The sequence below is a fragment of the Xanthomonas hortorum pv. pelargonii genome, from assembly GCF_024499015.1.
Classification (GTDB): Bacteria; Pseudomonadota; Gammaproteobacteria; order Xanthomonadales; family Xanthomonadaceae; genus Xanthomonas; species Xanthomonas hortorum_B.
Genome location: NZ_CP098604.1, coordinates 4,084,482 through 4,315,167, shown reverse-complemented (window position 1 = coordinate 4,315,167; position 230,686 = coordinate 4,084,482). Strand labels below are relative to the sequence as shown.

The following is a 230,686-nucleotide window of genomic DNA, read 5'->3' as shown; positions in this document are numbered from 1 at the left end:
ATCATCGACGCCGTGCTCGAAGAAGCCGGTCGCTTCACCTCGCAGGTGCTGGCGCCGCTCAACAGCATCGGCGACGAGATCGGCTGTGCGTTCGACAAGAGCACCCACGCGGTGACTACCCCGCCCGGCTTCCGCGCGGCCTACGACCAATTCGTCGAAGGCGGCTGGAACGGGCTCACCGCCGAGACGCAATTCGGTGGTCAGGGCATGCCGCATACGCTGGGCGTGCCGTTGAGCGAGATGATCAACGCCGCCAACCTGGCCTGGGGCAACTTCCCGCTACTCTCGCACGGCGCGATGGAAGCGCTGCGTCAGCACGGCGAAACCTGGCAGCAGGACGTCTTTCTCAAGCCGCTGATCGACGGCCGCTGGACCGGCACCATGTGCCTGACCGAGCCGCATTGCGGCACCGACCTGGGCCTGCTCAAGACCCGTGCCGAACCCAACGCCGACGGCAGCTACGCCATCACCGGCACCAAGATCTTCATCACCGCCGGCGAGCACGACCTCACCGACAACATCGTGCATCTGGTACTGGCCAAACTGCCGGATGCACCGGCGGGCGCCAAGGGCATCTCGCTGTTCGTCACCCCCAAATTCAAAGTGGACCGCGACGGCACCGTGGGCGAGCGCAACGCGCTGCATTGCGGCTCGATCGAGCACAAGATGGGCATCAAGGGCTCGGTGACCTGCGTGATGAACTTCGAAGGCGCGCAAGGCTATCTGGTCGGCCAGCCGCACAAGGGCTTGCAGGCCATGTTTACGATGATGAATACCGCGCGCCTGAGCGTGGGCCTGCAGGGCATCGGCCTGTCCGAGCGCGCGTATCAAAATGCGCTGCGTTACAGCCGCGAGCGTCTGCAATCGCGCGCGCTCAGCGGTGCCAAGTTCCCCGACAAGCCGGCCGACCCGATCATCGTGCACCCGGACGTGCGCCGCATGCTGCTGACCATCAAATCGCTGACCGAAGGCAGCCGCTTGCTGGCGCTGCACGCGGCCAGCCTGGTCGATGTCGCCCATCGCGGCGCCACCGAACAGGAGCGTGCCGATGCCGAGACGCTGGTGAGCTTCCTCACCCCGATCTCCAAGGCCTGCCAGACCGAGTGGTCGATCGAGAACACCTACCACGCGCTGCAGTGCTTCGGCGGCCATGGCTATATCCGCGAATACGGCATGGAGCAGCTGGCCCGCGACGCACGCATCACCACCATCTACGAAGGCACCACCGGCATCCAGGCGCTGGATCTGATCGGCCGCAAGACCGCTGCCAGCCAGGCCGCCGGGCTGAAGTTGTTCCTGGCCGATGTGGAAACCTTCGCCAATGCGCAGCAAGGCAATGCGGCGCTGGCCGAGTTCATCAAGCCGCTGCGCGACAAGTGCAGCGAGTGGGCAATGCTGACCCGCGACGTACTCGATCGCGCCGCCCGCAACCCGGACGAACTCGGCGCCGCCAGCTACGACTATCTGTTCTATTCCGGCTATGTGGTGCTGGCCTACTGGTGGGCACGCAGCGTGGCCGCTGCCGATGCCTCCGCGCACAGCGAGGACTTCAAGCGCGCCAAGCGCGAGACCGCACGCTTCTACTTCGCGCGCGTGCTGCCTCGCACGCTGACCCATGCCGCCACCATCCGCAGTGGCGCCGCGCCGCTGATGACGCTGGAAGCGGAGCTGTTCGGCGAAGGCTGATCGCTGCGATACACAAACTGTCAACGATCGGGTATAAGCTGTTTTCCCGATGGAGACAGACACTCACGCACGTGGTGTGATCGTCCCCGGCGGCTTCGATGCCCCGGTCGCGGGCAGCTCTGTCGCTGCGTTTCAGCAACTTCCCGCATTGCGCCTGCTCTCGCTCGATGCGCACGGCCGGGTGCTGGACTGGATCAACTGGCAAGACGCGGCCTGTCTGTACGCACGCGGCGCGGTCTCCTGGACGCTGGGCGAGCCATGCATGCAGATCCATGGCGGCATCTCGCGGCTGACCGGCGAGCGCAGCGTGCTGGAATTGCATCCCATCATCGCTGCGCGTGGTCACGCACGCTCGCGCGCACTGGACCCGACCCCCACGCTCAGCAACACCGCGCTGTTCGCACGCGATGCGCAGCTGTGCCTGTATTGCGGCCAGCACTTCAGCCGCCCGCAACTAACCCGCGACCATGTCATGCCGGTGTCCAAGGGCGGCCGCGATACCTGGGAAAACGTGGTCACTGCGTGCTTCCAGTGCAACTCGCGCAAGGCCAACCGCACGCCACAGCAGGCGCATATGCCGCTGCTGGCGGTGCCGTATCGGCCGAGCTGGATCGAACATCTGATCCTCTCCAACCGCAATATCCTCTCCGATCAGATGGCGTTCCTGCGCGCGCAGTTGCCCAAGCGCTCCAAGCTGTCGCTGTAGTTCGCGCGCCCAGCATGCATCTGCGCGTCCAACCGGGTGCGGCAGATTGCCGCATGCGCAGGCGTTCAATGCGCCCGCCAGCAATGGCGGCGAGCGCAGCCATCACTTCCCGCTGACAGCTGAACCGGTTTGCTTGCCGGGCCTTCGCATGGGGAGGACAATATGGCTTCAGAACATTGACACGATGATGATCGATTCCACCCGCTATCCGCGCCTGTCGCGCATCCAGACCCCTGACGATCTGCGTCGCTTCGACGAGGCCGAGCTCACGGCGATCGCCGAAGAACTGCGTGCCTACCTCATCGAGTCGGTAGGCAAGAGCGGCGGTCACTTCGCGGCGGGCCTGGGTGTGATCGAACTCACCGTCGCCCTGCACTACCTGTATCAGACCCCGGTCGATCAGCTGGTGTGGGACGTGGGCCATCAGACCTACCCGCACAAGATCCTCACCGGCCGTCGCGACCAGATCCACACGGTCAAGCAGAAGGACGGCGTGGCGCCGTTTCCCAAGCGCGAAGAAAGCATCTACGACACCTTCGGCGTCGGCCATTCGTCGACCTCGATCTCGGCGGCGCTCGGCATGGCGATCGCCGCGCAGCGCAACGGCGACGAGCGCAAGGTGGTCGCGGTGATCGGCGACGGCGCGATGACTGCCGGCATGGTCTACGAAGCGCTCAACCACGCCGGCGGCATGGATCCGGAGCCGAACCTGCTGGTGATCCTCAACGACAACCGCATGTCGATCTCCGAGGCGGTCGGCGGGCTGACCAAGATGCTGGGCCGTGCCAGCGGCAGCCGCACGCTCAACGCGATCCGCGAGGGCGGCAAGAAGATCCTCGGCGACAAGAAGAACAACCCTACCGCGCGCTTCGTGCGGCGCTGGGAAGAACACTGGAAAGGCATGTTCGTGCCGTCCACGTTGTTCGAAGAAATGGGCTTCCACTACACCGGCCCGATCGACGGCCACGACCTGCCCACCCTGGTTGGCGCACTGAAGACCTTGCAGACGCTCAAGGGCCCGCAGTTGCTGCACGTCATCACCACCAAGGGCAAGGGCTACGAGCTCGCCGAAGGCGACCAGATCGGCTACCACGCGGTGGGTCCGTTCGATCCGAGCAAGGGCCTGATTGCCAAGGCCGGCGCCAAGAAGCCGACCTATACCGATGTCTTCAGCGACTGGGTCTGCGACATGGCCGCGGCCGAGCCAACGCTGCTGGTGATCACTCCGGCAATGCGCGAAGGCTCGGGCCTGGTGCGTTTCAGCAAGGAGTATCCGCAGCGCTATTTCGACGTGGCGATTGCGGAGCAACATGCGGTCACCCTGGCCGCCGGCATGGCGACCCAGGGCGCCAAACCGGTGGTGGCGATCTATTCCACCTTCCTGCAGCGCGGCTACGACCAGTTGGTGCACGACGTGGCGGTGCAGAAGCTCGACGTGCTGTTTGCGATCGATCGCGGCGGCGTGGTCGGCCCGGATGGCGCCACCCATGCAGGCAATCTGGATCTGAGCTTCCTGCGCTGCGTGCCGCACATGGTGGTGATGGCGCCGGCCGACGAAGCCGAGTGCCGCCAGATGCTGACCACCGGCGTGCGCTACGAAGGCCCGGCAGCAGTGCGCTACCCGCGTGGCACAGGCCCCGGCAGTACGCTCGACACATCGCTCACCACCTTGCCGATCGGCAAGGCGCAGCTGCGCCATAACGGCGCACGCATCGCCCTGCTCGGCTTCGGCGCGAGCGTGGATGCGGCAGAAGCGGTCGGGCGCGAACTCGGCCTGACCGTGGTCAACATGCGCTTCGTCAAACCGCTCGACAAAGCCATGCTGCTGGAACTGGCCAAGAGCCACGAAGGCTTCGTCACCATCGAAGACAACGTCGTTGCCGGCGGCGCCGGCTCGGGCGTGGCAGAGCTGCTCAATGCCGAAGCGATCACCATGCCGATGTTGCACCTGGGCCTGCCCGACAGCTTCCAGCACCACGCCAGCCGCGAAGACCTGCTGGCCGATGCTGGCATTGATCAGGCCGGTATCCGTGCCGCCGTGCTCAAGCGTTGGCCGCAGCTGATGGCAAGCAAGGCGCCGTCGTTGAATGCGGCTGCGGGTTGAGGCTCGCGGTCAGTAGAGCGACTTGGGGCGGCTAACAAAACCTCTCGAACGCTTTATCGATGGCGACAACGTGATGGTCGCACTCGCCTTCGTTGGACACTGGAGCGATGTCGGCAATGGCAATGCCATTGCTCGGATCGACAGGAGCCGAGCATGACCGCATCGGACGGTCGCGCCGCGCGTATTGCCCGCAACCACGCACACCGCCCCTCTCGACTGGCCCTTGCACGCCCACCGGCGCGGGATCTTACGCGGCATGGATGCCGCGTAAGAGCCTACACGGACGTACTTGCGGCGTGTCCCGCGATGGTGGGCGGTCAAGGGCCCTGCAACCAAGCTGCAGATCAGCCGGCTGCGCGCACTTGGCAGTTTTGTGAGCCACTCTTGGATGTTCAGTCCCGGCAGGGGATTGGAGATTCGCCTGCCCGTATCAACCGCGACCCACGCGTCGTGTTGACGCGGCTGCGCTGACGCAATGCGCGACCGATTTCGCGTAGCGACGCATCAGACCTGCGGCACCGCACCGGTCTGCGCAAACGCATCCACCAACCGCACGATGCGTGCCTGCGCATCGATGGCGTGCAGCTCCGTCTGCAATCGATGTACGCCTGACGGCAGCTCGCTCGTGCCAAGCGCTTCGCGCAGCAGTGCCGGCAAGCCATCCAACTCGCGCAACCACCACGCTGCTCCGGCGACCTGCAGGCGAGCGGCGTGGTCGAACTGGTCGTAGTCCAGCGGGTACACGATCGATGGCAAGCCTGCGGCCAGGCAGGCATACAGAATGCCAGCGCCGCCATGGTGCACCACCAGCGCGTAACGCTGCAGGTGCTGCGCATAGTCCACATACGGCAGACGCTGATAGTTGCCATGGCCCTGTTGCTGCGGCGCTGCGGTGTCGCCATCGCTGAAATGGAAGATCACGTCCGGAAACTGCGGCGCCAGCGCGCGCAGTACCGCATCCATGCAGTGTTTGACCCACTGCAGATGCGTGCCCAGCGTCACCAGCACATGCCGCCTCCCGGCGACAAACGCAGGCGGCGCAACCGATGCGGGCGGCGTACACAGCTGTGGCCCGACGAAGCGCACCGCCGCAGGCCAGCGCTGCGCTAACTCGAACGACGGCAGGCCCAAGGCAAGAATGCAGAGCGGCGAGTACACCGCCTCGCTGCGATCGCGGCGATAGATCGCCGGCAATCCGCAGGCATGCATCCGGCGGCGATAGCATGCGTGCAGGGTCCGCTTGAAGCCACGCGTAAGCCGCCGCGCCACTGCATGCCAGATGCGCTGTCTTGCGCTGGTCGCCGGCAGCAGACCACCGAAATACGCGGGAGGACCGTCGCTGGTTTCGATCACGCACGGCGACGGCATGCTGGTCCACCACGCGATGTCCATCGCCTGCGCCGCCAGTCCCGCGCTGGGCAAGGTGAAATCGACGATCACCAGGTCCGGCCTTCGCTCGCGCCAGCGCGCTTTCAGCACATCCCCCATCCGCGCCATCAACCCAAGCGCGTTGTGCAGTTGTCGACGCAAGCGCAACGGGTGGTGGCCCACCGCATGCGGTGGGTTGGCGATCTCCAGCAACAGCCGATCGGCTTGCGCATCCAGCACACTGACTGCGCTCAGCCCGCATGCACGGATGCGCGCCTGCGCCGCCGGCGTGCTGATGACCTGCACCTGGTGATATGGCGCCAACTGACGGGCGATCGCAAGGATCGGATGCAGGTGCCCGCTATATGGCGGCGCGATCAGATCGATGCGCATCTGCCCTCCCCCTGCACGGCTTGTTCAAGCCGCGCGATGAACACCTGGCAATCGGCGAGCACCGCCGCGTTACGCAGGTAATCCATGTGCCCGCACGCGGGTGCCAGATCGATCGCAGCACCGAACAGCACGCGCGAGATCCAGTCGCGCTGCCCTTGCAACACGCGCATCTGCCCGAACGACGCGGGCGCAGTGCAGACCGGACCGTAGGCGAACACCGCCAGACGTGCACGTAACGCGTGAGGAAGCTGCAGCGCGGTGAGCAACTGCAGGCCGCAACTGCCTGCCAGCACTACCGTGATCGGCGCCTGCTCCAGCAGCGCCACGATGCGCACGCGATCGGCGTCCGCAACGCGTGCGGCGCGTGCGGCCAGGTACTGCCGCGCGTTGGAGAGACTGGCGCGCCAGAGTGGCGTGCGCCGGTGCGCAGCGCGATCGGGGCGATACGGATAATTGCAGTCGATCAGTTGCCGGCCCGGGCCTTGCAGCTGCTGCAAGAAGTGCTGCTGTTCGACGCTCAACGCGCAGCGCTGCGGATCGCTTTGCCCGGTAAGGAAGGCAATTTGCACAGTAGCGCTGTCAATCGGCACGAAAACGCCCATCCGGGAATACGCGGTAACGACGCGTGCGCCAGCGGATCGTGCGCACCACAGCTGCGTGCAGCAGATGCAGCGGCTGTAGAACTTCGGCGCAAATCGACAGCAATGGCCGGTGACGAATCGCTCCGCTGACGCGCCATTGCACCAGGCACAGCAACAAGGCACGCAGCAGCAACGTAGTCAGCGCACATGCGATGGCCAGCCATGTTGGCTGCACGCACACAGACAGCAGCAAGCCCGTCAGCAACAGCGGCGGCAGCCCTGCAGTACGAAAATTGCGCTGCGTACGCCCAACGTCTGACGGCGCAGCAGGATCAGCGCGAACAACATCCACCGATGCATCTGACGCAGGTAACTCGCAAGATCGGGCATCGCAGTGCGCATCGCCACCGCTGCAGTGGATTGGCACACTCGCCCACCGCGCTCACGCACCAGTGTTGCAAACGCCAGATCGTCAGTCAGCTGCTCCAGCAACCCCGCAAACCCACCCCAGGTGCGCAGCTGTTCGGTGCGGGCGGCATAGCACATGCCATTGATGGTCAGCGGCGCGGCGAACGGCAGCCAGCCCAGATAGGTGAGCGCTGCATTGTTGTTGACGAACTGCGACAACAGGCGGCCTGGCAGCGTTGCGCTGTCCTGGTAATACGGCAGCGCAGTGACCACATCGGCGTGGGTCAGATCCTGCAACAACCGTGCGAGCGCGTTGTTGGTCAGCTGCGCATCGTCGTCGAGGATCAGGCTGATCGGTGCGCACACATGCGGCAGCGCGCAGTCGAGTTTCCATGCTTTCGGATTTACACCAGGTGGCGCCGGAGGCACCAGCACGCGCTCGATGCATCGCTGCGGATACAGAGTCACCAATGTATCGGCAACCGTATTTCCTGCGCGATCCTCCGCATCCAGCAACCAGATGAAGTGTGCATCCGGCAGTGCTTGCAGGTTGGCGGCAAGCACCTGCTGCAAATGCGCGTCGCCGCCGAGGATGGGTTGCAATATCGCCACCTCGGCCTGGGTTGTAGCGGCATCGCTCGATGGCCGCGCGCGTGTATCGTGCACGACCCACAGCACCGCCCCCGTCTTGACCATCAGCACCGCCAGATAGGCCGCTGCCAACGCCAGTGCGGCTACGTCCATTGCGCCGCCTGCCAACGCACGAACGCCTCGATACCTTCTTCCAGGCCAACGCTGGGTTGCCCGAGATCGGCGAGCGTGCGTCGCGGATCGAAGGTCTTCGAATAAGCAAATGCGCCAACACCGAAGCGGGTGATCGGCGGTTCGCCGCGCAGCCGCAGCAGGCGGTAGGCCGCTTCCACCACGCTTGCCATGCGCAGCGCGGTTGCGATACGTACCTCGCGCTGCGGCAACGGCAGCTGCAGGCGCGTCAGCAAGTCCATTAGCAGCTGCTGCAGATCCACCGGCTGTGCATTGGTGAGGTTGTAGGCCGGCTGCAACCGCGGCGCGGTGGCCGCGCGATACAGATAATCGCACAACGTATCGATGTAGATCAGATCGCCGATCACCGGCTGGGTCTGGCCGACAAAGCGTGGCAGCGCGCCTTTGCGCGCCGCGGCGATCACGCGCGGGAACAGCACCGTATCTCCCGGCCCGAACACTGCGCGTGGGCGCAGCACGGATTTCTCGCCTGGATAGTGATCGAGCAAGGTTTCGCCCAGATATTTGGTCTGCGCGTAGGTATTGACGAACGCCGGTCCGATCGGGCTTTCTTCGGTGAGGTCGTATTGATGTGCCTCGCGATAGAACACTGAACTGGACGACACATACAGCAGACGCGGGCAGCCATTGCGCGTGCAGAAATCGATGACGTTGGCGGTGGCCTCTACGTTATGCAGCTGGAACTGCGCGCGCGTGCCCCACGGCGATGCCAGCGCGGCTGCGTGAATCACCACATCCGGCTGCCACTCCAGCGAGAATGGCCGGCTCAGATCGATGCGATGGTAGTTGGGTAGATCGCTGGCGCGGCGACCGATGCCATGGATCTCCACACCCGGCTGGCCCTGGAAACGCCGCAGGAACGAACCACCGACAAAACCGGACGCGCCGGTCACGAGAATGCGCAGGCTCATCGCCACTCCGGTTGATAACGGTCAAGGCTGGGCTGGCAATGCGACGGCAGGATCGCCAGCTCGAGATGCGCTTGCGACAGCCCGTGCAACTGATGCACCGTGCGTTGAAACGCTGCCCAATCGTGCATCAATAAACGCGTGGGCCATGCTGGCCACTGCAGCGTTGCCCACGTCGCCGACGACCACACCGCGTCGGCACACAGCAACACCTCGCGGTCGTGCTGATCGCGTAACCACAGGCCCATCTGCCCAGGCACGTGTCCGGGCAACGGCACGGCCAGCACGCTGCCGTCTTCGAACAGATCGTAGGCCGCGCCCAACCCTTGCCAGGCACCGGTCAGCGCACGCACCGGTGCTTGCTCGGCAAACTGCAGCCGTCGGTCGAAATCGGCGGGTAGCAGCTGCGGCAACAAGGCGCGGCGCAGGCCGCCAAGGCGCGAACAACTGCGCAGCTGTTGATAATCCGCACGCAGGCAGATGAAGCGCGCATTCGGCAGATCACGCAGGCCGCCGACATGGTCGGCATGGAAGTGCGAAATCAGGCACCAGGCAATCTCCTCCAGCTGCACGCCGCGACGTGCCAACTGCGCGCCCAGCGTTTCGTGCGCGGGCAAACTCACCGGCGTGGTCCAGCGGTACAGGCGCTCGGGCCAGGGATCGGTGGCGCGAAAGAAATGCTCGGCATAGCCAGTGTCGTACAGCAGTGCGCCACGCTGCGGATGCCGAATCAGCACGCTCAATGCCGGGAACTCCACTGCATGCCAGCGCCCGTCCGCACGCACCATGCGCTCGCAGTGGCGGCAATGGCCGATGCGCAGCAACTCCAGCGACACGCGCGGCGGCATCAGGACACGACCTGTTCGGGAAGTGAGTACACGTCCTAGTACCGCAATACCATGCCGCCGATCGCCAGCCCGGCGCCGGTGCCGAGCAGTGCGAACAGATCGCCGCGTTGCAAACGCTGCTCGATCCGCGCGTGATGCAAGGCGTGCGGCAACGATGCGGCGACCTGATTGCCGGTGGCATGCAGGATGCGAATCACCTGATCGGGGCGCAGCCCCAAGGCCTGCACCACATGATCCAGACCGCCGCCGGAGGCCTGATGCGGCACAAAGCAGCGCAAGGCGTCTGTGGTGGTGCCCGCCTCGCGCAGCAATTGCTCCCAGAAGGTAGGCAGGTAGCGCGCCGCGAAGCGGTAGGCGCCGCGTCCATCCATACTGAAGGTGCGCAAGGCATCGGGCGCACTTTCTTCGCCACGCGGATAACGCGTGCCGCCGCCGCGAATACGGCACAGCTCCGCGCCATCGCCATAACTGCACAGGCGGCTGGACAGCAATGCCGAGCCGTCTTCCGCAGCGCTGCGTCCCACGATCACTGCAGCCGCACCGTCGCCAAACAACCCGGCCGTAGCCGGCGCCGATGCATCCAGCCCGCCCGATGCGACCTCGCTGGAGACGATCAAGACGCGCTGATAGCGCCCGAGCGCCAACGCATTGGCGGCCATGTCCAATGCCACCAGAAAACTCAGACAGGTCGCATTGACGTCGAACGCGGGAATGCCAGAATCGCCCAGGCCAAGCGCGCGCTGGATCAATACCGCCTGGCAGGGAATCGGCTGCTCCATGACGCTGCAGGCCGAGATCAGGCAATCGATGTCGCCGGCCTCGATGCCGGCGCTGGCCAGCGCCTGGGTCGCGGCGGCGGCGCCCATCGACGATGCGGTCTCGCCCTCGCCCACGTAATGGCGGCTGGCCACGCCAGAGCGCGCGAACGTGGTGCCCGCCGGCAACTGCCAGCGCGCGTCCAATTGTTGCGAGGTCACCTCCGTCGCGGGGACATGGCGCCCGGTGCCCAGAATGCGCAGCGGCAATGCGTTCAACGCGGAGGTCTCATTGGACAAGGCGCGCAGCATAACGTGGCTGGCGTTGGCCGACTCGATTGATCGCACGCTGCGCATCGCCTTCAGACGAAGAAGTTCATGGCGCGGCCTATCAAGCCTTAGGAGCGGCCATCGAACCTGCTGCGCTTACGGCGCCTCCACCGCATATCCCATCGCCTGCAGCCGTGCGAGATATCCATCCGGCGCCGTCAACCGGCTGATCGGCAGCACCGCGAAGGTACTGCGATTGCGTTGCAACGCCGTGGTGGCGATGCTCAGCCAAGGCTCGCGCATGCGGCGTTCGAGATCGTCGATACCACGCGCCCTGGCCGCACCGGAGCTGGCCATCGCGCTCATGCAGGCGGCCTGCGGATCTTCGCGCGGCAGTTGGCGCAGCGCTTCGATATCGCCCACCGACCATGCGTTGGCGCGCTCGACCATCGTGGGCAGATCGCGCTCCACTGTCACCAGAATGCTGCGAAAGCACGCGGTATCGTCCATGCCGCCGGCACGGAATTCCTTGATGGCCTGGCGCGGGTCCTTGATCTTGTAGTCCAGCGCCGTAGGTGTCGGTTTGATACCTGCGCGCTTGGCGGCACGCTCCACCACCGACCAGATCACCGGCGAACGGGCCAGGCCGGAGCGCTTGATCGCCGCCTGATACAACTCACCGGCGGCAAGCATCGGGCGCTTGCGCTCCACACCCCGATCGCCACCGATATAGCGTGCCTTGGCCAGGCTCCAACGGGCATACAGATCGGGAGGCAACACCTCGCGTAGTTCGCGGCCGTCTTCGTTCTTCATCGCCTTCATCGCGGACGGCAGCAAGGTCAACTTGCCGAAAAATCCCATGTCCGCATCGATCTGCACGGTCGGCGCCATCAGGACCTGCTGGGACTGCCCGATGATCGTTTCCACCTCGGTCGACTGCCACTGCAGCCGCTTCGGCAATGGCGACAAGGTGCCCAGGATCCACAACACCTGATCGCCCTTGCTGACCTTCCACAAGCCCGGGCCGGGTTGCACGCCGCGCACCACCATCGCGTCCAGATCGACCACCGCCGGTGGCGGTGGCGGTGGCGGTGGCGGTGGCGCAGCCACTTTCGGCGTGGCGCTATCGCTGGCCGCCGCCAGCAGCGACACCAGCATCAATCCGGCTCCCCACACCGCCCCCTTGCGTCGCATCACATGTCGCCCCTGTGTGAGACGCGGACATTACGCCAAGCCGGCCACCGCCGCGTTAGGGAAGCGTTCGGCATGGCAGGCCCAACCGTAGCTCAGCGCGGGACCAAGGTTGCCAGGTGCGCGGCCAGCGGCGAGGCATCGTCGAGCAGCGCGAACCCTTCCCACACGAACCCGGGCGAGACCGTGCAACCCACTAGGGTGAAATCGCCAAGCGAGCGTGCTGCCTGCCAGCAGCCGGCCGGCACCACGTGCATCGGCTCACCGCGCTCGGCCGCATCCAGGATCAGGCGTTGCAACTGCCCGCTGGCCTCGTCATAGATCAGCAGCTCCAGCGCATCGCCTTGCTGCCAATGCCAGCTTTCCTCGGCGTCCACGCGATGCCAGGCGCTGCATTCGCCGACACTGAGCAAAAAGCGGATCGCGGTCAGCGCGGGACGCGTGTGCCCGCCATCGGTGATCTGACGAGCAGACGCATAGACACGACGGAAGTGCCCTCCTTCCGGATGCGGGGCGAGGTCTAACGAGCGAATCAGATCAGCGGCGGTTGGATGCATCCCTGCATGCTAAGACAGCGCGCGCCGCCGTGCATCAGGGTAAATGCTTGCCAGCACGCAGACAGGTGCGGAAGAACACCAGCAGATCCCAGCTATAGCGCTTGAGCAGACGGCGTGGCTCGTGGAGCAGCCGATACATCCATTCCATATGCAGACGCTGCACCCACTCGGGCGCACGCTTGGCGGTACCGGACAGGAAGTCCAGCAGTGCGCCAACACCGAACACCAGCGGCACCGTCAGCGCCTGGCTGTGATCGAGGATCCAGCGCTCCTGCAAGGGGTTGCCGAAGGCCACCAGCAGCACGTCGGCGCCGGAGCGGTTGATGCGCTCGGCCAGGCCCTCGCCCGCCGCGGCAAACTCGCCGTAGCCATCGCACATGCCCACCACTTGCTGCCCCAGCGTGCCGGTCAGCGTGGCGGCCGCGGTCTTGCCCACGCCGGGGCGCCCGCCCAGCAGGAAGAACTTGAGCGGATGCGCAGCGTGGCGGCACAGATACGGAATCAGATCGGTGCCATTGAGATTGCCGGCAAAGCGGCGGCCATGGATCAGCCGCGCGGCCAGATCCATGCCGATCCCGTCATTGACGATGCGCACGCTGGGCTCGCGCATCCGCATGCGCAACGCCTGGCATTGCACGATGAAATTGGTGTTGGCAAAGAACACCCGGCGCCGCTGCTGCGCCGCCAGCGCATGGAACAACTCCAGCGCAAAGGCCTCTTGCGTCGTGGACAACACCGGAAACCCGCCAAGCGGAATCACCACGCCTCGGGTTGGCGCGCCATTGCCGGCAGTCGTTGTTTCCGTATCCACGTGCTGGCCCTGCATCATCGAATCACCAAAGGTCGTAAGGGAATGCGGCCAGCAATCCGGCCTGCAAACTCGCCAGGTCGAACTCGCCATTGCCGCCCAGATTCAGGCACTCTTCCACGCTATTGCCCGAATGCCACTGCGTGCGTCCGGTGCCGTTGTAGTAGTCGTCGTACTTGAAGCGGTCTTCGCCGTTGCCCCAGTCCAGATATACCGCCGGGATCCCGTACGCCTCGGCCAGAATCAGCCCGTGCAGCGAGCTGCTGATCACCAACTCGGCGCCCAGCAGTGCGCTCATGAAGGTCGCAGGCTTGACGTTGGGAAACACCAGATGGTCGGCATACGCGCTGTATTTTTCGACCGGCTCGTTGAAGTGCGGAACGATGGCGAACGGACGCTTGTTTACCGCGCCAAGCGCATCGGCGGGAAAGAACATCGGCGTCAGCAGACCAGGGTCGCCATAGACCTCGGGCACCGCGATGCCGCGCTCCATCAAAAACTTGCGCGTCTTCGGCCCACGCACCGCACGCACGTCGAGCGTACTGAAGGTGTTGCGTTCGGCCGGAATCTTGCCGTTGATGCCACTGCCCCAGACGGTGTCGCCATCTTTGGCGAAGTGCAGCACCGAGCCGATCGCGATCAATTTCTTGCTGAGATCGCGCTTTTCAATCAGCGTTTTGTCCTGCAAGGACAGCACGCAGGAGACGATCACCTTGGACAGGTGATCCCCCATGTTGACGCCAGCGTTTTTCGGCTGCCACCAGAACAATGCACGACGTTCGGCATGTTCTATCCACTTCTGCAGTAAAGCGTTGGCCATCGTGAGGGATCTCCTTTAAAAAACGAATGAGCGAGCCGCATCAATGCGAGAGCGCAGCCTCCGCGGAGGTGCGCGCGGCTGCGCCGGTGTTCTGCGGGTACAAGCGGGTCTCTGGATACGCACCGGGATTGAGCACGCGATCGGTGGTATCGGACCAATTCAGGCACTGGCGATAGCGCACGTGAGGTGCTTCCAATGCCAGCCCGATTGCCGCAATGATCGAATCAGCGTCGCCTGGAGTGTAGCCGAAACGCGACTGATAGGGCCCGACGACGACGTTCGGGCAGACTGCCGGCAGCCCAAAAAAATCGTACTGCAATAGCTTCATCGAGCTGTCGGCCAGATAGATCGGCACCTGCTCGGATGCATAAGGCGCGATGCCGAAACGGGCGTGCTTGATGTAGCCGATGGTCTCGACATGCTTCATTTCGCCATAGACCGTCACGTTGTCGCCGTAACCAGGATGACGCCCCATGCCCGAGCCGATCACATGGAACGTGACGTGCGGAAAGGCCTTGCTGGCGACAACGAAGAATTCCGGATCGAACAACATCGAGCCCACTGCCACCGCGTGGATGCCCTCGCCATACGGCGATGGATCGCCCAGCTGGTCCAGGTTGTGATCCACGCCATGACCGACGTGATAGACGTTGTCGCGGCTTGCCACTTCCTCGGCCATCGCTGGCGACACCAGTGCAATCACATCGAGTGTTGGCGCAACACGGTCGAACTCGCGCTCGATGTAGGAAGCGACATTGATCGTGCTCAAGGCATCGGATGCACGATAGACCAGCTTGGCCGCAGGATTGATGCGCTTGGCGAGCTCGATGAAAGCAACTGCGATGCCACTCTCGAACACGATCACGTCCGCCTCGCGCATCCAGTCAAGCAACTGACGCGGTGGATGCGCGGCGTACCAGCGAAACATCGCATCCTCGACCGCGCGTAGCCACGCGCGGCGCGTATTGAACGGGTGCACCGTGGTGCGCCATAGATAGCAGTCGACCCCCTTGTGCGAGACGACAGTGTTCGCCGTTTCATCCAGCGGCAGTCGCATGTCGCCCTTCATGCGCGAGAGCCTGCTATAGCGCAGCGAGAAAAATCGCGTGGTCCCGCGCAATGCCAGTTGATCGGTGATGAAGTGGATATTGGCGCGACGCGGCGTACGGTAATCGTGTGCGGACAAGACCAGATAGCAAGGCCGGGCAATGCCGGTAGCGGCGGCGGGTGTGTCGCTCATGGGCCGTGTCCTATGGATGAGTGGAAAAGAGCATGCACAAACGCAGGCGAGGACAGTGTCGATCTCATCGGCGTGCCTTGGCCTGGGTCAGTAATTTGCGGATATTGACGATGGACAGCACATCGCGGCGGAACGCCGGCCAGATCGCCAGGGCCAGCAGACAGACGGCTGCCATCGCCCCTGCCCCAGCGGCAAGTTGCTGCCACAACGGGCCACCGGCCACGACGGAGGCGTAGTACGCGCAGCCACCGGCCACACCGTAGGCCACCATCGGGCGCAAGGCGTTGGTAAACAGCGAGCGCACTGGCGCGTCGGAAATCTTGCCAATCCAGACCAGCGACAACGGCCAGATCAATAGCAGCCCGAACGAATAGCCGATCGCCACGCCCATCGCGCCCCAGCGCGAGCCGGCAAAGATGCAACCAATCAGCACGATGCGCCCGACCAGCGAGTAAATAAGCTGCTGGCGCATCAATCCCTTGGACAGGAAGACCCAATAGGTGGCGTAGGACGCGGTCTGGAAAATTCCGCCCAGGGTCAACACCTGAAACAACGGAACCGCATCGCGCCACTGCTCGCCAAGCACCAGCACGATCAACGGCATCGCCAGCGCACAGGAAAAGGCGAACAGTGCAAAGATCAAGTGCACCATCACCGTTTGCCCACGCAGCAGGAAAGCGTTGAAGCGTTCGCGGTCGTCCTGCAGCTGCGACAGCACCGGCAACGCCACGCTGGTCGCCGGCGCGTTGATCTGGTTCAACGGCATCATCAGCAATTGGAAGGCGCGGTTGTACAGGCCCAGTGCGTCCGGGCCGGTCCGCCAACCGATGATGACCTGGCCGACATTGCGGCTGGCATATCCCAGCAACTGCGCGGCCATCAGATTCCAGCCGAAGCTCATGAAATCGCGCATCGGCGCGGCACGCTGGTAGCCGCGTGGCAACCAGCGTGAGCAACTCGCGGCGATCAAGAAATTGACGCTGGCTTGCACCACCTGCTGCACCACCAGCGCCCAATAACCCCACCCGAGCAACGCCGCAGCAACAGCTGCAACCAAGCCCAGCACCTGCGAACCGACATCACTCAACGCCACCTGCCCGAAGCGCAGACCACGGCTCAGATGCGCGCGGTACTGCGTGGTCATGCCGTTGATCAGGAAGGTCACCGCCAGCGCCTGCGAGATCATCACCAGCGCCGGCTCTTTGTAGAAATTGGCGATCAGGTGGGCAGAGGCATACACCACCACCGATAGCGACAAGCCGATACCGCTGTTGATCCAGAACAGGTTGTCGCGTTGTTCGCGGCTCACATGCTTGGCTTGCACGGCAGCGGCGGACAGACCGAAATCGCGCAGGATCTCGGCAGCACCGACGATCGCGGTGACCATCGCCATCAAGCCGTAGTCGTAAGGCGTCAGCAACCGCGCCAGCAAAATGATGCCGCCGAACTGCACGACCATCTTGGCCGACTGGCCGATCATGGTCACCGCTGCGCCACCTGCGGCACGCGAACCGAGGCTGCGTGGTGGGGGCGGCGTGGGGGATGTCATCGTTGGGATCTCTGCGGTCACAGCGCGGCGTCTCCATCCTTGCCGAGCGCTTCCAGGTAGGTGCGGTAGTGCAACTGCCCGATCCGTGGCCAATCACGTTGCGAAAGATCCGGTGCCGGGCCGCGTGGCGCGGCGCGTACCTTGTCCAGCATGCCGGTCAGCAGCGCTGCATCGAAGTCGCCTTCATAGAGAAACACCCAGCCCGGGCCGACTTCCTCGGCAATGGCCGCATTCGACTCGCTCCACGGTGCCAGCACCGGGCGCGCCAGCGACAACGCCAGCAGCAGCGTACCGGAGTTGTGCATCTGCCGATACGGCAACACCACCAGCTCGGCCTGGCTGACTTCGCGCGCCAACACCGGCTCTTCCACATAGGCCAGCAGCGCGGTGACACGTGGATCCTGCGCGCAGGCATCCTCCACCAGCGTGCGCATCTGCGGCGTGGCTGGGTTGCCGACGATGCGTAGATTCAAGCGCGCATCGTCCACTTCGCGCATCACATCCAGCAGCGTTTCCACACCCTTGTACGGACGAATCAAACCGAAGTGCAGCAGCCGCCCCGGCACCGTACTGCCCTGCTGCATGGTCGCGAACCAGTCGCGGTAATGGCCATGCAGGATGGTGTCGGTGAACGGCGGTCGCGGCGGCGTGGTCGCATTGATGCGGATCCAGCGACGCGTCAAACGGTCGATCCACCGCAACAGGTTGCGCTCACGCCAATCGCGATCTTCGTGCGGCGCCAGGTTGTGCAAGGTACGCACCACCGGCGTGCCGGTCAGTTGCAGCTTGAGCAACAACAGCGCCGCACACACCTGCTTGGCCAACGTGCCGGCAGCACTCGGATGACGCAGCAGATATTCCGGCCAATGCAGATGCAGTACGTCGTAACGCGACAACAACGCATCGCGCATCGAGAAGAAGCGCGGTTGCACCGCATCCGGCAACGAAGCGTAGAGCTGAGTCAGATACGGATTGGTGTTGGCGTTGGGCTTCTCGGTGGAGAACAGCACGGTGACCTGCGGCTGCGTGGCCGCACGCGTCAGCGAGGCAGACGCAAGCGCACTCATCGCACCGCCTCCTGCGCGCGGCGCGTGCCCAGCGCGGTGTGGTATTCGTCGATATAGCGCCCCACCACATGTTTCCAGTCGTAGCGGCTCACATACGCCATGGATGCGGCGCGACGCGTGTCGAAATCCGCATCCGCCTGCAGCGCAAGCGCCTGCACCTGATCGGCCGCTATCTCGAGCCTGTCGCGATTGACGATCACGCCCTGACCGGACTCGCCGGCAAGACGCACGAACGGCGGGATATCGCTGAGGATCGGAATCAGGCCCGCACTCATCGCCTCGACTGCCGCAATGCCGAACCCTTCATGCCGCGACAGGCACACGAAGAACTGCGCCTGATGCATCAGCGTACGCAGCTCTTCCTGCGAAGGCGACATGCTCAGCTGCACCTTGTCCTGCAAGCCACGCTCGGCGATCGCCTTGCGCAGATCGGCCTCGTTCAAATCGTACTCGCGGCCGGCGATGATCAGCCGCCACTGCGGATCGCGCTTGAGCGCGGCTTGGAGCAACTCCAGGGTTTCGATCAGCCCCTTGTTCACCGACCAGCGCCCGAAATAAAGCATTGTGCGGCCGGGCGTTGTTGCGCCCTGCCCTGCGTACTTCTCCACGTCAACGCCGTTCTCGATCACCCGCAGGCGCGCCGGCGACACCACCTTGGCGAACAGATCGCCATCGTTCTCGCTGGTAGCGATCACCCGCGCATACGCCAGCGCAGAGGTGCGGGTCAGCGTCTGAAACCACAACTGCTTCATCCGCGAGGCGTAGGCGGTATGGAAAAACCCGCCATGCGTGGAGACCACCATCGGCTTGCCATGCAGCGGCTTGGTCAGCGCAAGATAGTCGTAGAAAAAATCGATGCCATGCAGATGCACCAGATCCGCCGAGCGAATCGCACCGAGCACCGATGGCGCAAACGGGTAGCGCGACGAACCGCGGTAACCGATGCGCCGGATCGGCAGGCCCTGATGGGTTTCCTGCGCAGCAAGTTGCGCGCCTGGATCGGTGAACACCCGGTCCAACGTCACGATCTCCACAGTATCGGCACTGTTGGCCTGATGTTGACGGGCCACATTGAGAACGACTTCCTCCATGCCTCCGATCGAAGGATGGAATTGGCGGACAACATGCACCACTTTCATTACGCCAATCTCCTGTGCCCGCAACGCGCAACTGCGTGTTGCGACGGCTGATGATTCTGGAAGCTCGTCATTTACCTTTCAACCCCAACATCCACGGCGCAATGCGCACCAACACTGCACGCATCGGCACACTGGCAACAATCGCCACCGTGCACAAACTCATCGCCCATGCTGGCGTGCCGATCATGCTGGGTGCGATCACACCGGTACGTGCCACCACGCTGGTGAGTACCAGAAACACCAGCGTATGCGTGCACAGAATCAGCAAGGTGTTGGCGCCAATCCACTGCAGCCAACGCCATTGCCGAACGAAGTAGGCAACGCACAAGTTCATCGCCGTGCCCAGCAGGCTGACCAGCAAAAACGCCGCAGCGGACTGCCCGAACTGCAGATTGTTCACATCCACTTGCCCGTTCCATGCCGCCAACCACCACCAGGCTACTGCCAGCACCGGGAGTGCCAATGCCCACGCCATGGCGCCAAGCGATCGCAGCGCATCGGCGTAGCGCGATAGCCAGCCGCCAACGGCGATGAAGAACAGCGCGACCGGCAATACGTCAAACGCAAACGGAAGCCGTAGCTGCAGCGACGGGAACCAGCCGGCCCATGCCAATGCAAGCGGCAGGCAGGTTGCAGCCAGCACCGTCGTACTCAAGCGCGCGCGCAATGCAATGTAGGCGAGCGTGGTGACAAACAGCGCCGGCAAAAACCACAACGCCGGAAGCACATACAGGCTTGCGCCGTTGGCCCAGAACAAACCCGCAAACGGATCCCACCACGGCAAGCTGTGCGATGGATGCGCCGCGCGGCTGGTCACTCCCATCAACATCCAGCAAGCGTAGGCCACCAGAAAGAACGCAAGGTAGGGAATGAGCAGCGTGCGCGCCAACTTCTTGATCGTCGCCACCGTCATTGCACGGCGACCGAAGCGCTCGCCCACCCAGCCGGACAGCACAAAAAACAACGGAACGTGAAAGCTGTAGGCGAACAGCTTGTAGGCCGCCGGCATGCCGCTGGCATGCCCCAACACCACCAGCACGATGGCCAGCGCTTTTGCTGCATCGATCTGCCAATCGCGGGTCAGCGCCGGTGATGGCGCGGCCCTGGCCCCCGAGCTGTCGTGCCTGGCTGCAGTGGAATACGGCGCGGTCGTCATGGCGCGGTGCCGGTCATGCCGCCACCGTGCGGGCACCCAATGTCCACGGTGCGAAACGCATCAGGAACCAGCGCAGCGGCACGCATGCGGCCAACGCGAAGACGGTGACGAACAACGCCCAGCCAAGCCCCGGACGCGAGGCACCGAATCCACCAGCCAGTGCCGCAACACCGGAGAGCACGAAAAACACCAGCATGTGCGTGCACAGGATCAACAACGTATTGCGCCCGATCCACTGCACCCATACCCAGCCTTGCACCAACCGCGCGGCGCAGATCACCATCAGCGACCCAAGCAATGCACTCAGCAGAAACAGCGCATGACTGCGGCCGAATTCCAGCATGTTGACGTCGATCCGGCCGTTGACATCAGCCAGCCAGGCAACCGCAATCGCCAGCACTACCGTCGCAAGCACGCTCCCAACCAACGACTTCGGCAGGTGCGGCGAGAGGTGGATCAGCAAGGCGCCAAGTGCATAGAAGCACAGCGACACCGGTAGCACATCCAGTCCGAAAAAAATCCGCACACCCTGTGCCGGGAACCAGTGCATCCAGAACCAGGCCACGACCAGCGACGCCACCGCAATCACCACCGGCGACAGCCAGCGGCGTAGCAGCACGTAGCCAACCACCGTCACCAGCATTACCGGCAGAAACCACAGCGGAGGCTGCACGTACAGGTCCGGGCCGATCCCGGTGAACATCGCCACGATCGGCTCCCACCACGGGTGACTGCCCCAACGTGCAGCTTTTTCGCCGATATTGCGCGTCAGCAGCCAGTACGCATAGCCAAGCAGATAGAACACCACATATGGCAGCAACAGGCTGCGCGCCTGCTTGCTGACGGTCTGCGACAACCCTGTGGCGCGCGAGGCGTACCCGGAGGCCAGCCAGCCGGAGACCAGAAAAAACAGCGGCACATGGAAGCTGTAGGCGAACAAGGTCATGCCGTGCGGCACGCCCTTGGCGTGGCAAAACACCACCAGCAAAATCGCGATCGCCTTGGTGGCATCGATACGCAAGTCGCGACCGCGTTGCGGGGTGGCGACGTGTGCGCCGGCAGTCGGCAAGACCGGCTGCTGTGCCTGCGTCGCCGCCAGATTCATCGCGCCCCTCCCGCAGGCAATGACAGCTGCCCGCCATCGTCGGTTGGATCCTGCTTGCTCACCTTAGCCGTCGTTGCAGCAGACCAGGTCGGCAGCATGTGCCACATGCAGCCGCACACGAACCACCACAGCGCCGAGGTCTTGATCGAAAAGTAGCCGTTGGACACCAGCAGACTCAGCGCGAACGCAAAGATCGCCAGATTCTTGAACAGCTGCCCTTCCTTGCTCGGCATCAGCAGCAGGAACGAATAGGACAACAGAAACGCCAGCACGCCAACGATCGACTGCGATGCGATGAAGTAGGCAATACCACTGTCGAAGTAGCGATACGCCTGCGCAAAATCCAGGCCCATCCAGGACTCGAACGACAGGTTGTTCATCGAATACACGGTGAAGAATATCCGCCCCATCGTGTTGTCCTGATAGGCGGTGATCCCGGTGATCCACACCAGCAACCATGCGGTCATGATCACCACCAGAAACACCAGGAACGCCAGTCGCTGATCCAGGCGTTTCAATAGCGGCGACAGCAACACCATCAGCACACAGGTGCCCGCCGCGAGGCGTCCATCGGAGGCAACGATCATGAAACCGATCAAGCCGACCGACAGAATCAGCATCGACGGCCGCATCCAACGCCAGAACACCAACACGATTGCGGTGAAAAAGCAGATGTAATTGCCCATCGTCACCGGCTCGATGAACATCGAGGAGGCGCGCGGCAAGTTGGAGCCCGGCAGGAAGTTACGCTCGCCCGGCCGCGTGGCGCTGACGAACAGATTGCTGTCTTCGTTCCAGAAGCCTTCCGCGCTCATGCCACGCGCATTGACGAAGAAGCTCTTCGGATTGACCAGATCGCCGTAGGCGCTTGGCATCGCCAGCTCGAAGGCGGCAACCAGCGAGACGATGATCGTCATGCGCACGAACAGCTTGGGCACAGACCCGGTATAGGCCGAACCCAGCACGACAAACGCAAACACCACCAGGGCATCGCGGAAAAATTTAGGATCGATCTGCCAGTTCACCAGAAAGCGCACGAACATCAAGGTGACGATCAGCCCCAACCCGCTGATGATCAACGCGATGCGCTTGCGGCTCATCGAGCCCAGGCCAAGCAGGAAGCACGCGGCGTAGATGATGAACTCGACTGCATAGGTGATCACCGGACGCACCGTGAACACGTTCGCGTTGATCAGCGCCAGCACCAGGTTGTAACCCACGCCGACCAACAGCGTCAGTTCGATCAGCAGGTTATGCCAGCGAACGCGGGTCTCCTCGCTCATTTGGATCAGCATGCAGACGCCTGCTTGAAAGGGGCGGCTGCGATGCAGCCGCCCGCGGCGCTGGACGCGCCAGGTCGCACACTACCCACCATCATCAGTACGCGGTCTTCTGTCCGAACACACGCACCGCGGTCAGCACGATGATGCGGATATCCAGCCACAGCGACCAACGACGGATGTAGTCGAGGTCGTACTGGATACGCTTCTTCATCGTGCGCAGTTCCGGGGTTTCGCCACGGAAACCGTTCACCTGCGCCCAACCGGTGATCCCCGGCTTGACGTAGTGCCGCTGCATGTAATGGTTGATCAGCTTTTCGTAGTGCGTGTTGTGCTGCGCGGCGTGCGGACGCGGGCCTACGATCGACATGCTGCCGCCCAGCACGTTGAAGATCTGCGGCAACTCATCCAGGCTGCTGCGACGCAGAAACGAACCGAAGCGCGTGATGCGGGTGTCGTTCTTGGTCGCCTGCTGGATGGTGGTGCCGTGGTCGTCATGCACGCGCATCGAGCGGAACTTGAACATGTAGAACTCGCGACCGCCAAGACCATGACGACGCTGACGGAAGAACACCGGGCCCGGCGAACTCATCTTGACGCCCACCGCAATCGCCGCCATCAACGGCCATAGGCCCATCAGCGCGATCACGGCCAGGATCTTGTCCTGCAGCGCCTTGGCGACCACGAAGTAATTGTCGCGATCCACACCGCCCTGACGCAGATTGATCACCGGCACATTGCCGATCTGCTCGCCAGACTGATTCAACAGACCGAAGTCGAAAAGATCCGGCACCAGCTTGACGTTGATCGGATAACGATCCAGACGCTGCAGCAACTGCTTGATGTGATCGCGCTCGCCCAGCGGCAGCGAGATCCATACCTGCTCGACCTGGTTGTCCTTCAGATACTCGATCAACGCGTCCGGGTCGCCCAGGCACGGCAACGACTGCCGCTGCTCGGTCACGGCGATGTCGTACGGCGTACGGAAGTAGCCGACCAGATTCATGCCGACCCATGGATTGCGGCTGAGGTAGTGATTGATCTTCATCACCGGATGGCGCAGACCCACCACCACCACACGCTGCACGTCCACGCCTTGCGTACGCAGATGGTTCAAGAAGCCGCGCAACACCGTACGTGCCGCCACCAGCGAAGCCAGGCCACCGACGAACCACAGGCCGATCCAGCCGCGCGAGACCTGCTCGCCCACCTGTACGATCAGCGCGTGCACCGCGAACAACGCGAACACACCACCGAACGCACCACCCAGGACCAACAACTCGCTCAACAACCCGCGACCGCGCCAGCTGCGATACAGCGGGAACAGCGCAAAGCAGATCACCGAATACAACAAGGTGGTGGCGATCGCGACCCGATAGGGCGCCGCCGGCACCCAGGAGCCGAACACGATGCGATACGCAATCAGTCCGGAGACCACGACCATGGTGAGGTCGAAGACGCGCAAAACCAGGTCGGCTGCAGCCGAATACTTGGACAACAATCGCGGCGAGGATGTGGTGTAGGTCGCGCTACTCAAGTCTGCCAAAAGCATGGGGATGTCCTCCAAACTCGATACGGCGCATGCGGGGGAACATACGAAACGCACGCGAGCTTTCAATCATCTCCGTCGAACGATCACCGCGGTAATACTTACCGACCCCAGATCGCACGACAGCGCTTTGTTTCAACAGAGACAAACTTTCAAACGAGGGATCCCAAAACTTACGGGATCCGACTTTTTCCACGCTGAATCAGTTGTCACTTAAATTAACCACCGTTTTGCAACATCACGATGTCAGTTCAACCGCGTCTCCGGCCCGTTGCCTCGCAGGAAGTAGCGCACGAGGGCCACAGCCACACCAAGGAATACGCCAAAGATGAAGCCTAAGGCGAGGTTCAATTTGAGTTTCGGTGAAGTCTTCGACGTAGGCACGTCTGCGGTATCGACGATGGTCACGTTGTTGGCGCCCACGTTGCTCGCAACACCGATCTCTTTGTAACGCTGCAGGAGCGCATCGTAAAGCTGACGGTTGGTATCGACGTCGCGCTTGAGCATGTTGTATTGGATGCTGCGACTCTGCAGATCCAGCTCGTTGCTGCGCAGACCGGCAATGCGCTCGTTGAGCAAACGCTCCTGCTGCACCGAGGCGTCGTAGGCGGCCTTCAACGATTGACGGATGTTGATGACCTCGCCATTGATCTGACGGCGCGACTCTTCGATCTGCGCCTTCAGGCGCCGCATTTCCGGATAGTCCGGCTTGAAGGTCGACAGCTTCTGCTGGTACTCGGTGTTCAAACGGATCTGCTCACCGCGCAGGCTCTGGATCAACGGATTGCCCAGCACCTGCGGCAACGACATGCTGTCGCCGGTGCTGACCTGACGCCATGCCGCCTCGGCCTTGATGCGCGTGTCCTGTGCAGAGGCAAGCATCGCGTTGAGATCGCCCAGGTTCTGCGCCGCAAGCGATGGCTTGTCATCGCCCATCGACACGATCTGCTCCTGAGTCGAATAAGAGACCAGCGTCTTTTCCGAGTCTTCGACCTTGCCGCGCAACTGCTCCAGACGTTCGGACAGGAACTTGGTCGCAAACGAGGACGCGTTCATCCGGCGCTCTTGCGTGCTGACGATGAAGACCTTGGTATAGGTGTTGGCGATCTTGGCGGCCAGCACCGGATCCGGCGAGTCGTAATTGACGTAGACCAGGCGCGAATTGAGGATCGGCTCGACCACCAATCCGGCCAGCAGAGTGTCGGTCAAGGTGCGCTCCACGATCGCCTGGCGCGAATCGACCGACTTGCCGGCTTCCGGATTCTTGGCCGCAGCCTTCTCCAGTGCCTCGTCGACCTGCGCCTTGAACGCCGGCTCCTGGTCCAGCTTGGCTTCGCGGATCACTGCACGCGCCAACGAACGGCTCTGCAGCAACTGGTACTGGGTCTGGTAGAAATCGCGATCCTGCGGCGACTCCACCGGCATCAGATTGTCGACGTTCACCACGTTGAGCGAATCACGCTCGATCTGCAGCGTGCTAGTGGCGCGGTACTTCTCCGGCATCAACAGCGTGATGCCGAAGGCCAGCAGCACTGCGAACAGCGTGATCCCGATGATCAACCAGCGCTGCGAGACCAGCGCACGCCAGTAGTCGAGCAAACCCACATCCGCCAGCTCGAGATGGCCGTGACGATGAGAAGAAGAGGAACGATTTTCGGAATTCATACTCATCGGTAAGCGCGCCACACCATTACCAAGGGGGTCAGTTCAAGCATGGTGCGCAGCCAGATGCGTGCGTCCGAGCGATACACCACAACGATGTCGCCGCCGTAGATCTCCGGGTCGGGATTGGCACCCTTCTCGATCTCGGTCAGGTCGAATCTAGCGATCATTTTTTGCCCATTGACGATGCGGAAGACAATGACATTGCCGCGGCTGGCCACCGTACTGACACCCTTTGCCTGCGCAATCGCTTGCTGCAAGGTCAGGTTGGAGCCGATCACCGGGTAGATCCCGGGCGCATCCACCGCACCAGTGACCGTGACCCGGCGGCCGTTGGACTCCTGCACGAACACCGACACTTGCGGCTGCTGCAGATATCCGGCGGCGTAGCGTTCTGCGACCAGTTTTTCCAGCTCGCCAACGCCCAGGCCGGTGGCCTTGACATCGCCGATCAGTGGTAGCGAGATGTGACCGTTCTGATCGATGCGGACCTGCCGCTCCAGATCGTCGACTTGAAACACCTTGACCAACAGCAAGTCGCCCGGCGCCAGTCGATACTCTGGCTGCACTGCGGACATCGCAAGCGGATCCGGGAGCGGCAGAGAGTCCGCCATCTTCGGACCGGTGCTGCAAGCGCCCAGTGTCATCGAGCAGATCAACGCCAGGCTGAGGCCTTGGCAGAATCGTTCGATCAGTCTTTTCATGCGTGTAGCTGGCTGCCTTGATTGGTGGGACAGGAACCCGCGCAGCATTCAACCGGCCAACACGCCAGCACGAACGTACGACAGAGAAATTCATCCCGTATGACATCGGGATCACGACAGGTGTGACGTGTTGCACTGCACTATGGCATAGAAAGAAAACATCGCAAGACGCTGCACGCCATTTTTTTGACGGCGTTGGCCTATTGATTCAAGTTCGTCGTTGCGACGTTAACAAAACGTGATCCAGTTACTAATCACGCGCTAATGATTTGGAGGATTTTCGGATACTTAGCACCGCTCTGTGATCCAGGTCCACAGCAGACGGGACCGTGTAAAGCGGGCTCTTCGGCCCTTTTCCTGCTGCAGCGCAATATGCCGTTCTGCATATGCGAACCCCTTGCTGAAGCCTCGGAATCGGCATGTTGCGACGCAACAAAAAAGCCCATGCCAGTAAAGACATGGGCCTTGTGCTTGGTCGGGGTAGCCGGATTTGAACCGACGACCACTAGTCCCCCAGACTAGTGCGCTACCAGGCTGCGCTATACCCCGAAGATGCTGCACTCCGTCGCGAGGACGGCCTGCGATTATAGCGGCTTTGCGACACAATTTCCTAGCGGCGCAGCAGTTGCAACACTTCTTCCAGCTCCATGCGCACCTGCTTGATGATCTGGTTGCTCAACGCCGACTCGCTCTTGGCGCCATCGCCTTCCAGGCGCAGACGTGCACCACCGATGGTGTAGCCCTGTTCGTACAGCAGGCCGCGGATCTGCCGCACCATCAGCACGTCGTGACGCTGGTAATAGCGCCGATTGCCGCGCCGCTTGACCGGCTCCAGGCTTGGAAATTCGGTTTCCCAATAGCGCAGCACATGCGGTTTGACATCGCACAACTCGCTGACCTCGCCGATGGTGAAGTAGCGCTTGGCCGGGATCGGCGGTAGCTCGCGATTACTGCCCGGATCCAGCATAAGCCTCCACCCGCTCCTTGAGCTTCTGGCCCGGACGGAAGGTCACCACCGTGCGGGCCGAAATCGGAATTTCCTCACCGGTCTTGGGATTCCGACCGGGCCGTTGATTCTTGCGCCGCAGATCGAAGTTGCCGAAACCGGACAACTTCACCTGACGGCCCTGCTCCAGCGCATCGCGCAGCACATCGAAGAAGGCGTCGACAAATTCCTTTGCCTCGCGCTTGTTCAGACCGACCTCGTCGAACAGACGCTCGGCCATCTCCGCTTTCGTCAATGCCATGCCAATCCCCTGGTTACCGCCTCAACTCCGAATCCGGGCGCGGTGCGCGCGCTCGATCACGGCCACCACATCGGCAACGACTGCGTCGACGTCCCGGTCGGTGAGAGTGCGCGAGTTATCCTGCAAAATCAAGCCCATAGCCAGACTCTTGAAACCTGGCTCGACCCCCTGCCCGACATAGCGATCGAACAGCTGCACCTCGCGCAACAACGGGCCAACCGTGGTGCGCACACTGGCAGACAGCGCCGCCCAGCTCACCTCTTCCGGCACCAGGAAGGCCAGATCGCGACGCACCGAGGGGAATCGCGACAGCTCGCCGGCACGCGGCAGCGCACGCTGCACCAGCGGCGCCAGCTGCAGCTCGAACGCGATCACGTCCACGTCGATCTCCAACTGCTTGGCCAGACGCGGATGCACCTGCCCGATCCAGCCGATGTGCACGCCATCGCGATGGATATCGGCCGACCGCCCCGGATGCCCGAATGCCTGCGTGGAAGGCTGGAAATCCAGCACCGCGCCACTGGCCGCAGCCAGCGCCACCAGATCGCCCTTCAGATCGTGGAAATCCACCTTGCGTGCAGACTCGCCCCACTGCAGCGCCAAGGCATCGCCACAGACTGCTGCGGCGACGTGCTGCGCTTCCTGCGGCGCGGCGCCGGTCTCGGCGGACGCGGTGAATACCTTGCCCAGCTCGAACAGGCGCACCCGCCCGGCCTGGCGGGCGGCGTTGCGGCCCAGCGTCGCCACCAGACCCGGCAACAAGCGCGGACGCATGATTGCAAGTTCCGCACTGAGCGGGTTCGCCAACGGCACCAGACCATCGGTCAGCTGCCAGCGCTCCAACAGGTTCGCATCGACAAAGGCGTAATTGATGGTTTCCTGCAGCTCGCGCGCCACCAGCTGGCGACGCACGCTGAGTTCGTCCAGCTGGGTTTCGCTCGGCATCGCGATCCGGCTTGCGCCACCGGGCAGCGTGGTCGGCACACGGTCGTAGCCGTGGATACGCGCAAGCTCTTCGATCAGATCTTCTTCGATGGCGATGTCGAAGCGACGGCTCGGCGCCATCACCTGCCAACCTTCGGCCACCGCGTCGAGCTGCATGCCGAGCGCGGTCAGAATGCGCACAACCTCGGCATCGTCGATCTGGATGCCCAGCACGCGCGAGATCCGCGCACGCCGCAGCAGGATGCGCGCAGGCTGCGGCAGATGCTGCCGCAATTGCGCATGCACCACCGGGCCCGGCGTCCCACCGGCCAGCTCCAGCACCAGCCGTGTCGCCACTTCGATCGCCTGTGGCGGCAATGCCGGATCCACACCACGCTCGAAGCGATGACCGGCATCGGTATGCAGCCCGAGCTTGCGGCCACGGCCCATGATCGCGGCCGGATCGAAATACGCCGATTCCAGAAATACGTTGCGCGTGGCCTCGGTGACACGCGTCTCCAACCCGCCCATCAGACCGGCCAGCGCAACCAGCCGGCCTGCATCGGTGATGGTAAGAAAGCTATCGTCCAAGGTGACCTGACGCCCATCCAGCAGCGCGAGCTGCTCGCCACTGCGCGAACGCCGCACACCGATCGGCCCCTGCAGCGTGTCCAGGTCGAACGCATGCATCGGCTGGCCGAGCTCCAGCATCACGTACTGGGTGATATCCACCAGCAGCGACACCGGACGCACGCCACAGCGACGCAGCCGCTCGGCCAACCACACCGGCGTTTTTGCCGCCGGGTCGATGCCTTCGATCACGCGACCGCAGTAACGCGGCGCCTCGTTGCCGGCCTCCAGCTCCATTGACAAGGTCCGCGTCGACACCGGCGCCACCGCGCCCGCATCGAAGGCCACCACTTCGCTGGCGCAGGCTGCGGCCACATCGAAGGCAATGCCGCGCACGCTGAAACAATCGGCGCGATTGGGCGTGAGCTTGATCTCGATGCTGGCATCGGGCAGCCCCAGATACTCGGCCAAGGCCTGACCCACTGGCGCATCGTCCGGCAGCTCGAACAGGCCGGAGGCATCGCTGTCCAGGCCCAGCTCCTTGGCCGAACACAACATGCCGTTGGACGCCACACCGCGCAGCTTGGCCGCGGTGATGGTCAGCGCACCGATCTGCGCACCGACCAGCGCCAACGGCGCCACCAGACCGGCACGCGCATTGGGCGCGCCACACACGATCTGCAGCAACTCGCCCTGCCCTGCGTCGACGCTGCAGACCTGCAGACGATCGGCCTCCGGATGACGCACCGCCTCGACGATGCGCGCCACCACCACCTGACCCAGGGCCTCGCCCAATGGCGTGACCTCTTCGACCTCCAGACCGATCGCCGTCAGCGTCGCGGCAAGTTCGTCGCGGCTGGCCTGGATGGGGACGTGGCTGCGCAGCCAATTTTCAGAGAATTTCATGAGGGGCCGGGAATGGAGAATAGGGAATCGGGAATCGCAACAGCGGGAGGTCTTCGGGGATCTGGAAGGTGGGCTGGGAGCGCGCTTGGCTGCTCCGATTCTCCACTCCCGATTCCCGATTCCCAGCCGTCAGGCAAATTGCCTGAGGAAGCGCACATCGTTCTCGAAGAACGCGCGCAGGTCGTTGACGCCGTAGCGCAGCATCGCAAAGCGCTCCACGCCCAGGCCGAACGCGAAGCCGGTGTAGCGCTCCGGGTCGATGCCGACGCTGCGCAGCACGTTCGGGTGCACCATGCCGCAACCCAGCACTTCCAGCCAGCGCGTGCTGCCGTCGGGCTGCTGCCAGGCGATGTCCACTTCCGCACCCGGCTCCACGAACGGGAAATAGCTGGGGCGGAGACGCATTTCGAAATCGCGCTCGAAGAACGCACGCACGAACTCGGACAAGGTGCCCTTGAGGTCGGCGAAGTTGGAGTGCTCGTCCACCAGCAGGCCTTCCACCTGATGGAACATCGGCGAATGGGTCTGGTCCGAATCGGAGCGATACACCTTGCCGGCCGCGATCATGCGCAGCGGCGGCTTGTGCGCATCCATGTAACGCACCTGCACACCTGAGGTATGGGTGCGCAACAGGCGGCCATCGCCAAAATAAAACGTGTCGTGCATCGCGCGCGCCGGATGGTGCGGCGGAAAATTCAAAGCTTCGAAGTTATGCCAGTCGTCCTCGATCTCAGGACCATCGGACAGCTCATACCCCAGGCGTGCAAAGATCTCGACGATGCGCTCGAGCGTGCGCGTGACCGGGTGCAATCCGCCGCGCTCGCTGCGACGGCCCGGCAATGTGACATCGATGCGCTCGCCAGCCAGACGTGCGTCCAGCGCAGCGTTTTCCAGCGTGTGTTTGCGCTCTGACAGTGCAGCGGTCAGCGCGTCGCGCGACAGATTGATCGCTTCGCCAGCGGCCTTGCGTTGATCGGCCGGCAGCGTGCCGAGCTGCTTGAGCTGGGCGGTGATGCTTCCGCTCTTGCCCAGCAATGCAACGCGCAAGGCTTCCAGTTGGTCCGGCGTCTGTGCGGCGGCCACATCGGCCAGCGCGCGCTCGGTCAGGGATTGAATCTCACTCATTGCACTCGCGCCTCAACTGCTCAGCCGAACGGTGTTTCCGGATGCACCGGAACGCATTACCACATATCTTGCCAGCCATCGAATCCACCGATGCCGACTGTCTAAAACGCAAAGGGAAGGACTCGCGCCCTTCCCCCGAATATCTGCTTCGCTCCGGTCAGAGAGTGCACACGAATGCACAAGCTCTGACGGGAACTACCCCTTCAAAAGTCCGCACATGGATGTGCGGGCTCTTGCGAAGGACTCGCACTTACACCGTGCGAGTTCTTGCGAGGGACCTGCATTTACGCAGCTAACGCGCCCTTAGCCTTCTCAGCCAGCGCGGCAAAGCCGGCGGCGTCGTGCACGGCGATATCAGCCAGCACCTTGCGGTCCAGGGTGATACCAGCCTTGAGCATGCCGTTCATGAAACGGCTGTAGCTCAGACCATTGATGCGGGCAGCCGCATTGATGCGGGTGATCCAAAGCGCACGGAACACGCGCTTCTTCTGCTTACGGCCAATGTAGGCGTACTGCTGTGCCTTGATGACCGCCTGCTTGGCAACGCGGAAGACCTTACGACGGGCGTTGTAGTAGCCCTTCGCCAGATTCAGAATTTTCTTGTGGCGGCGGCGCGCCTGCACACCACGCTTTACTCGTGCCATGGTTCAGTCCTCAGAGATAGGGAAGCATACGATCGAGACGGCCCGCGTCCTCGGGACGGACGTGGTTCGTCTGCCGCAAGTTGCGCTTCCGCTTGGTCGCTTTCTTCGTGAGGATGTGGCTACGGTTTGCGTGGCCGCACTTGTACTTGCCGGAGGCGGTCTTGCGGAAACGCTTGGCCGCCGCCCGGTTGGTCTTGATCTTGGGCATTGCAATGTCCTTGATGGTGTTTTGTCACTGACCCGGGCGGCAGTCTTGCGACCACGCTTTCCATCCTTGCCCTTGCCTGCTTGTAAGTCCTTGATCGAACACGATCCGGACAGGTCCTGTACCGCTTGCGCGGCGCCACGGTAAAACCGGGCCGCGCAGTATGCCCGTTGCCGGGAATTCTTGCAAATCGCTGCTGTCTGCACTGCAGCCGACCCCGCCGGGGCCGGCCGCAACGCGGGATCAGATCTTCTTCTTGGGCGCGATCATCATGACCATCTGCCGCCCTTCCAGGCGCGGACGCGACTCGATGACGATGTCTTCGCCAAGATCGGCCTCGATCCGGGACGCCATTTCGCGACCCAGCTCCTGGTGGCTCATTTCGCGGCCACGGAAGCGGATGTTGACCTTGACCTTGTCGCCCTCTTCCAGGAAGCGACGCATGTTGCGCAGCTTGATCTGGTAGTCGCCCTCGTCCGTGACCGGACGGAACTTGAGTTCCTTGATCTCGACCTGCTTGGTCTTCTTCTTGGCCTCGTTGGCCTTTTTCTGCTGCTCGAACTTGAACTTGCCGAAATCCATGATCTTGCAGACCGGCGGATCGGCCTGCGGCTGGATTTCGACCAGATCGAGGCCTTCTTCCTCGGCCTTGGCGAGCGCTTCGTCGCGCGACAACACGCCGACCATCTCTCCGTCGCTGCCGATCACGCGGACGCGCGGCACGCGGATTTCTTGGTTCTTGCGGTTCTGTTTGTTGTCAGGGGTACTGATATTGCAATCTCCCAGGGGAATCGAACCGGCGCATCCGGATCATCCAGACCGGCCGGGGTTGGCTCACGCTGCCTGCTCTGCCTGCAGACGCTCGACGAAGGCCGAGACCGTCATGGTCCCGAGGTCTTCTCCCGAACGTGTCCGCACGGCGACGGCGCCGTTTCCCTTCTCGCGGTCACCGACCACGAGCAGATAGGGCACGCGTTGCAGCGTATGCTCACGAATCTTATATCCGATCTTCTCGTTACGCAAATCGGCGTTTACACGGAAGCCTTGATTTGCAAGGGTTTTCCGAACCAAGTCCACATAGTCTGCCTGGGCATCGGTGATATTTGCGACAACGACCTGGACCGGGGCGAGCCAGGAGGGGAACGCGCCGGCGTGGTGTTCGATCAAAATGCCGATGAAACGCTCCATCGACCCGACGATCGCCCGGTGCAGCATGACCGGATGCTTTTTCTGGCTGTGCTCATCCACGTACTCGGCGCCAAGGCGGCCGGGCATCATGAAATCGACCTGCATGGTGCCCAGCTGCCAGGTGCGGCCGATGGCGTCCTTGAGGTGATATTCGATCTTGGGGCCGTAGAAGGCGCCCTCGCCCGGCAGCTCCTGCCACTCCACCCCGCACACGCCCAGCGCGCTGCGCAGCGCTGCTTCGGCCTTGTCCCAGGTGACGTCGTCGCCCAGGCGCTTTTCCGGACGCAGCGCGATCTTGATCTCGATGTCGTCGAAGCCGAACGCGGTGTAGACCGCCAGGGCCTGCTGATGGAAGGCGGTGACTTCGGCTTCGATCTGCGATTCCAGGCAGAACACATGCCCGTCGTCCTGGGTGAAGCCGCGCACGCGCAGGATGCCGTGCAGCGCGCCGGAGGGCTCGTTGCGGTGGCAGGCGCCGAACTCGCCGTAGCGGATCGGCAGATCGCGGTAGCTGTGCAGGCCCTGGTTGAACACCTGCACGTGGCCGGGGCAGTTCATCGGCTTGACCGCGTAGGTGCGCTTCTCCGACTCGGTGAAGAACATCGCGTCCTGATAGTTGTCCCAGTGACCGGATTTCTGCCACAGCGACACGTCCAGGATCTGCGGGCAACGCACTTCGCCGTAGCCGCTGTCGCGGTAGACCTTGCGCATGTATTGCTCGACCACCTGCCACAGCGACCAGCCCTTGGGATGCCAGAACACCAGGCCGGGCGCCTCTTCCTGCAGATGGAACAGGTCCTGCTGCTTGCCGATGCGGCGATGGTCGCGCTTGTCGGCTTCTTCCATGCGCAGGATGTAGGCGTCCAGCTGTTTCTTGTCGGCCCAGGCGGTGCCGTAGATGCGCTGCAGCTGCTCGTTCTTGGCATCGCCGCGCCAGTAGGCACCGGAAATGCGCGTGAGCTTGAAGGCCTTGAGGAAGCGCGTATTGGGCACGTGCGGGCCACGGCACATGTCCACGTATTCCTGGTGGTAGTACAGGCCCATCGCGGTGATGTCGTCGGACATGTCCTCGATCAGACGCAGCTTGTATTCCTCACCGCGCCGGGCGAACACCTCGATCACCTCGGCACGCGGGGTGACCTTCTTGATCACCTCGTAGTCCTGCGCGATCAATTCCTGCATGCGCTGCTCGATCGCGGCCATGTCGTCCGGCGTGAACGGGCGTTCGCTGTAGATGTCGTAATAGAAGCCTTCGGCGATGACCGGGCCGATCACCATCTTGACGTCCGGGTACAGCTGCTTGACCGCATGCCCGACCAGATGCGCGCAGGAGTGGCGGATGATCTCCACGCCTTCGGCGTCCTTGGCGGTGATGATGCGCAAGCTGGCGTCGTGCTCGATGACGTCGCTGGCATCGACCAGTTGGCCGTCCACCTGGCCGGCGATGGTGGCCTTGGCCAGGCCGGCGCCGATCGACTGGGCGACCTGCATCACCGAGACAGGGGATTCAAATTCGCGACGGCTGCCGTCGGGGAGCGTGATGTTGATCATGGGCAAGAATGAGGTCTGTGCTGGCTGCAGCGCGACGGCTGCAAGGGAGATCTGCCCACTGCGGGACAGGCTCGGATATGGATGCGGCGAGAGGTGGTGCAGAAAGAACGCCGTGCGGGCGCCGTGCGAACTGGCGCGGCCGGAATCAGCAGTGGGCGGTGGTAGTGCTCATGTCGCACGCTGGGCCGGCGCGGAGCGCGGGCCACCTTCTCGCAAGTGGTCTTGGAGGCGAATGGTAAACCAATCAGCGCGGCGTTGCGCATGCCGGCACGTGGCCCGCGGGCGCGTGGCATGAGACCGGCCACCTGTCGTGCCAGTGCTGAGGATGATCATCACGCGCACAAGACGCGCCAAAACGAATGCATTAGCGTAATGGTGTAGCAGCGTCCCAACGCATCCGTGCATACGTATTGATCGCACTCAGAAGCGTCACTATGAGCTCAGAGAGAAGCCTCAAAGGCTCAATCATGAGTCGCAATACCGCAGGGTGATCCTAGATGAAACCTCGAGAAACCCTTTAACTTCAAGCGCTTTGAGTAGAGGACCTGCAAATATTTGTCGGCACCTTGAATATAGTGGTTAGATCGGCTAACAAAACGTAGCGAGCGGTCGCCAGGTGGGTGCGGGCGACGCGCTCAGAAACCGAAGTGTACGAGCGGTAGATGCACATTCCAAACACCAACCGCGCCCGCATGACGGCTGTGCAGTAGTTTTGTTAGCCACTCTTAGCAGGACGTAGTACTGAGGGCGGCCTCTGTGGCAACAGTCATCGGGTAACGCCTCTACGTATAACGTCAGCCCGTGATGCGCCCTCAATCATTGCACTTAAAAACAGAAGTTATGCATGATCCTCAAGGTCAGTGTCTTTGGCGCGTTTGCGCTTGCCTGATCCCTTACGGTTGGCATAAAAGTCTTCCAACCACTGCTCCGGTGTCAGCTGATCCACGCTCACGCCTAGCTGGCCCGCCTTACGCGACAGGATCTCATGCATGATTTCGATGTTATCGGTCGACGAAGAAATCACTGACAGCGCGTCGTCCAGGCCGCGCAAGTTGAGTTGGCACACCGCCGAAGCATGGCCTTGCTTGACTAGGAAGCAGCGCGAGCGCTCGTCCAGCGACACCACCACCTGGTACTCGGCGTCAGTGAGCTTTAGCCCTTCCATATAGTCGTCGCGGCTGGCACTAGGATTGGGCAGCAGGATCATAGTCGCGGTCTGCTCAATCAGCGCCGCGGCAATGTCGCTGGCAAGTGCATCTTCCGGACTCTGTGTAGCGAAGATGCCCAAGCCATTCTGTTTACGGATCGTCTTCTGCTTGTTCTTGGCGAATTCCTTCAGACCGCCCTTACCGTCGAGAATCTTCCAGAACTCGTCCATCACATAAATCAGCGGACGCCCGTCGATCAGTGCCTCCAGGCGATGCAATAGGTAATTGATCACCGGCACGCGCACTTCGGCGTTGTCGATCACGTCGGTGTAATCGAAGCCGATGATTGAGGCACGCGTCAGGTCGATCGTGTCCACCGGGTTGTCGAATACCCAGCCCAGCGAGTTACCGGCGGTCCAGCGACGCAGACGTGCGTACAGCCCGTCGTCGCCCATGTTGGGAAGGCTCTTGCGGAAGTTGCTCATGCTGCGCAGTTGCATCGGCGTGTCCAACATACCCTCTACCGCGCGGTAAATATCCTCTTCCTCGCGCGAACTGTATTCGGGTTTGCCGCCAAGTACCTTGATCAACTCAGCCAGAAATTGCGTATTAGCTTCATTACGCTCACATTGAAAGGGATTGAAGCCTGTCGGCGCGCCGTTTTCCAGCGCCAGATAATTACCGCCGCAGGCGCGCACGAAGATCTCCGCTCCGCGATCCTTGTCGAAGAAGAAGATGGTCGGAATTGGGTCGAACTTCTGCACCTGACTCAATAGAAAATTGATCAGTGCGGTTTTACCTGTACCTGACTTACCAATCACCATCGTGTTGGCAATTGCCTTCTCACCGAGGGAGTTCTCCGCAGGGTGAGTGGCGTGGAAATTGAAGTAATACGGCTGACCATTGGTGGTTTGCAACGTAGTCACACAATCGCCCCATGGATTGTTGTGCTGCTTGCCCTGGGCGAAGTTGTGCAGGGGCGACAAGCCCAAAAAGTTGAGCGAGCTCAGGTTGGCGATCCGCGTGCGGAAACGCCAGTTGCCTGGTAGCTGCGCATAAAATGACGACGCTACTGCCAGGTCTTCTTTAGATGAAACGAATCCAGCGTTAGATAGCTCGGCGCGGGTGGTCGCAATCTGTCGGGCCAGTTTCTCCTGGCTATCCGCGTACACCGCGATCGTGAAGTGGTATTCGCCAAGCACAAAATTGCCCGAGGCCACGTCGTCCATCGCAACATCCAAATCACGGATCTGACTGGACGACTTATCGCCTGACGAAATCATCATACCCTTTGTGCGCTCAAGCACTTTCAGCGCATCATGACGACCGACTGGGCTAAAGGAGTGCGTCACAACATACTCAAAATCCAGATACTTCAGACCATTGAGGATGCCTGGATAGGTTCCATCAGCGTATTCCTTGACATTGAGAATTGCACCAAAATGATTGATACCATCGGGCGTACGGATGACAAAGTCGCCAGTTTTATTAGCGAACATGTGCTTACTGACCGGAAGATAAGCCTGCACTGGCGCTTGCAAAACCGGAACTGGCTCATCGATCCGGTTAAGCAGGTAGCCAAGAAACTCCAGCGTCTCGGAAAACACTATGCCATTCTTGGCTTCATACATGCCTAGCCGATAAGGCGAATAGTCCTTCAGCACAGCCTCCACATTGGTGGCCAATTCGATCATCTTCGCTATGGCCTGCTCTTCCTCCAACCGGATTCGCTCCGGATCGCTAGACTTTTCGACTAGGCGACGGCCAGTGACCACTGGCCGATAGATCATGCTGAAGTACAACTCGTTTTGCATGATCTTTTGCGAAGACAATGCAGCATAATATTCATCCGATAGCGCTTGGTTGAAGGACTGCTCGAAGCGACTGGCATTACCAATTCTCCGACGCCGACGCACATCGTGCACCCAGAACGCTACGTTGGCGAAGTCGGGAGCACGCAAGGTCTGTAGCAGGCGATTGAAGGTGTTGTGGCGCTGCTCCAGCTCGAACTCGTCACGCCCTACGAAGGGAAGACCTGCAAGATGCCAGATCAACAGATAGTCGCCGCCCGTCGTCTTTAGGACAGACGGTGCCACGTGCGTCGAAATGGAGACGAATTCGCTGATCGGACTATCTGGACTAAACATGGTCTTACCAATTTAAAGAGGGAAGCGTGATATCGCACAATCGAATAAGCACCAGCCCCATGCAAACTTACGCGCATGGGGCTGGTCAATCGGACTCAGGTGATCACTGACGTTTTCCAGGAGGCACCTTGCGATATTCGTTAGGACTGAATACCCACATTCCAGAATAGCGCTGTAAATTACGAACACGCATTCGAAACAACCATCGCAACCCTAGCAATCTGAAAATCATCTCGTCCCGTTTAGCCATCTGCTGCATGATGAAGATGAACACGGGGATGGTCAGCAGGTACCATAAATTGAGGTACATGCCCATCATCAGGCCACCGCCAGCACCGATGAAGAATGGGATATAGGGAACCCCCAAAAACATCGCTGGGCGAGTGCACCCACGAAATAACACATCTTTATGCATAGTGATGAAGCGCTTGCAATAAGGCCATTGCCGATTCACCCGTGCACTGACTATCACGCTTACCAATTACCAAGTTAGCAATCTGGCCTGCAGCTCCAATCAACACACCGCCGATGAGAATCGGCGAGACCTCAGAAATGCGCTTGTGAGCAAATGCAATCTGATAGCCTGCAACGATCACCGCAATCGTTACAACAGCCACGGAACCCATGGTAAGCAACGTATTGATATTATCCAGGAAACCACAAACCTTTTCATCGGTCTTGGCCAGATCGCCGACTTGAGCACCTGCACCACCAGCTACCAGCAGGGCCGAAGTGAAAACCAAAGCCTTCAAGGCCTGAATACCGACCATCTTGGCGTCGGCGACCAACTGCTTCTTGTTTACTGATTTCATGATCTATCTCCTTGGACAGGGGGGCTCTCAGCCATCCGATGGCAATTTTTCATCCTTGTTAAAACACAAAGGCACTATCCACCGGAACCTGGCGCGGTGGCGTGGGTTCCCTGGATGGGGTGGCTTGAGTAGCTGAAATCTCAGATGCAGGTCTTCCCGTAGCAGGAACAGCAACGCCGCGCCCCTGCCCAGTTGCACGTATGACGTAAAGATCGCTTTCGGCAGAAGGCGGGAAAGATGTCATTGGATGTTGAGTAGCAGGGGCGGAAGGAACATTTTCAACTTGTGTTTGGCGCTGCACTTCATTTTGCGCAGGCCTCGCCATGTCCTGAATCCGGCGTGAGACAATAGCATCCGCTAGTCTAGCAGCAACTTGGTGAGCAGGATTCTCACTACGTATCTTGACCGGACGATTAGGAATAACTCCTATCGGCTCGGCACCGCCTGCGGCAGCCACAGACTGGCGAATAGACGCGTAAATCTTTTGCACGTAACCGTGCTTGAACCCAGTTTCGAAATTACCGGAGTAGTAGCAACTGAACGATTTTCCCCAATTCGCACCTGAACGAGAATGACACTCAGCCAGAATTTTGGACGCAGCTATCAAGTTGGGACACTTAGCGAAAGCCATTTCGTAGCTGGTCAGTCCATACTTTGTTAAATTGTAGCGATTGACTTGGCCCAAGCCCAAGGAGAAATTGTAGCCCTTCTGCTCCAACATTCTGGCTGTAGCCACGGCCTCCTCAAGACCACGCGGTTCACGCACTAGCCTGCCACCGACTACGCCAATTGCATAGGGGTTTCGTGAAGACTCAACACGTACAACGTGCTGCATTACTTCACCAGGGACAGCTAGTCCAGTGCACCCCATAAGTTCCATGCCAGGCAACATTGTGGTCTTCTCCAATTCGATTGACGTCAATCGCTCGCGGCCGGTTAGCCGCCTCGCAGGGTTCTTGCGGGATCAAAATCAATCCCGGTGATAAAGCGACGCCCGGCGTGCGCTTTGATATGCACAACGATATCAATCGTCATGCGTAATAACCTCTTGATCACCTCGAACTCCAGGCCGGAGCCCTCATTAGAAGCCTTCACCATCAGCGCAAGCTGGTCCCAGGTCTGCTCCACGCTGCCGGCATGGCAGCTGGTGATCGAACCAGGATGGCCAGACGCGCAATTGCGAATGAAGTAAAACGATTCATCGCCACGCAACTCAGCCAGGATAATGCGATCGGGCTTCATGCGGAGGCACGCTTCCATGCAGCTCTTGGCCGTCACATTACTTGCACTTTGTCCACCCTTTGAGTACAGCAGATGCACCGAATTAGGCTGACTGATGAATAGCTCACGGGCATCTTCGATGGTGACCAAGCGCTCCTCGTTTGGAATGTGGTTCACTAAAGCCTTCATGAAGGTAGTCTTTCCGCTACCGGTAGCACCAGCCACGACCACATTTTTCTTATAAAGCACCGACTTCTTGAAGAATTCGGAGTACTCCTTATTGCGGCGCAACTCAAGTAGTTCGCGGTCGTGGTTGCTGACGTCGGCCGCCTGCTCAAGCACTTGGTCGAAAAACCCATCGCTGGTGTACTGTTCGAGGGTCTTGGTGTGCTTGGACGGCAAACGAATCGTAATCGAGACTTTTCCCGCATCGCAGGCTGGAGGAATAACAAACTGCGCACGTTGACCAGTTGGAAATGTTAGCGACACCACCGGATCGGCGTCGGTGATGCGCTGCCCGGTGTTGCTTTCATTAACAACCGCTGTACAAAACTGCCTAGCCCGATCAAAAGTTAACGATGGAACATCTATACGCTGCCAACCATTAATGGTCTCAAGGTAAATCTCGCCAGGACGATTGATGCATATCTCGGTAACTTCCGGGGAATTTAGATAGTCCAAAATACCTAGCACCGAGTACTGATAGTCAAGGAAATCGTTAGAAATCCGCGCAAGCGGAGAATCCTCAATCGTCGTGACAACTCGCTCGTTCACTTTGGCAGAACCGCTGTGAAATCAACATCTTTTGCTACATAGACGTTCAATACTGTGCCCTGATTGATCGTCACAGTTGAGGGACGGCGGCCTGATTTCGCCACCGCCTGCTCTGCAATGTCCTGAACACTACGAGCAGTATTACTTTCAAATGGCTGCTGAGTAATAATGCCACTACTTACTCCGACCGTTGTCGTTTCCGGACCGTATTCTGCGGCAGCATATTTGAAAGCATCGCTAAGCATACTAATAAATAAAGCAGAAGCAATTTTATTGCCCCAGTGTGCATTGTACTGACCAGGATGACCCGCGCTACCGAGGTTGTCGATACCAGGACCTTCCAACTTCACATCAATACCAGTTGGAGTCGTAATGCGGTCCCAAACTACCTGCATTCTAGGAGAGGTTGGCTCCTTTGCGGCATATTGGCCAAGCATCTTTGAGCCCTTTGGCAAGAGCAGATTATGGCCATTGATCGAATACACTGGCTCGGTCACGATGCAGGAAGTGAATCCATCAAAATCACTGATGATTCGGGTCTCCAATATGCATCGGATATACGTCCCACGAACCAAAAGTCCGTCCGGATTGCTGATTGGCTTAGCCAAGGTAGCTTGAGCATCCTCTTGGTCAGCTGGCATCTGCGCGCCTAGTGGACCACCGCCACCCTGTGAACCTTGCCCAGTAGCCTGCTCAGCAAGAATACGACGCTCCAATAAACTTGGACCGCGCTCTCGCTCAGGCGCCACGACACGATCTTCGCTATATTCAGGTGGCGCAACGGGTAATGGCAGCGAATTTTGCTGCTGTACAAGTGGTACCGGATCAGGATCGACGGATGAAGTGAGATTTTGTGGCAACGCTGGCGCGACGACGGTCTCAGCGCGCGGTTTAACTGTCTCCGGCTTTTCTGAGCTACGTGAAACCAACCAGAAAATGGCAAGAATCAATAATGCTGCAATACCAGCCAAAAATATCAAGGCTTTCCGGTTAAGTCGCTTGATGTCGTTGGAATGCAGCACAGGCTCATTGGCGTCGAGATCCGGATTCTCCGTTGCTCTCTGACGCGCGAAATACGGATTACTGTCGCGCTCGTCATGTTCCGCTCGTGACTGCTCATCACGTCCGGGAATGCGCTCATCAGGATTTTTTGGCGTGTTTGAATTCACTTTTGCTTATTCCTTCGCAGACCTACGACATTGCTGCCATGGCGAACCACCAGGAACGGATAGGTACCATGCACAACTAATGTATTCCCTTCGACCGTAGTATTGACCAGAAAGTCTTCACCATGCTCTTTTTCACGACCAAAGACCGCAGGAAAATTGCCTGTCGGGAAACGGGTCAGGTCCATATTAATATAGGTGAACTTTCCGTCATCATATACCCGACTTGGGACAAGCCAAGACTTTTTAGTGCGCGTAGAATAATCGTAATCGTAGTAATAACGGCGGTCCTTCAAAATTTTGGCATTCAGCTGCGGCCCTTCCTTTACTGCAGCAGCATCCTCAGGACCATTAAAACTAGTATCCCTTGGATACGTAAACAAGACCTTATATTGCACGCCAGCTTGTTTCGCCTGCTCAAGACGCTGCCAATCAGTCGCTACGACTTTGAGCTCAAGAATATAAGAATGCGTTGCCGTACGAATCATCATGTTCGTATCGACATCGACGTTCTTGGGCTTAAGATAGAACACGTTTTCGCGGCGAGTCAGTTCCCACCCCCCCGTGAAGCCAGTGCTGTAGTCCAGAATCTTTTCGTTAGGACTAAGCTCGACCTGGGTAGTGATTCCCAGCCCTGTACGCACCTGATAGATACGATCTGGTGCGTATTCGTATTCCTGCACCACCTGCGCAGCTGCAGATGACATACACAGCGCGAGCGGTAGCAACGCAAGTAGCGCCATCCTGTATCGGCTAAAGAGATTCATCTACCACTCGCTCCATTGACATTATTCGGTGTCCCCTGAGATTGGATCGTAGGCTGGGCCTGATTTGGATACGCCGCGGGCGCGATCTGTTGCTGAGCCGGTACACCAGCAGGCATCACAGCAGGCGCCATTGCACCCGGTGTGACTGGAGCTGCCGCTCCAGACATGCCGGGCTGCGCGGTCGGGACTGACTGCGCAGGTGCAGATGTCGCCGGAAGCGTTTGTGCGCCTGAAGCAGGAACTGCGGGCAAAGCCGAATAATCGTTATCCACGCGGTAATCAGTGACTCTGAAGCCCAAGGGATTTTCCACCCTCAGTTCATCGCTCATTTGAAGATTGTCTTGGTAAGCAAACTCCATCGTCGCGATCTTATTATCCAACAAGGTGCTGACTGTGGAACTTTTATCATAGATATTCCGCTGAAAACGCACGGTCGCACCCGAGAAAGGCTTACCCTTGCCACCTATGAGAGTAATACTCAGGATACTGATGCGGATTGCACGATTCCTTCCATAAACAAGGAAAGGTCTAGCCTGATTATTAGCCGCATGTAGCGCACGATACTCAGAAAGTACGCTCGTAGCGGCCATTGCGCCGACAGTATTCCAGTCGCGATCGCTGATCGTCGACGCGTCATAGGATTCGCGGGCAATGATAAAACGCGCAATATTGCTGCGCGCCAACGCCTCACTTGTGCTGATCGCGCGCCCCCCATAATTAGCTTCGAGCTTGGCAATGGTACTCGTGCCCGAATACGCATCCGCCATCACCAGATACGGCACTTTTTCTTTCAGAGGCAGCATGTAGTAGTAGCCACCCGCCGTCATCACGGTGACCAGCATCGATAGCATCGCCACGATCCATGCACGCTTTTCGCTACGGCGTGCGAGATCAGCGATGCTGACCTCGTAATTCACCGCTTTCTGGACAGCCGCACCTACTTGGGCGGAGCCATCCTTTTCATTGACCTTCTTACGCAACATGTCTAGATCCGTCACCGTAGGGCCTTGTCAGGCCTGAAACTATTGCCGCCATGCAGCGCGGGCACTTGGGAGGCAGAGCTTTCGCAGACCGAATGCTTAGAACGCATCGAGCCAGCAATCAGCCCTCAGAGCTTGGCTCCAGACGACACGGGGACAGGCTGCACCAACAACTTGTTCGCGGACACCGATACCGACACGCCTTGCGCCGCATACACTGCGCTCAGTTCGGTGGCAGCTTGCTGGACACTGGTCGTGCTTATCGTGGAAACCGGCCCGATCAAGGTGTAATCCGACGGCAGGTTGTAGGACAACTGCATATTGGAATCCGCAGCCCATCGCTCCAGCATCGTTTTCAGCGTGCCGTCCATCGGCGTCGCCTGATAGGTGTAGGAGGTGTAGAGCGGGATCTCGGTTGGGGCTTCGTCAAAATGATTGACGTGCTTCCAGCGCCCACCAAAATCAGCAGCAGGCTTGGTCGCGCAGGCGCCTACCAAGACAGAAGCCACCAGAACCAATGACAACTTGGACAAATACATCGGATTCACTCGCACATCTCCAACTCATGAAATTTCGGGCGTAAGACAGGCAGCACAGCGCCTTCGTTCACCACATGGCGACGAAGGTCAAGAATTTTTCGGATGCCACTCGACCAAGCGCAGTCGCCCGAGCCGCTGGAAACAGGCTGATCGGCAAGACCCATGCGCAACACTGGCGAAACTGAACACGATGACGAACCATCCATAGCCTTACTCCCGTGCGACCCCGTCCGGCGCCGCCCCCCCTTAACCAAGCTCTACATCCCACAGACTCTTGATAACTTTGCCCTTAACAAGCACATGAGTCAAGAATTACCGCGATCACCTAGCAACCAGAGGAGTGATCGAGCTCACAACTTGATCGCAATCGTCTTCACCTCAGTCTTGGGCAGGAGGCGTGCCGTGAAATAGCGATCTTCGTAGTAACGGATCTTGTCGCACTTCACCGGGTGCGGGATGCCTTCGTACAGAAAGACCTCTTTCTCGTTGCCCATCGCTTTGAGCTCCTGAGGCAACATCAGCGCGCGCCGCTCCTCAGAGACGCTTCGAGTGGTCTCCCTGCCTCGCGTGACGTTGTTTTTCTTGATCGTCGTGTAACCCAGCATCTCCGAATAGTCGTTCGCATCCTGCTGCTCGCGCGGCGCGTACAAGATCTGCAATGCGTGGTTGGTGATGATCGTTCGCGATAGATCCTTGCCGTATGTCGCATCCAGCTGCGCCATGCTCTGGATGATCGGCAGCAGCCTGAGGTTGTACCCGGCCATGTACGCGACCGCGGTGGCGATGATGTCCACTTTGCCGATTGAGGTGAATTCGTCCATCAGCAGCAAGCACTGGTACTTCAGCTCCGGATTGGACTTTGGAAGCTCCCGCGTGTTGAGGTTGATGATCTGGCTGAAGAGCAGGTTGATGATGAGCCTGCTTTCGGCCAGCTTGTTGGGCTGGATGCCGATGTAGATGGTCATCTTCTTCTTGCGAAGATCGGTCAGCATGAAGTCGTCAGCACTAGTTGCCGCATCCAGTACGGGGTTGATCCATGCGTTGAGCGGCTCTTTCAAGGTGCCCATGATCGATGCAAAGGTCTCATCGGCTTGTGACAGCATGTTGGCAAACGCCGAGCGTGCGTTGCTGCTAAGGAATCTGCGCTCGGAGAGCGACTTCAGATATTTCTTCAGGTCTGTACCATCTCCGGACGACAGCCGATAAATGCCGCCGAGCGTGGGCGCACCTGCGCCACCAGGGAAGCCAAGTGACAGTTCCTCATCCTGGTTTTCGAACAGGTACAGCGCGAACGCCATGAACGCGTTGCGCGCCTGGCTGACCCAGAATTTCTGGTCGTCCGACCCATCCGGATACAGCATCGCGGCAATGCTCATCAGATCAGACACCCGGAACGCCGGATCATGGGAGACGTAGGTCAGCGGGTTCCAGCGATGCGTTCGGCGATCTTCGGCGAACGGGTTGAACAGGAAAACCTCGTGCCCCTGACTGGCACGCCAGCCACTGGTCAGATCGAAGTTTTCCTGCTTGATGTCCAGGACAACGATCGATTCCTGATATTCGAGCAGATTGGGGATGACCACACCAACGCCCTTGCCGGAGCGCGTGGGCGCGGCAAGAATCACGAATTGCTGCCCGCTTAGTCGCACCAGCTTGCCGTTGAACTTGCCGACGACAATTCCATTACCGCTCGGCTTGAACAACCCGTGCTTGGAAAGATCTGCGGCTCCGGCAAAGCGCGCGTCACCATGCAACGCACGTGGCTTTGGCTTGAGCACAAGCACAACCGTAATGGCCCAGACGATCCCCGGCAGACCAAAACCGAGGACGCCCGACATCTTGATCTTGGTCGCGTAAGGCGCCACTTCCGGCAACCCCAATGCGCTGACGTAGCGGTAGTAGGTGTCCCAGGAATACAACCCGGTATCGAGTCGCAACAGCAGCAATGTCAGATACCCGGACAGGGCATATCCAACGAGCAACGTCACCGCAGTGGCGATTGCAATTATTTTAGCTTTGGACACGCGACCCTACTCCTTAGGCTTACATCTCGACGGCCGTCTAGCGACGGACAACCGGCTTGTGATCGATCAGATCTGACTTGCGCCCGCCGCTTTCGCTCTCGACCAGCGAGTCGATCCAGACCTTGGCTTGATCCAGGGAGAGATCCGGCGTTATCCGGGTACCGGCGTCTGTCACAACGGCATATGCCACCACCGTATCAGGCGCGTACATTTCTTCCCGGGTGATTGCCACCACACGGTATCCCCTCTGGTCAGCACGGTGTGCTGATACTCGTCCATTGCCAGCCTTCCTTTCGTCAGCGCGGAAGCGATGCTAAAGCAAGACGTGTGATGGAGAAAGCGGTTTCAACAACGCTGACAGATCCGCAGACCAGCCTTATGCACACGACGAGTGCCGATGGCTATATTGAGATCGCAGCAAGATGATCGTGTTCAAACCACTCAAGTCGCCGTGCATCCGGACTTGGAGTGGTGGGCGGTACAGGGTTCGAACCTGTGACCCCTACCATGTCAAGGTAGTGCTCTACCGCTGAGCTAACCGCCCGTTTCCTGCGTCAGCATTGCGCTGTGCAGGGCGCGCATTCTAGCGCAGGGTTTCGCGGGCCACAAGCCCTCCCTGCACGTGAGCACCCTGCCCCGCCCTACGCCAGGCTCGCCGCCTTCAATTTCTGGATCTGGTCGCGAATCTGCGCTGCGGCCTCGAACTCTAGATCCTTGGCGTGCTGGTACATCTTCTGCTCCAGGCTCTTGAGCTTGCCGGCGATCTGGGCCGGCCCCATCGCGCGGTAGTCGACAGTGTCTTCGGCGATCTGACGCGACTTCGAACGACCCTTGCCGGCTTTCTTCTCGGCGGCATCCTCGCGCGCGCCTTCCATGATGTCGGAGATCGGGCGCTGCACGGATTTCGGCGTGATGCCATGTTCGAGGTTGTACTCGACCTGCTTCTCGCGACGACGGTCGGTTTCGTCGATCGCCGCCTGCATCGATCGCGTCATCTTGTCGGCATACAGGATGGCCTTGCCACGCAGGTTGCGCGCGGCGCGCCCGATCGTCTGGATCAACGAACCGGTCGAACGCAGGAAGCCCTCCTTGTCGGCATCCAGGATCGCCACCAGCGATACTTCCGGCATGTCCAGACCTTCGCGCAGCAGATTGATGCCCACCAGCACGTCGAATTTGCCAAGGCGCAGATCGCGGATGATCTCCACCCGCTCAACAGTATCGATGTCCGAATGCAGGTAGCGCACCCGAATGCCGTGCTCGCCCAGGTATTCGGTGAGGTTCTCGGACATGCGCTTGGTCAGCGTGGTCACCAACACGCGATCGCCGAGTTTGATGCGCTCATGGATCTCGGACATCAGATCGTCGACCTGCGTGCCGACCGGGCGGATCTCGACCACCGGATCGATCAGTCCGGTCGGGCGCACCACCAGCTCGGTGATCTCGCCTGCAGACTCGCGCAGCTCATACGGACCTGGTGTGGCCGAGACATAGATGCTGCGTGGCGAACGCGCCTCCCACTCTTCGAAACGCAGCGGCCGGTTGTCCAGCGCCGAAGGCAGACGGAAACCGAACTCCACCAACGTCTCCTTGCGCGAGCGATCGCCTTTGTACATCGCGCCGATCTGCGGAATGGTCACATGCGACTCGTCGATCACCAGCAGCGCATCCGGCGGCAAGTAGTCGAACAACGTCGGTGGCGGTTCGCCAGGCGCCTTGCCGGTGAGATGCCGCGAGTAGTTTTCGATGCCGTTGCAGAAGCCCACCTCGGCCATCATTTCCAGGTCGAACTGGGTGCGCTGCGCCAGGCGCTGCGCCTCGACCAGCTTGTTCTGCGAATACAACTGCTCCAGCCGCTCCTTGAGCTCGTCCTTGATCGTATCCACCGCACTGAGCGTGCGCTCGCGCGTGGTCGCGTAGTGGGTCTTGGGATACACGGTATAGCGCTGCAACTTGCGCAGCGTCTCGCCGGTGAGCGGATCGAACAAGGTCAGCTGCTCGATGTCGCCATCGAACAACTCGATGCGCAAGGCCTCGGTGTCCGACTCGGCCGGGAAGACATCTAGCACCTCGCCACGCACGCGGAACGCGCCGCGCGTCAGCTCGAATTCGTTGCGCGTGTACTGCAGATCGCTGAGATGACGGATCAACTTGCGCTGATCAATGTGCTCGCCGACCGACAGAATCAGGCGCAGCGACAAATAGTCTTCCGGCGCGCCCAGACCGTAGATCGCCGAGACAGTAGCCACCACCAACGAATCGCGCCGCGACAGCAAGGTCTTGGTGGCGGACAACCGCATCTGCTCGATGTGCTCGTTGATCGAACTGTCCTTCTCGATGAAGGTATCCGACGACGGCACATAGGCCTCGGGCTGGTAGTAGTCGTAGTAGCTGACGAAGTACTCCACCGCGTTGTTCGGAAAGAACGACTTGAACTCGCCGTACAACTGCGCCGCCAACGTCTTGTTCGGCGCCATTACCAGGGTCGGCTTCTGCACCTGCTCGATCACGTTGGCGATGGTGTAGGTCTTGCCCGAGCCGGTCACGCCCAACAAGGTCTGCTTGGCCAGACCGGCCTCGAAATTGGCCACCAACTTGTCGATAGCTGCGGGCTGGTCGCCGGCTGGGGAGTACGGGGATACGAGCTGGAAACGGTCGGTCATGGAGCGGGTCTCGGGGGAGGACTGCACGAAATAACGGAGCTCACTGCCGGTAAAAGTCTGACACCCCATTGAGTGGGGAAGACGTTACTTGAGATGTGATCGCCGTAGAGACTGCTTGCTCCGGCTCAAGGAGGAGCGCGATGCAAGCAGGAACTCATTCGTGCGCAAAAGGGTACACGGCGGTCGAACTGCTGATCGTGATGGCGATTGTCGGAATTGTGGCCGCCGTTGGCCTGCCCAGCTTCAGAACGCTGATCGAGTGGCAGAGAGCACAGACAAGGGTTCATCTGCTCACAGCGCATCTGGCGATGGCCAGGAGTCTTGCGGTCACTCACCGTCTGCCAGTCAGCATCTGCCCATCCGTTGATGGGGCGAGTTGTCGACCTGACAGAGACTGGAGCCGTGGATGGATCCTTTTCAAAGATCCGCTGCGTAGCGGGCAGCCCGCAGACGCGGGTTCTATCGTGCACGTTGAGCAGTACGCTGAAAGCGACAACATCAGCATCACTGGAACAATCGGCAGATCGCTTGTCCGTTTCCTTCCGAACGGCCGCAATAGCGGTACCAACATCACCATTAGCGTGTGCACGCGCGCTCAACGGCTGGCAGATGTCATCGTCAACAATTCAGGGCGAACACGGTCTGTCCGCTATACGCAGCCCATAAGCTGCCCTGTACGATGAGATTCAGCCAGAAACGAAGAGGCCGCGACTAGTCGCGGCCTCTTCAACATCTTGGCGCCCGAAGTTGGACTCGAACCAACGACCCCCTGATTAACAGTTAGCGCTACTGAGCTTACAAATCAGCACCTTGCATCACTTATTTTTCCCGGCGGCCGACGCCGGAGGCCTAGTGCGCGCTTAGGCGTCCTGCCAATTTTCCCGATCCTTGCGGTCACCGACCTCGCCCTAGATGGCTCAGGAACGCACCCTTTGAGCGGTCACCTCAGCTCGGATCCTGGCCTCGTGGCGCACGGCCCACATTACGGTGCCACGTCGCCCCTGGTCGAGGCTACTGCACTCACGCTGGACAAAGGGCGCGAACGGTTTGCCAGGCGGCGCCGGCCTTTGGCGCTCCAACAGCACGTACCACTCGCCTGTGAGTCTCTGCACCAACCTGGCCACCTCCTCACCCTCTAAGAAAAGCGCCGTAGGTGGCCCCATCGCGCCCTGCCAAGGCCTGTCCCAGCGGAAGCCTGGCGGCAGCAGAGGCTCATCGCCGGCATCGATCGCGCTCATGCGGTGGCCAGCATATAGAACGCATGTTGCTGGACATCGTGCTTGTCGGCCAACTGGCGACCGCGCCCGAGCATGGCCACTGTCTGGTCTACCAGCCACCAGCGCTTCCCGCCGGCCAAGTCGACGGGATCGAGGTGCATCTGCAGGGCATTGCGGGGCAGCGACATTGCGGGGGATCCGGTCTAGCGAGTGGCTGTGGCAACCCACTCTAGCGCGCCCAAATCTCAATTTTTCAGATGACCACCGGGGAAAGGTAATTTAGGTAACCTACACAAAAGACGTGCAATTTTACCAATAAATTCAATGACATAATATGATTTTTCAAAAGTAATTAAAGGGTAATGTTTGGGTAACTGCATTACCTTTCCGCAAGGTAATCAGGCCGTCAAAAAACCCTTATGAATCAATGACATTACTTTTTGAGACCTGAAGAATTACCTCGGATTACCCTAGGTGGCAATCTCATATTTGTTTTTAAAATCATACACTTAAATCATTTTTTGGCCTTCCAATTCCCCGGTTACCTCTTTCCGATGGTCGTCTCGAAATCTTGGAAATTTGGCGGCGGTCGATGTGTCCTCTCCGAAGGCGCCAAAAGCCGGCATGCCGTGCAGGGATCCGCAGGGGCTAGCGAGCTGTCAAAAACGGGCGGAGCGTCAACAGCGGCGCGCGCGGCCAAGCCCCGAAGGGCTGCAGAAAAACAGGTGCGTGAAGGCCGCAGGCGTGGCGGGGCGACGATTGCGCGCGCCAGGGCCAGTGGCATGCGCAGGCGTCGGAGTTTTCCTACTGCGCCCACCTCAGAAGGCAGGCACCATTAACGAGTTGGCCCCAGGGCACCTGCCATAACTGCGGGCGTTCGCGCCTCAGTGCAGTCGCAGGATGATTGCGGTGGCCTGCCTGCCAGTGGCCCCTAGATGGATGAGACAATCGAACCCATGAATATGAACGAAGTTAGACAAGTGGCGGAAAAGCCTCGCAAGGGCGAGTTCTATCGGCTTAGGCCCGATATGCGTGGAAGCCAAGGACATGGCGTCGTGTTCGAAAACGAAAAGAATTTCCCACTCCCTAGTCATATGAGTCTCGATGAATCTGGCGGCGGAATTAAAGAATTTAGAGATACGCCTCGCCTGCGCCAGAGTAAGCGCGATCAAATGGTTAATGATTTAGATTCGAGCTTCCGGGGTTACTGGCTTGTATCCGAGCCGTTGAAGGAGGTATTCGAATCAATTGATTCTAAGGCATTCTCATTTGCCAAATGCGAACTCACCCTATATGACGGATCGCAGGCTGCGCCACATTATTTCTGCGAAGTTATTAGGGAAATTGACGCGCTTGACGAAGAAACATCTACAGTAAAAATATTGACCGAAGGCTATCCAAAGGGAAACACTACAGCCTAGTGGGTGGAGCCAGCCTCGCCTTTAAAAAGGATATGTTGGGCTCAGCCCATGTCTTCCGTACCCCCTATAACGGAGCTCTCGTCATATGCGACCGCTTGTTTCGAGACGCGCTAATCGAACACGGATTTGGAAAGGCGCGCGAGTCGCGCGGCGTCTGGCTCTGCGACGCAGCTGATTATTGAGTCAATAGCTTTTCGCGAGCACCTTAAGGATCGGGAAAATGCCTGCTAATAACGTCATTTTACAAAGCCACCATGTTATCGAGCAGAGCATTTTACAAAGGCACCCCTATTGGTGGAGCTGGTTAAAAATGGGCTAATCGACGAACACGCCTCAGCAAATCGGCTCTATCTACCTGTCGATGGAAAACTAGCTGAAGCGATTGAAACGTCGCCGCACCGGGGGCGAACGCGGAGTTCATATACAGAGGGGGTTGTCGAAACGCTGGATAACCTTTCTGAAACAAGCGAGGGCACTGCTGCGCTTGAAGGCGATCCTATTGCACTTAAAAGAGTGTCGGCCCAGGTATCTGAGCTACAGGACACACTAAAGGTGGCCCTGATCAACGGCGATGTATTCACGACTACGCCGGATCGATTTACCAAAATTGAAGCCAACGCGCAGAACTACAGAACTTTCGCCGATCTAAAAAATTACGGTATAGAGCATGCCGAACAGTTGAAAGCCTTGCGTTCGATGAGTGAGGTGGAATCCGAATGGGCCGCCATCACCCACTCGGAGCATCGGATTAGCGCGGTGATCGGCGCCGCAAAGGACACCTCGTCCAATCTGGTCGCAGCCCCGGGCGACCCGGTTGTGCGCGAGATCGCTGGGCGCGAGGAGTTCCGCTTGGCGATCGCACACGCAGAACAGGCCGGCCGTGTGACGCTATCCGAGTCCAATGCGGCGTTGGTCCAGCAGGTGTTGGATGACACGCCGACAACCATCAGCGGTGCTGCTCGCAGCATTCGCCAAGTAGCGGGCACCGCATCGCCGCCATATACGCCGCTTTCGCAACGCGGCTTCGCTACTGCAGAGCTGCTCGCAGGCGACTTGTCGGCAGGCCAAGCCCTGCGCAGCGCCGGCTTGCTCGCCACCGCCGCCGATACCGTCGTCACCGGTCAGCGCGCCACACGCTTCCTCGGCCAGGACAACCCGCTCGCCGCACAATCGGAGCTGGCGCATTTTGCCGGCCGCAATTTCGGTGGCTGGGCCGGCGGTACCGCTGCTGCCTATGCGCTGGGCAGCGCGGGCGCGGGACCGATGGTGCTGATCGCGGCCGATGCCTACTTCATGACCAAGGCCGGCGAGAAGGCTGCCGAGTTGCTCGACAACCGCGCCATCTACCAACAGATCGATCGCGACGGGACGCAGTGGTCGTTCGATGGCCGCGCCTGGGCACGCGAGGGCATGGCCGACACCACCCGCGACGGATTGAACAACCCGACCGCCACTCCAATCGTCGCCAGCTATGAGAAGGCACGCGAACTCAATTACCAAGCCACCAACGCCGCCGCAGCGCTAGCCCTCAAGGATGCGCCCGCGCCCGCTGATCCGTATCGCCAGCCTGCCAACCCCACAGACCGGCCAAGCCTAAGCACTGCCGACTGGCGGCGTGATGCATCGGACGGCCAGTGGCATCGCCAGGTCAAAACCGAGATTTCCGGCGCCAACGATCGCGGCAACTACCTGCAGGAGACAGCCTTGCCGCCCCGCGCGGCTGAACTGGACGCGCAGGCGCAGGACGTCATCGCGCGCAACATCGCCAACAGTCCGGGCGCGATCGCCGCGCGCTATGAGCTGGCACATCACCGCAGCGGCTGGGCCGCCGACGGGCTGCCGATGTCGCCAGCAGTGCTGCAGGCGTTGCCCGACCCGGATGCGTTGACCGCCTCGAACGGCCAGCGCTACTACCGAGACATCGAGGGCCGGTGGAGCACTAACGGTGACACGCCGGATGGCAATCGCGTGCTGGAACTGGACACCCCACGCGCGCGATGCTGCAGCCAGCGCTTGCGGAGCAGTCACAGGCGATCGCCGCCATCCAGCAATCGCCGCCGTCGCCGCATGACTTGCAGCGCGAGCAAACGCTCTACCGCTACCGCATCGTGGGAACGGAGTTGCAGCCGCAATGGCGCGAAGCGATCGAGCTGGCGACCCAGCGGACCCGCGAGACAGAGGGACTCGCTGGCGATGGCGCAATGCAGCTGCAGCGCGGGCCAGGCGGTCAGTTTGGTGCCGACAGCCCGATCGCCCATCTGCAACGCGGCCCCGATGGTGTAGAGCGTGTTGCAGCGCTCACCAGCACCCAGGACATCCACCAGGCGCTGCAGGAGGTGCGTGCGCGGCAGCAGCCCGGCGCCCCCACACAACAGCTAGCCTCTATGCCGCGCCCATCAGACGGATCGGCAGATAGCGACACGTCTGGCTCCAACGCATCCTCCAGCCCACAACTGGTGATGGATATGCAGGTGCGGATGCAAGCACCCAGCGCCGCACAGGCGCATCAAGAACGCGACCGGGAGGAACGCCAGACGCAAGACCAGCAGCTGGCCCAGGCACGCGCACACGCGCTGCAGGAGCAAACCTCACACGAGGATCGGGCGCAGTCCTCTCAAGCGCTGCAGGCGCATGCATTGGAGGAGCTTCGCCACCAAGAGTCGCAACAGCAGGATCAGCAAGAACTCCAGGCACAGGATGCCCAGCAACGCGAACAGGCGCAGCGCCAAGTACACGACACCCAACAGCGCGAACAGTCGCAACAGCAGGCCCAGGAGACGCAACAGCGCGAGCAGGAAACACGCCACGCCCAGGATGCCCAGCAGAGCGAGCAAGAACGCCTCCAGGCGCAGGATGTGCAACATCCAGAGCAGCAGCCGCTGCACGCCCAAGCGGCTCCACAACGCGAGCAGGAGCCGGCGCAGGACGGCGTCTTGCGCGAGCCACCGTCGCTCCATACTCAGGGCACATCGCCACGCGAACCCGAGCAGCGGTCTACCCAGGATGACGTCGCCCAACAGCCCCAAGAGCAGCAGGCAGAGCGTGGGCAAGCACATGTATCCGACGTAGCGCAGCAGCAGACGCAAGGCCAACAAGCGCAGGAAGAGCGCCCGCGCGAAGCCCCGCAACAGACAGCGCAGAGCGCGGCGATCGCGCCCACATCGCCGTCAGATCTGCAGCAGGTTGCGGACCTGCACAGCGGCCAGCAGCCGACCACAGCGCAAGCCTCGGATGCGCACCAAGATGCGTCTGCGCAACAGCGTGAGGAGGCGATGCACGCGGACCTGACCCAAATAGCGAACCCGCCTACTGCACCACCGCTCGCCATACCGGTTGCCGCAGAACGCAGCGACGACCAACTGGCGCGGATGCCGCAGGCACCAGCACATGAAGCACCAGATACCCCTACAGCATTGCCATTGTCCAGCCACCTCGTGCAAGCGGCAGGGCTATCGCTGGACATGCCGGCCGCTGGCCGCTCCACTGATGTGCCCGAGGGCGCGGCCGATGCGCGCCGGCCGTTTTTGAGTCCCAAGCACATGAGCAGGATCCTCTTGCCGCTGTGCCCCCAGATCCGGACTCCTGGGAGGAAATAACGCGCTCCATGCGTGAGCTGCGCATCCAGATCGAACAGGATTTGGAAACAGAAACCCGCGTCGCCGAAGCACGGCAAGCGCGTGTGGACCGTGGTGAGCAGCCGTTTACCGAGTTGGAACTTCGTGATGGGTACGATCCGGATGGCCCCTCTGCGATGAGACAACCGGCGCTCGCACTGACACGCGCTGCGCCGCAAGGCGATGCCGATAGCGCTGTTACGCAAGCGGCTGGCGAGCAGGACGATCGGCCACCGCCTACGCGCAAGAACATCACCGGCGATCCCGATGTGGATGATCTCCTTTACGCCCTCGATTCCAAGAACGATCTTGCGATCGAACAGGCATTGCGCCGGGTCGCCAATAGCGCGCATAGCAATGCCCTCGCACAGCAAGGCCACGAACATCTTGAAGCCAAGGCGCAGCAGGAAGCACAGGAGCAGGTGACCACACGCCAGGCGCTAGGGATGGACGTCTCGACAGAGGTGCAGACCAGCCGAGGCCCGGTGATGGTGATGACGCTGCCGCAGTTCGCGAACAATCCCGCGATGCAAAGCGGTCCGCAGGGTGACGGTGGTGGTGGTGGTGGCGGAGACGGCGGTGGCGGTGGCGGTGGCGGTGGAGGTGGAGGTGGAGGTGGAGGTGGAGGTGGTGGATAGCCGGAACACGTGTAGCGAGTTGAATCATCGAGAGAACACTATGGACATGCAGAACACCTCCGCGCTGCCCGATGCCAACGGGTCGGAACGCGCAATGAAAGAATCGATCCAGGCCATGGTGTCGACTCCCCGCAATTCAATGCCAGCCAAAACTAGAGGTCTGCGGTTGATGTTGATCACGGAACTCGGCGGGCGTTAGCCCGCCCAGGCTGTCGTGCGGGATCTGCTGGTTGTAGTCGGCCAGCCAGTGTTCGGTCTGTTCGCGAACCTCGCTCAGCGTGCGGAAGAGATGCATGTCCAGCACGCCGCGCCGGTAGCTGCCGTTGAAGCGTTCGATAAAACCGTTTTGCATTGGACGCCCCGGCTCGATGAAGTCCAAGGCGATGCCTTTGCGCTCGGCCCACTCGGCCAAGGCCAATGCGACAAACTCCGGGCCATTGTCCAAGCGAAGTTTGGCGGGGTAGCCGCGCCAGGCTGCGATGCGTTCCAAGGTGCGGATGACGCGGGCGGCCGGGAGATTCAAGTCCACTTCGATCGCCAAGGCTTCCCGACTGAAATCGTCGATGACATTGAACGTGCGGAAGCGTCGACCATCCCACAACGCATCGGACATGAAGTCGATCGACCATCCAGCATTGGGTCGCTCTCCGCATGCCAGCGGTTGTGGATGACGCGTCGGGACCCGGCGCCTGCTGCGACGACGTTGATTGAGTTTCATCAGGCAATACACGCGCCACACCCTTTTGTGATTCCACACATGTCCGCGACGGCGGATGATCTGAAAGAGCTTTCCAAAACCACGCTCGGGAAAACGCTCGGCCAATTCGGACAACAGCGCAATGACCTCCTCGTCGCGATCGGGACGACGCCGATAGCGCACTGTCGAGCGAGCCACGCCAACGACCGCACAGGCCCGGCGCTCGCTCCAGCCATGCTGCTCGACGAGCCAGGCAAGAAGCGGGCGTTTGTGCGCCGGGTCTACAGCTTTTTGCGATGACATCCTTCAATGCATGGTTTTCCATGGCGAGCTCGGCGTACATGCGTTTGAGCTTGCTGTGCTCGGTCTCCAGGTCGCGAAGGCGCTGCACATCGGCTGCCTCCATGCCACCGTACTTGGACTTCCAGACGTAGTACGTCGCATCGGAAATGCCCAGCTCACGGCACACATCCTTGACCTGGCGGCCGCCCTCAACCTGCTTCAGCGTGGCGACAATCTGGCTTTCGGTGAACTTGCTCTTGCGCATCGTTGGTCTCCTCGGTGGCTAGTGTGCCCGGAGACCTCTAGTTATGGATGGATCAACTTTACGGGAGGCTGACAGAGCAAGATGCCCTCTTCGTCCATCTGGAGTTGGTATTGAGCCTTAAGGAACCTCTGAACAACGCACCATAGATACGCGACACTACCCGCCTCATGTTGAGGAGTGATCCATGCAACTGACGTTCGGTGACGCTGAAGGCCTGGGCAAGCGCAAGCAGACTCGCCGGGAGATCTTTCTGGCCGAGATGGAGCAGGTGGTTCCGTGGCAACACTTGCTCGGTCTGATCGCGCCGCACTATCCGGTGTCGGGGCGCCCAGGTCGGCAGCCATACGCACTGGCGACGATGTTGCGGATTCATCTGCTGCAGCAGTGGTATGCGTTGAGCGATCCGGCGATGGAAGAAGCGTTGCACGAGATCCCGATCTTGCGGAGGTTTGCCCAGCTCGGTGGCTTGGACAACGTTCCGGACGAGACCACGATTCTCAACTTTCGCCGCCTGCTGGAGACCCATGGCCTTGCCGCGCGGATGCTGGACGCGGTCAACGCGCATCTGGCGCGCAAGGGCCAGAGCCTGCGGTCGGGCACGATCGTCGATGCAACGCTGATCGCTGCGCCCAGTTCGACCAAGAACGCCGATCACGCGCGCGACCCTGAAATGCATCAGACCAGGAAGGGCAATCAGTGGTATTTCGGGATGAAGGCGCACATCGGCGTGGATGAATTTTCCGGGCTGGTGCACCACGTCCATTGCACAGCCGCCAATGTCGCCGACGTCACGGTGACGCACGCATTACTGCATGGCAAAGAAGACAGCGTGTTCGGCGACAGCGGCTACACCGGTGCGGACAAACGCGAAGAACTGCAGACCTGCAAGGCTGCATTTTTCATTGCCGCCAAGCGTTCGACGCTGCAAGCCATCGGCAACAAACGCGAGCGTGCTCGGGAAGAGCGTTGGGAACACTTCAAGGCCAGCGTGTGCGCGAAGGTGGAGCATCCATTCCGGGTGATCAAGCGCCAGTTCGGCTACACCAAGGTCCGCTATCGCGGCCTGGCCAAGAACACGGCACACGTGCTGACCTTGTTTGCGCTGTCAAACCTGTGGATGAAGCGAAAGCAGTTACTGCCTGCTATGGGGAGCGTGCGCCTGTGATCCGTGGAATTCCCAAGGAAAGCGCCAGAAATGGCGAAAGATCCGAAGATCCAAACGCGACTCTCCGGAACGATGCGACATTCCGCACTCTCAGGTCTCGTTATTCAGACCTTCCTTAAGGTCTTGGGTGCGCTTCATCGGTTCTTCTCCACCAGCGCGTTGTGCGCCTCGTGGGAACCGACAGGCGGAGCGTTCGGCCCTACCGCACCCGAGAGCGAGCACCGCGCAAGCGGCGCACAGCGAAGGGCCGCAACAAAGCGCCAGCGACGAGAAGGAGGCCTGTCCTTGCGGTCGGGACAGCGAAGCTAAGGTCCCTTTCAGAGGCCCAGCACTGGTGGAGATAAAAACCGTTTAGACCCATCCCAGCTGGCAAATGCCTACCTGAGTGGATAGGAAGCAGCAGGTGTTATCGGCCATTTGGTTGATAGATAAAAGCATCGTGCCCGACCGGGACTTCCCCTTTGCGCATTGGCGTGCGTATCTGACGCAAACTGGTCCGCCTGGATACGATTCGGGCCTACCGCCCTCACTACTTCGACGCATGCATGGCTGTCTTCGATGTCAACGTGCCGGCGTTGGAAAGCTCATCTTGACCGAGGTTGTGATGCCACGCTCGATCAGGAGATAAGACATTCGGGGACTTTCAAACTTCAAAGACGCAGCGAGCTTGGATTGGTCAAAATTTCGCTTCGCGCGGCGTAGCTGCTAGGACATTGAAGCAGGCACCCACGATGAAATCGATCTGAGAACGAGCCTGCCCAGGCATAATGCGCAAACTGAGCAAAAGGAGTTGTGCGTGCCGATATACATGGTGATTTTCGAGTGCAAGAGTAGCGACAAGGACTACACAGGGTTCTTCTCAAAGATCAAAGAAATTGGCCACCCTTGGTCTAACGATGTGGGTTCGACCTGGCTCATCGGCCATCTGGGTAACGCCAGCACCATACGCGACATATTAAAGCGGCACCTTGATAAAGAAGATCGTCTTCTGGTGGCCAAGCTGGCAAGGAAGGACGCCGCGTGGTCCGGCTTTTCAACGATGAGTTCCGAATGGCTGATGCGACACCTGAGCTAGACCGCGACCTCGTCGATTCGAACCTGGCTAGGAAAATACCTACAGTCCAGCCCGTCTTTCGCCGACAGTGCTTTGAGCCATTTTCCGCAATGATGACGTGTCGCCAGGGCGGGTCCTGGCGGTCGGTTGTCTGACGATGGTGTCAGACAAGCAGAGGCGTATAGCACCATCAAGGAGGATCAGTCTTGGGCGTTACCGCTATTCGGCACGTGGGCGATTACTTGCTCACGGCTCATATCATCCCGTCTGACGGAAAGTTCCTACCAGAGCTCCTGATTTCCAGGCCCGGCGGCATCACGCTTCACCGCTATCCGGTCCCCAGTGTCGCCTTCCCTGATCGAAGCGCTGCGTATGACTACTGATACGCCCAGGGTTTCCTAGACATCTCAAGGCCATGGAAAATGGTCGATTCGGAGGTGTCTATGAGCAGCAAGCGGTATACGGATGAGTTCAAGATCGAGGCGGTCCGGCAAGTGACCGATCGTGGTTTCAAGGTGGCAGAAGTCGCGGAGCGACTGGGTGTCACCACGCACAGCCTCTACGCCTGGCTGCGCAAGTTCGGCAAGCCTGGCGTGGTGCGGCGCGCCGAGGTGGACCAGAGCGCCGAGGTTCGGCGGCTGAAGGCAGAGTTGCGTCGAGTGACCGAGGAGCGCGACATCCTAAAAGGCCGCCGCGTCCTTTGCCAAGGGGTAAAGGCAAAGTACGCCTTCATGCAAGCCCACTGCGGGGAATTCAGGGTGTGTGCGATGTGCCGGGTATTGCGGGTCAACCGGTCGGGCTATTACGCCTGGTTACGCTCGCCCAAGCCGGACACGGCCTGGGCGAGCGATTTCACCTTCATCCGCACGCATGAAGGCTGGATGTACCTGGCTGTTGTGATCGATCTGTTTTCCTGGCACGTGTCGGCTGGGCGATGCGCGATCGGGCCGAGACCGAGTTGGTCGTGCAGGCCTTGTTGTCTGCGGTGTGGCGGCGCAAACCCAGCGCTGGTTGCCTGGTTCACTCGGACCAAGGGTCGGTCTATACCAGCGATGACTGGCAGAGTTTCCTGGCGTCCCATGGCTTGGTGCAGCATGAGTCGGCGCGGCAACTGCCACGACAACGCACCGGTGGAGAGCTTCTTCGGCCTGCTCAAACGCGAGCGGATCAGGCGGCGGATCTATCCCACCAAGAACGCCGCAAGCGCCGAGGTATTCGACTACATCGAGATGTTTTTACAACCCCAACCGTCGCCATGGTTCAACTGGCGACCTGTCCCCTGTAGAGTTTGAATGGCGCTACGCGCAACGAGGGTCCTGAGTGTCTACGGAAACCTGGGCGTATCAAACGCTCACAAGAAATGGCGACGTTCAGGACTCAACACCCGCAGTGCTGACATCGCTACGTCCAAGTGATTGAGATTGATACGCAACTCTAAGAGCTCTTCAACCCGTCGCCATGCCCGTGCGTTGCGGGGCGACGCCCCGGCTTGTCCACGGGGCCAACGGCCGCCGTTGACCAAGTGCTGCAGTCCACCTGGTCAACGACGCGGCGAGGTGCTAGCCCTCGGTCAGGCCAACAGCTGCTTGATGGAGGCACTGAAAAATCATGCTCGGCATTGCCGTCGAGGCTTGGCTGATCAAGAGCGGCTAACAAAAAACCTTGAGTACTGTCTCGTCGGCGACAAATTACGGACATGACACGTTGCGACGAAGTCCCAATTGCGCTCATGATGCAGATTGCCTCAGGTGTTGAAACTGACAAGGAATTGGACTTCAAGCTGATGCACCGCTCAAAATCGGGAACGTTGCGACACGGCATTAAAATCAATATAAATAATATTTATTAGTTTTCCTGATTAGCCCTGACCATCAGCCGCCTGTCGCAGGATCTGCGCCGCGCTGGGTGGATGCTGCTGTCACCTGAAGCCAACGAGGTGGCGTGATGAGTATCAATGCCGTGCAGTTCCAAGCGGGATTGTCGATGCCTGAGTTCTTCGCGTCCTACGGCACCGAAGCCAAGTGCTATCGCGCGCTTTACAAGTGGCGCTGGCCGCAAGGCTTTCGTTGCCCTGTTTGTGCCGGACGCGTGCGCTCGCGTTTCAAGCGGGGTGCTGCGATCTACTACCAATGCAGCGCGTGCCGGCATCAGACCAGCCTGATTGCAGGCACGATGTTCGAAGGCACCAAGCTGCCGCTGCGCACCTGGATGCTGGCGTTGCACCTGCTGACCTCGACCAAAACCAACATGGCCGCGCTGGAGTTGATGCGGCATCTGGGCGTCAACTACAAGACGGCCTGGCGGATGAAACACAAGATCATGCAGGTTATGGCCGAGCGCGAATCCATGCGGAAACTGGCGGGTTTCGTGCAGATCGACGATGCCTATCTCGGCGGCGAGCGTAACGGTGGCAAGGCCGGACGCGGATCGGAGAACAAACAAGCGTTCCTGATTGCGGTGCAGACCGATGCCACCTTCACCGCGCCGCGCTTTGTGGTGATCGAGCCGGTGCGCAGCTTCGATAACACCTCGCTGCAGGACTGGATTGCCCGTCGCTTGGCGCCCGAATGCGAGGTCTACACCGATGGGCTGGCCTGCTTCCGCCGGCTAGAAGACGCCGGCCACGCGCACACCACGCTGGACACTGGCGGTGGTCGTGCCGCGACCGAAACGGCCGGTGCACGTTGGCTCAACGTGGTGCTGGGCAATCTCAAGCGCGCCATCAGTGGCGTGTATCACGCCATCGCGCAAGGCAAATACGCAAGGCGTTACCTGGGAGAAGCGGCCTATCGTTTTAATCGTCGATTCCGCTTGCGCGAGATGCTGCCACGACTTGCCACGGCCATGATGCAATCCACACCATGCCCAGAGCCGGTTTTACGTGCAGCGAGCAATTTTCATGGCTGAGAGTCGGGGCTAATCAGGTTAGTTTTTATAAAAGTCTCATATCAAGACATCCAACCACTATCATACACATGCCCTCTTAATTTTCCAGGTGCATTAAATGCACTTATGACGGATGCCACAAAAAACGCATAATTCGCCACAATTACATCACAAGCCATCTACAGAAGCGTTGAAGTTATCGGATCTTTTCAGCATAGTTATCCCGCAGAGCGGCATGAGCTTACAACGTGTCGTGCGATGAATATGACTGCGCAACGGCGTATTTCGTTCCGCACCATTGAATTAATTACCAAAATAAAATAGCTATTTATGAAAATAAATTTTCTAGCAGCGGCGATTTTTCTGGGACTGAGCTGCACTGCCACCTCTATGGCATTTGCAGCTGACCAATGGCTTTCATTTTCAAACCAACAGAAGACTAGGATCACTTCAACGGAAAGACTAAGCCCGATCAAAATCAACGAATCGCAAGCCTACGATAATGCCGCTGCCGGTGGACTTTGGTTACCGCTGCCAGACGGCCGACGCATCTATGCAAAAACTATTTCGCAAAACACCCAGGACAATGATCATTGGACCTTTGTCGGCACCCTCCCCGCAGAAAAGCAAAGTGTAGTGATCACCTTCGGCCGCAACGCAGTATTCGGATCAATTCCGGTCGACAATAACACATCGCTTCGTATCGTTACCCAGGGCGGCAATCTGTATATTGCAGAACGTCTACCAAAAAACATTGCTCTTGACCGCCTCAAGAGCAATGATAGTGCCATGGCGTCCGACTACCTGATTCCGCCGAAGCAAGCGGTAAGCGAGCAAGATTTACAAAGTAGTCTTGCACTAGTGAAGCAGGCGGCCAGCGCAACGACCCCGGCTGTGGTCGACGTGCTCGTAGGTTATACCCCAGGCTTGGTCCGCGAGCTAGGATCGGTGGATGCCGTTAATACCCGCATCAACTATCTGGTCGCCGTTACCAACCGTGCCTACTCGGATAGCCAAGTGAATGGACGCCTGCGCCTGATCGGTACGCAGCAGGTTAATTACACGGATTCCACTACAGATGGTGCTGCACTTAACGACCTGACCGAAGCCTCAGGCACCTCTTCATTAGCAGCACTACACAGCACGCGTGACACCCAGGGTGCCGATCTTGTCGCCTTGCTACGCCCTTACCGCGCAAATCAAGGCGCTTGCGGCGTGGCGTGGCTGAACGGTGATGGGCTTCAATCGTACAATGTCAATATGCAGGGATCGGGGTACGCCGCAGTCAGTGACGGTACCGACGAAGAAGCCGGAAATTACTGCGAAGACATTACCTTCGCGCATGAAATCGGCCATAACCTTGGTCTGGCTCACGACAAAGCCGATTCCGGTCCTGGCGCGTTCACTTATGCTTACGGATGGCGGCAGACATTGGATGAGGGCAGTTTCAATACCATCATGGCGTATGCCTCCGACGATCAGCAGAGAGTTCCCTACTTCGCCAATCCACGTATCACGTTATGCAATGGCAACCCGTGCGGGGATATAAACGAAGCCGACCAGACCAGAGCGTTAAATATCACCATGCCCATCGCGGCCAACTTTAGGCCGACCAAGCGATGAGTCACCCGTAAGCACGGCTGCTACCGGAGCCGTGACAGCGCATGGCGTTAGTGCACGCCATGCGCTGTCACAGAGTGACCCTCAAACACGCTTGCAGACATACCACATAAAACGGTAAGTCGTACTTGTAGGCGATGGACATCGTTCGCAGCGTATTTCTGGAGCGATCTATCGGACAAGCGCTGCAAATGACGTCCACTTTAATAGTTTCTGCAGACGGGCACAGCCAGGAATTCTTTCAAATCAGTTGACATCTAGCTTCGGCCAAGCTTACGTCAACTCGCAAGACTGACACTCCCTACCTCATCGGTCACGCATGCTGGAAATAAAGCATTTTCGCATTGTAGAGATTGCCTCGTTTGTTGGTCGAAAGCTCATGAAAGAGTTGTTCAGAGGTTACCTAATGCATTGAAGTCGTCGAGTCCTTCAATAGATTTCCTGATTAGCCCCGACTCTCAGCCATGAAAATTGCTCGCTGCACGTAAAACCGGCTCTGGGCATGGTGTGGATTGCATCATGGCCGTGGCAAGTCGTGGCAGCATCTCGCGCAAGCGGAATCGACGATTAAAACGATAGGCCGCTTCTCCCAGGTAACGCCTTGCGTATTTGCCTTGCGCGATGGCGTGATACACGCCACTGATGGCGCGCTTGAGATTGCCCAGCACCACGTTGAGCCAACGTGCACCGGCCGTTTCGGTCGCGGCACGACCACCGCCAGTGTCCAGCGTGGTGTGCGCGTGGCCGGCGTCTTCTAGCCGGCGGAAGCAGGCCAGCCCATCGGTGTAGACCTCGCATTCGGGCGCCAAGCGACGGGCAATCCAGTCCTGCAGCGAGGTGTTATCGAAGCTGCGCACCGGCTCGATCACCACAAAGCGCGGCGCGGTGAAGGTGGCATCGGTCTGCACCGCAATCAGGAACGCTTGTTTGTTCTCCGATCCGCGTCCGGCCTTGCCACCGTTACGCTCGCCGCCGAGATAGGCATCGTCGATCTGCACGAAACCCGCCAGTTTCCGCATGGATTCGCGCTCGGCCATAACCTGCATGATCTTGTGTTTCATCCGCCAGGCCGTCTTGTAGTTGACGCCCAGATGCCGCATCAACTCCAGCGCGGCCATGTTGGTTTTGGTCGAGGTCAGCAGGTGCAACGCCAGCATCCAGGTGCGCAGCGGCAGCTTGGTGCCTTCGAACATCGTGCCTGCAATCAGGCTGGTCTGATGCCGGCACGCGCTGCATTGGTAGTAGATCGCAGCACCCCGCTTGAAACGCGAGCGCACGCGTCCGGCACAAACAGGGCAACGAAAGCCTTGCGGCCAGCGCCACTTGTAAAGCGCGCGATAGCACTTGGCTTCGGTGCCGTAGGACGCGAAGAACTCAGGCATCGACAATCCCGCTTGGAACTGCACGGCATTGATACTCATCACGCCACCTCGTTGGCTTCAGGTGACAGCAGCATCCACCCAGCGCGGCGCAGATCCTGCGACAGGCGGCTGATGGTCAGGGCTAATCAGGATAGATTTTTTCCCACAAGATTAAGTAATCGAGGCGTCTTGCGGATCTTAAAACGTCGAGTTGCGATACACGCTGCGCAAAATAGCTTTCCGGTCTCCCGCTCCGAAAGGATGCTGAAGCGTCACCTCTTGACACGCAGCGCAGTAGGAAATCGCATTTATTCTTCCGTTAACAAAGGAAATACGATGAAACACAGTAAATTTCTGCTAGTAACTGCAATTACCACTGCTACCTGCGCACAAGCAGCTGCACAATTAGGTGGTACGCAGCCAGTGAGCGTCAGTCCCAGCCAACTTGAACTGCAGGTCCAACAGGCATGGCAAACAGAGCTTGTAAGGTCTGATACGCCGACGACCGGATGCTTTCACGCCAAATACCCAAGCATGATTTGGGAGTCGGTACCCTGCAACGCATTGCCACGTCGAAACCATCGTTTACCAGTCGGTAAAATGACCACTCGGGGCGCCGCTGGACGAACGGCACTTCCAGATGCCGTCGGTACAACGCAAGGCCCCGTGAGCTACGCGCTCAGAGGGCATGGACTTATTAGCGAGGCGGCGGGAAGTTTTCCGACGGTAACCGGGCTGAAGACCGTAAACAGTGACTCTAGTCCGGATGAATATAGTGTGCAGCTGAATACTAATGACGATGGAACAACGCCCGCGTGCCAGAATCGTTCGGGCTGCACAGTATGGGAACAATTCCTCTACGGGAACGATGGCCCCGCAAACTCAGCATACGTTTTAATCGAATACTGGATGATCAACTTCGGCAGCACATGCCCGCCCGGATGGAGCAGCGACGGAGACACTAGTTGCTTCAGGCAAAGTAAAGCCGTACCGACGCCGCATTACCCAATCGGCCAACTACCAAACTTCCGATTGACGGCGAAGGCGGCCGCCAACGGCAACGATACCGTGATTTTCACAAATGGTACTGATGCCTACAGCGTAAGCGCGAAAGGCAATATTCTCAACATCAGTTCCGTATGGACGCAGGCAGACTTCAATGTCGACGGTAGCAATAGTGGCAAGAAAGCATATTTCAATACAGGCACATCCATTACCACGAAATTGGCTGTCAAGGATGGGACAACCCTGTCGCCCACGTGCATCAGTGACGGCGGTACGACTGCTGAGATTAACAATCTCATCCTGGGTGCCTGCGCTGTGTCAGCAGGCGTCATGCCCTCAATTGAATTTACCGGGAAGCTCTGATAGACAACTCGAAGTCGGCATCAGGATAGATCGGGCGCAACCAGACCAATACATCGAGTCGACCGTTCCGCCAGTGGGCATAGCTCTTCCTGACAGCTTGACGCTGTTGAGAGTCGATAGGGATTCGTACGAGAAACGTCCAATTCGTCGGCAGCTCATTAATTGCTAAGCGACAGCAGTGTCCGAAGAAAGGTTAGGCCCAGGCGATTGGCATTTCTTGCTGTTAAACGACTAAGGAATTTACTGCAAGAGGACTCAGGCAAGCTACCCACCTTCGCTGGCTCAAGCTCGTCTGGCGCGAGCCAGGCGATTTAACCTTCTCGTTCGGGATTGCCGCTGCGCTGGTGTCTTTCAGTGCAGCGCGCTGCTTGAGCTAATAACCGACAATCCGCAGACGTAGAAAACGAGTGCCCGAAGAGACTTCGGGCACTCGTTGCCTCGCATTCGCAAGCCTCAGCCAGGGAAAGCTGGGAACTTCTCATCCGGATGCTTGGCTTTCCATTCCTTGTAAGACGCACTGCCCTGCCAGATGGTGAAGGCCTTAGGCGGACGGCCGCGCCCTGACCATGTCTCTTGGTTGTGGGGCAACCAATACTTGGGCGCCACTTCCTTCTTGGTGCCGGCTGCCTTCTTCGGGCGGCCAGATCCGCCAACAGAAGCCCCGAGCTGAGCTGCAAGATCTGCTTTCTGCTTGGCGGTAAAGTGCTGTCCAAAGCGGCTCAGCAGATCAGACACCTGCTGAAAGGTATTTGATGCTTCTTGTTCAATAAGCTTGGCTTCTTCTTCTTCGAGCTTTTGTAGCTCTTCGGAAAGTCTGGCTTTGGCAGAAACGATGGAATCAAGAGTTGACTTGGACATCAGAGGATATCTCGTTTATTAAGTTCTTAAATGATAAATAAGTCAATCACTTACCTGATTAGCCCCGACTCTCAGCCATGAAAATTGCTCGCTGCACGTAAAACCGGCTCTGGGCATGGTGTGGATTGCATCATGGCCGTGGCAAGTCGTGGCAGCATCTCGCGCAAGCGGAATCGACGATTAAAACGATAGGCCGCTTCTCCCAGGTAACGCCTTGCGTATTTGCCTTGCGCGATGGCGTGATACACGCCACTGATGGCGCGCTTGAGATTGCCCAGCACCACGTTGAGCCAACGTGCACCGGCCGTTTCGGTCGCGGCACGACCACCGCCAGTGTCCAGCGTGGTGTGCGCGTGGCCGGCGTCTTCTAGCCGGCGGAAGCAGGCCAGCCCATCGGTGTAGACCTCGCATTCGGGCGCCAAGCGACGGGCAATCCAGTCCTGCAGCGAGGTGTTATCGAAGCTGCGCACCGGCTCGATCACCACAAAGCGCGGCGCGGTGAAGGTGGCATCGGTCTGCACCGCAATCAGGAACGCTTGTTTGTTCTCCGATCCGCGTCCGGCCTTGCCACCGTTACGCTCGCCGCCGAGATAGGCATCGTCGATCTGCACGAAACCCGCCAGTTTCCGCATGGATTCGCGCTCGGCCATAACCTGCATGATCTTGTGTTTCATCCGCCAGGCCGTCTTGTAGTTGACGCCCAGATGCCGCATCAACTCCAGCGCGGCCATGTTGGTTTTGGTCGAGGTCAGCAGGTGCAACGCCAGCATCCAGGTGCGCAGCGGCAGCTTGGTGCCTTCGAACATCGTGCCTGCAATCAGGCTGGTCTGATGCCGGCACGCGCTGCATTGGTAGTAGATCGCAGCACCCCGCTTGAAACGCGAGCGCACGCGTCCGGCACAAACAGGGCAACGAAAGCCTTGCGGCCAGCGCCACTTGTAAAGCGCGCGATAGCACTTGGCTTCGGTGCCGTAGGACGCGAAGAACTCAGGCATCGACAATCCCGCTTGGAACTGCACGGCATTGATACTCATCACGCCACCTCGTTGGCTTCAGGTGACAGCAGCATCCACCCAGCGCGGCGCAGATCCTGCGACAGGCGGCTGATGGTCAGGGCTAATCAGGATCACTTAAAGTAAAAGCGCCTATGTCACTTCTAAGAGCACAAGCTCAAAGCCTCTGGAAAATTTGCAGACTTGACAAGCTTGTTAGGCACGTTATGAATAATATCTCGTTCCATTGAGCACATCCATGAAATTTTTGATCGAGGTCATTCCGAAAGAGGACTACCCAAGCAGCCTCACCTTACAACTTGAAGAAAAAGGGTTTGTTGAAACAAATGCGCCTCCAAAATTCTTCCATTGCTTTGTAATTGCAGATAATCAGTTGAGCACTACTCCATCTTTTATTCAATGCCCAACGCTCAATGATATTGAACCCGGCTCACTTCTCAGAATTACAAAAATGTCAGAGCCTGAGACCTAAATTGGCCTCCGCACAGATCTTGCCAGCCTCCTCTCGACTGTCATACACAGGGCCCACGTGCTTGCCCAATTGAATGTCGAAGATTTGATAACCATATTTCTTGCCCGGCCGCTTTATCACATCAACACGATAGCGCTTTTCTTTCCTACCTTTAAACCCACCCATCCTGATCTCCTCATTCCACAAACGAAACAAATGACGATCTCAGACAACCGCATACCCAGGGTATCTTCAATCATCCTCATCATCTCCCCCCTCCTCTAAGGTCAACAACGTCAAGGTTCTCCCAAAAGAACCTAAACCAATCACTTCCTCGGTGAGATAGACTCCGCTCTTAGCACCAGAGAACCAATCGCTTGCTTCCGCACTATCGCTGTCTTCCAATGCCCTTCTTACGGCGTCAGGATCATCGGCTAGTCTACGAGTTGCGCTATCTGGTGGGACTTTAGTGTTACGACCCAAAGGCCTTGCCCAACCGACGTGAGATTGCAGTGGATAAATCCCACAAAACTCAACTTTGCCGTCTAGGCATTGTAGAACCCCAGTGGGCAGATGACCGATCTCTGCGTAACGCAGCGCTGCCGCTGTTAAAGACGTATTACACGTGGCTGCCAATGATAAAACGGCAGCCATGCCATCGCCGCTTTTATTAATAATCGACTTGCACAGCGACTTTGGCATCATTAAACATGACGCAAAATAATCTGCCTCTCGCTCGATGGGGTCAGAAGATCCAAATCCACCGCGAGACGCATGTTTTTCACTTTGTTTAAAAATATGCTCTGGATGGCCGTCTAGACAATAGTGGCCTAGCTCATGGGCCACGCTGAAATTCTGAAACCCAGGACTTTCGATGTGGGTAGCATAAATAATGGCAAAATCATTGCCTTGCCTCACAAGCCAACCAGATGCGCCCGAAGAATCCGCAGGTTTAGCATGAACCTGGATATCTAAGTGCGCTGCAATTTTCATGGGATTTATGGGGAGTGCAAGGACTCCCGCATCATTAAGCATGTCCTGCGCTTTGGCTTCGATCTGTTGACGACGATAGCTATCCATCTTTCTTCCTTGTATCGGCTAATGACTTAGCGACGGCTTCAAGCATCTTGATGTCGTCTTCCGTGGCCTGTCCCAAATGGCGAGCAATCCTTGACGCTGCTGCCATGTCGTCTGGGCTGTCAACGAGACCCATCAGGTAGTCGGTGCTCACGCCCAGAACTTTTGTCAGACGACGCAAGTTATCAAACGAAGGTTTCCTTGATCCACTCTCAAAGTGGGAGATGGTCGTTGACGGCAGACTTGCTTCCTTGCCCAAATCTGCTTGCGTCAGACCCCGCCTGTCCCTGGCCTCTCTCAAACGGGCTGGGAAGAGATCAGACATCGGGCAATCCTAATTTATGGTGGGTGACAAATCATACTTGACGAAGTCGACAAGAGGGGCGTATTGTCGATTTCGTCAAGTCCTTGTAGTCGGAAATCATCTGACTGGCTTGGCAGGAGAGAGTCTTATGAGCACCCGTAAGCCAATCGGAACGACCGCCAAGACTGGCGAAACCTGCCCTGAGAGCGGTGTGTGGCAGCCCTCTGGTTACAGCACTACCGCTCCCATCGCTAACGGCAACCGCATGCCGCCTTACGATGGAAAGGCCGTGACCTGGGTGTTGAAGCAACACGCCTAAGAACTGAGGGGCGGTGGAGCGCCAGTCACCGCCCTTCTTTGTTTGAGCACCATTGAGCAGTCAGTGCGGCCGGCGCAAAAGCTGATGCTGACAGAAATAAGCGGCAACTTGATCTGGGAGAGAACGCAATGGCTGTCTACGTTGTGACTTGGAATCTGAACAAAGAACGCAGCAACTATGACGCTGCACGCCGTCAATTTATCGAGCACTTGGAACGTCATCCCAATGTGCAGAACAGGGGCTTGGAAAGCGTTCGTTGGGTGGAAAGCACAGGCAGCGCGGTGGCTTTAAGAGACGATCTCCGTCAGAAGCTCGACGACAATGACCGCATTTTTGTGAGCAAGCTAAACGCTGACCAGAACGACGGATGGCTCAATGAAAATGTCTGGGACTGGATTAATCGACGCCAGTAGCTTCCTCCACCTAGAGGTATCATCCGAGGTATCAAAGCAGACTCAGCTGAAAGACCCGAAATGCTTTAGGGTCAATGACTTGCGTAAGGGCGTCTTCAGGCTCCGCCCACCTCCACCAAATAACGGTCCTAAGACGACCGACTAAGGCCGGGGCTCTCGATGCAGAGGGTTCCCGGCCTTTTTCATGGGCGCTGCAAAGTCATCGGATCGACGGCCCATCCAATGAAGCACCACACTCTGCGCTGCGCATTGCGTCAGATAGCGACGTGACCCGTCTGTTCGGTGGCCATGGTCGGCGCGACCGCGATCTGTGGCGAGTTCGCCTCCACGGGCAAGGCATCGCCGCGCAATCGGTCGAAAAGCTGCAGTAATTCGGTGGCTTCTTGCAGCAGCAGGACCAGGGCGCTCTTGTTGGGCTCTTCCATCTCACGCTCCTCTGGAGACACTCCCCAGCATCTGATGCAGTGAGAGCAAACCTCGTGCCAGCGTTGTGGCTGCAGGCATCCGTGAGCTGTAGTTGCACCACACAGAATCAGTGACATAAGCGCGGCGCGCCGAGCACCAGCACAATCGATGGGCAGCAGCATCCAACGAGTGACCAAGACGTGTGGGCGGCACCAACGTGCCAGGCGATATCGATACACCGTTCTCGGCACGCGCCTCACTGTCACTACCGGAATTCTGAACGAACGGTCAAACGAGGTGAAGCGTAGGCACGCGCTTTGCATCAGCCTCTACCAGACGATCAGTGTTGGGGAACACGGTGTTGACCAAAAAAGCAAAACGCCATGCCGCCGGGGCTTTACTGCTCGGCGGGGTGATCTTCGTGCTGATCGGCGTGGGCGGTTATTTCACCACGCAGCGTTCGCTCTCCGACGCCGGCTGGGTAACGCATACGCAGGAAGTGATCGCCGCAATCGATGAAATCCAGGCCGGCATGCTGTCGGCAGAGTCGTCTGTGCGTGGCTATGTGCTGACCGATAACGAGGCATTTCTGGGCGTGTATGCCGATGCGATCGGACGCCTGCCCGAACGCATCGTGCGCCTGGAAGCGCTGGTACAGGACAACGTGGCGCAGGAGCGCAATGTCGTGCTGCTTCGGCGGCTGATGGACACGCGCCTGGTGCAGATCAACGACTTGCTGCACAGCTACCGCGCAAACGGCCTGGATGGCGCACGTGCTTCGATTGCGCGCGGGGTGTTTCAGACCTCCTCCACGCTGCGTCGCCAGGTGCAGACCATGACCGAGCTGGAACGCCGCCAATTGGTGACGCGTACCGAGACCAACCAGACCAGCGCGCAGTGGGTGCTGCGTAGCACCGTGATCGGCATCATCAGCGGACTGTTGGTGATGTTGCTTGCCTACCGCCTGCTGTCGCGGGAACTGGAACGACGCGTGCGTGCGGAAGACGAGGCTAGCAGCACCAGCGAGCGACTGGTGGAGTCGTTCGCCGCACTCGAACGCACTTCCGCCGGGCTGGAGGCGCTGTCGCGCTATTCGGGGCTGCTGCAGAACTGTCGCGATGCCGAAGAAGCGCTGGAAATCACCGCGCGCACGATTGCGCCGTTGATCCCCGGTGCCTCTGGCGCGGTCTACCTGCTGCGCGCCTCGCGCGATCGCGCCGAGCCGGTGGTCACCTGGGGCGCGATGGCCGACGACGACAGTGCCAGCATTGCGCCGCACGACTGTTGGGCGCTGCGTCGCGATCGCACGCATGTGGTGGAGGACACCAGCCAGGGCATGGTCTGCCAACATGCCGGCGCCAATCTTCCGGCGCATGCGAGCACGGTCTGCATTCCGTTGTCGGCGCAAGGTACGCAATTGGGCATGCTGGCGTTGCGCAGCGAGGATCCGCGCGAACTGACCTCGTTGACCGTGGCCGAAGCGGCCGCAGAACAACTGTCGCTGGCGCTGCACAACCTGCGTTTGCGCGAGACGCTGCGTCAGCAATCCATCCGCGATCCGCTGACCGGTCTGTACAACCGCCGGTATCTGGAAGAGGCGCTCAACCACGAACTGGCACGCTGCACGCGCCGGGCGCTGCCGTTGTCGGTATTGATGCTGGACGTGGACCATTTCAAACAGTTCAACGATCTGCATGGGCACAGTGGTGGCGATCGCGTGCTGGCGGCGATTGGCGAATTCCTGCTGACGCAGATGCGCGGCGAAGACATCTGCTGCCGCTATGGTGGCGAAGAATTGACCATCATCCTGCCGGAAGTGGATCTCCCCACCGCCAGCAAGATGGCCGAGAAGTTGCGCGTGGGCATCGAGGCCTTGCAGGTCATGGCCGACGGGGTATCGCTACCCAAGATCACCGCATCGTTTGGTGCGGCCAGCTTCCCCGAGCATGCGGGCAATGCGACGCAGCTGCTGCGGCGTGCGGACGAGGCGCTCTACCGGGCCAAACAGGCTGGGCGCAATCAGGTGATGAGCGCGGGCGCTTCGACTGCGGCATTGTAATCGTCGATCAGCTGCAACAAGGCACACTGTCGCCAGGAATGCGATCTGCAGATGCTGCCTCGCGGTCGGGTCGCGCCTACCTGGCTGCCGTACCCTCGTATTGCCAGCCGTGCAGAGCAAGACTCAAACGCAGGCCTGCCCGTCTTCGTCGGTCGGAATCAGGCCGGCGCCGGCAAGCATTGCATCGACGCGGGTCCGCACATAGGCGGCCTCTTCGGGCTCGACGCTGCTCAGCAGGGCTTCGGCGCGCGCCTGGAAATCGAGATAGTCGAAATCCGCATCTTCATCGGCCGACAGCTGCGGTAATGCATCCTGCAACGCATCCAGGCGCGTCTCGAGTTCTTCGCGGGTAGGCATGGCAGACTCCAACGGCAAAGCGGACACGGTTGCGGCAAGGCCGTCAACAAGGTGCGAAGTCCTGCCCTGCAATGCTTCATCTTCCTACCCGATGCAGCGGCACTGCACGCTCAATTTCCACAGTGCGCAGCCGATAATGATGCCGACTCCTATAGAACCTTCCCTGTGATCCTCCACCTGCGGCGGGATTTCCGCCTGGGCATCGTCAAGATGCTTGGGCCAATCACCGCGCTGTTGCTCTGCCTCTATGCGGTTTACCTGGCCATGACCGGCCAGGTGGCTGCCTGCCTGATCACCGCAGTGCTCGGTGTGCTTGCGGTCTGGCGCGGCTGGCAGATGCGCAGTGCCGAGAACACGGGGGCAGGCGGGGTATGGCTGGCATCGATCAATGTCGGCGGCTGTCTGGTGGCCTGCTGGACCGGCGGCGATGGCGCGCTGCCCTGGCTGTTTCCGGTGCTGGCGACCAATTATTTTCTATGCGGGCCGCAGCGTGCGGTGCTGCTCAGCCTGCCGCTGTTGGCGGCTCTGTTGTTATTACCCGGATTGATCGTCAGCCCTGGTCAAGGCATGTCGACGGTCGTGGTGACCTTGGTGACGCTGACGGTGGGGTATGCGTTTTCGCTGCGCATGCAGGACGACCGCGTGCATCTGGAAGAACTGGCCTCGCTGGATGCGCTCACTGGCTTGCCCAACCGACGCATGCTCGAACGTGCGCTCACCCATCAGATCGATCAGCGGCAACCGCATGATCGGCTCAACAGCCTGATCATTCTGGATCTGGATCATTTCAAGGAGGTCAACGATCTGTACGGGCATGCCGCAGGCGATGCGGCGCTATCGGATCTGGCCACCATCCTGCGTTACGAGGTACGCGATCCGCATCAGGTGTTCCGCTTCGGCGGCGAAGAGTTCGTGGTGTTGTTACGCGCCGGCTCGCTGCAGGAACTGGAAGCGGCGACCGAGCGCCTGCGCAAGGTCATTCGCAATGGCCTGCGCGGCCCGGGTGGACGTATCACGGTGTCACTGGGTGCGGCCCGCCACGATGGCGAGACGCATTGGCAGGACTGGTTTTCACGCGCCGATGCGGCGCTGTATCTGGCCAAGAACGGCGGCCGCGATAGCGTGCGGGTTGCCGACTGACCCACCGGTTGCGGGGCGACACCTTGGCCGCCCCGCATGCCTGCTTCAACGCTTGACCACAGCCACCGGTACCGCAGGTGCTTCACCCTGCTTCCAGCCGCCCAGCGCTTTGTAGACACCGACCACACCAACATTCACCGCTGCTTCGGCCTGTGCCAACGCATCGTCTGCGGCCAGCTGGGTGCGTTGTGCATCCAGCAGCGTGAGGAAGTCTTCCGAGCCCTCGCGGTAGCGGATCTGCGCCAGCTGTTCGGCACGCCGCGCGGCGTTGGCCTGGTCCACCACGATCGCTAGACGCGCCTGCTGGCGGCCGTAGCCGATCAGTGCGTTCTCGGTGTCCTCCAACGCCAGCAATACGGCCTGCTGGTATTGCGCCAATGCACCTTCGGCCTGCGCCTTGCTGGCACGCAGGCGCGCACGTACGGTGCCGAAGTCGAACGCCGCCCAGCTGATCGACGGGGTGATCGACCAAGCCTTGCCGCTGCCCTCGGTCAGCCTGGCCGCATCGCCGGACAGGAAGCCGACAAAGCCGCTCACGCTGATGCGCGGAAACAGGTCAGCAGTCGCGACGCCAACCTGCGCGGTGGCTGCTGCCAGGCGACGTTCGGCACTGCGCACGTCCGGTCGCTGACGCAGCAGCCCGGCGGTGTCGCCCAGCGGCAACGCACGTGCGAACGCGGGCGTGGTGCGCGGCACCAGGGTGGCATCCAGCGCATCCGGCGCCTGGCCGAGCAACACGGCCAGACGGTGGCGGTACTGCGCCTCGGCGGTTTCCAGCAACGGAATATCCGCCTCGATCGCCTTCAGCCGCGCCAGGCTGCTCTGCACCTCCAGCTCGCTGCCGGCACCCAGGTCCCAACGCGTCTGCGTCGGTTTCTGGGTGTCGTGCAGGTTGATCAGCGTGCGCTTGGAGACATCCAGCTGCTTCTGCGTGCCACGCAACTCGAAATAGTTGCGCGCCACTTCGGCGGCGACCGTGACCTGCACGTCGAGCAGGCCGGCCTGCTCGGCTTCCAGATCGGCACGTGCCGCTTCCGATGCGCGCCGCTGACGGCCGAACAGATCCAGTTCCCAGGCCGCATCCAGACCCAGGGTGGTCTGTTCGGTGAGGAAGCGCTGATTGCCGGCAATCACCTGCTGTTGTTCGCGCCGGTCGAAGCTGCCCTGCGCAGTGATGTGCGGCGCCTGGTCCAGACGACGCTCGACGAACACCGCACGCGCCTGCTTGACGCGCGAGACGGCGATGCGCAGATCGTGGTTGGCAAACAAGCCATCGCGCACCAGTTGCTCCAGCACCGGGTCGTCGAACTGCGACCACCAGTTGCCGACCGGCGACTCGGCACTGTAGGCCGCGTCCTGCGCGCCCTGCAGCGTTACCGCGGCGGGCGGGTCGGGCCGGTAATCCGGGCCGACCGCACAACCGCTGAGCACCAGCGCGGCCAGTGCCGCGCTCAAGAATGTCCTTACCATGGCAACACGTCTCCCAAATACGTAAAGCTGCCGGTGGCGCCGTGTGCGTCGAGCAGCGCCATCTGCACGCTGCTGTGTGCGCCCTGCTCCACTTCGATCTCACCGTTACCAGCGTTCATATCGGTTTTGACGTAGCCCGGATGCACGCTGTTGACCTTGATGGCGGTGTCGCGCAGCTCATAGGCCAGATGCACGGTCCAGCTGTTCAGCGCGCTCTTTGAGGCGTTGTACGCAGGAACCTTGGCGTCGTAGATCGGCGAGCCGGGTTGGCTGTGCAAGGTCAGCGAGCCGAGCTGGCTCGACACGTTGACGATGCGCCCGGCCAGCGAACGTCGCAGCAGCGGCAGGAACGCCTTGGTCACGCCGACCACGGCGAACAGATTGGTGTCGAAGGTGCGCTTCCACACCTCCAGACTCTGCTGCGACGGCGTGCGCTGCATGTCGTCGATCATGATGCCGGCGTTGTTGATCAGGATGTCCAGGTGGCCATGACGCTGTTCCACCGTGCCCACTGCTGCGGCGATGCTGATGTCGTCGTTGACGTCGAGCTGGATGGCTTCCACCGGCACGCCCTCGGCCTGCAGCTTGAGTGCGGCAGCGACGGCGTCGTCGCGCTTGCGGCCGGCCAGCAGCGTATGCACGCCGGCCTGGGCCAATTGCCGAACGGTTTCCAGGCCGATGCCGCGGGTGGCACCGGTGACCAGTGCAATTTTGCTGTTGCTCATTTCAAGATCCTTCGAATGGATGGAATGCACCGCGGCGCTTACGCCTTGACGGGTTCATGCAAGACGGCAGCCGGCGCGGCGGGTTGTTCGCCACGGGTCACCCACTTGCGCAGGGCCACGTAGAACACCGGGGTCAGGAACAGGCCGAACAAGGTCACACCGAGCATGCCGGCGAACACGGTGATGCCGGTGACCGAGCGCACTTCGGCGCCAGCGCCATGGCCGAACACCAACGGCACGGTGCCGGCGATGAAGGCGATGGAGGTCATCACGATCGGGCGCAGACGCAGACGGCAGGCTTCCAGCGCGGCTTCGACGATGCCCTTGCCGTGCATTTCGAGTTCGCGGGCGAACTCCACGATCAAGATCGCGTTCTTGCACGCCAGGCCCATCAGCACCACCAACCCCACCTGCACGAACACGTTGTTGTCGCCACCGGTGAGCCACACGCCGAACAAGGCGGACAGCAAAGTCATCGGCACGATCAGAATCACCGCCAGCGGCAAGGTCCAGCTTTCGTACAAGGCGGCCAGCACCAGGAACGCCAGCAACACCGCCATCGGGAACACGATCAATGCCGAGTTGCCCTGGATGGATTGCTGATAGCTCAGATCGGTCCACTCGATGTTCATGCCGTTGGGCAACACCTTCGGCGCCATGCCGGCCAGCGTCTGCATCGCCTGTGTGGACGAGAGCACACGCGGATCCGCTTCACCGATCAGGTCGGCAGCCGGATAGCCGTTGTAGCGGATCACCGGGTCCGGGCCGTAGGTCTGGCCCAGCGTGACCATGCTGCCGATCGGCACCATCTGCCCGCGATCGTTGCGGGTGCGCAGGTTGGCGATGTCTTCGACACTGTCGCGGAACTGTCCATCGGCCTGGGCGATCACCTGGTAGGTGCGACCGAAGCGATTGAAGTCGTTGATGTACGACGAACCCAGATAAGTCTGCAGCGTGTCGAACAGATTGGTCAGCGGCACGCCCTGCGCCTTGGCCTTGTCGCGATCAACCTTGGCGTCGAGCTGCGGCACGTTGGCCTGATACGTGCCGATCGGGAACTGCATGCCCGGCGTTTGCGAGATCGCACCGGACATCGCATTGACCGCACTCTGCAACTGGCCATAGCCCAGACCGGCACGGTCCTGGATATACAGCGAGTAGCCCGAGCCCTGCCCCAGACCCAGAATCGGCGGCGGCATGAACGCAAACGCAAAGCCCTGCTGGATCTGGCTGATGCGTGCGTTGATCTCCGCATTGATCTGCTCGGCCGTGCGGCTGCGCTGGCTAAACGGCTTGAGGGTAAGGAACACCGTGCCGGTGTTGGGCGTGTTGGTGAACTGCAGCGGATTCAGGCCCGGGAACGCAATCGCGTGGTCCACGCCTTCGGTCTGCAGCGCGATCTGGGTGATCTGGCGGATCACCTCGTTGGTGCGCTCCAGCGAGGCGCCTTCCGGCAATTTGGTACCGGCGATCAGGTACAGCTTGTCCTGAGTCGGAATGAAGCCGCCCGGCACCACCTTGAACATGAAACCGGTGGCCACCAGCAGCAGCAGATACACCATGAACACCGCACCGCGCTTGCCCAGCGCACGCGACACCGCGCCCTGATACTTGTTGGAGCTGGTGTTGAAGAAGCGATTGAACGGACGGAACAACCAGCCGAACAAACGATCGATCAATCGCGTCGGGCCATCCTTGGGCGCGTCGTGGGCCTTGAGCAACATGGCCGCCAATGCCGGCGACAGCGTCAACGAGTTGATCGCCGAGATCACCGTGGAGATCGCGATGGTCACCGCGAACTGCTTGTAGAACTGGCCGGTCACGCCCGACAGGAACGCCATCGGCACGAACACCGCGCACAGCACCAGCGCGATGGCGATGATCGGCCCGGACACTTCGCGCATCGCCTGATGCGCAGCGGCCAGCGGGCTCAGGCCTTCTTCGATATTGCGCTCGACGTTTTCCACCACCACGATCGCGTCGTCGACCACGATGCCGATCGCCAGCACCAGACCGAACAGGCTCAGCGTGTTGATCGAGAACCCCAGCAAATACAGCGCGGCAAACGTACCGACCACCGACACCGGCACCGCCAGCAGCGGGATGATCGAGGCGCGCCAGGTCTGCAGGAACAGGATCACCACCAGCACCACCAGCAGCACCGCCTCCAGCAGCGTGCTGACCACCGCGCTGATCGAATCGCGCACGAACACGGTCGGGTCATACGCGGCCGACCACGCCATGTCCTGCGGGAACTGCTTTTCCAGCTCGGCCATCTTGGCGCGTACCGCATCGGACAATTCGATCGCGTTGGCACCCGGCGACTGGAACACGCCCATGCCCACCGCGTTCTGGTTGTCCAGCTGCGAGCGCAAGGTGTAGTTGCCGGCACCCAGTTCCAGACGCGCCACATCCGACAGGCGCACGATCTCGCCGCTGTTGCCGCTGCGGATCACGATGTTGCCGAACTCTTCTTCGGTGGTGAGGCGGCCCTGCGCATTGATCGACAGCAGGAAATCGCTCTTGTTGGGCATTGGCTCGGCACCGAGCTGGCCGGCGGAGACCTGCACGTTCTGCTCGCGGATCGCAGCAACCACGTCGCTGGCAGTGAGCCCGCGTGCGGCGACCTTGTCCGGATCCAGCCAGATGCGCATGGCGTAATCGCCCGCACCGAAGATCTGGATCTGGCCCACGCCAGGCAGGCGCGACAGCTCGTCCTTGACCTTCAGCAACGCGTAGTTGCTCAGGTACAACGAGTTGTACTTGCCTTTAGGCGAGGTCAGATGCACGACCATGGTCAGCGTCGGCGATTGCTTCTGCGTGGTCACACCCTGCCGGCGCACGTCTTCGGGCAGACGCGCCTGCGCCTGGCTGACGCGGTTCTGCACCTGCACCTGCGCCTGGTCCGGATCGGTACCCGGCTTGAAGGTCACGGTGACCACCAGCACGCCATCGGAGCCGGCGACCGACTTCATGTACATCATGTCTTCCACGCCGTTGATGGCTTCCTCAAGCGGCGTGGCGACGGTCTCGGCGATGACCTTGGGATTGGCGCCCGGATACACCGCACGCACCTGCACGCTCGGCGGCACCACTTCCGGGTACTCGCTGATGGGCAATAGCGGCATGGCGATCAGGCCGGCAGCGAAAATGATGATCGACAGCACCGCGGCAAAGATCGGCCGGTCGATGAAAAAACGGGAAAAGTCCATTGGGGTGGTCCTGAAAGAGGTTGCCGCCAGGTGGCGGCGCGGCACAGCAGCCCCGAACCGGCCTTTTAGAAAGACCGGTGCTCATGGGTGCGATGCAGCGATGAATCAGTGCAGCGGTCGAACCTGCTGCGTAGTCGCACTGCGGACGCGACTGCACGCGAGGTGTGATCGACGCGATTTATTTCGACGCAGTGCGCTTGTCCGAGGTGGGCACCATCGCCACGGCCTTGGCATCGACCGGCATGCCGGGCATGAAGATCTTCTGCACGCCATCGACCACCACGCGGTCGCCGGCCGCCAGTCCCTTGCGCACGATGCGCAGACCATCGGCAGTGCGGCCGAGCTCCACATCGCGCCGCTGCGCCTTGCCATCCTTCTCCACCACGTAGACGTACTTGCGGTCCTGGTCGGTCAGCACGGCTTTTTCGTCGACCAGCATGGCCTTGAACTGGCCGCTGCCCAGCAATTGCACGTGGGCATACAGGCCCGGCGTGAACTGCCGCTGCGCGTTGTCCAGCACCGCGCGCACGCGGATGGTGCCGGTGCTGCGGGTGACCTGGTTATCCAGGAAATCCACCCGCCCGGCATGCGGGAAACCCTGCTCGCCGACCAGGCCGATGCGCACCGGCAACTCGCCGCCACGCGCGTCCGGACGCTCGCCATCGCGGGTCATCTGCGAATAACGCAGGAACGTGCCTTCGTCGGCATCGAAGTAGACGAACATCTTGTCCAGCGATACCAGGGTGGTCAGCACGCTGGCACTGTCGCTGGCCGTGACCAGGTTGCCGGCGGTGACCATCGCACGCCCGGCGCGGCCGTCGATCGGTGCGCGCACGCGGGTCCAGTCCAGGTTGAGCTTGGCGGTATCCACTGCGGCCTGCGCGGCCAGCACCTCGGCATCGGCCTGGTCGCCAGCGGCGCGGCGCTGCTCCCAGGTTTCGATCGAAATGGCCTGCTGCTCGGACAACTTGCGCGCACGTGCCGCTTCGCTGCGGGCCAGATTGGCCTGCGTGCGGGCACGCACCAGCGCCGCATTGGCGCGTGCGAATTCGGCACGGTAACTGCGGTCATCAATGCTGAAGAGCACATCGCCCTTCTTCACTTCGGCGCCTTCGACATAGTTGACCTTGTCGATATAGCCGGACACGCGCGGGCGCAGCTCGACGCTTTCCACCGGCTCGATGCGGCCGCTGAATTCGTCCCACTGGCTGATTTCCTTGGTCAGCACCGGGGCGACGCTGACGCTGGGCGGCGGCGGTGCACCGGTCTCGGCGGCCTGGCTGCCGCAACCGGCCAACACGACCGCCAGTACGGCGCCCGTCAATACGGTACGCAAGGGAAAACGGAACGGGGTGGCGTTCGTAGTCATGGGGAAATCTCTCGGGTGGGGATGGGGAAATGCAGACCTGCCAGCCGGTCCGCCGACGGAGCGGCATGCAGGCGACGACTGACGGTCACGACAGGTTGTCCGGGCTGGCCAGGCCCGACGATCAACGACACGGCGGCGCGACCGACATCCACGGCGCGGATCCATTCCGGACACGCATCCTTGGCACGGCCGGGCGTACACACCGGTTGCTCGATCGACAGCAGGTGGACGCGCACGCCCAGCGGCTTGGCTTCTTCGTGCAGCACCTGGGCGAGCATGCGGGTGGCCGCAGCGGCGATGGAAATATCGCCATGCGCGGCCCAGGCGCGCAGCGGGCTGCCGAGCAACAGATAGCGGCCGCCGCCATCGGCCTCGCTCAGCAGCGGCAACAGATGGCGGGCAGCAGCCAGATGCGGCAGCACGTCGCGCTCCAGGCGCCGACGCAACGCGGTGACCGGGCGGTCCAGCAAGCGGCCGGCCTTGAGCGGGCTGCCAAGGCTGGCGATCACTGCCGCCAACGGATGTGGGCGTTGCGCCAGTTCGGTCGCCAGCGCCTGCGCGGAGGTGTCGTCGGCCACCGAGCCTTGCAGGGTGTCCAACAGAGGAGAGTTGCCGTGCTCCGCGCGTAGCGCATCGAGCTTGGCAGCATCGCGTCCAATCACGAGCACCCGCATGCCGGCGTCGAGCAGCGCGGCGACAATACCGGCGCCCACATTGCCCGCACCGCCGATGACAGCCGTCTCGGATTGAACCATCCCATTCATGGGACTTTCACTCCCGACATCGGGACAATTCCGCTCTGCATCCAGCGCGCCGGCAGTCCAGCCCGTTTGGCCGGCGCACCGCCGGCCTGACGCTTCGGCGACGCTGCAAATGTGCGCGAAACACCGGCACGCGGGCTTTTCGCCGACGAAATCACTGGATCGAAGGCACCTTCAATCGCGTTGCGTGAGGTGGAGGACAAACCGAAAACGTCGCACAACCACATGGCCGTGCTCCTGCATGGAGGGGATGACGTACAAGTTAGGCCTCAAAGCAGGACTTGATTAGTCCTGATTTAGGGGAATAATCGTCCCGTAAGCGGTCCAATCCTCCTGACCCCCTGGAAGGCACCCCCATGATCCACGATCTCAACGACACCCTGATCTTCGTCAAGGTAGTCGAGCAAGGTAGTTTCATCGCCGCCGCCAACGCGCTCGGTCTGCCCAAGACCACCGTCAGTCGCAAGGTGCAGGAACTCGAAACCCGGCTCGGCGCGCGCCTGCTGCATCGGACCACGCGCCGGATCGGCCTGACCGAAGCCGGCTCGGTCTATCACGAACATTGCCAACGCATCGCCCGCGAACTGGAAGAAGCCGAAAGCGCGGTCGGGCAATTGCAGTCAGGCCCGCGCGGCTGGTTGCGCTTTACCGTGCCCTACTCGCTGGGCATCACCTGGATCGCACCGTTGCTGGGCGAATTCCATGCGCAATATCCGGAGATCCAGCTGGACATGCACCTGGGCAATGAGAAGCTGGACCTGATCGGCGGCGAAGCCGATCTGGCGCTGCGTGTCGGTGCGCTGCCGGATTCGAATCTGGTTGCACGCAAACTCGGCAGCCTGCGCACGCAGGTCTTCGCCAGCCCGTCCTATATCGAACGCTATGGCGAACCGCTGCATCCGGACGAGCTGCAGTTCCATCGCACGCTGGCACTGCGCAAGAACCGCAACGTGCACAACAACCGCTTTTTCTGGTCGCTCAGCGATGGCAGCGACGTGCGCGACTTCCCGGTCAATCCGCTGATGGTGGCCAACGATCCGGCCGCGCTCAACGGTGCAGTACTCTGCGGCGAAGGCCTGCTATTGACTGGCGATGTAATGGCCAAACCGTTCGTGCAATCTGGCCTGGTACGCCGCGTGCTCGCTGGTTGGACAGGCCCGGAGGTCGACTTCAACGCAGTGTTTGCCGGCGGCCGTCTGGTCTCGCCGAAAGTGCGCGCCTTCGTGGACTTTCTGGTCACGCGGATGAACTTCGACGCCGACTACATGATGGCGCAGTGCCCGGCACGTCTGGCAGCGCAGAAAGCCGATAACGATGCGAAAGTGGAGGTGGTCACAGAGGCGAAATTGCGCGCCGAAGGCAAGCGCATTCTGGAAAACGTCACCGCGTGATACCGAATCAAGCATTCACCCAACGGAGTGACCCTTCTCCCTCCGGGAGAAGGTGCCCGAAGGGCGGATGAGGGTACGTCTGCGAGCGATAGTTGAATACCGATGTGTGTTGCATCCAAGCAATACAGAGCCAAGCCTTTGAGCGACACAGGGTCCCGAAACTGTTTAGATCAAAAGCCGAGTCAGTCGAGGGCGCGGTGCCCTCACCGCTCGCGGGACACGCCGTAAATCCGTCCCTGGAGGCTCGGTGGCGGCATCCATGCCGCCACACGGTCCCGCAATCGGTGAGGACACCGCACCAGAGAGTTAGTCGGTTGCTTTCTTAAAAGCTTGTTGGTGCTCGGCTTGCGTTGGAAAGCTGACCGAACTCACCGTTATCCGAACAATATGCATCGTGCATTGCTTGCACCATGCACACCGACACTCTCGACTGGTCCTTGCCCGCCCACCGCCGCGGGACCTTACGCGGCATGGATGCCGCGTAAGAGCCTACAGGGACGTACTTGCGGCGTGTCCCGCGACGGTGGGCGGGCAAGGGCCCTGCAGCAAACCCGCAGATCAGCCGCTCTGCAAGTGATCTATCCGCACTGTCCAGTCACTACAAGACAATCGAGATGTCGATTCGTAGCGTCGTTTAGATGCAATCAAATTCTAAGTCACAAGCCGAGTCGGTTGAGGGCGCGGCACCCTCGCCAGACAGTTGGCAAGTTGCTTTATTGAAAACATGCACACCGACCATCTCGACTGGTCCTTGCCCGCCCACCGTTGCGGGACCTTACGCGGCATGGATGCCGCGTAAGAGCCTACACGGACGTACTTGCGGCGTGTCCCGCGACGGTGGGCGGGCAAGGGCCCTGCAGCCAAGTCTCAGATCAGCCGCACTTAACCAACAAAATCCGTAGCGCAAAAAACAGGCCGCTTTCGCGACCTGTTTTTTTACATCACGGTTTCGTCAATCGACTCGCCACGATCCACTGCGTCAAACTCAACGCATACCCGTGTTGTTGCCAGTGCCCTCAGAGCGCAGCGGAATCAAGCGGATTTCCACGCGACGGTTCTGTGCACGACCGGCATCGGTGTTGTTGTCGGCGATCGGGTAACGCTTGCCGGCGCCCATCGTTTCCATACGCTCGCGCTGCACGCCTTGCGCGGTCAGATACTGCGCAACTGCGCCGGCACGCTCTTCGGACAGACGCTGGTTCACCGCATCGCTGCCGACGCTGTCGGTATGACCGACCACTTCCACCATGGTCTGGTTGTACTCGCGCAACGTGGACGCCACACCATTGAGCGCGGTGTAGAACTGCGGCTTCAACGCCGACTTGCCGAAGTCGAAGGTGATGCCGTCAGGCAGGTTCAAGGTGATGTTGTCGCCCTGGCGCTGCACTTCGATACCGGTGTTGGCGGTGCGTTCGCGCAGCGCACGCTCCTGACGATCCTGGTACTGACCCACGGCGGCGCCGCTCGGTGCGCCGATACCGGCGCCGACCATGGCGTGCTGACGGCGCTCGGTGGCGCTGTCGCCGGTGAGCAACCCTGCAGCGACACCAATGGCGGTGCCGATCAGCGCATTGCGGCCGGTGCGGTTCTGCTGTTGGGTCTGATCGCCGTACTGGTCGCGCTGCACATACGAGCCGCCGGTGGCGCAAGCGGACAGCGCAATGGCGCTGGCCAGGGCAACGGCCAGACTCTTGGTGGCTGCTGGGGACATGGTGTTCTCCTGTGGCCGGACCATCCGGCACTCAATCGTGTCGGCGAGGATAAACAGACCAACGCGACTGGCGCATGATGAAAGCGGCCGCAGATTGCCTGCGACAGGTACTGCATTCAGGAAAACGGTTCCGGTTATCCCCGCGTCTTCGCATACGCCGCCAACGCCGCATCGCGACCTTCGGCCAATCCGATAATTGGCGTGCGCGGGTACTCCGGCGCGAATCGCGCCAACGACAACGGAGACAACCACGGTGCGAAACGCTCCTTCACCGCAAGCTTGCCCAGCTCCGGCACCCAGCGCGTGATGTAGGCTGCCTGCGGATCGAATTTCTCCGCCTGCGTCACCGGATTGAACACGCGAAAATACGGCGCCGCATCCGCGCCGGTACCGGCCACCCATTGCCAGCCCAAGGTGTTGTTGGCCAGGTCCGCATCCACCAGCGTGTCCCAGAACCAGCGCGCGCCTTCGATCCAGTGGATGCGCAAATGCTTGCACAACAGACTCGCCACGATCATGCGCACACGGTTATGCATCCAGCCGGTGTGCCAGAGCTGACGCATGCCGGCATCGACAATCGGAATGCCGGTGCGGCCGCGCTGCCAGGCCTGCAACGCGACCGGGTCGACCTTGGCCCAATCGAATCCTTCGAAGCGCGGATTGAGATTCTGGTTGGTGGTGTCGGGAAAGTGATGCAGCAGGTGATAGGCAAAATCGCGCCAGCCTAACTGGCGGATGTAACCATCGATCTCTGCGCTGTTGCGCGCATTGCGATTGGCTTCCAGCGTGCTGGCGATCCGCCATGGCGCGATCTCGCCGAAATGCAGATGCGGCGACAGCTGCGAGGTGCCGACCCGATCGGGCCGATCGCGGTTTTCGCGATAGCCCGACAGCGCGCCGTCGATGAAAATTTCCAGCATCTCGTGCGCACCAGCCTCACCAGGTTGCCAGTGCTCCCAGAAGCCTTGATCCCAGTCCAGTTTCGGCACTAACTCCAGCGTCTCCAGCGCAGCGCTTTTCAACGTCGCAGGCAGCGCTGGCGGGCTGCGTGGCGCAGCAACTGCAGCGGGCAACTGCAGTTGCGTGAGTGCGTTGCGCCAGTACGGAGTGAAGACCTTGTACGGGCCGCCCTGCTGGGTCGACAACTGCCACGGCTCCATCAACAGCGCGGCATTGCAGCTCTGCACTTCGATGCCGCGCTCGCGCAAGCTGCGCTTGATCTGCGCATCGCGCGGCTGGGTGGCCCGTTCGTACTTGCGGTTCCAATACACCGCCACTGCACCGGTCTGCGCGATCACCTCGTCCAGCACCTGGGCGCTGTCGCCAGCGCGGATCACCAGGCCGCTGCCGAGCGCGCGCAGCGCTGCATCCAGTGCCGCTATCGAGCGATGCCGCCAACTGCGCGACGCGGCACCGGGCGTCCACTCGCCTTCTTCGTGCGGCGCATCGATATACAGCGGAATCGGGGCATGCCCGGCATCCAGCGCAGCGCGCAAGGCCGGGTTGTCCTGAAGGCGCAGATCGCGACGGAACCAGACGATGGCGTAGGACATACGAACTCGGCAGCGACGATAGGGCTGCGCAGCATAAGCCAGCAGGTGCAACGATGGCGCGATGCAGAGGCGAGCCCCCCTCGCCCGTCTGAGAGCAGCCAACAAACCCTCTCGAACGCCCTAGCGATGGCGGTAAAGTGTTGGCCACGCTCGGCTTCGTTGACGAATGAAGTGATGTCGGGAATGGCAGCGACATCGATCGGATCGAAAGGAGCCGATCAGACCGCATCGATCAACCGGCCGCGCAGCATGCACTGCTCGCAACCATGCACACCGACCATCTCGATTGGTCCTTGCCCGCCCACCGTCGCGGGACCTTATGCGGCATGGATGCCGCAGAAGAGCTTACATGGACGTACTTGCAGCGTGTCCCGCGATGGTGGGCGGGCAAGGGCCCTGCAGCAGACCTCGCAGATCATCCGCTCTAAAACCACCGCATCCATGCCACTCAATCACCTCTCAAGGCGACCGAGAGCTTGAGCTTCAACGCAATTAAGATGTTGCCACGCCGAGCGGGTCGAGGGCGCGATGCCCTCACCGCTTGCAGGACACGCCGTGAATCCGTCCGTGGAGGCTCGGTGGCGGCATCCATGCCGCCACACGGTCCCGCAAGCGGTAAGGCCATCGCGCCTGCCAACATTGTCGTGGACTGACGGGAACCACAAAGCCGGCCGCACCCGCCTTACAGTGAACGTGGTCGGTTCTGTCAGCGACACTAAACGCAGACCCGCTTACTCGAAACTGCCCACCGAATCGTGCGCCAGATTGTCGAAACGGGTGTATTCGCCGAAGAATTTGAGTTTGCACGAGCCGGTAGGACCACCGCGGTGCTTGCCGATGATGATCTCGGCCAGACCCTTGTCCGGCGAGTTTTCCTTGTTGTAGTAATCGTCGCGGTAGATGAACACGATCATGTCCGCGTCCTGCTCGATTGCGCCTGATTCGCGCAAGTCGGCCATCACCGGGCGCTTGTCGGTACGCGTTTCCAGCGAGCGATTGAGCTGCGACAGCGCAATCACCGGCACATTGAGTTCCTTGGCCAGTCCCTTCAGACCACGCGAAATCTCCGAGATTTCGGTCGCGCGGTTTTCGCTGTTGCCAGGCACCGACATCAGCTGCAAATAGTCGATGACGATCAGACCCAGATCGTGCTCGCGCTTGAGCCGGCGGCACTTGGAGCGCAGCACTTCCGGCGACACGCCCGGCGTGTCGTCGATGAAGATCTTGGTTTCCTTCAGCATCTTGATCGCACCGGTCACGCGCGCCCAGTCTTCGTCTTCCAGCGCACCGGTACGCAGGCGTTGCGCGTTGATGCGGCCATTGGACGAGATCAAGCGCATCGCCAGCTGCGAGGCGGACATTTCCATCGAAAACACCGCAACGCCCTTCTTGGACTTGATCGCGGCGTATTCGGCAATGTTCAGCGCCAGCGTGGTCTTGCCCATCGCCGGACGTGCGGCCAGGATGATCAGATCGGTCGGCTGCAGCCCGGCGGTCATCGCATCGAAATCGGTGTAGCCGGTCGGCAGGCCGGTGATGTTGCCGCCGTTTTCGAAACGGTTGCGCAACTCTTCGAACGCATCTTTCAATGCACCCGGCATCGCCACGAAATCGGTGCGCCCGCGCGCGCCGGCTTCGGCGATCTTGAACACCGCTTTTTCCGCCGACGCCAGCAGCTCCACGCTCTCGCGGCCTTCCGGCTGGAAGCCATCGTTGACGATGGTGGTGCCGACCTCGATCAGCTGCCGCAGCACCGCCTTGTCGCGCACGATTTCGGCATAGGCGGCGATATTGGCCGCCGACGGCGTGGTGCTGGCCAGCTCGATCAGATAGGCGCCATCGGCCACCTGCTCCAGCTTGCCTTGCGACTCGAACCACTCGCCCAGCGTCACCGCATCGAACGGGCGGTCTTTCTCGTTCAACTCGCGAATCGCGCGGTAGATCAGCCGGTGGTCGCGGCGGTAGAAATCGTTGTCGGTGAGTTGGTCGTTGACCCGGTCAAACGCCTCCGGCGCCAGCATCAATCCGCCGAGGACGGCTTGTTCGGCCTCCACCGAATGCGGCGGCACACGCAGCTGGTCCAGCCGCGGCTCGGGACGATCGTAATCGTCGTCGTCGCGATCGCGATTGCGTTTGGAACGGAAACCAGGACGAGCGGACATGGACAAACGGACCTGACGCTAGGGGGATGAGGGCAGGAAGCATAGTCATCGACGGCGTCGAGGACCATGCACAACTCTGTGGATAACCGGTGCACAGCCGGTGCATCACGTTCTACGCGCCGGCTGTCGCAGCAGCCGCGACCCCTGCCCCGCCTGCGCTTTGGCCGCGTGGCCGGGCCGCCCGGCGCAGTGCGTCAGGCGGACCACATCACCTGCGACTCAGCGCTTGAGCTGCTCGATCAAGCCCAGGAACGTGTCGATAAAGCCCTGCAGAAACGCGCGGCTGTCGGCGTTGGCGATCTGATCATCGGGACCGAACAAGCCTTCCTTGTACTGCAGGAACACTTCCGGCTGGCCGAGCACATGCATGTTCAGATACGACAACACATTACGCAGATGCTGCTGCGCGGTCGCCGTACCGATCGCTCCGACCGAGATGCCGACCACCGCCGCCGGCTTGCCGGAAAACGCGCTATCGCCATACGGCCGCGAGCCGGTGTCGATGGCATTCTTGAGCACGCCGGGGATCGAACGATTGTATTCGGGGGTCACGAACAACACCGCGTCGGCGGCACGCACCTGCTGCTTGAAACGGGTGCCCTGAGCCGGGAAATCCGCATCGTTGTCCTGGTTGTACAGCGGGATATCGCCGATCTCCAGATACTCGAACACCGCCTTGTCGCCGGCCAGATGCTCCAGCGCGCGCGCCAACTGGCGGTTGTAGGACGCTGCGCGCAGGCTGCCGACCAGGACGGCGATGGTGATCTTGCTCATGGGGGACGCTCCGTGGAAACAGGGCCCCACCCTACCCAGCGCGATGCTCAGAGCCGGTGAAGTGCCGCCCGGCACCGGGCGATCACCCGCAACTGCACGCACACGGCGGCGTCTCAATCTGCAAGGCGTTAACGCCCCTACCCGGCCTGATGTCCGAGCGGCAGCTTCAAGCGTCAGAAACAACTCGGCAACGGCAGCGCGGTCTCGCACACCGCGCAACGGTTGGTCGCCGCGCGCAAGATCAACACGTGACCAAGATCAGCGCGTCATCGCCGCCCGCTGCGCACGCCAGTGCGCCTGCCAGGCCTGGAACATCAGCACCGTCCACAGATGCGTATGCCATTTGCGCTCGCCGCGGTTGAAGTCGCGCCACAGCCCGGCCACGGTGTCGGCAGCGAACACACCCTCGCGCTCCAGCGTGCCGTGCGCCAGCAGATCGTCGGCCCAGCCGTTCAGATCGCCGCGCAGCCACGCGCTGACCGGCGCGCCAAAGCCGCGCTTGCCGCGGTAGACCATCGGGTCGGGCAGATAGCGGCACAGCACGCGCTTGAGCAGGTACTTGCTGACCCCGTCGCGGTACTTGAGCGACAGCGGCAGCGACCAGGCGAACTCGGCCACGCGCCAGTCCAGCAACGGCGCGCGCGCTTCCAGGCCCACCGCCATGGTGGTGCGGTCCACCTTGCACAGCAGATCGTCGGGCAGATAGGCGGCGAAGTCGGCCAGCATCATCGCGTCGGCCGGGGTGCCGGAGCCATGCAACGGGTCGGCCAGGCTGTAGAAACTGTCGGGTTCGGTCGCGCCCAGCACCACCGCGGCCGGGTCGCGCCAGCGCGAAATGCGGTTACGATAAATGTCGCCGATGCCGCGTGCGCCGGCTTCGGCTACCAGCGCGGCCAGACCACCGGTGCGCGAGGATTCGCCATTGCGACGCGCCGCCAACGCCATCAGCTTTCGCAGCGGGCCCGGCACCAACCCGTGCATCCGCCAATTGCGCAGCGCACGCTGGTAGCGGCCGTAGCCGAAAAACAATTCGTCGCCGCCGTCACCGGACAGCGCCACCGTCACCCCGCCGCGCGCCAGCCGCGCGACCAGCGCAGTGGGCACCTGCGAGGCATCGGCAAACGGCTCGTCGAACATGTCCGGCAAGCTCGGCACCACCGCCAGTGCGTCGGCACCGCTGACGTAGAGCTCGGTGTGGTCGGTGTGCAGGTGCGTGGCCACTTCGCGCGCCAGCGGCGCTTCGTCGTGATGCGAGCCTTCGAATCCGATGCTGAAGGTGTGCACCGGCTGGCTGCTCTGCGCCTGCATCATCGCGGTAACGACCGACGAATCGGTGCCGCCGGACAGGAATACGCCCACCGGCACATCCGCCACCATGCGCAGCGCCACCGCATCGCGCAGCACCGCATCGAGTTGTTCTTCGGCCTGCGCGTCGCTGCCGGTGAACGGCGCAGCCAGGGCGCGCTGCATCGCTTCGCGCGCGTTCCAGAACGGCTGCTGCGCCTGATCCGGCCGATGTGCTGCCGCGCCAGCCGCCACCGCCTGCGCATCCAGCCGCAGCACCCGGCCCGGCATCAGCTTGAAGGTGCGCTCATGGATGCAGGCCGGCGCCGGGATGTAGCCCAGCCGCAGCAGCAAGGTCAGCGCATCGCGATCCACGCCGTTGTCGAAATCCGGGTGCTGCCACAGCGCCTTGAGTTCGGACCCGAACACCAGCGTGTCGCCGGCCCAGCCGTAGTACAGCGGCTTCTTGCCGACGCGGTCGCGCGCCAGCGACAGGCAGGTGTCGCGTTCGTCCCACAGGGCGAGTGCGAACATGCCGTTGCAGCGGGTCAGGGTGTCGTCCAGGCCCCACTCCACCACCGCGGCCAACAGCACTTCGGTATCGGAGTGGCCACGGAAACGATGCCCGAGCGCCGACAAGGCCGCACGCAGCTGCGCGAAGTTGTAGATCTCGCCGTTGTAGGCCAGCACGTAACGGCCATCGGCCGAGCGCATCGGCTGATGGCCGAGCGGCGACAGATCCAGAATGCTCAGCCGCTGATGCGCAAGCGCCACGCCCGCCTGTGCATCGCACCAGGTGCCGGCATCGTCGGGGCCCCGATGGCGCAAGGCCGCGCCCATCGGCCGCACCAGCGCGTCGAGTTGTTCGCCATGCAGGCGCGGCGACGCCAGCAGCAGTCCTGCCAATCCGCACATCGTCAGTGCTCCTGCAGGTTGTGCATCGCTCGCGCGCCGCTCATGCCGGCACCGAGGCGGATGCAGGCGCCGGCATCGCGATGAAACCGGGCAAGGCCTGCACGCGCTGCAGCCAGGCGCTGATCGCCGGCCAGCGTTCCAGATCGAAGCCGCCGTCTTCGGCGCAATGGGTGTAGGCGAACAGCGCGATATCGGCGATGCCGTACTCGCCACCGGTAAACCAGGCGTGCTGCTGCAGATGCTGTTCCATCACCGCCAGCGCCTGCTCGCCACGTGCGCGCAGCTGCGGCAGTTCGGCCCGGCGCGCCGCATCGCGCGGCGTCCACAGGCGGATGAAGCACGCCACCGCAATGTATGGCTCATGGCTGTATTGCTCGAAGAACATCCAGCTCAAGGCCTGCGCGCGCTGCCACGCGTCGGTGGGCAGGTAGGGCGTGCCTTCGGCCAGCCAGAACAGGATCGCATTGGATTCGGTCAGCACACGGCCGTCGTCGCGCTCCACCATCGGCACCTTGCCGTTGGGATTTTTGGCCAGATACTCCGGCGTGCGGGTTTCGCCCGCAGCGCTGTCGACCTCGACCCAGTGATAGCGGCTGCCCAGTTGCTCCAGCAACAGCCGCACCTTGTAGCAGTTGCCGGAACTGGACATGCCATGGACGGTCAACGGGGGACGCACGGTCGACATCAAGCTGGCTCCGCGGCAACAACGAGGGGGCTGGCAGTGTCACAGCCCGGCGCATCTTTGCAAAGCCCTGACGGATTGCGCGGCACAGCCGCACAACGGTTACCTGGACCGATGCATCTACTGGCGGGCGCGCCAGCGCTGACGAGTACGCAACGCAGACCATGCCGATACGTCCGCAGTGTAACCAGGGCATCCGATTGCCGCATGCCGAAGCCGCAGACGGCTCGGCACACCGCCGCCGACACAATGGGAGCAAGCGCAACGTGTCAGTACATCGCCACCAAGGCCACCGGCACACCCAGCACCGCAATCAGCACGCCCAGCGCCGACAGCGTCAATGCCACTGCGCCGAATGCGCGTGCACGCCCGCAGCCGGCCGCACCCGCCACCGCCTGCACCGCGCACACCGACCACCACAGCACGCCCAGCATCAGCAACAGCGCGCACATCGCCAGCTGCGCCACGCCGGCCGGATCGCTTGCGCCGGTGTGCAGCAACGCCAGATTGCCGGCGAGTGCGACCAACGCCGCCAGCAGGCATACCAGCCACGGCAAGGCGCAGCCCAGCACAGCCGGCAACAACCGCCCGACCTGCGCCACGCACCCCATCCAGCGCAGCACCTGCCTGAGCAACACGCAGCTCAGCACAGCGATCGCCACCACCGCCACGACACCCAGCGCCTTGGCCCACAACGGCAAGGCATGCAGCCCCATCCATGCCGACAACAGCGTGGCCAGCGCAAACACGCTCCAGGCGCCCCAGCGCAATCCGGCATGCTGCGGCATGCGCTGCGCGGTAGCGTACGGATCGAACACCATCCCGCCCAGGCCACCGCTGCGCCACCACACCAGGCACGCCAGCAGCAACACGATCAACACCAGCAGCCCCGCCGCCGGATAGCGCAGCGCACTCCAGTCGGCCTCAGACCTGCGTCGCTGCGGCTTGAAATCGTGATTGAAGTACAGCAGGTCGCGCGCACGCTCCATGTCGGCCGCTGCGCGCGCCACGCCATCGGCGGGAATGCGGTCGGTGAACCGCTGCCATTCGCCCACGATGACGATGCGCCCGTCTTGCATGGAGACCGTGCGCGAGAACCGAAACCACGGGTTGGCGACAATCTGCTCTTCCGGTTTCACCCGTACCACCGGATCGGTCTGCACCCGTACGGTCTGCCGCGCCAGTTGCGGCCCGCCCAGCGCCAATGGCCGCTTGCGCGCCTGTTTCGGCAAGGCATCCATCCACTCGCCGAGCTGAAACAGCGGGAAGCCGACCTCGTCGCCCTCCTCTGCCGGCCACTCCAGGCGATAGGTTTCGTGCGTGCGTACATCGAGCGCATCGGCATCGTCGATGCTGGGCACCCCGACCTGGGTCAGCGCGGTGTAGTACTTCTGCATGAACTCCAGATAGTGCTCACCAACCGTTTCTGCGCCATGGTCTTCGAAGCTGGCAGACACGCGATCGCCGCGGCCTTGGCGATAACGCGTATCCACGGTAAAGCTCGCCACGCGCTGCGGTTTGCGCAGTGAGATTTCCACCTCCTCGTTCACTTCGATCTGCGGCAGCGTCGGCATCGGCGATGGCACTGCGACCAATCCGCTCTGCCCGGCCAGCACCGGCAACCCGCGCACGAACGGCAATGGCCGGCGCTGGGCAAGCGCGCCGTCTTCGCGATCGCGCGTGGCATCCACCCAGACCTCGCCCTGCGGCAGATGCGCGCGCACCACCACATGATCGAACGCGTAGGGGCTGGGCAGCCGTGCATCCAGCCCATGACCCTGGTCGCTGTTGACCAGCACCGGTTCGGCGCGAATGCCGGCCAGTTGCAGCAGCGCGATCAACAGCGTCGCCTTGTCCTTGCAGTCGCCATAGCGATTGCGCAGCGTCACTTCCGGTGCGTGCGGGGCATGCGAGTTCTCGCCCATGTCCAGGCCGACGTAGCGGATCTCGCCCTGCACGAACGCCACCGCACGCAACAACGCGCCCTGCGGGTCGTCGCTGCGCAGTTGCAGACTGCGCACCATGCTGGCGGCAACCTGCGCATCCTTGAACGCGCGCGGATACAGCTGCGCCGCCCATGCCGCCACCGCTTCCCAATTGCCGGCGGTGGAGAGTTCGATCAAGCCATAGGCATCGACATCGTCCGGCGCGTCTTTTTCTTCCTGCACGGCGGCGATATTGCGTGCGGCGATCTCCAACGTGCTCACATCACCGGCGCGGCTGACGTTGCGGCTGAAGCCCGGCGCGCTCACCCGCCACTGCAACGGCATGGCGGCGGGATACCGCACGCGCACGCTGCGCTCGCCCAGCGCCACGCCATAGCGCGCCTCGAACACGTCGTAATAGCCCTTGCCGAACACCGGATTGCTGCCGGTGGTGGTCACGGCATAGTCGACCCGGTCGCCGACGCGCAGGTCCGGCAAGGTGATCGACAGCGTCAGCGCGCCATCGATCAAGCCTTGTTCCAGCCCGCTCTCGCGACGCAACCTGGCGTAGTGCGCGCGGCTGCGCATGTCGATGCGCTTGCCGTCGCGCCAGACATCCAGGCTATTGAGTTCCAGGCGCTGGTATTGCGGCTGGTAATCGATGGAAATCTGCCCGGCTTCGTCCAGGCTTTTGGCGCGCTGCACGCTATAGCTGAGGCGGCGATACGCCTGCGGCGCGGCGCCGGTGAGATCGATCTGATCGGACACCAGCTCATAGCGCATACCGTTGGCGCCAGGCACCTTGTCGGGCACTGCATCGGCCACCACCCAGGCCGGAGGCGGCGCCATGTTCGGCGCCTCGTTGGCCTGCACCGGCGCGACCATCGCGATTGCAGCGATCACACACAGCATCCAGAACACGCCTTGCAGGCGTCGCGTCACATCCTTGCTGATCAACATCCACTCCTTGTCAGAACGCATTGAGTCCGGTCAGCGCACGCCCCACCACCAACTGATGCACGGTTTCGGTGCCCTCGTAGGTGATCACCGATTCCAGGTTCAGCGCATGCCGGATCGCCACATGCTCGGTGGTGATGCCGGCCGCGCCCAGCAGATCGCGGCACTCGCGTGCCACGTCCAGCGCCATGCGGCAATTATTCCATTTTGCCAGCGAGATCTGTTCCGGCCGCAGCGTACCGGCTTCTTTCAGGCGCCCCAGCTGCAGCGCCAGCAATTGCGCGGTGGAAATCCGCCGGGCCATGTCGGCCAGTTTGATCTGCGCGCTTTGCGTGGCCGCCAGCGGCCGGCCGAACAGAATGCGCTGCCCGCAATAGGCCAATGCTTCGCGCAGGCAGGCCACCGCCGCGCCAATCGCGCCCCAGGCGATGCCGTAGCGCGCCTGGTTGAGGCAACCCAACGGCGCCTTCAAACCGGCCGCGTTCGGCAATCGCATCTGCTCCGGCACGTAGACATTGTCCAGGAACAAACCCGAGGTCACCGACGCGCGCAGGCTCATCTTGTGGGCAATGTCCTGCGCACTGAAACCGGCGCTGCTGGTCTCCACCAGAAAGCCGCACACGCCATCGTCGGTATGCGCCCAGATGATCCCAAGGCCGGCGATGCTGCCATTGGTGATCCACATCTTGGACCCGTTCAAGCGCCAGCCATCGCCCTCGCGTACCGCACGGGTGGTCATCGCCGCCGGGTCCGAGCCGCCCTGCGCTTCGCTCAATCCGAAGCAGCCGATCAAACGGCCCGCCGCCATCTCCGGCAACCAGCGTTGGCGCTGCGCGTCGCTGCCGTAGGCGTGGATGGGATACATGCACAGCGACGATTGCACGCTGACGAAACTGCGCAGGCCGCTGTCGCCACGCTCCAGTTCCTGGCAGATCAGACCGTAGGCCACCGCGCCCAGGCCTGCGCCACCGTCGCGCACCGGCAGGCTGGCGCCCAGCAATCCCAGCTCTGCCAGTTCCGGCACCCATTCGCTGGGGAAGCGCCCCGCATCGAAGGCATCGCCGATCGCCGGCAACACCCGTGTGTCGGTGAAGCGGGCCACCGCGTCCTGCACCGCGCGCTCCTCGTCGGTTAGCAGTGCACGTACATCGAACAGATCATCAGGACGCACCGGCATGCTGGCTTCCACCACAGGAGAAGCGGCGATTATCTGCCAGTTGCCGGTCGAACATTGCGCCGCCTCATTCAGCGCGCCAGCGTGCATACAGTGGTCGCAGGCGGTGCCTGAAAACGAAAAGAGCCGGCATTGCCGGCTCTTTTCTTGCGATCGCAGCGATCCTGGGCGGATGACTGCCAGCGATTTACTGACGCGTGCTGCCCGTCTCCACACGAACGCCCTTGTCACTGGCCGTCGAAGCGGTCTGGGTCACCAGCTGACCATCGACCACCGGCAGACGATCGCTGGCCGGCTTGTCGTTCATGCGTACGGTCTTCTCGAAACCGTCGTAGCGGTAGGTCACGTCGTAGGCCACCACGTTGTCGGCATCGCCCAGCGAGATACGCTCGCCCGGCTTGCTGTCCATGCGCATGGTGCCGGTGGTGCCGTCGGCGTTGCGGTAGGTCACGTCATAACCGACCACACGCGAGGACTGCGAATTGGCATTTTCGGTATGGCACTGGCGCTCGGTGCGATCCACCACGCGGCCACCGACATGATTGCGGTCCACACGATTGCCGACCATGCCGCCACCGACCGCACCGGCCACCGTGGCCAGCTTGCGGCCATTGCCGCCGCCGACCTGGTTACCCAGCAGGCCGCCGATCACCGCGCCAGCGACGGTGCCGCCGACATTGCCGTCACGCTCGGGCAGGCGTTCCTGTACCACCACGTCGCGGCAGACTTCGCGCGGCGAGGAGCTGGTGGTGGTTTCGCGGATGGCGGCGCTGTTGACGACCTGCGCGTACTGCGGCTCGCGCTCGGTGATCGGTGCGACCTTGACCACGTCGGCGTATTCCAGACCGCGCGGTGCAGGCTCGCCGTTGGCGACGAAATCGCCGGACGACGGGCGATTGTTCATGAAGGCGGCAGTGGCCACGCCTCCGACCAGCAACGCACCAGCAGCGACCAGTATAGTTGTCGTATTGCTCTTCATGATCCAGCTCCGTGCGGACACGCCGCGTTGTTGACGGCGTGATTCCAGCACGTGAACCCTGAACGAAAACGCCCTCGCTCATGAATGCCGTCGTTAAGTTCAGCTAGCGGTTACTTCATGCACTTCTAACAGCCGGAGCATTCGCATGCGAAACCCAATCACCTCGCGCGCCCTGAACTGGGCCAGCAGGCTGCGCTACCCCACGTTGTTCAAGCTCGCGGCCGCGCTGTTTCTGGTGGACCTGGTGATCCCGGACCCGATCCCGTTCCTGGACGAAATGCTGTTCGGCCTGACCACGCTGCTGCTGGCCAACTGGAAAACGCGCAAGGCGCCGCTGCCCGCGCCAGTCCACCGCGATTGATGCAGCTGGTCGATAGCCACTGCCACCTGGATGCCGGCGAGTTCGACCACGATCGCGGCGCCGTGATCGCACGCGCGCAGGCCGCCGGTGTCGGGCAGCAGGTGATCCCGGCGATCACCGCCGCCAGTTGGCCGGACCTGCGCACCGTCTGCACCCAGGCGCCGGGGCTGTACCCCGCCTATGGGCTGCATCCGATCTTTCTGGATCGGCATCGTCCCGAGCATCTGGAGCTGCTGGCCGAGTGGATCGAGCGCGAGCGCCCCTACGCCATCGGCGAGTGCGGGCTGGATTTCTATCTTGAGGGACTGGATGCGCAGCTGCAGCGCGATTACTTCGAAGGCCAATTGCAGCTGGCCAGGCGCTTCGACCTGCCGCTGATCGTGCATGCGCGCCGCGCCACCGAAGAAGTCATCGCCCGCATCAAGGCGGTTGGCGGCCTGCGCGGCGTGGTGCACAGCTTTGCCGGCAGCGCCGAACAGGCGCAGCAACTGTGGAAGCTGGATTTCATGATCGGCCTGGGCGGCCCGGTGACCTACCCGCGCGCCAACCGCCTGCGCGGCCTGGCCGCAACGATGCCGCTGGACTATCTGCTGCTGGAAACCGATGCGCCAGATCAGCCCGACGCCGGCATTCGCGGCCAACGCAACGAGCCGGCGTATCTGCGCACGGTGCTGGCTTGCATCGCGCAGCTGCGCGGCGAGCCGGAAGAGCGCATTGCCACACAGACCAGCGCCAACGCGCGGCAGTTGTTCGGGTTGCCTGGCCCGGCTTTGCCCGGCTGACGCAGGCACGCCGCCGAAGCGCGCCATGCACAAACGTTACGAACTTGCAGCCACCTCGGCGGTCGGCGACGCAGCGGCGGCAACCACCTTTGGCTTGAGCAACATCTCCAACGCCTTGCCCACTGCCACAAACGCGAAGGTGCCGGTGATATGCGTGGCGGCGCCCAGCCCTGCCCCGCAATCCAGCTTGAGCGTGGCATCGGCATCCAGTTGCGGGCGGATCCCGCACACGCTGCCGTCGGCCTGCGGGTATTTGACGTTTTCCAGCGAATACACCGCCGGCACGCCGAAATAGCGCTGCGGATTCTTCGGGAAATTGAACTCGCTGCGCAGCTTCTTGCGGATCAGCGCCAGCATCGCATCTTGCTCGGTGCGCGAGACATCGCGCACGCGCACCAGGGTGGGGTCGGTGCGCCCACCAGCGGCGCCCACCGTGAGCAAGGGCAACTTGCGCCGGCGGCACCAGGCGATGGTTTCCACTTTCACCCGGAAGCTGTCGCAGGCATCGATCACCAGATCGAAGTCATCGCCGAGCAGGCTTTCGATATTGCCCGCGGTGAGAAACGACTCCACCGCATCGGCGGCAATCTCCGGATTGATCGCCACACAGCGCTCGGCCATCGCGCGCGCCTTGTTGCGTCCGTACTGGCCCGCCAATGCCGGCAATTGCCGATTGGTGTTGGACACGCACAGGTCGTCGGCATCGATCAGGCGGATGTGCCCGACGCCGGTACGCGCCAGCGCCTCCACCACCCACGAGCCCACGCCGCCCATCCCCACCACGGCCACACGGCAGGCCGACAGCCGCTCCACCGTGCCGACTCCGTACAGCCGGTCGATACCGGCAAAGCGTTCACGCCATTGTGCTTTCATCGGCCTATTTTACGCGCGCCGCTCAACAAGCGCTTGCTTACCCCGCGCCTTCACCGGCGCCTTCAGTGGAGCCACCATGTCCGCCACACCCCCTCACCAATCACGAGCGTCTCGCTACACGTTCATGCTGATCCTGGGCTTGTTGATCGGCCTGGTCTGCAGCGTGATGGTGGCGCGCGCCCTGCAGGCCAGGCACAACCCGGTACCGGACAGCTTGATGCAGGTGATGGCCTACCAACTGCGCTCTTTACAACCCGCTGCCGGCGAGGTGTGCAACCCGACGCAACAGCAGGCACGACTGCAATCGCTACGTCTGCTTGCAGACGAACTGGAACCCGCATTTGCAGACATCGGCGAAGACCGCCGCTTTGGCGAGCATGCGCAGGCGCTGCGTGCCGCATTGGATCAGGCACAGCGCGCGCCATTGCACGATTGCGCCGCGATTGCTGCAATCAAAACACCGCTGTCGGACGCCTGCGACGCCTGCCACCGTGACTTCCGATGAAGAACGCGCTCGGGTTTCGTTAAGCCTGGAGCGATCCAGTTGGCAGACCGTTCACCTGGACCACCACAGGATGACGTCGCCGCGGCCCTGACCGCTTTTCGAACCACCCCGGAGAGATTTCATGAAGACCCGATTGCTCGTCATTGGCCTGGCTGCAACTGCGACCCTGGTTGGCTGCGCCACCTCTCAACCTCAGTACGGCAGCTATCGCGGCGACCGCGGTTACGACCAGGGGCAATCGCAGCAGGCGCGCTGCGTGGATTGCGGCATCGTGACCCGCATCGATGAAGTCGGCCCCACCCGCAGCGCGCCCACCGGCACCGGCGCAGTGCTCGGCGGCATCGTCGGCGCGGTGGCCGGCCGTCAGATCTCCAAGGAGACAGGCGGCAGCAAGGGCAACAAGAATGTCTCGGCCGTAGCCGGTGCTGCCGCTGGCGCGCTGGCAGGCAACGCGATCCAGAACAACGTCACCAGCGACAGCTTCGATGTGCAGGTGCGCATGGACGATGGCCGCGTCATCGTGGTGAACCAGCGCGATCTGGCCGGCGTGCGCGAAAACGCCTATGTGCGCGTGGTCAACGGCAAGGTCGTGCTGCGCTGATCGGCTTACCCGCTGAGTGACATGACAGAAAGGCCCGGCAACGGGCCTTTCTGCTGTTTGGATGGTGGCTTGAAGTACTGCGCTGCGCTCAGACCACCTGCACCGCATCGGCCTGCAGGCCTTTCTGCCCTTGCACGACGGTGAAGCTGACCTTCTGACCTTCCTTGAGACTCTTGAAGCCCTGGATCTGGATCGCACGGAAATGGACGAACACGTCCTCGCCGTTTTCGCGACTGATGAATCCAAAACCCTTGGCATCGTTGAACCACTTCACGACACCATTCTCGCGTTCGATGTTGGACATCTCGACTGACTCCCTACGACACTGTGGTGGACTGGCGGTGGTCGCTGTGATTGCAAGGAGGAGCCGAGGTACAAGGATGTAGCGGATCGGACGATCTGCCGCATCAGGCCACGATTCACGGTGACCGTTGCAAACAGCAGCGCTGGCAACTTAACCCGCACAAAACGATTTTTCAAGAACCCCTTGCGCATTTTTGTCAAGCCTGAAACAGGACATGTCTAAACCATATGGACGCCACCGTCGTTTATTACATCCTGGCCGGCGTGCTGGTGCTGATCGGCCTGGCCGGGGTCATCATGCCGGCGCTACCGGGCCTGCCATTGGTGTTCGTGGGGTTGCTGGTGGCCGCCTGGGCCGATGGCTTCGTCCACGTCGGCTGGGTCGCGCTGGTGATCCTGGGTCTGATCACCGCGCTGTCGTTCGCGATCGACTTCCTGGCCACCGTGTATGGCGCAAAGCGCGTCGGCGCCAGCAAGATGGCGTTATGGGGATCGGTGCTCGGTTCGATCATTGGCATCTTCTTCATGCCGATCGGCTTGTTTGTCGGCCCGTTTGCCGGGGCGTGGATCGGCGAGTACTGGCAGACCCGCAAATCCGACCAGGCCACCAAGGTCGGCATCGGCACCTGGATCGGCATCATGCTGGGCACCGCGAGCAAGCTGGCGCTGGGCCTGTGCATGCTTGGCGTGTTTGCGATCGCCTGGTTTTTCTAGGGCCTGTTAACACTAATGGCCCGAGCGATTAAACTATTGGGCATGGAGATCACGCCAGCACAATTTTCTCTGATCGAACACTGCCTGCCGGCGCAGCGCGGCAATGTCAGCATGACCAACCTGCAAGTGGTCAACGCCATCCTTTACGTTGCCGAGCATGGCTGCAAATGGCGCGGCCTACCCAAGCGCTTTGGCAACTGGCATACGGTCTACACACGCATGAACCGTTGGGCCAAGGCGGGTGTGCTGGACCGGATGTTCGCCCAATTGCAGAAGTCCCAGATCGTGCGCATCAAGATCGAAGCAGTCTCGCTGGACTCCACCAGCGTCAAGGTCCATCCCGATGGCACGGGTGCATTAAAAAAAACGGCCCGCAGGCCGTCGGCAAGTCTCGCGGTGGATGGAACACCAAGATTCATATGGTTGCCGCAGATGCTCGAACAGCCATCACCTTTGGATTGACGCCTGGCAACGTGCATGACGCACCTGCAGGCCGCGCGTTGCTTGAACACCTGGGGCCAGTGGAGCGGCCGATTCATTTGTTGATGGACCGTGCTTACGAAGGCAACGAAACACGCCAGTTGGCGCTCGATCTTGGCTTCGTGCCGGTGGTCCCGCCGAAATCCAATCGGGTCGAGCCTTGGGAATACAACCGGGAGATGTACAAGCGGCGTAACGAAGTGGAGAGACTGTTCCGTCGCTTGAAAGGCTACCGCCGGATTTTCTCGCGCTTCGAGAAGCTGGATGTCATGTTCCTTGGATTCCTCAGCTTCGTCCTAGTCGTTGATGGGCTTCGGATGTGTTAACAGGCCCTAGATGCATTCAAACGCTGTAAGTCAAAAGCATGGTCAGTCGAGCGCGCGGTGCCCTCGCCGCTCACGGGACACGCCGTGAATCCGTCCGTGGAGGCTCGGTGGCGGCATCCATGCCGCCACACGGTCCCGCAATCGGCGAGGACACCGCACCAGAAAGTCAGCCGGTTACTTTGTTGAAAGCCTGCCTGTTGATCTCGTTGCGTTGCGAAGCTGATCGGACGCGGCGTTATTCAACAGCACCCGTCACGCCTTGCTTGCAACCATGCGCACCGACCATCTCGACTGGTCCTTGCCTGCCCACCGTCGCGGGACCTTACGCGGCATGGATGCCGCGTAAGAGCCTACATGGACGTACTTGCGGCGTGTCCCGCGATGGTGGGCGGGCAAGGGCCCTGCAGCCAAACACCAGATCAGCCGCCCTGAAACTGATCTATCAGTAGTGTTCAGCGCCCCTCAGAACACGCGGTAAACGCAGTCGTTTGGTAGCCGCTCTAAGACCCACGATCCTCAAGCACGCGCCGCAAAAACGGCACCGTGATACGGCGCTTGGCAGCCAGCGATTCGCGATCCAGCCGATCCAGCAAGGCCACCAGCCCGGCCAGTTCGCGTTCGCTATGGGTCAGCAGCCAGTCGATTGCTGCCTCGTCCAATGCCAGCCCGCGCCGTTGCGCACGATCGCGCAACACGGCCGCGCGCCCCGCGTCGTCGAGCACCGGCAGGCTGATGCGGATGCATTGCGACAGCCGCGAGCGCAGATCCGGCAATACCAACGCCAGGCCATCGGGCATCTGCCGCGCGGTGTACAGCAACGTCGTGCCGGCAGCGCGCGCGCGGTTGTGGAAATCGAACAAGGCCACTTCGTCGTCGCGCTGCCCGGCAACGGTGTCCAGACCATCCAGCACGACCAGGCTGCGCCCTTCCAGTGCTTCGAGCGCATCGCGCAATCGACCTGCCGCCGCATGCAGCGGCAGATAGGCCGAAGCGCGGCCGGCCTGCTCGGCCGCCGCGCACAGCGACAACGCCAAATGCGTCTTGCCGGTACCGGCGGGGCCAGCCAGATACAGCCAGTCGCTCACCTGCCCCGCAGCCAAGGCCTGCAATTGCGCGAGTAACCCCTCGGGCGCGGCGATGTAACTATCGAAGCGCTGATCGGGCGGCGCGCGCAACGCCAATGGCAACTGCGGAACACTCACAACCGATCTGCGTCCTTGCCGGGTTCGACGATCACGCTGCGCTCGGTAGTACCCGATTGCAGCACGATGCCGGCGCGCTCGCCTGCGTATAGATCGCTGTGGGTGTACTGCTCATGTGCGTAGCGCAGCAACACGTTGGCCACCGCTGCCACCGGCAGCGCCAGCAGCATGCCGAGGAAGCCGAACAACTGGCCGCCCGCCATCACTGCGAAGATCACCGCCACCGGATGCAGGCCGATCTTGTCGCCGACGATACGCGGGGTCAGCACATAGCTTTCCAGCAACTGGCCGACGGTGAACACCACACCCACGCCGATCAGCAACTTCAGATCCAGACCCTGTGCCTGTACCACGGCCGCCAGCAAGGCGAGCACGATGCCAGTAGTGGCGCCCAGATACGGAATGAAGCTGATGAAGCCGGCAATGATGCCGATCAGCAGCCCCAGATTGAGCCCGATGATGGAAAGGCCGGTGGCGTAGATCACGCCCAGCGCCAGCATCACCAGGAACTGGCCGCGGATGAAGCCACCGAGCACGTCGTTGGATTCGAGCGCCAGCCGGCTCACGGTGCCGATGTAGGCACGCGGGATGACCGCCGCCACGCGCTCGACCAGGCGGTCCCAGTCGCGCAGGAAGTAGAACGCCAGGATCGGCAGCAGCGCCAGGTTGATCACCCAGGTCACCATCGCAAAGCCCGAGCGCTGCACGTAACCGAAGAACGTCTTGGCGGCACCGCCGGCCTGCTCCCAATGGCTGCGGATCCAGTCGATCAAGCGCTCCGGGTCCAGCCAGCCCATCAGCTCCACGCCGGTCTTGGCTTCCAGCCACGGAATCGCGGTACTGATCGCCCAGGTGCGCATCTGCGGCAGCGCGTCGATCAAGGTCATGATCTGGCGCTCGATCATCGGCACCAGAATCATCAGCGCTAGCACGAACAGCAGCAGCGCCAGCACGAACACCAACGACACCGCCATGTTGCGCGAGCGCCCGGCACGCTCGATGCGATCCACCAGCGGGTCGCCCAGCCAGGCCAGCAGCAGCGCCAGCACGAACGGTGTCAGGATCGGCGACAGCAGCGATACCACCCACAATACGCCGACAATCACCGCCACCCATTTGAGGCGGCGCAGGAACAGGGCAATTTCGGCTTCGGGAGTCAAAGTCATTTGAGGCGGTACTCGGCGTGCTCGTTTTCGAGAATGATCGGGCCCTCGGTCGGTACCGACACCGGTACCAACGGGCTGTTGTCGCCGAGCATACGGTTGAGGCCGGAAATGCCCGTGAGCAATTCCAGATCCACTTCCATGCGGTCGCCGTTGGCGCTGACCGGGCGGATGCTGCGCACCACCGACACGCCCTGCAGCGCGGCCGAGACACGCAAGTAATCGTCGGCACTGGTGATACCGGTGATCACCGCGCGATAGACGCCGGGCACGCCCGAGTCCACCCGCTTGGCATAGCGCTTGACCAACGCATCGGCCGCACCGTCGGCACCGGCGGCCATCGCGCGACGCGCGTCGCCATCGTTGCTGGTCCAGCTGGACAGCACGTTGCCGTTGTCGACGAACACCCAATCGGCAGTCCAACCGGCGTCGGTGCGGTAGAGCTTGCCGATCAGCTGCATCGGCGGGCTGTATTTGGCCGATGCGCGCGACACCGCAGCGGTGTCCTTGCGCCAAATCGCGCCGGCCAGTGCTTGCTCGGCGGCCGCGCCACTTGGCAGGCCGAGCCGGTAGCCACGCTCGATGGCCCGGTCCAGCACGCTGCGCGCGGCATTGGCCTGGGTCACGCTGACCAGACGCGGGCCGCTGCCGTCGTCGATGGCCAACCACAGCACCGGCTTGGGACGCGGCAGCGGCCACACCGGCAAACCCAGCGCCGCGATCAGACTGTCCACATCGGTTTGCCGGAAGCTCGCCACCAGAGTGGTACGGAAGGTCGGCGCACCGGTGCGCGAGGTGCCCTGATCCTGGCGGTAGTCGTAGTGTTCGACGTAGTTGGGCGCATTGCGCAGCGCCTGCGACACCCCGGGGCGACTCATCGCGCCGCGATCGCCGGAGACCTTTCCCAGTACCGCGCCCAGCGCGCGCGCCAGGGCGCCAGGGCGATCGGACTCGCTCTGGCTGTTGACCGGTACTTCGGCATCGTAGGCACTTTGCGCCTTGGCGACATCGCCTTCGGTACGCAGATCGGCCTGTGCGAAGGCCGGCAGCACGGGCGCGGCGACCACGAGGGCGAGAAAGAAAGCGAGACTGCGGCGCATCGACGGTTCCATGACTTAAGCGTATCCGGGTGAATTGTTGCCCGAATGGGACGCCAGCGCCAACGTGGCTGCTAAAATCGCCGCCTTTACAGCCGAGCCCTCCCCGCCCGTGACCAGCCCAACGCCTTCCAATCCCTCGCCCATGACCTACCGTGAGGCAGGTGTCGACATCGATGCCGGCAACGCATTGGTCGAACGCATCAAGCCGCTGGTCAAGCGCAGCTTCCGGCCGGAGGTGATGGGTGGCCTGGGCGGTTTTGGCGCCTTGTTCGACCTGTCGGGCAAGTACAAGGAGCCGGTGCTGGTGTCCGGCACCGACGGTGTGGGCACCAAGCTCAAGCTGGCACAGCAGCTGGGCCGGCACGACACCATCGGCATCGACCTGGTCGGCATGTGCGTCAACGACGTGCTGGTGCAGGGCGCCGAGCCGCTGTTCTTTCTGGACTACTTCGCCACCGGCAAGCTGGACGTAGACACCGCCGCAGCCGTGGTCGGGGGCATTGCGCGCGGCTGCGAGCTGTCCGGTTGCGCTTTGATCGGCGGCGAAACCGCCGAGATGCCCGATATGTATCCGCCGGGCGAATACGACCTCGCCGGCTTCACCGTGGGCGCGGTGGAAAAATCGCAGTTGCTGGATGGCGCGCAGGTGCGCGCAGGCGACGTGCTGATCGGCATTGCCTCTTCGGGGCCGCACTCCAACGGCTATTCGTTGATCCGCAAGATCTACGAGCGCGCCGGCGCCCCGGCCGAGCTGGTGCTGGAGGATGGCGTCAAGCTGATCGATGCGCTGATGGCGCCGACCGCGCTGTATGTCAAGCCGATCCTGGCGCTGCTCAAGTCGCACGGCGAGACGATCCACGCCATGGCGCACATCACCGGCGGCGGGCTGACCGAAAACATCATCCGCGTGATTCCCGATGGTCTGGGCCTGGACATCGACGCCAAGGCCTGGACGTTGCCGACGGTATTCGCCTGGCTGCAGCGCGAAGGCGCGGTGGCCGATGCCGAAATGTGGCGCACCTTCAACTGCGGCATCGGCTTCGTGCTGATCGCGTCCGCTGAGCAGGCCGCGGCACTGGAACAGGCGCTGGATGCGCAATCGCTGGCGCATTGGCGCATTGGCCAGGTAGTGACGGCGCAGGGCGATGAGCGCGTGCGGATCGGTTGATCCGGCAGTCGTCGTGCATCACTTAAAACGGGTTGTTCTTGCAGCCACTCTGGGCATTTTCGCGGTCAGCTGGATCGCGCCGTTGTGGCCGGTCGAACAGGCATTGCATAGCTCGCTGACGATGGTCGGCCTGATCGCGCTGGTATGGGTGGATCGGCGCCGGCCGCTGGCCAACGGGGTATTCGCGGCACTGTGCGTGTTCATTGCGATGCACTGCATCGGAGCGCGTTGGCTGTATTCGAACGTACCGTATGAGCAGTGGGCTCAACAGGCGCTGCACTGGTCGCCAAGCCAGAGCTTCGGCTGGACGCGCAATCACTTCGACCGTTTGATCCATCTGATGTTCGGGCTGTGCTTTGCCCCTGCCATTGCGCAGTTAGCGCGCGCCCTATGGCCGCGCCTGACGCTGCGCCAGCTGTTCTGCCTGACGGTGATGACCATCATGTGCGTCAGTCTGTTGTACGAGTGGCTGGAGTGGGCAATCGCCTTGTTGCTGTCGCCGCAGGCAGCCGAGGCCTACAACGGACAGCAAGGCGACCCATGGGATGCGCATGCCGACATGTTGCTGGCCACGCTCGGCAGCCTGGCCGCTTATCCCGTGGCTGGGACACTATTCCATGCGCGCCGCTGACACCCCTCTGCGCCTGGCCGTCCTGGCCTCGGGCCGTGGCAGCAACCTGCAGGCCATCCTCGATGCCATCGCCAGCGGCCGGCTGCGGGCCGAGGTCGTCGGCGTGTTTTCCGATCGCCCGCAGGCGCCGGTCTTGCAGAAGGTGGACGAGGCGCAGCGCTGGAGCGCTAGCCCGCGCGACTTCGCCGACCGAGCTGCCTTCGATGACGCATTGGGCGATGCCATCGCCGCCTCGCAGCCAGACTGGGTGGTCTGCGCCGGTTACATGCGCATCCTCGGCGAGCCGCTGGTGCGTCGCTTCGCCGGGCGCATGCTCAATATCCACCCCTCGCTGCTGCCCAAGTACCGCGGCCTGCACACGCATGCGCGCGCACTGGAGTCCGGCGATGCCGAGCATGGTGCCAGCGTGCACTTGGTGGTGCCGGAACTGGATGCCGGCACGGTGATCGCGCAGGCGCGCGTGCCGGTGCTGCCCGACGACACCGCCGAGCAGCTGGCTGCTCGCGTGCTGGCGCGCGAACACCCACTGCTGCTGGCCACGCTAGACCTGCTCGCCAGCGGGCGCGTGGAGGTGCACCGCGACAGCGTCCACATCGACGGTCAGTGCCTGTTTACGCCACTGCGACTAGAGTCCGATGACACCGCACTCGCCTGAATGCGGATACGCCCTCCTCATCCTGCCTCGGACATCCTTGCGGCCCCCGTGCCTCGCTCTCAGCGCATGAACGTCATCCCGATCGCCGCCGCGCTGTTGACCACTGCCCTGCTCGCCCAAGCCGGTACCGGCCGTGCGCAACAGGCGCCTGCCGTGCCTGTGCCGGCTGCACCTGCTGCTCCTGCGCCGGTTGCACCCCCGCCGGCTACGCCGACATCTGCAGCGGCCCTGCCTGCCAGCACCTGGACGCCGCCGCCACTGCAACCCTTCGTGGCGACCTACCAGGCCTTCTACCGCGGCAAGGAAGCCGGCGACGCCACCATGCAGGTCAGCCACGGCGAGGGCAGCCAGTGGCGCATCGATATGTCGGTGCGCGGCCGCAAGGGCTTTGCCAGCATCCTGGGATTGAACCTGGAACAAAGCACCGTGTTCCAGGTCGATGGCGACACCTATGTGCCGCTGAGCCAGAGCACCGTGCGCAAGGCGATGTTCTTCGGCAAGAAGGTCACCGGCGTCTACAACTGGCAGACCGCCAGCGCGCAGTGGGACGGTGATTTGAAGAAAGAGCGTCAACAGCCGATTCCGCTGCAGCGTGGCGACCAGAGCGCGCTGTCGTTGAACCTGTCGCTGATGCGCGACGCGCAACCCGGGCGTAGCCTGAGCTATCGCTACGTCGATGTCGGCCGGGTGCGCAAATACGATTACAAGGTCGCCGATACCACCGAAGTGGTGCAGGTGGGCGACCTCAGCTACGACGCGTTGCGCGTGTACCGCGTCAACAGCGGCGACAACGAAACCATCCTCTGGATCGCCAACGGGGTTCCTACGCCGGTGCGCATCCTGCAACGTGACAAAGGTGAGGATCAGGTCGATCTGCGCCTGGTCGAATACCAAGGAGCATGAGCCATGAAATCCATTTCCCGCACGTCTTCGCTGATTGCCGCTGCCGCACTGGCCGTGGCCAGCCTGCCCGCATTCGCCGTGCAGCCGTTCCAGGCCGATTATTCGGCCAACTACATGGGCATGCAGGCCAACGGCACCATGACCCTGGCCGCAGCCGGTGACAATCAGTGGCGCTACACGCTCACCATCCAGAACCAGCTGGCCAATCTGACCCAGAGCACCGTGTTCGAAGAGAGCAACGGTCAGCTGCGCCCGGTGAGCAGCAATGACACCTCCTCGATGATGGTCAAGCGCCGCAACGTCACCGCCAATTACGACTGGAAGACCAATCAGGCCACCTGGGGCGGCGACATCAAGGCCGACCGCCGTGGCCCGGTGCAGCTCAAGACCGGCGACATGGATGCATTGCTGATCAACCTGGCGATCACCCGCGACCTGGCCGCCGGCAAGCCGCTCAACTACCGCATGGTGGACGAAGGCCGCATCAAGCCGATGAGCTACAAGGTTGTCGGCAAGGAAACCATCACCGTCAACGGCAAGCAGGAACAGGCGACCAAGGTGTCGCGCGTGGACGGCGACAAGGAACTGATCGCCTGGGTGGTCAAGGACCTGCCGGTGCCGGCACGTTTGCTGCAGAAGGAAAAGGGCCAGGACGCGCTGGACCTGACCATCAAGGCGCTGCGCTGAGCGCGCCAAAGCTTCGACCAGAGGCTTAATTGCCAGCGTAGTTCCGGTCGTGAAGTTGTTTAGTGCAGTCAAATGCTACTGAGTCGAGGGCGCGGTGCCCTCGCCGCTCGCGGGACACGCCGCAAGTACGTCCTTGTAGGCTCGGTGGCGGCATCCATGCCGCCACACGGTCCCGCAATCGGCGAGGACACCGCACCAGAGAGTTAATCGGTTGCTTTCTTACAAGCAGAGTTAACCGGTTGCTTTATTACAAGCTTGGCCGTCGATCGGCTTGCGTTGGAAAGATGACAAAAAGCGCCGTTATCCGAACGCGGATCTCGTGCCTTGCTTGCACCATGCACACCGACACTCTCGACTGGTCCTTGCCCGCTCACCGTCGCGGGACCTTACGCGGCATGGATGCCGCGTAAGAGCCTACACGGACGTACTTGCGGCGTGTCCCGCGACGGTGAGCGGGCAAGGGCCCTGCAACGAAGTCCAAGATCAGCAGCTCCACAAGTGGTCTATCCGCACGGACCCATCACTTGCTGCAAAAGTGATCCATCCGCGCCGACCTAGTCACCCCTCAGGGCTTGGCCGCAGCCTTGTCATCGCCAGTACTGAACACCGTGCGGCAATCCACGCGGATCTGCGCATCGGTGCTGCGCCAATAGAACAGGTCGCAATGGCGCTTGCCTTCGAACGTCTTTTTCACCGCCACCGCGTAGAACGACTGCGCGATTTCGTCGCGGCTGGCGGTGCCGTCGTTGTTCCAGTCCATGTCCTTGAACTCGCCCCCTTGGGTGATCGCCATGCCCACCGACCAGGCGTAGGCCAGCCACGCCAGGATCAGCACGATCACGCCGAGCAGCACTTTGCGGCGGGTGGTGAAACGTCCGCGCAGGATCATGCGGTGCGCTGGATGGTCGCGCCCAGCGCCCCCAGCTTCTCCTCGATGTTTTCGTAACCACGGTCCAGGTGGTAGATGCGATCGATGGTGGTGTCGCCGTCGGCGACCAGCCCGGCCAGGATCAACGACGCCGAGGCGCGCAGATCGGTTGCCATCACCGGCGCGCCGCTGAGGCGTTCGGCGCCGCGCACGATCGCGGTGTGGCCTTCGACCTGGATATCCGCACCCAGCCGCAGCAGTTCGTTGACGTGCATAAAGCGGTTTTCGAAGATGGTTTCGTTGATCACGCCCACACCGTCGGCCACGCAGTTGAGCGCCATGAATTGCGCCTGCATGTCGGTGGGGAATGCCGGGTACGGCGCAGTGGTCAGACTCACTGCACGCGGGCGCTTGCCGTGCATGTCCAGCGTGATGCTGTCGGCGGTGGTGGTGATCGTCGCGCCGGCTTCGGTGAGCTTGTCCAGCACCGCATCCAGGGTTTCCGGACGCGCGCGACGCACGGTGACGCTGCCGCCGGTCATCGCCGCAGCGACCAGGAAGGTGCCGGTTTCGATACGATCCGGCAGCACCGCGTGGTGCCCGCCACCCAGGCGCTCGACGCCCTGCACCACGATGCGCGGCGTGCCGGCGCCTTCGATCTGCGCACCGAGCGCGATCAGGCAGTCGGCCAGGTCGGTGACTTCCGGCTCCATCGCCGCGTTCTCCAGCACCGTGGTGCCTTCGGCCAGCACCGCAGCCATCAGCACGTTCTCGGTGCCGGTGACGCTGACCATGTCGAACACGTAACGCGCGCCTTTCAGGCGCCCGTTGCTGGTGGCCTTGATGTAGCCATTTTCCACGTTGATGTCCGCACCCAACGCCTGCAGGCCCTTGATGTGCTGGTCGACCGGACGCGAGCCGATCGCGCAGCCGCCGGGCAGCGACACTTCGGCGTTGCCGTAGCGCGCCAGCAACGGGCCGAGCACCAGGATCGAGGCGCGCATGGTCTTGACCAGCTCGTAAGGCGCGACCTGGTGGGTGACCGAGCGCGGGTCGACCAGGATCGAGCGGCCCTTGGCCAGCGTGCCTTCGTCGATGGTGACCTCGGCGCCCAGCTCGCTGAGCAGCTTCACCGTGGTAATCACATCATGCAGGTGCGGCACGTTGCTGATTTCCACCGGCGCATCGGCCAGCAGGGTCGCGCACAGGATCGGCAGCACCGCGTTCTTGGCGCCGGAAATATTGACCTCACCGTGCAGCGCTTGGCCGCCGGTCACTACGATTTTTGCCATGGGATCTCAGGGAATCTGAAAAGGATGTCGGGGGGAATGAGATGAGTCGCCGGGAGCCTGTCGGGCGCTTGCGATCGAGGCGGATGAGCAGCCCGACCAGCCAAGGCCCGACAACCGCTCAGCCTTCGCCCGGAGTCAGCGTCTTGAGCTGCAGCGCGTGGATCGCTCCGCCCATCAACTCGCCCAGGGTCGCGTAGACCATACGGTGCCGTGCCAACGGGGCCTTGCCGGCAAATAAAGCGCTGATCACGGTCGCCTCGAAGTGCACGCCGTCGTCGCCGTGCACGTCGACGCGGGCTTCGGGCAAGCCGGATTCGATGAGTTTACGGATGGTTTCGGCGTCCAAAGGGCGTTTCCTCATAAAATGAGCGCACATTCTACTCTTCACCCGAGTCCCGCATGGCCGTCTCGCACCTGCCCACCGCCACCGTCAGCGACGCCAGCCTGGTCGCCAGCGGCCAGCGCGTGCTCGAGATCGAGCGCGAGGCGCTGGCCGGCGTAGGCGCGCGGATCGGCAGCGACTTCGCCGCGGCCTGCCGGCTGGTACTGGCCTCGCGTGGGCGCGTGGTGGCCACCGGCATGGGCAAGTCCGGGCATATCGCGCGCAAGATCGCCGCCACCCTGGCCTCTACCGGTACGCCGGCGTTCTTCGTGCATCCCGGCGAGGCCGGGCACGGCGACCTGGGCATGATCACCGAGGCCGATATCGTGCTGGCGCTGTCGTATTCGGGCGAATCCGACGAAGTGCGCATGCTGCTGCCGGTGCTCAAGCGCCAGGGCAACCCGATCATCGCCATGACCGGGCGCCCGAGCTCCTCGCTGGCCCAGGCCGCCGACGTGCATCTGGATGTGAGCGTCTCCGCCGAAGCCTGCCCGCTGCATCTGGCGCCCACCTCCAGCACCACCGCCTCGCTGGCGATGGGCGACGCCCTGGCGGTGGCGCTGCTGGATGCGCGCGGCTTCACCGCCGATGACTTTGCGCGCTCGCATCCGGCCGGCAGCCTGGGCCGGCGTCTGCTGCTGCACATCACTGACGTGATGCACAGCGGCGATGACCTGCCGCGCGTGCGCGAGGACGCCAGCCTGAGCGAGGCACTGATGGAAATGAGCCGTAAGCGGCTGGGCATGACCGCCGTGGTGGACAACGAGGGGCGGCTGATCGGTCTGTTCACCGACGGCGACCTGCGCCGCGCGCTCGACAGCGACATCGACGTGCGCAGCGCCGGCATTGCGCAGGTGATGACGCGCAACCCCCGCACCATCGGCGCCGACCAGTTGGCCGCCGAGGCCGCGCGGCTGATGGAGGATTACAAGATCAACGGTTTGATCGTGGTCGATGCGCAGCAGCGCGCGGTCGGCGCATTGAACATTCACGACCTGTTGCGCGCCAAGGTGGTTTAACAGGTTCAGTTTCAAACGTTGGAATCCCGTTCTTACCGATTCGTGCCGATGCCCTATTCCCCACTGCAGCACCTGCCCGCCGAGCTGATCGACCGCGCCGCGCGCGTCCGTCTGGCCTGTTTCGACGTCGACGGCACCCTGACCGACGGCCGCCTGTATTACGACCACGCCGGTAACGAGAGCAAATCCTTCAACGTGCTGGACGGCCAGGGGCTTAAGCAACTCGACCACGCCGGCATCCATGTCGCGCTGATCACCGCGCGCGCCAGCCTGTCGGCGGAAAAGCGCGGCCAGGATCTGGGCCTGCATGTGCAGATCGGGGTCAAGAACAAACGCCTGGCGGTGCTGGCCCTGTGCCAGGAGCACGGCCTGTCGCTGGACCAGGTGCTGTTCATGGGCGACGACCTGCCCGACCTGCCCGCCTTGCTGGCGGTCGGCCTGCCGGTGGCACCCGCCAACGCGCATCCGTGGATCGCCGAGCGCGTGCAGTGGCATACCCACGCACGTGGCGGCGAAGGTGCCGCACGTGAAGTCTGCGATGTGGTGCTGGCTGCGCAAGGCCAGGTCGAGGGCATCATCGAAAGGTTCTCCGCATGAGCTGGAACTGGCGCACCACCCTGGGCGTTGTGCTGTTCGCCGCCGCCGTGATCTCCGGCTGGTCGGCCTGGCAACAGCGCGCGCGTCCGGTCGCTGCGGCGGTGGATGATTCGCGCGCCGACTATGTACTGCGCGATTTCGAACTGATTGCGCTGGACAAGCAAACCGGCAAGGAATCGATGACATTGCGTGCGCCGGAAATGCACCGCAACCGCGCCGACCAGACCTCGGACATCACCACGCCGGTGTTTCTGCTGCCCGATAACGCCAACCAACCGTGGACGCTACGTTCCAAGACCGGCTGGATCAGCCCCAAAGGCGACGAATTGCGCCTGCGTGGCGATGTCTCCGGCGACAGCCCCACCACCGGCGCGACGCCGCCGACCACGTTCCGCACCCAGAGCCTGGACGTGTTCCCGCAGCAGAACCTCGCCAAGACCGCCGCCCCGGTGAGCATGAGCCGGCCGGGTATCATGCAGAGCGGGGTCGGCTTCGAGGCCGACCTCAAATCACGCCAGTACAAGCTCCTTTCTCAGGTCAAGACTCGCTATGAACCGAATGCTGCCCGCTAAACTGGCGTTTGCCGCGCTGCTGCTGCCCGCCCTTGCGATGGCCAAGACCAGCGACCGCAATCAGCCGATGGCGATCGATTCCAACGCCAATGATTGCAACATGCTCGACGACAGCGGCAAGTGCCGCTTCAGCGGCAATGTGGTGATCACCCAGGGCACGTTGGAAATCCACGCCGACACCGCTGATATCTTCCAGAAGAACGGCCAGACCGACCGTGTGGTGCTGATCGGCAAGCAGGCCACGCTCAAGCAGCAGATGGACGACGGCGCGATGATGAACGGCCAGGCCGACAACATCGAATACCAGGTCGCCAACGAAGTCATCGTGCTGACCGGCAATTACAAGGTCGACTCGCCCAAGGGCACCAACGCCGGCCAGCGCATGGTCTACAACACCAAGACCGGCAACATGCAGAGTGGCGGCGACGGCAGCCGCGTGCGCACCATCATCCAGCCCAAGACCGCGGCGCCGGCAGCAGCAACGCCTGCGGCAACGCCGGCCGCCAAGCCCGCTGCCAAGCCGCAGGGGAAGAAGTAATGCTGGTCGCCACCGGTCTGCGCAAGAAGTACAAGCAACGCGAAGTGGTCAAGGAATTCGGCCTCACGCTCGAGGCCGGCGAAGTGGTCGGCCTGCTCGGCCCCAACGGCGCCGGCAAGACCACCTGCTTCTACATGATCGTCGGCCTGGTCGAGGCCGATGCCGGGCGTATCGAGCTGGACGGCCGCGACCTCACTGCCGAGCCGATGTACGCGCGCGCCAAACTCGGCGTCGGTTATCTGCCGCAGGAGCCCTCGATCTTCCGCAAGCTCACCGTGGCCGACAACATCCGCCTGGTGCTGGAGCTGCGCGAAGACCTGGACAGTGCGGGGCGCGAGAAGGAACTGACCTCGCTGCTGGAAGAACTGCAGATCACCCATGTGTCCGACCAGCTGGGCGCCAGCCTGTCCGGTGGTGAGCGGCGCCGTTGCGAAATCGCGCGCGCGTTGGCCGCCAAGCCGCGCATGATGCTGTTGGACGAACCCTTTGCTGGCGTGGATCCGATTTCGGTCGGCGAGATCCAGCGCATCATCATCCACCTCAAGGAACGCGGCATCGGCGTGTTGATCACCGATCACAACGTGCGCGAAACCTTGGGAATCTGCGATCGCGCGTATATTCTCGCGGAGGGGGGCGTGCTGGCGCAGGGGGCACCAGACGCATTGTTAGCCAATCCCGACGTCCGTCGCGTGTATCTGGGGGAAACTTTCCGCCTTTGAGCGCGTCGCCGCGCCATCGATTTTCTCAGTCAGTGCCTGCATGAAAGCCCGGCTTCAGACATCGCTAGGACAACAGTTGGTCATGACGCCGCAATTGCGTCAGGCGATCAAGCTATTGCAGATGTCCACCACCGAGCTGGAAGTGGAAATCGCCGCCGCAGTGGAGACCAATCCGCTGCTGGAGTGGGCCGACGAAGCGGCGCAGACCGCCAGCGACGTGCCGGTCCAATCCTCGCCCTCCTCATCCACCGAGGACCCGCAACGCGAAGAGCCCGCGCCTGCCGAGCGCGACGACGACTGGTCGCAGGACGAATTGCAGTGGACCGGGTCGGGCAGCGGCGGCAGCTTCGACGACGACGAGTCCGGCGATGCCGCCGAGCGGGTGGCCGAGTCGGAAACGCTGGCCGATCACCTGCTGTGGCAGCTTCATTTGTCGCCGCTGTCGCCGCGCGACCGCCAGATCGGCGCGATGCTGGTCGACGCGCTGGACGAAGACGGCTACCTGCGCGAACCGCTGTCGGCCATCCTCGAAACGCTCGCGCTCGGCGCGGCGGTGGACGAAGCCGAAGTGCTCACCGTGCTGCATCAGATCCAGCGCTTCGACCCCGTCGGCGTGGGCGCGCGCAACCTGGGCGAATGCCTGGCGCTGCAACTGGCCGTGCTCGACCCCGCCACCCCGGGCCGCGCGCTGGCGTTGCAGATCGTCGCCGGCCCGCTGGAGCGTCTGCCACGCAGCGGTGTGTCCGGGCTGGCCCACGAACTCAAGCGTTCCACCGCCGACGTGGACCAGGCGGTGCAACTGGTGCGCTCGCTGGACCCGCGCCCGGGCAAGCAGATCGGCGACCTGTCGCAAGACACCTACGTGGTGCCGGACTGTGTGATCTGGCGCCAGCGCGGCGTGTGGCGGGCCTCGCTGGCCGGCCGCGCGCAGCCCAAGGTCACCATCCACCGCGGCTATGAGAACCTGATCCGCAGCTGTGGCGAATCCGATGCCGGCTATTTGCGCGGCCAGCTGCAGGAGGCGCGCTGGCTGCTCAAGAGCCTGGAAGCGCGCGGCGAAACCTTGCTGCGGGTGGTGCGCTGCCTGCTGAAGCACCAGGCCGGGTTTCTGGAATTCGGCGCGCAGGCCTTGCGCCCGCTGACGCTGCGCGAGATCGCCGGCGAGCTCGGCCTGCACGAATCCACCATTTCCCGCGCGATCGCCCGCAAATACGTACGCACCCCGCGCGGCACCATCGCGCTGCGCTCGTTCTTCGCCTCCGGTATCGACACCGACAGCGGCGGCGAGGCGTCCAGCACCGCCATTCAGACCATGATCCGGCGCCTGATCGACGCGGAAAACCCGCGCAAGCCGCTCTCGGACGCCAAGTTGGCGGATCTGTTGAAAACTTCCGGCGTACCAGTAGCGCGGCGCACCGTTGCGAAGTATCGTGAAGCCATGAACATTTCCGCCTCCCACGAACGCGTGCGCATCGCCTGACGTTGCAACCACCGCAACGCCGGCCTGCGCCGGGTTTGTCGGATCACCGGAAAGGTTCATTGGCCCACCGACCAATGGAGGTATCCGATGCGTATCGAGACGTATGGCCACCAGCTTGAAGTGACCCCCGCGCTGCGGGAGTACGTGGCAAGCAAGCTGCAGCGACTGCAGCGCCATTTCGACCAGCACTGTGAAGTTCGAACGCAGCTGGCCGTTCGCAAGCCAGACCACCATGTGGTCGCCACCGTCAACCTTCCCGGTCGCACCCTGCACGCAGATGCCAGCGGCTCCACCATGTATGCGGCCATCGACCTGCTGGTCGACAAGCTCGACCGCCTGGTGCTCAAGCACAAAGAAAAGAAATGTAACCACCACGCACGCGAGGTGCGCGACAATCTCGCATGACGCTTCTCGCTTGATGCCCTCATGCCTTTAACCGATCTGATGGCGGCCGTGCGCACCGTGGTGTCGCCGGCCGCCGATCGCGACACTGTCCTGCATACCGCTGCCGATCTGCTGTCCTGTCGCCAGGCCGGCGCAGACGAGCTCTACGCCAACCTGTGCGAACGCGAGGCGCTGGGCAGCACCGCCATCGGCCACGGCATCGCCATTCCACATGGGCGCTGCCCCAATCTCACCGAGCCACGCGGCGCGCTGCTGCGACTGGATACACCGGTGGCCTTCGGTAGCGATGAACCGGTGGATCTGATCTTCGCGATGGCGGTGCCGGCGCATTACACCCATCAACACCTGATGCTGCTGTCGGAACTGGCCGAGCGCTTCTCCGATGCGGAATTTCGTCTGCAGCTGCGCGCCGCCCCCAATGCAGATGCCTTGATGGCGTTGCTCACCGACGCACCGCCGCCACAGGCCAGCGCCGCATGAATACCAGCATCACCGCACGCGAACTGTTCGACCAGCAGCGCGACAAGCTGGCGCTGCGCTGGGTGGCCGGCCAGAAAGGCGAACACCGCGAGATCGAGGCTGGCAGCAACAATGCGCGGCGTCCGTCGCTGGCCGGCTATCTCAATGTGATCTACCCCAACAAGGTGCAGATCCTGGGCACCGAAGAGCTGGCCTGGCTGGATTCGCTGGATGCACGCCAGCGCTGGGAGACGATCGAGAAGATCATCCAGGTGCAGCCGCTGGCGCTGGCGCTCAGCAAGAATCAGTCGTGCCCGGAAGACCTGCGCGCGGCCGCGGACGAATCCGGCACGCCATTGTGGATCTCGCCCAAGCGCGGCCACGAACTGCTCAATCATCTGTCCTACCATCTGGCGCGCACGCTGGCGCCACGGGTCACGTTGCATGGCGTGTTCATGGAAATCTATTCGATCGGCGTGCTGATCACCGGCGAGGCGGGATCGGGCAAGAGCGAGCTGGCGCTGGAACTGCTCAGCCGCGGCCATCGTCTGGTAGCCGACGATGCGCCGGAGTTCACCCAGATCGCCCCCGACGTGCTCGATGGCACCTGCCCCGAGCTGCTGCAGGACCTGCTGGAAGTGCGCGGCCTGGGCGTGTTGAATGTACGCGACATGTTCGGCGACACCGCGGTGAAGAAGAACAAGTACCTGCGCCTGATCGTGCACCTGACCCGCCCGATGACCGAGCCCACCCCGTCCGGTTACGAGCGCCTGACCGGCGATTCCGGCAGCCGCCACGTGCTGGATCTGGACGTGCCGCTGATCACCCTGCCCGTGATGCCGGGCCGCAACCTGGCGGTGCTGACCGAGGCAGCGACGCGGCTGCATATCCTGCGCACCAAGGGCATCGACCCGGCGGCGATGTTCATCGCCCGCCATAGCAACCTGCTGGAGCGACGCACGCCATGAGTACCGCGCCCTCCACGTTGATGATCGTGAGCGGGCTGTCCGGCTCGGGCAAATCGGTCGCGTTGAAGACCTTCGAAGATCTGGACTACTACTGCTCGGACAATCTGCCGGTGGAGTTGCTGCCGGATTTCGTGCGCAGCCGCCTGCGTGGTAACCCGCTCGGCGATCAGCGTCTGGCGGTAGGCATCGATGTGCGCAGCCGCAGCGATCTGACACAATTGGCGCAATGGCGCCAGGCCGCGCAGGAATACGGCATCGAGGCACGGCTGCTGTTTTTCGAAGCCAGCGACGAGGCGCTGATCAAGCGCTATGCCGATACCCGCCGCCGCCATCCGCTCAGCCACCTCGGCCTGGCGTTGCCGGAAGCGATCACCCGCGAGCGGCAGTTGACCGAACCACTGCGCGCGCAGGCCGATGCCATCATCGACACCAGCGCGCTCAACGTGCACCAGTTGCGTCGCCGCGTGGTCACTGAGTTCGCGCTCGGCACCAGCGACCGCTTGTCGCTGTTGTTCGAATCGTTCGCCTACAAGCGCGGCGTACCGGCCGAGGCCGACTTCGTGTTCGATGCGCGGGTGCTGCCCAATCCACATTGGGACCCGGAGCTGCGCCCGCTCACCGGCCGCGATGCCGGCGTGCGCGAGTATCTGGACAAGGAACCCGACGTGGTGCGCTACACGGGGCAGATCGTGGACCTGCTCGATACCTGGCTGCCGCGGCTGCGCAACGACACCCGCAGCTACGTGACCATCGCCTTCGGCTGCACCGGCGGCAAGCACCGCTCGGTGTATCTGGCCGAGCGCATGGCGCGGCATGCACGCGAACAGGGCTGGCCGGAAGTGGCGACGTTTCATCGCGAGCAGGATTGAAATCCCGGGAATCGAGAATGGGGATTCGGGAATCGTCAAAGCGGTGCCCCGCAATTCTGCAAGTCTGCAAAAAGTAAGTCGTCGCTACAACCTCGCAGCGCATGCTGGTGCAACTGCCCAACAGATGCGGACTGCAGCGCTCGTTGCAGACAACGCATTGCAGCGCTCGCCTAAACGGCTATTCATCTCGCAACACATCGGTGCCGGCAAACGCTATCGCGCAGTCATGCCGACCTGTTAACGTTTCGGCATGGCCTGTGGCATTCTCCTCATTACTCATCCCGGCATCGGCGCGGCGTTATTGAACGTGGCGACGGGGCTGTTGCGGCATTTGCCGCTGAAGACCGAAGCATTCGATGTACCGCTGGATGCAGACCTGGACGCCTTGCTGCCCCAGGCGTCATCGGCGATGCGTCGGGTCGACAGTGGCGACGGCGTGCTGGTCATGACCGACCTGTATGGCGCCAGCCCCAGCAATCTCGCCAACCGGTTGGCCAAGCTGGGCACGCCGGTTCGCCGGGTGTCCGCGCTGAGCCTGCCGATGCTGCTGCGGGTGATGAACTACCCCGAACAAGGTTTGCAGGAGCTGCCCGCCACCGCGGCGGCAGGCACCCGCAACGGAGCGATCATCGACGATGCTTGAACGCGAACTCATAGTTTCCAACCGACTCGGACTGCATGCGCGGGCAACCGCCAAGCTGGTGCAGACGCTGTCGTCCTATCGCAGCAATGCCACCCTGGCGGCCAAGGGCCGCGAGGTGAATGCCAAGAGCATCATGGGCGTGATGTTGCTGGCCGCCGGCCAAGGCACCAGCGTGGTGGTGCGGCTGGATGGCGAAGACGAAGCCGAGGCCTTGCAGGCGCTGGTGGACCTGTTCGAGCGTCGCTTCGACGAGGACAGCTGAGCATGCGCCACCTCGCGGCTGTGCCGACTGACACACTACGGCCGCGCCAAGGTCGCGCATGAGTCTGCGCTTGCGCGGACACGGTGCCTCGCGCGGCAACGCACTCGGGCGCGCACGCGTGCGCCAGAGCCACATGCTGGAAATCGCCGAGCAGCGCGTGCCCGCCAACCAGGTGGAAACGCAGCTGCAGCGTCTGCATGTAGCCATCGAAGCGGCGCGCACCGAAATGCAACAACTGCGCGACCGCCTGCATGGCGCGCTGGCGCGCGAGGTCGGCGAATTCCTCGAACTGCATGCGCTGCTGCTCGACGACCCGGAGCTGCTGCAAGGTCTGGACGAGTTGATCCGCACCCATCGCTACAGCGCCGACTACGCCTTGCGCGTGCAGCGCGACCGGCTGGCGGCGGTGTTCGACGGCATGGAGGATGCGTACCTCAAAAGCCGCATGGACGATCTGGATCATGTGATCGGCCGCATCCACGCGTTCTTGCACAAGCGCGCGCCCGACCTCAAGGGCGTGGCTGGCGAGATCCTGGTCTGCGACAACGTGGCGCCGTCCGAACTGGCGCAGCTGCAATCGCAGGGCGTGGTCGGCATCGTCACCACTGCCGGCAACACGCTCTCGCACAGCGCGATCCTGGCGCGCAGCCTGCACCTGCCGTTGGTGGTGGGCGTGAGCGATGCGCTGCAGCGCATCGACGATGGCGATGTCTTGATCGTCGATGCCGGTTCGGGCCAGGTGATCGTCGATCCCAAACCCGAACATCTGCGCGACTACCGCGAGCGTCTGCGCGCGCTGGCCAAGGAACAGCGCGAGCTGGGTCGGCTGCGTTCCAAACCCACGCGCACGCGCGACAATGTCGATATCACGCTGCTGGCCAATGCCGAATCGCTGGAAGACGTGGCAAAAGCGCATGCGCTCGGCGCCAGCGGCCTTGGCCTGTATCGCACCGAATTCCTGTTCCTGCAGCGCAACGAGCTGCCCGACGAAGACGAACAGTTCCACACCTATCGCGACACCGTGCTGGGCATGAGCGGGCGCCCGGTCACCATCCGCACGCTGGACCTGGGCGCCGACAAGGCCGACCGCACAGGCCTGACCCTGAGCGACGAAGACAACCCGGCGCTGGGCTTGCGCGGCGTGCGGCTGTCGCTGGCCCGTCCTGCGGTGGCGCAGGCGCAATTGCGCGCGATCCTGCGGGCCTCCGGCTACGGGCCGGTGCGCATTCTGGTGCCGATGGTCAGTGGCCGCGAGGAAATCCAGCTGCTGCGGCGACAGATCAAGAAGCTGGCCATGCAACTGCGCGAACAAGGCCACGAGATCGCCGAGCACATTCCGCTGGGCGCGATGATCGAGGTGCCGGCTGCGGCCCTGGCGCTGGACTGCTTTATCGACGATATCGATTTTTTGTCGATCGGCACCAACGATCTGGTGCAGTACCTGCTGGCAGTGGATCGCAACAACGAGGCCTTGGGCGAGTTGTATTCGCCATTGCATCCGGCGGTGCTGCGCCTGATCGCGCAGGTGATCGCCACCGGGCGCGCGTATGGCAAACCGGTGGCGGTGTGCGGCGAGATCGCCGGCGACCCACGCTTCGTGCCGATGTTGCTGGCGTTGGGGCTCACCGAGTTCAGCCTGCATCCGGCCACGTTGCTGGAAGTGCGCCGTGCAGTGCGCGACATCCACCTGGGCGAGTTGCGCGTGCAAGGCGAAAAACTGCTGCGCGCACGCGACCGCAAGGGCATCGAGAAGTGGTTGGCGGCCGTTGCGCAGGGTTTGCTTCGCTGATAGTACGAAGAAACCTGCTGCGCTCACCGCCAGACGGGTGCAGCCGATGCTCGGAATCCTCCTGTATCGCGCATGGACGCCGGCTCCGAGCGCGCCGGGCTTTCTTCAGCTGACGACGAGCGCTCGCCAGGTTTTTTCAGCCGCTCCAGCCTCAATGCTGCATCGCGCAGGCGATGTTCAAGCGCGTTGCGCGCGGCACTGTATGTTTCGTCACCATGCGCAAGCGATAATGCCGTGCTGACTCAGCACCGCGTCCTGCACTAGGGACGTGTCTACTTTTCAAGGGAGCTGCGCATGGCCGAAGCCGTCCGCCACGACAAGACCGCGCGCCAGCTCCGATTGCTGTCCGACGCATTGGATAGCGGGCGCCTCGGGCCGGTGCGCCGGCTGGTCAATACGCTGGCGCCGGCGGAGATCGGCAACCTGCTCGAATCGCTGCCGCCTGGCAAGCGCGAAGTGGTGTGGGGGCTGGTCGACCCGGAAGACGACGGCGAAGTGCTGCTGCATGTCGGCGACGAAGTGCGCGAAAGCCTGCTGGCCGACATGGACACCGACGAGATCGTGGCCGCGGTCGAAGACCTCGACATCGACGATCTGGCCAATCTGGTCGAAGACCTGCCTGACACCGTCATCGACGAAGTGCTCAAGTCGATGGACCGCGAGAACCGCGAGCGGCTCGAGCAGGTGCTGTCGTACCCGGAGTACACCGCCGGGCGATTGATGAATCCCGACGTGGTGACGGTACGCGCCGACGTCAATGTCGATGTGGTGCTGCGTTACCTGCGCCTGCGCGGCGAGCTGCCCGACCACACCGATCACCTGTACGTGGTGAGCCGGCGCCATCAATACCTGGGCCGCGTGTCGCTGGCCGCACTGGTCACGCATGAGGACAACACGCCGGTCAATCGCTTGATCGACGACGAACAGCCGGCCATCGATGTCGGCGACGGTTCGGAAGAAGTCGCGCGGCGCTTTTCGGATCACGACTGGATCTCCGCACCGGTGGTGGACGACAACAACATCCTGCTCGGCCGCATCACCATCGATGACGTGGTCGACATCATCCGCGAACAGGCCGAGCACCAGGCCATGAGCGCGGCCGGTCTGGACGAAGACGAGGACATGTTCAGCCCGGCGCGGCGCGCATTCCGCCGCCGCCTGATCTGGCTGGGCATCAACCTGTGCACTGCGTTCCTGGCCTCCAGCGTGGTCAGCAAGTTCGAAGGCACCATCGAAAAACTGGTGGCACTGGCGGCGCTGATGCCGATCGTGGCCGGCATGGGCGGCAACGCCGGCACGCAGGTGTTGGCGCTGATGGTGCGCGGCCTGGCGTTGGGCCAGATCGGCTCGTCCAACGTGATGACGCTGCTCAAGAAAGAGCTGACCGTGGCGCTGATCAACGGTGTGGTGCTGGGCGTGAGCCTGGGGCTGATCGTGCTGGCCTGGTTCCAACAACCGATGCTGTCGCTGGTGATCGGCACTGCGCTGACCTTGAACATGCTCACCGCAGCGTTCGGCGGGGTGCTGGTGCCGGTGACGTTGAAACGCCTGGGCTTCGACCCGGCGCTGGCCGGCGGCGTGATTCTGACCACGCTGACCGATGTGATGGGCTTCTTGAGTTTCCTCGGCCTGGCCACGCTGATTCTGCTGCCGTAGCGCGGGCTGTGCACGTTGGGATGAAACTGCAACACAAAATCGCCGCACCGCGACATGCCAGCGCACCTGCGTGCGGCGATACTGCAGGCATGTCATCGGTTCGGTCAGGAGTGCTGCGTGATTCGTCGCTGCCTTGTTCTTGTGGTCTTCGCGCTGGTGCTTGCCGGCTGCTCCAGCATGGGTGAGCGCCACCACGATGCGCGCCGTGGCCACTTCGTCACCCGCACGCTGGAGATCGAAGGACGGCTGTACCGCTATCAGGTGTTCGTGCCGGCCTCGAAGATGCTGCAACCGCTGCCCATCGTGCTGTTTCTGCATGGCTCGGGCGAGCGCGGCGACAACGGGCGCGATCAGGCCGAAGTGGGCGTTGGTCCTTACCTGAGCGAACACACGGCCGAGTTTCCCGCGTTGGTGGTGCTGCCGCAGGTGCCCGACGACGAAGAGTGGCTGGGCATCAATGCACGCATGGCAATCGCTGCATTGGATGCGACCAGCGCCGAGTTCGCTGCCGACCCGCAGCGCACCTATCTTACCGGCATCTCGATGGGCGGCTACGGCGCCTGGGAAATCGGGCTGATGCAGCCGCAGCGTTTCGCGGCGATCGTGCCGATCTGCGGTGCGCTCAAGGCACCGCGCGATGAGCGCCGCACGCTGTACGTCAGCCTGGTGGCAAAGGAAGCCGACCCGTACACCGCCGCAGTCACCCAGCTCAAGCACGTGCCGATCTGGATGTTTCATGGTGCCAAGGACGATTCGGTACCGCCGCACGACGACCGTGCGCTGTATCGCGCCGCCAAAGGCATCGGCGCCAATGTGCGTTACAGCGAATATCCCGAGGGCAACCACAACGCCTGGGACGCGACGTACGCGGACCCGGCGATGTGGGAATGGATGTTCAAGCAGCGCCTGCGTTGAGCAGGCCGCTCATCGCGCGGATGCCGTCTCCGCTCGATCAATGGTGGTACCCGGTGTCCGCCGTGACCTTGCCGCGGAACACGCGATACGACCACACCGTGTAGCCCAGGATCAGCGGCAGCAACACCACCAGACCGACCAGCGCGAACATCTGCGACGACGGCGGCGCAGCGGCCTGCCAGATCGTGTAGACCGGCGGCACCAGATACGGCCACATGCCCAACACCAGGCCCGCAAAACCGAGTACGAACAACCCCATCGCCAACAGAAACGGCGGCGTATCCGGCCGCCCCGCCTCGGTCGAACGCCAGAGTGCGAACCCCACGAGGGCGACCAGCACCGGCACCGGCATCAGCCACAGATAATGCGAGCCGCTGAACCAGCGCTCCATCACATGCGATTGCAGCGACGGCAGCCATGCGCTGACCAAGGCAATGAAGATCAACACGCTGATGGTCAGCGGCCGGCTCAACTGACGCGCGAGCTGTTGCACATGGCCTTCGGTCTTGAGGATCAGCCAGGTGCTGCCGAGCAAGGCATAGCCGAACACCAGCGCCGCACCGGTGAGCATTGCGAACGGACTGAACCAGCCCCAGATGCCGCCGACATAGCGGTCGTTCTCGATCGGCAAGCCCTGCACCAGCGCGCCCAGGATCACCCCTTGCGCAAAAGTGGTCAGGATCGAGCCGGTGGCGAAGGCATTACTCCACAGTCGCCGCGAGCGCTGCGCCTTGAAGCGGAACTCGAACGCCACACCGCGGAATACCAGCGCCATCACCATCAACAATACCGGCAGATACAGCGCCGACAGAATCACCGCATACGCCTTGGGAAACGCGGCAAGCAGCCCTGCCCCGCCCAACACCAGCCAGGTTTCGTTGCCGTCCCAGATCGGCGCGGCGGTGTTCATCATCAGATCCAGTTGCGCCTCGTCCTTGCGAAACGGCGCCAGGATGCCGATGCCGAGCACGAAGCCATCCAGCACCACGTACATCAGCACCCCGAAGCCGATCACCGCAAACCACGCCACCGGCAAAACACTCGTCATGTCCATCATGCGGCTCCGTCGATCGGTTCATCGGCCGCCGACAGCGGCCGTGCAGGCGTGTGCTCGCCGTGGTCCAGCTGCGGGGCGTCGTGCGGGGTCGGCCCGATCTTGCCGATCTTGACCAGGTACCAGATGCCCCAGCCGAACACGAACGCGTAACCGGCCACATACACCGTGAGTGAGATAGCAGTCATCAATGCGGACTGCGGGCCCACCGCGTCGGCGGTACGCAACAGCCCATAGACCACGTACGGCTGCCGCCCCATCTCGGTGACGAACCAGCCCGACACCAGCGCAATGAAGCCGCTCGGCAGCATCCAGCGCCAGGTCGCCAGTAGCCAGCGCCACTGCAGCAACTTGCCGCGCCACCACGCGAACGCCGACACCCAGGCCACCAGCAACATCAACGAGCCGATCCCCACCATGATGCGGAAGGCGAAGAACACCGGCGTCACCGGCGGGCGATCGGCCGCCGGTACCGAAGTCAATGGCGCGATGCTGCCGTCCAGGCTATGGGTCAGGAGCACACTGCCCAGGCGCGGAATCGCTACCGCGTAATCGTTATGCTCTGCCTGCGCATTGGGCAGCGCAAACAGCACCAGCGGGAAACCCTTGCCCTGCTCTTCGTCATGCCAATGCGCTTCGATCGCCGCGATCTTCATCGGCTGGTGCTTGAGCGTGTTCAAGCCATGCATGTCGCCGACGAAGATCTGCAGCGGCACGGTGATCGCCGCGAAGGCCACCGCCAGCTTGAGCATGCGAAGGCCGGCCTCGCGATGCACGCCGCGATGCAGGTACCACGCACCCACCGCACCCACCACAAAGCAGGTGGTGATGAACGAGCCCAGCGCCATGTGCGTCAGCCGGTACGGGAACGATGGGTTGAAAATGATCTGCAGCCAGTCCTGCGGATGCACGATTCCGTCGACCACTTCATACCCGGCCGGGGTCTGCAGCCAGCTGTTGGACGACAGGATCCAGAACGTGGAGAACAACGTGCCCAGCGCTACCATGCAGGTGGCGAAGAAATGCAGACGCTCGGAAATACGCCCCCACCCGAACATCATCACACCCAGGAAACTGGCCTCCAGAAAGAACGCGGTGAGCACCTCGTAGCTGAGCAGCGGGCCGATCACGCTGCCGGCGATCCGGCTCAACTCCGGCCAGTTGGCGCCGAACTGGAAGGCCATCACGATACCGCTGACCACACCCATGCCGAACGACACCGCGAAGATCTTCTGCCAGAAGAAATACAGCTCGCGCCACACCGGCAGGCGGGTGCGCAGCCAGCGCCATTCCAGAAAGGCCAGCAGGCTGGACAGCCCAATGGTGAATGCCGGAAACAGCACGTGAAACGCGATGACGAACCCGAACTGGATCCGCGATAACAGCAAGGCATCCATGGAGAGCCCTCCTGGAAGGTAAGGAAGCATCCGCGCGCAGACGGCAGGTCAATCGCCACACGACAGTGCGGTATTCGATCGCAACGTCTGCGCTACGGGATCATCATAAGGACGGTCGTGCTCGTTCCCGATGCGACACGGCGTCGCATCTGCGGCAAATTGCCGCGCCTGCGCTGCAACGCGATGCTACGCCTGGCGTGCGATGCAGCACGGATTTCCTGGGCGCGAATGAGATCGCAGCAAGGCTGTTGCAGCAAGCCGCTAGCTCGTTGACCAGTGCACTGAGCGCAGTCGAGCCGAACGTCGACAGCAACCGCGCGCAGGTGCCTGCCGACGACGCGGGCAGCGCCGCCGCATCCCGACGACCGTCACCGTAAGGCACGCAACATCGCAGGCCTACCCTCTTACTTTCCCATCCGAATACAGATGTACTGGAAAACGCTACGGCCGCGCCCGCTCCCAGACCCGCAGGAAATTTCCGCTATACACATCGACGATGCGTTGGATGGGCCAGCCGGCATCCATCATCGCCTGCGTGAGCCTGGGCAGATCCGCACCGCTGCGCATCCCGGTCGGCAAGCTGGAAATGCCGCCATCGAAATCGCTGCCGAAACTTAAGTGTTTCCACGGATCTTCGACAATCCCCATGTCGGCGATCTGTCGGGCGAAGGCTTCGTAATAGCCGATGACAAACGCCAGATCGGCATCCATGTTCGGCTTGCCGTCCGCCAGATAGGAATGCTGCAAAAAGTAAGGCGCCAGAATGACGCTGATGCAGCCGCCGGTCTGCACGATGGCGCGGATCGCCGCGTCGTCGAGCCCGCGGTCGAGATGGCGCGACGGCCGCGTCTGCGCACCACGGGTGATGCTGCGCGATGCGCCATGCGAGGCGAAGGCCGGCACATTGCGGCGCGCGCAAATGGCGCAGGCGTCGAGTATTCCCTGGCTCGACGTATGCGAAAGATCCACCAGCAGTCCCACCTCGATACAGCGCTCCACGACCTCCCTGCCGAACTCCGACAGCCCCGCGCCCTCGATCCCGCGCCACGGATTGAGCGGCGCATAGCCGGACTGGGAGATGTCGGTATGGCTGAAATGATTGAGCGTCACATAGGCGGCCCCGGCCTTGGCAGCGATGCCCAGGCGCTCCAATCGCAGCGCCTGGGTGCGGATGCCGCGTGGACCAAGCATATGCGCGCCTTCCAGCGACAGGATGGCGCAGCAAAGACCCTCGGCCCGAATCGCGCGTAGCTCAGCGGCGCTGCGTGCCAGCCGCATCCGACCGTTGCTTGCCGCCACCACCGCCTCGACATAGCGCTGGTGATCCACCCAGTGTTTCCAGGGATCGAGAAAAGGCGCGCCAATCAGGTTTTCCCATAGCGCGTGGGCGCTGAAACATGCACCTCCGTAACCGCCCGCGAGAAAGTCCGGGCCACTCACATGGTGCATCAGCGGTTGATTGCGACCTCTCGGCGAGGTTTTGAACATCAGCCAGATAATCAGCGAGCGTCGATGCGCTTTCCAGTCGCCCTTCCAAAAATCGTAACCGGCCACGCGCGACAGAAACAGGGAGTCCAGATGCGTGTCGACTGGATAGGCCAGCGCATGCACTGCATCCAGCGTATCCGCGACAGGCAAGGCAGCAGAATTCTCGGACGAAACAGCATTCATGCACGAACCCTGGCAATGACTCCTGAAACAATCAAAGAAGAAGAGCGGGCATCAAAACTACTAGGCAGCTACGTTTTGTTAGCCACTCTAAAACAATGCGTTTTTATCGTTAGTGATTATTAAGTCGATATTCTCTTAATCAACTTGGTGGAACGAACAGCAGCGGCCAAAGGACAGTAACTGAACTGCATCAGCAGATCCAGAAAATCGCCTGTCTGACAGCAAGCAAACCGCAAGATTGCTAGCGTGTTTCTCGTTTCGACGGTGTGCACGAGCGCACTGCGGCCTGTTTCCGCTGCAGCACGATCATGCGCTCCGCACGTGGACCCGGATGGTCACGCCCGGCCACGGACGCGTCGCGCCACTTCGCTGACCACCGCAATGACCGCAGTCAAACCGACCATCGACAGGAACTGCGCACGAGTGTCTGCCGACGAGGCCAGCAGCACGAAGATCACCGCCAGGATCGCCAGCGCCAGCAGGGTCAGAAACGGATACCCGCGCATACGGAACGGCAACGTGATGCCGGCGCGGTCGGCGCGTGCGCGCAGGATCAGCTGCGACAGCAACGAGATCGTCCACACCAGCAGACAGGTGGCGCCGACGATATTGAGCAGCATCGGCAACACCTTGTTGGGATACAGCAACTCCAGCGCCGCCGCCGCGAAGCCGAACAACACGCTGGCGATCACCGCCACCAGCGGCACTTGCTCGCCGCTGGTCCTGCCGAGCAGGCGCGGCGCTTCGCCGCGTTGTGCCAGCGAAAAGATCATCCGCGAGGCACCATATAGATTGGCGTTGAGCGCCGACAACAAGGCCACCACCGCGACCAAGGTAATGGCGGTGGCCGCGCCGGGGATGCGCGCCACCTCCAGCACCGCAGCGAACGGCGAGCTGAGCGCCGCACTTGTCCACGGCACCACCGCCACGATCACGCTGATCGAGCCGATGTAGAACACCAGGATGCGCCAGGCCACGGTGCGAATGGTGCGTGCCAGGCTGCGACCCGGATCGGCGGTTTCCGCGGCGGCCACCGCCACGATCTCGGTGCCACCGAAGGCGAACACCACCACCAGCAACGCCGAGCCGACGCCCACCAGACCCTTCGGGGCGAATCCGCCGTGCTGGGTGAAGTTGGACAGCCCCGGCGACACCACACCCGGCAACCACCCCGCCAGCAAGGCCACGCCGATCAGCAGGAACACAATGATCGCGGCGACCTTGAGGATGGCGAACCAGAATTCGAACTCGCCGAAGTTGCGCACGCCCAGCAGATTGATCGCCGTGAAGGTCGCCATGAACACCACCGCCAGCAGCGGCACCGGCAACGCCGGCCACACCGAGGCGAGCAAGCCTGCCGCGCCGACCGCTTCGGCGGCGATCACCACCACGATCTGCAGCCACCACAACCAGCCCACCGTCGCACCGGCGGTCGGCCCCATCGCATCGGCCGCATACACCGAAAACGCGCCGCTGGTTGGCTTGGACGCGGCCATTTCGCCCAGCGCATTCATCACGATGATCACCAGGGCCCCGGCGATCAGATACGACACCAGTACCGCCGGCCCCGCCGCGTGGATGCCCACGCCCGAGCCCAGAAACAGCCCGGCACCGATTGCCGTGCCCAGGCCCATCATCATCAATTGCCGCGGTTTCAGCGCATGGCGCAACGCGGGCGCGGCGGACGGAGCGTTCTCAGCAACGGGATCGGTCGGAAGCGGCATGGACGGGCTTGAAGAGATGGAATCGCGACACGATACCGCGTCGCGGCGCCTGCCGCGCCTCTTGACGCGGGCCTGGCGAAAGAGTGGACAAGCCAGGCAATCGCGCCTTGCCTCATCGTATCAGCAGGTCGTTCGCACTGGCCTCCAAGTGCGTGACACGCTCCAGACCCGCTTCACTGCACGCAGCTTGTGGACAAATCCGCCGCACGCTGCATGCCGCACACAAAGATCCCCGGGCAAGCCGGGGATCTTTGTCACTGCAACGTCTTGTGGCCGATCATTCCGCCAGGTTCTTGCCGGCACCTGCAGTGGCGATCACCTTGGCCTTGACCTGCGCGGCCGGGGTGATGCTGTAGGTGTAGCCCAGCGGTTCCGGGAACACCTTGGTGGTGATCCAGTTGGTGGCGTTGGCGTAGGGCTTGCTGCCATCCGGCGTGCCCCAGGTGATGCCGCTGCCGACGTAGTTGTTGATCAGGTCCCAGTAGCCGATCTCGCTGCTGTCGCGCGAGGTCACCGGGTTCTTGATGTTCTCGAAGTAGTTGGATTCGATCTTCGCCACGCCGCCCATGCGCACGTTGATGCCAGAGGTGGTGACGTTGTTGAAGTAGTTGTTGTAAATGTGGCTCAGCCCGCGCCGCTGCAGCGGCACGCGCGACTCGACATTCTCGAAGCGGTTGTGATGATAGGTGGTGCGCGCGGCCGAGTTCTTGGTGTCGCTGTCGCTGAATCCATTGAGCGCGACCTTTTGATAGTTGTAGACGTGGTTGTAGGACACGGTGACGTGGTGCACGCCCTTCTTCATGTCGATGCCGCCATCGAAGGACGCATCGCCGGCACCGGAGCACTTGGTCAACGAGGCGAACACGGTGTTGTGATCGACCCAGATTTTGGACGGTGAGCCGCTGGAATTACCTTCCAACGAAATCGAATCCGCATCTTCGCCGCCTTGCAGCAAGCCGATGGTCATGTTCTGGATGATGATGTTGTTGGCGTTGCCCACCACCCACACACCGAAGTTGGCCGCCGAGCCATTCGCGCCCTTGATGGTGACATCGCTCTTGTTCTTGATCTGCACGGTCTTGGCCGGCAGCTTCCACTGCGCGCAGACGTCCTTGATGGTGCTGAAGTCGAACTTGCCGGTGTAATTGAGCACCAGCCCGCCACTGCCGGAATAGCTGTCGATGGCGGCCTGCATCGCTTCGAAGGTGGCGACGTTGACCGGGGCCTTGTTGCCGCCGCCGGTGGTGGCGGCACCGTACCCGACCGGGCCGGCGATGGCACTCGCCGCGCAAGCGGACAGTGCAAGCGCGAGTGCGCCATTGAGTGTCTTGATGATCATGCAGCCTCTCCCAAATAAAATCGAAAAGCGATGCGTGGCGTCGGCGCGAGTGCATCGACGGTGGCAAAGCGGTGCGTGGGGGCCGCATTCTTCGCGCGGTTTAAAACATAAAACAATTATCCATCTCTGAAACTTTGACGCAGCACGGTGTTCTCCTCGCAGGACATGCAAAAGAGACAGCGAGAGACACGCAGGACAGGACACTGCGGTGATGTGCGCGATGTTTTTTCTATGTATGCAAACGCATGCCGACGCTGTGGTTGCTCACACGCGTATTCGACTACGCGTGGTAATGGCAAATGCGTTTTTCAAGCATGCACGCGGATAACAAGGTGCTGTGCGTGGGAAGCAGCACACGACCGCGCTGTCGAAGTTGTCGGCGAAGTTGTCGGCGATATCGACGCGCAGCAGCAAAGCGCTACCGCATGGTCATGCGTGCAGATTGGGCGCTATGACGCGCCGCCTTGCTAGTGATGGTGCGTGATAAGGCATGCGAAGCAAAAGCAACGCAGCTAACGCGCAGTCGGCACGCGAAACGCTAGGGAGTGCCATGCCGAGCACGCTCAAGTTCGCATGCAGGCCCTCACACGCACACACGCCATCAACTCACACAGCGCGGTTGGCCAACACCGACGCGTGCACCAGCTGCTCGCCAGGCCATGGGGTGTGATCGTCGAGGAAGTTGCCGACCAGCCGCATGCAGGCTGCGCGCTCTTCCACGTGCGGCATGTGGCTGGAATTGGCGAACACATGCCACTGCGCGTCCGGGATCAGGCGTGCGTAAGGCTCGACGGTTTCCGGCGTGGCCTCATCGTATTTGCCGGACAGCACCAGCGCCGGCGCGGTGATGCGGTGCAGGCGTTCGATGATGCTCCAATTGCGCAGGCTACCCACCACATGGAATTCGGTCGGGCCGTTCATGGCGTGATAGACGGTGGGGTCGGCATCGATGGCGGCAAAGGTGCGCGCCACTTCTGCAGGCCACGGCAGCAGGCGACACACATGCTGCGCATAGAACGCCTGGCTTGCAGCGCGGTAGGCTGGGTGATCCAGCGTGCCGGCGGCCTCGTGCTCGTCCAGTGCCGCCTGGATGTCTTCGGGCAGGCGCGCGCGCAAGCGCAATGCGGCAGCGCGCCACAAGCCCATCGATGCCGGCGAGTTGGCGATCACCAACGCACGCAGGCCGGCCGGCCGGCGCACCGCATGTTCGGCCGCGAGCATCCCGCCCCAGGATTGCCCCAGCAACGCGTACTGCGACAGCCCAAGCTGGGTGATCAGGGTCTGCAGCTCATCCAGAAACAGCCCCACCGTCCAGAAGCCGGGGTCGGCATTGGGAAGATGGGTGGACTTGCCGTTGCCGAGTTGGTCGTAATGGATGACCGCGCGGCCATTGGCAGCCAGGTCCTTGAAGCTGTCCACATAGTCGTGGGTGCAGCCGGGGCCGCCGTGCAGGACGATCAGCGGGCAGGCGTCACTGCGCAGGTCGCCGGTGATGCGGTACCAGGTACGGTACCCACGGAATTCGACGTAACCCTCAGTGGACTGCATGACCTGCGCCTGCCTACGGCAATGGTGAGCGCTCAGCCTAGCGACCCGGCCCGCGCACGCTAACTGGTAAAACTCTCAGGTTCGTAGCAGTTTCAGATGCGCGGTTGCGCGCGCCATGGTGTATGAACCGTGCGACGCATCCAGTCCGCCGATCGCACGCTGCGATCGATAGCCGCAGGCTTGGTTTACGGCTCCAGCAATCGATAATGCATCCCGCGCACCACTGCCTCGACGCGATTGCGCGCACCCAGTTTGCGTGCGGCCGAGTTCAGATGCAGATTCACCGTGGCGGTAGAGCGATTGAGCGCGGCCGCGATGCTTTTGGCGGTCAGCCCCTTGGCCGAGTACTGCAGGCACTCGCGCTCGCGGCGGGTCAATGCGATGTGGTGACAGCGGCGTTCCTGCGGATCCAGCAGTTCCTGCGCGCGGGCCTGAAACGCGTGTGCCAGTAACAAGAATGGCGACAGCTGCGCTTCGGCCAGCCGTGGTGCCTCGGCCGCAACCGCATCGACCGCGCCGCTGAAGGTCGCGAATGCACCGCCAGGCAAATGCAGGGGCACGGTGACACCGGTTCCCATACCGCTATCGCACAGATAACGCGTCACCTGCCGATGCTGGCCGCCGACATATTCCACACCTTCCTGATTGCCGTCGGTACGGTACGACCACACGAATGGCGTCATGCGCCGCGTCGCACGCTGCTGAACAGGGTCATGTTGGTAGTAACCATGCTCGCACCAGACATGCCGCATGTCGCCCGGCGCGTTGCGCTGCATGAACACCGATGGCGTGATCAGCGCGCCCTCCATACTCAGCGGAACCGGCGCGTAGTCGTAGACCAGCGACTTGAAACCAAACGCACAGACGTCGCGAAACACTCGATCCAGGCAGGCATTGAGCGTATGCAGCGCCTGCAAATCTCGGCCCAGGCTGGCCAGCGTGTCGAACATGGTGGGTCCTTCGATGACAGCAGGTGCCGCTGGACGACATCCAGCATGGAAAACCTAGCACTTTTACCAATGGATGGGCTTGCCGGCCACATTATCGTCACAATGCCGGTCAGCTAGCTGCACCGCAGCATTCATGGACAAGCGCCCCACCGCGCCTGTCGTGCGACCCGGCCTTCCTTTCAGCGGATACCTGCATGACCGACACACCACGCCGCGACGACGCGGCCACGCTGGAACGCTTTGGCTACACCCAGGAGCTCAAGCGACAGCTCACGCTCAAGGATCTGCTGATCTACGGGCTGGTGTTCATGGTGCCGACCGCGCCGTTCTCCATCTTCGGTGGCGTATTCGATATCAGCGCCGGGATGGTGCCGCTGACCTATCTGGTGGGCTTCGTCGCGATGCTGTTCACCGCCTTGAGCTACCAGCAGATGTCGCAGGCGTTTCCGGTGGCAGGCTCTGTGTATGCGTATGTCGGGCGCGGATTGAGCGGCGGCATGGGGTTTCTGGCCGGCTGGGCGATCCTGCTCGACTATCTGTTGGTACCGACGCTGCTGTATGTGGTTGGCGCCAATGCGATGCACAACGTGTTGCCGGCGGTGCCGCAGCCTGCGTGGATCGCGTTTTTCGTGGTGCTCAATACCGTGGTCAATCTGCGCGGTATCGAAACCACTGCGCGGGCCAATCGTTTCTTTCTGTATGCGCAGTTGCTGGTGCTGGCGGTGTTTGTGGTGCTGGCGAGCCTGGCGATCCAGCGCGGCGCCAACGGTGCGCACTGGAACCTGCGTCCGTTCTACAACCCGCAGGCGTTTTCGCCGCAACTGATCTTCAGTGCGTTGTCGGTGGCGGTGGTGTCGTTTCTGGGCTTCGACGCGATCTCCACGCTGTCGGAAGAAACCCGTGGCGGCAACCGTGTGGTCGGGCGCGCCACCTTGATGGCGCTGCTGATGGTGGCCGGCCTGTTCGTGCTGCAGACCTGGCTGGCGGCGCTGCTGCAGCCGAACCTGCAGCGCTACCCCAGTGCACAGGCCTCCAACGATGCGTTCTTCGAGATCGGCCGGCTTATTGCCGGGCCGTGGCTGCAGATCGTCATCGCGCTCACGGTGGCGATCAGCGCCGCGATCGCCAATTCGCTGGTTGCGCAGGCGGCCACCTCGCGCCTGTTGTTCGCCATGGCACGCGACCGTCAGCTGCCGGGGTTCTTGCGCTACATCCATCCGCGTACCGGCGTGCCGCAGCGCGCCATCCTGCTGGTAGCGGGTTTGAGCATGGTGCTGGGCGAAGTGTTCGTTGGCCAGATCGCGTTGCTGTCCTCGTTGTGCAACGTCGGCGCGCTCACCGCCTTCATCCTGCTGCACGTTGCGGTGCTGTGGCACTTCCGTGGGCACGGCCGCAGCCTGCTATTGCATGGTGCGACGCCGTTGATCGGCATCGTGATCCTCGGCTACGTGTTGATCAATGCCGACCGGCACGCGCAGCTCGGCGGCACCGCGTGGATGGCGGTGGGGCTGTTGGTGTTGGCGTTCTTGAAAGTCAGCGGTCGTTCCACCGAGTTTCGCGCCAGCGACGCGTTGGAATAGCGGTCGCGGTCGCGGTCGCTGCCGATGTCGCTGTGCAGTCGGTCAGAAGCGATTGCACCAGACGTTCCATCACGCACCGGCTTCAGGCGTTATCAGCTTTCAGCCGCGCTACGCCATCGCAACATTCCAATTGATCGTCCGCATCGCTACGTGCAGCGGCACGTATGTGTCCGCACGCCGTTACTCCAAGGCGCGGCGTGTGCTGGACGCCTGCGCACGCGTCTTCGCCCAACCATCTCGATGACGCCTTCCAGGCGCGTCACGTCGCATGGTGCGTGCGTGATGAAACACATCGACGCTCCCTAAAGCGATAGTCTTTCTATCGAATATTAATCTCTGAACGAGATTTTCAGCACATATTCAGATGTAAACATTCGCTAGTCTCGTTCGGCGCCACTGATGGCGCCCGCACGCTGCGGCCCCCGCCGCAGCCTGTCGTTCCCTGACGAGTAAGGACTACCCATGAATCGCAAGAATGCGTTGTACCTGGCGCTGTTTTCCGCCCTTTCCGGCTCCGCACTGGCAGCCCCGCCGACCGAGATGGACGCAGCGCCGGTGAGCACTGCGCCGCAAGCGGCCAAACTTGGCGCGGCAACATTGCAATCGGCAAGTCTGCGTGGCGGCATCCTGCCCACGCGCGTGGTGCAACTCACTGCGCCCACCAGCACCGAGATCGGTCGCGTGCGTGAGCGCCGCATTGCACAGGTCAAACATGGGCAGCCTTTGCAGATCGGTTTTTCGCGCGCAGTTGCCAAGCCTTTGGTGAATCTGGGCACGCTCGATTGGCAGATGGCCAATGATGGATCGCGCGTTGCGACCCTGAAGGTCAGCTCTGCACAGGCGGCCTCCCTGCGTGCATCGCTGACACTGCGCGGCGCTGGCGCAACGCCAGGCGATCCGTCCAAGGTGACGCTGCGCTTTGCCGGCGACGACGGCCGCGTGTTCGAGCAATCCGGTGCAAGCTTCGCGGCCGGCGGCAACGACATCGGCTGGTCGCCGACGGTGAGCGGCGAGAATCTGTTGGTCGAACTTTCGCTGCCGGCCGGCCAGTATCCGGAGAACTTCAGCCTGAGCATTCCGCAGCTGTCGCATCTGGATATCAGCCCCACCGCCAGCGCGCGTGACATGATGACCATTGCCATTGGCGAGAGCGATTCCTGCCAGAACGATATCGTCTGCCGTGCCAACCCCACCGCCGGCTTCACCAGTGCGGCAAAAGCGGTGGCACGCATGGTGTTCACCACCAGCCAGGGTTCGTTCCTGTGCACCGGCACCTTGCTCAACAACACCAATTCGCCCAAGCGCAATCTGTTCTGGACTGCGGCCCACTGCATCAGCACGCAAACCGTTGCCAACTCGCTGCAGACCTACTGGTTCTACGATGCGGCCAGCTGCAACGGCAACACCGCCAGCTCGCAGGCGACCACATTGACCGGCGGTGCGTTCCTGCGTCACGCCAATACCACCCGTGACACCGCGTTGCTGGAACTGAAGACCGCACCGCCGAGCGGCGCGTTCTACGCGGCCTGGAACAGCGCGGCGATCGGTGCGACCGGTACCGCGATTGTCGGCATCCATCACCCAGCCGGCGACGTCAAGAAGTATTCGCTGGGCAGCGTGAATGGGCTGAGCACCTCCATCGACGGCAAGAGCCCGCTGTACCGCGTGGTCTGGAACGATGGCGTGACCGAAGGCGGCTCGTCCGGCTCGGGCCTGTTCACCGTCGCCAGCGGTGGTGCGTACCAGCTGCGCGGCGGCCTGTATGGCGGCTACTCGTTCTGCAGCGCGCAGACCGATCCGGACTACTACTCGCGCTTCTCGGACGTGTATTCCAGCATCTCCACCTACTTCGGCCCGTAAGCGGTTGTTGCACGTGGCAGGCGGTGTCTCGCCTGCCACGTGCAACTGCGCTTGGCCTGCGTGCAGCACTTCATCTGCATCGGCTTGATGATGCAGACTTGGCAGCTCGTCCTTCACCTGGATCGGCATGCCCGTTCAACGCAATCGTTATCTAATCGCCGCACTTGCACTGGCGACCTTGTCGCTACAGGTCACCGCCAGCGCAGCCGGCAAGCCCGCCAATCGCGAAGACGTCAAGGCATACGCGCTGCAGCTGTGCCTGGACAACAACTATGCGCGCAGCGGCAAATACACCTCGGATCAGCTGCGCGATCGCTCGTATCTGCTGACGACCTATGCGCTGGACAATGCCAAGGCCGGCGCCACCGACCGCCTGCATCGCTATGTTGCCGAGCAGACGGCGGATTTTTATCGCGCCGAAGTGCCGATGAAGGACGAAGCGCGGCGAGGCCCGTTCAACAGGATCTTTGCGCAATGCATGGGGTTTTATCGTTCGCCTGCGTTGAGCGAGTTCATTGCGCAAACACTCTGACTTGTCTTGCGTCGTCGCACGCCTGACGGGCTCGCGCTAGTCTGATACGGCGCCAACACACTTACTCCATGCTTCGACAGGAGCCGCAATGCCCGCACCTTCTATACGCCGTTCCCGTCGCCAGGTGCTGCGCATCGCGCTGGCTGCGGGCACGCTGAGCATGGCAAGCCAGCTGGGTGCTGCAATCCGCGGCGGGCAGAAGGATGCAGATTCGTCATCAGATCCGCTCTCGCCAGCGCCGTTCCCGGCCAACGGCAGCGTGCTGGTCCTGCTCGGCACCAAGGGCGGGCCAACCCCGTCACCGCTGCGCGCGGCAGCCGCCAATGCGCTGGTCATCGACGGGCAGCCCTACCTGATCGATTGCGGCAATGGGGTTGCACAGCAACTGGCCAAAGCCGGCATCCGCCTGCCTGCGCTGCGCGACATCTTCCTGACCCATCACCACTCCGATCACAACGCCGACCTGCTCAACGTGGTGTGGCTGGCGTGGGCGAGCGGGCTGCAGACGCCGGTGCATCTGTATGGCCCGCCCGGTATCGCAAGGATGGTGGATGCGTTTGTCGAGATGAATGCCATCGACATCGATGCGCGCATTCGTGAGGAAGGCCGCCCACCGTTCAAGCAGCTGATTCAAGTGCATGAGTTCGACCAGCCCGGCACGGTGCTGCAGAACGACCAGGTCACCGTCACCGCCACGCTGGTGGATCACTACACGCTCAAACCTGCATTTGCGTACCGCTTCGCCGCGCGCGACCGCACGGTGGTGTTCTCCGGCGATACGCGCTATCTGCCCGCCTTGGCCGAGTTCGCGAAAGACACCGACATCCTGGTGCACGAGGTGATGTATCTGCCCGCGCTGGAAAAGATGCTAAAGACCAACGATAACGCGCCGACCTTGCTCGACCATCTGCTCAAGAGCCATTCCACCAGCGAGGAAGTGGGCAAGATCGCCGCTGCGGCCAACGCAAAAATGCTCGTGCTCAATCACTTCGTCCCCGGCGGCGACCCGACGATCACCGATGCGATGTGGAGCGAGGGCGCGCGCAAGCACTATGCCGGGCCGATCGTGGTCGGCAAGGATTTGATGCGGTTGTAGCTTGCCAGATGGGCACTACGCCACAACCGGGCTGCGCAGGCCCCCACACGCTTGCGCCAGCTTTGCAGTACGCATCGATAAACGCCTGCTGCGATGGCATCTGTTCCACAGCGCGCTGGATCGGCTGCGCGATGCCGTCCAGCAGGCGATGCAGATCGCGATCGGACACTGCGCGCGCCAGCGGGTGATGCTGCGCAGGGATGATGCCCTGCCCCATCAACACGTGGGTCCAGGAGTCGACGCGAAACAATTCATCGGCGCCTTGCCAGGCATGCGCGCGTTCGCGCCAGGCGCGTAGGCGCAAGGCAAGCGATTCGGGCAGTTCCATCTCACGGCATTGGCGCCATAGCGGTTCGTCGCGCTGGGTGGCGTGGTAATGCAGGATGATGAAGTCGCGCACGTGTTCCATTTCGGTGCGGCTGATGTCGTTGAACAGTTGCACCTGCGAGGGTGCGATGCCGTCTGCGGGGAACAAGCTGATCAAGCGCACCACCGCGGCGATGGTGAGATGGATGCTGGTGGATTCCAGCGGTTCGATAAAGCCGCTGGCCAGGCCCAGCGACACCACATTCTTGTTCCAGGCCTTAAGCCGGCGGCCGGTGCGGAACGGCACCAGCCAGGGATCCTTGAGCGCAGGCGCAGCCGCGTCGCGCAGCAGCTTGGCGTGGGCTTCGTCATCGGAGAGATGGCGACTTGAAAACACCAGGCCGTTGCCGACACGATGCTGCAGCGGGATATGCCAGCGCCAGCCGGCCTCGTGCGCGATCGCGCGGGTGTATGGCACTGGCGGACCGGCGGCTTCTGTCTGCACCGCCACCGCGCGGTCGCACGGCAACCAGTGGCTCCAGTCTTCGTAGCCGGTGTGCAGTGCCTGCTCGATCAGTAAGCCGCGAAAACCGCTGCAATCGATAAACAGATCGCCATCGAGGACCTGCCCGTCTTCCAGCACCAGCGTGGCGACGTCCCCGCTGTCCGGTTGCAGGGTCACTTGCTGGATCTTTCCCTCGATGCGCCTGACGCCAAACGCTTCGCTGCGTGCGCGCAGAAACTTGGCATACAACGCCGCGTCGAGATGGTAGGCGTAATTGACCGCAGGCTCGCGCAACAGTGCGAAGCGATCCACGCGCGAGGCCACGGTTTCCAGACAGTAATCGCCGAACGTGCCAGGCATGCCACGCCGCTGACTTTCCAGCCAGAGGTGATGGAAGGCGCACACCAGCGTGCTTTGCCCGGTGATACCGAACGGATGGATATAGCGCTCGCCCTGGCGACGCCAATGCTCGAAGGAGATCGACAATTTGAAGGTGCCGGCCACTGCGCGCAGAAACTCCTGCTCGTCGATCTGCAGGAAACGATGAAAGGTGCGGATCGGCGGCACCGTGGACTCGCCCACGCCCACGGTGCCGATCTGCTCGGACTCGACCAGGGTGATCTCAAGCAGCTCGCGGAACTGGTGCGATAGCGCGCAGGCGGCGATCCAGCCGGCGGTGCCGCCACCGACGATGACGACCTTGCGAATCCGGGCCTGGGTCACTGCGCACTCCTGTGGGATGGGCTTGGGGCGGTATCGATCATCAGCGATTTAGCCTGCCGATCAACATCGCGCGCAGTTGTCGCGCGAGCGTGGGATCGATCGGGCCCAACGCATGTCGCGCCTGTTCGGGCAGATGTTCGCCAGCACGCTCGGCAGGACCGAAGACGTAGTAATCGAACAACGCGCGCCAGGCGTCTTTTTCGGACGCGGGCCGGTCACGAATCGCCCATAGCGCGTGATACAGCGCAGGCATTGGTGCCGGCAACTGTGCGGGTGCGCTGCTCCACCAGTAGTTGACCAGCACATTGAACGGCTGCAGCGATTGCACGTGATGCCACCACATGCTGGGAATGAACAACGCATCGCCCGGTTCCAGCACGGTGGTGCGCGCATGCGCCAGCGCAGCGGCAAATCGCGGATAACGCTGCAGATCCGGGTTGGCGATATCCACCATGCTCACTACCTGCCCGCCCGGCGTGGGATCCAGCGGACCGGGATACAGGTTGGCCACCTGCTCTGGCGGAAACAGCGTAAAGCGGCGCTGCCCCACTGCGCAGCACGCCAGGTTGTTGGGCGCGTCGTAATGACACGAGGCAATGACGCGATTGCCGATCCAGATGCTCGGCTGCACGGCGATGCCGCTGGCGGACAAATCCAGATCGTTGCTGGCGCGCAGGCCGGGCAGGTGGTTGTCGACCGGCAACGATGCCAGATAATACGTGGGCGGCTGTGGGTCATCGCAATGCGAGGCGATGGCCTCCAGCAAGGTGCTCAGCGTGCCACGCTGCACGTCGAAATTCAGCGCACTGCAGTCGTCGGTGTAAAACGGCCGGCTGGCGATTTCCGGGCCGCCATGGGAATACTGCAAGGCATGTCCACTGTCGTGCGCGCGCAGCACCGCCATCGCCTCGTGGGGGCTGCGCAGCCCGGCCTGCACCAGTGACCAGTCGCATGCGATGCCACGCACTACCACTGGTTCGGCGGCAGCGCAGAGCGCAGAAAGCGGCAGCGCGTCAGGTCGGCAGTCTGTACGCTCTGCGATGGGCGCAATTGCGGCGATTGAAGACATGATGGAGGCGCTCACAGCCATGCGCTCAGGCATACGCTTCAGTAGCGGGCGCGGCCTGCATCTGCTGCAGTCGGCGCTGTTTCTCTGCCATCAACCGGCGCACGTTGTGCAGCGATGCCAGCATCAAGAATGCGCCTTCCAGATAACCGGCCTGGTGCAGTTGATGCAGCGCCTGCGCATCGAGTGCAGCCAGTCGCTCGCGGTCGATCGCGAACAGGCCTTGCAGATGGGTGGCGTGGGCGGCATCCAGCGTCACGTCCAGTTGCACTGGCTGAATCAGCCCCAGCGCATCGAAGGCGGCCGCCATCGCCTGACCGGCATCCACACCGTCGCGAATGCCACGCAGCACACTGATGATGTGCTCCAGATACGGGCTATGACCGCCCTGCGGCAGAAACACCGCTTCGCCCTCGTCGCGGCTGACGCGCGGGTGCTCCAGATCGACATGGATCACCGGCTCCTGCACCAGGGCACCGTCGATGCGCTGCTCCTGGAAACCGATCAGAAACGGCCCCTTGGCGACGATGCCCGGCAGGTAACTGGCAGTCCAGCGGCCATCCTGCAGAAACAGATTCTCGTCCTGTGCAAAGCCCAGCAGCGCCACCGCCTGGTAGGCGCCGGTGGCAGGATCCTTGCGAAAAAACAGCGGGTATTCGCGTTGCAGCTCGGCGAATTCGGTGACGAAGGCCGGCACCAGGCCGAGCGCATCGCCGAACTCGGCGCCAAAGCGCAGGATGACGCGGATGTCGTGATGCGCCACGTTGTTGAGCACTGCGTATCGCGTCATCTAGAACTCCAGCGGTCATCCGCAATGGATCACGGCATTGCGGGGATATGAATTGATCATGCGGCGACATGCGATGCCTGCTGGTGTCGAGCATTGCCAAAAAGCAGGGGGCCGGCAAGCGGCACAGCAGCATTGGTGGCAGACCTGCAGAGCCAGCGTCACGGTGATGCCCTAGCCACCATCGTGCTGGTTGCAGTTTGCGTGTCGGCGATTGCAGCGGATGCGTCTGGGCATCCGGCCCGGCAGTGCGGTCGCGGCCGCCAGCCGGACCAGTGGCCGCGCAGACATCACGACTCAATCCACCTGCATGGAGCAGCCAACCGACGCCAATGGCGGCTATCAGAGCGCACGAACGGTGCACTCTGAGCAGCATGTGCGCGGGCATTTCCACCCCGCCGCACACCGGCCAGCGCGCACCTGAGGTGCGCGCAGCGGCTTGTCAGTCGCGCTCAAAACGCATAACGCACACCCAGCGTGTAACGCGGTTGCTGGTCGATCAGGCGGATCATCTGCTTGTCAGAACGCCCATGCCAACGCACGTCTTCGCCAGTCAGGTTGATCGCCTCAAAGCCCACCGACAGCTGCTTGCTGAAGCTGTAGCTCACGCTCAGGTCCCACTGCTGGTAGGCCTCGACGTAGTAAGGATTGCGGTTGGCGCCATCCTGGTTTGCCGCGATCAGATACTCGTCGCGCCAGTTCCAGGCCAGACGTGCGCTCCAACCGTACTTTTCGTACATCAGCATGGCGTTTGCGGTGTCGCTCAAACCGAGCAGTGCGAACTGGTCGCGATCGATCACGGTGTTGTCGAAGCCCACATCGCCTTCGACGATGGTGTAGTTGGCGTAGATACCGAAGCCAGTGGTGTCGAAGAAGTACTGCCCGCCCAGTTCCCAACCATGGATGTTGGCCTTGTTCTGGTTGACCGGCCGCGACACATCGAACTGATACAGCGGGTCGGAGGCATTGCCAACGATGTCGTAGGCATTCTCCAGGGCCAGACTCTGCGCGGAACTGCCGTTATAGGCGGCCAATCCACCGGTGGCCGCGGCGTTGCGCAACAACGCCATCGCCGCGAACAGCGAGGTGTCGTTGGCCGAGCAGGCGCCCGCAACGTCGTTACCGGAGGCGCCAACCTGCGCAGCGCAGGCACCGCTCTGCAGGAAGGCCAGGGCCGATTGCGCATCCGGCCCCGAGGTGGGATCGGTCAGCCTATACAGCGATTCGCGCGACACCGTGTTGCCGATGAAGTTGCTGACGCGCTTGTTCCAGAATGTGGCCGACACATAGCTGGCGTCGGCGAAATACCATTCCAGTGCCAGATCCAGGTTGTCCGATTCCAGCGGATCCAGCGTCGGGCTCTGCGAGCTGCCGGAGGCACGGGTGGAGGGGTTGATCAGGATCGAACCGCTCGGTGTATTCGGCGTTGGACCGGCAATCAGATTGTTGTAGGGCGCACGCGCAATGGTCTGGCCAAACGAGGCGCGTCCTTTCAGCTGATCGGTGATGTCGATGCTGAAGTCGAGATTGGGCAGGATGTAGTTGTAGCTGGTCTTTTCGCTGAAGGGCTGCAGCTCGGTGGAGCGCAACAACTGGAAGTCGTTGTTGGCCTGCCAGAGCAACGCAGTGGGCGTGGCCACCTGCGAGGTGGATTCCACATCGGTGCGCTCGTAACGCAAGCCCAGCCGTGTGTTGGTGGTCATGCCGGAGATATCGCCCTTCAGTTCCAACTGCACGTAGGCGGCGCGGGTCTTCTCTTCCACCTGGTTATCGGCGCTGTAGTTCGGGTTGTAGCGGGTGGTGGCGCCGTACTGGCTGCCACCCCACAGGGCCAGCTGATCGGCATCGCCGCGCCAGGCATTGGGCGCCGCACCGTTGGCGTTGAAGTCCTTGAACATGCCGGTAATGCTCACCGGCCGCAGCAACGCCTGCATGCCGGGCTCGTTGCCGGCATTGGCCACACTCCAATCGCCAAGCGTGGAGTTGGTGTCGCTGGTGAGCCGGTTCATGGTGGTGTTGGCGCTGCTCACGCCGAACTGAAAGCGGCCGTCATCGAAGTCGAAGGTGCCATCCATGCGCCCTTCCTTGATCTCGGTCACCTGCGATTGATAGTAGATACGCAGCACCTGCGAGCCGAGCTCGGCGGGGGTGAAGTCCGGATTGACCACACCGTTGGTGCCAGCCAGGGAATCGGCAGCGGTGGGATACCAGGTGCGTGCGCCGATCGGCAAGGAATTGTTGAACGACAGCTCCTGCCCCCATTGACCGCCGCAGGACGGGCCGTTGACGCAGTTGTTGGTGCCGGCGAAGCTGAAGTAGGTGGCACTGCCGCCGGTGACCGGGTCGTTGGGCATGCTCTTGGTTTTCGAGTTATGCGCATCGAACGACAACTGGAAGCGGTCGCTCACCTGCCAATCGGCATTGAACCCCAGCGAACCGAGCGTGTACTTCTGCTCGTTGCGCTGCTGCTCCATGCCGAAGTCCTTGGCACCGTTGGGCACATCGCGCAGATAGATCGGCGTTGCCACCGCCTGGCCGGTATCGAAGGTCAGATCGGTAAAGCTGTTGGCGCGTTGCAACCAGATGCCCTGCTCGCCGCGCTCTTCGCGGATCTCGTTGGACGAATAGGTGTAATCCAGGGTCAAGGTGAGGCTGTCGCTGGGTGCGAACTGCACCACTGCCTGGCCGTTGGTGCGCTCGCGCTGGAAATCGGCGAACGCATAACGCAGGTCGTTGGGCATGCCGTACAACTGGCCGATCGCCGGTGCGTTGGTCACCACCGCATCCGGGCGCAGCGCCGGGTCGGTCCCTGTCCAGCGCTGGATGTTCCAGGTGTTTTCGGTGGCCTGCACCGAGCCGCCATGGCGCTTTTGATAACTACCGCTCAAGCCGATCCCGAAGGTCTTGTCGGGATTGGTATAGCTGAAAATGCCCGACACTTCCGGGGTGAGCGAATCGCCGAACGGCTGCGAACGGTCGGACACCATCTTGGCGCCGGTATTGGCCACCACACCCTCATGATTGAACGGCTTGTCGGTCTGGATGTTGATGGTCGCGCCGATCCCGCCGCTGGGCGCGGTGGCGCGGCTGGTCTTGTAGACCTCGATCCCGGTGATGGCCTCGGAGGCGAGCTGGGCGAAGTTGAAGGCGCGCGTGCCCACATCCACGCCGCCGATTGGCGTCTGGCCGGGTGCGCCAAATGCGTCGGCACCGGGAATCAGCCGGCCGTTGAGCGTGACCGTATTGAACTGCGGGCCGAAGCCGCGCGCGGTGACCTGCGCGCCTTCGCCATCGCGGCGTTCGATCGAGATACCGGTGATGCGTTGCAACGACTCGGCCAGGTTGGTATCGGGAAATTTGCCGATGTCTTCGGCGCTGATCGCATCCACCACGCCTGCGGCATCGCGCTTGATGCCCATCGATTGATCCAGGCTGCTGCGAATGCCGGTCACGTTGACCGCATCGAGCGTGGTGGCGGTTTGCGCGCTGGATTGCGGCGGCGGCACTGGCGGCGCGGGAACGTCCTGCGCAAAGGCCGGATTGATGACCAACAGGCCACCGACGAAGGTGAACATGGCCTTGGACTTGAAATTGCTCAACGTACGACGCATCGATCTATCCTCGGGTCTGGAGTCCAACACCCACGGCCGTGGTCGCGGAATGCGACGCGGCGACTGTCTGGCCACGCGCCTTGCATGGCACGCGACATACCTTCCGTTGCAGAACGTCATCTGATCCCCCGCATCGAACCAACGGCGGATCCCCCTGATGCCGACCGTGTGCGTGCCACGTCCATGACGGACGCTGCCTGCGACGATCTGTACAGCACCTGCGACTGCCTTCCCTACCCTTGGATCTATTGCCGCCGCAGCCCCTGTGCGCCACGGCGTTCAATCGGCTGCTACCGCTCCATCAAGCGTGATAGCGCTACCACGCGGCGCAGACTAGTCATGCGTGTCGGTGCTTGTCACCCTGCGTTGCAACAAACATGCGGTGACACATCCAGACACTCAACAACACGCGCGCTTGAGCCCGTACGGCATACGCAGACCTGCCGTGGCTGTAAGCGTTATCAGCAGCGACTGCAGTGATTGCGCTTTGGTATTGGCGCTTCATGCCGGGGCGATGATCGCCACAACGCCGCTTTCAAAAGTTGCGCAAAGTGTTACTGCGATCGCACGACGCAAGCGCGGCACAACGGCGCTGTTGACGCTGCAAGGCAACAACATCGCGCAACCATGCGAGCACATCCGCTACAGCAACGCGCAGGGTCGATGGCCATGCAAGCAGATACGAAAAACGACACAATCGCTGAAATCGATTGCGCCGTTATTCGGCATGCCTCTGTCGTGTGCTGCACTTCGCTCATCCGCGCCGTTGCAGCGCGGACGATTGCATCGGCGCCGCTAGCCGATCACGTCCAGCTGGTTGTCGCCCCGCTGTGCATCGGGCAACACGTGATCCGGATCCAGTCGCACATGCAGCACTTTCTGTGTGGTCGGCAGCGTCAGCGTGGGCGCGGTGTTCTGCAGCCAGGTTTCCACCGGCACGCGACGGTCGAGGTGGCTGCCGTCGGCCAGCTCCACGCGAACGGTGGCCGGCATCACCAGTTTCTGACTGCTGCGCAGCGTGAGTTGCACGCCCTTGGCAGGATCGTGATCCACGTAATGCGCCGCGCTGATGCCCATATCCAGCTGCCAGTTGTTGAGATACCAACCGCGCCACCACCAGGCCAGGTCTTCGCCGCTCTCGCTTTCCATCAGCCGGAAGAAATCCGACGGTGTGGGATGTTTGTAGGCCCAGGTGGCGATGTACTTGCGAAAGGCCGGATCGAAGCGTTCCGGCCCCAGGATCTGCTCGCGCAACAGCACCAACCCCAACGCGCCTTTGAAGTAAGTCAGCGAATGGCGGTATTTTTCGCTGGTGGAATCGGCGTTGTCCATCAGCGTCGGCGCGCTGGTGTCGGCCAGCAACGGCAGGATTTCATCGACCGGGTTGCCACCCTTGGGCGCATATTCCGAATCGCGCTTGGGCGCGTATTCGCCCTTGTTGAAGGCATCCGATGCGTACACGTCGATAAAGGTATTGAAGCCTTCATCCATGAACGCATGACGACGTTCGTTGGAACCGACGATCATCGGAAACCAGGTATGGCCGATCTCGTGCGCGGTGATCCAGAACAACTCCTTGCCGCTGTCTTCGAAACCATCGAAAACGATGCCCGGATACTCCATGCCCGCGCCATAACCGCCCAGATTGATCGCGGCCGGCCACGGATACGGGTACCACTGCGAGAAATGTTCGATCGCACCTTTGACGTATTCGGTGGAGCGGTTCCACTTGTCCGCGCCCACACCTTCCAGCGGATACACCGACATCGCCAGCGACTGCTTGCCTCCCGGCAGCTTGATGCGCGCGGCATCCCAGACGAACGCAGGCGATGCAGCAAACGCCACGTCACGGGTGTGGTCCATATGGAAGCGCCAGGTCTGGGTGCCCTTGCCCGTCGGCTTGGCCGCACGTGCAGTCACCTCGGCAGGCGTGCGGATCAGCACCGTGCGATCGCTGCCGCGTGCCTGTTCCAGGCGTTGCTGCTCGGTGCGGCTGAGCACCTCGGCCGGATTGGTCAGCGCACCGGAGCCGGCGACCAGAAAGCCCTCCGGCACGGTCACCGCGTAATCGAAATCGCCGTATTCCAGATAGAACTCCGAGCCCAGATACGGCTGCGTGTCCCAGCCGCGCAGATCGTCATACACCGCCATGCGCGGATACCACTGCGCAATCTCGTAGATCTCGCCCTGCTTGCTGGCACTGAACGCGGTACGCCCGCCCCAGGTACCGGGAATCGTGTAGCGGTAGCGGATATGCACGGTCAGCGCCTTGCCCTGCCCGGCCAGCGGCTGCGGCAGGTCCACGCGCAGACGGGTGTCGTCGACGACGAAGTGGGCTGGCTGACGGCGCCCGCCATCGTCGATCTCGATGCTGGCGATCTGCATGCCGTCGGTGAACTGGGTGCGGCGCGATGGCCGGCTGGCGGCAGCGCGCGCATCGGCGCGATAGATGTTCTGGTCCAGCTGCAGCCACAGCACGTCCAGCGTGTCGGGGCTGCGGTTGGTGTAACGGATCGCCGCCTCGCCGGTGAGCGTGTGGGTCGCCGGGTCGATGCTGGCCTTCAGGTCGTAATCCGCACGGTTCTGCCAGAACAGCGGGCCGGGTACGCCGCTGCCGCTGCGGTAGGCGTTGGGTGCATCGGGCAGTTGCAGTGGCGCAAACAAGGCCAGCGGATCGAAATGGCTGGCCGGAGCGGGTGCTGCGGTTGCGGAACTGGCTGGTGCGGGAGCGGCAAGTGCGGGCGCGGCAACGCACGCCAGTGACAGTGCAACGGTAAGCGATCGGCGCACGGTGGGGGTCATGCGAAATCCTGCGGCGTGGGGGACTCCCATCCTACGGCGCGCCTCGCCGCGCGCGGGAATGCCATTGGTCCCGGATGGCGCTACACGATTCCGCGGCAGCAGCGCTCCGCTCGACGATCTACGCGACGGCCATGCCGGTGATGCTGAGAGCGGCTACCAAAACTAACCCATGCCTGACTACCGCAGAGCGGCTGGTCTGTTGATTGGCTGCGGGGCCCTTGCCCGCCCACCATCGCGGGACACGCCGCAAGTACGTCCATGTAGGCTCTTACGCGGCATCCATGCCGCGTAAGGTCCCGCGACGGTGGGCGGGCAAGGACCAGTCAAGATGGTCGGTGTGCGTAGCTCTTCTCAAAGCAACCGACTCACTCTCTGGTGCGGTGTCCTCGCCGCTTGCGGGACCGTGTGGCCGCATGGATGCCGCCACCGAGCCCCCAGGGACGGGTTCACGGCGTGTCCCGCGAGCGGCGAGGGCGCCGCGCCCTCGATCCACTCAGCGTTTAACCTGGACTTCTGACGGCATCCATCAAGACGCGGCCGACAAAACCAGACTCACCGCCACGCGCCCGCTCGCTACGTTTTGTTAGCCACTCTTATTCCGCAATCAAGCTGCCCAGTCGCAAAGCCCCATCACCGTCGTGGCCCAGGGTGTCGCCCGGATTGCTCAGCCGGCAGCGGCGCAGCGACAGACACCCGCAGCCGATGCAGTCGGTAAGCTGGTCGCGCAGCGCCTGTAGTTCGCTAATGCGCGCATCCAGTTGCCCGCGCCAGCGCGCCGACATAAGCGCCCACTCCGCACGTGTGGGCGTGCGCTGCTCCGGCAACACCGAGAACGCCTCCAGCACCTGCTGCAAGGGCACGCCAAGCCGCTGGGCCACGCGGATCACCGCAATCCGCCGCAACACATCGCGCGCATAACGGCGTTGGTTGCCTGTGGTGCGCAGGCTGCGGATCAAGCCCTTGCGCTCGTAGAAATGCAATGCCGACACCGCCACGCCACTGCGCTTGGCCACTTCGCCCACGGACAACTCACGCTGCATTGCCTTGACCTCAACCTTGGTTGAGGCAGGATGCTGCGCGGCCATGACCGGTGCAAGTACCGATGTCATGGCTGTGCTCACGCTCGTTCCTGGATCTTCGATGCCCACCGACATGCCCGCCGCAATCACCACGCCCGCCACGCCACTGGGCGCCACGCAACCCACTTCCATTCTCGCCGCGCCGTATCGCGCCGCAACGCTGGGCATGGTCGCGCTGGTATCGCTCAATGCCTTCGAGTCGCTGGCGGTTGCTGCCGCCATGCCGACCGTGGCGCGCGAATTGAACGGGCTGCCGCTGTACGCGCTGGCCTTCGGCGGCACCTTGGCGACCAGCGTGGTCGGCATGACCGCCGCCGGGCGCTGGAGCGACCGACGCGGCCCGGGCGGCGCGCTGGGTGTGGGACTGCTGTGCTTTGTGATCGGGCTGTTGATCGCCGGGTTGGCGCTGAGCATGCCGCTACTCATCGCAGGGCGCTTGCTGCAAGGCCTGGGCGCCGGCGCGTATTCGGTGGCGCTGTACGTCATCGTCGGGCGGCTGTATCCGGAAGCGTTGCGGCCGCGCGTGTTTGCCGCGTTTTCGGCCGGCTGGGTGGTGCCCTCGTTGATCGGGCCAGGCATCAGCGGGCTGATCGTGCAGCATGTGGGATGGCGCTGGGTGTTTCTGTCGGTGCCGCTGCTGGCGATTCCGGCTGGGCTGATGTTGTGGCCGGCCATCCGCGGACGCGCGTGGTCGGGCGAACCGTCCGCCGACTCCAACGCCGCGTTCGGCTGGGCGATCGGTGCGGCCTTGGGCGTGCTCGGCGTGTATCTGGGCGGGCAACTGCACGGCGCGCTGGCGTTGCTTGCGATGACGCCAGCGCTCTTGCTCACGCTGTTCTGCGCCTGGCACCTGTTGCCGGCCGGCACGCTGCGGCTGGCGCGTGGCCTGCCCAGCGTGATCGCGCTGCGTGGTATTGCGGCGGCGGCCTTCTTTGGGTTCGAGGCGTTCTTGCCGTTGCTGCTGTCGCGCGAACGCGGCCTCTCGCCGCTGCTGGCCGGCGTGGCGCTCAGCGTGGGTGCGCTGGGCTGGTTCAGCGGCTCGTGGTATCAGGGCCATAGCCGCGCCGGCTGGTCGCGCCCACGCCTGCTCAAGACTGGTGCGCTGCTGATGTCGTTGGGCATCGTGATCAGTGCGGGTGCGGTGTGGCCGCTCATTCCGGTGCCGGTGGCGATTGCCGGCTGGGCGCTGGCAGGCCTGGGCATGGGCCTGCTGTATCCGAGTCTGTCGGTGTTGACGTTGTCGTTGTCGCCACCCGCGCAACAAGGCGCGAACAGCTCGGCACTGCAATTGAGCGAAGCGATTGCGGTGGCCGGCATGCTGGCGCTGGCCGGCGCCTTGTTCGCCGCGCTGCTGGCCTCCGCAACATCTGCTGCGTACCTGAGCGTGTTCGCATTGGCGTGGCTGCTGGCGGCGGCGAGCTTTTTGCGGCACGGCGGGTGTGATGGGTGTGCAACCGACTTTGCCGATCCTGTCGAAATCGTTCAAATCTCGACCGGAAAACCATCGCCGCGAGCGGTTGGTCATTTTTCGCCACCCATCTTGACAGCGTTGCAGGCCGCGGCCTGCGCTCACTTGTCCACAGCCTTGTGCAACTTCCATCCACAGGGGGTGTGGAAAACCTGCGCTGCGCGGCCTGCAGTGCAGGGCTTGCGCGCAACCAAGGCGTGTGTAAGGCGATGAAGAGCGTTGTCTGCGCTGTGCAGGGCGTGACCATTGCGCAAAGCGCAGCCACGTAACCGGCGAACCCCACCAACGGCCACAGGTGAGGCAATCGCAATACGCAACACCGCCACCTTGCGGTGGCGATGCGTACTCACTACTGCATCAATCCACGATCACGTGCGGTACGAAGCGCGAGGTATCGCGGGTGATCGGGCCATCGTCGTCGCGCATGCCCAGCCCGGCGGGGCGATCGGCCACCACCCAACTGCCCACCAGCGCATGCCGCCCGTCGAACACCGGCAGCGGATGGTGCGCCTGCAAAATCGCCGGCCCGTCCACATACGGCCCATCGGTCTGCGCAGCATCGCCCTGTGCGGTGACCAGAGAGATATTGGCACCCTCGCGCGAGAGCAGCGGCTTGCGCACCCAGCCTGCCGTCGGCGCTTCGCCGGCTTGCGCAAAGCGTGCAGGCAGCAGATTGGGATGGCCTTGATGGCGCTCCCACAGCAGCGGCAGGATGCCCTTGTTGCTCAGCACCGATTTCCATGCCGGCTCGATCAGGCGCACACGGTTGGCAATCAATGCCGGCCCGAAGCGCTCTTCCATCATGAATTCCAGCGGGTAGAGCTTGAACAGCGTATGGATCACCCGGTCTTGCTCATCGGTGAACCAGCCATCGGCGCTCAGGCCGATATCTTCGATGGCCACTTCCTCGGTGCTGATGCCCACCTGGTGCGCGCAATCGCGCAGATACCGCACCGTGGCGCGATCCTCCAGCGAATCGCGTACCGCTGAAAAATGCATCTGCGGCCCGATCGCGCCATCCACTGCCAACGCGCCCAGGGTTTCGCACAGCAGATCCTGGATCAGGTTGTACTGGTCGGTGCCCTTGGGCAGCACGCCGGCGGCGATCTGTTGCTCCAGCCACAACCACTGGAAATACGCCGATTCGTACAGCGAGGTCGGCGTGTCGTAATTGAGTTCGTACAACTTGGCCGGGCCGTTGCCTGCATAGGCCAGATCCATGCGGCCGTAAAGATGCGGGTCGCGGTCTTTCCACGAGTTGGCGATCCAGTCCCAGTAGAACGGCGGGATCGCCAGCTGCGTCATCAGTTGTTCCGAGCCCACCACCTCGTCCACCAACTGCATCGCCATATCGTGCAGTTCCTGGGTGGGCGCCTCGATGTCGTCCTCGATCTGGCGCAGCGAGAACGCGTAATACGCGCTTTCGTCCCAATACGGTTCGCCGTCGATGGTGTGGAAATGGAAGCCGAGCGACTCGGCCTGGTCGCGCCAATCGGCACGTTCTGCAAGTGCGATCCGTTGCATGTCAGCCGCCGTATCCGGAACTGCGCCCGCCGCTGCCGAACGAACTGCGCGCCGCCGCACTGGAGCCGAAACCCGAGCGCGAGACGGTGATCGCACGCGACGGCATGTCGATGGCGCCACTGCGCCCACGCACAGTACCGATACGGTTGCTGGCCAGATCGCCGTTGGGTTTGTAGTAACCGCCGCTGCGGTAATCGCGATACAGCGGCATCGCGCCGCCGTAGCGATAGCCGCCGCCACCGCTCATGTTGCCCAGCGCATAGCCGAGCAGGAAGCCGCCCATCGGCGGAATCCAGCTGTGCTGGCCCTGGGTCTGACCCGGCACCTCGGTGCAACTGCCGAACTGCGCATCGCACTCGTAGCGCGAATTGAAGCGCGGTGCGGCCTGCTGGTGCTTGGCCACCGCCTCGTCGTAGGCCTTGAGGCATTGCTGGATGTCGGTCTGTTCCTGCTTGATCTGGTAGCAGTCGGAGGCCGACTGCAGCACTACACCTGTCTCTGGTTCAGAACCACAACCGGTGACGAGGGCGGCCGGCAAGGCGGCCATCAAGGTGAGCTTGAGATTGCGTGAGCGCTTCATGCCTGTACTCCGTTACGGCGTGATCGCCGCAGCATTGATCAGCCCGACCGCGATCGACACGCCAGCCGAAAAGATGCCTGCCGCAGCGACGTTGTCGGTGATCTGCCGCGAAATGCGCCCGGCCACCACGTTGGCCAGCAGATACGCCACGATCTGGATCCCGCAGGCGACCGCGCCCCAGATCAACGCATCGACCAGGCTCACCGAGTGGGTGATGGCCGAATGCAGCGGCAACGCCACACCGATGAAGTTGCCGGCCAGCGCGGTGGCCGCAGCCACGTTGCCTTGCCGCAGCAAGGTGAAATCCTTGTGCGGGGTGACCAGGGTCACCAGCACCACCGCGACGATCAACACGCCCAGGCCGGTGCCGAAGTAGGAAAGAAACGCGAGAAAACTCTGCAGGTTGATCGGGTTCATGACAGGACCAAGGTAAGTGGAAGACGAGCGCGCACGCTCAGGTGATATCCAGATCGGCGACGGTGACATCGATGCCGACTGCATAGGTGACGCAGAATTCGTTGGGGCCGGAATCCTCGCCGGTGACCAGCAGGAATTCCTCGCGCTGCAGCTCCGGCACATCGCGGCTGTAGAGCATGGCGTAATGCGTCAGATCGCCGTCGCGGCGCGGCGGCTGATAGCGGTACAGCACCTCGTCGTAGGCGATCGGCGGGATCCGCGCGGCATCGTCGGTGGACTGGGTGGCGCGCTCCCAACGTTTGCCGGCGTAGTCGATCTGCGCAGCACCCAGATGCGGGTGCTGCATCACGAACTCCTGAAACGCCTGCTTGCTGGGCGGGTTGACCGTCTCGCAGTACACAAAGGCCTTCATCGCCTCCAGATCGCCGCCCACCGTGGTGACCTGCAAGAACGCATCGTCGTCCAGGTAGAAACGATGCAGGGAATACCCATCGCCCAGATTGACGTGGCCATAGCACGGGATGCCTTGATGGCCGCCCGGCAGCTCGGCGGTCATGGCCTCCGGCGCCATGCGATACAGGGTGGTGTCGATCTCCACCTGGCCACCGACACGCAGGCCCAACGGAAGTGTGTGGCCGATCGCGCCGGTGCCGGAGGTGGCCGCCGCGGGCGGTTGTGGTTGACCGAACAACTTGCTGAAAAAACTCATCGTCATGCACCTTGTGGCGATGGGGAATGGGGAACGGCGGCAGTGCGCAGAGCGTGCCATGCGATGGCGTGCGCAGGCACGCGCTGCTCGGCCAGGTAATACAGCATGGCACCGGCCGCCACAGCGGTGTGTGCGGGCGGGTTCAACCGCAACGCACCATCGGGCGCGCGCAGGCCCAGCAACAAGGCGCCGCGCTGGCTGAAGTCGGCCGCCACGACGCGGTAATCCAGCGGGCCTGCATCGGCCGGAACCGCAAGGCTGAACTGGGTGGGGCCATCGTCCACCGACAGCAGCTCGGCAGTGATCGCCGCACTGCCCGGATCCTGCGCAGCGCGCGCCAGGATCTCGGCGGTCATCGGACGGGTGCATTCGATGGCCGGATAGTGGCAATTGACCAGCCGCGCGGCGCTGCCCGAATCGAAGTGCGCCACGATGTGCGCACGCGGCGCATGCGCCATCAGCGCGAACACCGCCGCCAGGGTCTGATCGTCGGACGGCGGGTTGACGATCACCCGCGCCGCGCCCGCGATGCCCGCACGCAGATACACGTCCGTGTGCGTGTACGACTCGGCGGCGATGAAGCGCATGTGGTCTGGCATCGGGTTCTCGGCCACGCCCTCGGCGATCAGCACCACGCCTTCGTCGTCGGTGGCGGTGTCCGAGAGCAACAGTTCCAGCAAACGCGCGGAGGCAGCGCCCTGCCAGCCGATCAGAATGGTGTGCCCGCGCAGATCGGCGTAAGCCATCTTGCCCATGTAGTGGCGCCTCCAGAAAGTGATGAGCACGCCGCTGGTCTTGGCCAGCACCGTGGCGAACAGCGCCACCGCGCCCGGCATCAACACGAACGCGGCGATATAACGCCCGGCCACCGAGCCCGGCGACAGGTCGCCATAGCCGATGGTGGTGGCGGTGGTCATGTAGTAGTACGGAAACGCGTCCAGGCCGACGAGCTTGTGCTCGCCAGCCATCACCAACAACGCCCAACTCATGCCCATGTGGGCCAGCAGCGCCAGCGCCACCAGGCCCCAGCTGACGCGGCGCACATGGCGCCGCAGTACCCGGAACAACCGTCCGACAATGATCATGGCGCGTCCTGTGCCGTGCGGTGGATCAGCCGTCGCTGCGCGGAACCTGCTGCACGTCGCGCACCTGGCCGATCAGCGGCGCGGTGCCGCTGGCGGTGTCGTGGCCGAGTTGGGCCGGCTTCTTGAAGCGTGCCAGCACCGCGGCGGCGTTGGACTCGCCTTCCATCAACCCGGCCGCGGCCAGACGCCGATTCAGATCGCCGTCGCCGCTGGACGATTCGAGTTCTTCGGCCGATTCGATGCGTGCAGAAGTCTCGGCCTGACGCGCCTTGATCCGCTCCAGCGATTCCAGCGCCGAGCCCATCTTGCTGCTGGCACCGGAATGCCGCGCGGCAATCGCCGCCTGCGCCTTTTGCACCGCGTCGGTGGCCTTGACCGTATCGATCTGCTGGCGCATGCCGCGCAGCTGGTTTTCGGTCTTCTGGATGGTGGCCTTGAGCGTCACCACCGACTGGTCCAGCGCCGTCTTGGAGGCCTTGTCGCCGGCGTCCTCGCTTTCCAGCGCGGCGAGCTTTGTCGCCACATCGTGGGCCAGCGATTCGTCGCCCTTGGCCAGCGCACCTTCGATATAACGCGTGTATTCGGCCATCTTGCCGGCGCGCGCGTCGATCTTCTGCTGGGCCAGCTTGCTCTGTGCCATCAGCTTGGTCAGCTCTTCGCGCGAACGCGTGAGCTGGGCGCCGGCATCGCGCATTTCCTGGTCCAGGATGCGCAGCGCATTGGCGTCGACCGCCTTCTGGCCGGTTTCGTGTGCAGTGCCACGCAGCAGCGTGATCAGCTTTGAAAAGATACTCGCGACAACACGCCTTTAGGAAAAGTACGGCTTGAGAGATTCGGCGGCATCCAGCGTATTGGCCGCCAGGGTCTGGATTTCCTCGTCGATCTGGTCGAGCGTGGAAGACGCCGACAGCTCGCCAAAGACCACGTAGCTGTCCTTGCCGTCGACCTGCACCAGACCCAGGTTGGACAAGGGGTTGAGCGGATTGAGCCGCAGGCAGGCGTCGTTGAAGGCGGCGCGGTCGCTGACCTGGTCGGCATTGGCCAGCAGCGTGGAAACGAACACCTGCGAGCCGGAGGCGGCGACCTGGATCTGCATGTCGCCGTGGTCGGCCAGGGTGAGGTTGATGGCCGGTTCCAGCCCGTCGATCAGCTCGACCTCGATCGGCTGGTCGCGGTAGCGCTCGGCCAGCAGGCCGTGCAATTCGACAGTGGTGTACTGCGTCATACGATGTCCTGTCCTTTGGTCATGCAGCGGTGGTCGAGCAGCTGCGGTGATGCAGCAATGCTCATGCAATGGGCGGACATACTACAGACTGTCCGCAACCGGCAGAAAGGGCCGGAAGTCAGCTGGTCAGGCCAGCTGCAGGCGGAAGCAGACCACCCGTTCAGTTGGCTCGAAGCCGCACGCCGCATGCGCCGCCTGGGCGCCGCTGTCTTCCAGCCGCGCATCGGAGGCCAGCTCTGCGCAGCCCTGATCACGCGTCCACGCGACCGCCGCTGCCACCAGCGCACGACCGAGCCCGCGGCCGCGCCAGGCAGGAATCACATACCATCCTTCCAGAAAGCCCACCGGCGTGCTTTCGGTGCCATTGACGTACTCGTGGCGCACCGACACCTCGGCAAACCCCAGCGCCGTATCCGCGTCGTCCACCACCAGCAGGTGGCTGGCATCTGATTGCGCCAGCGCGGCCTGCAGTTCGGCGACGCTGTCGTCGGCGACGCCATCGTCGGCATCCGGCCACAAGGCCAGGCGCAAGGCCAGCAAGGCCTGCGCATCGGCGCTGACCGCCGCGCGCACCTGCCACCCGGCTGGCGCGCTCACGGATACAGCATCCGCTTGCTCCAGCGGCTGGCCGCATCGGCCTCGTAGCGCCAGCGCTCGTGCAGGCGAAACTTGGCGCCGTACCAGAACTCGAACGCCTGCGGCACCACCCGGAACCCGCCCCAGCCATCCGGGCGCGGCACCTCGCGGCCCTCGAACGTGGCCTCGACCTTGGCGATGGCCGCATCGAACTCCTCGCGCGAGCCCAGCGTCTGCGACTGCAGCGACGCCCAGGCGCCGATCTGGCTCATGCGCGGGCGCGAGGCGAAGTAGGCATCGGATTCGTCCGCACTCACCAACTGCACGCCACCTTCGATGCGCACCTGGATGCCAGCCTCGCGCAGGCTGCGCCACAGAAACAGCAATGCCGCCTGCGGATGGGTCTGCAGATCGCGGCCCTTGGCGCTGTCCAGATGGGTATAGAACACGAAGCCGCGCGTATCGAAGGCCTTGAGCAACACGGTGCGCGCGCTCGGCCGGCCGTCCACGCTGGCGGTGGCCACGGTCATCGCGCTGGCTTCCAGTTCGGCGCTGTTCTGTGCCTCGGCATACAACGCGGTGAAGGTGGCAAGGGCTTCTGCGTACAGATCGGTCATGACGGTGCGTGGGCAGCAAGATTGGCGCCTATTGTGGGCGCATCGCATGTGCTTCGCCTATGTCCGCACTGTCGCAGCCATCGGTCTGCCTGCGGCGGCGGCAGGTGTCGATGCCGAGGCACGCAGTCGCAAGTCACACCGCACGAATGGTTTCAGGCCGCGTCAATCGGCCCGGCGCGCGGGCGTGAATGCTACGATCCCTGCGCATGAACCCCGCTCCCAATCTCGTGATGGTCGGCCCGATGGGCGCCGGAAAAAGCTGCATCGGCCGTCGTCTGGCCGAGCGCTTCGGGCTGGAGTTCGTCGATGTGGATCAGGCCATCGTCGAGCAGGCGGGCAAGAGCATCCCGGCCATTTTCGAACAGCACGGCGAAGCGCGGTTTCGCCAGCACGAACTCGAAACCCTGCAGGCACTGCTGGAGCAGGACAACAAGTTGATTTCCACCGGTGGCGGCGCAGTGCTGGATCCGCTCAACCGCCAACGCATCCGCGAGCGCGGCTTTGTGGTCTATCTGCACGTGAGCGTGCCGGCGCAGTTGACGCGGCTGGCGCGCGACCGCAATCGCCCGCTGTTGCAGCGCGCCGACCGCGAGCAGGTGCTGCACGCGATGGCCGCGCAGCGCACCCCGCTGTACCAGGAGGTCGCCGACCTCAGCCTGGAAACCGACCATTTTTCCCCCGCCGAGGCCACCGCGCAGCTGGTGCTGCGCCTGGCCGCGCAATGGCGCATGTCGAGTACCCCCGCATGACACTTCCCCGTTCCTCGCGCAGCGTCGATGTCGACGGCGCGCAGCCCTACACCATCACCATCGCGCCCGGCCTGCTGGCCGATGGCGCACGCCTGGCCAGCCATGTGCGCGGCCGCCACGTGCTGCTGCTCAGCGACTCGCAGGTGGCCCCGCACTACGCCGCCGCAGTGCGCAGCGCACTGTTGGGGGCGCGCCCGGACCTGCAGCTCGGCGAGCTGGTGATCGCCGCCGGCGAAGCCTCCAAGACGCTGGATAACTTCGGCGCTGCGATCGCCGCGCTGGCCGAATTGGGCGCCACCCGCGACGCCTGCGTGTTCGCACTCGGCGGCGGCGTGGTCGGCGATCTGGCCGGCTTCGCAGCGGCTTGCTGGATGCGCGGGGTGGACTGCGTGCAGTTGCCCACCAGCCTGCTGGCGATGGTGGATTCCTCGGTCGGCGGCAAGACTGCGGTGGATATCCCGCAGGGCAAGAACCTGGTCGGCGCGTTCCATCCACCACGCGCGGTGATTGCCGACACCGACACCCTGCGCACCCTGCCACCGCGCGAGCTACGTGCGGGTCTGGCCGAGGTGATCAAGTACGGCGCCATCCGCGACCCGTTGTTCTTCCAGTGGCTGCATGCCGAACGCCGCGCACTGCTGGACAGCGACGCCGCCGCGCTAGCCCAGGCCATTGCGCGCAGCTGCGAGCACAAGGCCGAGATCGTGGCGCGCGATCCGCTGGAAAAAGGCGAGCGCGCTCTGCTCAACCTGGGCCACACCTTCGGCCACGCGATCGAGACCGAACAAGGCTACGGCGCGCCCGGCAACGACAACCTCAACCATGGTGAAGCCGTGGCGGTGGGCATGGTGCTGGCCGCACGGCTCTCGACCGCGCTGGGCATGAGCACTGCGCAGGACACCGAGGCACTGCGCGCCCTGCTGCACGACTTCGACCTGCCCACCGAGATCCCGGCCGGCCTGTCGCCGGAAGCGCTGCTGGGGCGTATGCGTCTGGACAAGAAGAACATCGCCGGCCGCCTGCGCCTGGTGTTGTGGCGCGGCATCGGCAAGGCCGAGGTGGTTCCCGATGTGGACGAGGCGGCGGTGCTGGAGATTCTGGCGAGCTGAGGCGTACGCGGTTGGCCGGCTGCGGCAGCAAGCGCGATCCAACATCCCGGAAAACGCAGCGCAGTTCGCACCCATGCTGCCACGCCAGGCACGCTACGGACGGCCTTATCCAATCCCGAATCCCCACGCCCCAATCCCTGCCTCCCAGCCTTCAGCACCGCCCGGCTACAATCGGCGCCATGCGTATCCACTTGCAACACGATCCCGGCGGCAATGCGCCGCTGCGTTATGTCCAGCTGACCCTGCAACCGGATCTGTTCGGTGGCTGGGAGCTGCTGCGCGAGAGCGGCGAGATCGGTGGACGCTCGCAGCTGCGACGCGACCAATACCTGCTGCAGGACGAAGCGGACCGGGCCTTCGACAAGGCACGCGACACCCAACTCAAACGCGGCTTCCAACTCATCACCGGCGGCGCCGACGCGCCGCGCTGAGGAACACCCATGCTCAAGAACGATCGCCTGTTGCGTGCACTGAACCGCCAGCCCGTCGACCGCACGCCCGTGTGGCTGATGCGCCAGGCCGGCCGGTATCTGCCGGAATACCGCGCCACGCGCGCGCGCGCCGGCAGCTTTTTAGGCATGGCCAAAAACCCCGACATCGCTTGCGAAGTGACGCTGCAACCGCTGCAGCGCTTTCCGCTGGACGCGGCGATCCTGTTCTCCGACATCCTGACCATCCCCGACGCGATGGGCCTGGAGCTGTACTTCGTCGAAGGCGAGGGCCCCAAGTTCCGCCATCCGGTGCGCGATGCGGCCGCGATCCATCGGCTGGGCGTGCCAGACATGGAAACCGAGCTGCGTTACGTGATGGATGCGGTGCGCCTGATCCGCCGCGAGCTGGATGGTGCGGTGCCGCTGATCGGTTTCTCCGGCAGCCCGTGGACGCTGGCCTGCTACATGATCGAAGGCGGCGGCAGCAGGGAATACGCGCGCATCAAGGCAATGGCCTTCAACGCGCCAGAGGTGCTGCATCACCTGCTCAGCACCGTCACCGATGCAGTGATCGCCTACCTGTCGGCACAACGCGCAGCCGGTGCGCAGGCGCTGCAGGTGTTCGACACCTGGGGCGGCGTGTTGTCGCCGGCGATGTACCGCGAGTTCTCGCTGCCCTATCTCACCCGTATCGCACGTGAGCTGGAGCGTGGCGACGGCGCCGAGCGCACCCCGCTGGTGTTGTTCGGCAAGGGCAACGGCGCCTACGTGAGCGAACTGGCCGCCAGCGGCGCCGAAGCCGTGGGCGTGGACTGGACCATCTCGCTGGCCGACGCCGCCCAGCGCGCCGGCGGCCGCGTCGCTTTGCAAGGCAACCTGGACCCGGCCACCCTGTACGGCTCGCCCGAGGCGATCCGCGCCGAGGTCGGCAAGACCCTGGACGGCTACGCCCAAGGCAACGGCGGCTCGCGCGAAGGCCACGTCTTCAACCTCGGCCACGGCATGTCGCCGGACATGAATCCGGATCATGTCGGCGTGCTGGTGGAAGCGGTGCAGACGCTGAGCAAGCGCTGATCCAGGTGCGATCGACAGCGCGCGAGTAGCGCTGTCGAGGGCTCGCTCAGAAACCGATCAGTCAACCAGACGCCGCTTTCTTTCCTACAGCCACCGGCAACAACCGGTGGTGCTTGCATGCGTACCGGCGTGGGACCTTATGCGGCATGGGATGCCGCATAAGAGCCTACAGGGATGTACTTGCGGCGTGTCCCACGCCGGTACGCGTGCAAGCGCCCTCAGTGACCGAGCATTTCGCACACAACCGGCAGATTTCATGTGCGCGGTCGATCGGAGCGCGGTGCCGTATCCGGTGTCGGGACACGCCGTGAATCCGTCCGTGGAGGCTCAGTGGCGGCATCCATGCCGCCACATGGTCCCGCCCCCGGATACGGCACCGCGTCTTCAATATTCGCGGCCGCTGATCGAAAAGCGATGCATTCAACCGGCATCACGCCTGCGGATTCCAAAGTAAAACCTGGCACGCGTGCACGCGCGCTCGGTGGCTAATCAAACGCGTACGTTTTTCTGAGTTCGTGCACATCAGCGCGGGGATAATGCGTTGTCCCTTCGACAGCGATCACCATGTCTCAGCCCGTTCCCGTCTTACGTGACTACGACAGCATCAAGCCGTTGCTGTGGCTGGTGTCGCTGGCGATCTTCATGCAGATGCTGGATGCGACCATCGTCAACACCGCGTTGCCGTCGATGGCGGCGAGCCTGCATGAAAGCCCGCTGCAGATGCAGTCGGTGGTTTTCAGCTATGCGTTGGCGGTGGCGATGTTCATCCCCGCATCGGGCTGGATTGCGGATCGCTTCGGCACGCGGCGCACCTTCCTTGCCGCGATCATCGTGTTCACGCTGGGCTCGTTGTTGTGCGCCGCCGCGCAGCAGTTGCCGCAGCTGGTGGCAGCGCGCGTGGTGCAAGGCATCGGCGGCGCGATGTTGTTGCCCGTGGGTCGCTTGGCGGTGCTCAAGACGGTGGCGCGCGCCGACTTCCTGCGTGCGATGAGTTTCATCGCAATTCCGGCACTGATCGGTCCGCTGATCGGCCCGACTTTGGGTGGCTACCTGGTCGAAGTCGCCTCCTGGCACTGGGTGTTCTTGATCAATCTGCCGATCGGCGTGATCGGATTTATCTCCGCACTCAAGATCATGCCGGATCACTATGGCGATGCGCGCAAACGCTTCGATCTCATCGGCTATCTGATGCTGGCATTCGGCATGGTGGCGCTGTCGTTGGCCTTGGACGGCATCTCCGAACTCGGCCTGCGCCACGCCTTCGTGATGCTGCTGGCGATCGGCGGGCTGGCCGCGTTGGCCGGTTACTGGCTGCATGCGGCCAGCGCGCCAGCGGCGTTGTTTCCGCTGGCCTTGTTCAAGGTGGCCAGCTTTCGCATCGGTATTTTGGGCAATCTGTTTGCGCGCGTGGGCAGCGGCTCGATGCCGTTCCTGATTCCGCTGTTATTGCAGGTGGGCCTGGGCATGAGCCCGATGCATGCCGGGCTGATGATGGTGCCGGTGGCGCTGGCCGGCATGGCCGCCAAACGCGCCGCCGTCAAGTTGGTCGGCCGCTTCGGTTACCGCCGCATCCTGATGCTCAACACCGTATTGGTGGGCCTGGCGATGGCCAGCTTCGCCTTGATCGATGTTGGTCAACCGCTCTGGCTGCGCTTGCTGCAGCTGGCATGCTTTGGCGCGGTCAACTCGCTGCAATTTACCGTCATGAATACCGTCACCCTGCGCGACCTGGACCGCGAACAGGCAAGCCCTGGCAACAGTTTGCTGTCGATGGTGATGATGTTGGCCACCGGCTTCGGCGCGGCGGCGGCGGGCAGTCTGCTGGCAGCCTTCAACACGCATCTGGGCGACAGCCACGGCGCTACCGCAGCGCTGCATGCCACCTTCCTGTGCGTCGGCGGCATCACCTTGTCGTCGACATTGATCTTCTGGCAGCTGGCCGAGACGCGGCCGCACCCCAAACATGTGGAAGAAGTTGCCGAGTAGCCATGCGTGTGCGGCAGTACCTGGTGCAGTACGTGAGCGAATCACCACCCGGGATTTCAAGCGCGGCAATAGTTCTTAAATCTCCTCGCGCGGGCGCTTGCTTCGCAACGCCTCGGCGATGGTGTCGGCGAGCATGTCGCCGGTGAGTGGCTTGCGCAGGAAGCTGTCGAATCCGGCTTGCTCCGCAGTAGGCTCGGCTGCTTCATCAGAACGCGCGGTTACTGCAATCAGCGGCATGTCGTAGCCGAACACGCGCAGCTGCCGCGCCAGCGCAAAGCCATCCAGGCCCGGCAGATCCAGATCGAGCAACGCCAGGTCGAAGGTGTTGTCGGCCGCCTCGGTCAGCGCGGCCAGCCCGTGCGGTGCGTGCACCACCGAGTGGCCTTGCGAACGCAGCAGGCCAACGATGACCTCGGCGATGGTCGGGTCGTCTTCCACCAGCAGGATGCGCTGCGGGGCGACCGCTCCACCGGCACGCGCTACCTCGCCGCCGAGCGTGGCGTTGGAGGCGACCCAACGCAGCGGTAGATCGACGACAAAGCGCGTGCCGGCGCCGAGGCGACTGATCACTTCGATATGTCCCCCCATCGCCATTGCCAGTTCCTGGCAGATCGCCAGCCCCAGGCCGCTGCCACCGTAGCGCGAGGTGGTCCTGGCACCGTCGCCTTGTTCGAAACGCTGGAACAGACGCGCTTTTTGCTCGGCATTGATGCCCGGCCCGGTATCGGCCACCTCGAAACGCAGACCTTGATACGAGCCAAGCGTGGTCAGCTTGAGCCCGACAACGCCGCGCTCGGTAAACTTGATCGCGTTGCTGAGCAGATTGAGCAGAATCTGCCGGATACGGGTGACATCGCCGCTGGCGGTGATGTCGCCGAGCAGGCCCACTTCCATGCTGAAACGCAGTCCGCGCTCCTGCGCCAGTGGCGCCATCAGGCCTTCCACTTCGGCCACCAATTGGCGCACCGAAAAGGGCTCCAGATCCAGCTCAAGACGCCCGGATTCGATCCGCGCCAGATCCAGCGCATCGTTGACCAACCGCAGCAGATGCGCACCGGCACGCCGGATCGATTCGGTATAGCTGCGCTGTTTGTTGTCCAACGAGGTCTTGAGCAGCAACTCGCTCATGCCCAGCACACCAGTCATCGGTGTGCGTACTTCGTGGCCGAGCGTGGCCAGGAAACGTGTCTTGGCGAGCGAGGCCTGCTCGGCAATTTCCTGCTTGTGCACCGCCAATTGCCAGGCATTCAAACGACGCAGGCGACGGCGATACAACAACACTGCCGCGGCGATGACGCATAGCGCGAGCAGACCCAAAAGACCAGTCCCCATGGCGCCAACCACCATGGCGGTAGCACCTGAAAGCGTAGTGTCTGGCTCGCCGACCAGATGCCCTCGGCGGTGCGCCCTTGAATTTCCAGCGTGTAGTGACCCGGCGACAAACGCGAAAACTGCCGCTCGCCACTGGGCCCGACGTCGATCCAGTCCGGGTCGTAGCCGCTGAGGCGGAAGCGGTAACTATTGGACTCGGAATCAGCCAGGCTGAGCAGGCGCGCAACGATGTGAAGATCGCGATCGGCGTCCTGCATTGTGAGCGGCTCCTGTCCGGTGATATCCAGCCCACGCTCCCCGCGCCGCAAGCCCACTCGCTCGATAATCAATGGCGGTCTGCGTGTGCTGGGTCGCATCGTGGCCGGATCGAACACCACGACGCCATCAGGCGCCGCGCCAACGATCTGCCCGCTGCCCGCCTGCACCAGTGTGTTGATTAACAATTGCTGATTGGGGAGCCCATCGTGCACCCCATACACACGCACCAATCTGCTGCCAGGATCGATCCGGATCAGGCCGCGCTGACTGGACACCCAGGCCACTCCCCTGGCATCGACCACCATTCCATTGGGCGCCACCATCGGAAACTCCTGATCTTTTCCGACGGTATCCAGGTGCTTGAGCTGCTTTCCATCCCACAGATATCGGCGTATCTCGCCCGCCAACCCGGTCCAGACCACGCCGCCCTCGCCAAGCCGGAAAAGATAGGTCGGCACGGACGGCGCACCGTCGACGGGGATAAATCGGTCGGCAGTGGGGTCCCAGCGCCTTAGACCGGCGTTATTGCTCAGCCATATCTGACCGTCGGGACCAAGGCGTATGTCCAGAATGGTCAATGCTCCCAGTCCATGACTGCCATTGACGATGGTCCGAAGCAACTGTCCATCTTCGTTGCGGATTTGCAGACCATGCTCCAGCACAGTCACCCACAGTCGGCCCTGCGCGTCCTCTGCCATCCAACTCGGTCGGTCCGCAGCACCGTCGGGATCGGGTTCCACATCTTCCCGCAGTTGCCAGCGTTTGACTTGTCGCGTCCGCGGGTCGTAGCGGACCAACGATCCTTGTACACCGATCCAGACGAACCCGCGCCTGCTTTCGAGCATGGAGTCTGGCGGACGAACTCCGTCGATTTTCGCCAGATGCTTCTGCAGTTGGCCGGTGGTCGGATCGAGATATTCCAGCACGCCCCGGCTACCAGCTAACCAGGCACCGCCCGAAGACGAAGGCGCTGTCGACAGCACGGAGGGATTGGCCAGCGACTTTGGATCATCGCTGTAGTGCGCCAGCACCGCAAAGGTGTCCCAATGCGGAGGCAGGTGCCACAGACCGCCTTCAAGCGCCGCAAACCACAGCCCGCCCTCCCGATCTTCGTAAGCTGTGATCCAGTTTCGCCTGACCAGACCATGCGCCGACAAGCTGTAGATCGGCACGCTGCTGAAGTCGGTTCCTGCAGAAGACAGTGCGATGCCGCCGTTAGTGTCCAGCCAGTAACGCCCGCCACGATCATGCAGCAGGATACCCAGGACACGCTGCTTGCTGGCCGCGCTTTTCCATGGCTGAAGGCTGACCTGGCCGGTGGCGTTTATGCTAAACGCGTCACCTGCGATATCCGAGATCCAAAGCGTGTCGCCACTGCGCTCCATGTACAACCGATTGACGGCTTGCGTGGTTCCGGGAAGCGGCACTCGCTCGAAATGCGCACCATCCCAGCGAGCCAGCCCTCCAGGGGTGCCAATCCACAAGGTCCCGTCGGGCGCGACCTCGAACCCGTTCACGCTGTCGGACGGCAGACTGGCGGAGTCGCCGGGCACGTTGGAAAATCGCTGCATGCTGCCGTCGGGACGTCGCCGGTACAGTCCGTGGGCAGCGGTGCCAAACCAGATGTCGCCGTTCGGAGTCTGTGCCAGCGCCCACACCGTAATTTCGGCCAACTCCGGGAACTGCGCATTCTGCAGGCGTGTGAACGCGCGTGTTTTGGCGTCCAGAAAGCCGGCACCGCCATTCTCGAAACCCATCCACACCCGATTGTCGCCATCGACGCAAATGGTCCAGATCGCGTTGCTGGTCAGCCCGTCTTCCATCCGCCAGATGCGATAGTTGCGCCCACCAAATCTAGCTAGTCCGTCATCGCTGGCGAGCCAGAGATAGCCCTGCTTGTCTTCGGCAAGTTCACTGATGGTGTCCGACGGCAGCCCGTCGGCGACCGTGACCTGGCTGGGTACCGGCGTAAGCAGCGCACGTGTATTTGCCAGTGCAGGTCGCACTGCCACGCACAGACACAGCGACACTGCCGCGATCAACCAATAGAAAAACACAGAAAAAGGCGCACTGGACACGTTTCACGACAAGTCGCCGCATAGTGCGGGCCAAGCGCGGTGCGGGCAAGCCCGGGCACTCATCGTGCCGCTCATCCATTCTCACTCCACTGGGATTCGGCCGCCGGCATTGCCCGAACTGCGCGCCCCTTGCGCGCAGCCGCAATCGCTCCGACCAACATATCGGCGGTGACCGGTTTGCGCAGGAATCCATCGAAATCTGCGGCCTGCGCCTGGCGCTCCGCATCGCCGTCGGCACGCGCGGTGACCGCGAGCAGTGGGAACCCATGCCCAAGCCGACGCAGTTGCGATGCCAGCGCAAATCCATCCAGGCCGGGGAGATCCAGATCCAGCAGCGCGATGTCGAAACCGCCATCGACCGCCTCCGACAGCGCCGCCAACCCGTGCGCGGCATGCACCACCCGATGGCCACGGCCCATCAGCAGGCCGGAGATCACCTCGGCCACGGTCGGGTCGTCTTCCACCAGCAAAATGCGCAACGACTCACCGGCAACCGCGCGCAGCTCGCCAGAAGCGATGCGCACGCCGGAGCGATCGATCGGCAACGGCAGGTCCACGCTGAACTGGGTGCCGACGCCAAGCCTGCTGCGCACGCGAATCGTGCCCTTCATCGCCACGGTGAGTTCCTGGCAGATCGCCAGCCCCAGCCCGCTGCCGCCGTAGCGAGCGCTGGTGCGCGCGCCATCGGCTTGTTCGAATCGCTGAAACAAGCGCTTCTGCTGCTCCGGGCCGATGCCCGGCCCGGAATCGCGCACCTTGAAACGCAGCACCTCGCCATGCTGACTGATCGTGAGAGAGACCTCGCCGCGTTCGGAAAACTTGATCGCGTTGCCGAGCAGATTGATCAGGATCTGGCGTACCCGCGTCGCGTCGCCCAGCACCACCAACTGCGCAGGCAGTTGATTGCGGTAGTGAAAGCGCAATCCGCGCGCTTCGCTGATCGGATGCATGAAATCGGCCAGTTCCTGGGTCAGTTGCGCCGGGTCGAACGGCTGCTGCACCAGCTCCAGTTTGCCGGCTTCGATACGTGCCAGATCCAGCGCATCGTTGACCAACCGCAGCAGATGCGCGCCGGCCTTGCGGATCGCGTCGACGTGACTGCGCTGCTTGGCATCCAGTGGCGTGGCCAGCAGCAATTCGCTCATGCCGAGCACACCGGTCATCGGCGTGCGTACTTCATGTCCCAGGTTGGCAAGAAAGTTCGATTTGGCGACCGAGGCCTGCTCGGCAAGCTGTTGGCGTTGTTGTGCCAGCACCCATTCCTGCTGGCGTCGCACCCGGCGCCGCCAGGCCCACACACCCAGGCATGACAGCAACACGCACAGCAACGCGGCCACCAGCTGCGCCGGTGTGCTCAGCCACCACGGCGGGCGCACTTCCAGCTGCAACGTCGGTGCAGCAACCCAGTCGCCCTCGCCGGCACGCGCCTGCACTTCGATGCGGTAGTCGCCGGGCGGCAAGCGCGAAATCACACGTTCGCCGCCGGCGCCCTGCTCCACCCAACGTTCGTCGTAGCCGTCGATGCGGTAACGATAATGCGCAGAGGCCGGATCGACGAACGACAGCAATCGCGCACTGATACGCAGATCGCGATCGCGCGCCTGCAGCACCATCGGCACCTTGTGAGAGACCGGTTGCGAGCGCTCGGCATCGTTACGGCGCACCTGCACCGATTCGATCACCAGCCGTGCCGATGGCGCAGCGGAAAACGGCCGCGATGGGTCGAACAGCACGATGCCGCTGGTGGTCAGCGCCAACACTTGTCCAGTGGGGCCGGTGACCGGTGGACGCATCGAGAATTCGCTATCCGGCAGGCCATCGCGTTGGCCGAACATGTGGATCCGCGGCTGCCCGCGCCGATAGGCGAGCAGGCCACGTGAGGTAGTGGCCCACACCGTGTCGGTACCGCCCAATGCCAAGCCACGGATATCGGTTGCCGGAATCCCCTGCGCGCGCCCGATGCGCTCCAGCAGCCGCGCCTGCGATCCATCCCAGCTATAGCGCTCCAACGCACCAGAGCGCCCCGCCCAGAACTCGTGTGGCGATACAAAGGCCAGTGCGTAGACCTCATGTCCATCGCCGATCACCTTGCGAAAGCCTTCGCCCTGCCAGACCCACAGTCCATAGCCGGTCGCCGCCCATGCACTCCCATCCGGCCGCACCAACAGCTGCTGCACCATGTCGTCGTCCATGCCCAGATCGGTGCCGAAACGGAATGTCGCCAGTACATGTCCATCCGCCGCACGTCGCTGCACGCCGCCCTGCACGATCGATAGCCAGAACTCGCCATCGATACCGGCTGCCATCAGCTCCACGCGGTGGATATCGGGCGTGCCGACATCCACAGGAAAGTCGCGGCGCGCACCCGTGGCAGGGGTATAGCGCGTGATGCCCTCGCGCATTGCGATCCACAGACTGCCATCGCCTGCCGGCAGCACCGATTGCACCGAACCGCCACCCAGCGCATCGCTATGCACCACCAGCACTACTGCACCGTCTTCGCTGACCCGATACACCCCCTCGCCCGTGGTCACCAGAAAACGCTCACCATCTGCGGCAACGTTCACCAGATACAGGCTTTCCAGAGGTTTTCCCAGTGTTTCGAAGAATGTCGAGAAGCGCTGCCAATCCGGCGGCAGGTACGCCATGCCTTGCGAGATCATCCCTAGCCACAGGCCGCCCTGGCGGTCCTGCATGACATCGAGCACACCGCTGTGCGCGGTAAGAAACCCACTACCACGATCGCCTTCCATCACTCGCAGCGCAGTTTCGCCGGGTGCTACTCGAAAAAACCATCGGCTGCGCCGACCCAGTAACCGCCATGGACATCGTGCACCACAGTGCCGGCACGCACGGCGGCCGACCCGGCCCAGGGCGCCGGCTCCAGCACACCTGCCGTTGTCACGCGGTACAAACCCTTGCTGCTGCCCACCCACAGCGTACCGTCGGGATCCTTGCTCAGCTTGAGTACGGCCGTGCTCAATTGCGTCGGCGCAATGCGCACGAAGCGCTCGCCGTCGCGCATCACCAGACCACTGGCCGTGGCAATCCAGAGCCGGCCGCGCGCGTCGGTCACCATGCTCAGAATGGTATCGCTGGGCAGACCGTCCGGCGCGTCGGGCGTTGCGCGGAACGCGGTGACCCGGCCGTTTTCTTCGCGGCGGCATAAGCCGCCATCGCTGGTGCCGATCCAGATCGCCCCTTGCGCCTGCGCCAACGACCACACCTGCCCTACGCAGGTTTCGGTGATCTCCGGAAACTGCGCGAAATCCTTGCGCCCTGCGTCCAGCATACCCACCGGCGAGCCATTGGCGCCGATCCAGACCCGGTCGCGATCATCGACAAGCAGCGTCTCCACCTGGTTGCCGGGAATCGGTCGCGGATCGGCCGGATCATGCCGCCACACCTGCAAGCCGATGCCGTCATAGCGCGCCAGACCGTCGCTGGTGGCCGCCCAGATATAACCCTGCCGGTCCTGCGCCAAGGCCAGCACCATGCGCGAAGGCAGGCCTTCGACCGGCCCGAACCGGCGCATGCGCGGGGTCTCGATCTGGTTCACCGCCAACGCATCCACACCGATCAGCAGCAACAAGAGCGCAAGCAACGACAGCAGCACCTTCTTCATCTTCATCCTTGTCCCCATCGCCACCTGCACGCTTGCGCGCGCTCCCTGGCGGGACTGCACTGTACCTGCTTCGCTGCGGCCGCCCCTAGTCGGCAACCGGGTCTTCCTGTGCGTCGCTGGCGTCAGCAAGCGCGCGCGCCAGTACCTGCGCGAGCAAGTCGCCGGTGACCGGCTTGCGCAAGAATCCATTGCACCCTGCCGCCATTGCCTGCGGTTCTGCATCGGCGTCGGCGCGTGCGGTCACCGCAACGATCGGAAAACGCACGCCGCGCGCGCGCAACTGCGCCACCAGTGCCGCGCCGTCGATGCCGGGCAAATCCAGGTCGCACAGGCCGGCATCGAAGCTGCGCGTACTCACCTCGGCCAGTGCCGCAAGACCATGCAACACATGCGTGACCTGATGCCCGCGCGTCTGCAGCAGGCCGACAATCACTTGCGCCACGGTGGGGTCGTCTTCGACCAGCAGCAGCTGCAGCGGCGCCTGATCGTGAAGCGGCGTTGTGCGTGCCACATTCGTCATCACTGCGGGTAACGCAGCCACCCAGCGCAACGGCAGCTCGACCACGAAACACGCGCCCTGCCCCAGTTCGCTACTGACCGTCACTTCACCGCCCATGGCCGCTGCCAATTCGCGGCAGATCGCCAGCCCCAGGCCGCTGCCGCCATGCCGCGCAAGCGTGAGCGCGCCTTCGGCCTGCTCGAAGCGCTGGAACAAGCGCCCGCGCTGTTCTGCACTCATGCCGGGGCCGGTATCGCGCACTTCCATCCGGATACCTTGCTTGTGGCCTTGCGGCAGCGCTGAGACACGCAAACTCACACTGCCGCGCTCAGTGAACTTGACCGCGTTGAACAACAGATTGAGCAGGATCTGCTGCACCCGGCTGGCATCGCCGTGCAGTGCCGGCGGCAACGCATCCTCCAGCTCGCACTCGAAGACCAACTGCTTCTGCTCGGCAGTCGGGCGCACCAGCTCGGCCACTTGCCTGATCAGCTGGCGCAAATCGAAATCGCGGTAATCCAATGGCAGCTTGCCGGCCTCGATCCGCGCCAGATCCAACGCATCGTTGACCAGCCGCAGCAGATGCTTGCCCGCCGACTGGATTGCGCTGGCGTAGCCCTGCTGACGTCCATCCAACGGTGTCTGCAGCAGCAACTCGCTCATCCCCAGCACACCGGTCATCGGCGTACGCACCTCGTGCCCCAATGTCGCAAGAAACCGCGTCTTGGCCTGCGACGCCTGCTCGGCAAGCTCGCGTTTGTGCTGCGCAAGTTGCCATTGCGCACGCATGCGCACACGCCGGCGGTAGGCGGCGGCAAGCAATGCGCTCAGCAGCAATCCAAGCAGGCAGATCAGCGCGATACCGACGTCGCTGCGCCACCAGGGTGGATTGACCGTAAATCGCAGGGTGCGCACTGGCGAGCGATTACCCAAGGGGTCTACACCCTGCAGCGCGAGCTCGTAGTTGCCGGCAGGCAAACTGGCAAATTCGCGGATCCCCGCGTTGCCCGAGGTCTGCCACTCCGTATCGAAGCCTTTCAAGAAACTGCGATAACGATTGGAAAGCGGATCGCTATACGACAGCAGACGACTGACGATCTGCAACTGCCGGTCCCCGGGACCCAGCTGAAACGGGCGATCCATCGTCAACGCGATGCGTGCACCATTACGCAACACGCTGAGATGTTCCAACTGCAATGCGGGCACGAACGGTGCGATATCGGGCATTGCGGTATCCAGCAACACGGTGGAGCCATCGCTGGTCGCCCCGATCAACGTGTCGCCCGCCATCAGCAGGCAATGCTGGACGAATTCCTGACTGGTCAACCCATCGCGCGTGCCGATATTGCGCAACCGTGCCGGCGTCACCGAGGGATCGATCCGCCAGAGCCCACGCAAGCTGGAAATCCAGACCCTGCCATGCGGGTCGATCTGCATTGCAGAGGCGTCGAATCCGGCCAGCCCGTCGGCTTCGCCCACGTGGCGCACACGCGTCCAGCCTGTTGCGGTTTTTTTCCATTGTTCCGCACCGGTGGCCCGGTATACCCACACCGTCTCCGGCGATTGGCTGGCAAACGCCTGGATCGGGGTTCCTTCGAGACCTGCAACCGGCACAAAGCGGCGAGAGATGTCGTCCCAGGCAAACATGCCGCCCTCGCCCGCAGCCCAGACACGCCCGTCGGGGCCTTGTTCAAGCTGCTGTACGGCGATGTCGCTGAGGCCATGCAGGTCTTGCTGAGTGATGCGCTGCAAGACGCGGCCGCTACGTAAATCGCGCTGCTGCACCATGTCGAGGAATGCCATCCACACCGTGTCGCCCTGCTCGATGATCCAGTCCGGCGCCGACAGCGCGGATGCCGGTTCGGGACCATCGGACGGCCAGTGGATGAACTCACCAGTGCGCAGATCCATCCGCGAGAGACCAAAGCTCAAATTGCCCAGCCAGACACGCTGCAGACGATCCTCCAGCGCCGACACCAGCTCCATGCCCTTGAGATGCGGCGACTGCAATCCTGTCTGAAACGTGTCGCCCGTGCTCGGATCAACGCGCAACAAGCGACCGTCTGTATCCACCTGCCACAAACCACCAGACCGTGTGGCGGGTGCCAGATTGCAATAAATGGCATCGCCGGTCGGCGCGGCGGGCTTGAGCACGGCACTGCGCTTCCAATCCGCAGGCAAATACCCCAGGCCAGTGCCATGCATCGGAACCCAAAGCCCCCCATCGGCCGCTCCCAGCAGACCGACCACATTACGGCGCGACAACGGACCCTCGCCGCTGAAGGCAGGGACCGGTGGACGCTCGCCACGCGTCCGCCATAGACCGCGTCCGCTCCCTAGCCAGAACTCGCCGTCCTGAGCAGCCACTGCGCCCCAGAACTCGTTGCCGCTACCGAACATCGTTCCCCAGGGAAGCGGCTGCCATTGATCGTTGGACCCCATGACATGCAATCCAGACTCGCTGCCCAGCCACAGACGGTCGCCGGTCCATTGCAGACCGAAAATGGCCGACTGCCGGTTCGGCTCGTCCGGGACATATTCGCGACGTAGATGTTTCCCGTCGTAATAAGCCAGTCCATTACTGGTTGCGATCCACAGCCGCTGCCGGTTGTCCGCCGCAAGATTCATGACCATGGCCTGGTCAAGATCGCCATCGACCGCACCCAGATCCACCGACGACATCGTCCCACCAGCATCGATGCGGACCAGCGCGCCGGACGTGGTCCCGGCCCAGATATCGCCGTCGAACGCAGCGATGCTGTAGATCTCGCCGTCCTTCAGCAAAGGATAGTCCGCAGTGCGATAGTGGCGAAAGTGGCGTCGTCCGGCATCCATGACGCTCAGCGTCTTGCCGCAGCCGATCCATATCCTGTCCAGCGCATCGATATGCAGCGCCTGGACCGCATTGCAGGGCAACGACGCAGGGTCGTTCGGATCGTGTCTCCAGGTCCTGAATCCCGCGCCGTCGTAACGCACCAGGCCATCCAGGGTGCCAAGCCACAGATAACCGGCACGATCCTGGTGGATCGCAACCACCATGGTCGATGGAAGTCCATCGCTGGGCCCTACAATGCGGAAACGGGGGATCTCGGGAATCTTCGCCGCACATGGCAAAGCGCCAAGCAGCAAGACAAGCACAACGATGAGCGCACGCATGTGGGCATCCTTTCCACGTCCAGCCCGCATGCTCGCAACGGATCGTTGCGAGCGCAAGCCAAGCGGAGCGCAGCGGGAATGCCTAGAATCCGCCCATGACAATCCTCGCCCGCCTGTTGCTGCTTCCCGCCCTGGTCACGACCAGCCTTGCCGCAACCGCCGCGCCGGTGCGTTACGCGCTGGATCCGGTGCACACGCGGGTGCTGTTCGCAGTCGAACATGCCGGGTTTTCCAAGGCGTTGGGCACCGTTTCCGGAAGTAGCGGCACGCTGGTCTTCGACCCGGACGACTGGGCCTCCGCACGGCTGGATGTCAGCGTGCCGCTGCACCGTGCCGACCTGGGCGATGCCAAGTGGAACGAGGCCACGCTGGCGCGCAACCTGCTCGACGCCGAGCGGTTTCCCGACGCGCATTTCGTCTCCACGCAGGTGGTCGCAAGCGGCGAAAACCACGCCAAGGTCACTGGAAATCTGACCCTGCATGGAGTCACCCGCCCGGTCACCCTCGATGTCACCCTCAACGCGCTCAAACGTCATCCGCTGCCGCCGTTCCGGCGCACTGCCGGTTTCTCGGCCACCGCCACGCTGAGCCGTGCCGAGTTCGGAATCGACGCGTGGAAGTCGATGATCGGCGACTCGGTGGAACTGCGCATCGAAGCCGAAGCCGTGCGCGAAGGCCGTGCCGAAGACGACGCACCGCAACCGCAGAACACACCCGCCGCCCCTGACGCTGCCACCAGCCCGGAATCCTGAGCATGAGCCTGAAGAACATCGAACGTTGGGGCGGTGTCAGCCAGACCCTGCATTGGCTGATCGCACTGCTGATTCTGGCGTTGGGCGTGGTTGGCCTGATCATGGGCGACCTGCCCAAGACCCCGAAATATTTCTGGGTCTACACCGCGCACAAGTCGGTGGGTCTGACCGTGCTGGCACTGGTGATCGTGCGGCTGGGCTGGCGCATCTATGCAGGCGCACCGCCGCCGGTAAGCGGCACGCCGCGCTGGCAGGAACGCATCGCCGGGCTTACCCATTGGCTGCTGTACGCCATGATCTTCGCCATGCCGCTGTCGGGCTGGCTGTACGACTCCACCAGCGGCCTGCGCCCGTTCCGTTGGTTCGGCTTGTTTGCCGTCCCCAAGCTCAGCCCGCCGGACGAACAACTGCGTGCCATTGCGCATTTCATCCACGAGTGGGGCTTCTGGTTGTTGATTGCGGTGGTGCTGGCGCATGCCGGCGCCGCGCTCTACCACCACCTGTTCCAGCGTGACGCCACCTTGGTGCGGATGTTGCCGCGCGGTTGGCTCTCTTCCAAAACCTAAAGGATTCCCCATGTCGTCCAGGTTGTTCGCCTCTCCCCTGCTGGTCGCCGCCTCACTGGTGGCCACGTTCGCTGCCGCCCCGGTCCTCGCTGCCGACTACGTCCAGGCGCCCGGTTCGTCGCTGGTGTTTGCCAGCAAGTACGACGACGAAGTCTTCACCGGCAAGTTCCCCGGTTTCGACACCACGCTGAGTTTCGATCCGGCCAATCTCGCCGGTGCCAAGCTCGACGTGCGCATCCCGCTGGCAGGTGCCGTCAGCGGCAATGGCGATCGTGATTCGACCCTGCAGGGGCCGGACTTCTTCAACGTGGCCAAGTTCGCCACCGCGCGCTACCGTGCCGACAAGTTCCGCGCACTCGGCGGCAACCAGTACGCCGCCGAAGGCACGCTGGAATTGCGCGGCATCAGCAAGCCGGTCACGCTGACCTTCACCTGGACACCCGGCGCACAGCCGGTGCTGGCCGGCAAGGCGGTGGTGAAGCGCCTGGACTTCGGCGTGGGCGGCGGCGACTGGGCCGACACCAAGACCATCCCCAACGAAACCGCGATCAGCACCAAGGTCGTGTTCAAGGCGAAGTAACGCCACCGGCCGCAACCGGACGCGGCCACTAAACGGCGGACTACCTCGTCGGGTCCGCCGTTTTTTTGTGTCTGGCGATTGGATGACACCGCGCGACAGTTAGACTCGGCACTCATCCAAAGGACGCCGACGATGCGCACACACGGAACGTTGACACGCTGGAATCCCGATCGCGGCTTCGGCTTCATTACCCCTGCTCAGCCGGGCGATGAGGTGTTCGTGCATATTTCCGCGTTTCCCAGAAGCGCAGATGCGCCGCGTATCGGCGAGCTGATTTCCTTCGAGATCGAACCAAGCAAGGATGGGCGACAGCAAGCGGTGCGCGTGATGCGCGCCGGAGCGCGTGCGCCCAAGCATGACGCGCCTGTGCGACGCAACACGGCACGCATGGCGCCGGCAAAAAGACAGATCGGGCTTGGAAAGGTCTTGCTCATGATGCTGGTGCTCGGTGGCGGGGCGTTCGCCTATCAGCAGCGCGATTACTTGATCGATGTATTCACCCCGGCATCGGCACTAGAACAAATGTCGTCGCCAACGCGGCCCGTAGCAACCACTCCTGCGTCTGCGCCCACCGCGCAATACAGCTGTGGCGGACGCATGCACTGCTCGCAGATGACCTCCTGCGACGATGCCACTTACGTGTTGCAGCATTGCCCAAATACCGAAATGGACGGCGACCACGATGGCGTGCCCTGCGAGCAGCAATGGTGCCGTTGAATCAATGCAGCTGACATTTTGAAGGGGTATCCGACAAAATGAGTTCGTTAGCCGGATCTTGTTGGATGCAGTCAAATGCCCAGGTCAAACGCTGAGTCGGTCGAGGGCGCGGTGCCCTCACCGCTCGCGGGACACGCCGCAAGTACGTCCATGTAGGCTCGGTGGCGGCGTCCATGCCGCCACACGGTCCCGCAATCGGCGAGGACACCGCACCAGACAGTTCATAGGTTGCTTTGTTCAAAAGCATGCACACCGATCAAGTCGACTGGTCCTTGCCCGCCCACCGTCGCGGGACCTTACGCGGCATGGATGCCGCGTAAGAGCCTACACGGACGTACTCGCGGCGTGTCCCGCGACGGTGGGCGGGCAAGGGCCCTGCAGCAAACCCGCAGATCGGCCGCACTGCAGCGAATGCCCAGATCATCCGCTTCGCACCAGACCAACGTGAAGTCGTTTTCAGCCGTTCCAAATCCACAATCTGGCGCGTATCGGGCGGGCACGGCGCCGCATCAGCGCGTGCCGGCATTCAACCACTCCCGCAAACGCCTGCTATCGAACGGCCACCCCAACTCGCGCCCAACCGCATCGCGCAGTACCGGTACGCGCTCGCCGTAAGCAGACTCAAGCGCCGCATCGCCATCGATAAACACGCTGCTGAATTCGCCCGCGCGCGTCTGCGCCAGCACCGCCACGGCCTGGTCGCACAGGTGGCAATCGTCGCGTTGGTACAGGATCAAAGCCATCGCAAAGCTCTCAATGCTGCGCTGCAGCCGTGCCGCAATCGCCGAAAGACTAGAATAGCCGCCTTTACGCTCACCTCTCCGGCAAGCATGGCTGTCAGCACGTTCGACCTGTTCGAGATTGGCATCGGTCCGAGTTCCTCCCACACCGTGGGGCCGATGCGCGCCGCCGAACGCTTCGTGCATCGCTGGCTGCTCGACGCCGGACGCCTGCAGGAGGTGGTGCGCATCCGCGCCGAGGTCTTCGGCTCGCTGGCGTTGACCGGTCGCGGCCATGGCACCGACAAGGCCGTGCTGCTCGGCCTGGAAGGCAACCGCCCCAACCTGATCGACCCTGACATCATCCCCGCCACGCTGGAGCGCATCCGCGCCAGCAAGCGCATCAATTTGATGGGCCAGCACACCATTGCCTTCGATGAAAAACGCGACCTGCCGATGAACAAACGGCAGAAGCTCCCATACCACACCAATGGCATGCGTTTCACCGCCTACGACGCCAATGACGCCGTGATCGCCACCCGCGATTACTACTCGGTCGGTGGCGGCTTTGTGGTCAACCAGGACGATGCCGCCGACGACCGCATCGTGGCCGACGAGACGCCGCTGCCCTACCCGTTCCTCAGTGGCGACGAACTGCTCGCGCAATGCGCACGCAGCGGTCTGAGCATCGCAGCACTGATGTTCGAAAACGAAAAGAGCTGGCGCAGCGAAGACGAAATTCACGCCGGCCTGCGCGAACTGTGGGCGGCGATGCAGTCGTGCGTGGAACGCGGCATTCGCCAGGAAGGCACGCTACCGGGTGGCCTGAACGTCTCGCGTCGCGCACCGGCGCTGTATCGCGAACTGTCGTCCAAACCGGAAGCGGCGATGCGCGATCCGTTGACCACGCTGGACTGGGTCAATCTGTACGCGCTCGCGGTCAACGAAGAAAACGCTGCTGGCGGCCGCGTCGTTACCGCACCCACCAACGGTGCGGCCGGCATCATTCCCTCGGTGCTGCATTACTTCGATCGCTTCTGCCCCGGCGCATCCGAGCAGCGCATCTTCGACTTCCTGCTCACCGCTGCGGCCATCGGCATTCTTTACAAGGAAAACGCCTCCATTTCCGGCGCCGAAGTCGGTTGCCAGGGCGAAGTGGGCGTGGCGTGTTCTATGGCCGCTGGCGGCCTGGTTGCCGCGCTCGGCGGCAACCCGGGACAGATCGAAAACGCTGCGGAAATCGGCATGGAACACAACCTCGGCCTGACCTGCGACCCGATCGGCGGCCTGGTGCAGATCCCGTGCATCGAACGTAATGCGATGGGCGCGGTGAAGGCGATCAATGCCAGCCGCATGGCCATGCGCGGCGACGGCAAGCACAAGGTCTCGCTGGACAAGGTCATCAAGACCATGCGCGACACCGGCCGCGACATGCAGGACAAGTACAAGGAAACCAGCCGCGGCGGCCTGGCAGTGAACGTCATCGAATGCTGAGCGGTGGCGGGTCCTGCTCGGCTGCATTGGCAGGCAACTGCGCGCGATCGGGAAGGCGCGCCTGAGTACGATGAGGCATTAGCTGCCATGCCTCATCGTCTGCAATAAGAGATTTGCGGCCACCCCGCGCGCCTGGCGCATCGCACCAGACATCAGACGCAGCGAACTGATCCGACACAGCAGGCGTTCCCGCACGCGGGTTGCCGTGTTGAACGCGATCACAACATGCACGCGTGTACCGTCTAAGGCTGAATTCCGACGGAGATCGCGATGCGACAGCTTGTCCGCACTCTCGCCCTGGCCCTGGCCTGCGGCCCATTGATGGCGCAGGAAACCAGCTATGGCCCGCGCCTGGAAGGCTTCGACTACCCGTATCCGGTCAAGACCTTCGCGTTCACTTCGCAACAGCAGCCGCTGGAAATGGCGTACCTGGATGTCGCACCCACCGGCAAGCCCAACGGACGCACCGCCGTGCTGCTGCATGGCAAGAACTTCTGCGCCGCCACCTGGGAGCAGACCATCGCCGCGTTGAGCAAGTCCGGCTACCGCGTCATCGCGCCGGACCAGGTGGGGTTTTGCAAATCCAGCAAGCCGGCGGCCTATCAATTTTCCTTCGCGCAACTGGCAGACAACACGCAGGCGCTACTGAAAAAATTGGGTATCGAACGTGCCGTGGTGGTCGGTCATTCGATGGGCGGCATGCTCGCCATCCGCTATGCGCTGATGTATCCGCAGGCCACCGAGCATCTGGCCCTGATCGACCCGATCGGCCTGGAAGACTGGAAGGCCGAAGGCATTCCGTGGCGCAGCGTCGATGCCTGGTACGACAACGAACTGAAGATCAGTTTCGAGCGGATCAAGAAGTATCAGATGGAGGTCTATTACGCCGGCCAATGGAAGCCCGAGTTCGAGCGCTGGGCGCGCATGCAGGCCGGCATGTCGCTGGGCAACGGCAAGCAGGCCGTCGCCTGGAACCAGGCACTGACCTACGACATGGTCTTCAACCAACCGGTGGTCTACGAACTGCCCAAGCTCGCGGTGCCGACCACGCTGTTCATCGGCCTCAAGGACCGCACCGCGATCGGCAAGGACACCGCGCCGCCCGAGGTCAAGGCACGCGTCGGCGATTACACCAAGCTGGGGAAACGTGCGGCCGAGGCGATTCCAAATGCGAAGCTGATCGAGTTCGCCGACCTCGGACATTCCCCTCAGGTGCAGGACCCGAAGCGCTTCAATGCTGCGTTATTGAAGGCGATTGCGCAGTAAGCGGCGGGCCGGCGGCACGGTGTCGCCTGACCTACGCTGATCTGAACGCCGCGGCTCGCTGACATGCGAGCTGCGGCTGGATGCGTATCTGATGCAGCATCTCTCAACACACGATTGCCAGGCAGTTGGCCTGCTGCAACCTGATCAAGCCAAAGGCTTGGCCTGTGCAATGCTTCAAACAACGAAGATTACTCGATCAACCCGCCACAATCCGCAGCACATCATCCAGCAACGCCGCCGCAGTCACTTCCGCACCCGCGCCCGGGCCCTGGATCAACAACGGCTGCTCGCGATAGCGATCGCTGCTGATCGCAACGCGGTTATCGGTGCCGGCACCACCGGCAAGCGGATGATCCAGAGCCAACTCGCGCAGGCCGACGCTGGCGCCATGCGCATCCACACGCCCCACGAAACGTAGGCAACGCCCTGCGGCACGCGCCTGCTGCCAACGCGCGCCCACGACCTCGTCCAGCGCGCCCAGCTGCGCATCCAAGGCGTCAAGCGGCAGCCGCGCAATGCTTGCGGGCACCAGCGATTCCACATGCACCTGCACGGCTTCCAGCTGCCAGCCCGCCGCGCGCGCCAGGATCAGCAACTTGCGCCGCACGTCCTCGCCGGACAGATCGATGCGCGGATCCGGCTCGGTGTAACCGGCCGCCATCGCCTCGCGCACGCAATCGGAAAACGCGCCGCTGCCGTCATAGCGATCAAACAGCCACGCCAACGATCCGGACAACACGCCTTCGATCGAATGGATATGATCGCCGCCCGCCACCAGCGCACGCACGCTGCTGAGCACGGGCAGCCCCGCGCCCACCGTCGCGCTATCGCCATAGTGGGCACCGCTGGCGTGACGCGCCGCGTGCAGCGCCTGCGCACGCGACAACGCGGTGCCCTGGCCCAACTTGTTGGCGGTGACCACATGCACACCACGCAACAGCCATTCCACATGCCAATCGGCCACCACGTCGCTGGCAGTGGCGTCCACCAGCACATCGCCGGCACGCAGCGCAGTGGTCTCGGCCCACGGCTGCAACACAGCCTGGCCGCGCGGCGCTGCATTGGCCTGCCGCAATGCCTGTTCCGCACTGGTGCCGCAGTCGTGGGCAATGCGCGAATTGGCCAGCCAATCGAAGCGCGGCAGGCGCAATTGACGTTCCTGCAGCGCGGTGTAGCGCGTCACGAACGCGCGCCCCACGGTGCCGGTGCCCAGCAAGGCCAGACGTGGCGTCGGTGTCACCGCGGCCGCCGACGCGCGACGCGAAGCAGGTAGCACAGTGCTCACGCGTCGACCTGTTTGCGGCTTGCGGTGGTCAGCGTCGCTTCGGCACGTGCCAGGCCGGCGCGCAGATCGATCAACAGATCTTCGGCCGATTCGATCCCGATCGACAACCGCAGCAGCCCGTCGGAAATCCCGGCCGCAGCGCGTGCTTCGGCGGTCATCGCCGCATGCGTCATCGATGCCGGATGCGCAATCAGGCTTTCCACACCGCCCAACGACTCGGCCAGCGTGAAGTAGCGCAAGCCATCGACAAACGCGCGCACTGCTGCTTCGCCACCTTCCAGCTCGAAGCTCATCATCGCGCCGAAGCCCTTCTGCTGGCGCGCCGCCAATGCATGGCCGGGGTGCGACGCCAGGCCGGGGAAATACACCTGATTGACCGCCGCATGCCCGTCCAACAGCTCGGCGATCGCGTCGGCATTTTCCTGATGCACGCGCAGACGCGCATCCAGCGTGCGCAAACCGCGCAGGGTGAGGAAGGCGTCGAACGGCGAACCGGTCAGGCCCAGCGCATTGGCCCACCACACCAGTTGCTGGTGCAGCTCCGCGTCGCGCGCAACGACCGCACCACCCACCACATCGCTGTGGCCGTTGATGTACTTGGTAGTGGAATGCAGCACCAGGTCCGCGCCGAATTCCAGCGGCTTTTGCAGTGCTGGCGACAGGAAGGTGTTGTCCACCACCGTCAACGCACCAACCTTCTTTGCCGCTTCGATGACGAAGCGCAGGTCGGTGATGCGCAGCAATGGATTGGACGGGGTTTCGATCAGCACCAGCTTGGGCGAGTGCGCCAGCGCATCGGCCAGCGAACGCGGGTCGGTCAGGTCGGCGGTGATCAGCGCGAAGTGGCCTTTCTTGGCCAGCGCATTGAACAGGCGCCAGCTGCCGCCGTAGGCATCGTGCGGCACCACCAACGTATCGCCCGGTTGCAGCAGCGCGTTGAGCACCAGATTGATCGCGCCCATGCCGGTGGAGGTGATCACCCCGCCGGCGCCGCCTTCCAGTTCGGCCAGCGCTTCGCCGAGCAGATCGCGGGTGGGATTGCCGCTGCGCGTGTAGTCGTACTGGCGCTTGTTGCCAAAACCATCGAAGGAAAAGTTCGACGACAGCACGATCGGCGGCGTTACCGCACCATAGGCAGTGTCGCGATCGATACCGGCGCGGACAGCGGCAGTGGTAGCGGTACAGGGGGCGTCGGTGGGGTCACGAAAGCTCATGCGGTTTCTCCGGTGATGCGAAGGGCAGTGGTGAGGATCGCGTCGATGCGATCGATTTCTTTCAAGAAGGCGTCATGGCCATACGGCGAGCGCAGCACGCGCAGACTGCCGCGCTGGCCCAAGCCTTCGACCAGCGTGACCAGGTCGGCCAGCGGCACCAGGCGGTCGCCCTCCACCGCAACGACGACGGTAGGCACGCGCACTTGCGCGGGGTCGATGCGGTGCAGGTCGATGGATTCGGACAACCGCAAATACGCGTTCACCGGTGTGCGCGCCACATATTGCGCACCAGCGGCATCCAGATAGTCTTCGGCCGCCACACGCACGCGGCCATTGATCACTTCCGGCGGCGCGTCGAAGCGCTCGCTGAATTCTTCCGGCGTACGGTAGCTGAGCATGGCGAACTGGCGTGCCAGTGCAAGCCCATGATTTTCTGCGCATTGCAGCTGGCCCAGCGCCACCGCGCGGCGCTGCAGTGCGCGCCATGCCGCAGCATACGGATGCGCGCGATGCGCACCGCTCACTGCGACCAACGTACCGACGCGGGCGGCATGGCGGGTGGCGAACTGCAGACCGACCAGGGCGCCATACGAGTAACCGACAAAACCATGCAGGCGCGCGATGCCCAATGCATCCAGGAGCGCGGCGATCGCATCGGCCTGGTCGGCGGTATCGATCGGCGCATCCAGCGTGCCGTCGGCGCCGAGAAAGTCGAATGCCAACAGCCGGCGCGATGCAGGATCCAACGCGCGGCCCGTACCAACCAGGCCATCCACCCAGCCCTTCTCGGGAAACAAGCCGCTGGCGGCCAGATGGCGGTGCGCAGAAATTCCGCCGGCCACGAACACCACGGGCGCATTGGCCGCGCCAACCAGCTCATAGCGCAACCGCAGCTCGCGCATGCCGGCATGCCGCATCGGCAGCGCGATGACAAGATCGCCGCGCACGGCAATCAAGCCGTCATCGGTGGCGGCGGGCGTATAGGCGTAGTCGGTAGTAGAGGGCGATGCTGTATTCACGAGGCTCATGGCGATATCCGGGGTGGATCGGCCATCGAGCTTCGCGGGAGCTCGCGTTCGACGTGCACAAGGCACAAATCGAACCATCTTTCGGCGGACGCGCAGGTCCCCGCAGGATTTGGCACCAAACGCGGGCGCTTGCGCGCTCCGCTGGCTGCCCCGGCATCAAAGGGCCTGTCCCTCCGCCGGTCTCGATGGTGAGGCTACGATGCCACCGCCTTTTTGCGATGTCAATCTCTTCATGCGGATGGAAAGATATATTTTCATCCGATACCACTGCCCCCCATGATGGGCCGCATACTTGAGGTCTTTCCCGTTCGAGCCAATCGCGTGCCCCACCAGGTGTCTCGCGCCGCCCTGCGCGTCCTTGCATCGGTCTTAATGACCCTGCTGCTGGCCTGCGCTGCACCTGCCAGCGCCCAGCAGCGCTGGCACTGGCCCGGCGCTGCGGCGGCAACCGGGCCTGCAACTTCGGCAACCCCGTCTGTACTCGACGCCGGCGACACAGGCCCATTGCTGCAGCTCGAATGGCAGGCGCCGGCCTATCTGACCTGGGTCAGCAACCCGCTGGCCGGACCTGCGCAGGTGCGACTGAACGCACCGCCCAGCGAGGATTACCGCGCCGTGCCGCAACTACCGTTGACGGTAGAACTGGCCGCGCACGAACGCCGCCTGCTCGCCCGGCTGTATCCGGCCAGCAACCAGCGCACCCTGGGCGGGCTTGGACTCAAGCTCGACATCGTGCCCGGCGCCCCACAGGCACGCGCCCAGCCCGTGCGCTACCAATTACCGTTCCGCGATGTGCCGGTGCAGGTAGACCAGGGCTTCGGTGGGCACTTCAGCCACACCGATGCGCCCAACTGGTATGCGGTGGACTTCGCGCTGCCGCACGGCACGCCGGTGCTGGCAGCGCGCGAAGGAGTGGTCATGCAGGTGCAGCGCGACAGCACCGAAGACGGCCCGCATGGCCCGGCGGCCGGCGGCGGCAACCTGGTGCGGGTGCTGCATGCCGACGGCAGCATGGCGGTGTACGCGCACCTGGCACCCGATGGCGTGGCAGTGCGTGCCGGCCAGGTGGTGGCTGCCGGCGAGCGGCTGGGCAGCTCGGGCAACACCGGTTTCAGCACCGCCCCGCACCTGCATTTCGCGCTTCAGCGCAATGCCGGGATGCAGCTGATCTCGCTGCCGTTCCGGATGATGGGCCCGCAAGGCGAGCTGCAGTTTCCATCGCCGGCGCCCTGACCCGCAGGCGCCAGGATGGTGGCGTCGCCAGAGCCGACTGGCTCGACCCGGTCATGAAAGGCGTGCCGGAGCGAAGCCGCTATAATCACCGGCTTACTCAGTTTCCGCAGGCGTCCGACCGGGCGCGCTCAGCCCATGTCCGACGTCTCCAACGAAGCCGCGCGCCGCCGCACCTTCGCCATCATTTCCCACCCCGATGCGGGCAAGACCACGCTGACCGAAAAGCTGTTGCTGTTCGGCGGTGCGATCCAGATGGCCGGCTCGGTCAAGGGCCGCAAGGCCGCCCGCCATGCCACCTCGGACTGGATGGCGCTGGAAAAGGAGCGCGGCATCTCGGTGACCTCCTCGGTGATGCAGTTCCCGTACGAGGGCAAGGTGATCAATCTGCTCGATACCCCCGGCCACGCCGACTTCGGCGAGGACACCTATCGGGTGCTGACCGCGGTGGACTCGGCGCTGATGGTCATCGACGTGGCCAAGGGCGTGGAAGAGCGCACCATCAAATTGATGGAAGTCTGCCGGCTGCGCGACACCCCCATCATGACCTTCATCAACAAGCTCGATCGCGAGGGCAAGGACCCGATCGACCTGCTGGATGAAGTGGAAACCGTGCTGGGCATCCAGTGCGCGCCGGTGACCTGGCCGATCGGCATGGGCCAGCGCCTGAAGGGCGTGGTGCATCTGATCACCGGCGAGGTGCACCTGTACGAACAGGGCCGCAACTTCACCCGCCAGGATTCGACCATCTTTCCGTCGGTGGATGCGCCGGGTCTGGTCGAGAAGATCGGCACGCAGATGCTGGCCGAGCTGCGCGACGAACTAGACCTGGTGCAAGGCGCCAGCAATCCATTCGATCTGCAGGCGTATCGCGCCGGCAAGCAGACCCCGGTGTTCTTCGGTTCGGGCGTCAACAACTTCGGCGTGCAACCGCTGCTCGATTTCTTCATCGAACACGCACCGCCGCCGCAGGCACGCGACACCACCGGCCGTCGCGTCGAGGCCACCGAAGCCAAGCTCAGTGGCTTCGTCTTCAAGATCCAGGCCAACATGGACCCGCAACATCGCGACCGCGTCGCCTTCATGCGCGTGTGCTCGGGCAAGTTCACTGCCGGCATGAAGACCCTGCACGTGCGCAGCGGCAAGGACGTTAAGTTGGCCAACGCGCTGACCTTCATGGCCTCCGATCGCGAGATCGCTGCCGAAGCCTGGCCGGGCGATGTCATCGGTATCCATAACCACGGCACCATCTCCATCGGCGACACCTTTACCGAGGGCGAATCGCTGTCGTTTACCGGCATCCCCAACTTCGCACCGGAGCTGTTCCGCCGCGCGCGCCTGCGCGACCCGCTCAAGCTCAAGCAGCTGCAAAAGGGTCTGGCGCAGCTATCCGAAGAAGGCGCCACGCAGTTCTTCCGCCCGCTGATGAGCAACGATCTGATCCTCGGTGCGGTGGGCGTGCTGCAGTTCGACGTGGTGGCCTACCGGCTCAAGGACGAATACGGCGTGGATGCGATCTTCGAGCCGGTCGGCGTCACCACCGCGCGCTGGGTGCATTGCGACAACCCGAAGAAGCTGGAAGAGTTCCGCGAGAAAAATGCCGGCAATCTGGGCATCGATGCGGCCGGCCAGTTGGTCTATCTGGCACCGACCCGGGTGAATCTGCAGCTGGCCCAGGAACGCGCACCGGACGTGCGCTTTTCCGCAACGCGCGAACACGCGCATGCCAAGGCGATCGATTGACCGCTGCTTGAACCGACGCATGAAAATGCAACTGCTGGCGATGCGAATTGCTCGCAGTTACGGTACATTTTTGGCATGAACGCAGACGCCTCCCCCTCGACCGACCTGCGCGACGAGATAGCCAGTGCCGTGACCCACGGCCTTGGCGCAATTGCCGCATTGGCCGGCGGTTCGGTGCTGATCACGCTGGCCGCCATTTATGGCGACGGCTGGCAGTTGGCCACTTCCATTGTCTTCAGCGCCACCCTGGTGCTGCTCTACGTCGCCTCTACCTTGTTCCATGCCATCCCGCATCCGGGTGCCAAAGCACGGCTGCAGATACTGGATCACTGCGCGATCTATCTATTGATCGCCGGCACCTATACGCCGTTTACGCTGATCAATCTGCGCGACTCGTGGGGTTGGGGATTGTTCGCCGCCATCTGGACGATTGCCGCCGCCGGGGTGATCTTCAAACTGTTTTTCACCGGACGCTTTCGCTTGCTGTCCACGGTGCTGTATCTGGCGATGGGCTGGCTGATCCTGGTCGCGATCCAGCCCCTGTTACGCTCGGTCGATACCTGGTCGCTGTGCTGGCTACTGGCCGGCGGGCTCTTCTATACCTTGGGTACGTATTTCTATCAGCGCGACACCCAACGCTATTTCCATGCGATCTGGCATCTGTTCGTGCTTGCCGGCAGCGCTTGCCACTTTGTCGCGGTGATCGCGCAAGTGGTGTGATCTGCGCAGGTGCTGTGATGGACGATTGATGGCGCGTTCGCGCGCCGTGCACGAGGCATCGCCAACCATGGCCCGCGTGAACACTGTGACCAACACCTCTGCTACGCCCCCTCCCCGCACATCACGTCGTCGACGCTGGTTGATCGGGTTCGGCATCGTCGCCGTCCTTGTGGTGATCTTCGTGCTGCTGTTCGAGTGGAACTGGCTACGTGGCCCGGTCGAGCGCGTGGTCAGTGCCAAGACCGGTCGCGAATTTCATCTGGGCTATCTGGATGTAAAACTGGGCCGCACCACCACCGTGCGTGGTAACCGGCTGAGCATGGCCAATGCGCAGTGGTCCAAGCGCGGCCCGATGGCCGAACTGAATTCGGCCGAGATCGATGTCGAGTTGTGGCCATTGCTGCGCGGCAATGTGCGCTTGCCGGAAATTCGCCTGGATCACCCGAAGGTACTGCTGGAAGCGGGCGACGACACGCATCCGGGCAACTGGGTGTTCGATCAGGACGATGGCGACGGCACGCTGCCACGGCTTGGGCGCCTGCTGGTCCACAACGGGCGGCTGCAATATATCGATGCCGCCAACCGCTCGGATGTGGATGTGGCGATCAACAGTCTCGCACCGCCCAGCAGCGATCAGCGTGCAGCACCGATCGGCATCGACGGCAAAGGCCGCTGGAAGGGCTACCCCTTCACGCTCAAGGGCGACACCGCTTCGCCGCTGGAGCTGAGCCAGAGCGAGCATCCCTTCCGCATCGATCTACGCGGCAGCGCTGGCGCCACCCGTACGCACGTCCGCGGCACGCTGACGAATCCCTTCCAGTTCCAGGTCTTCGATCTGCAGATGGCGCTCAGTGGGCAGGACATGCAGGACCTGTATCCCTTGACCGGCGTCGCCATGCCGTCGACGCCGCCGTACAAACTCGACGGACATCTGCGCCGCAACGGCGAGATCTGGCGCTACGAAAAGTTCACCGGCACCGCTGGCGACAGCGATCTTGCCGGCACTGCCGAAGTGGATCTACGCAACAAGCGTCCGTTCCTGCGCGCGGATCTGGCCTCGAAACGCCTGGATTTCGACGATCTGGCTGGCTTCATCGGCGCGCCACCAAAGACCGGCACGAATGAATCGGCAAATGCCGAACAGAAAAAACAGGCTGCACAACTTGCCGCCAGTGCGCGTGTATTGCCCAGCACGCCCTATGACTTGTCCAAACTACGCGCGATGGATGCGCAGGTGCGTTGGCGCGCACAGCGCATCAACGCACCATCGTGGCCGCTGGACGACATGGATGCCTCGCTGACGTTGAAGGACGGCCTGTTGCAACTAGACCCGCTCAACTTCGGCGTTGCCGGCGGCGATATCCGCTCCACCATCCGCATGGATGCGCGCAACGAAGTGATCACCACGCAACTCAAGGCCGGCCTTCGCGGTATTCGGCTGGATCAGCTATTCCCCGACACCGCGCTCGCAAAACAAGCCTCGGGCGCCATCGGTGGCGAGTTCGATTTGCGTGGTCGCGGCAACTCGATCGCCGCGATGCTCGGCAGCGCCGATGGCACGATCGGCGTTGGCATGGGCCGGGGTCATGTGGGCAATCTGATCATGGAGCTGGCCGGCCTGGACATTGCCGAGTCGCTCAAATATCTGTTCACCAAGGATCGTCAGATTCCGGTGCGCTGCATCTTCGGCGACTTCGGTGTGCAAGACGGCCTGATGCAATCGCGCGCCCTGGCCTTCGATAGCACCGACACCATCATCATTGGCGAAGGCAGCATCAGCCTCAAAGACGAAACGCTGGATCTGCTGCTTCGTCCGCGTCCGAAGGACCGCAGCATTCTCAGCCTGCGCTCGCCGCTGCGAATCGGAGGCACCTTCAAAGACCCCAGCTTCCGGCCGGACTTCAAAGCATTGGGACTACGCGGCGCGCTTGCCGTCGGCCTGGGCATGATCGCCCCGCCCGCAGCATTGCTCGCGACCTTCGAACCGGGCCCCGGCAAGGACAGCGACTGCGGCGGCAAGTTCGCAAAGTAGCCCAACTGCGCGACTTGAAGTGGCTAACAAAACAGCTCGAGCGCTGTAGCGAGTTGGGCAAAATCTTGGCCGCAATCGCCTTCGTCAACGAGTGAAGTGTCGGAAATAGCAGTGAAGTCGGTCGAATCGAACTGAGCTGATCAGACAGCACCATCATCGGTCGCACGCGCGGCGTGCACTATTCGACCACGCACACCGACCATCTCCGCTGGCCCTTGCCCGCCCACCGTCGCGGGACCTTACGCGGCATGGATGCCGCGTAAGAGCCTTATCTGTTCGGAATCTGGCAGTTTAGGTGTCGAGAGCCGGCGTGGGCCACCGTGAGAGCCTGGATCTCAGCGATCGCCGTGTAGCTTGGTACCCACGCCGGATTCTCCCTTGATTCGCCCGAACAGTTGCCCGAGGTGACACTCGAAACGATAAGACTGGGCAAGCGAGGGAGCTCTCGACATTTCTAGCCTAGCGGAGATTTCCCATGAGCGGAATCGGGATCGATGTGTGCAAACACTCTCTTGACGTTGCGGTTTTCGAGGCCAGACCCGTCAGTTCACCAACACCGCAGGCGGTCATCGGAAGCTTGTCGATTGGCTGAATACGCTGTCGGTGCGGCAAGTGGTGCTGGAGGCGACCGGGGGCTACGAGCTGGCAGCGCTGGATGCCTTGCATCACGCCGCATTGCCGGTGGCGCGCGTCAATGCGCAACGGGCACGCAACTTGGCCAACGGTTTGGGACTGGCCAAGACCGACCGGCTGGACGCCGCCATGTTGGCCTGCATGGCCGAGAAGATGGAGCTCCATCAGTATGTTCCACTGGAACCATGGCAGCGCGATCTGGGCGAGTATGTGCGTGCCCGTCGGCAACTGGTGGATCTGTTGAAAACAGCAAGGCAGCAGCTGCAGCAGGTTGCGGAAAAAGCGCTGCGCAAGCTGCTGCAGGGCAACGTGAACCAGCTTGTGCGCAGTGTGGCGCGGTTAGACAAACTGATCGCCGGGCAGCTGAAGACGCTACTCACCGAGCAACCGCACCTGGCTGCGTTGAAGACGCTCAAAGGGGTCGGTCCGGTGCTGCTGGCCGTGCTGGCGTGCCGGTTACCAGAGCTTGGGACGCTCAGCGGAAAGCAGATATCCCGATTGGTTGGCGTTGCCCCGCTCTCGCGCGACAGCGGCGCGATGCGAGGTAAACGGGGGATTGGCGGAGGCCGAGCCGACATCCGACAGGCGCTGTATATGGCGGCCATGTCCTCAGCTCGGCACGAGCCACGTCTGCGCGATTTTTACAGAGCGCTGCGGGCACGCGGCAAGGAGGGCAAGGTCGCCCTTGTGGCGGTGATGCGCAAGATGCTGGTGATCCTCAATGCGCGCGTGCGCGATGAAAGAGCCGCCATGCAGCCCGCCTGAGCGCATTTGACGGCCATGCGCAAACGCAAAAGCGTGCCGGCCAGCGGCCGGCACCTACCGATGGACGCACCCGAAGGAAACCGATCGAAGGCCGCGAATCGGGGTCCTGATCAACACAGTTGCTACACGGACGTACTTGCGGCGTGTCCCGCGAGGGTGGGCGGGCAAGGGCCCCGCAGCCAAGCCGCAAATCAGCCGATCAAGAACCGACCCATCCGCACAGTTCAATCCCCTAGCAAGACGGCCAAGAGCTTCGGTGCAGTTGAATGTTCCCAAACCAAGCGGATTGCGGGCGTGATGCTCTCACCGCTTCGGAACACCCTGTGCATCCATCCATGGAGCTCCGTAAAGGCATTCATGCCGCCACAAGGTACCGCAAGCGCTGAGAACATCGCACCTTGCAATGTGCACGTGTGCAACCAAAAAGCCGGCCGCACCAACCTAACGGTGGGCGCAGTAAATTTGTAGCCACTCTTGGCTGCAAGGCTTCAGCCAGCGCGGCGTTAGCTGGCGATATAACGCTGCAACTGATCGATATCGCGCTGCTGGTTCTCGATCACCGCCTTGACCAGATCGCCGATGGAAATCACCCCGTGCACGCGTCCGTTTTCGACCACCGGCAGATGCCGGAAGCGTCCATCGGTCATCAATTGCATGCAACGCTCCACCGTGTCCGATGGCGATACTGTCACCACTTCGGTGCTCATGATCTCGGCAACGCTGGTGGTCGATGAGGCCCGATCGCGCAATACCACTTTGCGCGCGTAATCGCGCTCGGAGACGATGCCAATCAGGCGCGACCCGTCCATCACCAACACCGCACCGATGCCCTTCTCGGCCATCAAGCGGATCGCCTCGATCACTGCGGCATCGGCCGCAACAGCAAATACCTCAACCTGCTTGGTCCCCAACAGCTGTCGTACGGTCTGCATGGCCCGCTCCGCGCTTGGTCTGGTGATCGCAGACTACTCCCACCGCGCCGCAGTGGGTATCGACCAGATACAGCGGGCGCTGCTTGGCCTCGTCATATAACCGGCCCAGGTATTCACCGATCAAGCCCAACGCAATCAGCTGGATCCCGCCCAGAAACAGGATCACCGACATCATGGTCGGCCAACCCGCCACCGGGTCGCCCAGCAAGGCCGCCTTGATCACTACCCAGCCACCGAACAGGAACGCCACCAACGCGGTCAGCAAACCGAGATAGGTCGCCGCGCGCAACGGCACCGTGGAAAAACTGGTGATGCCATCCAGCGCGAAATTCCATAACCGCCACACCGTGAACTTGCTGCGCCCCGACAGCCGCGGCGCACGACGGTACGGCAACGCCACCTGGCGAAACCCGACCCAGCCGAACAGGCCTTTCATGAAACGGTGGCGCTCGCGCAGCTGCTGCAAGGCATGCACCACACGCGGCGACAACAATCGGAAATCCCCGGTATCAGCCGGAATCGGCGTGCGCGACAACTGCCGGATCACCCGATAGAACGCATGCGCCGCACTGCGCTTCAACCAGCTCTCGCCCTCGCGGAAAATCCGCGTGCCGAAGATGTTGTCGTAACCGGCACGCCACAGCGCAACGAACTCCGGGATCAACTCCGGCGGGTCCTGCCCATCGGCATCGAGCAGCACCACCGCACCGGGCAATACATGATCCAGCCCCGCAGAAATGGCCACTTCCTTGCCGAAATTGCGCGACAACCGCACCGCACTCACCTGCGCATCGGCCTCGGCAAGTGCCTGCAACACAGTCCAGGTGCCATCGCTGCTGCCATCGTCGATATACAGCACGTGCGTGTGCAATCCGCTCAATCCCGCGAGCACCGCGCACAGACGCGGATGCAGCAACGGAATGCTGGTTTCTTCGTTGTAGGCCGCAATCACCACCGTGAGGCGATCTGCTGCAGCCGGCAGTTGCGCTGTTTCTAACGCGCTCATGCTCATGGCGCCTGCAGATACGCAGGACCGCCCAACTGGCGCGCCTGCCGCTGGATCCACGCGGTGCGCCGCTGCACATAGGCCCCGGGGCGCCGTGCGTCATAGCGACGTGGCGAGGGCAGCACCGCCGCCAGACGCGCCGATTCGGTCGGCGACAACCCTGCCGCATCCTTGCCCCAGAACTGCCGGGCAGCGGCCTGCGCGCCATACACCCCATCGCCGAATTCGGCCACGTTGAGATACATCTCCAGAATGCGCTGCTTCGGCCACAACAGCTCGATCAGCACCGTGTACCAGGCCTCCAGGCCCTTGCGCACCCAACTGCGGCCCTGCCACAGAAACACGTTCTTGGCGGCCTGCTGACTGATCGTGCTCGCCCCACGCACGCGCCCACCGCGCGCATTGTGATCGCGCGCCTTCTCAATGGCCTGCAGATCGAAACCGTGATGTATTGGAAACTGCTGATCCTCCGCAGCCACCACCGAAATCGGCAGGCTGGCCGCGATCTTGTCGTAGTCGCGCCATTGTTGATGCAGCGAAAAATTCCAGTCGCCTTCGCCCCAGGCTTCCAGATACCGCCCCACCATCATGCTACTGATCGGCGGATCGACCAGCCGCAGCACCAGCACCTGCACCACGCTCGCGGCGGCGAACAACAACGGTGCCGCCAACACCCAGCGCCGAGCGCGCCGCGGTGGCGCTACCTGCTTGTCATCCAATGCATCCGTCCCCATTGTTTGCTACGACCTATTCATCCCGATTCCTGCCGCATTATCCGGCAACTGGCGTCCCCTACGTCCGATGTTCCCATGACCGATCACGATCAGCTTTCCCGTTTCCTGCTGCCTGCCGCCGGCGTGCGCGGCGTCCACGTGCGCCTGACCCAGGCCTGGCACGACATCCAGGGCGCGGCCGAGTACCCGCCTTCCGCACGCCAGTTGCTCGGCGAAGCGGCGGTCGCCGCGGCATTGTTCACCGGCCATACCAAGGTCGACGGGCGTCTGTCGGTACAGCTGCGCGGCAATGAAACACTGCGCACCTTGTTCGCCGAATGCACCGCGGGAGGCACCTTGCGCGGCATCGTGCAACTGGCCGACGGCGCCGATGCACCCGCCGACCTGCGCGAACTGGGCGAGGCCGCACTACTGGCGATCACCATCGAAAATCCCGGCCTGGACCCGCGCGAACCGCAGCGCTACCAGAGCCTGGTCGGCATGCAGGCCCCGGATCTGGCCGAAGCCTTCGAGACCTATTTCCACCAGTCCGAACAGTTGCCGACCCGCCTGCTGCTGGCCGCAGGCCTGGACCAAGCCGCCGGACTGTTGCTGCAAAAACTGCCCGGCGACGAGGGCGACAACGACGGCTGGACCCGCATCGGCGCGCTGTTCGACACCCTGGGCGCCCCGGAACTGCTATCAGTGGCCGCCGAAGACCTGCTGCACCGCCTGTTCCACGAAGAAGACCTGCAGTTGCTGGGCAATAAGCCGCTCAGCTTCGGCTGCTCCTGCTCGCGCGAGCGGGTCGCCTCGATGCTGCAATCCCTGGGCGAAGAAGAAGCCCGCGCAGCGGCGGAGGCGACCGGCGAAGTCGAGGTGCGCTGCGAGTTCTGCGGGCGTGAGTATCACTTTCCGTTGACCGCGCTGGACGTACTTTTCAGCGCAGCGCAACCCTCTCAGGAAGCGCCGGAAAGGTTGCAGTAGAAAGGTTTGACTGACGCGTTCTGGGGAACGCGCCCACTTGTTAAATAATCATAAACACCCTAGCATTCTCGTCGCCCGCTCTCGGGAACTTAACAACTGCCCCTGGGTCTGAACTCTGGTATGCGACACTTCCTGCGCCTTCCGCTCGCTTTGCTGGTTGCCCTTGCGGCAGCCACGGGTGTGCACGCGCAGTCGGCAGCCTCCCAGCAGTTGCGCGAGAGCACGATCCTGCCGGTGTGGAACAAGGGTAGCGGCAAGGTGGAAGCCTTTCTGTACCTTGAGCCGACCGGTGAGCAGAAGGCCGGCGCACGCTGGCACTTCGGTCGCAATTCGCTGGATGCGGCCTTCGGCCTGACCTCGGGCGATTCGCTGGGCCTGATCTGCAACAGCAGCCGCGGCACCAACATCAACGGTCTGGCCAGCCATTGCCTGCTTGCCGGCATCGGCGACGAAGAAGACGACAGCGCTGCCGCATCGCGCCGGGTCTCGGCGACGCTGGGTTTCAATCGCGCTGGCGCACGTGCAGGCGTCACCGCCGGCACCGGCCGCGACACCTTGCCCGCCTGGTTGATCGGCGCCGGCAAGGCACCGTTGACCCGCGTCGAACAGAACGACCTGACCGTGTTCGGCCAGAAGAACATCGGCCGCGAAGGCTTCGTCTCGATCGGCGGCACCTATGCCCGCGCGCGGCTGGTGCCGCTGGCCGACGTCTCCCCGGCCATCGCTGACCAGTGGGACACCAAGACCCTCAGCGTCGGCGGCGGCTATGGTGCCTTCAGCGCCAATGTCATCGGCCGCGTGGTCGACGTTCCCGGCCAGCCGGAAAAATGGGAAGGCCTGGGCCTCGGTCTGACCTGGCGCACTCCCTGGAGCGGGCAGTTGACAGTCGGCGCGGAAAATGTCATCTCCCGCGGCAAAAATCCCTTCGCCCCGAACAACGAAAGCAACAACGACGGCACGATTCCGTACGTTCGGTACGAACAAGACCTGTAAGCCACTGATTCAAAAGTACTTTCCCAGAACGCCACCGGTTCGTCGCCGGTGGCGTTTTTCGTTCTGGATGCTGTCGCGCGTCTCTGTTTCACGTCTTTCTTCTTTTTCGTTAACGGGACTTTAATTCTTCGCGCAACGCATATACCATCGGTTCACCCTGACGTTTTGGATCCGCTTCTTTCGGAACCCCCGACAGGCAAACAACCCTTGGCAGTACCCAAGATCACTTGGAGAGAGAGCTAATGAATTGCAAGTCCAACAAGCTGCGCGATGCAGTTGTCCTCGCGCTTGTCGTGGGCGTGGCCGGTATCGGTACCGCCGTCGCGCAGGAAGCCGGCACCACCAACCTCGACAAGATCGAAGTGACCGGTTCGCGCATCAAGAGCGCAGACGTTGAAACCTCGCAGCCGGTTCTGACGTTGACTCGCCAGGACATCGATAAGCAGGGCGTCACCTCTGTTGCAGATGTGCTGCAGCGTGTCGCGGCCAACGGCGCAGCCCTGAATCGCACCTTCAACAACGGCGGCGACGGCAGTTCCGGCATTGCGCTGCGCAACCTGGGCAGCGCGCGTACGCTGGTATTGGTCAACGGCCGCCGCTGGACCACCGGCCTGGACGGCAGCGTCGACCTCAACACCATTCCGACTGCGATGGTCGAGCGCATTGACATCCTGAAGGATGGCGCTTCCACGATTTACGGTTCCGACGCCATTGCCGGCGTGGTGAATATCATTACCCGCAAGAACTTCGACGGCGCCGAAGCTGGCGTCAACGTCGGTCAGTACAGCGATGGCGACGGCCAGCGTCAGGCATACGACTTCACCATCGGCACCACCACCGATCGCGCAAGCCTGTTGATCGGCGCTTCCTATGTCCAGGAAGAGTCGGTGATGGCGGGCGATCGGGAGATCTCTGCCGGCGGCCCGCCGTTCTTCAGCGGCCAGAGCGGCACCGGCTTCCCGGGTTCGTATATCCGGAATGGCTCACGCAACATTCTGATCAATGGCGTCGAAACTCCGTACGTTGCCAATGTTCACGGTTACAACACTGCACCGGACAACTATCTGCTCACTCCGCAGGAGCGCACCTCGCTGTTTGCCCAAGGTAGCTTCAACTTCACCGACAACGTGACGTTCCGCACCGAGGCGATGTACAACGAGCGCAAGTCTGAGCAGCTGCTCGCAGCAATGCCAATCACTGGCCTGACGCTCAGTGCAGATAGTCTTTACAACCCGTTTGGTCAGGATCTGACCGGCGTCAATCGTCGCTTCATCGAGTCCGGTGGCCGCTCTTTCAATCAGAATGTGAAGAACTGGCACTTCTATGGTGGCCTTGAAGGCTTCTTTGAATTTGCCGATCGCAGCTTCGACTGGGACGTGGGCTATCGCTACGACAAGTCGGATGAAAATGTCCTGACCTATGGCTTGTTCAACCTGTCCAATCTAAACAATGCCTACGGGCCGTCTGAGCTGCGCAATGGCGTGCCGGTCTGCGTTTCCGGTCCGGGCGGCGACGTGATTCCGGGCTGCGTGCCGGTCAATCCACTGGGACCGCGCGGCTCGATCACTCAGGATGCGCTGGATTACACCAGTTTCACTGCGCATGATTCGTCGATGGTCGAATCGAAGGGTTATACCGCAAACATCAGCGGCGATATCGTAGACCTGCCGGCAGGCCCGCTGGCCTTCGCTGCTGGCTACGAATACCGTAAGGAAAGTGGCCAGTTCGATCCGGACGCCTTCATTGCCGCAGGCCTGAGTACGGGCAATGGCGCGCGCCCGACGGCCGGCTCCTACAGCCTCGACGAGTTCTACCTGGAACTGTCGGTTCCGGTCCTGGCTGACCTGCCGGGTGCCCAGCTGCTGGACTTCAGCCTTGCTACCCGCTACTCGGATTACAGCAATTTCGGTGACACCGTGAACAACAAGTTCGGTTTCCGCTGGAAACCCATCCAGGACTTGATGATCCGCGGTAACTACAGCGAAGGCTTCCGTGCCCCGAGCATCAACAATCTGTTCGCAGGCAATTCCGATTCGTTCGAGACCTACGCCGATCCGTGCTCGAGCCAGTCCGGCCAGCTGAGCAACCCGGTGGTGGCGCAGAACTGTGCAGCGGCAGGCGTGCCTGCGAACTTCGTGCAGCCTGGTGCAGGCAATGGTGCCAAGCAGACCCTTGAGCCGTTCACCTGGACCTCCAACGATCAGCTGCAGCCTGAAACTTCGACCAGCCGCACGCTGGGCTTTGTGTTCAGTCCGAGCTTCGCGCAAGGCCTGAATGTGAGCCTGGATTGGTGGCAGATCGAGATCGAAAACGCGATCACACGTCCGGAATCCCAGTTCATCCTGGACAAGTGCTATGGCGGCAGTGCGGGTGAGCAGGCCGAGTACTGCGCGCTCATCACGCGCGACCCGAACTATGCCGATGGCGCTTACACCGTCACCAACATCAACATGCCACTGTTGAATTTGTCGTCGTACAAGGTGGAAGGTTGGGATCTGGCCATCAATTACCGCTTGCCGGAAACGGCATTCGGCCAGTTCACCATCAGCTGGGATTCGACTTATCTGTCGAGCTGGGAAACCAAGGCAACTGCCGATTCCGAACTCGAACAGTTCCAGGGTCGTTACCTGAACCAGGATCCTTACTGGCGCATCCGTTCCAACCTGTATGTCGACTGGTCGTTGGGTGACTTCGGTATCAACTGGGGCCTGCGTTACAAGTCCGGTATGGCGGAGTCCTGCCCCTTGTCAGCGGCATTGGCGCAGGCTTACTGCTCCGATCCTGATCGTGTCACGGCCGATGGTGCTGAACCGCGCAACCACATTGGCGCGACGACGTATCACGACATCCAGTTCCGTTACAGCACGCCTTGGAATGCGACCGTATCGCTTGGCTTGAACAACGCGTTCGACAAGGATCCGCCGGTTTCGTACAGCACGTCGGCCAACAGGTTCGACCCGCAGTACGACGTGCCGGGCCGCTATATGTACATGCAGTACCGTCAGCGCTTCTGATCGAAGCGGCTGATAAAACCAGCTGCGTAAAGTAACTACGGCCCCAATCGGGGCCGTAGTCATGTCTGGATTTCAAGAAGCGAGCAACTCGCTATCTACTGTTTAGCTCACCCAGGAATCAACGTCTGAATCACATGCTCGACGTAGGCTTCGAAGTCTTCGCGGGCCTGCTTGGGTTGCTGTAGTTGCAGCGACAGCTGCAGGAAACCGACATAGGCGGCATAGGCCAGGCGGGCGCGGTGTTGGGCGTCGGTGCGGGTGAGGCCGGCCTGGCGGAACGAGGCGATCAGGTAGTCGAGGCGGCGTTGCGAGACGCGGTCGATGACCGGGCGCACGGCCGGATGGTCGAGTGCCTTGAGCAGTTCGCTGTAGATGACATGCGGTTTGACTTCGTGCGCGACCAGTTGAAACAGTGCGCGTAAGCGTGCGCTGGGATCCGGAACGTCTTCTAGGCTGCCGAACACTTCTTTTTGCTCGAAGATCTCCCAGCGTTCGAGGGCTGCCTGCAGCAGCGCGTCGCGCGAGGGAAAGTGCCAGTAGAAGCTGCCCTTGGTGACGCCGAGTCGGCGCGCCAGTGGTTCTACGGCGACTGCACCGACACCTTGTTCGGCGATCAGGTCCAGCGCGGCCTGTGCCCAGTCGTCTGCGCTGAGGCGCTGACCGCGACCGGAACTGGCGCGGGGCGTGGTGGGGCTGGAATCGGTGGTGTCGTTCATTGTGACGATTTAACCATACGCTCGGGTCGATTGCAGTATGCGGCAGAAAATGCAGGCACAACTGCCAGGATTCAATGGCTTAACCATCCATACCACTGAGTATTGACAGTGAGCACACTAGATCCATACCATTAGGTATGGTCACCTCTTCCTCTAGCCTCGCCTGCATTACGTCTGTCACCCACATCCGTATTGGTGAGACGTTGCTTGCGGTGTCGGCGCAGGGCGCAGAACGCGCACCGACCGTGCTGTTTGCGCATGGATTCGGCCAGACACGACACGCATGGGAAGGCACGGCCACCGCCTTGGCGGAAGCCGGCTACCGGGCGCTGTCTTACGACGCACGCGGGCATGGCGATTCCAGCGTCAACGATGCTGAGGTGCCCTACTCGGCCACGCAATTCACCGACGATCTGATCGTGCTTGCCGGTGAGCAATCCGAGCCGCCGGTGCTGGTCGCCGCCTCGATGGGCGGGCTGTTTGGTCTGCTGGCAGAGGCGCGCTGGCCGGGTTTGTTTCGGGCGATCGTGCTGGTCGACATCACGCCGCGCTGGGATACGCGGGGCGTGGAGCGCATCCTGCGTTTCATGACTGCACATCCGGGCGGATTCGCATCGCTGGATGCCGCGGCAGACGCGATTGCCGCATATTTGCCGCATCGTCCGCGCAAGACCGCAGACCAATTGCAGGCCTTGTTGCGGCAGCGTGCCGACGGGCGTTGGCACTGGCATTGGGACCCGCGCCTGGTCGACGAACTGGCGGGGCAGGATCCGCATACGCAGCAGCAGGCATTGCTCGACGCCGCGTCACAGGTGCGTTGCCCGATGCTGCTGATCAGCGGCGGACGTAGCGATCTGGTCACACCGGACACCATCAGCGAATTCCTGTCGATCGCACCGCATGCGCAGCACGTGCAGTTGCCCGATGCCACGCACATGCTGGCCGGCGACGACAACACCACATTTACCGCCACCGTGTTGCATTATCTGGATGCACTGCCCTCGGTTGGCACCATCGCAGCGTCCAACATTACCGAGCATGTCACTGGAGCAAGACCATGAGCATCGTTGCACCGTTCCTCCTCGTCATCCTGGCGGCGGGCATCGCTGCCTACCACCGCATGCGCCTTGCCACCTGGGTCGCGCTGAGCGCCTGCGTGCTGGTGGCGTGCTGGTTGCTGGGTGCCAATCTCACCGCAACCATCGTCGCTGCCGTACTGGTGGTGCTGGTGTCGGCGCCTGTCTTGCTGCCGTTCCTGCGCAAGCCGCTGCTGACCACGCCGCTGATGGGCTTCTTCCGCAAGGTGCTGCCGCCGCTGTCGCAGACCGAGCGCATCGCGCTGGAAACCGGCTCGGTGGGCTTCGAAGGCGAGCTGTTTACCGGCGATCCGGATTGGCAGAAGCTGCTCAACTACCCCAAGCCGCAGCTGACCGCAGAAGAGCAGGCGTTTCTGGATGGCCCGGTCGAAGAGCTGTGCAAGATGGTCAACGACTGGGAAATCACCCATGTCCACGCCGATCTGCCGCCGGAGCTGTGGGATTACATCAAGAAGCAGAAATTCTTCGGCATGATCATTCCGAAGCAGTACGGCGGCCTGGGCTTCAGCGCGCTGGCGCACCACAAGGTGATCCAGAAGCTGTCCTCGATCTCTAGCGTGGTCAGCTCCACCGTCGGTGTGCCCAATTCGCTCGGGCCGGGCGAGTTGCTGCTGCATTACGGCACGCCGGAACAGAAGGACTATTACCTGCCGCGTCTGGCCATCGGCGCCGAGGTGCCGTGTTTTGGTCTGACCGGCCCGTTCGCCGGCTCCGATGCGACCTCGATCCCGGACTACGGCATTGTCTGCAAGGGCGAGTGGAATGGCGCCAACGTGCTCGGCGTCAAGCTCACCTTCGACAAGCGTTACATCACTCTGGCACCGGTGGCCTCACTGATCGGCCTGGCGTTCCGCATGTATGACCCGGAAGGCTTGATCGGCGACAACAAGGACATCGGCATCACCCTGGCGCTGTTGCCGCGCGAAACGCCGGGAGTGGAAATCGGCCGCCGGCATTTCCCGCTGAATTCCACCTTCCAGAACGGACCGATCCGCGGCAACGAGGTGTTCATTCCGCTCAGCCAGTTGATCGGTGGCGTGGACATGGTCGGCAAGGGCTGGAACATGCTCAACGAGTGTCTGGCGGTGGGTCGTTCGATCACCCTGCCCTCCACGGCCAGCGGCGGCGGCAAGTACGCGGCGGTGGTGACAGGTGCGTATGCGCGCATCCGTAAGCAGTTCGGTCTGTCGATCGGCCGCTTCGAGGGCGTGGAAGAAGCGCTCGCACGCATCGGCGGCAAGGCCTATGCGATCAGTGCGCTGTCGCAAGCCACGGCGGCGGCGGTGGACCGTGGCGATGTGCCATCGGTGCCGTCGGCGATCGCCAAGTACCACTGCACCACCATGGGCCGCGAAGTGGTCAGCGACATGATGGATGTGATCGGCGGCAAGGGAATTATTTTGGGGCCGCGTAACTTCGCCGGCCGTGCCTGGCAGTCCGCGCCAATCGGCGTGACCGTGGAAGGCGCCAACATCATGACCCGCAGTCTGCTGATCTTCGGTCAGGGCGCGATCCTGTGCCATCCGTGGGTGATGAAGGAAATGAAGGCGGCGCAGGATCCGGATACGCGCCGTGGTCTGGAAGACTTCGATCAGAGCCTGTTCGGTCACATCCGCTTCGGCATTTCCAACGCGGTACGTTCGTTCTGGTTCGGCCTGACCGGCGCACGTATCGGCGCTGCACCGGGTGATGCGTACACGCGTCGGTTCTTCCGCAAGCTGGATCGCTATTCCGCCAACCTGGCGCTGATGGCCGACGTGTCGATGCTGATGCTGGGCGGCAAGCTCAAGTTCAAGGAATCGCTGTCCGGTCGCCTGGGCGATGTGCTGAGCCACATCTACCTGACCAGCGCGATGCTCAAGCGCTATCACGACGAAGGTGCACCGGCAGCCGATCAGCCGCTGCTGGCGTGGGCCTTCCACGACAGCGTGCACAAGATCGAGACCTCGCTGTCGGCCGCGCTGCGCAACTTCCCGATCCGCCCGGTGGGCTGGCTGATGTGGGTACTGATCTTCCCGCTGGGCCGTCGTGCCGAAGCACCGGGCGACCGTCTGGGCCATCGCGTGGCATCGATTTTGATGACGCCGAACGAGGCACGCGATCGTTTGGGCCAGGGCGTGTTCCTGACCCCATGCGCCAACAACCCCGGCGGCCGTATCGCCAGCTATCTGGCCAAGGCCGTGCTGGCAGAGCCGGTGGAGCGCAAGTTCCTCAAGGCGCTCAAGACCAAGGGCATTGAGGCACTGGATTTCCCCGCGCAGCTGGACGAGGCCGTGGCCGAGGGCGTGATCACCATCGACGAGCGCAGGCAGCTGGAAGAGTTGCGCGCGATCATGATGGACACCATCACCGTGGACGACTTCGATCCGCATGAGTTGCGTGCGGCCAGCTACTACGACAAGCCGCAGGCACAGCAGCCGCGCGAAGCGGCGTAACGCGCAGGCCAAGGTGACAGCAGACGACGGCGGGCTTCGGCCCGCCGTCGTTGTTTGTGGAGAACGGCAATCTCGCGGATACGCTGCCAGCAGCCTTGGTCTGTCGACCAGTTCCCGGCGGCTACACCTTTGTAGGAGCGGGCTTGCCCGCGATGAAGCGTTACCGGTAATGCTTCATCGCGGGCAAGCCCGCTCCTACGAGAAGCGAAGACGCTGACGGAAGAACCTCAGCGCGGCAACCACACCAATGCCAACGCAATCAGCGCCGGCAACGCCTGCACAAAGAAGATGCGACGGTTGACGCTATAGGCGCCGTAGCAACCCGCCACGACCACACAGCCAAGGAAGAAGCTCAGCACGTCGGTGCGGGCCTGCAACGCGCCCCAGAACAGACCGGCGGCCAGGAAGCCGTTGTAGAGGCCCTGGTTGGCTGCCAGCACACGGGTGGCCTGGGCTTTCTCGAGCGTATTGCGGAAGGTCTTCAACCCCAGCGGGTGCGTCCACAGCACCATTTCCAACACCAGGATGTAGAGGTGCAGCAGAGCGACGCACAGGCCGGCGACGATGGCGAACAGGGACATGGCAGATTGGCGTAATGAACGTGGCAGCCAGCATAGTCGTGATTGCAGTCGTCTGGTCCGAAGCAACCGATCAAACCTCATGCTGCCGCAAGATGGGCGGAAGAGATGCAAGATCTGCACGCACCAGTAGAACGTTGTGATTGCGCGCACCGGCTACGTTTGTTTGACAGCCGCGCAGTGGCTTGCTGCCTGCTCCTGGAGTGGCTGATAGAAGATCGCGAGCACTCCACCGGTAGCACGCAGAGCACGCTCGGGATCGGAGTGCCACGTACTACATGCCTCGCCGAACACCATCCGCGACAGCCTGAAAGTGAGCACGGCGTTCTGTTGCCGCTCTTCGCGTCATCTGGATGGTCCCAAGCCGCGTTGGTTGAGGGCGCGATGCCCTCGCCGCTAGCAGGACACGCCGCAAGTACATCCATGTAGGCTCGGTGGCAGCATCCATGCCGCTACACGGTCCCGCAAGCGGTGAGGACACCGCACCAGGGAGCTGATCGCTAGCTTTGTGAAAAGCGGGCCATCTCTCCGGTTACATCGGCCTGCTGTTGCAGGCCGCATCTACATGAGAGTTAGCGAATTGGAAGCACATCATGCACTGCTTGCACCCTACACACCGACACTCTTGATTGGTCCTTGCCCGCCCACCGTCGCGGGACCTTACGCGGCATGGATGCCGCGTAAGAGCCTACACGGACGTACTTGCGGCGTGTCCTGCGATGGTGGGCGGGCAAGGGCCCTGCAGCCAGGCCGCAGATCAACCGCTCCAGCCCTGAGATCATCCGCTCTGCAAAGGAGCTATCAACACTGTCCAACTACTCCAAGGCAACAGAGATGTCGCTGCCTTGAACTGGCTGACAAAACGTCGCGAGTAATAAGCAAGCAGATATGCACGGCGCGCTCAGAACCAGCTGTATCAGTGGTACATGTCGTACCCAGCAACAGTCGCGCCCGCCTGATGGCGGCAAGTAGTTTTGCCAGCCCCTCTTAGTCGGACACCTGCCTGACGGTCTGCGCATCGCGCTCGGCAGGCAGTTTGCGCGCCTCGCGCAGCAGACCGAATGCGCCCAGTGTCATGCCCGAGGCCACCAGCAGACCGACGCCGAACACGGCACTGGAGCCGAATGCCGACACCAGCTTGTGCACCCACACGAAGGTGAGATCGCCACCGCGGTAGATCACGGTGTCGATCGCCGCGCCGGCCTTGTAACGCCATTCCCGGTCGACGCGCGTGTACAAGGTCTCGCGCGCCGGCTTGGCCAGTGCGAACTCGCTGGAGCGCGTGATCACCTGCACGATCGCGATCATCATCGGCAACGGCGAGGCCGTCAGCACGGCATAGCCCAGCGTGATCGCCACGCCCGGAATCAACAGCGCCGGTCCGATACCGAAACGCGACAACAGCGCGCGCGTCACCAGCAGCTGCAACACCAGGGTGAGCGCGTTGATCGCCAGATCGATACTCGCGTAATAGGCGGTGGCTGCCGCTGCGTCCGTGTATAGCCGCCGTACCAGCGCTGCCTGCTCGTTGTAGAGCAAGGTGCCGACGCCCACACCGAACAACACCATGAAGGCCAACCAGCGCAGCAACGGCTCCCGCACGATCAGCTTGAGCCCGCCCAGAACATTGCCGCCCATCGGCACTTCGCCGGAGCTCAGCTGTCGCTCCTGCTCGCGCGCAACCGCCCACAAGCGCAGACGCAGCACGCAGACCACGCACACCGTCAGAAACCCGGCCGACACCAGCATCAGATGCGCGATACCGATACGCTCGACCAGGGTGCGGGTGAGGATCGGCCCGAGAAACGCGCCCAGCGTGCCGGCCGCACCGATGTAACCGTAGTAACTGCGCGCTTCGGCATTGCTGAAGACGTCGGCCATGAAGCTCCAGAACACCGCCACCGCAAACAGGTTGAAGACGGTCACCCACAAAAAGAACGCCATGCCGCGCCCGGGCACCCCGCTATCGAACAACACGTAGAACAGCAACAGGGTCGCGATGAAGAAGCCATACACCACCGGCAGGAACACCCGGCGCGGATAGCGGCTGACCAATGCGCCGTAGACCGGCTGCAGCAACACCATGATCAGGAAGGTGCAGGTAAACAGCACTTGCAGGGTGAAGTCCTTGAGCGGCATGCCATGCGCGGCAAAGAAGGCGATCATGCCGGTGGGAAAGATCGCTTCCACATCCGCCGAGGCGCTCATCGCCTCGCGCACCGGGCGCAGCACGTAATACCCGCTGAGCAGGCAGAAGAAATACAGAAAACTCCACGCCAGCGGCGGCGAGCTGCGCAATGCACCGCTCAAACGGCCAGCCGCAGACTGCGACGAAGAAAATCGGCTCGTCATGGTGAACAAATCGCCTGCACAAACGGGCCCGACAGCAAGGACATGGCAGCGGCGGCACCCGCGAAGGAAGCGCGCAAGTTAGCCGATGCGGCGCAGCACCACCAGCGGCGCGGTGCAGAACACAACGGACTGATCCTGCATCCAGACGGCACGCCGCTTGCAGCCACATCTGCAAAGGTGCCGAGGCGCACTCGAAGCGCTCCGCGCCGCCCGATTTCTGAACCTAAAATCATCAATAGGATCAATATGATGCCCATTCATCTTCTGGCAGTTTGTGCTATTGCGAAGCGCAGCGCTAGAATCGCCGGAGGCAGTGGAACAGGCGGGACAACCATGACTGAAATGCGCAGGCCCCGACGGTTTCGTCCGTTGGCCATCGGGCTGCTCGGGGCGTTATTGCCTCTGGCCCTCTCTTCCACCGCGCAGACACCTGCGCCAGCTGCCTCTGCGCTGCAGCCGGCCACCGCCGCACAGTCGCCCACCGCTCCGCTGCAGTATCGCGCTTCGCTCCCGGCCGGCAGTGTGCTGATACCGGCGGCCGGCTTCGATGTGGCCGCGTTCGAGTCGATGGCCAATCAGTTGACCTACGGCAACCGCGTACCCGGTATCGCGATGGCGATCGTGCAGGGCGGCAAGGTGCTGAGCGCGCGCGGCTATGGCGTCACCGATGTCAATCATCCGCAGCCGGTCGATGGCCACACCGTGTTCCGCCTCGCCTCGCTGTCCAAGGCGTTCGCAAGCACCATGGCCGGCCTGTTGGTCAACGACGGCGTGCTGCGTTGGGACAGCAAGGTGGTCGATTACGTGCCCGGCTTCCAGCTCAGCGATAACGTCGCCACCCACCAGCTCACTGTGGCCGAGGTGCTTAGCCACCGCGTTGGCCTGACCCGCAACGCCTACGACCGCGATATCGAATCCAACGTCGACTACTACTCGCTCAGCCACAAGCTCGCCGCTGCACCCTCGCGCTGCGCGCCGGGCGATTGCTATGCGTATCAGAACGTGGCCTTCAGTCTGGTCGGCGATGTGGTGTTCGCCGCTTCCGGCAGCTTTTATGAGCAGTCGGTGGAGCGCCGCATCTTCAAACCGTTGGGCATGAACGATGCGAGCATGGGATTGGCCGGCATCCAGGCCAGCCCGCATGCGGCACGCCCGCATGTGCGCAGCCGCGGCGGTTGGGTGGCACTGACGCCCAAGCCGACCTATTACCGCCTGGCGCCCGCTGCCGGCGTCAACGCCAGCGCCAGCGACATGGCGCAGTGGTTGCTCGCGCACACCGGTCACCGCACCGACGTGCTGCCTGCGCCGCTGCTGGCGACGCTGCACGCGCCGTTGATCTCCACACCGGGCGAGATGCGCTCGGGTTGGCGCCACGAGCGTGTGGATGCTGCCAGCTACGCGCTGGGCTGGCGCGTGTTCGATTACGCCGGCCACCAAGTGGTCTTCCATGCCGGCGCGGTGCAGGGGTATCGCGGCCTGGTCGCGCTGCTGCCCGAGCGCGACCTCGGCATCGCCATCATGTGGAACGGCGAGAGCGGCCTGCCATCGGGCATGCTGCCGACCATCCTGGATCGTGCGCTCGGCCTGCCGGCCAAGCGTTGGCTGGATATCGATGTGGATGGCGACTTCGGCAGCGAGAACATGCTGGCCGAGCGTCCCGACCCTGCCGGTAAGGGGGCCTCGTCCGGCAAGTCGGTGGCATCGCCGCGCTGAGTTAGCGTTTGCAGCGATTCAGGACAGAGGCGGCTTCGGTCGCCTTTGTTGTTTTTGGCGTTCGCGATTGTTGAGAGCGACCCAATAAAAAAGCTCCCTCCCCGCTGGGCGTCGGGGAGAGAGCTCGATGTTTACGGCGATCGGGTGTTGCAGATCAGATCAGCGGCGCCGGAGTTGCGGGCAGCGCGACCGGAGCGGCCTTCTTCTTGCGAACGGCCGGCTTCTTCTTGGCGACCTTCTTTACGGCAGTCTTCTTGGTGGCGGACTTCTTGGTCGCCTTCTTCGGAGCCGCTGCCTTCTTGGCGGTCTTCTTGACTGCTTTCTTGGCGGCCGTCTTCTTGGTCGCCTTCTTGGCAGTCTTCTTCACTGCCTTCTTTGCGGTCTTCTTCACTGCCTTCTTGGCGGCAGTCTTCTTGGTTGCCTTCTTGGCAGTCTTCTTCACTGCTTTCTTGGCGGTTGCCTTCTTGGCAGTCTTCTTGACGGCCTTCTTGGCAGCAGCCTTCTTCACTGCCTTCTTAGCGGTTGCCTTCTTGGCGACCTTCTTGACTGCCTTCTTGGCGGCAGTCTTCTTCACTGCCTTCTTGGCGGTGGGTTTCTTTTTTGCAGCTTTTTTAGTGGCCATGTAATTGGCTCCTCGTCAGTGAACTATGGAGGTGAAACGCCCAGTTGAACCAAACCCCGCGACGGCATGCCGTCGTCGGGAACCATCCGCAGGTGATGCGCGACGGGACGGATACAGAAACACCCGCATCGAACGGCGACACGGGTGCGTGATCGGAACGACTGCTGCTTTCTTGGAGAGAAGCGGACCCGACTCCACCGTGGATAGCGCTTCGGTGGACATCTGGAACAAGCGTGTCGGCTTGATGTCGATTCTGCTCACTCTCTTTCGCAGCAACGTCTGCTGGGCGAAACCTAATCACGCTTTTTTTTACTGTCAACACTCTTTTGCAATTTTTTTTCAGCCAGCCATCGCAATGCAGCGCGTCGAGGTGATCCAGACAGGCCTTGCACTGGCATGCGCGTGCGAGCGACGCGCGCCTTCGTGCAATCGGGTTTTCAGAAAACCACTTCTTTTGTGCTGTTTTTTTGAAGCGGTCAAAAATGCAGCGACTGGATCGGCATGACGGACGCGTCGCGAGGTGCAAGGCAGTGATGTCTCGCGTCGCCTGTCCGCCAGCTGAAAATTTTTTATCCAACGACTGCACTTGGGGCATCGCATCAGCACAAATGCGCAAACTTATTGCGCTCTTCGATCGCCTTGCATGCGTCTGCATGGACGACTCGACGCATGCATGCATGCCTTGCATCGCGTCCAACGATCGACCATCGACGCATGCGAGCGCCAGTTTTTTTCACCACACGCACGCCGCGCCCTCACGATTGGCTCACGCCAGAAATCCGACGCGCCTGCATGCGGACATCCTTCGACGCGGTGGTGGTGATGCGTGCCTGGCGCGTGCGGTGTTTTTCGATCTGCCGCCGAGCGCGGCGATGGAGACCGGCACCTGGCATGCAGGCATCGTTCGACGACTCGGCAATGCAGCAGTTCGCTGGCCACTGCAATCGATACCGGCGCGCCGGCGCAGCCAGCCTGGCGTGCAAAAAAAAATGGCCGCTCCAGGAGCGGCCATCCGAGCTTGCAACGCGCCAGGCGCGATCAGTGCGCGTCTTCTTCCAGCAGCTCGGCGTAGTCGTCCGGCGACAGCAGATCGTTGAGCTGTTCCTTGTCGTCGAGTTCGACCACGAAGATCCAGCCGTCGCCGTAAGCGTCTTCGTTGATGGTTTCCGGCTTGTCGCTGAGGGCGCTGTTGACCTCGACGACGGTGCCGCTGACCGGGCTGTAGACGTCGGAGGCGGCCTTGACCGACTCCACCACCGCCGCGCCGTTGCCGACCTGCACGGTGTCGCCGACGCCCGGCAGTTCGACGTAAACCAGGTCACCCAGCAAGCCCTGCGCGTGGTCGGAGATACCGACGGTCACGCGGCCGCTGTTTTCGACGCGGGCCCATTCGTGGGATTTGAGGAACTTGAGGTCGCCAGGGATCTCGCTCATGTGTGCTCCGGGGAAACTGGGGTTAGGGACAGGTGGCTAGTTTAGACCGCGCGACAAGACAGGTGCACGCGCTTATAGGGCCGCTTGGTTGCTACCGATGTTGCGCGCTGCCGAACGTCTGCACGCCCGGCAGCGTTTGACTCATTGCCCGAGCACGCCGGGCTGTGCCTGGCCATCGCGCACGAAAGGAAACTTCACCGCACGCAACGGCACCTGCTTGCCGCGGATGTCCACACGCAAGTTATCGATGCTGCCGGCCGGCACGCGCGCGAACGCGATCGCCTTGCCGAGGGTGGGCGAGAAGGTGCCGGACAGGATCTCGCCTTCGCCGCTGGCGGTGAGCACGCTCTGGCCGTGCCGCAGCACGCCCTTCTCATCCATCACCACACCGATGAGTTGACGCGGCGCGCCCTGCGCCTTTTGCGCTTCGAGCACGGCGCGACCGATGAAGTCGCGGCCCTCGTCCAATGTGATCGTCCACGCCAATGCGGCTTCGTAAGGCGTGACCGCGTCGTCCATGTCCTGCCCGTAGAGATTCATGCCTGCCTCCAGACGCAAGGTATCGCGCGCGCCCAGACCGGCCGGCTTGACGCCTTGCGCGAGCAGCGCGTTCCAGAACGCGATCGCCGCGTCCTGCGGCAACACGATTTCGAAACCGTCTTCGCCGGTGTAGCCGGTGCGTGCGAGGAACAGTGCGATGCCATCGCGCGAATGTGTCTGCAGTGCAGCGAAACGGCCGAGCTTGCTGGCTGCAGTGCTGTCGGCAGGATCCACCAGCTCGATGACCTTGGCGCGTGCGTTGGGGCCTTGCACGGCGATCATCGCGAAATCGCTGCGCTCTTCCACGCGCACATCGAAACGTGCGGCCTGCTCGCCGATCCACTGCAGATCCTTTTCGCGGGTGGCGGCGTTGACCACCAGGCGGAAGAACTCTTCGCTCATGAAATAGACGATCAGGTCGTCGATCACCCCGCCCTGCGGGTTGAGCATGCAGGTGTACAGCGCCTTGCCGGAGACCTTGAGCTTGTCCACCGAATTGGCCAGCAGATAGCGCAGGAACTCGCGCACGCGTGGGCCATGCAGATCGACCACGGTCATGTGGCTGACGTCGAACATGCCGGCGTCGCGACGCACCTGATGGTGTTCGTCCAGCTGCGAGCCGTAATGGATCGGCATGTCCCAACCGCCGAAGTCGACCATCTTGGCGCCGAGCGCGCGATGGGTGTCGTTGAGGATGGTCTTCTGGGTCATGCGCGCCGGTCCAAGGGAAAGAGGACCATTATCGCCGCCCGGCCGTGCTTGCGGGAACGGCGTGTTCGCCGCGCCGCAGCAATTTGCGACGCCACTCCTATGAGCTGCCATCGAGTCCCTGCATTCACACGTTGCGATGCTCGGCGCGTCGCAAGCGTGGCGCTGCGTCAGCCGCACGACCTCGCCATGCGCGCGATCAGACGCTGCGCGGCGAAAACATGATGATGGCCATGCCAAGCAGGCAGCAGGCGGCGCCCAACAGATCCCAACGCGTCGGCGTCACCCGGTCCACCCACCACAACCACAACAAGGCGCTGGCGATGTAGACGCCGCCATAGGCCGCATACACGCGCCCGCTGGCCTCGGGATGCAGGCTCAACAACCATACGAAGATGGCAAGGCTCAACGCGGTCGGCAGCAACAACCAGATGCTGCCGTCTTTGCGCAGCCATAGATAAGGAAGGTAGCAACCGACCAGTTCGGCGACCGCGGTGGCTGCGAACAGCAGCAGCGTGGTCGGTACGAAATTCATGCGCGGTCTGGCTTGTCGAAATCGGGCTTGTTCCAATCTTGCTGGTCGCGGTTTGCCTGATGCGGGTCGGAGGCATCGAGACCTTGCTCGCCGACGACTGACTGATAGGTGGCAGGTTTGCCAACGACCAGCGGGTCGAAAGCAGCCGGATCCTCACCTCGCTCGCCGCGCTTGACCTGTTGCCACAGCGCTTCCTGTTGGTCCAATGACAGTGCTGCCAGGTTGGTGTCTGCGGTCTGCGCGAGCGCTTCCATGGCGCGAAAGCGGCGCTCGAATTTGAGATTGGCATGGCGCAGTGCGGCGCCCACATCGACCTTGGCGTGCCGCGCCAAGTTGGCGCAGACGAACAACACATCGCCAAGCTCGTCTTCCAGCCGTGCCTGGTTGTCGGCGACCGAGCCGCGTGCGAACTCCACGCGCAACTCTTCGATTTCTTCCTGCAGTTTTTCCAGCACCGGTGCCGGGCAGGGCCAATCGAAGCCGACCCGCGCCGCGCGCGACTGCAGCTTGGTGGAGCGCTGCCACTCCGGCAGGCCGCGTGCGATGCCGGCCAGTGCGGAGTCGTCCTGATGGCCGGCTGCGCGACGTTCTTCGCGCTTGATCTGCTCCCAGTTGGCGCTCACTGCCTGCGCGCCGTCGACCTGTTGATCGGCGAAGACATGTGGGTGGCGACGCACCAGCTTGTCGCTGAGTGTGGCGACCACGTCGGCAAAGTCGAATGCGCCCTGCTCTGCTGCCATCTGTGCATGGAAGACCACTTGCAGCAGCAGGTCGCCCAATTCGTCGCGCAGGCCCGGCAGGTCGTTGCGATCGATGGCATCGGCAACTTCGTAGGCTTCTTCGATCGTGTAGGGCGCGATGCTGGCGAAGGTCTGCTCCACATCCCAGGGACAGCCGTGCTCACGATCGCGCAGACGCGCCATCAACTGCAGCAGGCGCTGGATGTCGCCGGTCGGCGGGGTCTGAGGCATAGCGACGCTCATACCAGCCAACTGCGCCAGGGCAGATTCGGATCGCCAAGCGCGATGAAATCGCCGTTGAGCAAGGTGTCGCGGCGGTTGTAGCGGAACGGTTTGCCGGAGCCGCCAGCCAGTAACACACCGCCGGCGGCATGCAACACACACTGGCCGGCAGCGGTGTCCCATTCGGAGGTGGGACCGAAGCGTGGATAGACGTCGAGATCGCCTTCGGCGATGCGGCAGAACTTCAATGACGAGCCCTGCGCCACCACCTCGATCTCGCCCATGCGCTCCAGCGCGGCCGCGGTGCGCGCGTCGCGATGCGAGCGGCTGGCGGCCACCCGCAATGGGGTGGCGGCGGGCGTGCGCGTCTGCAGCATTTCGTCGCGATGGCCATCGCGGCGGTAGGCGTTCTCGCCACGCGCCGCGTACCAGACCCGGCCATCGACCGGCGCCTGCACCACGCCGAGCACCGGCGCGCCCATGTGGATCAGCGCGATATTGACGCTGAACTCGCCATTGCGCTTGACGAACTCGCGGGTGCCGTCGAGCGGGTCGACCAGCCAGTAGCTGGTCCAGAACTGGCGTTCTTCCCAGGCGATGTGCGCGGATTCTTCCGACAGCACCGGCACGTCCGGCGTGACCCGGCGCAGCGCATCGACGATCACGCGATTGGCGGCCAGGTCGGCCTGGGTCAGCGGGCTGGCGTCGTCCTTGATCTGCACCGCGAAGTCCTGCGCGTACACCTGCATGATCGCCTCACCCGCCTCGCGGGCGATGGCGATCACGGTTTCGCGCAGTTCCATCGGAATGCGGATCATGGATTGCGCTCCAGCCACTCGCGCGCAATGAACAAGGCAGCCAGCGAACGGCCTTCGGAGAAATCGTCGCGCAGCATCAAGTCGTCCAGACGGGCAATCGGCCAGGGAATCACTTCCATCTCTTCAGGTTCGTCGCCAACCAGCCGTTCGGGGTAGAGATCGCGCGCCAGCACCAACCAGGATTGGTGACTCATATAAGTAGGAGCGAGCGTCATCGCGCGCAGCACCTGCACCTGGCGCGCGCCGTAACCGGCTTCTTCCTTGAGTTCGCGGTCGGCCGCCTGCTCCGGCGTTTCGCCGGCATCGATGCGGCCCTTGACCAGACCCAGCTCGTAGCGATGCACGCCGGCGGCGTACTCGCGCACCAGCAGCACGGTCTGCGCATCCAGCATCGGCACCACCACCACCGCGCCGTGGCCCTGGCTGAGTTGGCGCTCGTACAAGCGGCGCTCGCCGTTGGAAAATTCCAGATCCAGTTGCTGGCGACGGAACGGCCCGTCACCGAGATCGGTGATCTTGTGGATGGTCGGCAGACGCGGGCTCATGCGTGACACGCAGGGGCGGGGGCGACCGATAGAATAGGCGTATGCATCGACATGTTCATGAGCCCGAAATCCTAGCAGACCCGGCAGCCTCTCAAACTGCCGAACATTGGCGGCAACGCGATCTTGAGGTGCTGTGGCACCCCTGCACGCAGATGCGCGAGCACCCGCACACACTTCCACTGGTGCCGATCGCGCGTGGCGACGGGGCGTGGCTGGTCGGCTACGACGGCCGCCACTATCTGGATGCGGTCAGCAGTTGGTGGACCAACCTGTTCGGCCACACCGAACCGCGCATCGGCGCGGCCATCGCGCGCCAGGCCGGCGAGCTGGAGCAGGTGATGCTGGCCGGCTTCACGCATGCGCCGGCAGTGCAACTGGCCGAGCGCCTGTTGGCGATTGCGCCACGTCAGGCCGGCCGCGCGCCGCTATCTAAAGTGTTCTATGCCGACAATGGGTCGGCCGGCGTGGAAGTGGCGTTGAAGATGGCCTTCCATTATTTCCACAACCGGGGCGAGCATCGCCGCACCCGCTTCGTGGCCCTGGAAAACGGCTACCACGGCGAGACCATCGGCGCGCTGTCGGTCGGCGACATTCCGCTGTATCGCCGCGTGTATGCGCCGCTGCTGCTGGAATCGATCTTTGCGCCCTCGCCGGATGCGTATCTGGCCGAGCCCGGACAGAGCGCAGAAGACTATGCGCTGCAGGCCGCCGATGCGTTGCAGGCGTTGTTCGAACAATCGCCAGGCGAAATCTGCGCACTGATCCTGGAGCCGCGCGTGCAATGCGCAGGCGGCATGCGCATGTATCACCCGGCTTACTTACGGCGTGCGCGCGAACTGTGCGATGCGCATGGCGCGTTCTTGATCGCCGACGAGATCGCCACCGGCTTCGGCCGCACCGGCACCTTGTTCGCCTGCGAGCAGGCCAATGTCATGCCGGACCTGCTGTGTCTGTCCAAGGGATTGACCGGTGGCTTTCTGCCGCTCTCGGCGGTGCTGGCCACGCAGCAGTTGTACGACGCGTTTCTCGATGATTCGCGCGAACGTGCGTTTCTGCATTCGCATAGTTACACCGGCAATCCGCTGGCGTGTGCGGCGGCACTGGCCACCTTGCAGATTTTTGCAGACGACGATGTGATTGCGCGCAACCAGCACACGGCCGCGCGCATGCGCATACTGGCCGCGCAGATCGGCGAACACCCCGCCGTGGCGGACGTGCGCCAGGCCGGCATGATCGTGGCATTCGAGCTCACCCAGGGCGGCGACAAACGCACGCCGTTCCCGGCAGCGGCGCGGGTGGGCCTGAAGGCCTATCGCGCCGCCCTCGACAAGGGCGTGGTGCTGCGCCCGCTCGGCGATGTGCTGTACTGGATGCCGCCGTATTGCGTGGACGAAGCACAGCTTGCACTGCTGGCTGCCACCACCCGCCATGCCATCGAGGAGGCCGTTGCATGCGCCTGACCCGCTCGCATGTCGCGCTGCCACTGCACTGCGACCAAGAGGTGACGCTGCCCGAAGAGTCGGCCAATCACCTGCTGCGTGTGCTGCGACTGCGCGAGGGCGATGCCTGCATCCTGTTCAACGGCGACGGCAGCGACTACCACGCGCGTATCACGCTGGCCGGCAAGCGCGAGGCGCGCGCACTGGTGGAACGTGCGCAGCCGCTGTGCAACGAATCGCCGCTGTCGATCACGCTGATCCAGGGGATCGCGCGCGGCGAGAAGATGGACCTGATCCTGCAGAAGGCAACCGAGCTAGGGGTTGCGGCGATCGTGCCGGTCAACGCCGAGCGCACCGAGGTCAAGCTGGATCCGGCGCGGATGGAAAAACGCGTGGCGCACTGGCGCAGCGTGGTGATCTCGGCCTGCGAGCAATCCGGGCGTGCACGCGTGCCCACGGTCGCGGCGCCACTGAGCCTGCAGGACGCGGCGCAGGCCAGCGACCCGCATGTGCTACGACTGACGCTGGACCCGCATGGCGAGCATCGCCTGGCCACGCTGCCGGTCGCCGCGCAACAGGCTGTGATCGTGGCGATCGGGCCGGAAGGCGGTTGGTCGCCGCGCGACCGCGCAATCCTCGGCGATGCCGGTTTTAGCGGGTTGCAATTGGGTCCACGCATTCTGCGCACCGAAACCGCAGGGCTGGCGGCGATTGCGGCGCTGCAGTCGCGGTTTGGGGATCTATAGGGCGATGCTGCAGGTCATCTGACGCTGGCCCTACAGCGTAGGAGCGCCCTTGGGCGCGATGGGCTTTATCGATAACGCCTCATCGCGCCCAAGGGCGCTCCTACGGGACTGCGAAATTGGTCGGCTCGGTGCAGACAGATTGCTGGACCGAGCGATGCGCGAGGCTCAGCGCCCGTGCTGCAAAAACCAGCTGGCCGCGCCGATCACACCGAGCTGGCCATGTTCGACGATGCTGACCGGCACCTGCTCCAGCGCTGGACGCAAGGCGCCCTTTTCGAGCAGGCGCGCGACGAAGTCGCTTTCGGCAATGAAGGTGGCGATCTGCGGCAGGAAGCCGCCAGCCAGATACACACCGCTGCGCACGCCGTACAGCAGGATCATGTCGCCGACCACGCTCCCCATGAAACCGCAGAACGCCTGCAAGGCGTCGCGTGCCAACGTGTCGTTACCGGCCAATGCTGCGGCGGTGACATCGGATGGGCTGGCGTGCACGGCCGGCTCGCCGCGCAGTGCGGCCAGCGCGGTATAGAGATTCAACAAGCCCGGGCCGGAAAGCAAATGTTCGGTGGCCACGTGCGTGCGCGTGCGGCGCAGTTGCTGCAGTAACGCCACTTCCAGATCGCTGGCTGCCGCGAGTGCGGCGTGGCCGGCTTCGGTCGGCAACACCACCGCGTTGGTGCCGTTGGGAATCCACAACGCTGCGCCCAACCCGGTGCCTGGGCCCAGGATCAGCGCCGGACCTGTTGCGCCCTGCGGCGGGCCAGACAACTGCAGGACCTGATTGCCGACCATGTAATTGGCCGCATAGGCGACCGCTTCGAAATCGTTGACCAGATGCAAGGCCTGCATGCCGAGCTGGCGGCGGATCTGCTCCGGTGCCAGCACCCACGGCAGATTGGCGGTGATCACACTGCCGTCTTCCAATGCGTAACCGGCGCTGGCGATGACGCCGCGCTTCACCGGCGCACAGCCCAGCTCCGCGAAGAATGCCGACATGATCTCGGCCAGGCCCGGGTAATCGGCGCAGCGGTACTTGCGGTAGTCCAGCACAGTGACCGGCTTGCGTGGATCGATGCTTTCGCACACCAGCGCCAGGCGCACATGCGTCCCGCCCACATCTGCGGCAACGAAGGTTTCGGTGCGCGGAAAAGACACCGCGTCCATTGGGCTGCTTGCGCTCACGCGTTCTCCTGATAAATGGCAGCGGGCCGGTGTCATGTCCCGTTGGCCGACGAACGGTAACGGGTAGACAACGTTGTCAGCAATCGCCCTGTAACGCAACCGTCGCGATCACGATTTATGCAGGGCGCTGTTGATTTCATCATCCACCAAAAATCCGCATCTGTGGCAGCGATTTCCGCACAAATCAGCGGCGGGACGCATTGCATTGCGAATTCACCATAGAAACAGCGAATCGCGACGCGCACGTTCTCAGGTCGTGGTGCGCAACTGCATTGATACAAACGGCACCCCGTCGCAAATTTGCTGCATTGCAGCGCAATCGCAGGCGCTTCAGAGATCTGTGACGATGTGTTGACAACGCTGTCAACGCTACGCGAGACTCGATCCAAATCAGGGTTCTGGCAGGAGGGGCCATGGACTGTTCGGGACTGAACATCGGGCCATTCCCTCGCCTGCCGATTCCAGATTCGTGAGTGGTGCGTCACCCGACGTTCGACTCGCTGAAGTCGCATTCGCCACACCGCTTCACCACACGGGGGACACCTCCTCTACCACGCGAATCGCCTGGACCCGCTTCTCACGACGCGTGCCAGCGCAATCACCGCGATCGGTCAGGGCGTGTTGTTTTGCCGGCCACGCCGAGCGCGTTGCGCCCCACTACGGGCCAGGCGCGCTCAAAGCACTAACCAATGAGGTTTAGCCATGCACAGCCGCACCACGACGTTAGCACTCTGTATCACCGCCGCTCTGTACTGCTCCGGCTCTGCCATGGCTGCCGGACAAGAACAGCAGGCCACTCCCAGTGCGCCCTCGGCCACCACCGAGCTGGACACCATCACCGTCACCGGCTACCGCGCCTCGCTTGAGAAGAGCCAGGCGGTCAAGCGCTCGGCCAACTCGATTGTCGATGCGATCAGCGCCGAAGACATCGGCAAATTCCCGGACATCAATGCGGCCGAATCGTTGTCGCACCTGCCGGGCATCAGCGTCGACCGCCAGTTCGGCGAAGGCGAAAAGGTCAGCATCAACGGCACCGATCCGGCCTTGAACCGCGTGCTGCTCAACGGCCAGACCATCGCCTCGGGCGACTGGGGCGGCAACCCGACCGACACCAGCGGCCGTACCTTCAACTACACCCTGCTGTCGCCGGAAATCATCGGCCTGATGGAGGTCTACAAGACCCCCGAGGCACGTATCGACGAAGGCTCGATCGGCGGCACCGTGATCGTGCACACCCGCAAGCCGCTGGACCTGCCCAAGAACACCATCCGCGGCTCGATCGGCTACAACTACAACGACCGTTCGGAAGAAGGCAATCCGCGCGGCTCGGCGCTGTGGAGCTGGAAGAACGACGACGAAACCTTCGGCGCGTTGATCTCCGCTACGCACGACAAGCAGGACCTGGCGCGCGCCGGTATCGAGTACTTCGGTTACACCACCGGCGAAGGCATTCCGGCTAGCGCCACCATCACCGGCGACGGCAGCGATGTCGCCACCGCCCGCGTGCCGGCCGGCATCAGCAGCGCGTTCTTCCAGCAGACCCGCGAGCGCAGCGACCTGCAGGGCGCATTGCAGTGGAAGCCCAACGAGCAGAACGAATTCAACCTGACCGGCCTGTACATCAAAGGCAAGTACAACAACTTCAGCCAGGCGCGTTATGTGTGCCCGGCGTGTAATGACGACCGCCAGAAGATCACCAGCGCCAATGTGGAAAACGGCGTCGTGACCTCGGCCACGGTCAGCGATGGCGCAGCCGGCCAGCCGTACGCGCAGCTGGATGCCAACTACCGCGAAAGCACCGTCACCACCAAGAGCCTGAACCTGCGTCACGACTGGTCCGGCGAGAAATGGGTGTTCACCACGCAAGCCGGTTACACCGAAGCCACCGGCGGCAAGAACCCCGAATATCTGATGAAGTTCCTGATGCAGGACGGAGGCTACAACTACGCCTTCAACGGTCAGAACACCTCGGTGAACTACGATAATGGCGGTGCCTCGAACTGGGTGCTGCCGGGCAATCCGGCTGGCCTGGCACCTGGCCAGCAGGGCAATGTCCCGGGCACTGAGACGAGCATCATGCAGGCCGGCGGTATCGCCTACCAGAAGAGCAAGGACGACGAGAAGTACTTTCAGTGGGATGCGGCGCGTGACCTGGAATGGGGTCCGTTCACCAAGCTGCAGTTCGGCTACAAGTACATCAACCACAACAACGGTGTGGACGCGCGCGGCAATCGCATCAACTCCACCGACGCGGTGTCGCTGACACAGTTCAATCCGGGCACCACGCCGAGCAGCCTCTATGACGGCCTGGGCGCAAGCGGCGACTTGACCACGTGGCCAACTGCGAACCTTGAGACGGTTCGCCGTTATCTGCTCGGACAGCCGCAGGGCCCTTACCGCACCGATTTCGGCGCTTCGTTCCAGGTCAAGGAAATCACTCAGAATTTCTACACGCAGTTGAACTACGAGACCGGCAAGTGGCGCGGTAATGTAGGCGTGCGCCTGGTCGACACCACCGACAAGTCCGAATACTGGCAGAGCAACAATGCCGGCAATAGCTTTGACCGTGTTGCCGAGACCAACGACTACCGCAAGGCGCTGCCGAGCTTCAATGTCGCCTACGACGTCACTGATGATGCGGTACTGCGCTTCTCGGCAGCCAAAGTTATTGCGCGGCCGCGGTATTCCGACCTGGCCGGCACTTTCACCATCAATAACGGCAATGGCGGTTCAGGCAACCTCACTGCTGGCGGCGGCAACCCCGACCTAAAGCCTTATGAATCCACCAACTACGACATTGCTGCAGAGTGGTACTTCGCGCCTTCCAGCATGCTGTCTGGTGAAGTGTTCTACCGTGACATCAGCTCTTACATCGTCAATGTCACTACGACTCAGCAGCTAAATCCGGGCCCGCCGGCTGAGCCTGGCCCGTATCAGGTCACCTCACCTGTGAACGTCTCCGACGCCAAGGTCAAGGGCGTCTCGGTCAACTACCAGCAATCGTTCGGTCTTGGCTTCGGATTGCAGGCCAACTACACGTTTGCCGAGTCCGAATCCAGTTCCGACTTGAATCTGCCCTACCTGTCGCGTGACACCTACAACGTGATCCCTTATTGGGAGCACGGTGATTGAACGGTGCGCGTGAACTACAGCTACCGCTCCAAGTACTTCACCCAGATCGGTCGACTGTCATCGCGTGACTTTGCGGATGCTTACAAGCAGCTGGATCTGAATGCCTCGTATCAGATCACCGACTACATGGGCATCACCTTCGGCGCGACCAACCTGCTGGATTCCACCTACCGGGTCTTCAGCAACACCCGCGATACCCCCACGGCGTTCTACAAGAACGGCCGCGGCTACCAGGCCCAGTTGAACTTCAAGTTCTGATGTAGTCCCGGCGCGCCACCGTCCCTCCACGGTGGCGCGCTTTTTTTTGCCTGTCGTTGCGCCTGCAGCGCCAGGCCATCGGTTGCACGCAGGAGTGCCACTGGCCATATCCCTTCGCGCTTGAAGGACTATCGCCAGGCCCGCTTCCGCCATCCACGTGCCGGTTGCCGTCTTGCCAACACGTTTCGCTTACAGGAGTGCAGTTCCCATGACGACCGATAGCCGCCACTACGCGGCTCCATCCCGCCGCCACGCCGGAGCTGTACACAGGAGTCGCGCGCTTGCGCTCGCTCTGCTGGTGGCCTGCCCGTTGCTGTCGTTGCACGCGCAATCGCCAACCGCGCCCACTGCGCCGACCGCCACCACGCTCAGCCCCGAACAGATCGACCAGCAGTGGCTCAGCGCCACCGCCAAGTACGCACCCGAGCGCGAGCGGCTGGTGCATGAGGCAGAACAAGGCGCACGCAAGGGCCCGTTCCGTCCCGACTGGGCGGCACTGAAGAACTACCAATCGCCGGCGTGGTACGACAACGCCAAGTTCGGCATCTTCATCCATTGGGGCGTGTTCTCGGTACCGGCGTTCGGCAGCGAGTGGTATTCGCGCAACATGTATCTGCAAGGCTCCAAGGAATTCGCGCACCACGTGTCGACCTATGGCCCGCAGGCGAGTTCCGGCTACAAGGATCTGATTCCCAAGTTCACTGCGCCCAAGTTCGACCCCAATGGCTGGGCAAAATTGTTCCGCGAGTCTGGCGCGCGTTATGTGGTGCCGGTGGCCGAACACCATGACGGCTTCGCGCTGTACGACTCCAAGCTCTCCGATTGGACCGCAGTGAAAATGGGGCCCAAGCGCGATCTGCTGGGCGAGTTGTCAAAGTCGATCCGCGCGCAGGGATTGCACTTCGGGCTGTCCTCGCACCGCGCCGAGCACAACTGGTTCTTCGACGGTGGACGTAAATTCGATTCGGACGTCAACGACCCGCGCTATGCAGCGCTGTACGGCCCGGCGCAGGTGCGCCTGCCGGGCAAGGACGATGCCGATGTGGCCAACGACTGGACGCCGGTGTCGCAGGCGTGGCTGGACGATTGGTTGGCACGCACCACCGAGTTGATCGACACCTATCAGCCGGACCTGATCTATTTCGATTGGTGGATTGCCCACCCGACCTTCCGCAGCAGCCTGCCGACCATGCTGGCCTACTACTACAACCAGGGCGCGGCGCGTACCGAGGCCGATCGCGGCGTGGTGGTGAACTACAAGCTCGGCGCGTTTCCGGAAGGCGCCGGCACGCTGGATATCGAACGCGGCCAGCTCACCGGCATCCACCCGACCCATTGGCAGACCGACACGTCGGTGAGCAATGCGTCGTGGGGCTACATCGAGAACGACACATACAAGTCGCCGACCTTCATCATCCACATGCTGGCCGACGTGGTGGCCAAGAACGGCAACCTGATGCTCAACATCGGCCCGCGTGCGGATGGGTCGATCCCCGAGACAGAGCGCGGCATCCTGCTTTCGATCGGGCGTTGGCTCAAGACCAACGGCGGCGCGATCTACGACAGCAAGCCGTGGCGCGTGTATGGCGAAGGCCCGACTGAAGTGGTGGGCGGCACCTTCCAGGACGTCAAGACCAAGCCGTATACCGCCGAAGATTTCCGTTTCACCACGCGCGATGGCGCGCTGTATGCGATCGAACTCGGTTGGCCTGCCGGCGGCAAGGCGGTGATCCGCTCGCTCACCCCCGCCGATGGCGTACGCGGTGTGACGCTGCTGGCCAATGGCAAGAAGGTGCCGTTCGAGCAGCAAGCCGACGGCCTGCATCTAAGCCTGCCTGCCAAGCCGGTGGGCGAACACGCCTACGTGCTGCGCATCGATCTTTCTTCCTCCACTCCCTGACGGATGCTGTTTTCATGAGCAAGCGATTGACCTGGATACTGCTCGCGCTGGCGTTAGCCTGCGCGCCTGCCTTGGCCAAAAACCCCACGGCGTTGTTCTATCTGATGAACACGCAGAAATCGACCAACTCGTTCATCGCCAACGTCGACAAGATCGATGTGGTGGTGCCGACCTGGTACGGTGTGGACCAGAACGGCCTGGTCAACGGCACGCCCAACACCTACCTGTACGACATCGCCAAGCAGAACAAGCTGCGGGTGATGCCGATCCTGTCGATGACCACCGGCCGCGACGGCTTCCACAAGCTGATGCACGATGAAGCGGCCAAGAAGCGCATGATCGAATCGCTGCTGATCCACGGCAAGCAGCACAAGTACTACGGCTTTCAGTTCGATTTCGAAAACATCGCCTGGACTGACCGCGACGCCTACACGCTGATGGTCAAGCAGACCGCCGATGCGCTGCACAAGGCCGGTTTCAAGATGTCGGTGGCGGTGGTGCCGAACGCGCCGGGCCATGCCGAAGGCGGCCAGTTCTCCAAGTGGATGTGGGAATACTGGCGCGGCGCGTATGACCTCAAGGCGCTGGGCCAGGCCGCGGATCTGGTCAGCATCATGACCTACGACCAGCACACCCGCTGGACCACGCCCGGCCCGGTGGATGGCATGGTGTGGATGAAGAAGCATCTGGATTACGCGATTACCCAGGTGCCGAAAGAGAAGCTTTCGCTCGGCATCGCCACCTACGGCTACCGCTGGTACACCGGTAATCCGGTGAAGGAAGACGGCACCGAAGCGTCGAACATCGCGGCAACCTATATCGATGCCGACGAATCGTTTCCGCTGGCGATCGAACAGAACGCCACCGTGCAGTGGGATCCGGTCGAGCAGGAATCGTGGTTCTACTTCTATCGCGACGATATGCGCGAGTGGGTGTTCCGCCCGGATGCGCGCAGCTTCAAGGCACGCTATGACATGGTGAAGCAGTACAGCCTGGAAGGTTTCAGCTGCTGGGTGCTGGGCGCTGAAGACCCGAAGGTGTGGGACGAGTTGCCGAGCGCGCAGCGCTAAGAGCAGCCAACAAACCTACTGCGCTCACCGCCAGGCGGGCGCGGTTCGGTGCTTGAATCGGGACAGACTCACGATTCCTGCATCGCCCGCGCCCGCGTTGCAGCTGCTGACGAGAGTGCATGCGCCTCTCCCAAACGCAGCACGCACACTGCGCGTACGCGAACGAAGCGTGCGCCAGTCCCTGCGTCATCCGGCATGGCTTTGCTACTGTGCGTGGCTGCCGTGTTCTCGCCGCCACATCGGGATGTGATTGCATGAAGTCGAACTCCGCACCTGGCTTGCGCTTGTCGTTACCGCGCCTGCTGTCGCTGCGCAAGCCATCATTGAGCATGCGGTCGTTGCGCATGGAGTCGTCGAGCCTGCTTGCGCTGGCGTTTGCTGCGATGGTGGTGGCTGGTTGCGGCCAACGCGATGCAGCGAGCACGCCGGCTGCGGCCAGTCCCGGCAGTGCCTCGACACTGCCTGCGACCAATGCACCGCTGCCCCTGATTCCCGCCCCGGCCGAAGCCAGGCGCGGCGGTGGCAGCTTTCGCGTCGGCACCGGCACGGTGATCTCGATTCCCACCGGCAACGCCGAAGTGCGCCGCAGCGCCGAGACGCTGGCCAGCCTGCTGCAACGCACGCGCGGCCTGACTCTGGAAGTGCGCACCGAAACCAGCGCCTCGCCGCACAGCATCCGCCTGGAGCGCACACCGCAGGCACCGGTGGCGCACAAGGAAGGCTATAGCCTGGACGTGGATGCCAAGGGCATCCGCATTGCCGCACGCGATGGTGCCGGCCTGTTCTATGGCGCGATCAGCGCCTGGCAACTGATGACACCGGACGCGCGCAAGGGCGATGTCGAGGTGCCGTCGGTGGCGATCCGCGATTGGCCGCGTTTCAGTTGGCGTGGCCAGCATCTGGATGTGGCCCGCCATTTCCATGACGTGGCCACGGTCAAGCATGTGCTGGATGCGATGGCCGCGCACAAGCTCAATGTGCTGCACTGGCATCTCACCGACGACCAGGGCTGGCGCATCGAAATCAAGCGCTATCCCAAGCTCACCGAGGTCGGTGCATGGCGCACCCCACCCGGTGCCGGCCGGCACGGCACACCCGAGCGTTACGGCGGTTTCTATACGCAGGAACAGATCAGCGAGATCGTTGCCTATGCGGCGCGTCTGCACATCACCGTGCTGCCCGAGCTGGACATGCCCGGGCATGCGCAGGCCGCGGTGGCGGCGTATCCGGAAGAGGTGGGCGTGCCCGGCCAGCGCACGCAGGTGGGTGTGAACTGGGGCGTCAACCCATATCTGTTCAACACCAGCGAACGCAGCCTGAGCTTCATCACCAACGTGCTGGATGAAGTGCTGACATTGTTCCCGTCGGCGTATATCCACATCGGTGGCGATGAGGCGGTCAAGGACCAATGGGAAGCCTCGCCTGCGGTGCGCGCGCAGATGCGCAAGCTCGGGGTCAAGGATGCGCACGCGATGCAGGGCTGGTTCAACGAACAGCTGGCGCAGTACCTCACCCAACACGGCCGGCGCATGATCGGCTGGGATGAAATTCTGGAAGGCGGCGTGCCGGCCAGTGCATCGGTGATGTCGTGGCGCGGCGTCGAAGGCGCGGTGGTGGCGGCAAAGCAAGGTCACGATGTGGTGCTTGCACCAGGCGACTGGCTGTATCTGGACAATCTGCAGACCACGCGCAGCGACGAGCCCAACGGCCGCCTGACCATCCTGCCGCTATCGAAGGTCTACGCGTTCGACCCGGTACCAAAAGAACTCAGCGCCGAGCAGGCCACGCATGTACTCGGTGCGCAGGGCGCGTTGTGGTCCGAGTACATTCCATCGAAGTGGCATATCGATCACGCGCTATTCCCGCGTCTGTCTGCCGTTGCGGAAGTGACGTGGTCGCCGGTGGCTGCGCGCAACTGGAAGGGTTTTCTGGCGCGCCTGCCGGCGCAATTGCAGCGCTACAAGGCGCTGGGCATCGGCTATAGCGACGGTGCATTCGCCGCCGATATCGCGCTGGAATCCGGCCCCAACCCAGTGCTGGCCGGTGACCCGGCCAAGGTGGCGCTCCGCACCCAGGCTGGCGCAGGTACGCTGCACTACACCACCGACGGCAGCGATCCAACGCCGGCATCGCTGCGCTATGAGGCGCCGTTTACGATCCAGCTGCCGACTACGGTCAAGGCCACTGCATTCGAATCCGATGGCACAGCGCTGGCCGCCACGCGCAGCCGCACGTTCGATCGTGCCGGGTTGTTGCGCGTGGATACGCAAGGCCTGCGCGATTGCGTCGAAACAGGGGCGCTCGGCCTGCGCTTGCCGCTGCTACCGGAAATGACCGCTGCCGATACGCCGGTCTACAACGTCGATCTGTTCCATGCCTGCCGCCTCTATCCGCAAGCGCGCCTGGACGGCATCGGTGCGATCAGGGTCGAGGCCGCACGTCTGCCGAACAACTTCGGTCTGGCCCATGAACAATCCAAGGTCGTGCAGTACCCGGCCAAATCGCGCGGCGGTGAGCTGGAAGTGCGACAAGGCTGCGAGGGCGAACTGCTGGCCAGCGTGCGTCTGCCCCAGGGCGACAGCGTGGGCGAGCAGCTCACCCTGGAAACCCCATTGCCTGCACGCACCGGCGTCCATGATCTGTGTCTGCGTTTCACCGCACCGATTCGCGGCCCGTTGTATGCCATTGGCGCCGTCCAGTTGATTGAAACCACCGCGCAGGCGCCCCCCGCCGCCACGCGCTGATCCATCCAAGGAGAGTCACCCATGCCCCTGTCCCGTCATCGTTTTGTTCCCGCACCCGCCCGCCTCGGGCTTGCCCTGGCCTTCGCCATCTCGCAGGCCTGGGCCGCGCCGCCCACGGCAACGACCCTGGATAAAGGCTGGCAGGTGCGGCTGGTGCCGGGACAGGAACAGGCCAAGACCTATCCGAAAGCCGCAGCGTGGTTGCCGGCGCAGGTGCCGGGCGCGGTGCAGACCGATCTGATCGCCGCCAAGATCGTGCCGGACCCGTTTTACCGCGACAACGAAGGCAAGATTCAGTGGGCGGGCCTGAGCGACTGGCAGTACCAGACCCGCTTCAACGTGGATGCGGCCACGCTCAAGCGCGCGCATGTCGAGCTGGTGTTCGACGGCCTGGATACGTTTGCCGAGGTCACCCTCAACGGCAAGAAACTGCTCAGCGCCGATAACATGTTCCGGCAGTGGCGCGTGGATGCGAAATCCCTGCTCAAGCGCGGCGACAACGTGCTCGAGGTCAAGCTGTTCTCGCCGATCAAGAAGATCCAGCCGTGGCTGGCCAAGCAGCCGTACGCACTGCCGGGCGCCTACGATTCGGCATTCGGCGACGAGCCCGAGTCGCGGCATAGCTCCACCTACGTGCGCAAGGCGCCGTACAACTTCGGTTGGGATTGGGGCCCGCGCATGGTCAATGCCGGCATCTGGAAAGATGTGCGTGTAGAAGCCTGGGATGCGGTGCGCGTGGACGGGCTGCATATCGCCCAGCAACGTGTGGATGCCGAGAGCGCACAGTTGCAAGCGCAGCTGGAACTACAGGCCGGCCGCAGCGGGCCGGTGCAGGTGACGCTGGATGTACTCGGCCCGGATGGGCAGAAAGTGGGCCAGTTCACCCAGCAGGCGGTGGTCGATCCCGGGCAGAACCGTATCGATCTGGCCGTGCGCATCGCCAAGCCCAAGCGCTGGTTTCCGGCCGGCTATGGTGCGCAGGACCGCTACACCTTCGTGGCCAGCGTGCGCGATGCCGATGGCGACAGCCAGCAGATCAAGCGCATCACCGGCCTGCGCTCGGTGGAGCTGCGTCGCGAAAAGGACAAGTACGGCAAGAGCATGGAGATCGTGATCAACGGCATCCCGATCTTCGCCAAGGGCGCAAATCTCATCCCGCTGGATGCGTTCCCCGCGCGTGTGAGTCACGAGCGCATGCGCAGCACCCTGCAGGATGCGCGCGATGCCAACATGAACATGCTGCGCATGTGGGGCGGCGGGCATTACCAGGACGACCATTTCTACGAGGTGGCCGACGAGCTAGGCATCATGATCTGGCAGGACTTCATGTTCGGTGGCGCGGTGCCGCCGTACGACGTGGAGTTCCGCGAGAACACCCGGCAGGAAGCGATCGAACAGGTCAAACGGCTGCGCGACCATCCCAGTATTGTTCTCTGGTGCGGCAACAACGAAGTGCAGACCGGCTGGGAAAACTGGGGCGACCGGGTCAAGTTCAAGCAGTCGGTGGACCCGGAAGAACGCACCCGTATCGAACGCGGCATGACCACCTTGTTCGGCACCGTGTTCCGCGAAGTGGTGGCCACCTACGATAGCGACGTGCCGTACTGGTCCACCTCGCCGGGCACCAACTTCGACGGCGCTGCCGACCAGGCCAACGACGGCGACATGCATTACTGGAAGGTCTGGGGCGGCCCTGCGCTGCCGGTCACCGAATACCTCAACGTCACTCCGCGCTTCATGTCCGAGTACGGGCTGCAGTCGTTCCCGGACATGCGCACCGTGCGCGCGTTCGCCGAACCCGGCGACATGGATCCGGAATCGCCGGTGATGCGCGTGCATCAGAAGTTCGACAAGGGCAACGGCAACAAGCGCCTGATGCTGTATATCCGCCGCGAATTCGGCGAGCCCAAGGATTTCGAGAGCTTCGTCTACCTGAGCCAGCTGATGCAGGCCGAGGGCATCAACCTGGCCGCCTCGCATCTGCGTGCCTCGCGTCCGCAATCGATGGGCTCGTTGTACTGGCAGCTCAACGATGTATGGCCGGGTGCGTCGTGGTCCAGCGTGGATTACTACGGCCGCTGGAAGGCGCTGCACTACCACGCACGCCGCTTCTACGCGCCCGAACTGATTGCCGCATTGCGCAACGACAAGGGCCAGACCGACGTGTCACTGGTGTCCGACCGCACCACCCCGCTGGCGGCCCGCTGGCGCATGCGCGTCATGAGCATGGATGGCAAGGTGCTGAGCAAGCGCGAAGAAAAGACCACGGTCAAGCCGCTCAGCAGCCTGCAGGTGGGCAACTTCAGCGACAAGCAGTTGCTGGGTAGCGCCGATCCGAAACGGACTTACGCAGTGTTCGAGTTGTTCGACGGCGACAAGCTGCTGTCGCGCGAAGTGGTGTTCTTCGCACCCGCCAAACAAGTGGCCTTGCCGAGCGCGAAGATCGACAGCCAGTGGCGCGCCGATGGCGATGGCTATGCACTGACGCTG

General features: G+C 62.7%; 183 protein-coding genes, 2 tRNA genes, 1 other RNA gene, 11 pseudogenes and 1 riboswitch (2 of these 198 only partly in view). Of the genes and pseudogenes, 79 read left to right on the top strand and 118 right to left on the bottom strand.

What is annotated here, in order from left to right:
• The 3 genes from NDY25_RS18545 to dxs all read left to right on the top strand — a co-directional run.
• A protein-coding gene (locus tag NDY25_RS18545) for an acyl-CoA dehydrogenase C-terminal domain-containing protein (RefSeq protein ID WP_168958428.1) crosses the window boundary here: on the top strand, nt 1-1,686 show its 3' portion. 108 nt of this gene lie to the left of the window's left edge; 1,686 of the gene's 1,794 nt are visible here — the last part of the coding sequence; its start codon lies beyond the left edge, outside the window; it ends in the stop codon at nt 1,684-1,686.
• Between the two features lie 49 nt (nt 1,687-1,735).
• Entirely contained in the window at nt 1,736-2,392 is a 657-nt protein-coding gene (locus NDY25_RS18540) for an HNH endonuclease (protein ID WP_023904381.1), read from the top strand.
• A gap of 187 nt (nt 2,393-2,579) precedes the next feature.
• Nucleotides 2,580-4,496, top strand: coding sequence for a 1-deoxy-D-xylulose-5-phosphate synthase (gene dxs, locus NDY25_RS18535; protein WP_168958429.1), 1,917 nt, complete (start codon nt 2,580-2,582; stop codon nt 4,494-4,496).
• Between the two features lie 504 nt (nt 4,497-5,000).
• Here the strand turns inward: dxs and NDY25_RS18530 are convergent.
• The 43 genes and pseudogenes from NDY25_RS18530 to uvrB form a co-directional block, all read right to left on the bottom strand.
• A complete protein-coding gene (locus NDY25_RS18530) occupies nt 5,001-6,257 on the bottom strand; it encodes a glycosyltransferase (protein WP_168958430.1) in 1,257 nt (418 codons plus the stop codon).
• Complete coding sequence (locus tag NDY25_RS18525) at nt 6,242-6,859, bottom strand: hypothetical protein (RefSeq protein WP_256627620.1); 618 nt, start codon at nt 6,857-6,859, stop codon at nt 6,242-6,244. The genes NDY25_RS18530 and NDY25_RS18525 overlap by 16 nt, the downstream gene beginning before the upstream one ends.
• Nucleotides 6,837-7,990: pseudogene (locus tag NDY25_RS18520) on the bottom strand (glycosyltransferase). The gene NDY25_RS18525 and the pseudogene NDY25_RS18520 overlap by 23 nt, the downstream one beginning before the upstream one ends.
• Nucleotides 7,981-8,940 carry an NAD-dependent epimerase/dehydratase family protein gene (locus NDY25_RS18515; RefSeq protein ID WP_168958433.1) on the bottom strand — a complete coding sequence of 320 codons (960 nt, stop codon included), beginning with the start codon at nt 8,938-8,940 and terminating at the stop codon, nt 7,981-7,983. Before NDY25_RS18515 ends, NDY25_RS18520 begins: the two are co-directional and overlap by 10 nt.
• Nucleotides 8,937-9,785: an MBL fold metallo-hydrolase gene (locus NDY25_RS18510; protein ID WP_168958434.1), complete on the bottom strand. Its 849-nt coding sequence runs from the start codon at nt 9,783-9,785 to the stop codon at nt 8,937-8,939. The genes NDY25_RS18515 and NDY25_RS18510 overlap by 4 nt, the downstream gene beginning before the upstream one ends.
• A gap of 35 nt (nt 9,786-9,820) precedes the next feature.
• A complete protein-coding gene (locus tag NDY25_RS18505; protein WP_168958463.1) occupies nt 9,821-10,852 on the bottom strand; it encodes a 3-oxoacyl-[acyl-carrier-protein] synthase III C-terminal domain-containing protein in 1,032 nt (343 codons plus the stop codon).
• 114 nt (nt 10,853-10,966) lie between these two features.
• A complete protein-coding gene (locus NDY25_RS18500; protein ID WP_168958435.1) occupies nt 10,967-12,004 on the bottom strand; it encodes a TraB/GumN family protein in 1,038 nt (345 codons plus the stop codon).
• A 92-nt stretch (nt 12,005-12,096) separates the two neighbouring features.
• Nucleotides 12,097-12,558, bottom strand: coding sequence for a cupin domain-containing protein (locus tag NDY25_RS18495; RefSeq protein ID WP_168958436.1), 462 nt, complete (start codon nt 12,556-12,558; stop codon nt 12,097-12,099).
• 34 nt (nt 12,559-12,592) lie between these two features.
• The gene (locus tag NDY25_RS18490) at nt 12,593-13,387 is read right to left on the bottom strand and encodes a WecB/TagA/CpsF family glycosyltransferase (RefSeq protein ID WP_168958437.1); all 795 of its coding nucleotides are present in this window, start codon (nt 13,385-13,387) and stop codon (nt 12,593-12,595) included.
• 4 nt (nt 13,388-13,391) lie between these two features.
• The gene (locus NDY25_RS18485; RefSeq protein WP_168958438.1) at nt 13,392-14,186 is read right to left on the bottom strand and encodes a polysaccharide pyruvyl transferase family protein; all 795 of its coding nucleotides are present in this window, start codon (nt 14,184-14,186) and stop codon (nt 13,392-13,394) included.
• Between the two features lie 40 nt (nt 14,187-14,226).
• Entirely contained in the window at nt 14,227-15,426 is a 1,200-nt protein-coding gene (locus NDY25_RS18480; protein ID WP_168958439.1) for a GumK N-terminal domain-containing glycosyltransferase, read from the bottom strand.
• A gap of 64 nt (nt 15,427-15,490) precedes the next feature.
• Entirely contained in the window at nt 15,491-16,975 is a 1,485-nt protein-coding gene (locus NDY25_RS18475) for a lipopolysaccharide biosynthesis protein (RefSeq protein WP_043889285.1), read from the bottom strand.
• Between the two features lie 17 nt (nt 16,976-16,992).
• On the bottom strand, nt 16,993-18,042 hold the full coding sequence (locus tag NDY25_RS18470) for a glycosyltransferase (RefSeq protein WP_251754883.1): 1,050 nt from the start codon (nt 18,040-18,042) through the stop codon (nt 16,993-16,995).
• Nucleotides 18,039-19,181, bottom strand: coding sequence for a glycosyltransferase family 4 protein (locus NDY25_RS18465; protein WP_168958441.1), 1,143 nt, complete (start codon nt 19,179-19,181; stop codon nt 18,039-18,041). The genes NDY25_RS18470 and NDY25_RS18465 overlap by 4 nt, the downstream gene beginning before the upstream one ends.
• A 67-nt stretch (nt 19,182-19,248) precedes the next feature.
• Nucleotides 19,249-20,337 (bottom strand): acyltransferase family protein, encoded by a 1,089-nt coding sequence (locus NDY25_RS18460; protein ID WP_168958442.1) that lies wholly within the window; start codon nt 20,335-20,337, stop codon nt 19,249-19,251.
• A gap of 13 nt (nt 20,338-20,350) precedes the next feature.
• On the bottom strand, nt 20,351-21,442 hold the full coding sequence (locus NDY25_RS18455; RefSeq protein ID WP_168958443.1) for an acyltransferase family protein: 1,092 nt from the start codon (nt 21,440-21,442) through the stop codon (nt 20,351-20,353).
• The gene (locus NDY25_RS18450) at nt 21,439-22,725 is read right to left on the bottom strand and encodes a polysaccharide biosynthesis protein GumE (RefSeq protein ID WP_168958464.1); all 1,287 of its coding nucleotides are present in this window, start codon (nt 22,723-22,725) and stop codon (nt 21,439-21,441) included. The genes NDY25_RS18455 and NDY25_RS18450 overlap by 4 nt, the downstream gene beginning before the upstream one ends.
• Before the next feature lie 94 nt (nt 22,726-22,819).
• Nucleotides 22,820-24,274, bottom strand: a complete 1,455-nt coding sequence (locus tag NDY25_RS18445) for an undecaprenyl-phosphate glucose phosphotransferase (RefSeq protein ID WP_023904402.1) — start codon at nt 24,272-24,274, stop codon at nt 22,820-22,822.
• A gap of 243 nt (nt 24,275-24,517) precedes the next feature.
• Nucleotides 24,518-25,957 carry a GumC family protein gene (locus tag NDY25_RS18440; protein ID WP_251754885.1) on the bottom strand — a complete coding sequence of 480 codons (1,440 nt, stop codon included), beginning with the start codon at nt 25,955-25,957 and terminating at the stop codon, nt 24,518-24,520.
• On the bottom strand, nt 25,939-26,637 hold the full coding sequence (locus NDY25_RS18435) for a polysaccharide biosynthesis/export family protein (protein WP_168958445.1): 699 nt from the start codon (nt 26,635-26,637) through the stop codon (nt 25,939-25,941). The genes NDY25_RS18440 and NDY25_RS18435 overlap by 19 nt, the downstream gene beginning before the upstream one ends.
• Before the next feature lie 472 nt (nt 26,638-27,109).
• Nucleotides 27,110-27,186 (bottom strand) — tRNA-Pro (locus NDY25_RS18430).
• Nucleotides 27,187-27,247: 61 nt separating this feature from the next.
• On the bottom strand, nt 27,248-27,604 hold the full coding sequence (locus tag NDY25_RS18425; protein ID WP_005995911.1) for a MerR family transcriptional regulator: 357 nt from the start codon (nt 27,602-27,604) through the stop codon (nt 27,248-27,250).
• The gene (locus tag NDY25_RS18420; RefSeq protein ID WP_002811076.1) at nt 27,585-27,884 is read right to left on the bottom strand and encodes an integration host factor subunit alpha; all 300 of its coding nucleotides are present in this window, start codon (nt 27,882-27,884) and stop codon (nt 27,585-27,587) included. The genes NDY25_RS18425 and NDY25_RS18420 overlap by 20 nt, the downstream gene beginning before the upstream one ends.
• Before the next feature lie 21 nt (nt 27,885-27,905).
• Entirely contained in the window at nt 27,906-30,284 is a 2,379-nt protein-coding gene (gene pheT / locus NDY25_RS18415) for a phenylalanine--tRNA ligase subunit beta (protein WP_168958446.1), read from the bottom strand.
• A 129-nt stretch (nt 30,285-30,413) separates the two neighbouring features.
• Nucleotides 30,414-31,409 carry a phenylalanine--tRNA ligase subunit alpha gene (locus tag NDY25_RS18410; protein WP_168958447.1) on the bottom strand — a complete coding sequence of 332 codons (996 nt, stop codon included), beginning with the start codon at nt 31,407-31,409 and terminating at the stop codon, nt 30,414-30,416.
• Nucleotides 31,410-31,693: 284 nt separating this feature from the next.
• The gene (rplT, locus tag NDY25_RS18405) at nt 31,694-32,053 is read right to left on the bottom strand and encodes a 50S ribosomal protein L20 (RefSeq protein ID WP_006449140.1); all 360 of its coding nucleotides are present in this window, start codon (nt 32,051-32,053) and stop codon (nt 31,694-31,696) included.
• A 10-nt stretch (nt 32,054-32,063) separates the two neighbouring features.
• Nucleotides 32,064-32,261 carry a 50S ribosomal protein L35 gene (gene rpmI / locus NDY25_RS18400; protein ID WP_006449141.1) on the bottom strand — a complete coding sequence of 66 codons (198 nt, stop codon included), beginning with the start codon at nt 32,259-32,261 and terminating at the stop codon, nt 32,064-32,066.
• Between the two features lie 240 nt (nt 32,262-32,501).
• Nucleotides 32,502-33,044, bottom strand: a complete 543-nt coding sequence (infC, locus tag NDY25_RS18395) for a translation initiation factor IF-3 (protein WP_080639730.1) — start codon at nt 33,042-33,044, stop codon at nt 32,502-32,504.
• A 48-nt stretch (nt 33,045-33,092) separates the two neighbouring features.
• A complete protein-coding gene (gene thrS / locus NDY25_RS18390) occupies nt 33,093-34,997 on the bottom strand; it encodes a threonine--tRNA ligase (protein ID WP_168958448.1) in 1,905 nt (634 codons plus the stop codon).
• Nucleotides 34,998-35,583: 586 nt separating this feature from the next.
• Nucleotides 35,584-35,661: non-coding RNA, sX9 sRNA (locus tag NDY25_RS18385), on the bottom strand.
• Nucleotides 35,662-35,835: 174 nt separating this feature from the next.
• Nucleotides 35,836-38,292 carry a VirB4 family type IV secretion/conjugal transfer ATPase gene (locus NDY25_RS18380; RefSeq protein WP_168958449.1) on the bottom strand — a complete coding sequence of 819 codons (2,457 nt, stop codon included), beginning with the start codon at nt 38,290-38,292 and terminating at the stop codon, nt 35,836-35,838.
• A 103-nt stretch (nt 38,293-38,395) separates the two neighbouring features.
• The gene (locus tag NDY25_RS18375; RefSeq protein WP_104551019.1) at nt 38,396-38,707 is read right to left on the bottom strand and encodes a VirB3 family type IV secretion system protein; all 312 of its coding nucleotides are present in this window, start codon (nt 38,705-38,707) and stop codon (nt 38,396-38,398) included.
• Nucleotides 38,700-39,104 carry a TrbC/VirB2 family protein gene (locus NDY25_RS18370; protein ID WP_104551018.1) on the bottom strand — a complete coding sequence of 135 codons (405 nt, stop codon included), beginning with the start codon at nt 39,102-39,104 and terminating at the stop codon, nt 38,700-38,702. The genes NDY25_RS18375 and NDY25_RS18370 overlap by 8 nt, the downstream gene beginning before the upstream one ends.
• 58 nt (nt 39,105-39,162) lie before the next feature.
• The gene (locus NDY25_RS18365) at nt 39,163-39,984 is read right to left on the bottom strand and encodes a lytic transglycosylase domain-containing protein (RefSeq protein WP_168958465.1); all 822 of its coding nucleotides are present in this window, start codon (nt 39,982-39,984) and stop codon (nt 39,163-39,165) included.
• Between the two features lie 56 nt (nt 39,985-40,040).
• Nucleotides 40,041-41,099 (bottom strand): P-type DNA transfer ATPase VirB11, encoded by a 1,059-nt coding sequence (gene virB11 / locus NDY25_RS18360; RefSeq protein ID WP_168958450.1) that lies wholly within the window; start codon nt 41,097-41,099, stop codon nt 40,041-40,043.
• Nucleotides 41,096-42,268, bottom strand: coding sequence for a TraB/TrbI/VirB10 family type IV secretion system protein (locus NDY25_RS18355; RefSeq protein WP_168958451.1), 1,173 nt, complete (start codon nt 42,266-42,268; stop codon nt 41,096-41,098). The genes virB11 and NDY25_RS18355 overlap by 4 nt, the downstream gene beginning before the upstream one ends.
• Complete coding sequence (locus NDY25_RS18350; RefSeq protein ID WP_168958452.1) at nt 42,265-43,032, bottom strand: TrbG/VirB9 family P-type conjugative transfer protein; 768 nt, start codon at nt 43,030-43,032, stop codon at nt 42,265-42,267. The genes NDY25_RS18355 and NDY25_RS18350 overlap by 4 nt, the downstream gene beginning before the upstream one ends.
• Nucleotides 43,029-44,015, bottom strand: coding sequence for a VirB8 family type IV secretion system protein (locus tag NDY25_RS18345; protein WP_168958453.1), 987 nt, complete (start codon nt 44,013-44,015; stop codon nt 43,029-43,031). The genes NDY25_RS18350 and NDY25_RS18345 overlap by 4 nt, the downstream gene beginning before the upstream one ends.
• A gap of 125 nt (nt 44,016-44,140) precedes the next feature.
• Nucleotides 44,141-44,551 (bottom strand): TcpQ domain-containing protein, encoded by a 411-nt coding sequence (locus NDY25_RS18340; protein ID WP_055827836.1) that lies wholly within the window; start codon nt 44,549-44,551, stop codon nt 44,141-44,143.
• 350 nt (nt 44,552-44,901) lie between these two features.
• Entirely contained in the window at nt 44,902-46,575 is a 1,674-nt protein-coding gene (locus tag NDY25_RS18335) for a type IV secretory system conjugative DNA transfer family protein (RefSeq protein ID WP_168958454.1), read from the bottom strand.
• Nucleotides 46,576-46,612: 37 nt separating this feature from the next.
• Nucleotides 46,613-46,854 (bottom strand): annotated as a pseudogene (locus NDY25_RS18330) (hypothetical protein).
• 190 nt (nt 46,855-47,044) lie between these two features.
• Nucleotides 47,045-47,119, bottom strand: a tRNA-Val gene (locus NDY25_RS18325).
• 97 nt (nt 47,120-47,216) lie between these two features.
• Complete coding sequence (uvrB, locus tag NDY25_RS18320; protein WP_168958456.1) at nt 47,217-49,238, bottom strand: excinuclease ABC subunit UvrB; 2,022 nt, start codon at nt 49,236-49,238, stop codon at nt 47,217-47,219.
• A 140-nt stretch (nt 49,239-49,378) separates the two neighbouring features.
• On the opposite strand from uvrB, the gene NDY25_RS18315 reads away from it, so the two are divergent.
• Entirely contained in the window at nt 49,379-49,921 is a 543-nt protein-coding gene (locus NDY25_RS18315) for a GspH/FimT family pseudopilin (protein ID WP_168958457.1), read from the top strand.
• Nucleotides 49,922-50,472: 551 nt separating this feature from the next.
• Here the strand turns inward: NDY25_RS18315 and NDY25_RS18310 are convergent.
• A complete protein-coding gene (locus NDY25_RS18310; RefSeq protein WP_168958458.1) occupies nt 50,473-50,643 on the bottom strand; it encodes a hypothetical protein in 171 nt (56 codons plus the stop codon).
• Between the two features lie 774 nt (nt 50,644-51,417).
• On the opposite strand from NDY25_RS18310, the pseudogene NDY25_RS18305 reads away from it, so the two are divergent.
• Nucleotides 51,418-52,058, top strand: a pseudogene (locus NDY25_RS18305) (imm11 family protein).
• Between the two features lie 514 nt (nt 52,059-52,572).
• Nucleotides 52,573-56,128: pseudogene (locus NDY25_RS18300) on the top strand (hypothetical protein).
• A gap of 136 nt (nt 56,129-56,264) precedes the next feature.
• On the opposite strand, the gene NDY25_RS18295 reads toward NDY25_RS18300, so the two are convergent.
• Nucleotides 56,265-57,372 (bottom strand): IS3 family transposase gene (locus tag NDY25_RS18295; RefSeq protein WP_256627619.1). Its coding sequence is split into 2 segments (ribosomal slippage): nt 56,265-57,117 and nt 57,116-57,372, totalling 1,110 coding nucleotides; the frame shifts between segments, so codons are not numbered across the junction.
• Nucleotides 57,373-57,556: 184 nt separating this feature from the next.
• Between NDY25_RS18295 and NDY25_RS18290 the strand changes: the two genes are divergently transcribed.
• From NDY25_RS18290 to NDY25_RS18270, 5 genes and pseudogenes are all read left to right on the top strand, one after another.
• On the top strand, nt 57,557-58,537 hold the full coding sequence (locus tag NDY25_RS18290; protein ID WP_256627618.1) for an IS5 family transposase: 981 nt from the start codon (nt 57,557-57,559) through the stop codon (nt 58,535-58,537).
• Nucleotides 58,538-59,333: 796 nt separating this feature from the next.
• Nucleotides 59,334-59,612 carry a hypothetical protein gene (locus tag NDY25_RS18285; protein ID WP_081390785.1) on the top strand — a complete coding sequence of 93 codons (279 nt, stop codon included), beginning with the start codon at nt 59,334-59,336 and terminating at the stop codon, nt 59,610-59,612.
• 422 nt (nt 59,613-60,034) lie between these two features.
• A pseudogene (locus NDY25_RS18280) lies at nt 60,035-60,911 on the top strand (IS3 family transposase).
• A gap of 624 nt (nt 60,912-61,535) precedes the next feature.
• Nucleotides 61,536-62,498, top strand: a complete 963-nt coding sequence (locus NDY25_RS18275; RefSeq protein ID WP_006448937.1) for an IS1595 family transposase — start codon at nt 61,536-61,538, stop codon at nt 62,496-62,498.
• Between the two features lie 309 nt (nt 62,499-62,807).
• On the top strand, nt 62,808-64,100 hold the full coding sequence (locus NDY25_RS18270; protein ID WP_168960126.1) for a reprolysin-like metallopeptidase: 1,293 nt from the start codon (nt 62,808-62,810) through the stop codon (nt 64,098-64,100).
• Between the two features lie 455 nt (nt 64,101-64,555).
• Here NDY25_RS18270 and NDY25_RS18265 read toward each other — a convergent pair whose 3' ends face one another.
• Complete coding sequence (locus tag NDY25_RS18265) at nt 64,556-65,518, bottom strand: IS1595 family transposase (RefSeq protein WP_006448937.1); 963 nt, start codon at nt 65,516-65,518, stop codon at nt 64,556-64,558.
• A gap of 276 nt (nt 65,519-65,794) precedes the next feature.
• Here NDY25_RS18265 and NDY25_RS18260 point away from each other — a divergent pair, with 276 nt between their 5' ends.
• Nucleotides 65,795-66,826 (top strand): hypothetical protein, encoded by a 1,032-nt coding sequence (locus NDY25_RS18260; protein WP_256627617.1) that lies wholly within the window; start codon nt 65,795-65,797, stop codon nt 66,824-66,826.
• A 453-nt stretch (nt 66,827-67,279) separates the two neighbouring features.
• Here the strand turns inward: NDY25_RS18260 and NDY25_RS18255 are convergent, their stop codons facing one another.
• Together NDY25_RS18255 and NDY25_RS18250 are read right to left on the bottom strand one after the other, a co-directional pair.
• A complete protein-coding gene (locus NDY25_RS18255) occupies nt 67,280-67,684 on the bottom strand; it encodes an H-NS family nucleoid-associated regulatory protein (protein WP_256627616.1) in 405 nt (134 codons plus the stop codon).
• A 71-nt stretch (nt 67,685-67,755) separates the two neighbouring features.
• A complete protein-coding gene (locus NDY25_RS18250) occupies nt 67,756-68,718 on the bottom strand; it encodes an IS1595 family transposase (RefSeq protein ID WP_006448937.1) in 963 nt (320 codons plus the stop codon).
• A 217-nt stretch (nt 68,719-68,935) separates the two neighbouring features.
• Between NDY25_RS18250 and NDY25_RS18245 the strand changes: the two genes are divergently transcribed.
• On the top strand, nt 68,936-69,169 hold the full coding sequence (locus NDY25_RS18245) for a hypothetical protein (protein ID WP_168959952.1): 234 nt from the start codon (nt 68,936-68,938) through the stop codon (nt 69,167-69,169).
• A gap of 231 nt (nt 69,170-69,400) precedes the next feature.
• Here the strand turns inward: NDY25_RS18245 and NDY25_RS18240 are convergent, their stop codons facing one another.
• Nucleotides 69,401-70,228 carry an ImmA/IrrE family metallo-endopeptidase gene (locus tag NDY25_RS18240; protein WP_168959953.1) on the bottom strand — a complete coding sequence of 276 codons (828 nt, stop codon included), beginning with the start codon at nt 70,226-70,228 and terminating at the stop codon, nt 69,401-69,403.
• The gene (locus NDY25_RS18235) at nt 70,221-70,550 is read right to left on the bottom strand and encodes a helix-turn-helix domain-containing protein (RefSeq protein ID WP_043889614.1); all 330 of its coding nucleotides are present in this window, start codon (nt 70,548-70,550) and stop codon (nt 70,221-70,223) included. Before NDY25_RS18235 ends, NDY25_RS18240 begins: the two co-directional genes overlap by 8 nt.
• A 127-nt stretch (nt 70,551-70,677) precedes the next feature.
• Between NDY25_RS18235 and NDY25_RS18230 the strand changes: the two genes are divergently transcribed.
• Nucleotides 70,678-70,848 (top strand): hypothetical protein, encoded by a 171-nt coding sequence (locus NDY25_RS18230; RefSeq protein ID WP_168959954.1) that lies wholly within the window; start codon nt 70,678-70,680, stop codon nt 70,846-70,848.
• Between the two features lie 128 nt (nt 70,849-70,976).
• Complete coding sequence (locus NDY25_RS18225) at nt 70,977-71,261, top strand: hypothetical protein (protein ID WP_168959955.1); 285 nt, start codon at nt 70,977-70,979, stop codon at nt 71,259-71,261.
• Nucleotides 71,262-71,515: 254 nt separating this feature from the next.
• On the opposite strand, the gene NDY25_RS18220 is transcribed toward NDY25_RS18225, so the two are convergent.
• A complete protein-coding gene (locus tag NDY25_RS18220) occupies nt 71,516-71,686 on the bottom strand; it encodes a hypothetical protein (RefSeq protein WP_168959956.1) in 171 nt (56 codons plus the stop codon).
• A gap of 338 nt (nt 71,687-72,024) precedes the next feature.
• Here NDY25_RS18220 and NDY25_RS18215 point away from each other — a divergent pair, with 338 nt between their 5' ends.
• The gene (locus NDY25_RS18215) at nt 72,025-73,725 is read left to right on the top strand and encodes a sensor domain-containing diguanylate cyclase (protein WP_168959957.1); all 1,701 of its coding nucleotides are present in this window, start codon (nt 72,025-72,027) and stop codon (nt 73,723-73,725) included.
• Nucleotides 73,726-73,848: 123 nt separating this feature from the next.
• On the opposite strand, the gene NDY25_RS18210 is transcribed toward NDY25_RS18215, so the two are convergent.
• Nucleotides 73,849-74,154: a hypothetical protein gene (locus NDY25_RS18210; protein WP_115036604.1), complete on the bottom strand. Its 306-nt coding sequence runs from the start codon at nt 74,152-74,154 to the stop codon at nt 73,849-73,851.
• A 93-nt stretch (nt 74,155-74,247) separates the two neighbouring features.
• Here NDY25_RS18210 and NDY25_RS18205 point away from each other — a divergent pair, with 93 nt between their 5' ends.
• Nucleotides 74,248-75,222, top strand: coding sequence for a GGDEF domain-containing protein (locus NDY25_RS18205; RefSeq protein ID WP_168959958.1), 975 nt, complete (start codon nt 74,248-74,250; stop codon nt 75,220-75,222).
• Nucleotides 75,223-75,267: 45 nt separating this feature from the next.
• Here NDY25_RS18205 and NDY25_RS18200 read toward each other — a convergent pair whose 3' ends face one another.
• The 6 genes from NDY25_RS18200 to NDY25_RS18175 all read right to left on the bottom strand — a co-directional run bounded on the left by NDY25_RS18200 (nt 75,268) and on the right by NDY25_RS18175 (nt 82,986).
• Nucleotides 75,268-76,692 (bottom strand): efflux transporter outer membrane subunit, encoded by a 1,425-nt coding sequence (locus tag NDY25_RS18200; protein ID WP_256627615.1) that lies wholly within the window; start codon nt 76,690-76,692, stop codon nt 75,268-75,270.
• Nucleotides 76,686-77,417 carry an SDR family oxidoreductase gene (locus NDY25_RS18195; protein WP_168959960.1) on the bottom strand — a complete coding sequence of 244 codons (732 nt, stop codon included), beginning with the start codon at nt 77,415-77,417 and terminating at the stop codon, nt 76,686-76,688. Before NDY25_RS18195 ends, NDY25_RS18200 begins: the two co-directional genes overlap by 7 nt.
• A 38-nt stretch (nt 77,418-77,455) precedes the next feature.
• Nucleotides 77,456-80,629 (bottom strand): efflux RND transporter permease subunit, encoded by a 3,174-nt coding sequence (locus NDY25_RS18190; protein WP_168959961.1) that lies wholly within the window; start codon nt 80,627-80,629, stop codon nt 77,456-77,458.
• Nucleotides 80,630-80,807: 178 nt separating this feature from the next.
• Entirely contained in the window at nt 80,808-81,998 is a 1,191-nt protein-coding gene (locus tag NDY25_RS18185) for an efflux RND transporter periplasmic adaptor subunit (RefSeq protein ID WP_168959962.1), read from the bottom strand.
• Entirely contained in the window at nt 81,995-82,762 is a 768-nt protein-coding gene (locus NDY25_RS18180; protein WP_168959963.1) for an SDR family NAD(P)-dependent oxidoreductase, read from the bottom strand. Before NDY25_RS18180 ends, NDY25_RS18185 begins: the two co-directional genes overlap by 4 nt.
• Nucleotides 82,759-82,986, bottom strand: a complete 228-nt coding sequence (locus NDY25_RS18175) for a hypothetical protein (RefSeq protein WP_085462307.1) — start codon at nt 82,984-82,986, stop codon at nt 82,759-82,761. The genes NDY25_RS18180 and NDY25_RS18175 overlap by 4 nt, the downstream gene beginning before the upstream one ends.
• Before the next feature lie 129 nt (nt 82,987-83,115).
• Between NDY25_RS18175 and NDY25_RS18170 the strand changes: the two genes are divergently transcribed.
• The gene (locus NDY25_RS18170) at nt 83,116-84,150 is read left to right on the top strand and encodes an XC_2801 family transcriptional regulator (RefSeq protein ID WP_023903516.1); all 1,035 of its coding nucleotides are present in this window, start codon (nt 83,116-83,118) and stop codon (nt 84,148-84,150) included.
• Between the two features lie 985 nt (nt 84,151-85,135).
• Here the strand turns inward: NDY25_RS18170 and NDY25_RS18165 are convergent.
• The 9 genes from NDY25_RS18165 to NDY25_RS18125 all read right to left on the bottom strand — a co-directional run bounded on the left by NDY25_RS18165 (nt 85,136) and on the right by NDY25_RS18125 (nt 98,266).
• A complete protein-coding gene (locus NDY25_RS18165; RefSeq protein WP_256627614.1) occupies nt 85,136-85,861 on the bottom strand; it encodes a YiaD family glycine zipper/OmpA-like lipoprotein in 726 nt (241 codons plus the stop codon).
• Nucleotides 85,862-85,995: 134 nt separating this feature from the next.
• Nucleotides 85,996-87,414, bottom strand: a complete 1,419-nt coding sequence (locus NDY25_RS18160) for a cryptochrome/photolyase family protein (RefSeq protein WP_256627613.1) — start codon at nt 87,412-87,414, stop codon at nt 85,996-85,998.
• Nucleotides 87,415-88,145: 731 nt separating this feature from the next.
• A complete protein-coding gene (locus NDY25_RS18155) occupies nt 88,146-89,576 on the bottom strand; it encodes a replicative DNA helicase (RefSeq protein WP_006451927.1) in 1,431 nt (476 codons plus the stop codon).
• Nucleotides 89,577-89,795: 219 nt separating this feature from the next.
• Nucleotides 89,796-90,350: an NADPH-dependent FMN reductase gene (locus NDY25_RS18150; RefSeq protein WP_168959965.1), complete on the bottom strand. Its 555-nt coding sequence runs from the start codon at nt 90,348-90,350 to the stop codon at nt 89,796-89,798.
• Nucleotides 90,351-90,608: 258 nt separating this feature from the next.
• Entirely contained in the window at nt 90,609-92,549 is a 1,941-nt protein-coding gene (asnB, locus tag NDY25_RS18145) for an asparagine synthase (glutamine-hydrolyzing) (protein WP_168959966.1), read from the bottom strand.
• Nucleotides 92,550-92,589: 40 nt separating this feature from the next.
• Nucleotides 92,590-93,234 carry a glutathione S-transferase family protein gene (locus NDY25_RS18140; protein WP_168959967.1) on the bottom strand — a complete coding sequence of 215 codons (645 nt, stop codon included), beginning with the start codon at nt 93,232-93,234 and terminating at the stop codon, nt 92,590-92,592.
• A gap of 266 nt (nt 93,235-93,500) precedes the next feature.
• Nucleotides 93,501-96,068, bottom strand: coding sequence for a DUF3857 domain-containing transglutaminase family protein (locus NDY25_RS18135; RefSeq protein WP_180336616.1), 2,568 nt, complete (start codon nt 96,066-96,068; stop codon nt 93,501-93,503).
• 58 nt (nt 96,069-96,126) lie between these two features.
• Nucleotides 96,127-97,302, bottom strand: coding sequence for an acyl-CoA dehydrogenase family protein (locus NDY25_RS18130; protein WP_180336615.1), 1,176 nt, complete (start codon nt 97,300-97,302; stop codon nt 96,127-96,129).
• A 172-nt stretch (nt 97,303-97,474) separates the two neighbouring features.
• Complete coding sequence (locus NDY25_RS18125; RefSeq protein WP_168959969.1) at nt 97,475-98,266, bottom strand: glycine zipper 2TM domain-containing protein; 792 nt, start codon at nt 98,264-98,266, stop codon at nt 97,475-97,477.
• A gap of 145 nt (nt 98,267-98,411) precedes the next feature.
• Here NDY25_RS18125 and NDY25_RS18120 point away from each other — a divergent pair, with 145 nt between their 5' ends.
• Both NDY25_RS18120 and NDY25_RS18115 read left to right on the top strand, forming a co-directional pair.
• Nucleotides 98,412-98,627 carry a DUF6116 family protein gene (locus tag NDY25_RS18120; RefSeq protein WP_168959970.1) on the top strand — a complete coding sequence of 72 codons (216 nt, stop codon included), beginning with the start codon at nt 98,412-98,414 and terminating at the stop codon, nt 98,625-98,627.
• The gene (locus tag NDY25_RS18115; RefSeq protein WP_168959971.1) at nt 98,627-99,409 is read left to right on the top strand and encodes a TatD family hydrolase; all 783 of its coding nucleotides are present in this window, start codon (nt 98,627-98,629) and stop codon (nt 99,407-99,409) included. The genes NDY25_RS18120 and NDY25_RS18115 overlap by 1 nt, the downstream gene beginning before the upstream one ends.
• 36 nt (nt 99,410-99,445) lie before the next feature.
• Here the strand turns inward: NDY25_RS18115 and NDY25_RS18110 are convergent, their stop codons facing one another.
• Nucleotides 99,446-100,282 carry a tRNA threonylcarbamoyladenosine dehydratase gene (locus tag NDY25_RS18110; protein WP_168959972.1) on the bottom strand — a complete coding sequence of 279 codons (837 nt, stop codon included), beginning with the start codon at nt 100,280-100,282 and terminating at the stop codon, nt 99,446-99,448.
• A gap of 76 nt (nt 100,283-100,358) precedes the next feature.
• Between NDY25_RS18110 and NDY25_RS18105 the strand changes: the two genes are divergently transcribed.
• Together NDY25_RS18105 and NDY25_RS18100 are read left to right on the top strand one after the other, a co-directional pair.
• Complete coding sequence (locus NDY25_RS18105) at nt 100,359-100,787, top strand: hypothetical protein (RefSeq protein ID WP_168959973.1); 429 nt, start codon at nt 100,359-100,361, stop codon at nt 100,785-100,787.
• 121 nt (nt 100,788-100,908) lie between these two features.
• Nucleotides 100,909-101,388, top strand: coding sequence for an outer membrane lipoprotein (locus tag NDY25_RS18100; RefSeq protein ID WP_006451916.1), 480 nt, complete (start codon nt 100,909-100,911; stop codon nt 101,386-101,388).
• An 88-nt stretch (nt 101,389-101,476) separates the two neighbouring features.
• On the opposite strand, the gene NDY25_RS18095 is transcribed toward NDY25_RS18100, so the two are convergent.
• The gene (locus NDY25_RS18095; protein WP_003483561.1) at nt 101,477-101,692 is read right to left on the bottom strand and encodes a cold-shock protein; all 216 of its coding nucleotides are present in this window, start codon (nt 101,690-101,692) and stop codon (nt 101,477-101,479) included.
• 227 nt (nt 101,693-101,919) lie between these two features.
• On the opposite strand from NDY25_RS18095, the gene NDY25_RS18090 reads away from it, so the two are divergent.
• Complete coding sequence (locus NDY25_RS18090; RefSeq protein ID WP_168959974.1) at nt 101,920-102,405, top strand: DUF456 domain-containing protein; 486 nt, start codon at nt 101,920-101,922, stop codon at nt 102,403-102,405.
• A 42-nt stretch (nt 102,406-102,447) separates the two neighbouring features.
• Nucleotides 102,448-103,211 (top strand): IS5 family transposase gene (locus NDY25_RS18085; protein ID WP_095574585.1). Its coding sequence is split into 2 segments (ribosomal slippage): nt 102,448-102,763 and nt 102,763-103,211, totalling 765 coding nucleotides; the frame shifts between segments, so codons are not numbered across the junction.
• A 500-nt stretch (nt 103,212-103,711) separates the two neighbouring features.
• On the opposite strand, the gene hda is transcribed toward NDY25_RS18085, so the two are convergent.
• Genes hda through NDY25_RS18065 form a run of 3 tightly spaced genes read right to left on the bottom strand, consistent with a single transcriptional unit; the run spans nt 103,712 to nt 106,688 of the window.
• Nucleotides 103,712-104,413 (bottom strand): DnaA regulatory inactivator Hda, encoded by a 702-nt coding sequence (gene hda, locus NDY25_RS18075; protein WP_168959291.1) that lies wholly within the window; start codon nt 104,411-104,413, stop codon nt 103,712-103,714.
• Nucleotides 104,410-105,579: an AI-2E family transporter gene (locus tag NDY25_RS18070; RefSeq protein ID WP_023904621.1), complete on the bottom strand. Its 1,170-nt coding sequence runs from the start codon at nt 105,577-105,579 to the stop codon at nt 104,410-104,412. Before NDY25_RS18070 ends, hda begins: the two co-directional genes overlap by 4 nt.
• The gene (locus tag NDY25_RS18065) at nt 105,576-106,688 is read right to left on the bottom strand and encodes a DUF2066 domain-containing protein (protein WP_168959292.1); all 1,113 of its coding nucleotides are present in this window, start codon (nt 106,686-106,688) and stop codon (nt 105,576-105,578) included. Before NDY25_RS18065 ends, NDY25_RS18070 begins: the two co-directional genes overlap by 4 nt.
• A 22-nt stretch (nt 106,689-106,710) precedes the next feature.
• Here NDY25_RS18065 and purM point away from each other — a divergent pair, with 22 nt between their 5' ends.
• The 5 genes from purM (at nt 106,711) to NDY25_RS18040 (ending at nt 110,720) form a co-directional block, all read left to right on the top strand.
• On the top strand, nt 106,711-107,844 hold the full coding sequence (gene purM, locus NDY25_RS18060; RefSeq protein ID WP_180336582.1) for a phosphoribosylformylglycinamidine cyclo-ligase: 1,134 nt from the start codon (nt 106,711-106,713) through the stop codon (nt 107,842-107,844).
• A 13-nt stretch (nt 107,845-107,857) separates the two neighbouring features.
• A complete protein-coding gene (locus NDY25_RS18055) occupies nt 107,858-108,475 on the top strand; it encodes a DUF2238 domain-containing protein (protein ID WP_256627611.1) in 618 nt (205 codons plus the stop codon).
• Nucleotides 108,462-109,130, top strand: a complete 669-nt coding sequence (gene purN / locus NDY25_RS18050; protein WP_168959295.1) for a phosphoribosylglycinamide formyltransferase — start codon at nt 108,462-108,464, stop codon at nt 109,128-109,130. The genes NDY25_RS18055 and purN overlap by 14 nt, the downstream gene beginning before the upstream one ends.
• Before the next feature lie 66 nt (nt 109,131-109,196).
• A complete protein-coding gene (locus NDY25_RS18045) occupies nt 109,197-110,033 on the top strand; it encodes a DUF3108 domain-containing protein (RefSeq protein WP_168959296.1) in 837 nt (278 codons plus the stop codon).
• Between the two features lie 3 nt (nt 110,034-110,036).
• Entirely contained in the window at nt 110,037-110,720 is a 684-nt protein-coding gene (locus NDY25_RS18040; protein WP_168959297.1) for a DUF3108 domain-containing protein, read from the top strand.
• A gap of 565 nt (nt 110,721-111,285) precedes the next feature.
• On the opposite strand, the gene NDY25_RS18035 is transcribed toward NDY25_RS18040, so the two are convergent.
• From NDY25_RS18035 to NDY25_RS18025, 3 genes are all read right to left on the bottom strand, one after another.
• Nucleotides 111,286-111,609: an EF-hand domain-containing protein gene (locus NDY25_RS18035; RefSeq protein ID WP_168959298.1), complete on the bottom strand. Its 324-nt coding sequence runs from the start codon at nt 111,607-111,609 to the stop codon at nt 111,286-111,288.
• On the bottom strand, nt 111,606-112,880 hold the full coding sequence (murA, locus tag NDY25_RS18030; RefSeq protein WP_006449247.1) for a UDP-N-acetylglucosamine 1-carboxyvinyltransferase: 1,275 nt from the start codon (nt 112,878-112,880) through the stop codon (nt 111,606-111,608). Before murA ends, NDY25_RS18035 begins: the two co-directional genes overlap by 4 nt.
• 118 nt (nt 112,881-112,998) lie before the next feature.
• Entirely contained in the window at nt 112,999-113,226 is a 228-nt protein-coding gene (locus NDY25_RS18025) for a BolA family protein (RefSeq protein WP_168959299.1), read from the bottom strand.
• Nucleotides 113,227-113,279: 53 nt separating this feature from the next.
• Here NDY25_RS18025 and NDY25_RS18020 point away from each other — a divergent pair, with 53 nt between their 5' ends.
• The 15 genes from NDY25_RS18020 to NDY25_RS17950 all read left to right on the top strand — a co-directional run bounded on the left by NDY25_RS18020 (nt 113,280) and on the right by NDY25_RS17950 (nt 126,153).
• Entirely contained in the window at nt 113,280-114,281 is a 1,002-nt protein-coding gene (locus NDY25_RS18020) for a KpsF/GutQ family sugar-phosphate isomerase (protein WP_168959300.1), read from the top strand.
• Between the two features lie 48 nt (nt 114,282-114,329).
• Nucleotides 114,330-114,878: a KdsC family phosphatase gene (locus NDY25_RS18015; RefSeq protein WP_249049161.1), complete on the top strand. Its 549-nt coding sequence runs from the start codon at nt 114,330-114,332 to the stop codon at nt 114,876-114,878.
• Complete coding sequence (gene lptC / locus NDY25_RS18010; RefSeq protein ID WP_023904633.1) at nt 114,875-115,450, top strand: LPS export ABC transporter periplasmic protein LptC; 576 nt, start codon at nt 114,875-114,877, stop codon at nt 115,448-115,450. The genes NDY25_RS18015 and lptC overlap by 4 nt, the downstream gene beginning before the upstream one ends.
• Complete coding sequence (gene lptA, locus NDY25_RS18005; RefSeq protein ID WP_180336583.1) at nt 115,428-115,988, top strand: lipopolysaccharide transport periplasmic protein LptA; 561 nt, start codon at nt 115,428-115,430, stop codon at nt 115,986-115,988. The genes lptC and lptA overlap by 23 nt, the downstream gene beginning before the upstream one ends.
• Nucleotides 115,988-116,707: an LPS export ABC transporter ATP-binding protein gene (gene lptB, locus NDY25_RS18000; RefSeq protein WP_023904635.1), complete on the top strand. Its 720-nt coding sequence runs from the start codon at nt 115,988-115,990 to the stop codon at nt 116,705-116,707. The genes lptA and lptB overlap by 1 nt, the downstream gene beginning before the upstream one ends.
• Nucleotides 116,708-116,747: 40 nt before the next feature.
• The gene (locus NDY25_RS17995) at nt 116,748-118,187 is read left to right on the top strand and encodes an RNA polymerase factor sigma-54 (RefSeq protein WP_168959303.1); all 1,440 of its coding nucleotides are present in this window, start codon (nt 116,748-116,750) and stop codon (nt 118,185-118,187) included.
• A gap of 87 nt (nt 118,188-118,274) precedes the next feature.
• A complete protein-coding gene (hpf, locus tag NDY25_RS17990) occupies nt 118,275-118,592 on the top strand; it encodes a ribosome hibernation-promoting factor, HPF/YfiA family (RefSeq protein WP_006451270.1) in 318 nt (105 codons plus the stop codon).
• A 21-nt stretch (nt 118,593-118,613) separates the two neighbouring features.
• A complete protein-coding gene (locus tag NDY25_RS17985; RefSeq protein WP_168959304.1) occupies nt 118,614-119,072 on the top strand; it encodes a PTS sugar transporter subunit IIA in 459 nt (152 codons plus the stop codon).
• A complete protein-coding gene (gene hprK / locus NDY25_RS17980; protein WP_006451268.1) occupies nt 119,069-120,019 on the top strand; it encodes an HPr(Ser) kinase/phosphatase in 951 nt (316 codons plus the stop codon). The genes NDY25_RS17985 and hprK overlap by 4 nt, the downstream gene beginning before the upstream one ends.
• Nucleotides 120,016-120,888 (top strand): RNase adapter RapZ, encoded by an 873-nt coding sequence (gene rapZ, locus NDY25_RS17975; protein ID WP_168959305.1) that lies wholly within the window; start codon nt 120,016-120,018, stop codon nt 120,886-120,888. Before hprK ends, rapZ begins: the two co-directional genes overlap by 4 nt.
• Before the next feature lie 250 nt (nt 120,889-121,138).
• The gene (locus tag NDY25_RS17970; protein ID WP_006451266.1) at nt 121,139-121,531 is read left to right on the top strand and encodes a PTS sugar transporter subunit IIA; all 393 of its coding nucleotides are present in this window, start codon (nt 121,139-121,141) and stop codon (nt 121,529-121,531) included.
• Complete coding sequence (locus NDY25_RS17965; RefSeq protein WP_005913389.1) at nt 121,524-121,793, top strand: HPr family phosphocarrier protein; 270 nt, start codon at nt 121,524-121,526, stop codon at nt 121,791-121,793. The genes NDY25_RS17970 and NDY25_RS17965 overlap by 8 nt, the downstream gene beginning before the upstream one ends.
• A gap of 58 nt (nt 121,794-121,851) precedes the next feature.
• Nucleotides 121,852-123,582, top strand: coding sequence for a phosphoenolpyruvate--protein phosphotransferase (gene ptsP, locus NDY25_RS17960; RefSeq protein WP_168959306.1), 1,731 nt, complete (start codon nt 121,852-121,854; stop codon nt 123,580-123,582).
• 294 nt (nt 123,583-123,876) lie between these two features.
• Entirely contained in the window at nt 123,877-125,238 is a 1,362-nt protein-coding gene (mgtE, locus tag NDY25_RS17955; protein ID WP_168959307.1) for a magnesium transporter, read from the top strand.
• Nucleotides 125,239-125,292: 54 nt separating this feature from the next.
• Entirely contained in the window at nt 125,293-126,153 is an 861-nt protein-coding gene (locus NDY25_RS17950) for a carboxylesterase family protein (protein ID WP_180336584.1), read from the top strand.
• 37 nt (nt 126,154-126,190) lie between these two features.
• Here the strand turns inward: NDY25_RS17950 and cydB are convergent, their stop codons facing one another.
• The 7 genes from cydB to NDY25_RS17915 all read right to left on the bottom strand — a co-directional run bounded on the left by cydB (nt 126,191) and on the right by NDY25_RS17915 (nt 135,836).
• A complete protein-coding gene (gene cydB / locus NDY25_RS17945) occupies nt 126,191-127,207 on the bottom strand; it encodes a cytochrome d ubiquinol oxidase subunit II (RefSeq protein ID WP_168959308.1) in 1,017 nt (338 codons plus the stop codon).
• Nucleotides 127,207-128,604, bottom strand: coding sequence for a cytochrome ubiquinol oxidase subunit I (locus NDY25_RS17940; protein WP_168959309.1), 1,398 nt, complete (start codon nt 128,602-128,604; stop codon nt 127,207-127,209). The genes cydB and NDY25_RS17940 overlap by 1 nt, the downstream gene beginning before the upstream one ends.
• Nucleotides 128,605-129,045: 441 nt before the next feature.
• Nucleotides 129,046-130,275, bottom strand: a complete 1,230-nt coding sequence (locus NDY25_RS17935; protein WP_168959310.1) for a membrane dipeptidase — start codon at nt 130,273-130,275, stop codon at nt 129,046-129,048.
• Between the two features lie 335 nt (nt 130,276-130,610).
• Complete coding sequence (locus NDY25_RS17930; protein ID WP_168959311.1) at nt 130,611-131,999, bottom strand: amino acid permease; 1,389 nt, start codon at nt 131,997-131,999, stop codon at nt 130,611-130,613.
• A 277-nt stretch (nt 132,000-132,276) separates the two neighbouring features.
• Nucleotides 132,277-133,338, bottom strand: a complete 1,062-nt coding sequence (locus tag NDY25_RS17925) for a pectate lyase family protein (RefSeq protein ID WP_168959312.1) — start codon at nt 133,336-133,338, stop codon at nt 132,277-132,279.
• Between the two features lie 606 nt (nt 133,339-133,944).
• Complete coding sequence (locus NDY25_RS17920) at nt 133,945-134,886, bottom strand: proline iminopeptidase-family hydrolase (protein WP_006449225.1); 942 nt, start codon at nt 134,884-134,886, stop codon at nt 133,945-133,947.
• A 185-nt stretch (nt 134,887-135,071) separates the two neighbouring features.
• Complete coding sequence (locus tag NDY25_RS17915; RefSeq protein WP_006449226.1) at nt 135,072-135,836, bottom strand: LuxR family transcriptional regulator; 765 nt, start codon at nt 135,834-135,836, stop codon at nt 135,072-135,074.
• A 194-nt stretch (nt 135,837-136,030) separates the two neighbouring features.
• On the opposite strand from NDY25_RS17915, the gene NDY25_RS17910 reads away from it, so the two are divergent.
• The 4 genes from NDY25_RS17910 to NDY25_RS17895 all read left to right on the top strand — a co-directional run bounded on the left by NDY25_RS17910 (nt 136,031) and on the right by NDY25_RS17895 (nt 140,904).
• Nucleotides 136,031-137,416, top strand: coding sequence for an APC family permease (locus NDY25_RS17910; protein ID WP_168959313.1), 1,386 nt, complete (start codon nt 136,031-136,033; stop codon nt 137,414-137,416).
• Nucleotides 137,417-137,878: 462 nt separating this feature from the next.
• A complete protein-coding gene (locus NDY25_RS17905; RefSeq protein WP_168959314.1) occupies nt 137,879-139,276 on the top strand; it encodes a trypsin-like serine peptidase in 1,398 nt (465 codons plus the stop codon).
• A 127-nt stretch (nt 139,277-139,403) separates the two neighbouring features.
• A complete protein-coding gene (locus NDY25_RS17900) occupies nt 139,404-139,808 on the top strand; it encodes a hypothetical protein (RefSeq protein WP_168959315.1) in 405 nt (134 codons plus the stop codon).
• An 88-nt stretch (nt 139,809-139,896) separates the two neighbouring features.
• Nucleotides 139,897-140,904: an MBL fold metallo-hydrolase gene (locus tag NDY25_RS17895; RefSeq protein WP_168959316.1), complete on the top strand. Its 1,008-nt coding sequence runs from the start codon at nt 139,897-139,899 to the stop codon at nt 140,902-140,904.
• Nucleotides 140,905-140,932: 28 nt separating this feature from the next.
• On the opposite strand, the pseudogene NDY25_RS17890 reads toward NDY25_RS17895, so the two are convergent.
• The 4 genes and pseudogenes from NDY25_RS17890 to NDY25_RS17875 all read right to left on the bottom strand — a co-directional run.
• Nucleotides 140,933-142,438: pseudogene (locus NDY25_RS17890) on the bottom strand (tryptophan halogenase family protein); the annotation flags it as partial.
• A 40-nt stretch (nt 142,439-142,478) separates the two neighbouring features.
• Nucleotides 142,479-143,507: a cupin-like domain-containing protein gene (locus NDY25_RS17885; RefSeq protein WP_168959318.1), complete on the bottom strand. Its 1,029-nt coding sequence runs from the start codon at nt 143,505-143,507 to the stop codon at nt 142,479-142,481.
• 25 nt (nt 143,508-143,532) lie between these two features.
• The gene (locus NDY25_RS17880) at nt 143,533-144,294 is read right to left on the bottom strand and encodes a SapC family protein (RefSeq protein ID WP_168959319.1); all 762 of its coding nucleotides are present in this window, start codon (nt 144,292-144,294) and stop codon (nt 143,533-143,535) included.
• A 449-nt stretch (nt 144,295-144,743) separates the two neighbouring features.
• On the bottom strand, nt 144,744-147,902 hold the full coding sequence (locus NDY25_RS17875; RefSeq protein ID WP_168959320.1) for a TonB-dependent receptor: 3,159 nt from the start codon (nt 147,900-147,902) through the stop codon (nt 144,744-144,746).
• 445 nt (nt 147,903-148,347) lie between these two features.
• Between NDY25_RS17875 and NDY25_RS17870 the strand changes: the two genes are divergently transcribed.
• Nucleotides 148,348-148,701 carry a hypothetical protein gene (locus tag NDY25_RS17870; protein ID WP_233366627.1) on the top strand — a complete coding sequence of 118 codons (354 nt, stop codon included), beginning with the start codon at nt 148,348-148,350 and terminating at the stop codon, nt 148,699-148,701.
• Here NDY25_RS17870 and NDY25_RS17865 read toward each other — a convergent pair.
• On the bottom strand, nt 148,698-150,704 hold the full coding sequence (locus NDY25_RS17865) for a M1 family metallopeptidase (protein ID WP_168959322.1): 2,007 nt from the start codon (nt 150,702-150,704) through the stop codon (nt 148,698-148,700). The two genes, NDY25_RS17870 and NDY25_RS17865, sit on opposite strands and share 4 nt — an antisense overlap.
• A gap of 593 nt (nt 150,705-151,297) precedes the next feature.
• A complete protein-coding gene (gene soxR / locus NDY25_RS17860) occupies nt 151,298-151,744 on the bottom strand; it encodes a redox-sensitive transcriptional activator SoxR (protein WP_168959348.1) in 447 nt (148 codons plus the stop codon).
• A 112-nt stretch (nt 151,745-151,856) separates the two neighbouring features.
• Here soxR and NDY25_RS17855 point away from each other — a divergent pair.
• Nucleotides 151,857-153,206: pseudogene (locus tag NDY25_RS17855) on the top strand (MFS transporter); the annotation flags it as partial.
• A gap of 402 nt (nt 153,207-153,608) precedes the next feature.
• Here NDY25_RS17855 and NDY25_RS17850 read toward each other — a convergent pair.
• From NDY25_RS17850 to pdxH, 9 genes are all read right to left on the bottom strand, one after another.
• Nucleotides 153,609-154,775 (bottom strand): glutathionylspermidine synthase family protein, encoded by a 1,167-nt coding sequence (locus tag NDY25_RS17850; RefSeq protein ID WP_168959324.1) that lies wholly within the window; start codon nt 154,773-154,775, stop codon nt 153,609-153,611.
• Between the two features lies 1 nt (nt 154,776).
• Entirely contained in the window at nt 154,777-155,355 is a 579-nt protein-coding gene (locus NDY25_RS17845; protein ID WP_006449069.1) for a DUF1190 domain-containing protein, read from the bottom strand.
• A gap of 12 nt (nt 155,356-155,367) precedes the next feature.
• Nucleotides 155,368-155,772 carry a DUF350 domain-containing protein gene (locus NDY25_RS17840; protein WP_006449070.1) on the bottom strand — a complete coding sequence of 135 codons (405 nt, stop codon included), beginning with the start codon at nt 155,770-155,772 and terminating at the stop codon, nt 155,368-155,370.
• 37 nt (nt 155,773-155,809) lie between these two features.
• A complete protein-coding gene (locus tag NDY25_RS17835; protein WP_168959326.1) occupies nt 155,810-156,487 on the bottom strand; it encodes a YjfK family protein in 678 nt (225 codons plus the stop codon).
• Nucleotides 156,484-157,566 (bottom strand): potassium channel family protein, encoded by a 1,083-nt coding sequence (locus NDY25_RS17830; protein ID WP_168959327.1) that lies wholly within the window; start codon nt 157,564-157,566, stop codon nt 156,484-156,486. The genes NDY25_RS17835 and NDY25_RS17830 overlap by 4 nt, the downstream gene beginning before the upstream one ends.
• A 25-nt stretch (nt 157,567-157,591) precedes the next feature.
• Nucleotides 157,592-158,356, bottom strand: a complete 765-nt coding sequence (locus NDY25_RS17825) for a PspA/IM30 family protein (protein ID WP_256628012.1) — start codon at nt 158,354-158,356, stop codon at nt 157,592-157,594.
• Between the two features lie 18 nt (nt 158,357-158,374).
• Entirely contained in the window at nt 158,375-158,791 is a 417-nt protein-coding gene (locus NDY25_RS17820; RefSeq protein ID WP_006449074.1) for a YjfI family protein, read from the bottom strand.
• 126 nt (nt 158,792-158,917) lie between these two features.
• Nucleotides 158,918-159,388 carry an aminoglycoside 6'-N-acetyltransferase gene (gene aac(6') / locus NDY25_RS17815; RefSeq protein ID WP_168959329.1) on the bottom strand — a complete coding sequence of 157 codons (471 nt, stop codon included), beginning with the start codon at nt 159,386-159,388 and terminating at the stop codon, nt 158,918-158,920.
• A complete protein-coding gene (pdxH, locus tag NDY25_RS17810) occupies nt 159,385-159,984 on the bottom strand; it encodes a pyridoxamine 5'-phosphate oxidase (RefSeq protein ID WP_233366631.1) in 600 nt (199 codons plus the stop codon). Before pdxH ends, aac(6') begins: the two co-directional genes overlap by 4 nt.
• A 206-nt stretch (nt 159,985-160,190) precedes the next feature.
• Here pdxH and NDY25_RS17805 point away from each other — a divergent pair, with 206 nt between their 5' ends.
• The 5 genes from NDY25_RS17805 to mdtD all read left to right on the top strand — a co-directional run bounded on the left by NDY25_RS17805 (nt 160,191) and on the right by mdtD (nt 165,333).
• Nucleotides 160,191-160,733 (top strand): shikimate kinase, encoded by a 543-nt coding sequence (locus NDY25_RS17805; RefSeq protein WP_043889342.1) that lies wholly within the window; start codon nt 160,191-160,193, stop codon nt 160,731-160,733.
• Nucleotides 160,730-161,842 (top strand): 3-dehydroquinate synthase, encoded by a 1,113-nt coding sequence (gene aroB / locus NDY25_RS17800; protein WP_168959331.1) that lies wholly within the window; start codon nt 160,730-160,732, stop codon nt 161,840-161,842. The genes NDY25_RS17805 and aroB overlap by 4 nt, the downstream gene beginning before the upstream one ends.
• Before the next feature lie 179 nt (nt 161,843-162,021).
• Nucleotides 162,022-162,273 (top strand): WGR domain-containing protein, encoded by a 252-nt coding sequence (locus NDY25_RS17795; RefSeq protein ID WP_043889344.1) that lies wholly within the window; start codon nt 162,022-162,024, stop codon nt 162,271-162,273.
• Nucleotides 162,274-162,282: 9 nt separating this feature from the next.
• Nucleotides 162,283-163,347: a uroporphyrinogen decarboxylase gene (gene hemE, locus NDY25_RS17790; protein WP_256627608.1), complete on the top strand. Its 1,065-nt coding sequence runs from the start codon at nt 162,283-162,285 to the stop codon at nt 163,345-163,347.
• Nucleotides 163,348-163,911: 564 nt separating this feature from the next.
• Complete coding sequence (mdtD, locus tag NDY25_RS17785) at nt 163,912-165,333, top strand: multidrug transporter subunit MdtD (RefSeq protein ID WP_168959333.1); 1,422 nt, start codon at nt 163,912-163,914, stop codon at nt 165,331-165,333.
• Between the two features lie 75 nt (nt 165,334-165,408).
• Here the strand turns inward: mdtD and NDY25_RS17780 are convergent.
• The 3 genes and pseudogenes from NDY25_RS17780 to NDY25_RS17770 form a co-directional block, all read right to left on the bottom strand.
• Nucleotides 165,409-168,947: pseudogene (locus NDY25_RS17780) on the bottom strand (hybrid sensor histidine kinase/response regulator).
• Between the two features lie 125 nt (nt 168,948-169,072).
• A pseudogene (locus NDY25_RS17775) lies at nt 169,073-172,626 on the bottom strand (sensor histidine kinase).
• 85 nt (nt 172,627-172,711) lie between these two features.
• The gene (locus tag NDY25_RS17770) at nt 172,712-176,281 is read right to left on the bottom strand and encodes a hybrid sensor histidine kinase/response regulator (protein ID WP_168959335.1); all 3,570 of its coding nucleotides are present in this window, start codon (nt 176,279-176,281) and stop codon (nt 172,712-172,714) included.
• A 95-nt stretch (nt 176,282-176,376) separates the two neighbouring features.
• Between NDY25_RS17770 and NDY25_RS17765 the strand changes: the two genes are divergently transcribed.
• The 4 genes from NDY25_RS17765 to NDY25_RS17750 all read left to right on the top strand — a co-directional run bounded on the left by NDY25_RS17765 (nt 176,377) and on the right by NDY25_RS17750 (nt 178,896).
• Nucleotides 176,377-177,033, top strand: a complete 657-nt coding sequence (locus tag NDY25_RS17765; RefSeq protein WP_168959336.1) for a YceI family protein — start codon at nt 176,377-176,379, stop codon at nt 177,031-177,033.
• A 2-nt stretch (nt 177,034-177,035) separates the two neighbouring features.
• Complete coding sequence (locus NDY25_RS17760; protein WP_115040636.1) at nt 177,036-177,599, top strand: cytochrome b; 564 nt, start codon at nt 177,036-177,038, stop codon at nt 177,597-177,599.
• 10 nt (nt 177,600-177,609) lie between these two features.
• Entirely contained in the window at nt 177,610-178,179 is a 570-nt protein-coding gene (locus tag NDY25_RS17755; RefSeq protein ID WP_168959337.1) for a YceI family protein, read from the top strand.
• Between the two features lie 78 nt (nt 178,180-178,257).
• Nucleotides 178,258-178,896 (top strand): cold shock domain-containing protein, encoded by a 639-nt coding sequence (locus NDY25_RS17750; protein WP_306308868.1) that lies wholly within the window; start codon nt 178,258-178,260, stop codon nt 178,894-178,896.
• A gap of 509 nt (nt 178,897-179,405) precedes the next feature.
• Here the strand turns inward: NDY25_RS17750 and NDY25_RS17745 are convergent.
• Nucleotides 179,406-179,639, bottom strand: coding sequence for a glutaredoxin family protein (locus NDY25_RS17745; protein ID WP_168959338.1), 234 nt, complete (start codon nt 179,637-179,639; stop codon nt 179,406-179,408).
• A gap of 87 nt (nt 179,640-179,726) precedes the next feature.
• Between NDY25_RS17745 and NDY25_RS17740 the strand changes: the two genes are divergently transcribed.
• Nucleotides 179,727-181,109 carry an L-serine ammonia-lyase gene (locus NDY25_RS17740; protein ID WP_251755119.1) on the top strand — a complete coding sequence of 461 codons (1,383 nt, stop codon included), beginning with the start codon at nt 179,727-179,729 and terminating at the stop codon, nt 181,107-181,109.
• Between the two features lie 270 nt (nt 181,110-181,379).
• On the top strand, nt 181,380-182,375 hold the full coding sequence (locus NDY25_RS17735; protein ID WP_168959341.1) for an alpha/beta fold hydrolase: 996 nt from the start codon (nt 181,380-181,382) through the stop codon (nt 182,373-182,375).
• A gap of 196 nt (nt 182,376-182,571) precedes the next feature.
• Here the strand turns inward: NDY25_RS17735 and NDY25_RS17730 are convergent, their stop codons facing one another.
• From NDY25_RS17730 to metX, 3 genes are read right to left on the bottom strand one after another with little or no spacing between them, the layout of a single operon-like run.
• Nucleotides 182,572-183,660, bottom strand: coding sequence for a homoserine dehydrogenase family protein (locus tag NDY25_RS17730; RefSeq protein WP_168959342.1), 1,089 nt, complete (start codon nt 183,658-183,660; stop codon nt 182,572-182,574).
• Nucleotides 183,657-184,874, bottom strand: coding sequence for an O-succinylhomoserine (thiol)-lyase (locus NDY25_RS17725; protein WP_168959343.1), 1,218 nt, complete (start codon nt 184,872-184,874; stop codon nt 183,657-183,659). The genes NDY25_RS17730 and NDY25_RS17725 overlap by 4 nt, the downstream gene beginning before the upstream one ends.
• Nucleotides 184,871-185,902 (bottom strand): homoserine O-succinyltransferase MetX, encoded by a 1,032-nt coding sequence (gene metX / locus NDY25_RS17720; protein WP_168959344.1) that lies wholly within the window; start codon nt 185,900-185,902, stop codon nt 184,871-184,873. Before metX ends, NDY25_RS17725 begins: the two co-directional genes overlap by 4 nt.
• Before the next feature lie 71 nt (nt 185,903-185,973).
• Nucleotides 185,974-186,094: riboswitch (SAM riboswitch) on the bottom strand.
• 129 nt (nt 186,095-186,223) lie between these two features.
• Here metX and NDY25_RS17715 point away from each other — a divergent pair.
• From NDY25_RS17715 to NDY25_RS17695, 5 genes and pseudogenes are all read left to right on the top strand, one after another.
• Nucleotides 186,224-187,135: a M23 family metallopeptidase gene (locus NDY25_RS17715; protein ID WP_180336585.1), complete on the top strand. Its 912-nt coding sequence runs from the start codon at nt 186,224-186,226 to the stop codon at nt 187,133-187,135.
• Nucleotides 187,136-187,270: 135 nt separating this feature from the next.
• On the top strand, nt 187,271-188,875 hold the full coding sequence (locus NDY25_RS17710) for a peptide chain release factor 3 (RefSeq protein ID WP_168959346.1): 1,605 nt from the start codon (nt 187,271-187,273) through the stop codon (nt 188,873-188,875).
• Between the two features lie 75 nt (nt 188,876-188,950).
• The gene (gene trhA / locus NDY25_RS17705) at nt 188,951-189,595 is read left to right on the top strand and encodes a PAQR family membrane homeostasis protein TrhA (RefSeq protein WP_023904694.1); all 645 of its coding nucleotides are present in this window, start codon (nt 188,951-188,953) and stop codon (nt 189,593-189,595) included.
• A gap of 67 nt (nt 189,596-189,662) precedes the next feature.
• Nucleotides 189,663-191,627, top strand: coding sequence for an AsmA family protein (locus NDY25_RS17700; protein ID WP_168959351.1), 1,965 nt, complete (start codon nt 189,663-189,665; stop codon nt 191,625-191,627).
• 475 nt (nt 191,628-192,102) lie between these two features.
• Nucleotides 192,103-193,025 (top strand): annotated as a pseudogene (locus NDY25_RS17695) (IS110 family RNA-guided transposase).
• A 503-nt stretch (nt 193,026-193,528) separates the two neighbouring features.
• Here NDY25_RS17695 and NDY25_RS17690 read toward each other — a convergent pair.
• The 3 genes from NDY25_RS17690 to mtgA are packed head-to-tail and all read right to left on the bottom strand — an operon-like array spanning nt 193,529 to nt 195,697.
• Nucleotides 193,529-193,957 (bottom strand): CBS domain-containing protein, encoded by a 429-nt coding sequence (locus tag NDY25_RS17690; RefSeq protein ID WP_168958207.1) that lies wholly within the window; start codon nt 193,955-193,957, stop codon nt 193,529-193,531.
• The gene (locus tag NDY25_RS17685; protein WP_168958206.1) at nt 193,917-194,963 is read right to left on the bottom strand and encodes a glycosyltransferase family 2 protein; all 1,047 of its coding nucleotides are present in this window, start codon (nt 194,961-194,963) and stop codon (nt 193,917-193,919) included. The genes NDY25_RS17690 and NDY25_RS17685 overlap by 41 nt, the downstream gene beginning before the upstream one ends.
• Before the next feature lie 2 nt (nt 194,964-194,965).
• Nucleotides 194,966-195,697, bottom strand: a complete 732-nt coding sequence (gene mtgA / locus NDY25_RS17680; protein WP_168958205.1) for a monofunctional biosynthetic peptidoglycan transglycosylase — start codon at nt 195,695-195,697, stop codon at nt 194,966-194,968.
• A gap of 75 nt (nt 195,698-195,772) precedes the next feature.
• On the opposite strand from mtgA, the gene hslO reads away from it, so the two are divergent.
• From hslO to NDY25_RS17665, 3 genes are all read left to right on the top strand, one after another.
• A complete protein-coding gene (gene hslO, locus NDY25_RS17675; protein ID WP_256627607.1) occupies nt 195,773-196,663 on the top strand; it encodes an Hsp33 family molecular chaperone HslO in 891 nt (296 codons plus the stop codon).
• Between the two features lie 153 nt (nt 196,664-196,816).
• Nucleotides 196,817-197,656, top strand: a complete 840-nt coding sequence (locus tag NDY25_RS17670; RefSeq protein WP_043889850.1) for an XOO1806 family protein — start codon at nt 196,817-196,819, stop codon at nt 197,654-197,656.
• A 242-nt stretch (nt 197,657-197,898) separates the two neighbouring features.
• Nucleotides 197,899-200,670, top strand: a complete 2,772-nt coding sequence (locus NDY25_RS17665) for a TonB-dependent receptor (RefSeq protein WP_168958202.1) — start codon at nt 197,899-197,901, stop codon at nt 200,668-200,670.
• A gap of 107 nt (nt 200,671-200,777) precedes the next feature.
• On the opposite strand, the gene NDY25_RS17660 is transcribed toward NDY25_RS17665, so the two are convergent.
• Entirely contained in the window at nt 200,778-201,386 is a 609-nt protein-coding gene (locus NDY25_RS17660) for a TetR/AcrR family transcriptional regulator (RefSeq protein ID WP_006452679.1), read from the bottom strand.
• A gap of 137 nt (nt 201,387-201,523) precedes the next feature.
• Between NDY25_RS17660 and NDY25_RS17655 the strand changes: the two genes are divergently transcribed.
• A complete protein-coding gene (locus NDY25_RS17655) occupies nt 201,524-202,447 on the top strand; it encodes an alpha/beta fold hydrolase (RefSeq protein WP_168958201.1) in 924 nt (307 codons plus the stop codon).
• Nucleotides 202,444-204,918: an acyl-CoA dehydrogenase gene (locus NDY25_RS17650; protein WP_168958200.1), complete on the top strand. Its 2,475-nt coding sequence runs from the start codon at nt 202,444-202,446 to the stop codon at nt 204,916-204,918. Before NDY25_RS17655 ends, NDY25_RS17650 begins: the two co-directional genes overlap by 4 nt.
• 227 nt (nt 204,919-205,145) lie before the next feature.
• On the opposite strand, the gene NDY25_RS17645 is transcribed toward NDY25_RS17650, so the two are convergent.
• Nucleotides 205,146-205,499, bottom strand: coding sequence for a DUF1304 domain-containing protein (locus tag NDY25_RS17645; RefSeq protein ID WP_168958199.1), 354 nt, complete (start codon nt 205,497-205,499; stop codon nt 205,146-205,148).
• Nucleotides 205,500-206,483: 984 nt separating this feature from the next.
• Nucleotides 206,484-207,848, bottom strand: coding sequence for an NTP/NDP exchange transporter (locus NDY25_RS17640; RefSeq protein ID WP_168958198.1), 1,365 nt, complete (start codon nt 207,846-207,848; stop codon nt 206,484-206,486).
• 333 nt (nt 207,849-208,181) lie between these two features.
• Between NDY25_RS17640 and NDY25_RS17635 the strand changes: the two genes are divergently transcribed.
• Complete coding sequence (locus NDY25_RS17635; RefSeq protein ID WP_487248490.1) at nt 208,182-209,561, top strand: serine hydrolase domain-containing protein; 1,380 nt, start codon at nt 208,182-208,184, stop codon at nt 209,559-209,561.
• Nucleotides 209,562-209,715: 154 nt separating this feature from the next.
• Here the strand turns inward: NDY25_RS17635 and NDY25_RS17630 are convergent, their stop codons facing one another.
• The 7 genes from NDY25_RS17630 to nudE form a co-directional block, all read right to left on the bottom strand.
• The gene (locus NDY25_RS17630; RefSeq protein WP_023904733.1) at nt 209,716-210,183 is read right to left on the bottom strand and encodes a hypothetical protein; all 468 of its coding nucleotides are present in this window, start codon (nt 210,181-210,183) and stop codon (nt 209,716-209,718) included.
• A gap of 1,038 nt (nt 210,184-211,221) precedes the next feature.
• Nucleotides 211,222-211,617 (bottom strand): glycine cleavage system protein GcvH, encoded by a 396-nt coding sequence (gcvH, locus tag NDY25_RS17625; RefSeq protein WP_168958196.1) that lies wholly within the window; start codon nt 211,615-211,617, stop codon nt 211,222-211,224.
• A 141-nt stretch (nt 211,618-211,758) separates the two neighbouring features.
• Nucleotides 211,759-212,868 carry a glycine cleavage system aminomethyltransferase GcvT gene (gene gcvT / locus NDY25_RS17620; RefSeq protein ID WP_168958195.1) on the bottom strand — a complete coding sequence of 370 codons (1,110 nt, stop codon included), beginning with the start codon at nt 212,866-212,868 and terminating at the stop codon, nt 211,759-211,761.
• Between the two features lie 196 nt (nt 212,869-213,064).
• On the bottom strand, nt 213,065-213,400 hold the full coding sequence (locus NDY25_RS17615) for a YnfA family protein (protein WP_168958194.1): 336 nt from the start codon (nt 213,398-213,400) through the stop codon (nt 213,065-213,067).
• Complete coding sequence (gene mazG / locus NDY25_RS17610) at nt 213,397-214,371, bottom strand: nucleoside triphosphate pyrophosphohydrolase (RefSeq protein ID WP_168958193.1); 975 nt, start codon at nt 214,369-214,371, stop codon at nt 213,397-213,399. The genes NDY25_RS17615 and mazG overlap by 4 nt, the downstream gene beginning before the upstream one ends.
• An 8-nt stretch (nt 214,372-214,379) precedes the next feature.
• Nucleotides 214,380-215,180 (bottom strand): 3'(2'),5'-bisphosphate nucleotidase CysQ, encoded by an 801-nt coding sequence (gene cysQ / locus NDY25_RS17605; protein ID WP_168958192.1) that lies wholly within the window; start codon nt 215,178-215,180, stop codon nt 214,380-214,382.
• Entirely contained in the window at nt 215,177-215,725 is a 549-nt protein-coding gene (gene nudE / locus NDY25_RS17600) for an ADP compounds hydrolase NudE (protein WP_043889357.1), read from the bottom strand. Before nudE ends, cysQ begins: the two co-directional genes overlap by 4 nt.
• Before the next feature lie 41 nt (nt 215,726-215,766).
• Between nudE and bioA the strand changes: the two genes are divergently transcribed.
• Nucleotides 215,767-217,185, top strand: coding sequence for an adenosylmethionine--8-amino-7-oxononanoate transaminase (gene bioA, locus NDY25_RS17595; RefSeq protein WP_168958191.1), 1,419 nt, complete (start codon nt 215,767-215,769; stop codon nt 217,183-217,185).
• Nucleotides 217,176-217,910 carry a 16S rRNA (uracil(1498)-N(3))-methyltransferase gene (locus NDY25_RS17590; protein ID WP_168958190.1) on the top strand — a complete coding sequence of 245 codons (735 nt, stop codon included), beginning with the start codon at nt 217,176-217,178 and terminating at the stop codon, nt 217,908-217,910. The genes bioA and NDY25_RS17590 overlap by 10 nt, the downstream gene beginning before the upstream one ends.
• A 165-nt stretch (nt 217,911-218,075) precedes the next feature.
• Here the strand turns inward: NDY25_RS17590 and NDY25_RS17585 are convergent, their stop codons facing one another.
• A complete protein-coding gene (locus tag NDY25_RS17585) occupies nt 218,076-219,074 on the bottom strand; it encodes a glucokinase family protein (protein ID WP_180336544.1) in 999 nt (332 codons plus the stop codon).
• Nucleotides 219,075-219,794: 720 nt separating this feature from the next.
• Between NDY25_RS17585 and NDY25_RS17580 the strand changes: the two are divergent.
• From NDY25_RS17580 to NDY25_RS17560, 5 genes and pseudogenes are all read left to right on the top strand, one after another.
• Nucleotides 219,795-222,482 (top strand): annotated as a pseudogene (locus NDY25_RS17580) (TonB-dependent receptor).
• Nucleotides 222,483-222,690: 208 nt separating this feature from the next.
• Nucleotides 222,691-224,382 carry an alpha-L-fucosidase gene (locus NDY25_RS17575; RefSeq protein WP_168958187.1) on the top strand — a complete coding sequence of 564 codons (1,692 nt, stop codon included), beginning with the start codon at nt 222,691-222,693 and terminating at the stop codon, nt 224,380-224,382.
• A 14-nt stretch (nt 224,383-224,396) separates the two neighbouring features.
• On the top strand, nt 224,397-225,452 hold the full coding sequence (locus tag NDY25_RS17570; protein ID WP_168958186.1) for a glycosyl hydrolase family 18 protein: 1,056 nt from the start codon (nt 224,397-224,399) through the stop codon (nt 225,450-225,452).
• A gap of 344 nt (nt 225,453-225,796) precedes the next feature.
• Nucleotides 225,797-228,196 (top strand): family 20 glycosylhydrolase, encoded by a 2,400-nt coding sequence (locus NDY25_RS17565; RefSeq protein WP_425526365.1) that lies wholly within the window; start codon nt 225,797-225,799, stop codon nt 228,194-228,196.
• 21 nt (nt 228,197-228,217) lie between these two features.
• Nucleotides 228,218-230,686: the 5' portion of a beta-mannosidase gene (locus NDY25_RS17560; protein ID WP_168958185.1), read on the top strand. It continues 213 nt past the right edge of the window; the window shows 2,469 of its 2,682 coding nt (coding positions 1-2,469); its start codon is at nt 228,218-228,220; its stop codon lies beyond the right edge, outside the window.

What these genes read in the sequence shown, in the direction of transcription:
- mgtE (WP_168959307.1), top strand. Translation starts at nt 123,877, where the DNA reads ATGGCCGAAGCCGTCCGCCACGACAAGACCGCGCGCCAGCTCCGATTG.
- NDY25_RS17950 (WP_180336584.1), top strand. Translation starts at nt 125,293, where the DNA reads ATGCCAGCGCACCTGCGTGCGGCGATACTGCAGGCATGTCATCGGTTC.
- NDY25_RS17640 (WP_168958198.1), bottom strand. Translation starts at nt 207,848, where the DNA reads ATGACGAGCCGATTTTCTTCGTCGCAGTCTGCGGCTGGCCGTTTGAGC.
- NDY25_RS17615 (WP_168958194.1), bottom strand. Translation starts at nt 213,400, where the DNA reads ATGAATTTCGTACCGACCACGCTGCTGCTGTTCGCAGCCACCGCGGTC.
- NDY25_RS18100 (WP_006451916.1), top strand. Translation starts at nt 100,909, where the DNA reads ATGAAGACCCGATTGCTCGTCATTGGCCTGGCTGCAACTGCGACCCTG.
- NDY25_RS17795 (WP_043889344.1), top strand. Translation starts at nt 162,022, where the DNA reads ATGCGTATCCACTTGCAACACGATCCCGGCGGCAATGCGCCGCTGCGT.
- NDY25_RS18070 (WP_023904621.1), bottom strand. Translation starts at nt 105,579, where the DNA reads ATGACTTTGACTCCCGAAGCCGAAATTGCCCTGTTCCTGCGCCGCCTC.
- NDY25_RS18150 (WP_168959965.1), bottom strand. Translation starts at nt 90,350, where the DNA reads ATGAGCAAGATCACCATCGCCGTCCTGGTCGGCAGCCTGCGCGCAGCG.
- NDY25_RS18235 (WP_043889614.1), bottom strand. Translation starts at nt 70,550, where the DNA reads ATGTCTGATCTCTTCCCAGCCCGTTTGAGAGAGGCCAGGGACAGGCGG.
- NDY25_RS18220 (WP_168959956.1), bottom strand. Translation starts at nt 71,686, where the DNA reads ATGGAAGAGCCCAACAAGAGCGCCCTGGTCCTGCTGCTGCAAGAAGCC.
- NDY25_RS17820 (WP_006449074.1), bottom strand. Translation starts at nt 158,791, where the DNA reads ATGACGCAGTACACCACTGTCGAATTGCACGGCCTGCTGGCCGAGCGC.
- NDY25_RS18265 (WP_006448937.1), bottom strand. Translation starts at nt 65,518, where the DNA reads ATGAGTATCAATGCCGTGCAGTTCCAAGCGGGATTGTCGATGCCTGAG.
- NDY25_RS18540 (WP_023904381.1), top strand. Translation starts at nt 1,736, where the DNA reads ATGGAGACAGACACTCACGCACGTGGTGTGATCGTCCCCGGCGGCTTC.
- NDY25_RS17740 (WP_251755119.1), top strand. Translation starts at nt 179,727, where the DNA reads ATGGCTGTCAGCACGTTCGACCTGTTCGAGATTGGCATCGGTCCGAGT.
- NDY25_RS17570 (WP_168958186.1), top strand. Translation starts at nt 224,397, where the DNA reads ATGAGCAAGCGATTGACCTGGATACTGCTCGCGCTGGCGTTAGCCTGC.
- NDY25_RS17690 (WP_168958207.1), bottom strand. Translation starts at nt 193,957, where the DNA reads ATGCAGACCGTACGACAGCTGTTGGGGACCAAGCAGGTTGAGGTATTT.
- NDY25_RS18370 (WP_104551018.1), bottom strand. Translation starts at nt 39,104, where the DNA reads ATGAAATCAGTAAACAAGAAGCAGTTGGTCGCCGACGCCAAGATGGTC.
- NDY25_RS17935 (WP_168959310.1), bottom strand. Translation starts at nt 130,275, where the DNA reads ATGAATGCTGTTTCGTCCGAGAATTCTGCTGCCTTGCCTGTCGCGGAT.
- NDY25_RS18115 (WP_168959971.1), top strand. Translation starts at nt 98,627, where the DNA reads ATGCAGCTGGTCGATAGCCACTGCCACCTGGATGCCGGCGAGTTCGAC.
- NDY25_RS17865 (WP_168959322.1), bottom strand. Translation starts at nt 150,704, where the DNA reads ATGACCCCCACCGTGCGCCGATCGCTTACCGTTGCACTGTCACTGGCG.
- lptB (WP_023904635.1), top strand. Translation starts at nt 115,988, where the DNA reads ATGCTGGTCGCCACCGGTCTGCGCAAGAAGTACAAGCAACGCGAAGTG.
- gcvT (WP_168958195.1), bottom strand. Translation starts at nt 212,868, where the DNA reads ATGACCCAGAAGACCATCCTCAACGACACCCATCGCGCGCTCGGCGCC.
- NDY25_RS18450 (WP_168958464.1), bottom strand. Translation starts at nt 22,725, where the DNA reads ATGAGCGAGGAGACCCGCGTTCGCTGGCATAACCTGCTGATCGAACTG.
- lptA (WP_180336583.1), top strand. Translation starts at nt 115,428, where the DNA reads ATGAACCGAATGCTGCCCGCTAAACTGGCGTTTGCCGCGCTGCTGCTG.
- thrS (WP_168958448.1), bottom strand. Translation starts at nt 34,997, where the DNA reads ATGATCAACATCACGCTCCCCGACGGCAGCCGTCGCGAATTTGAATCC.
- rapZ (WP_168959305.1), top strand. Translation starts at nt 120,016, where the DNA reads ATGAGTACCGCGCCCTCCACGTTGATGATCGTGAGCGGGCTGTCCGGC.
- NDY25_RS18410 (WP_168958447.1), bottom strand. Translation starts at nt 31,409, where the DNA reads ATGAGTGAGATTCAATCCCTGACCGAGCGCGCGCTGGCCGATGTGGCC.
- NDY25_RS18175 (WP_085462307.1), bottom strand. Translation starts at nt 82,986, where the DNA reads ATGTGGTTGTGCGACGTTTTCGGTTTGTCCTCCACCTCACGCAACGCG.
- lptC (WP_023904633.1), top strand. Translation starts at nt 114,875, where the DNA reads ATGAGCTGGAACTGGCGCACCACCCTGGGCGTTGTGCTGTTCGCCGCC.
- NDY25_RS17650 (WP_168958200.1), top strand. Translation starts at nt 202,444, where the DNA reads ATGAGCATCGTTGCACCGTTCCTCCTCGTCATCCTGGCGGCGGGCATC.
- NDY25_RS18020 (WP_168959300.1), top strand. Translation starts at nt 113,280, where the DNA reads ATGGCCGTCTCGCACCTGCCCACCGCCACCGTCAGCGACGCCAGCCTG.
- mazG (WP_168958193.1), bottom strand. Translation starts at nt 214,371, where the DNA reads ATGCCTCAGACCCCGCCGACCGGCGACATCCAGCGCCTGCTGCAGTTG.
- NDY25_RS17585 (WP_180336544.1), bottom strand. Translation starts at nt 219,074, where the DNA reads ATGGACGCGGTGTCTTTTCCGCGCACCGAAACCTTCGTTGCCGCAGAT.
- NDY25_RS17940 (WP_168959309.1), bottom strand. Translation starts at nt 128,604, where the DNA reads ATGGATGCCTTGCTGTTATCGCGGATCCAGTTCGGGTTCGTCATCGCG.
- NDY25_RS17895 (WP_168959316.1), top strand. Translation starts at nt 139,897, where the DNA reads ATGCCCGCACCTTCTATACGCCGTTCCCGTCGCCAGGTGCTGCGCATC.
- NDY25_RS17645 (WP_168958199.1), bottom strand. Translation starts at nt 205,499, where the DNA reads ATGTCCCTGTTCGCCATCGTCGCCGGCCTGTGCGTCGCTCTGCTGCAC.
- NDY25_RS18485 (WP_168958438.1), bottom strand. Translation starts at nt 14,186, where the DNA reads ATGGCCAACGCTTTACTGCAGAAGTGGATAGAACATGCCGAACGTCGT.
- hprK (WP_006451268.1), top strand. Translation starts at nt 119,069, where the DNA reads ATGAATACCAGCATCACCGCACGCGAACTGTTCGACCAGCAGCGCGAC.
- rpmI (WP_006449141.1), bottom strand. Translation starts at nt 32,261, where the DNA reads ATGCCCAAGATCAAGACCAACCGGGCGGCGGCCAAGCGTTTCCGCAAG.
- NDY25_RS17685 (WP_168958206.1), bottom strand. Translation starts at nt 194,963, where the DNA reads ATGAGCGCGTTAGAAACAGCGCAACTGCCGGCTGCAGCAGATCGCCTC.
- NDY25_RS18095 (WP_003483561.1), bottom strand. Translation starts at nt 101,692, where the DNA reads ATGTCCAACATCGAACGCGAGAATGGTGTCGTGAAGTGGTTCAACGAT.
- NDY25_RS17995 (WP_168959303.1), top strand. Translation starts at nt 116,748, where the DNA reads ATGAAAGCCCGGCTTCAGACATCGCTAGGACAACAGTTGGTCATGACG.
- NDY25_RS18420 (WP_002811076.1), bottom strand. Translation starts at nt 27,884, where the DNA reads ATGGCATTGACGAAAGCGGAGATGGCCGAGCGTCTGTTCGACGAGGTC.
- NDY25_RS17970 (WP_006451266.1), top strand. Translation starts at nt 121,139, where the DNA reads ATGGCCTGTGGCATTCTCCTCATTACTCATCCCGGCATCGGCGCGGCG.
- NDY25_RS18170 (WP_023903516.1), top strand. Translation starts at nt 83,116, where the DNA reads ATGATCCACGATCTCAACGACACCCTGATCTTCGTCAAGGTAGTCGAG.
- NDY25_RS18505 (WP_168958463.1), bottom strand. Translation starts at nt 10,852, where the DNA reads ATGCTGCGCGCCTTGTCCAATGAGACCTCCGCGTTGAACGCATTGCCG.
- NDY25_RS18230 (WP_168959954.1), top strand. Translation starts at nt 70,678, where the DNA reads ATGAGCACCCGTAAGCCAATCGGAACGACCGCCAAGACTGGCGAAACC.
- NDY25_RS18065 (WP_168959292.1), bottom strand. Translation starts at nt 106,688, where the DNA reads ATGGAACCGTCGATGCGCCGCAGTCTCGCTTTCTTTCTCGCCCTCGTG.
- murA (WP_006449247.1), bottom strand. Translation starts at nt 112,880, where the DNA reads ATGGCAAAAATCGTAGTGACCGGCGGCCAAGCGCTGCACGGTGAGGTC.
- NDY25_RS18255 (WP_256627616.1), bottom strand. Translation starts at nt 67,684, where the DNA reads ATGTCCAAGTCAACTCTTGATTCCATCGTTTCTGCCAAAGCCAGACTT.
- NDY25_RS18015 (WP_249049161.1), top strand. Translation starts at nt 114,330, where the DNA reads ATGCCCTATTCCCCACTGCAGCACCTGCCCGCCGAGCTGATCGACCGC.
- NDY25_RS18200 (WP_256627615.1), bottom strand. Translation starts at nt 76,692, where the DNA reads ATGGTAAGGACATTCTTGAGCGCGGCACTGGCCGCGCTGGTGCTCAGC.
- asnB (WP_168959966.1), bottom strand. Translation starts at nt 92,549, where the DNA reads ATGTGCGGATTGGCAGGACTGCTGCTGGCGTCGCCGCGCCTGCATGGC.
- pheT (WP_168958446.1), bottom strand. Translation starts at nt 30,284, where the DNA reads ATGAAATTCTCTGAAAATTGGCTGCGCAGCCACGTCCCCATCCAGGCC.
- NDY25_RS17765 (WP_168959336.1), top strand. Translation starts at nt 176,377, where the DNA reads ATGACAATCCTCGCCCGCCTGTTGCTGCTTCCCGCCCTGGTCACGACC.
- NDY25_RS17835 (WP_168959326.1), bottom strand. Translation starts at nt 156,487, where the DNA reads ATGACGATGAGTTTTTTCAGCAAGTTGTTCGGTCAACCACAACCGCCC.
- NDY25_RS18180 (WP_168959963.1), bottom strand. Translation starts at nt 82,762, where the DNA reads ATGAATGGGATGGTTCAATCCGAGACGGCTGTCATCGGCGGTGCGGGC.
- NDY25_RS17635 (WP_487248490.1), top strand. Translation starts at nt 208,182, where the DNA reads ATGACTGAAATGCGCAGGCCCCGACGGTTTCGTCCGTTGGCCATCGGG.
- NDY25_RS18245 (WP_168959952.1), top strand. Translation starts at nt 68,936, where the DNA reads ATGAAATTTTTGATCGAGGTCATTCCGAAAGAGGACTACCCAAGCAGC.
- NDY25_RS18510 (WP_168958434.1), bottom strand. Translation starts at nt 9,785, where the DNA reads ATGCCGCCGCGCGTGTCGCTGGAGTTGCTGCGCATCGGCCATTGCCGC.
- NDY25_RS17920 (WP_006449225.1), bottom strand. Translation starts at nt 134,886, where the DNA reads ATGCAGTCCACTGAGGGTTACGTCGAATTCCGTGGGTACCGTACCTGG.
- NDY25_RS18470 (WP_251754883.1), bottom strand. Translation starts at nt 18,042, where the DNA reads ATGAGTGCGCTTGCGTCTGCCTCGCTGACGCGTGCGGCCACGCAGCCG.
- NDY25_RS17725 (WP_168959343.1), bottom strand. Translation starts at nt 184,874, where the DNA reads ATGAGCTTTCGTGACCCCACCGACGCCCCCTGTACCGCTACCACTGCC.
- NDY25_RS18380 (WP_168958449.1), bottom strand. Translation starts at nt 38,292, where the DNA reads ATGTTTAGTCCAGATAGTCCGATCAGCGAATTCGTCTCCATTTCGACG.
- NDY25_RS18290 (WP_256627618.1), top strand. Translation starts at nt 57,557, where the DNA reads ATGCAACTGACGTTCGGTGACGCTGAAGGCCTGGGCAAGCGCAAGCAG.
- hslO (WP_256627607.1), top strand. Translation starts at nt 195,773, where the DNA reads ATGACCGATCACGATCAGCTTTCCCGTTTCCTGCTGCCTGCCGCCGGC.
- hemE (WP_256627608.1), top strand. Translation starts at nt 162,283, where the DNA reads ATGCTCAAGAACGATCGCCTGTTGCGTGCACTGAACCGCCAGCCCGTC.
- cysQ (WP_168958192.1), bottom strand. Translation starts at nt 215,180, where the DNA reads ATGATCCGCATTCCGATGGAACTGCGCGAAACCGTGATCGCCATCGCC.
- NDY25_RS18270 (WP_168960126.1), top strand. Translation starts at nt 62,808, where the DNA reads ATGAAAATAAATTTTCTAGCAGCGGCGATTTTTCTGGGACTGAGCTGC.
- mtgA (WP_168958205.1), bottom strand. Translation starts at nt 195,697, where the DNA reads ATGGGGACGGATGCATTGGATGACAAGCAGGTAGCGCCACCGCGGCGC.
- mdtD (WP_168959333.1), top strand. Translation starts at nt 163,912, where the DNA reads ATGTCTCAGCCCGTTCCCGTCTTACGTGACTACGACAGCATCAAGCCG.
- NDY25_RS18445 (WP_023904402.1), bottom strand. Translation starts at nt 24,274, where the DNA reads ATGCTTTTGGCAGACTTGAGTAGCGCGACCTACACCACATCCTCGCCG.
- NDY25_RS18125 (WP_168959969.1), bottom strand. Translation starts at nt 98,266, where the DNA reads ATGAAGAGCAATACGACAACTATACTGGTCGCTGCTGGTGCGTTGCTG.
- NDY25_RS18490 (WP_168958437.1), bottom strand. Translation starts at nt 13,387, where the DNA reads ATGATGCAGGGCCAGCACGTGGATACGGAAACAACGACTGCCGGCAAT.
- NDY25_RS18140 (WP_168959967.1), bottom strand. Translation starts at nt 93,234, where the DNA reads ATGTCGACCGTGCGTCCCCCGTTGACCGTCCATGGCATGTCCAGTTCC.
- NDY25_RS18185 (WP_168959962.1), bottom strand. Translation starts at nt 81,998, where the DNA reads ATGACTACGAACGCCACCCCGTTCCGTTTTCCCTTGCGTACCGTATTG.
- NDY25_RS18315 (WP_168958457.1), top strand. Translation starts at nt 49,379, where the DNA reads ATGCAAGCAGGAACTCATTCGTGCGCAAAAGGGTACACGGCGGTCGAA.
- NDY25_RS17965 (WP_005913389.1), top strand. Translation starts at nt 121,524, where the DNA reads ATGCTTGAACGCGAACTCATAGTTTCCAACCGACTCGGACTGCATGCG.
- NDY25_RS18530 (WP_168958430.1), bottom strand. Translation starts at nt 6,257, where the DNA reads ATGCGCATCGATCTGATCGCGCCGCCATATAGCGGGCACCTGCATCCG.
- NDY25_RS18135 (WP_180336616.1), bottom strand. Translation starts at nt 96,068, where the DNA reads ATGCTGTGTGTGATCGCTGCAATCGCGATGGTCGCGCCGGTGCAGGCC.
- NDY25_RS17930 (WP_168959311.1), bottom strand. Translation starts at nt 131,999, where the DNA reads ATGCCGCTTCCGACCGATCCCGTTGCTGAGAACGCTCCGTCCGCCGCG.
- NDY25_RS17755 (WP_168959337.1), top strand. Translation starts at nt 177,610, where the DNA reads ATGTCGTCCAGGTTGTTCGCCTCTCCCCTGCTGGTCGCCGCCTCACTG.
- trhA (WP_023904694.1), top strand. Translation starts at nt 188,951, where the DNA reads ATGAACGCAGACGCCTCCCCCTCGACCGACCTGCGCGACGAGATAGCC.
- NDY25_RS18155 (WP_006451927.1), bottom strand. Translation starts at nt 89,576, where the DNA reads ATGTCCGCTCGTCCTGGTTTCCGTTCCAAACGCAATCGCGATCGCGAC.
- ptsP (WP_168959306.1), top strand. Translation starts at nt 121,852, where the DNA reads ATGAGTCTGCGCTTGCGCGGACACGGTGCCTCGCGCGGCAACGCACTC.
- NDY25_RS17910 (WP_168959313.1), top strand. Translation starts at nt 136,031, where the DNA reads ATGACCGACACACCACGCCGCGACGACGCGGCCACGCTGGAACGCTTT.
- NDY25_RS17875 (WP_168959320.1), bottom strand. Translation starts at nt 147,902, where the DNA reads ATGCGTCGTACGTTGAGCAATTTCAAGTCCAAGGCCATGTTCACCTTC.
- NDY25_RS18260 (WP_256627617.1), top strand. Translation starts at nt 65,795, where the DNA reads ATGAAACACAGTAAATTTCTGCTAGTAACTGCAATTACCACTGCTACC.
- NDY25_RS17915 (WP_006449226.1), bottom strand. Translation starts at nt 135,836, where the DNA reads ATGTTCGACACGCTGGCCAGCCTGGGCCGAGATTTGCAGGCGCTGCAT.
- NDY25_RS18165 (WP_256627614.1), bottom strand. Translation starts at nt 85,861, where the DNA reads ATGTCCCCAGCAGCCACCAAGAGTCTGGCCGTTGCCCTGGCCAGCGCC.
- NDY25_RS18525 (WP_256627620.1), bottom strand. Translation starts at nt 6,859, where the DNA reads ATGGGCGTTTTCGTGCCGATTGACAGCGCTACTGTGCAAATTGCCTTC.
- nudE (WP_043889357.1), bottom strand. Translation starts at nt 215,725, where the DNA reads ATGAGCCCGCGTCTGCCGACCATCCACAAGATCACCGATCTCGGTGAC.
- NDY25_RS18195 (WP_168959960.1), bottom strand. Translation starts at nt 77,417, where the DNA reads ATGAGCAACAGCAAAATTGCACTGGTCACCGGTGCCACCCGCGGCATC.
- NDY25_RS17905 (WP_168959314.1), top strand. Translation starts at nt 137,879, where the DNA reads ATGAATCGCAAGAATGCGTTGTACCTGGCGCTGTTTTCCGCCCTTTCC.
- NDY25_RS18190 (WP_168959961.1), bottom strand. Translation starts at nt 80,629, where the DNA reads ATGGACTTTTCCCGTTTTTTCATCGACCGGCCGATCTTTGCCGCGGTG.
- NDY25_RS17925 (WP_168959312.1), bottom strand. Translation starts at nt 133,338, where the DNA reads ATGATCATCAAGACACTCAATGGCGCACTCGCGCTTGCACTGTCCGCT.
- NDY25_RS18160 (WP_256627613.1), bottom strand. Translation starts at nt 87,414, where the DNA reads ATGTCCTACGCCATCGTCTGGTTCCGTCGCGATCTGCGCCTTCAGGAC.
- NDY25_RS18365 (WP_168958465.1), bottom strand. Translation starts at nt 39,984, where the DNA reads ATGGAACTTATGGGGTGCACTGGACTAGCTGTCCCTGGTGAAGTAATG.
- soxR (WP_168959348.1), bottom strand. Translation starts at nt 151,744, where the DNA reads ATGCAGCGTGAGTTGTCCGTGGGCGAAGTGGCCAAGCGCAGTGGCGTG.
- aroB (WP_168959331.1), top strand. Translation starts at nt 160,730, where the DNA reads ATGACACTTCCCCGTTCCTCGCGCAGCGTCGATGTCGACGGCGCGCAG.
- bioA (WP_168958191.1), top strand. Translation starts at nt 215,767, where the DNA reads ATGCATCGACATGTTCATGAGCCCGAAATCCTAGCAGACCCGGCAGCC.
- NDY25_RS17985 (WP_168959304.1), top strand. Translation starts at nt 118,614, where the DNA reads ATGCCTTTAACCGATCTGATGGCGGCCGTGCGCACCGTGGTGTCGCCG.
- NDY25_RS17850 (WP_168959324.1), bottom strand. Translation starts at nt 154,775, where the DNA reads ATGCAACGGATCGCACTTGCAGAACGTGCCGATTGGCGCGACCAGGCC.
- NDY25_RS18310 (WP_168958458.1), bottom strand. Translation starts at nt 50,643, where the DNA reads ATGTCGCTGCCCCGCAATGCCCTGCAGATGCACCTCGATCCCGTCGAC.
- NDY25_RS17655 (WP_168958201.1), top strand. Translation starts at nt 201,524, where the DNA reads ATGGTCACCTCTTCCTCTAGCCTCGCCTGCATTACGTCTGTCACCCAC.
- NDY25_RS18110 (WP_168959972.1), bottom strand. Translation starts at nt 100,282, where the DNA reads ATGAAAGCACAATGGCGTGAACGCTTTGCCGGTATCGACCGGCTGTAC.
- NDY25_RS17735 (WP_168959341.1), top strand. Translation starts at nt 181,380, where the DNA reads ATGCGACAGCTTGTCCGCACTCTCGCCCTGGCCCTGGCCTGCGGCCCA.
- NDY25_RS18350 (WP_168958452.1), bottom strand. Translation starts at nt 43,032, where the DNA reads ATGAATCTCTTTAGCCGATACAGGATGGCGCTACTTGCGTTGCTACCG.
- NDY25_RS18480 (WP_168958439.1), bottom strand. Translation starts at nt 15,426, where the DNA reads ATGAGCGACACACCCGCCGCCGCTACCGGCATTGCCCGGCCTTGCTAT.
- hpf (WP_006451270.1), top strand. Translation starts at nt 118,275, where the DNA reads ATGCGTATCGAGACGTATGGCCACCAGCTTGAAGTGACCCCCGCGCTG.
- metX (WP_168959344.1), bottom strand. Translation starts at nt 185,902, where the DNA reads ATGAGCCTCGTGAATACAGCATCGCCCTCTACTACCGACTACGCCTAT.
- pdxH (WP_233366631.1), bottom strand. Translation starts at nt 159,984, where the DNA reads ATGACCGATCTGTACGCAGAAGCCCTTGCCACCTTCACCGCGTTGTAT.
- NDY25_RS17830 (WP_168959327.1), bottom strand. Translation starts at nt 157,566, where the DNA reads ATGATCATTGTCGGACGGTTGTTCCGGGTACTGCGGCGCCATGTGCGC.
- NDY25_RS18275 (WP_006448937.1), top strand. Translation starts at nt 61,536, where the DNA reads ATGAGTATCAATGCCGTGCAGTTCCAAGCGGGATTGTCGATGCCTGAG.
- rplT (WP_006449140.1), bottom strand. Translation starts at nt 32,053, where the DNA reads ATGGCACGAGTAAAGCGTGGTGTGCAGGCGCGCCGCCGCCACAAGAAA.
- NDY25_RS17710 (WP_168959346.1), top strand. Translation starts at nt 187,271, where the DNA reads ATGTCCGACGTCTCCAACGAAGCCGCGCGCCGCCGCACCTTCGCCATC.
- NDY25_RS18500 (WP_168958435.1), bottom strand. Translation starts at nt 12,004, where the DNA reads ATGCGACGCAAGGGGGCGGTGTGGGGAGCCGGATTGATGCTGGTGTCG.
- NDY25_RS17900 (WP_168959315.1), top strand. Translation starts at nt 139,404, where the DNA reads ATGCCCGTTCAACGCAATCGTTATCTAATCGCCGCACTTGCACTGGCG.
- NDY25_RS18250 (WP_006448937.1), bottom strand. Translation starts at nt 68,718, where the DNA reads ATGAGTATCAATGCCGTGCAGTTCCAAGCGGGATTGTCGATGCCTGAG.
- NDY25_RS18495 (WP_168958436.1), bottom strand. Translation starts at nt 12,558, where the DNA reads ATGCATCCAACCGCCGCTGATCTGATTCGCTCGTTAGACCTCGCCCCG.
- NDY25_RS18375 (WP_104551019.1), bottom strand. Translation starts at nt 38,707, where the DNA reads ATGCATAAAGATGTGTTATTTCGTGGGTGCACTCGCCCAGCGATGTTT.
- NDY25_RS18090 (WP_168959974.1), top strand. Translation starts at nt 101,920, where the DNA reads ATGGACGCCACCGTCGTTTATTACATCCTGGCCGGCGTGCTGGTGCTG.
- purN (WP_168959295.1), top strand. Translation starts at nt 108,462, where the DNA reads ATGCGCGCCGCTGACACCCCTCTGCGCCTGGCCGTCCTGGCCTCGGGC.
- NDY25_RS18225 (WP_168959955.1), top strand. Translation starts at nt 70,977, where the DNA reads ATGGCTGTCTACGTTGTGACTTGGAATCTGAACAAAGAACGCAGCAAC.
- NDY25_RS17590 (WP_168958190.1), top strand. Translation starts at nt 217,176, where the DNA reads ATGCGCCTGACCCGCTCGCATGTCGCGCTGCCACTGCACTGCGACCAA.
- NDY25_RS18240 (WP_168959953.1), bottom strand. Translation starts at nt 70,228, where the DNA reads ATGGATAGCTATCGTCGTCAACAGATCGAAGCCAAAGCGCAGGACATG.
- NDY25_RS17660 (WP_006452679.1), bottom strand. Translation starts at nt 201,386, where the DNA reads ATGAACGACACCACCGATTCCAGCCCCACCACGCCCCGCGCCAGTTCC.
- NDY25_RS17885 (WP_168959318.1), bottom strand. Translation starts at nt 143,507, where the DNA reads ATGTCTTCAATCGCCGCAATTGCGCCCATCGCAGAGCGTACAGACTGC.
- NDY25_RS18425 (WP_005995911.1), bottom strand. Translation starts at nt 27,604, where the DNA reads ATGCTGGATCCGGGCAGTAATCGCGAGCTACCGCCGATCCCGGCCAAG.
- cydB (WP_168959308.1), bottom strand. Translation starts at nt 127,207, where the DNA reads ATGGACATGACGAGTGTTTTGCCGGTGGCGTGGTTTGCGGTGATCGGC.
- NDY25_RS18475 (WP_043889285.1), bottom strand. Translation starts at nt 16,975, where the DNA reads ATGACATCCCCCACGCCGCCCCCACCACGCAGCCTCGGTTCGCGTGCC.
- NDY25_RS18040 (WP_168959297.1), top strand. Translation starts at nt 110,037, where the DNA reads ATGAAATCCATTTCCCGCACGTCTTCGCTGATTGCCGCTGCCGCACTG.
- NDY25_RS18105 (WP_168959973.1), top strand. Translation starts at nt 100,359, where the DNA reads ATGTCCGCCACACCCCCTCACCAATCACGAGCGTCTCGCTACACGTTC.
- NDY25_RS17770 (WP_168959335.1), bottom strand. Translation starts at nt 176,281, where the DNA reads ATGCGTGCGCTCATCGTTGTGCTTGTCTTGCTGCTTGGCGCTTTGCCA.
- dxs (WP_168958429.1), top strand. Translation starts at nt 2,580, where the DNA reads ATGATCGATTCCACCCGCTATCCGCGCCTGTCGCGCATCCAGACCCCT.
- NDY25_RS17665 (WP_168958202.1), top strand. Translation starts at nt 197,899, where the DNA reads ATGAATTGCAAGTCCAACAAGCTGCGCGATGCAGTTGTCCTCGCGCTT.
- NDY25_RS17700 (WP_168959351.1), top strand. Translation starts at nt 189,663, where the DNA reads ATGGCCCGCGTGAACACTGTGACCAACACCTCTGCTACGCCCCCTCCC.
- NDY25_RS17565 (WP_425526365.1), top strand. Translation starts at nt 225,797, where the DNA reads ATGGAGTCGTCGAGCCTGCTTGCGCTGGCGTTTGCTGCGATGGTGGTG.
- NDY25_RS17805 (WP_043889342.1), top strand. Translation starts at nt 160,191, where the DNA reads ATGAACCCCGCTCCCAATCTCGTGATGGTCGGCCCGATGGGCGCCGGA.
- gcvH (WP_168958196.1), bottom strand. Translation starts at nt 211,617, where the DNA reads ATGAGCGAGATCCCTGGCGACCTCAAGTTCCTCAAATCCCACGAATGG.
- NDY25_RS18035 (WP_168959298.1), bottom strand. Translation starts at nt 111,609, where the DNA reads ATGATCCTGCGCGGACGTTTCACCACCCGCCGCAAAGTGCTGCTCGGC.
- NDY25_RS18345 (WP_168958453.1), bottom strand. Translation starts at nt 44,015, where the DNA reads ATGTTGCGTAAGAAGGTCAATGAAAAGGATGGCTCCGCCCAAGTAGGT.
- NDY25_RS18455 (WP_168958443.1), bottom strand. Translation starts at nt 21,442, where the DNA reads ATGAATCTGGCGGCGACGCAGGCACAGCAGCCGGTCTTGCCGACTGCC.
- uvrB (WP_168958456.1), bottom strand. Translation starts at nt 49,238, where the DNA reads ATGACCGACCGTTTCCAGCTCGTATCCCCGTACTCCCCAGCCGGCGAC.
- NDY25_RS17880 (WP_168959319.1), bottom strand. Translation starts at nt 144,294, where the DNA reads ATGACGCGATACGCAGTGCTCAACAACGTGGCGCATCACGACATCCGC.
- NDY25_RS17630 (WP_023904733.1), bottom strand. Translation starts at nt 210,183, where the DNA reads ATGGCCACTAAAAAAGCTGCAAAAAAGAAACCCACCGCCAAGAAGGCA.
- NDY25_RS17760 (WP_115040636.1), top strand. Translation starts at nt 177,036, where the DNA reads ATGAGCCTGAAGAACATCGAACGTTGGGGCGGTGTCAGCCAGACCCTG.
- NDY25_RS18120 (WP_168959970.1), top strand. Translation starts at nt 98,412, where the DNA reads ATGCGAAACCCAATCACCTCGCGCGCCCTGAACTGGGCCAGCAGGCTG.
- NDY25_RS17745 (WP_168959338.1), bottom strand. Translation starts at nt 179,639, where the DNA reads ATGGCTTTGATCCTGTACCAACGCGACGATTGCCACCTGTGCGACCAG.
- NDY25_RS17845 (WP_006449069.1), bottom strand. Translation starts at nt 155,355, where the DNA reads ATGAAGCGCTCACGCAATCTCAAGCTCACCTTGATGGCCGCCTTGCCG.
- NDY25_RS18435 (WP_168958445.1), bottom strand. Translation starts at nt 26,637, where the DNA reads ATGAAAAGACTGATCGAACGATTCTGCCAAGGCCTCAGCCTGGCGTTG.
- NDY25_RS18045 (WP_168959296.1), top strand. Translation starts at nt 109,197, where the DNA reads ATGAACGTCATCCCGATCGCCGCCGCGCTGTTGACCACTGCCCTGCTC.
- NDY25_RS17575 (WP_168958187.1), top strand. Translation starts at nt 222,691, where the DNA reads ATGACGACCGATAGCCGCCACTACGCGGCTCCATCCCGCCGCCACGCC.
- NDY25_RS18465 (WP_168958441.1), bottom strand. Translation starts at nt 19,181, where the DNA reads ATGAAAGTGGTGCATGTTGTCCGCCAATTCCATCCTTCGATCGGAGGC.
- NDY25_RS18515 (WP_168958433.1), bottom strand. Translation starts at nt 8,940, where the DNA reads ATGAGCCTGCGCATTCTCGTGACCGGCGCGTCCGGTTTTGTCGGTGGT.
- NDY25_RS18460 (WP_168958442.1), bottom strand. Translation starts at nt 20,337, where the DNA reads ATGACGACCGCGCCGTATTCCACTGCAGCCAGGCACGACAGCTCGGGG.
- NDY25_RS17840 (WP_006449070.1), bottom strand. Translation starts at nt 155,772, where the DNA reads ATGAACCCGATCAACCTGCAGAGTTTTCTCGCGTTTCTTTCCTACTTC.
- NDY25_RS18340 (WP_055827836.1), bottom strand. Translation starts at nt 44,551, where the DNA reads ATGTATTTGTCCAAGTTGTCATTGGTTCTGGTGGCTTCTGTCTTGGTA.